Origin of the sequence: Streptomyces sp. Da 82-17, assembly GCF_046098215.1 — a bacterium.
In the GTDB taxonomy this organism is placed as follows: Bacteria; Actinomycetota; Actinomycetes; order Streptomycetales; family Streptomycetaceae; genus Streptomyces.
Map to the genome: position 1 here is coordinate 30,017 of NZ_JBJURH010000015.1, position 176,681 is coordinate 206,697.

Sequence of the window (176,681 nt, forward strand, 5' to 3'; positions counted from 1 at the left end):
GGGGGGAGCCGGGCCCCGACAGGGGCGCGGGGAACTGCGCGACAAGCCACAACGGCGCCGCAGCCGAAAAACAACCCCGGGGGGGCCGGGCCCCGACAGGGGCGCGGGGAACTGCGCGACCAACCACGACGGCGCGGCAGCCGAAAAGCAACCGCCGGGGGGCAGGGGGCGCAGCCCCCTGGGCGGTCATCGGGTCGACGGCGCCGCTCAGGCCCGCGTACCGATCACCCCCACCAACTCCCCCGCCAACCCCTTGATCGCAGCCAACCCCTCCCGCCCCCACGCATGCGGCTCCGTGTCCACGACACACACCGTGCCGAGCACCATCCCCGTACCGTCGATCAGCGGAGCGCCCAGGTACGAGCGGATGCCGATCTCCTCGACGACCGGGTTCCCGGCGAACCGCGGGTAGTCGCGGACGTCCTCAAGGACGAGGGCCTTGCGGCGGACCACGACGTGCGGGCAGTAGCCCTGGTCGCGTTCGAGGTGGCGGCCGACGCGGCCGTTCTTGGTGTCGATGCCCCGGTCCTGGCCGGCGAGGCCGCCCTCGGGGGTGTGCAGGCCGGCGAAGAACTGCCGGTTCTCGTCGATGAAGTTGACCATCGCGTACGGCGCCCCGATCGTCTCCGCGATCCGGTCGGCGAACGCGTCGAACACCGGGTCCGGCTCGTCGCCGAGGCCGAGCTCGCGCAGCCGCCGTACCCGGTTCGAGGCCTCCTTGTCGACGGGGGTCAGCAGCAGGTGCCCGGTCGGGTCGTACGTCATGTGTGTGCTCCGTGGCTGGGGGCGGCCGGGTCCGGGGTCTGGGTGAGCAGGTACTGGACGAGGGTCACCAGGGTCTCCATGCCGGATCCGGCGACCCGCGCGTCGCACAGCACCACCGGCACGTCGGGCTTCAGGTCGATGGCCGCGCGCACTTCCTCCGGCTCGTACCGGAAGGAGTCGTCGAACTCGTTGACGGCGACGACGAAGGCGATGCCGCGCCGTTCGAAGAAGTCGACGGCGGAGAAGCAGTCCTCCAGGCGTCTGGTGTCGGCGAGCACGACCGCGCCGAGCGCGCCGTCGGACAGCTCGTCCCACATGAACCAGAACCGTTCCTGGCCCGGGGTGCCGAACAGGTACAGGACGTGCCGCTTGTCGAGCGTGATGCGGCCGAAGTCCATCGCCACGGTCGTGGTGGTCTTGTTCTCGATCCCGTCGAGGTTGTCGGTGCCCGCGCTGGCGGTGGTGAGCAGTTCCTCGGTGCTGAGCGGCTCGATCTCGCTGACCGTGCTCACGAAGGTCGTCTTGCCCACTCCGAACCCGCCCGCGACCAGCACCTTCAGCGCGTCGGGGAAGCCGTCGCGGGCTTCCCGGGGCTCCCGGGGCTCCGGGATCTGCCGTACCTCCGGGACCTCCCGGGCCGGCGCGCGGGAGCCCGTCAGCGGGTCAGAGCCGTCGTCGTAGACCATCGAGCACTGCCTCCAACAGGGACTGGTCGTCGGTGGGTTGGGTGCGGAAGGTGGGGGCCTTGGCGGTGAGGGCGCCGCAGTCGACGAGGTCGGACAGGAGCACCTTGGTCACCACGGCGGGCAGCCGCAGCTGCGCCGCGATCTCGGCCACGGAGGTGGGCCCGCCGCCGCACAGGCCGAGCGCCTGTGTGTGCTCGGGCCCCATGTGGGCGACCGACACTGCGCCTGTCGGCACGACCAGGGAGAGCAGGTCGAGCGGGGCGCTGGGCCGGGTCCTGCCGTTGATCACGGTGTACGGGCGGACGAGCCGGCCGGCGGCGTCGTCCAGCCACGGCCCGTCCTGCGGGAGCGCCACGTTCACGGATTCATCACCGAGGGCTCCGCGGGCCGCCGCGCGGGGGTGACGAGGTACGGGCGCACGCTCTTGACCAGCATCGCCATCTCGTACCCGAGGACCGCCGCGTCGGCCTCCCGGCCCGCCATGACGGCCAGGCACGTGCCGGAGCCCGCGGTGGACACGAACAGCAGGGTCTGCGCCAACTCGACGACGACCTGGCGGACTTCACCGCCGTCGCCGAAGCGGATGCCGGCGCTGCGGCCGAGCGAGTACAGGCCGGAGGCGAGCGCGGCCATGTGGTCGGCGCTGTCCGGGTCGAGTCCGTGGACCGATTTGACCAGTCCGTCGGAGGAGAGCAGGACCGCGCTGCGGGTGTGCGGCACCCGCTGCACCAGACCGCTCAACAACCAGTCGAGGTCGGAAACCTGGCCGGTCGGCACATCGCTCGCCATGGGGGATCGACTCCTTGGGGTACGGCGTGGTGGTACGGCCTCAACAGGCCGTGGAAGCAGAGGGGTTGGGGCGGGGTGGTGCTGTCGGCGGTCACCCGGCGGGTTCGGCGCCGGGGCGCGGGGCGTCCTGCCCCTCCGCGAGGCCGATGCCGCGCTGGAAGGCGGCCATCAGGCCCGGGTCGTGCCCGTCGAGCCCGCTGTCCGCCGGCTCGGCGGCCGCCGCCGCGGACGGTACGGGCGCGTCGCGCAGCTGCGGCACCAGGTGTTCCTGGGCGCGCCGCTTGGGGAGTTGGGGCCGGCCCGCGGCACCGCGCCCGCCGGTGGACGCCGGGCCCGCGGGCTGCGGGTCGGGGCGCAGGGAGTGGTCGGCGGGGTTGGGCCGCGCCTCGTGCGCGCCGCGCACCGGCAACGGCGGGGCGGTACGGGCCTCACCGCTCCGGGACTGCGCGGCGCCGGCCCGCTCGGTGCCGGGCTGCACGGCCGCCTCGTCGCGCCGGGGTTGCGTCGCCGGCTGGGCGGGGACCTGGGCGACGGGGGTGTGCGTGGCGGTGTGCAACGTGAACCCGGCCCCGTCCGTGCCGCCGCCCTGGACTCGTACGGCCCCTTCGCGGGCGCCCTCCTGCCGCGGGGCGGGCGAAGGAGTGGGTGCGGGCACGGCGGCGGCGTGGGCGCCGGTCGAGGTGAACTGTTCCTGGTACGGGGGCTGTTGGGCCGACGCGGCGGCGGTCGCGCTCACGTGCGGCCGGGCCTGGCCCTGAGCGGTCGGCGTCTGCGTACCCGCCTGGGGGCCGCCCGGCTGCGGGACACCCTGCTGCGAGCCGCCCGGCTGCGGGACACTGGCCTCCGAGCCGCCCGGCTGCGGGACACCGGCCTGCGAGCCGCCCGGCTGCGGGACACCGGCCTGCGTGGCACCGGGCTGCGTGGCACCGGCCTGCTGCATGGCCGCCTGTGCGGCTCCCGCCTGGGTGGCCCCCGTCTGGACGCGGCCCGCGCCGCCGGTGTCCTCGTCCGCTCCGAGCAGGCTCTGCGGCAGCACGATGACCGCCTGGACGCCGCCGTAGATGTTGGTCTGCAGCCGTACGGCGATGCCGTGCCTGCGGGCGAGGGCCGCGACCACGAAGAGGCCGATGCGGCCACCGGCGATGAGCCCGGCGACGTCGACGTCCTCGGGGTCGGCGAGCAGGGCGTTCATCTCGCTCTGCTCCTCGCCCGCCATGCCCAGGCCGCGGTCCTCCACCTCGATGGCGAGACCCGAGGTGACCCGGCTCGCGCGCATCAGGACCTGGGTGTGCGGCGGCGAGAACACCGAGGCGTTCTCGACGAGTTCGGCGAGCAGGTGGATGACGTCGGCGACGGCGTGGCCGCGCAGCGTGCCGTCGATCGGCGGCACCAGCTTGACCCGCGAGTACTGCTCGACCTCGGCGATCGCGGAACGCAGCACCTCGCTCATGGTCACCGGGTGCGACCACTGGCGGCGCGAGATGGCGCCGCCGAGCACGGCGAGGTTCTCGGCGTGCCGGCGGATGCGGGTGGCGAGGTGGTCGACCTGGAAGAGGCCCTTGAGGACGTCCGGGTCCTCGACCTGGTTCTCCAGCTCGTCGAGGAGCTGGATCTCGCGGTGCACGAGCGACTGCAGCCTGCGCGCGAGGTTCACGAGCAGTTCGACCTTCTGCTCGCTGCCGGCCTGCCCGGACAGCTGCGCGGCCTGGACGACGGAGGCGACCGCGGCCTCCTGCGCGCGGGTCAACTCATGGGCCAGCTGGTCGAATTCGTCGCCGTCGGAGGCCTTCGGCGGGGTGGTCGCGGTGCGCTGCGGGGCGCCCTCGCCGCGGCGCAGGCGCTCGACGAGGGCGCGCAGCTCGCTCTGGCCGCGGGCGGTGCTGCGGCGCAGGACGGACACCCGGTCCATGACGGCCCGCGTGGTGCGGTCGGCCGCGACGACGGCGGCGGCGATCCCGGCGACGGCCACGGTCGCGGCGGCGGCGAGGAGTCCCCAGAGGACCGGCGTGGGCCGGGCCCCGGTGACCTGGACGACGCACAGCACGGCCGCCGCGCCCGCCAGGGCGACCGCGACGGCGGGCAGGACGGAGGCGCGCAGGAGTTGGCGGCGTATCCGGGCCTCGGGCAGCTCCTTGGCCACCCGGGGTCCGGGCCTGCCGTGGCGTCCGCCCTCGCGGCGTTCTGCGCGTGCGGCCGGTTCGCGAAGGTGAGACATCAGCGTCCTCGTCGAGTGGACTCGTGGTGCGCGGGCGTCGCGCTCGGCTCCGGGCGTACGGCATGGCTGTGCCGTACGTCGCCGCGCGGATGATGCGCCCTGCGTGGGTCGACGAGCACACACGGTAGTCACGAAAGACGGGCCCGCGACGGGGAGTTGGGGAACTTCACCGAACCGCGTTCACCCTCGGCGTGACATCTCGTACAATCGCGCGAATCCCCCAGGTCGGACGCGTGTTCGTGTCGTCTGCGCGCGGCCTGGGACGAGGGGCGTACGCGGTCCTCCCGGCGGGTCCCGGCGTACGGATGTCGGACTGCGGCAGCGGTCGGGAACGGACGCCGCCCGGTCGCGTACGAGAACGAAACGGGCACGCCCGGTCCCCTGAGGTGTCTCCTCGGGGACCGGGCGTGCCCGGCAACTGCGGTGGGGCGGCGGCCGGTTGTGGCCGGGCCGTCCGTGCGGGGTCAGTTGTCTCCGCGCCACCAGTTCAGCCAGAGCTGCACGACCTTGCCGCCCAGCGTCGGCTTCTTCGGCGGCGGGGGCGGCGGGCCCGGCTGCAGGAGCGAACCGGACGGCCGGGGCGCCTCGCCCCGCGCGGCGGCGGACGCCTTCTCGCCGGCGCGCGCGGCCCGCGGCGAGAAGCGCACCGGAAGCTCCTTCAGGGCCCGGTGGAAGGGGCCGGGCCGCCACTCCAGGGTCGACTCGTCGACCCCGAGCCGGAGGTCCGGCAGCCGCTTGAACAGCATCTCGATCGCGGTGTGCGCGATGGACAGCGCCTGGCGCTGCGCGGGGCACTGGTGCGGGCCCGCGGACCAGGCGAGGTGGGCGCTGTGCGTGGCCTCCTGGTCGGCGGCGATGCCCTCCATCGGGTCGTTGTTGGCGGCCGCGAAGGAGATCAGGATCGGCACGCCGCTCGGGAACACCACGTCGTGCAGCTCCGTCGTACGACGGGCGTAGTGCACGCCGTAGTTGGCCACCGGGGGGTCCCAGCGCAGCACGTCGTTGATGGACTCGCTGATCGGCGGGTTGATGCCGGCGAAGTGCCCGGCGAACCGCGGGTCGGCGAGGATCTTCAGGGCGGCGGTGCCGATGAGGTTGGCCTCGGGCTCCGTACCGCCGGCCATCAACGTGACGAGCTGGTGGATGATCTCCTCGCCGCCCGGCTGCGAGGGGTGGGCGAGCATCCAGCTGGTGACGTCGGAGCCGGGCGTCGTCGTCTTGTACTCGATGAGGTCGACCAGCCCCTGGGTGACCAGGGCGTTGGACTTCTCCGGGTCGCGGCCGTCGAACAGGCCCGACATGCCTTCCACGAGCCGGTCGGCGACGTCGTCGGGGCAGCCGAAGAGGCGGTTGAAGACCCGCAGCGGCAGGGTCTTCGCATAGTCCGCGATCAGGTCGGCGCGGCCGGCGGGCGCGAACCGGTCGATCAGCTCGTCCGCGGCCTCCTCGACGAAGCGGCGCAGCTGGTAGAGGTCGACCTTGCCGAGCGCGTCCTCGATGACCTGGCGGCGGGCCTGGTGCTCGTGGCCGTCGCTGAAGAAGGCGTTGGGGCGCCACTCCATCATCGGGCGGACGCTGCTGTCCGCGGGAATGCTGCCCCGGTTCAGGTCCGCCCAGTTGCGGGAGTCCTTGGAGAAGTCGGGGCTGAGCAGGATCTCGCGGGCCGTGGCGTAGCTGGTCACGAGGATGGCGTGCACGCCCGGTTCGAGCGCGACGGGGTGGGCGCGGGAGCCGGTGGCCCGCAGCCGTCCGTAGACGGCGTGCGGGTCGGCGGCGAAGTCCGCGCCGAACAGGGGTGTGACGGCGGCGGCACCGGTGCCCGACACGGGGCATCCGGGCGCGTTCGGGCTCTGTTGGCCGTAGGAGTCGACGGGGTAACTCACCGGAAGCTCTCTTGGTGTACGGCCCGCTCGTGGAGGTGTTCCACGAGGCGGATCAGGGCGATGGTGGAGGACTGGGGGTCACGGGCGTCGCACGTGACCAACGGGGTGTCCGGGTGCAGGTCGAGCGCGTCCCGCACCTCGTCCTCGTCGAACCGTTTGCCGCCCGCGAAGTGGTTCACGGCGACGCCGTACGGCAGTCCGAACTCCTCGACGCGGTCGAACACGGGGAACGACTCGGCGAGGTTGCGGGTGTCGGCGAGGACGAGCGCGCCGAGCGCGCCGTACGCGAGGTCCTGCCACAGGCGCCGGAAGCGTTCCTGTCCGGGGGCGCCGAACAGGTACAGGACGAGGCGCGGGCTCAGGGTGAGCCGGCCGAAGTCCATGGCGACCGTGGTGGTCTTCTTGTCGGGCAGGCCGACGAGGTCGTCGTAGCCGACGCTGGACGCCGTCATGACCTCTTCGGTCCGGAGCGGGTCGATCTCGGACAGGGTTCCCACGTAGGTGGTCTTGCCGACACCAAAGTGCCCCGCTACCAGGATCTTCGTGGCCACCTGAACGGTGTCGGCCAGATATATGGGCTGCTTAGAGACGGGCGCGGAGCCCATTGAGGACCTCCTCCAGGAGGGTTCTGTCTGTGGCGGGGGTACTGGTGGGCGCCGTGCGGGTGGTGAGGAGCTGCTCGTCGACCAGGTCGGCGACCAGGACCTTCGTCAGCGCCACCGACAGGTCGAGGTAGCCCGCTGCCTCGGCCACCGTCATCAGCGCGCCGCCCCGGCAGAGTTCGACGATGGAGCGCTTCTCACGGTTGAGCCGGTGCAGGGGCTCATTGCTTGCGGTCGCCTTGATCAGCGTGATGACGTCGATGTCCGCTCTCGACGGCTTGGCTCGTCCACCGGTGATGACATAAGAGCGGACCAGCGAGCTGTCGTCCTGTCCGCTCATCCGTGGAAGCCAAGGCCCTGCCGGTCCGCTACGGCCATCTCGTGCCCGATCTGGCCCACCAGCTCGTGCATGCGGCGGCTGATGGCGGCGAGGTCCACCGCGGCCGTCGTCGACACACCGAGATAGGCGCCGGCTCCGGCGCGGACGGCGAAGACGTACCGCGAGTCGAACTCGATCACCGTTTCGAGCCAGGGGTTGTGCGCCCCGCCGCTGAAGATCGGGTCCTGGCACAGTGACGCGAGACCGGACATGGCGGCGGCGTAGGTGTCCGCCTCGTCCTTGCTGATCTCCTCGGTGCGGGCCTGCATGAGGCCGTCCCGGGAGAGCAGGACCGCGTGCAGGACCTCGGGGATCTCGAGGAGGCTGCGCAGCATCCACGCGGGCTTGCTCGTCGTGTCACTCATGAAGTTGTCTTCCCCTTGTGCTCGTCTGCCGTGCTGACACGGCCCTCACGGTTGCCCCGCTGCAGTGCGGCCATACGGCGCGCGGTCTCCTCCGCCGAGCGGGGAGGCTGTACGTCGCCGTCCTGGAGTCGTGCGTCCACCGTCGGCGCCTTGCGTCGGCGCCGCGGGAGTCCGCCCGAGGTGTGTCCGAGCTCGTCGCCGGGCTGGGCGGCACTCTCGCGCCGGCCGGCCTCGGCGGTCGGCTCGGGCTCGGGCGTCGTGGTCCGGCGGTGCGCGGCGGGCGCCGTGTGCGCGCGCGGGGGTTCGGGCGCGGGCGGCGGGGGCGTGAGCGCGGTCTCGCCGGACTGTATGGGCGCGTGCGTGGGCGTGGGCTCCTGCCGGGGTGCGGGCATCGGCGCGGGCGCCGTGCGCGTGGCCTGTTCGGGCCTGGGCGCGGGCGGGGCGACGGCGGGACGCTCCTGGGCAGGCGCGGGCAGCGGCTCGGCGGGGGCCGAAGTGGTCGCCGTGGCACGGCCGTTGACGGCGTCGGCGGAGTGCTGGGCGCCGTTGATGGCGTCCATGGGGCGCTGCGGGGCGACGCCGGGGACCTGCCGGGGGGCGCTCTCGGGCATCTGCGTGAGCAGCGCGTTGGGCAGCATGATGACGGCCCGTACGCCCTTGTAGAGGCTGGTCTTGAGGCCTACGGAGAAGCCGTACTGCTGGGCGATCTGGCCGACGACGCGGAAGCCGAAGCTGGGGTCCTCGGCGAGTTCCTCGATGTCCAGGGCCGGAGGGCGGGACAGCAGTTCGTTGGCGTCCTGCACCTTCTTGGGCGCCATGCCGAGGCCGCGGTCGTCGATGGAGATCGCCACGCCGTTGGGCAGGCGCTCCAGCTCGACCTCGATGGGCTGCTCGGGGTTACTGAACTGGTCGGCGTTGTCGAGGAGTTCGGCGATCGCGTGCACGACGGGGTTGACCGCGTGGGCGGACACGCCGACTTCCAGCTCGTTGACGAGGCGGACGCGGGTGAAGCCGCGGATGTAGCCGGTGGCGCCGCGGACGACGTCCGTGACGGTCTCGGGCACGCGGGAGCGGCCGGGGAAGCCGCCGCAGAGCACCACGATGTTCCTGGCCTTGCGGAGGAAGTACGACGTGCGGTGGTCGACCTTCATCAGGGCTTCGAGGAGCCGGGGGTCCTGGAGCATCCGCTCCAGGTCGCTGATGGTCTTCTGCTGCTCGGAGCCGCGGGCGAGGAAGCTCTCGCCGATGACCTTCAGCAGCTTCCACAGGGACTCGCTCATGCGGTCCCGGGCGACGTCGCTGAGCTGCGAGAACCACTCCGCGATGACGCGCAGGTCGTGCTCGAAGTCACTGCCCGCCAACGAGCCGTAGGCCTCGGGGAGTTGGAACGGCGGCGGGGTCTCGTTGGGGTTCGCGAGGCGCGGCAGGTAGTTCTCCAGCAGGTAGCGTGCCGCGTCGTCCCGCCGCTGTCGCTGCGCCATCGCCTCGGCGCTGCGCTTGCGCTGTACTCGGGCCACGTTGTGTCCTCGCAGTGCGAGCACCGCGAGGACCAAAATGGCCCCGATCAGGCACCAGAACACCCAGTCCTGTTGCCCAAGGTATTGGATCATCGCTCTAGGGCCCCTCGGCCCATCCTCCTTCGTGTAATCGAATCCTCACGCTCAACGCCCCTTCGCCTGGCGGGCGTTGAGGGCCGTCGCCAGGAGATAGCCGTCGAGTCCCGTGAGGTCACCGCTACGGGCGGGGGTCCCGTATGCGCGCATCAGAGCCTTGGTGCCACGCAGCGCGGCGGGTGAACGGCGTGCGATGGTGCGTGCCCACCGGTCGACGATCTTGTCGAGCTCCGCGGAGTCCGCTGCCACGCGGTGCAGCAGGGACCACTCGAGTGCTCGGGCAGAGTCCACGACGTCGCAGGTCAGCACCATTTCCCGGATACGGGGCGCGCCGACCTCGGCGATCAGCCGGCTCAGCGCTCCGCCCCAGGCCGTCGGCAGTCCGAGGCCGAGTTCGGGCATCCGGAAGGTGCAGTCGGCGGTGCCGACGCGCAGGTCGCAGTAGAGGGCCAGGGCCACTCCCGCTCCGACGGCGGGACCGCGGACGGCGGCGATGGTGGCGACGTCGGCGGACTCCAGGGCCTCGCAGACGTGTCGGGCCTTCTCGGCGACTCTGAGGACGGCTTCGCCGGTGGTGTCGGCCTCGGCAAGCGACTCCAGCTCGTGCCGGTCGCCGCCGAGGCAGAACTCCGTCTCCTCGCCCGCGAGTACGAGGACGCGCAGGTCGGGGCGTTGCCGCAGGTGGGCGAGTACGTCGGAGAGGTCGTCGAGGAGGGCTTCGTCGGCGACGTTCTTGGCGTCCTCGCGGCGCATGCGTACGTGCAGCACGGCGCCGTTCTCGGTGATGTCGAGGGTCTTGGGGTCCAGGGGAAGGGTCTGCCGGTCCATCGTCACGCTCCGAACGAGTAGAAGCGCGGCTTGGGTGCGAGACCCACCCGCAGACTGGCCATCCGCCGGAACGCCACCCTGGGCTCCCACTTCGGCTCGGACACCACACGCAGCGTGGGGAAGCGGGTCAGCAGCTTCCGGAGCAGCGCATGGCCCTCCAGCCTGCCGAGTCCTGCCCCGAGGCAGAAGTGGGCGCCTTGCCCGAAGGCGAGATGCCGGGCGGGCCCGGGGCGTCGCACATCGAATCGATCGGGGTCGGCTATGAACCTCGGATCATGATGCGCCGAGCCTATGCACACGTACACCAACTGCCCCTTGCCTACGGCAACATCTGACAGAGAGTCACTGCGGGACCCTACACGAGTAGTTATCGACACCGCGGGGTCATAACGAAGAATCTCCTCTGTTGCTGCGGGAATCCCCTCGGGGTGGTATCGGAGCCAGTCGGCCTGGTCCGGATGCCGGTCGAGGAGCCACATCGCGGCGTTGAGGAGGTTGGACGTCGTCTCAAGTCCCGCCATGATGCTGAAGGTTGCCAGCCGCTGCACGATGGTAGCCGCCTGCCGGGGGTCCTCTTCCACTTCGGACCACGCGTGGATCCAGGAGGAGAGTACGTCGTCGCCGGGTGACTTGGTGCGCTCGGCCACCAGGTTCTCGAAGTACGCCTTGAGGTTGAGGGCGGACTCGTCGGCGACGGCCAACTGGGCGGGCGTGGGGAAGAGTTCCTGCGACCAGGCCTGCCCGTGGGTCCACTTGCGCAGGTCGGCGAAGTCGGCGCTGGGGACGCCGAGCCAGCGGCCGACGGCGGCCACGGGCAGTCCGTCGCCGACGATGTCGGCGTAGTCGGCCTCGCCGTCCTCCTTCATCCGGGTTTCCAGCTCGTCGAGCAGCCCGTCGACCAACTGCTCGATGACGGGGGTGAGTTGTTCGATCGTGGCCCGGTCGAAGGTGTTGCCGAGCACACGGCGCTGCCGGGTGTGCTCGGGGGCGTTCAGGAGCATGATCATCTGGCTGAACTCGCTGGACGCGGGGGACGTCCACCGCGGTTCGCCCTGCTGCTGGCGCCAGGCGTGGTCGGGCGTCAGGTACGAGCGGTCCCGGAGCACCGTGTTGGCCGCCTCGTAGCCGGTCACGAGGACGCCGCCCCACGGGGAGGGCACGACGTCGCCGCACTCGCGCAGCTTCTCGAAGACCGGCCAGGGGTTGCTCTGTCCGTCGCCGAACTTGCGCGCCGAGCGCAGCCGCGAGAGCAGGACGGCAACCTGCCGCGATATGTCGGGATCCGGTTCCGGTTGCGGGTCGGCCTCGGTTAATTCCGGACGCGGAGCGTGTTGCGGAGGGATCGATTGTGGACAGGCTATCGAGGCGTCGACAGACATGTGCTCCTCCAACCCAGGGGCAGGCCGCGTGCGCGTGCCGGATGAACTTGTTGGCCTCATATGCCTGCTGACCTTGGCAGGTCTCGCACGGAGTGTGAAGGACGCTTTCTCGCCACAGCGGCCGAGGAGCTGCGGCTGGTCTCAGCCAGCGAGACAGACCCTCCGCTTACGGCTCACTCAACGCAGCCTCACCAGCGAGGATTTTGGGACGAGCGGGATTCCGCGAGGCCTCTGGGACTACACAGCGCGAACTCCGCACCATGGCTTGATCTCGCCCTACCGTGCAGCTCGGTCACATGTACGTCACGTCAACTAAACGTTCGCGTCGGCTGGTTCGGGCCGCCTTTCTTGCCTCGGGGGCAAACTCCGGCACGGGGAGCGGCTTTTGACGGCGCGTCAAGAAGGACCATCAGGACACGATGCGGCAAGGGCGGCCCCGCCACCGGGGGCCCGTCTCACCTCTGCGCCGGGCGGCGACGCCTCACCTCTCCGCCGCGGGGCCGGGGGCGCGCACCGCCCGGCTGCCGGGACCGCCCCGCTGCCGACGAGCCTGCCCGCACCTCTCCGCCGACGGGGCGGGGCCCCACCCCGCGTAGGGGGTGGTCTCACCTCTCCGCCGCGGGGGCGGTCCCACCTCTCGGCCGCGGGGACCGCTCTCACCCTCCGCCGCGGGGGCGACGCCTCACCTCTCCGCCACCGGGACCGCCCGCACCACTCCGCCACCGGGACCGCCCGCACCACTCCGCCACCGGGACCGCCCTAGGGCCCGCACCGCCCGGGCTGCCGGGACCGCCCCGCTGCCGACGAGCCTGCCCGCACCTCTCGGCCCACGGGGCGGGGCCCCACCCCGCGCAGGGGGCGGTCTCACCTCTCCGCCGCGGCGGCGTCCGGTCCCACCTCTCCGCCGCGGGGACCGCTCTCACCCCTCCGCTGCCGGGGGGGGGCGCCCGTCTCACCTCTCCGCCGGGGGGCGACGCCTCACCTCTCCGCCGCGGGGCCGGGGCCCCACCCCGCGCAGGGGGCGGTCTCACCCCTCCGCCGCGGCGGCGTCCGGTCCCACCTCTCCGCCGCGGGGGCACCGCTCTCACCCCTCCCCCGCCGGGGGGGGCGACGCCTCACCTCTCCGCCGCGGGGCCGGGGCGCGCACCGCCCGGCTGCCGGGACCGCCCCGCCGCCCTCACCGCTCCCGCGCCAGATCCAGTCCGCCCCGGGTCGCCGCGACCGCCACGTCCTCCGCCTCCGAGCGCAGTCGCCACGGCTGGGCGATCGGGGCCGAGACCGGACGCCACCACGCCTCCCCCGGCAGCTCCCCCGACGGTTCGAACGGCTCGCCCGGCCGGGGCGAGGCGACCCGCTGCCCGGCCTGCTCCGCCGCGTACCGGGTCCACTCGCCGGGCTCCGCCCACGGGTGCGGGGCGAGGTTGAACGTGCCCCAGTGGATCGGCAGCAGCGCGCCGTGCGGCCGGCCGCCCTGGAGGTCGAGGTGGGCCTGGACGCCCTCCTCGGGGGTCATGTGGATGTCCGGCCAGTACTCGCTGTACGCGCCGATCTGGATCATCGTCGCGTCGAACGGGCCGTGCTCCGCGCCGATGTCCCCGAAGCCCGGGAAGTACCCGGTGTCGCCGGAGTGGTAGACGCGGTGCTCGTCCCCGGCGACCACCCAGGACGCCCACAGCGTGTGCTGTTCGTTGCGCAGGCCGCGGCCGCAGAAGTGCCGGGCCGGGGTCGCCGTCAGGCTCAGGCCCGAGATCTCCGTCCGCTCGTGCCAGTCCAGCTCGCGCAGCCGGTCCGGGGCGACGCCCCAGTGCTCCAGGTGCGCCCCGACGCCGAGCGGCACCGCGAACACCGTGTCCGTGTCGGCGAGCGCCTTGATCGTGGGCAGGTCCAGGTGGTCGTAGTGGTCGTGCGAGATGACGACCGCGTCGACCGGGCCGAGGGCGGTGAGCGGGACGGGCGCCGGGTGCAGCCGCCGGGGCCCGGCGAACGCGAACGGAGAGCAGCGCTCTCCCCAGACCGGGTCGAACAGCACCCGCCTGCCGTCGATCTCCGCGAGCACGCTGGAGTGGCCCATCCACGTCAGCCGCAGCCCGCTCGCCGGGGGCCGGGCCAGGTCGGCGAGGGTCGTGGGGTGCACCGGCACGTTCCCGGAGGGGGCGCGGCGGATCCGCTCCTCCTTGCGGAAGTACGTCTTCGCGAACTCGACCTTGGAGCCGAGCGGCCCGACCCGCGCGCCGACCGGGTTGGTGAACCGGCCGTCCGCGAAGTTCGGCGAACGGTGGATCCGCGCGAGGCGCTCACCCGTCGGCTCGGCGCCGAAGGACGCGGGCCGCAGCGAGCGGAGCCCGGAGCGCAGGGAACGGAAGCCGGTCACGGATCCTCCAGCGGAGCGGTTCGGTCAGGTTTTCATTATGTGCGGCAGGTGTACGAGCGGCAGGTGCTGCGCGGGCCCCCGGGCGCCGCGCGAAGGCCCGGACGTGGCTCACCCGGCGCTCTGCCCGTACGCCCGCTCCACCGGCAGGCGCAGGACGAGCCGCCGGTCGCGGACCATCGCGGCGCGGTAGTCGTCCCAGTCCGGGTGTTCGCCGTTGATGTCGCGGTAGAGCCGGATCAGCTCCTCGACCGTGTCGTCGTACGGGTCCTCGGCCACCGGAGTGAGTTCCGCGGTGCCGTCGACGACGGTCCAGGACCAGCGGTCGGCGCTCGTGACGTGGTACGAGGCGCGGGGATCGCGGCGCAGGTTCCGGGTCTTGGCGCGGTCGTCCGTGACGGAGACCCGCAGCACGCGGGCCCGCGGGTCGTAGTGGTGGTTGACGTTGGACAGCTGGGGGCGGCCGTCGCGCCGGAGCGTGACGAGCACGCCGCCGTCGCGCTCCGTGAGCAGCTTCAGCAGGGCGTCCTGGTGATCGTCTCCTGTCGTCATGCCTCGTCAACGTGTCGGAGCGCGGAAGGATTCCGCCCGCGCGGCATCGTCTTCCCCGCGATGTCACATTCCGCGTGCCCCCGCACGTCGCAGAGGTGACAGGCGCACGAAGCCCGTACGGCCGGCCCGTACGGGCACCGGCGTACGAACGTTCTCTGGAGGTGGCCCTCATGGCCCGGATCTCGCTGAAGCCGCGCAACACCGTCCTCAACCGCTTCGTGCAGTGGTACAGCCGGAAGGCGTACGGCAAGGTCATGGACCCGGTGCTCGCGTCCGGGCACCACCCGAAGCTGCTGTGGTCGCAACTGCGGTTCGAGCAGGGCGTGGGCCGCTGGGACAAGCTCGACCCGGATCTGAAGGCGCTGGCCGTGATGGCGTCGGCGGCGTCGATCGGCTGCTCGTGGTGCATGGACTTCGGGTACTGGAAGGAGCACGGCCGGGGCATGTCCGAGCGCAAGCTGCGGGACGTGCCGGTGTGGCGGGACAGCGACGCGTACACGGACTCCGAACGGGACGTCATGGAGTACGCGGAGGCCATGACCGCCAACCCGCCGGAGGTGTCGGACGAGTTGGCCGCGCGGCTGGTGGGCCGGCTGGGCGAGCCGGCGTTCGTGGAGCTGACGATGATGGTCGCGGTGGAGAACCTGCGCTCCCGCTACAACGCGGCGCTCGGCCTGACCAGCCAGGGCTTCAAGGACTCCTGCGACCTGCGGGAGGCCCCGGCACCCAGCCGCTGAGCGGCCCCCGGGGTGCTCAACTCCCGCCCCATTGCCGAGAGTTGAATACGCAACGACAATCGGCGCATGCCACAGCAGACTCCTGAACCACCCGGAACCCGTGGGCCCACCCGCCGCCCCGGAACGCCCCGCAGGACCCTGCTCTCCGCCGCCGGTGTCGCGGCCGTGGGCGCCGGGGCCGGTCTCACCGCCGGCCCGGCGCACGCCGCCGAGCGCCCCGCCGGACCGGCCGGCGCGCCCGCGACCGCGCAGCCCCCGTCGCCCGAACTCCGGGCGCTGCTGCGGGAGATCGACCCGAAGCGGATCGAGGCGACGGTGCGCCGCCTCGCCGCGTTCGGCACCCGTCACACCCTCTCCAGCCAGGACCACCCGGAGCGCGGCATCGGCGCGGCCCGCGACTGGATCAAGGCCGAGCTGGAGCGGTACGCGCGCCCCAGTGGCGGCCGGATGACGGTGGAGCTCCAGTCGTACGTGCAGGAGCCCGCGCCGCGCATCCCGGAGCCGACGCGGATCACCAACGTCGTGGCCACGCTGCGGGGTTCGGTCGCCCCGGAGCGGGTGTACGTGGTGTCCGGGCACTACGACTCGCGCGCCTCGGACGTCATGGACGCCACGAGCGACGCCCCGGGCGCGGACGACGACGCCTCGGGCGTGGCCGTCGCGCTGGAGCTGGCGCGGGTCATGGCGACGCGGCGGCCCGCGGCGACGCTCGTGTTCGCGGCCGTCGCGGGCGAGGAGCAGGGCCTGTTCGGCGCGGCCCACATGGCGTCCCGCTTCAAGGAGGCGAAGACCGACGTCCAGGCGATGTTCACCAACGACATCGTCGGCAGCTCCACCGCGGACGACGGCTCTCAAGACCCGTACGTCATACGGCTGTTCGCGGAGGGCGTGCCCACCTCGGAGACGCCCGAGGAGGCGGCGACGCGGCGTTCGGTGGGCGGCGAGAACGACTCGCCGTCCCGGCAGCTGGCCCGGTTCGTGCGGGACACCGCCGACAACGACGCGACCGGCATGCGGGTGCGGGTGGTCTACCGCAGGGACCGCTATCTGCGCGGCGGCGACCACATCCCGTTCCTCGAACGCGGCTACCCGGCGGCCCGGTTCACCGAGCCCGCCGAGGACTACGCGCACCAGCACCAGGACGTGCGCACGGAGGACGGGAAGCAGTACGGCGACCTGCCGGAGTTCTGCGACTTCCCGTTCATCGCGCGCGTGGCGCGGGTCAACGCGGCCGCCCTGTGGACCCTCGCGACCGCCCCCGGCACCCCGCGCGGCGTGCAGATCCGCACCTCGGCGCTGACCAACTCCACGGAACTGCTGTGGGAGCGCGGCCCGGAGCCCGATCTCGCGGGCTACGAGGTGGTGTGGCGCGAGACGACCGAGCCGGAGTGGACGCACGTCGTCGACGTGGGCGACGCGACGGCCCACGAGGTGGACCTGTCCAAGGACAACGTCTTCTTCGGCGTCCGCGCCGTGGGCCGCTCGGGCGCCCGCAGCCCGGTGGCGTTCCCGAAGCCGCTGCGCTGAGCCCCGCCCCGCTGACGTACTGTCAAGAAGTGGCTTCCAGCTGCGACTTGAGGACGTACGGGTCGATGACGCCCTTGGCCGACACGTGGTCGCCGGAGGACTCGCCGCGCAGCCTGCGGCCGATCCACGGCACGAGGTACTCGCGGGCCCACTGGATGTCGTCGCGCCGCACTTCGAGGGTGCCGCGCGGCGGCAGCGGCGGCCACGGCTGGTCGGGGTCGACCGGGACGTCGAGGCCGAGCACCTGGGCGGCGCGCAGCGCGACGCGCGTGTGCCCCTCGGGCGAGAGGTGCAGCCGGTCCCCGTCCCAGGCCCGCCGGTCCTGCACGGACTTGAGGGACCACAGGTCGAGCACGGGGCAGTCGTAGCGGTCGGCGACGGCGCGGACATGCGCGTTGTACGTGGCGATCTTGCCGCGCAGGTGCCGCAGGACGGGCACGCCGCGGGTGTCGAACCCGGTGGTGACCATGACGGTGCCGACGGACTTCTTGAGGTCCATCACGGCCCGCTCGAACCGCTCGGCCACGTCGTCCGGGTCGGTGCCGGGGCGGATGATGTCGTTGCCGCCGGCGCAGAAGCTGACCAGCTCGGGCGCGAGCTCCTTGGCCCGCGGCACCTGGTCGGCCACGATCTGGTCGAGGAGCTTTCCGCGTACGGCGAGGTTGGTGTACGCGAAGGTGTGCTCGGGGTGCCGGTCGGACAGGAGCACGGCGAACCGGTCGGCCCAGCCGACGAAGCTGCCGTCCGGGCCAGGGTCTCCGACGCCTTCGCTGAAGCTGTCGCCTACGGCCGCGTACGAGCTGGGGACCGCGGTGCTGGTGAGGGGTGTCGAATCGTCTGCCACGTCGGCATATCTTTCACCTTGCTAAGTGACCTACGCCACCGTAAGTAGGGGTTGACTCCTGGTGAGAAACACCATTGGTAAAGAGTCGATCAAGCCGGAATAGGGTCCGACGCCCCAAGTGGACGGATTCATTCCGACCGGTCCGGCCGCCTGGTCCGCCCGTTCGCCCCGTACGTTCACTCCGTACCTGTGATGCCGAGCCGCTCGCGCTCCGGGAAGTACCACCGCATGACCTTGCGGAGCTTGTCCGAGTCCTCGCGGGCCCAGTTGCGCATGAGCTCGCTGCCGAAGGAGATCGCGGTGACCGGGCGGGCGCCCGCGGCGGTCATCCGGTCGAAGGCGCGGGCGTGCGCCACGGGCGTGATGCCGCCGACGGCGTCCGCGACCGGGAACACCTCGTACCCCTCGGCGAGCATGTCCAGGGTCGGGAACGTCAGGCAGACCTCGGTCCACAGGCCGCCGATGACGACCTTGCGCCGGCCGGTGTCCTCGATCGCCGCGCGGAACTCGTCGTCCTCCCAGGCGTTCACGCCGGTCCGGTCGATCTCGGTGACGCCGGGCAACTCCTCCAGGATCGCGGGGTCCGTCCCCTCGTTGACGCCCATGTCCACGCCCACGGTGCTCAGGACCACGGGCACCTCGTACGCGGTGGCCAGCTTGGCGACGGCGCGGACGTTCAGGTCGATCTCCTCGCGGCTCGACGACGTGACGGTCGCGTACTGGCCCGGCTGGTAGTCGATCAGCGCGACGACACAATTCTCCGGAGTGAGCAGCCGGTCCGCCGTCGGGTCGCGCTGGGGTTCCGGTGCGAGCTTCGGCACGGCTCTTCCTTCCCGCGGGCAATGGGCCTCTCCCCCGCCGCCTCCCCCGCCGCCCCTCCAGCCATCGTGACGCCTTCCGCCGACCCCCGCGAACGCACCGGCGCCCGAGGCCGCGGCCGTCCGCGACGTCGCACCGCCGTCGCCCCGCCCCCGCCGAACCGATGTCTCACCGTCCCCGCCGAGGGGCATCACCGCAACGTGCCCGCGCCCGCCGAGCGCACCGCGCCCCGTACCGAGAGGGAGCCCCATGACCGCATCGCCCGCGCCGCTGCTCACCGGGATCGAGGACCGGCTCGCCTCCCTGCAGGACCTCTACCGCGATCTGCACGCCCACCCGGAGCTGTCCCACCAGGAGGTGCGGACGGCCGGGATCGTCGCCGCGCGGCTGCGGGAGCAGGGCTGGAGGGTCACCGAGGGCGTGGGCGGCACCGGCGTGGTCGGCACGCTCGCCAACGGGCCGGGCCCGGTCGTGCTGCTGCGCGCCGACATGGACGCCCTGCCGGTGCGCGAGGCCACCGGCCTGCCGTACGCGTCGACCCGTACCGCCGTGGACGCCGACGGGGAGACGGTCCCGGTGATGCACGCCTGCGGGCACGACCTGCACGTCACCTGCCTGCTCGGCGCGACCGCGCTGCTCGCCGCGAACCGGTCGGCCTGGCGCGGCACGGTCGTGGCGGTGTTCCAGCCCGCCGAGGAGGTCGGTGGCGCCCCCGCGATGCTCGACGACGGCTTCCTCGACCGCTTCCCGCGCGCCGACGTCTGCCTGGCCCAGCACGTGGCCCCCGCCCCGGCCGGGCTCGTCGCGCTCCGGCCCGGCCCGATGACGGCCGCGGCGGACGGCCTGGCGGTACGGCTGCACGGCCGGGGCGGGCACGGGTCGAGCCCGGCGTCGACGGTCGACCCGGTGGTGATGGCCGCCGCGGTCGTGCTGCGGCTGCAGACGGTGGTGTCCCGGGAGGTCGCCCCGGAGCGCACGGCCGTCCTCAGCGTGGGCTCGATCAACGCCGGGACGCGCGAGAACGTCATCCCGGACACCGCCGACCTGAAGCTGACCCTGCGCAGCACGACATCCGACGTACGGGAGCAGCTCCTCGCGGCCGTCGAGCGGATCGTGCAGGCGGAGGCGGCGGCGTCGGCGGCGCCGAAACCGCCCGAGACGACCCTGCTGAGCAGCTTCCCGGCGACGGTCAACGACCCGGCGGCGAGTGCGACCGTCGACGCCGCGTTCCGCACCGCGCTCGGCGCCGACGCGGTCCTGACGCTCCCTCAACCCCTCACCGGCGCCGAGGACTTCGGGGTGTTCGGCAGCGCCCTGGGCGTGCCGTCGGTGTACTGGGTCTTCGGCGGCCTCGACCCGGCCGGCTTCGCCGGGCTCGCCCCGGCCGACCTGGCGACCGGCCTCCCGCCCCACATCCCGCACAACCACTCCCCGCTGTTCGCCCCGGTACCGGAGCGGGCGGTGCGGGACGGGGTGCGCTGCCTGCTCCTCGCGGCGGGCGCGTGGCTGGTCCGGTGACGTTCAGGGCGTGTCCGAAACGTACGACGGACCGGCGCTCGGGATTCCCGAGTGCCGGTCCGCGTACGGGAGCAGACGCCGCGTCAGACAGTGACGCCGTGCGAGCGCAGGTACGCCAGCGGGTCGACGTCGGAGCCGTAGCTCGGGCCGGTGCGCACCTCGAAGTGCAGGTGCGGTCCGGTGGAGTTGCCGGTGGAGCCGGACAGGCCGATCTGCTGGCCGCCGCTGACGGTCTGGCCACTGGCCACGTTCAGGGAGGTCATGTGGGCGTACTGGGAGTAGTGCCCGTCGGCGTGCCGGATGACGACCTCGTTGCCGTACGAGCCGCTCCAGCCGGCGGAGACGACGGTGCCCTCGCCGATGGCCTTGATGGGCGTGCCGGTCGGGACGACGAAGTCGGTGCCGGTGTGGTAGCCGCTGGACCACATGCCGCCGGCGGTGCGGTACGCGGTGGAGACGGCGGCCTCGACCGGGGCGGTGAAGCCGTCCGCGGCGGCGGGCTCGGCCTCGGCCGGGGCCGACTCGGCCTTGGCGGGCTTCGCGGGCTCGGCCGCCTTGGCCGGGGCCTTCTTCGCGGCCTTGGGCGCCTCGGCCTTCGCACCGCCGACGGTCAGCTTCTGGCCGGGCAGGATCAGGCCCGGGTCACCGCCGACGACCTTGCGGTTGTCCTCGTACAGCCGCTTCCAGCCGCCGTCCACGTCGAGCTGCCGGGCGATCCCGGAGAGGGTGTCGCCGGAGACCACGGAGTACGACTCGGCGGCCTTGGAGGCGGCCTGCGGGGCGGTCTGCGGTGCGGCCTGCGCGGCGGACTGCGCGCCGGCGGCGGCCAGTTCGGTGGTGGCGGGGGCGGCCTCGGGGGCGGCGGCGTTCGCTCCGGTGGCACCGAGCAGCGGCAGCGCGAGCGCGGCCGAGCCGGTTCCGGCGACGGCGAAACCGCGGGTGAGGCGCAGGGACTTGGGACGGCGGTGCTTACCCTTCGCGGGCATGGCGAATTCCTCTCCGGCGCCTGCGAGGTGAGCTGTCGGGTTCGGGCTGGAGCTGCCCGGCCGCGTTTCCGCGACTTCACCCCAAGCCGCTCCGGTGGACCGGATCCGGCGTTTTACCGTGGGTCCCCCGCTCCTGCCGTGCACGGGTGGGTGTGCGGGAATCCGGACGGCGGCAGGATTGGGCGTCCGCCCGGACGTCGGCGACCGTAATGGAGCGAAGAGCGGGCCGACAAGGATTCAATTCCCGGGCCCGCACGGAACGGTGATCCTTTCTCGAATTCACGGTCACACTCCGTCGACACGGAAACTTCAAGGGCGTTCAGGCATAAGGAAATCGCCCGCCGGAGACCGCCACGCACCGTCACGAATATGATCCCGCTCACGACAGTTCGCCCCACCTCCCTTTACTCCAGGGCCAGTTACCGCGAACACCCTGAAACGGACATTGAAGGCGAACTGCAGAATGTGCGCCGATTGCCGCAAGCTCCCCAGCCCGTTCGCCGCACTTCCCCCCGCCCCCGGACAACTGCTTGCCCCAGGAACTCATGTCGTACGTGTGTCGTATCGTCGAAGACGCGCCCCGTCGACGAGCAGCGCCGACGGCCGAATGGGAGGAGCCCCCGTGACGCAGCAGGTCCCGTCGACAGAGCCCGAGCTCGCAGGGGTACGCAACTTCCGGGACCTCGGCGGGCTGCCGACCGTCGACGGGCGCCGGGTGCGGGCGGGACGCCTCTTCCGCAGCGGCCACCTCGCGCACGCCACGGAGGCGGACGCGGACTTCCTCGCCGGCCTCGGCCTGCACACGATCTTCGACTTCCGCAACGCCGCGGACCAGAAGCTGGAGGGCCAGGACGTCGCCCTGCCCGGCGTGCGGAACGTGAACCTGCCGCTGACCGACCCGGCCGACGGCGCCGAGTTCTGGAAGATGGTCCGCGAGGGCGACACGGCCCAGCTGCGCGGCCTGCTCTCCGACGGCAAGGCGGCGAACCGGATGATCACGTCGTACCGCACGATCATCAAGGAGCGCACGGCCGAGCACAGCCACGTCCTGCACGCGCTCGCCGAGGACAGCGTGCCGGCCCTGATGCACTGCGCCGCCGGCAAGGACCGCGCGGGCCTCTCCATCGCCGTCACGCTGCTCGCGGTCGGCGTCGAGCGCCCGGCGATCGAGGAGGACTACCTCCAGTCCAACGCGGCCCACCGGCGGTACAAGGTGCACCGCAGCAGCACCTCCCCCGACGCCATGTCCGACGAGGTGATGGAGCTCCTCAGCCCTCTCTTCGACGCCCGCGCCGAATACCTGGCGGCGGCGTTCACCACGATCGAGGAAACCTGGGGCACGGTCGACACGTATCTGGAACAGGGCCTGCGGATCACCCCGGAGATACGCGAACGCCTCCGCGCCAACCTGCTCGACTAGAACACCGCAGCGCCCGGATCACTGGTTCTGGCCGCCCAGGGTGAACAGCAGATAGACGAACGCCGCGAAGAGATGCCCCACGGCCACATAAATGATCAGCCGGACCCAGAGGCCACGGGGAAACTTCTCCTCCATGGAACGCCGGGCGGGCTGCTGCGCGGCATTCTCGCTGCCGATCGCGTCGTCTTCGGTGTTCATCGCGGTTCCCCTCGGGTGGGCCCGCCCAGGCACAACGCGGTGGCGGGGCTCTGCAGCAGCGTGTGGACGAAGAGGAGGTCGGCGCCGCCCTCGTCGGCGGCCCCGATCCGGTGCGGGGTGAGCGAGTCGAAGTGCGCGCTGTCCCCCGGGTCGAGCGTGTGCGCGGTGTCCCCGAGATGCAGCCGCAACCGCCCTTCGAGTACGTACAGCCACTCCTCGCCCGGATGCACCCGCACGATGTCGCCCTGCGCCCCGTGCGGCACATGCACGCGCAGGGCCTGCATCCCCCGCCCCGCGGCGCCCGCCTGCCAGTACGTCCAGCCGCCGGCCCGCGTCGGCTCCATGTCGGCGGCGCGGACCACCGCGTCCCGGTCGGCGACCGTCTCGCCGAGCAGCTCCGACACCGTCGTACCGTAGATACGGGCGAGCGAGAGCAGCACCGGCAGCGAAGGCTGGCGGTGGCCCGTCTCCAGGCGGGACAGATGGGCGGGCGAGAGCCCGGCGGTGCGGGCCGCGGCCTCCAGGGTCAGCGCGGAGCGGCGGCGCAGCTCGCGCAGCTGCGGGGCGACGACGGCCGGCAGGGCCGGTTCCGGATCGGCGGAGCTCATACCGTCGATTCAGTCAGAGACATGCCTCTGGGGCAAACTTTTTGCCTCAGAGGCAAAGGCACCCTTTCGAGGGCTCACCGCCCCGCGACGGCCTGCTTCACCAGCGTCCGCCCGAAGTCCCACATCAGTCCGCCCCCGCTGTGCGCCTCGTCCATCACGGCCGTGAACGCCCCGACGAACCGCTCGACCTCCCGCTCCCCCACGACCAGCGGCGGAATCAGCTTGATCACCTCCAGGTGGTCCCCGGAGACCTGCGTGAGAATCCGGTGCTTCTGCAGCAGCGGCACGACCACCATCTGCGCGAACAACCCCTTGCGCGCCACCTGGAGAGCGGCCCAACGGCTGCGCAGCTTCAGCGAGTCGGGCCGCCCGAACTCGATGCCGATCATCAGGCCCCGGCCGCGTACCTCGTGCAGCAGCTCGTAGCGGTCGACCAGCGCCGCGAGCCGGGACTTCAACTGCTCGCCCGTGGCCCGGGCGTTGGCGACCAGCTGCTCGTTCTCGATCACCGACAGGACGGCGAGCCCCGCGGCCATGGCCTGGGCGTTGGACCCGAAGCTGGCCGAGTGCACCAGGACCCGGTCCATCGACGAGTAGACCTTCTTGAAGATCCACTCCTTCCCGAGCGTCGCGCCGACCGGCACGTACCCGCCGGACAGCGCCTTCGCCACGCACACCAGGTCCGGCTCGACGCCGTCCTCGTGCTGGTACGCGTAGAAGTCCCCGGTCCTGCCGAGCCCCGTCTGCACCTCGTCCGCGATCAGCAGCGCCTTGTGCCGGTGCAGCAACTCCTGGGCGGCGCGCAGGAATCCGGGCGGGCAGGCGTGCACGCCCTTGCCCTGGATCGGCTCGACGACGAGGGCCGCCACGTCCCCGTGCCGCAACTCCCGTGCCAGCGCGTCCAGATCGCCGAGCGGCACCGCCGTGTCGGGCAGCAGCGGCGCGAACCCGTCGCGGAACCCCGCCTCCCCGTTGACCGAGAGCGCCCCGGCGGTCAGCCCGTGGAAGGCGTGCGTGCAGTACAGGACCCGCGGCCGGCCCGTCGCGTACCGGGCGAACTTCAGCGCCGTCTCCACCGCCTCCGTGCCGCTGTTGCCGAAGAACACCCGGTCCAGGTGCGGGCTGTGCGCGAGCAGCTTCTCGGCGAGCAGCCCGGGCAGCGGCTGGCAGTCGAACCGGGTGAGGTCGGCGAGCTGCGCGTCGAGCACGTCGTGCAGCGCCTTGCGGACGACGGGGTGGTGGCGGCCGACGCCCATCACGCCGAAGCCCGCCAGCATGTCGAGGTAGTCGTTCCCGTCCGCGTCCCAGAAGTACGCGCCCTCGGCCCGCTCGTAGACCTTGTCGAAGCCGATGGTGTGCAGCATGCGGGGCAGCTGATGGTTGAGGTGCCGGGCGTGCAGCTCGTACCGCTCCGCGCCCCGCTCGGCCAGCAGCGCGGCGAGGTCGAATCGATTCTGCGGCTCCTGCGGCGTCATCACGCTTCTCCTTGCGGGGCCTGGTCGGGCGTACGGGCCTTGCGGGCGAGGCTCGCGCCGATGCGTCCGGCGATGTCGACGGGGGTGAGCCCGAGGTCGGCCAGGACCTCGCCGCGCTTGGCGTGCGCGAGGAACTGCTCGGGCACGCCGAAGGTGCGCAGCGGCAGGTCCACCTCGGCGTCCTGCAGCGCCTGCCCGACGGCCGCACCCACCCCGGACGTACGGGAGTTGTCCTCGACGACGGCCACGAGCCGGTGCCGGGCGGCGAGTTGCGGCAGCGCCGGGTCGACGGGCTTGACCCAGCGCGGGTCGACCACCGTGCAGCCGATGCCGCGTGCGGCGAGCAGTTCGGCGGCCCCGAGGCAGACCTCGGCCATCACGCCGACCGCGACGAGCAGCACGTCCGGCGCCTCGCCGGCGGCGGGCAGGTGCAGCACGTCCAGGCCGCCGATCCGGTCGACGGCGGGCACCGCGGGTCCGGCGCACTCCTTCGGGAAGCGGACCAGGGTGGGCGCGTCGTGCACGTCGACGGCCTCGCGGAGCTGGGCGCGCAGCTGGTCGCCGTCACGGGGCGCGGCGATCCTCAGGCCCGGCACGACCTGGAGGACGGAGAGGTCCCACATGCCATTGTGGGACGCGCCGTCGGCCCCGGTCACCCCGGCCCGGTCGAGCACGAACGTCACGCCGCAGCCGTGCAGGGCGACGTCCATGAGCAGCTGGTCGAAGGCCCGGTTGAGGAACGTGGCGTACACGGCGACCACCGGGTGCAGTCCGCCGCTCGCCAGGCCCGCGGCCGAGACGACGGCGTGCTGCTCGGCGATGCCGACGTCCCAGACCCGCTCGGGGAAGCGCTCCGCGAACGGGCCGAAGCCCACCGGGTGCAGCATGGCCGCCGTGATGCCCACGACGTCGGGCCGCTCCTCGGCGATCGCGACGATCTCCTCGCCGAACACCGACGTCCAGGACGGCCCGCCCGCGGGCGTGAGCGGCTCGCAGGTGTGCGGGTCCATCACGCCCACGGTGTGGAAGCGGTCCGCCTCGTCGGCGAGGGCCGGCTCGTAGCCGCGGCCCTTCTCGGTGATGCAGTGCACGAGCACCGGCCCGGTGAACCGTTTTGCCTGCCGCAGCGCGGCCTCGACGGCCGCGACGTCGTGCCCGTCGACCGGCCCCACGTACTTCAGGCCCAGGTCCTCGAACATGCCCTGCGGCGCGAACGCGTCCTTGAAGCCCTTCTTCGCGCCGTGCAGCGACCCGTACAGCGGCTGCCCTATCACCGGCGTGTGCTGCAGCACCTCCTTGCCCCAGGCGAGCACCTTCTCGTAGCCGTCGGTGGTGCGCAGTGCGGCAAGGTGGTCGGCGAGGCCGCCGATGGTGGGGGCGTACGAGCGCTCGTTGTCGTTGACGACGACGATCAGCGGGCGGTCCTTGGCGGCGGCGATGTTGTTGAGCGCCTCCCAGGCCATGCCGCCGGTGAGCGCCCCGTCCCCGATGACGGCGACGACATGGCTGCGCTCGCCGCGCGCGTCCCGGGCCTTGGCGAGCCCGTCGGCCCAGCCGAGCGCGGTGGAGGCGTGGCTGTTCTCGACGATGTCGTGCTCGGACTCCGCACGCGAGGGGTAGCCGGAGAGGCCGCCCTTGCCGCGCAGCTTGGAGAAGTCCTGCCGCCCGGTGAGGAGCTTGTGCACGTACGACTGGTGGCCGGTGTCCCAGACCAGCCGGTCGACGGGCGAGTCGAAGACCCGGTGCAGGGCGACGGTCAGCTCCACCACGCCCAGGTTGGGCCCCAGGTGACCGCCGGTGCGGGTGACCGCGTGGACCAGGAACTCCCGGATCTCCCGGGCGAGTTCGCCGAGTTCCGCTCCGTCGAGCGCCTTCAGGTCCTGCGGCCCCCGGATGTTCTCCAGGATCGTCATGCGGGCCCCCTCTCGAAGTGGCACGTCTCCAACTGGCGCGTCCCGTACGGCCGCGGGCGGCCGGCTCGTGGGCCGGCCGCCCGGTGAGCGTCAGCCGCTCGTGACGGTTTCCCGCATCGCCCGCAGCGACTCCTTCAGCGAGCCCATCGTGGCGAGCACGGCCGTCGGCTCGTATCCGCAGTGCGCCATGCAGTTGGCGCAGCGCGGGTCCTTGCCGCGGCCGTACGCGTCCCAGTCGGTCTCCTCGATGAGCTGCCGGTACGTCGGCACATAGCCGTCGCTCATCAGGTAGCAGGGCTTCTGCCAGCCGAACAGCGAATAGTTCGGAATGGCCCAGGCCGTGCACGGGAAATCGACCTTGCCCTCGAGGAAGTCGAGGAACAGCGGCGAGTGGTTGAGCCGCCAGCGTCCGCGGTTGCCGCCCGCGAAGGTCTTCTTGAAGAGTTCCCGGGTCTGCTCGACGCCGAGGAAATGCTCCTGGTCGGGCGCCTTCTCGTAGGCGTAGGCGGGCGAGAGCATCATCTCGTCCACCTGCAGGTCGTCGTTGAGGAAATTCAGCACCTCGATGACGGTCTGCGGGGTGTCGGTGTTGAAGAAGGTCGAATTGGTGGTGACCCGGAAGCCGCGCCGCTTGGCCTCCTTGATGGCCTCGACCGCCTCGTCGAAGACGCCTTCCTTGGCGACCGACTCGTCGTGCCGTTCCCGCATGCCGTCGATGTGCACGGCGAACGCGAAGTACGGCGAGGGCGTGAACTTCTCGATCTTCTTGCGCAGCAGCATCGCGTTGGTGCACAGGAACACGTACTTCTTGCGGGCCACCAACTGCCGTACGATCTCGTCGATCTGAGGGTGCATCAGCGGCTCGCCGCCGGCGATGGACACCATCGGCGCACCGGACTCCAGAACGGCGCCGACCGCCTGCGCCACCGGCATGCGCTGCTTCAGCACCCCGGCCGGGTGCTGGATCTTTCCGCAGCCCTCGCATTTCAGGTTGCACGCGAAAAGCGGTTCGAGCTCGACGATCAGCGGGAACTTGTCCCGCTTCCGGAGCTTCTGTTCGAACAGATACGTAGCCACCTTGATGGACTGCCTCAGCGGCATGGCCATGACTCGCTCACCTCCTGGGGAGCAGCAAAGAACGGTGCCATTCATAAAAAGCCGGAAGGATGCCGCGTAGAACGCGGAAAGCCGATATTCCACCGCGCACCGTGCCGATCCGGACGAGCTCATGCTCAGGAGCGTCCACGACCACCCGTACGGCCGCAACCGGGCGGGCCCCCACCCGGGCCGCCGCCCGCAGCGTCGCCGCGGACTCCATGTCGACGGCGATGGCGCCCCCGGCACGCAGCTCGGCCCGCTCGTGGCCGCGCACCACATGGTCGGAGCCGGTGAGGCCGCCGGTGTGCACGGTCCGCCCGGGCACGGCCTTGACCAGCTCTTTCACCAGAATCTCGGCGCCTTCGCAGACCGTCGAGCCGTACGTGTCACGGGTCGCGTCGGCGACCACCAGGTCGCCGGGGTGCATGCCGGGCGCGAGGCCCGCGCAGAAGCCGGTGGCGAGGACCGCCGCCCCGTCGAGGCCGGGACCGCCGAGCGTGCGCGTCACCGCACGCTCGGCCGCCTTCGGCCCCATGCCCGTCCGCACCACGGTGACCGGGAGGCCCGCACCGCCGCGCTCCCCCGTCCGCAGCGCGAGGCTCTCGATGCGCAACGCACAGGCGATGAGCAGCGGCGGTACGTGCTCCGCCGCACCGTCGGCCATCAGTCCGCCCCGCGTCCCGGCCCGTCTCCGGCCCCCCGCCCCGGCGCGTGCCCGGTGCCGTGGACGTACCGGCCGAGCGCGGTCAGCGGGAAGACCTGCCGGTACAGGTGGTAGTTGATCGAGAAGTCCCAGGGGAACCCGGTGCCGGTGAAGTACGGCTCGTCCCAAGACCCGTCGGCGTTCTGCGTCCCGGCGAGCCAGGCGACGCCGCGCTCGACGGCCTTCGAGCCCCGCTCGTCCGCGGCGAGCAGCGCCAGCAGCGCCCAGGCGGTCTGCGACGCGGTGGACTCGCCGCTCGCCACCCACTCCGGGTCGACGTACGAGCGCAGGTCCTCGCCCCAGCCGCCGTCCTCGTTCTGCACCGACTCCAGCCAGCGCACCGCCCGCCGGATCGCCGGGTGCGAGGCGGGCAGGCCGGCCGCGACCAGGGCCGGGACGACCGAGCCCGTGCCGTACAGGTAGTTCACGCCCCAGCGGCCGAACCAGGCGCCGCTCGCCTCCTGCTCCGCGAGCAGCCAGGCGATGCCCCGCCGGGTCCGCGGGTCGCCGGCCTTCCCCTCGTACGCGAGCATCTCGACGACGTGCGCGGTGACGTCGGCGGAAGGCGGGTCGATGACCTCGCCGAAGTCGCAGAACGGCAGCCGGTTGGGGAAGGCGCTGGTGTTGTCGACGTCGAAGGCGCCCCAGGCCCCGTCCTTCGACTGCATGCCGAGGTTCCACTCGACGCCCCGGCGGATCGCCGCGTCGACGCGGGCGGGCTCGGGGTGCCGCACCCGGCGCAGGGCCAGGGCGACCTCGGCGGTGTCGTCGATGTCCGGGTAGTTGTCGTTGTGGAACTCGAACGCCCAGCCGCCGGGGGCGAGTTCGGGCCTGCGCACCGACCAGTCGCCGGGCCGGGTGATCTGCTCGGCGAGCATCCAGTCGGCGGCCTTGACCAGGCGCGGGTCGTCGGCGGGCACCCCGGCGTCGGCGAGCGCGATGGTCGCGAGGCAGGTGTCCCAGACGGGCGACTGGCAGGCCTCGATCATCCGCGCCCCGTCGTCCCGCCACACCGCGAACCGGTCGAGGGAGGCGAGGCCCTCGCGGAGCACCGGGTGGTCGAGGTCGTAGCCGAGGAGGTGCAGGGCGATCACCGAGTACACGGCCGGGGGCTGGATGCCGCCCCAGCAGCCGTCGTTCTCCTGCCGCTCGACGATCCAGCGGCCCGCCGAGCGCATCGCCATCCGCCGCAGCCCGGGCACGGCCACCTTGTGGTACGCGTGCAGCGCCTTGTCGAGCCGCTCGAACACACCGTCCCAACTGGCCAGCGGCGCCGGGGACTTGGGCGGGTTCGGGTTGCTCGGGTCGGTGTGCAGCTCGTCGAGCGGGAACGGCGCGGGCCGCACCGGCCGCTTCGCGGACACGATGGTGAGCGGCACGATGGTCTGGCGGGCCCAGCAGCCGAAGTCGTAGATGTTGAGCGGGAACCACTTCGGCAGGTAGATGAGTTCCGGCGGGAGTTCCGGCAGATCGTCCCACTTCCACCAGCCGAACAGGGCCAGCCAGATGCGGGTGAAGACCCGGGCGCGGGCGATGCCGCCGCGGGAGCGGATCCAGGCCGAGGCCCGCGCCATGTGCGGCGCCTCGGGGTCGTCCCCGGCGAGCCGCAGGGCGACGTACGCCTCGACGGTGGTGGAGAGCTCGCCGGGGCCGCCGTAGAAGGTGGCCCAGGTGCCGTCCTCGCGCTGCTCGCCGCGGATGAACAGGGCGGCGGCCCGGGTGGTCCGCTCGTCGCGGATGCCGAGGAACTGGCGCAGAAGCAGGTCTTCCGCGTCCATCGTCACATTGGTCTCGAGGTCGCCCTTCCACCAGCCGTCGGCGTGCTGCCGGGACAGCAGGTGCTCGGTGGCGCGTTCGGTGGCCCGTACGGCCGCCTCGAACGTGTCGGGGCTCTCGTCGGTCTCCGGGGCCGCGGCTGCCCGGGGCGCTGCCGCCCCGGTGCTTCCGTCGGTCGTCGCTGTCATGGCTTCCCCTCCGTGCAGATTCGTGGCTTCTCGAAGTGCTGCTGTGCTGGGGTCCGCCGTCGGCCGGTGGCTGCCTGTGCTCGTCCTGCTGTGGGCGCTGGTCAGCGCACCGGCCGGCGACTGCGATTCATATCCGGGTGCTGCGGAAGACGCGGATGGTGATCATCTCTTTCGTACGACGACGAAGTCGGCCAGGGCGACGAGCTGCCGCCTGACCTTGTCCGGCATGTCCACGCTGTCGAGGGCCTCGACGGCGATGCGGTGCTGCCTGCGCGCCTCCTCGGCGGTCCAGGCACGGCCGCCCGCCTCCTCGATGAGGGCGGCGCGGGCGGCGAACTCCTCCTCCGAGAAGTTCTCGAAGTCGGTGCTCTTGGCGTCGGCGGCGAGCAGCTCGCCCAGCTTCTCGGCGGCCTCGCCCTCGGCGCTCAGGGCGGCGACCACGGGCAGCGACTTCTTGCGCTGGCGCAGGTCGCTCCAGGTCTGCTTGCCGGTCGCGTCCGGGTCGCCCCAGATGCCGAGCAGGTCGTCCACCGCCTGGAAGGCGAGGCCCAGGTGGTAGCCGTAGCGCTCCAGGGCGTCCGCGGTGCGCTCGTCGGCGCCGCCGAGGACCGCGCCGATGGAGACGGCGCAGGCGAGCAGGGCGCCGGTCTTGTTGCCCTCCATCTCCAGGCACTCCTCGACGGTGACCCGCTCGCGGTGCTCGTACGAGATGTCCTGGGCCTGGCCGTCGATCAGCTTCCGGGAGGCGATGGTGAGGCGGCGGGTGGCGCGGCCGGCCTCGACGGTGTCGAGTTCGAGGAGGATCTCGTTGGCGAGGGCGAAGAGGGCGTCGCCGACGAGGATGGCCTGCGCCGGGCCGTGCACCTTCCACACCGTGTCGCGGTGCCGGCGCTGCTCGTCGCCGTCCATCAGGTCGTCGTGGAGCAGCGAGAAGTTGTGCACGAGCTCGACGGCGACGGCGCCGGGGATGCCCACCTCGGGGGCGGCTCCGGCGGCCTCGGCGGAGAGCAGGGCGAGCGCCGGGCGTACCGCCTTGCCGCCGTCGCCCGCGGAGGGGCGGCCCTCGGCGTCGATCCAGCCGAAGTGGTACGCGGCCACGGTGTCCATGGGCGGCGCGAGGCGGTCAACGGCGGCGCGCAGCACCGGCGTTGCCAGGGTCCGCCCGCGGTCGAGCAACCCGCTGACGTCCACGTCCTCGACGTGGTCCGCGACGCCGGCAGCCGAAGGCACAGTCGGCACAGTCTCTCCTCTTGATCCGGTACTGCTACTGCTCATGCCGCCTCCTGAAAGAGATGGTCGTGGGGGCGGCTCAGGGCGGAGAGCGCGGCGCGTGCCGCGGTGGTCCCGCTGCGCACGGCGCCCTCCATGGTCGCGGGCCAGCCGGTGGCCGTCCACGCGCCGGCCAGGTACAGGCCGGGTGCCTCGGTGCGGGCGCCGGGCCGCAGCCGGCCGACGCCAGGGGTGGGAGCGAAGGTCGCGGTGCGCTCCCGGGTGACGAAGAAGTCCCGCACCTGGGCGCCGCGTGCCGCGGGCAGCAGCCGCTCCAGTTCGGGCAGATAGCGGGCCCGCAGCTGTGCGACGGGCGCGTCGATCTCGTCCTGCGCGGCGGACTGGGACACGGCGAGGTACTGCCCGCCCGTGTACCCGGAGGCGTCGGTGCGGTCGAAGACCCACTGCACGGGCGAGCCGACCGCCGCGAAGAACGGCCGCTTGAACACCTTGCGGTCGTACAGGACGTGGACGTTGAGGATCGGGGCGGTGCCGATGCCGAGCAGCGCCTTCGGGTCGTCGAGCGCGCCCTCGGGCAGCAGCTCGTACGCCTCGCGCTGCGGTACGGCGAGGACGACCGCGTCGGCGTCGATCCGCTCGCCGTCCGTGCGGACCTGCCAACTGCCGTTGTCCGTACGGGAGATCGCGTCGGCCTTGGCGCGGGTCTCGACGCGGACGCCGGCCGCGGTGAGGGCCTTGCGGACGAGGGTGTCGTGGAGGTCGCCGAGCGGGACGTGGGCCCAGCCGATGTCGGCGGCGTCGGGCTCGGTGAGCAGGCCGGTCCGGAAGACCATGGCGGCGAGGCCGAGCGAGGCGTCCTGCGCGGTGGCGTTCAGGGTGGCCACGCCGACCAGGTCCCACAGCGCCTCGATCGCCCGCGGCGACTGCCCGCGCGCGGCCAGCCAGGAGCCGAAGTCCTGTGCGTCCAGGGCGGGGTCTGCCGGGTCGAGCCGCTGCAGGGCGAGCGCGGCGCGCCCCACCTTGGCCCGCTCGGCGAGCGAGAGGTGCGGGTAGGTGGACAGGCTCGCGGCGAGGTGCAGCGGCACGGGCAGCGCGGTGCGGCGCAGCCGTCCCAGCCGCATCCGCTCGGCGTCCAGGACGGGGACGTCGAGCCGGTCCTGCAGCGGGGCGAGCGCGGCGCCGCCGATCCGGTCGAGGAACCAGCGGTACGCGGTGCAGCAACGCAGGTACACGTGCTGGCCGTTGTCCACGGAGAGGTCGCCGCGCTTGAACGAGAACGCGAGTCCGCCGAGGCGCGGCCGACCTTCGAGGAGGGTGACGCGCAGGCCGCCGTCGGCGAGCGCGAGGGCGGCGGTGACCCCGGCGAGGCCGCCGCCGACGACGACGGCGGACCTGCTCTCGTACCCGCTCATGCGCGCCTCCTCGTGGCCTTGCGGGCGATGTGCCGGGCGTCCAGCCCGGAGAGGCCGCGCACGGCGACGTACGCCTTCTCGTGGCCGGGGAGCGAGACGCGTCCGCGGAGGACGGCCTCGGGGTCGCGCTCGATGCGGTCGAGGAGGCGGCGGTAGATGCCGGCCATGGCGGCGACGCAGGCGCCGCTGCGCCGGTCGAGCATCGGCAGCAGACGGTACCCCTCGACGAACAGGGCGCGGGCGCGGCGCACTTCGAAGTGCACGAGCCCGGCGAAGTCGGCGCCCCGCGGCGGTTCGGGGCCGAGGAACGCGTCCGTGCAGCCGAACTTGGCGAGGTCGTCCGCCGGCAGGTAGACGCGGCCACCCTCGGCGTCTTCCCGAACGTCCCTGAGGATATTGGTGAGTTGGAGGGCGAGACCGAGCGTGTCGGCGTACTCCGGGGCGCGCTCGGACTGCTGCGCGCCCGGTTCGGTGCCGAAGACGCCGAGCGAGAGCCGCCCGATGGCCCCGGCGACACAGCGGCAGTACGTCTTCAGCTCGTCCCAGGTCTCGTAGGTCTCGCCGCGTACGTCCATGAGGACGCCGTCGATGAGTTCGTCGAGGCCGCCGAGCGGGATCGGGAAGGCGCGCGCGGCGTGAGTGAGGGCGACGGCAACGGGGTCGGTGTCGTCCTCCTCGACGGCGCCGCCGCGCACCCGGTCGAGGAGGCGGCGGGTCTCCTCAAGGCGGGTGTGCTTGACCTCGGCGGGCAGCTCGCCGTCGCCGATGTCGTCGACCCGTCGCGAGAAGGCGTAGAGCGCGGACATGGCGCGCCGCTTGGGCGTCGGCAGCAGTCTGATGCCGTACGCGAAGTTGCGCGCCTGCCCGCCGGTGACGGCCTCGCAGTAGCTGTACGCGGCGAGTACCGGCGCGGACGGCTCCGCGTCCTTGTCGGTGTCCAGTGCGGCACCCATGGTTTCGCTCACCCCTCACCTCGCAGGGTCGCCCCGACCTCGCGCAGCAGCCCGGCCTTCGTGGGCCGCGGCGGTCCGGGGAGTACGTCGTGGCGGGCCGCCTCGACGGCGCGCAGGGCGGCGCGGCCGCCGCCCACGAAGCCCGCGAGCAGCAGCCTGAGCCGCCCGCGCACGCTGTGCACCAGCGGCGCGCCCTCGTCGAGCAGGGCGCGGGCGCGCTCCGCCTCGAACGCGATCAGGGCCCGCACGGGCGCCGTGGCCGTGGGCGCGGCGAGGTCGGACTCCTGCACGTCGAAGCGCTTCATGTCCTCGGCGGGCAGATAGATCCGGTCGCGCGCGAGGTCCTCGGCGACGTCCTGGACGTGCTCGACGATCTGCAGAGCCGTGCACACCGCGTCGGAGCGGCGCACCCGCTCGGGGCTCGTGGTCCCGGTGACGGCGAGGACGAGCCGGCCGACCGGGTTGGCGGAGAGTTCGCAGTAGGCGAGCAGATCCGCGTACGTCGCGTACCGGCCGACCAGCTGGTCCTGCCGGTTGGCCTCGATCAGGCCGAGGAACGGCTCGGGCGTGAGGCGGTGCCGGCGGACCGTGGGCTGGAGCCGGCGCAGCAGCGGGTGGTTCGGGGTGCCGCCGAAGACCCTGCGCAGGTCGGCCTCGTACGCGTCGAGGAGGGCGAGCCGGTCCTCCGCGGCCGCCGGGTCGAGTCCGAGGAGGCGGGCGTCGGCGCCGCCGGGGGCGAGGTCGCCGTCACCGATGTCGTCGACGAGGCGGGCGAAGCCGTAGATCGCGACGAGGTCGGTGCGCCAGGCCCGGGGCAGAAAGAAAGGAGCCACCGGGAAGTTCTCGTCGGCAGCCTTGTCGAGGGTCGCGCGCTCCGGGGCCGCCGGGCGCGCCGTCCGGCTTCCGGTCACCATCGGCCGCCCGGCGCGGGGACGGCTGGAGCCTTGCGGAGTGGGGAGCTTTCCGTAGCCATTGCCGTCACATCTCCCGTTCTACACTGCCAACCCAAGACAGCTCATTTCGGACACGCCGCCGCCCTGTCCAGCTTACGTTGTACAGCCTCGGACGGTATTCGGGGGTGAGCCGCGCTCCAGGTCAGCGCGCCGGTCCGGGTCAACATTCCGCTTTTGTACGGGAGTTGACGGTCAGGGCCCCGCCGGTGCGGGACCGGCGGGGCCCTGGCCTGAATGCACTACTTGCCGGTGAACTTCTCGTACTCCTTGAGGACCTCGTCCGTGGGACCGTCCATGCGGAGTTCGCCGCGTTCCAGCCACAGGACGCGGTCGCAGGTGTCGCGGATCGACTTGTTGTTGTGGCTGACCAGGAAGACCGTGCCGGCCTCCTTGCGGAGCTCGCGGATCCGGGCCTCGGAGCGCTTCTGGAACTTGCGGTCGCCGGTGGCCAGGGCCTCGTCGATCATCAGGACGTCGTGGTCCTTGGCGGCCGCGATGGAGAAGCGCAGGCGGGCCGCCATGCCGGAGGAGTAGGTGCGCATCGGCAGGGTGATGAAGTCGCCCTTCTCGTTGATGCCCGAGAAGTCGACGATGTCCTGGTAGCGCGCCTTGATCTGCTCGCGGGACATGCCCATCGCGAGCCCGCCGAGTATGACGTTCCGCTCGCCCGTCAGGTCGTTCATCAGGGCCGCGTTCACGCCGAGCAGGGAGGGCTGGCCGTCGGTGTAGACCTTGCCCTTCTCCGCCGGGAGCAGGCCCGCGATGGCGCGGAGCAGGGTGGACTTGCCGGAGCCGTTGGAGCCGATCAGGCCGATGGCCTCGCCGCGGTAGGCGGTGAAGGAGACGCCCTTGACGGCGTGCACCTTGCGTACGCCGCGCTCCTCGCCGCGCTTGACGATCCGGCTCAGGGCGGCGGTGGCGCTGCCCTTGCCCTTCGCGCCCGCGTTGACGCGGTACACGATGTGCAGCTCGTCGGCGATGACGGTGGGGACGCGGGGCTGCTGTGCTTCTTCGGAGGTCTGCTCAGCCACGGCCGTACTTCTCCTCTGCCTTCCAGAAGTAGATGAACCCGCCGACGCCGAGGAGCAGCGCCCAGCCGAGGCCGAGGGCCCACACGTGGTCGGGCAGCGCGGGCAGCGTCTCCGCGCCGTTGCCGGTGATCAGGGCGTCGCGCATCAGGTCCATGTAGACCGCCGCCGGGTTGGCGAGCAGCGCCTCGGCGATCCAGCCGGGGGCGGTGACCTTGGTGAGCATGTAGTCGAGCGGGAACATCACGCCGGACGCGTACATCCACGTACGCATCACGAACGGCATCAGCTGGGCGAGGTCCGGGGTCTTGCTGCCGGCCCTGGCCATGATCAGGGCGAGGCCGGTGTTGAAGACGAACTGCAGCGCGAGCGCGGGCAGGATCAGGAACCAGGACCAGGACGGGTAGTGCCCGAAGCCGATCAGGATGAGCAGCAGCACGATCATCGAGAACAGCAGCTGCTGGAGCTGCTGCAGCGAGAACGAGATCGGCAGCGAGGCGCGCGGGAAGTGCAGCGCGCGCACCAGGCCCAGGTTCCCGGAGATCGAGCGGACGCCGGACATCACCGAGCTCTGCGTGAACGTGAAGACGAAGACGCCGGTCACCAGGAACGGGACGTAGACGTTGTTCTTCATCTCGCCGCGGCCGCCGAGCAGCAGGCCGAAGATCAAGAAGTAGACCAGGGCGTTGAGCAGCGGCGTCGCCACCTGCCAGAGCTGGCCGAGCTTGGCCTGGCTGTACTGCGCGGTCAGCTTGGCCTGCGAGAAGGCGAGGATGAAGTGCCGGCGGTCCCACAGCTGTCCGACGTACTCGAACAGGCCGGGGCGGGCCCCGGACTGCGCGAGGCCGTACTTGGCGGCGAGCTCGGCCGGAGCAAGCCCGTCATCGGGCGACGGTGGTGCGCTCACCGCGACTGGACCGTCATGCGTTGTCTCACTCACAAGGGGAAACTTTCGTCTTCAAGATGCGCTGCCGGGTTCGGCGCAGCGGAAACCGCGGGCCTGGGTCGGGCCCTGGGCCCAGATGCTGCCAGACCCGAGCTTGTCAGATGACAGGAGGGCGGCCCAGTCGGGTCAGTCTCCAGACCGTGCGCCACTTCATCGGGCGGCGCGGGCCGCAGGGGCTCGTCCAGCCCTCCTTGAACCCGCCGAACCACGCCTTGAGCGCGGGCCGCGAGGGGCGCCGGGCGAGCGTGAGCAGCAGCCACACCCCGAGGTAGACGGGGACGAGCAGCGCGGGCAGGTTGCGGCGGGCCAGCCAGACCCGGTTGCGGGCGACCATGCGGTGGTAGACCGCGTGCCGGGAGGGAGCCGTGGTCGGGTGGTGCAGGACCATGTCGGCCCGGTAGTCGATCATCCAGCCGGCGTCGAGGGCGCGCCAGGCGAGGTCGGTCTCCTCGTGCGCGTAGAAGAAGTCGTCCGGGAGTCCGCCGACCTGGGCGAAGACCTCCGTGCGCACGGCGTTGGCGCCGCCGAGGAACGTGGTGACGCGGGAGCTTCGCATCGGGTCGGCGGCGCGCAGCCGCGGCACGTGCCGGCGCTGGGTCTCGCCGGTGTCCGGGTCGGCGATGCGGAAGCTGATGATGCCGAGCTCGGGGTCGGCGGCGAACGCCTCGCGGCAGAGCTGGGCGGTGTCGGTGCGGGGCAGGAGGCCGTCGTCGTCCAGGAAGAGGAGGACGTCGACGTCCCGGCCGCCGGGGCCGAAGGCCTCGATGCCGACGTTGCGGCCGCCGGGGATGCCGAGGTTCTCGGGGAGCTCGATGGTGCGTACGCCCGCGGGGACGTCCGGGACCGGGGAGCCGTTGCCGACGACGACCACCTCGACCCGGTCGCCGTCCTGCTTGGCGACGGAGTCGAGGAGGTCGCGCAGCTCCTCGGGGCGGTTGCCCATCGTGATGATGACGGCGCCGACCTTCAGGGGCTTCGTGGGCGTACTCACTTGAGCCTGCTCGAGACGAGGATGGACACGAGGTGCAGCAGGGTCTGCAGCAGCGCGATGCCGGCGAGGACCGCGACGCCGAGCCGGGAGAAGAACAGGTCGCCCCGGATGCTGTCGACGACCGCGATGGCCAGGATCAGCAGGGACGCCTCCACGCCGAGGATCAGGCGGTGGAACTTCAGCGCGGCGGCGGCCTTGCGGGCCAGGGCCATGCCGGAGGAGCGCGGCTCGGCGGCCGACTCCTGCACCGGCGGCTTGCCGGCCTGGTGGCGGGCCACGCCGACCAGGTCCGTCTCGGCCTTGATCAGGATCGCGCCGAGCGCGGCGAGCGTGCCGAGGAACGCCCACAGCCAGTCGATGCGCCCGGAGCCCCACAGGTCGGCGGCGCGCAGGCCGAAGCCGACCAGGACCGCGGCGTCGCAGAGGTACGCGGCGACGCGGTCCAGGTAGACGCCCGCCATCGAGTACTGCTTCTTCCAGCGGGCGATCTCGCCGTCGACGCAGTCGAGCAGCAGGTAGAGCTGGACCGCGAGCACTCCGAGCACGGCGCCCGTGATCCCCGGCACGAGCAGTGCCGGGGCCGCGAGGGCGCCCGCGAGGGTCATCACGTAGGTCAGCTGGTTGGGCGTGACCTTGGTGTTCACCAGGTGGCGGTCGATGCGCAGGGAGACCTCGCGCATGTAGAGCCGGCCGGCCCAGTGCTCGCCGCTCCGCCGGTCCTTCACACCCGGGGGGTGAACGACCGGCCGGAGCTCAGCTACCGATGGCTTTTGCATAGTCGGCGTATGCGTCCCTGATCTGTGCGGCGTTGAGGTCGAGGTGCTCGAGGATGGTGTAGCGGCCCGGCCGGGTCTGCGGAGCGAACTCCACGACCTGTACGAACTCGTCCACGGTGAAGCCGATCTCCTCGGGCGTGACGGGCAGGCCGTGGCGGCGCAGCACGTCGGCCATGTAGCCGGACTCCTCGCGGGCACCGCGCAGATGCATCGCGAAGGCCGCGCCCAGACCGCACTGCTCGCCGTGGCTGGCGGCGCGCTTGGGGAAGATCAGGTCGAAGGCGTGGTTGATCTCGTGGCAGGCGCCGGAGGCGGGCCGGGAGTCGCCGGAGACGGACATGGCGATACCGGTCAGCACCAGGCCCTCGGCCAGGACCTGCAGGAAGCCGTCGTCGCCGACGCCGCCGGGGTGCCGGAGCACGGCCTCGCCGGCCTGGCGGGCCATGGCGGCCGCGAGTCCGTCGATGTCCTCGCCGCGCTCGCGGGCGGCGAGCTCCCAGTCCGCGACCGCGGAGATGTTGGACAGGGCGTCGCCGATGCCGGAGCGCACGAAGCGGACCGGCGCCTCCCGGATGATGTCGAGGTCGATGACGACCGCGATCGGGTTCGGCACACCGTACGAGCCGCGCCCGGCGTCGTTGTCGAGGGTCGCGACCGGGGAGCACAGGCCGTCGTGCGACAGGTTCGTCGCGACGGCGACCAGCGGCAGGCCGACGCGGGCCGCGGCGAACTTGGCGCAGTCGATGATCTTGCCGCCGCCGAGGCCGACGACCGCGTCGTAGCGGCCCGCCTTCTTTATGTCGTCGGCGAGCTTGATCGCGTCGTCCAGGGTGCCGCCGCCGACCTCGAACCACTCGGCGCGGGGCAGCGAGGGTTCGAGGCGGGCGCGCAGGGCGGCGCCCGAGCCACCGCTGATCGCGATGGCCAGGCGCCCCGTGGACGACGAGATGCGCTGGTCGGCCAGGACCCCGGCGAGGTCGTTCAGGGCCCCGGCGCGGATGTCGACGACGACCGGCGAGGGGATGAGCCTCGTCAGTACTGGCACGCGATCTCCCTGGCCTTGGCGAGGTCGTCGTGGTTGTCGATCTCGACCCAGGACACGTCGCCGATCGGGGCGACGTCGACCTTGAAGCCGCGGTTCACGAGCTCCTGGTAGCCGTCCTCGTAGTAGAGCTGCGGGTCGCGCTCGTACGTGGCCTTCAGGGCGTCGGCGAGCTCGTCGGCGGCCTCGCCCTCGATGAGGGTGACGCCGATGTACTCGCCGGTGGCCTCGGACGGGTCCATCAGCTTGGTGATGCGCTGCACGCCCTTGTCGGGGTCGACGACGACCTTCATCTCCTCGTCGCCCAGGTCCTTGACGGTGTCCAGGGCGAGGATGATCTTCTTGCCGTCGCCGCGGGCGGCGAGCAGGGTCTTCTCGACGGAGACCGGGTGCACGGTGTCGCCGTTGGCGAGGATCACCGAGTGCTTGATGGCGTCACGGCCGCACCACAGGGAGTACGCGTTGTTCCACTTCTCGGCGACGTCGTTCTCGATGAGCGTCAGCTTCAGGCCGTACTTCGCCTCCAGGGCGGCCTTGCGCTCGTACACGACCTCCTTGCGGTAGCCGACGATGATGCCGACCTCCTCGAGGCCGATCTCGGCGAAGTTCTTCAGGGTGAGGTCGAGGACGGAGAGCTCGTTCTCGGTTCCCTCGCCCACCACGGGCACCAGCGCCTTGGGAAGCGTCTCGGTGTAGGGGCGAAGCCGACTGCCGGCGCCGGCGGCCAGGACGAGGCCGATCATGCGGGTTCTCCTTCATCGTGTACGGCGGGTGCGCCTTCGTTGTGAGCGGACACCCAGAAGCGGATGCTCTCGACGAGCACCACGAGCGCCACGGCCACGGCGAGAACCGTGAGCGCGACGGTGAAACCTTGTGCGGGCAGCAGTGCGGCGGCGAGTATGACCGCAAGGGTTCTGCCTTCCTGCCCCCCGATCGCGCGCACCAGCCAGAGCGGGGGCGCGCCGGCGCCACCGCGGATGCGGTACACCGTGTCGTAGTGATGGTAGGCGACCGCGGCCACCAGTCCGAAAGCCGCGGGCAAGGCCCCGTTCACGTCCGCGGCGGCCGCGAGGGCGAGCACCGTGAGGTACTCGGCGGCCCGGAAGAACGGCGGAACGAGCCAGTCCAGGGCGCCCTTGAGGGGCCGGGCGAGCGCGAAGCCGGAGGTGATCACGTACACCACCGCGGCGACGATCACCCACGTGCTGCCGTACGACGTGAGAGCTGCCACAGCCACGAGGAGCGCGGCGCCGGCGAAGGCGGTCGCGGGGGCGGGCAGCGGCAGGCGCGGCTTCAGGGCGGCGAAGGACTCGGCGAGCCAGCCGTTGTCGGCGAGGTCCGCGAGGGCGCGCGCGGCGCGGTCGGTGCGGTGGGCCTTGCGGGTCACGGAGCGCAGGACGCGGCCCGCGGTGGTGTAGCAGGCGGCGAAGGCGCAGCCGATCAGCAGCACCCAGAAGGTGATGCGGGGCGTGGTGACCGCGGTGAGCACGGCGATCAGGGCCCAGCGCTCACCGATGGGCAGCACGATCATGCGCCGCACCCAGACCGTCCAGCCGACGCTGTCGAGCTTGCCCGAAAGGGCCGCCGTGGGGCTGGTGTTGGCGGTCGCGTCGTGGTTGGCCTCGTTGAACGAGAAGTCGACCACGTGCCGGCAGGTCTGCAGCACCATCGCGCCGAGGGCGAGCGCCCACACGTCGTCGCCGTTCGCGTTGGCGGCGCCGAGGGCGAGTCCCGCGTAGTAGGCGTACTCCTTGGCGCGGTCGAAGGTGGCGTCGAGCCAGGCGCCCATCGTCGAGTACTGCAGCGAGTAGCGGGCCAGCTGGCCGTCGGTGCAGTCGAGGACGAAGGAGAGGATCAGCAGGACGCCGGCGGCGACGAAGCCGAGCCGGGTGCCGGTGGCGGCGCAGCCCGCGGCGATCAGCGCGGTGGCGAGGGACGCGGTGGTGACCTGGTTCGGGGTCAGCCCCCGCTGGGCGCACCAGCGGGCGAGGTACTTGGAGTACGGGCTGATGCAGTGCGTGGTGAAGAACCCGTCGCGGGACTTCACGGCCGTACGGAGGCGGATCTCCTCCTCGTCCACGGCGGCCACGGCCTGCCGGGCCTCGTTGCGGGCCTGCGGGTCGGCGGGGACGGTGGCGACGAGGGCGCCGAGTTCGGGGCGGTGCAGCGGTACGTCGTCCGCTTCGAGCTCCGCGGCTATGCGGTCGGCCACGAGGTCGGTGCGCAGCGCGGTGTCGCCGGCCGGGGCCTCGGCGGCCGCGCGGACGGCGCGGGCGAGGGCGGCGCGGGCGGACGGCTGCGCGGTGACGGCGCCGGGGACGGCGCTCGCCGGGAAGCGCGGGTCGGTGAGGCCGAGGCGCAGGGCGTGCACATGGCCGACGAAGCCCGCGTCGACGAGCGCGACCCGCTCGCCGGCCGGGGCCCGGTCGAGCAGGGCCTCGACGTCCGCTGCTCGCGAGGCGACCCGCACGTCGAAGCCGAGGCCTTGGAGGTCGCCCTCGAGCGACGAGCCAGGGACCGGCTGACCGGTGAGGATGGCGGTCGACAGACGAACTCACTCCTTGGGGGTCGGCGCGCGCGGGCGCCGGGCAGCGTGCAAGGCGCCTCCGGCCGAGGGGCGGCCGGGCGGCACGTCGGCAGAGGCTATCGGATGATGGGAAGCGGTAATTCACCGCCCGTTTACGGCCCGATAAGCGCGGTCTGCAAGGCCCTGACCGCATCGGTCATCATCGGTGAACGGGGCCTCGCCCGACAAACCAGCGGTGCGGGGCGCTCTCGGCGACCACCCTCGCAGACGATCTTGCCAGCTCTCTGACCAGGAGTCATTTCCGCAGGTCAGGGCACATGACAACGGTGTTCAACGTCGTGTTGCCCTATACCCCTCCCCCGTAGTTGACTGGCAGTCCCGCCGGCCCGTCGGGCGGTGGGAGACCGACCACAGTTCCGTCCGCGCAGACGACGAGGGGGACCCCATGGGGGCCGGGCACGATCACGGACATGGACACGGCCACGGTGCGCCGCTGACCGGCACGGCCGCGGCCGCGTACAAGGGGCGGCTGCGGATCGCGCTGAGCATCACGGTCTTCGTGATGCTGGTGCAGATCGTCGGCGGCATCGCGGCGAACTCGCTCGCCCTGGTCGCCGACGCCGCGCACATGGCGACGGACGCGCTGGGCCTCGCGATGGCGCTGCTCGCGATCCACTTCGCCAACCGCCCGGCGTCCGGCAACCGCACGTTCGGCTACGCCCGCGCCGAGATACTCGCAGCGCTCGCCAACTGTCTGCTGCTGCTCGGCGTCGGCGGCTTCGTCCTGGTCGAGGCGGTGCAGCGGTTCATCGAGCCCTCGCCCACGCACGGCCCGCTCGCGATCGTCTACGGCGTGATCGGCCTGGTCGCCAACGTGATCTCCCTGACACTGCTGCTGCGCGGCCAGCGGGAGAGCCTGAACGTGCGCGGCGCGTTCCTGGAGGTCCTCGCGGACGCGCTCGGCTCGGCCACGGTGATCGTCGCGGCGACCCTGATCGTGCTCACCGGCTGGCAGGCCTGGGACCCGATCGCCTCGATCGTGATCGGCCTCATGATCGTGCCCCGTACGGTGAAGCTGCTCCGCGAGACGGTCAACGTGCTCCTGGAGTCCGCGCCCAAGGGCGTCGACATGGCCGAGGTGCGGGCGCACATCCTGGAGCTGCCGGGGGTGCGGGACGTGCACGATCTGCACGCCTGGACGATCACCTCGGGGATGCCGGTGCTCTCCGCGCACGTGGTGGTCGACCACGACGTGCTGGACTCGGTGGGGCACGAGAAGCTGCTGCACGAACTGCAGGGCTGCATCGGGGACCACTTCGACGTGGAGCACTGCACGTTCCAGCTGGAGCCGAGCGGACACGAGGCGCACGAGAAGGTCTGCCACTGACCCGTCGGGCGTGCGGCCCTCTCGATCGGCGCGCGCCCGGGTCACCGAACGTGATAATGTGGCCAGCGATCTTGGAGGTGGGTTGATGACTGTCGCGTTCCGCGCTGCCGTGCGCAGCGACATGGTTGTCCCCACTCTCCGGGCTCGCGGCTGACCGGCGCCTACGTAGAGCCGCCCGCGAACCCACAACCCAAAGGGTTCTCACGTTGTCCGACAACAACGAGTTCGACGACGCCTCGACCGAGGCCGCCTCCCTGTACGAGGCCTTCTTCGCCCTGCACCACGGACTCACCCGGCAGGGCCCCGGCTCCGACGCCACCACCCGGCGCCTCCTCTCCCTCACCGGCCCGCTGCCCGAGCGGCCGCGCGTCCTCGACCTGGGCTGCGGCCCCGGCCGTGCCGCGCTGCTGCTCGCCGCGGAGGCGGGGGCCGAGGTGACCGCCGTCGACCTGCACCAGCCGTTCCTGGACGAGCTCGACGCGGCCGCCGCCGAGCGCGGGCTCGCCGACCGGATCACCACCGTCCGCGCCGACATGGGCGAACTGCCGTTCCCGGACGGGGCGTTCGACCTGGTGTGGGCGGAGAGCTCGGCGTACAGCATCGGGTTCGACACCGCGCTGCGCTCCTGGCGCCGGCTGCTCGCGCCCGGGGGCGCACTGGTGCTCACCGAGTGCGAGTGGACCACCCCCGAGCCGTCCCGCGAGGCCCGCGCCTTCTGGGACCGGCACTACGCCCTGCGGGCGGGCCCGGCGAACCGCTGGGCCGCGGCGGCCGCCGGGTACGACCTGCTCGGCACGTACGAGCAGCCCGAGTCCGACTGGGCCGAGTACTACGGGCCGCTGGCCGAGCGGGCCGACGCCGCCGATCCGCAGGCGCCGGGGATGCCCGAGGCCCTGGCCGCCACCCGCGAGGAGCTGCGGATGCGGGCGGAGCACGGCGCCGAGTACGGCTACACCGGCTATGTGCTCAGGCCGTCCGGCTGGCGGGTGCGCCCCGAGTCGGCGGCGGACACCGCCGAGGTGCACGCGGTCAACGCGGCGGCCTTCCCCACCGCGGAGGAGGCCCGGCTCGTCGACGCCCTGCGCGCCGACGGGGACGCGTGGATCGGCGGCCTGTCGTACGTGGCCGAGGCCCCGGACGGGCGGATCGCGGCGTTCGCGCTGCTGACCCGCTGCCGGGTCGGCGACGCGGCGGCGCTGTGCCTGGCGCCGGTCGCGACGGCGCCGGAGTTCCAGGGGCAGGGCGCGGGTTCGGCGGTCGTCGCGGCCGTGCTCGACGCGGCCCGGGCGCGCGGCGAGGAGCGGCTCGTGGTGGTCCTGGGGCACCCCGGGTACTACCCGAGGTTCGGCTTCACGCGCGCCTCCGGTCTCGGCGTACGGGTGGCGTTCGACGTGCCGGACGAGGCGCTGATGGCGCTCGCCCTGGACGCGTCGGAGCGCCCGCTGCCGCGCGGCACGGTCCGGTACCCGGCGGCGTTCGGGGTGTGACCGCTTCCCGTCCCCGGCGTGCGGTGCGCGCGTCGGGGTCGGGACATGACATGCGGTGCCGAGAAGTGGCCTTTGCGGCGCGTGCGTACGGCAGACTTGTGGGGTCGAAGACCGAAGCGAAGGATGGTTATGCCGATCACACAAGGCGCCGCGGCGAACACCACGAGCGGCTCCGCCGCAGAGATCCTGCTCGAGCTCGTCGACGAGGACGGCAACACGATCGGCACCGCGGAGAAGCTCGCCGCCCACCAGGCTCCCGGGCAGCTGCACCGGGCGTTCTCCGTGTTCCTCTTCGACGAGCGCGGCCGGCTGCTGATCCAGCGCCGGGCCCTCGGCAAGTACCACTCCCCCGGCGTGTGGTCGAACACCTGCTGCGGGCACCCGTACCCCGGCGAGTCCCCGTTCGCGGCGGCCGCGCGGCGTACGTACGAGGAGCTGGGGGTGTCGCCGTCGCTGCTCGCGGAGGCGGGCACGGTGCGGTACAACCACCCGGACCCCGAATCGGGCCTGGTGGAGCAGGAGTTCAACCATCTGTTCGTCGGGATGGTGCAGTCGCCGGTGGACCCGGACCCGGAGGAGATCGCGGAGACGGCGTTCGTGACGGCGGACGAGCTGGCCGTGCGGCACGACCAGGCGCCGTTCTCGTCCTGGTTCATGACGGTGCTTCAGGCGGCGCGTCCGGCGATCGAGGAGCTGACGGGCCCGGCGGCCAACTGGTAGTCCGCCGCGCCCGCACCGCGTGAGGGCCCCGCACCGGCGATCGGTGCGGGGCCTTCGGCGTGCTGTGAGCCTTCGACGTGCTGCGGGCCCTCGGCGTGCTGCGGGCCGACGGGGTCAGACGGCGGCGGGGCCCATCGGCTTGAGGGGCAGGGCGGCCCAGATGATCTTGCCGCCGGTGGCGGTGTGCTCGGCGTCGCAGGCGCCGCCGGCCTCCTTGGTGATCTCCCGGACGAGCAGCAGTCCGCGGCCGCCGGTCTGGCTCTCCTCGGCGACCAGGGCGGTGGGCCGGTAGGGGTGGTTGTCCTCGACGGAGACGCGGACCCATTCGGCGCCGACGGCGACCTCGACCGCGATCATCGGGGAGAGCAGTGCCGCGTGCCGTACGGAGTTGGTGACCAGCTCCGAGACGATCAGCAGGAGGCCCTGCACGATGTCGTCGGCGGCGGGCACCCCCTGGCGGGCGAGCAGGTCGCGCACCGCGCGCCGGGCCTGCGGTACGGAGGCGTCGACCGCGGGCGCGGTGAACCGCCAGACTCCTTCGTACGGCAGTGGTCCGGCCGCCGATGTCGGGTCGGCTGTCGCGCCGCCGTGGTCGCCCATCGTCCGGTCCCTGCCCTCACGCTCGATTGTCGCCACACGTCGAGTTTGGTAAGGATCGTCCCCGGACCGCCGAAGTGATCAGAACTGGTCACCTATCGATGGCTTCTGATCGCAGCCGCGCGCAGGAGTCAGTTGGACGACTGATCTTGCTCGTCTTGTTCTGTCTTCAAGCTCCCCTTGTGCAGCGGGCCCCTGTCCCCCGCCGTTCCCCCGACCTCGGCGTTACCCGGGGTCACCGCATCCTCCACGTACCCCACGAGCTTGCGGCCGCCGAGGCCGAGGGCGATCAGGCCGAGCCCGTCGAAGAGCAGCGCGAGCGAGAAGAACGTGCCGATGACGTACAGGCTGCTGCCCGGCCACTCGGCGAGCACCAGGATGCCGAGGAGCAGGCCGAACGCGCCCTGCACGAGGGTCAGACCGAACTGCGGGCCGCGCACCACCACGCTGCCGACCAGGCGGAACACCCCGCCGGTGAGGAAGAGCAGCGCGGCGAACATGGTGAGCGCCTCCGCGGAGCCCTCCGGGTGGCGCAGCACGACCACGCCCGCCGCGATGTTCAGTGCGGCCACGACCACGCCCAGCCAGAACACGCTGGTGCCGCGCAACTGCACCGACTGCAGCAGCCCGACGAGCCCGCCGACGAGCAGCAGCCAGCCGAACAGGATCATCGAGGTGAGCGTGGCGACGCCCACGTAGACCAGGCCGACGAGGCCGCCGAGCACCAGGATCGCGCCGAGCAGCGCGAGCACGAGGAAGCCGCGCCTGAGCTTTCTGCCCTCGGCCGCGGGTGCTCCCCTGGCGGCGGTGTCCTTGACGGTCTCCCTCGTGTCCTTGGCCATCGAGCGCCTCCTGTGGGCCGGGTGTCCCCCCGTCTGCGCACGCCTGCCGCCCCCTCGCTGATCGTACGTTCGCACCGTACGGATAGCATCCGGCGCATGGCGCACTCCGAGCTCACCGGGCCGCGGCTGCGGCACACGGTCGCCGACTCCGTCGCGACCGTCGTCATCGACCACCCCGCCAAGCGCAACGCGATGACCACCGACATGTGGCGCGCGCTGCCGCCGCTGCTCGCCGGGCTCGCGGCCGACCCCGAGGTGCGCGTGGTGGTGCTGACGGGCGCGGGGCCGACGTTCTGCGCCGGTGCGGACATCTCCGGCCTGCGCGCCTCGGCGACCGAGGCGCAGGAGCTCGCCGTGGCCGCCGAGGAGGCGCTCGCGTCCTTCCCGAAGCCGACGCTCGCGGCGGTACGGGGCTACTGCGTGGGCGGCGGCGCCCAGTTGGCGGCGGCGTGCGACCTGCGGTTCGCCGAGGAGGGCGCGTCCTTCGGGATCACCCCGGCCAAGCTGGGCATCGTGTACGCGGCCTCGTCGACCCGGCGCCTGGTGGACCTGGTCGGCCCGGCGACCGCCAAGTACCTGCTGTTCTCCGGCGAGTTGATCGACTCGGCGCGGGCGCTGCGCACCGGGCTCGTGGACGAGGTGCACGCGCCGGGCGAGCTGGACAAGCGGGTCGGCGAGTTCGCCCGGGTCCTCGCCTCGCGGTCGCTGCTCACGCAGGCGGCGGCGAAGGAGTTCGCGGCGGGCCGTGTGGACCGGTCGGCGCACTGGGCGGAGCAGGCGCGCGGCAGCGGCGACACCGCCGAGGGTGTCGCCGCCTTCCTGGAGCGCCGGGCGCCGCGGTTCACCTGGAGCCCGGCCGAGGACTGAGACACCCTGGGCGCGGGCGGGACGTCCTGGGCGCGGGCGGGACGTCCTAGGCGCGGGCGGCCGCCGCGTCCTCGTCGCGGAACTTCTCGACCAGCTCGGCCGGGGCCTTCTCCGGCGAGCCCGCGTCGTACGGGGGCTGCGGGTCGTACTCGATCATCAGCTGGATGCCCTGCGCGTACGCGTCCCCGGCCGTGCGTCCGGCGAGGGTGAGACCCATGTCGATGCCGGAGGAGACGCCGGCGGCCGTGACGTACTTGCCGTCGAACACCACGCGCTCGCCGGTCGGTTCCGCGCCGAAGCCGGGCAGGGCGTCGAGGGCCAGCCAGTGCGAGGTGGCGCGGCGGCCCTTGAGGAGGCCGGCGGCGGCGAGGATGAGCGAGCCGGTGCAGACGGAGGTCGTCCAGGTGCTGTGCGCGTCGGCCGCGCGCAGCCAGTCCAGGACGGCCGGGTTCGCCATCTGTGGCTCGACGCTCTCCGGAGGACCGCCCGGCACCACGACGACGTCCGGGTCCGGCACCTCGGCGAGGGTCCCGCCCGGGGTGACGGTCAGGGTGCCGTTGTCGTCGGTGACGGGCCCGGCGTGCTCGGCGACGAACAGCACGTCGGCGTCCGGGAGCGGGCTCAGGGTCTGGTACGGGCCGATGGCGTCGAGGGCGGTGAAGCCCGGGTAGAGCAGGATCGCGATCTTCATCAAGGTCCTTTCCTGGTACGGGAGTTCAGGGCGTGAGGGAGCGCGGGGCGCAGGGGGTTCAGCAGGTCGTCGTGCGGAAGCGGCGGCGGTACTCGGACGGGCCGGTGCCCAGGTGCCGGACGAAGGCGCGGCGCATCGCCTCCGGGGTGCCGTAGCCGCAGGCCCGGGAGACCTCCTCGACCCCGTCGGCGGTGTCCTCCAACAGCCGCCGTGCGTGTTCGAGGCGGACCCGCTCCACGTACCGCCCCGGCGTCGTGCCCGTCTCCGCCTGGAAGGCGCGGGCGAAGTGCCGGGGCGAGAGCCGGGCGCGCTCGGCGAGCGCCTCCACGGACAGGTCGGACCCGGGGTGCTCGGTGATCCACTGCTGGACCTCGCGCAACGGCTCCCGCTGCGCGGTCTGCGCCGCCAACTGGGCGCTGAACTGCGCCTGGTTGCCGGGCCTGCGCAGGAACACCACCAGATGCCGGGCGACGGTCAGGGCGACGTCCCTGCCGAGGTCCTCCTCGACGAGGGCGAGCGCCAGGTCGATGCCCGCGGTCACCCCGGCGGAGGTGGCGACATGCCCGTCGCGTACGTAGATCCGGTCCGCGTCGACCCGCACCTCGGGGTGGTCGCGGGCCAGCTTGTCGCAGAACATCCAGTGCGTGGTGGCCCGCCGCCCGTCGAGCAGCCCGGCCTCGGCGAGCACCAGGGCGCCGCTGCACACGGACACCAACCGCTCGGCGCGCGGGGCGAGTTCGCGTACGGCGTCGACCAGCGCGGGCGGCGTCGCCCGGGTGCCGTCGCCGCCGGGGACGAGCAGGGTGTGCGGTGCGAGGCCGTCGAGCAGGGCCCCGTCCGGTACGACGGTGAGGCCGCTGGAGGTGCGGACCGGGGCGCCGTCGAGGGAGGCGGTGCGGAGGCGGTAGCCGGGGCGGGCGGGGACGCCGGGTCCGGCCTCGGCCGCGTACGTCGCGCCGGTGAAGACCTCGACCGGGCCGGTCACGTCGAGGCTCTGGACCCCGTCGAAGAGGACCACGAGCACGTCCTTCTCCTGGCCTCGGCCGGTGCGCTGGGGGTTCATGCGGTCGATTCTTCTGCCGGGCACGGATGGCCGCAATGACGAGAACCCCACCTTTCCTGCCATCGCCGCCCCGCTCTTCCAGCCGTACCAACCAGTCGGTAGCGTGCCGGGCATGACCTCTCTGCCCGCGCGCGCCGGACGCCGCTGTCACAACGTCGTGAACCCGCTGCACTCGACCGTCTACTTCTCCCCCGACTTCACCGCCGAGCTCGCCGCACTCGGCGTCGCGGACGGCAACGACGCCTACTTCGCCGGGCGGGCCGCCGCCTTCGGCCGGGTCGGCCCCGGTGTCGTCGCCGCGTCGTTCTACAACTTCAAGTACGACCTGATCGCGAAGGCGCTGCCCGCCGTCTGGGACGTCGCCGCGCCGGAGGACGTGCTCGCCGCGCGGCTGCGGTCCGCCGACAGCACGCTGCGCCGGCTGCTCGGCGACGAGGCGGTCGCGTCGGAGGCGATGGCGGAGGCCGCCGGGCTCGCCCTGCGCGCGACCGAGGCCTGCACCCGGCACGCCCGGCCGCTGTACGCCGCGCACGCCGACCTGCCCGTGCCGCAGGAGCCGCACCTCGCGTTCTGGCACGCGGCGACGCTGCTTCGCGAGCACCGCGGCGACGGCCACCTCGCCGTGCTCCTGGACGCCGGGCTCGACCCGGTGGAGGCGCTGGTCAGCCACACCGCGACCGGCAAGGGCATGGCGCCGAAGTGGATCCTCGCCACCCGCGGCTGGACGCAGGACGACTGGGACGCGGCCGCCGGACGGCTGCGGGAGCGCGGACTGCTCGGCGCGGACGGCGAGTTGACGGAGGCGGGCGTGACGCTGCGCGCGGAGATCGAGTCCGCCACGGACCGCCTCGACGCCGCCCCGTACGAGCACCTGGGCGCCGCGGGCGTGTCACGCCTCACCGAGCTGGCGACCGGGTTCGTCGGCGCGGCCCTCGCGGCGGGCGCGTTCCCGGCGGACCTCCTCGGGAAGAGCTGAGCCGGAGGGGCTCCCGTCGCCGTCCGCCGACGGCCCCGCGCGACGCGCCGGGCGCACCGGGTCTGACCGGCGGCGGGAGTGCCGCGCGGGGTGCGCGGGGCCCCACCCGATCCCGGACGGTCACCGCCACCTGCCACAATGCCACTTCAAGCTCAGCGAGAAGGCGGTAGGGGAATCGTGACCACAGGGGCGACACCGACACCCGTCGTAGGGTCCGTGGAGAGCAGGATCGCCGAGGAGCTCGGCGTACGGGAACGGCAGGTGAAGGCCGCCGTCGAGCTGCTCGACGGCGGTTCGACGGTGCCGTTCATCGCCCGGTACCGCAAGGAAGCCACCGAGATGCTCGACGACGCGCAGCTGCGCACGTTGGAGGAGCGGCTGCGCTACCTGCGGGAGCTGGAGGAGCGGCGTACGGCGATCCTCGAATCGGTGCGGGAACAGGGCAAGTTGACCGAGGAGCTCGAGGCGCAGATCCGCGCCGCCGAGACCAAGGCGCGCCTCGAGGACATCTATCTGCCCTTCAAGCCCAAGCGCCGTACGAAGGCGCAGATCGCGCGCGAGGCGGGCCTCGAACCGCTGGCCGACGGGCTGCTCGGCGATCCGTCCGTGGAGCCGCTCGCCGCGGCCGCCGCGTTCGTGGACGCCGAGAAGGGCGTCGCCGATCCGCAGGCCGCCCTCGACGGGGCGCGCGCCATCCTCACCGAGCGCTTCGGCGAGGACGCCGACCTGATCGGCGAGCTGCGCGAGCGGATGTGGACGCGCGGCCGGCTCGCCGCGAAGGTGCGCGAGGGCAAGGAGACCGAGGGCGCGAAGTTCGCCGACTACTTCGACTTCGCCGAGCCGTTCACCGAGCTGCCCTCGCACCGCGTCCTCGCGATGCTGCGCGGCGAGAAGGAGGAGGTCCTCGACCTCGTCCTGGAGCCGGAGGAGCCGTCCGCCGAGTCCGCCGTTCCGGGCGCCACGTCCTCGTACGAGCCGATCGTCGCGAGCCGTTTCGGGATCGCCGACCGGGGCCGGCCGGGCGACAAGTGGCTGCTCGACACGGTGCGTTGGGCCTGGCGTACGCGGATCCTGGTGCACCTGGGCATCGACCTGCGGCTGCGGCTGCGGACGGCCGCGGAGGACGAGGCGGTCAAGGTGTTCGCGGCGAACCTGCGGGACCTGCTGCTCGCGGCGCCCGCGGGCACACGCGCGACGCTGGGCCTGGACCCCGGTTTCCGTACGGGTGTGAAGGTCGCCGTGGTCGACGCCACCGGCAAGGTCGTCGCGACGGACACGATCCACCCGCACGTCCCGGCGAACAAGTGGGACGAGTCGATCGCCCGGCTCGCCAGGCTGGCCGCGGCGCACTCCGTCGACCTGATCGCGATCGGCAACGGCACGGCGTCCCGCGAGACGGACAAGCTGGCCGGTGAACTCATCGCCAAGCACCCGGAGTTGAAGCTCACCAAGGTGATGGTGTCGGAGGCCGGCGCGTCGGTGTACTCGGCGTCCGCGTTCGCCTCGCAGGAGCTGCCTGACCTGGACGTGTCGCTGCGCGGCGCCGTGTCCATCGCGCGCCGCCTGCAGGACCCGCTGGCCGAGCTGGTGAAGATCGACCCGAAGTCCATCGGCGTCGGGCAGTACCAGCACGACCTGTCCGAGGTGAAGCTGTCCCGCTCGCTCGACGCGGTCGTCGAGGACTGTGTGAACGGCGTCGGCGTGGACGTGAACACGGCGTCCGCCCCGCTGCTCGCCCGGGTGTCCGGCATCGGCGCGGGCCTCGCGGAGAACATCGTGGCGCACCGCGACGCCAACGGCCCGTTCAAGAACCGCAAGGGCCTCAAGGACGTCGCCCGGCTCGGCCCGAAGGCGTACGAGCAGTGCGCGGGCTTCCTGCGGATCCGCGGCGGGGACGACCCGCTGGACGCGTCCGCCGTGCACCCCGAGGCGTACCCGGTGGTGCGGCGGATGGTGAAGGCGACCGGCGGCGAGGTCGCGTCCCTGGTGGGCAACACGGGCGTGCTGCGCTCGCTGAAGGCCGACGAGTTCGTGGACGACAAGTTCGGTCTGCCGACGGTCACGGACATCCTGCGCGAGCTGGAGAAGCCGGGGCGCGACCCGCGGCCCGCGTTCAAGACGGCCACCTTCAAGGAGGGCGTCGAGAAGATCGGCGATCTGGCGTCCGGGATGGTGCTCGAAGGGGTCGTGACCAACGTCGCGGCGTTCGGCGCGTTCGTGGACGTCGGCGTGCACCAGGACGGGCTCGTGCACGTGTCCGCGATGTCGAAGACGTTCGTCAAGGACCCGCGGGACGTGGTGAAGCCGGGCGACATCGTGAAGGTGAAGGTCCTCGACGTCGACATCCCACGCAAGCGGATCTCGCTGACCCTGCGGCTCGACGACGAGGCCAACTCCGGCTCCGGGGAAGGTGGTTCGGGCTCCGGCTCGGGCTCCGGGCAGCGGCGTGAGCGCGGCGGGCGGGGCGGCCAGGGTGGTCGGCCTCCGCAGCAGCGGGGTGGGGGCGGTTCCCGTGAGCGGCGCGGTGGGGGCGGTGGGGGTCGGCAGGCTCCGGCGCCTGCCAACTCCGCCATGGCTGATGCCTTGCGGAAGGCGGGGTTGTTGGATGAGGGGAAGGGGGGCGGTCGGCGGTAGTCGGCTGTTCTTTCCCCTACCCGCCCCTTCCCGAAAGCCTCCGACGGTGTTCTTTCGGCTGACCCTCCGTCGTGGTTGCTCGCGCCCCGCGGCGGAGCCGCTGATGTCACAGCCCCGCGCCCCTAGCGGGGCCCGGAAGAGCGGGGCACGGGTGTCACCGCGACCGCTCCCGGTGCCCGCGCCACCAGGAACGCTCGGCCTCGTACCGTCCTGGGGTCCAGGGCGATGCGATGGCTGCCCGGTTCCAGGACGCCCTCGTACACCTCGTGGGTGTGGGTGCGGTGGAGGCGGTCCAGGCGGTATGCGGTGAGGCGGACGCGGCAGGTCGACGTGACCTGCACGTCCGCCTCGCCGTCGACGACCGTGAGCCCGGTCAGGCGGCGCCGGTCCGACTGCCGCTCGCCCAGGGCCTGTTCGACCTGGGCGACGAGGAGCGGGACGATCGGGGCGAGGCCGTCCACGTAGGCGACGTCGACGCCCGCGCGCTCGAACTCCCCGCGTACCACGGCGCGTTGGGCGTCGGTCACGGCTCGGCCGAAGGCGACGGCGCCGTAGGTACGCAGTTCCTCGGGCGGGATGCCGAGGTCTTCGCGGAGCGCGTCGGCGGGGAGGGTCTCGGCGCCGATGCCGATGATGCGCAGGGCCGCGGCGAGCTTGCCGAGGACGGCGGCGCGGGCGCCGACGACGAGGACGCGGCGGCGCACGGCGCGCGCGGGCTCGGACACCGGGTCGTCGTCGAGTTTGGCGCCGGTGTCCTCCGCCCGGACGAGGCGGCGCAGGGCGCCCAGGTATTCGTCGGCGCGGAAGCGGAACGGGCCGATGCCGTGGTAGCCGTTGCGCTCCAGGTCGGCGTGCTCGTCGGTCTGCCAGGCGAAGTCCCGCCACACGTAGGCGTCGCTGCCGTCGTCCGCGCGCTCGATGACCGCCGTCACGGCGCCGCACGCCAGGGCCTCGCACTCGGGGCAGCCGTAGATCACGTACCGGCCGCCGGCGAGCGGGGCCTCGGTCTCCAGGAGGAGCCGGCGGACGTGGTCGATGAAGATCGCGGGCGGTACGTCGGCGGCGAGCGGGGAGACCGCGTCGAGGTCGGAGAGCTGGAAGAGCAGCGGGCGGCCGCCGACGATGAAGTCCAGGAATTCCCGGTGCACTTGATAGCCCCCGCCCGCGAGGACATCCCCGGCGCGGGTCGCCGGGGCCAGGCCGAAGGACGTGTATTCGGCAGACATGTGCGGAGTATTCCCGGCGGGGCGGGGTTATGAGCATGGACATGAGCGCTGAAGTGATCGTGGTGGGCGGCGGTGTCATCGGCCTGACGACGGCGGTGGTGCTCGCCGAACGCGGCGAGCGGGTACGGGTGTGGGCGCGCGACGCGGCGGCGGACTGCACGTCGGCGGTCGCGGGCGGCCTCTGCTGGCCGTACCGGATCGAGCCGCAGGCCCTCGTCGAGGAGTGGTCGCTGCGCTCCCTCGACGTGTACGTGCCGCTGGCCGAGGATCCGTCGACGACCGGGGTACGGCTGGTCCCGGGCGCGATGGCCGACGTGCGGGCCGACGAGCTCGGGCGCTGGGCGAAGGCGGTGCCGGAGCTGCGCGAGGAGCCCCAGGGGCTGCGGGCGACGGTGCCGCTGATCGACATGCCACGGCATCTCGCGTACCTGCGGGAGCGGTTGGCCGCCGCGGGCGGGACCCTGGAGCGGCGTACGGTGCGTGCCCTCGGCGAGGCGTCGGCGGAGGCCGACGTCGTGGTCAACTGCTCGGGTCTCGGGGCGCGTTCGCTCGCGGACGACCCGGCGGTGCATCCGGTGCGGGGGCAACTGGTCGTGGTGGAGAACCCGGGCGTCGAGGAGTGGTACGTCGCGACGGGCGGCGGGGCGGCGGCCGAGACGACGTATCTGCTGCCGCAGCCGTACGGGCTCGTGCTCGGCGGTACGGCGCAGGAGGGCGACTGGGGGTGTGAGCCGGATCCGGCGACGGCTGCGGCGATCGTCGAGCGCTGCGCGCGGGTGCGGCCGGAGGTCGCCTCGGCACGGGTGCTCGCGCACCGGGTGGGGCTGCGGCCCGCGCGGTCGGCGGTGCGGCTGGAGCGTGAACCGGTCGGTGGGGGTGGGGTGCTGGTCCACAACTACGGGCACGGCGGGGCGGGCGTCACGGTGGCTTGGGGCTGTGCGGAGGACGCGGCGGGGTTGGTGGCTCCGCGATCGGCGGAGGGGCTGAGAACCAGTCCCTCCGGCGGTTGAGGAGGCCCGTCCGGCAGGACTTTCGGGAAGGGGCGGGGTGGGGAGAACAGCGGCGGCGCCCCTCCCGTCCAAGGGAGCGGCGCCGCCGAATGCGAAGGCCGGTGAGGGTTGGTGAGGGCCGGTTACTTCGTCGAGGGCTCGGACTTGTCCGAGGTGCCGCCCGACTCCGTGTCCGCCGGGCCGATGCGGAGCTCGAAGTCGCCGTCGTACTTCTCGTGACCGGCGATGACGGCCATCTCGACGGCCTCCTCGCCCTTCTCCCCGCGCACGATCAGCGGGTCGTGGCGCAGGTCGCGCATCAGGGCCCAGCACATGCCGACCATGACCACCGCGAACGGGGCCGCGACCAGGATGGTCAGGTTCTTCAGGCCGGTGAGCGCGTCGTCGCCGCCGCCGCCGATCAGCAGCATGATCGCCGCGACCGCACCGGTGACGACACCCCAGAAGATGACGACGAACCGGGTCGGCTCGAACGTGCCCTTCTGGGACAGCGTGCCCATGACGATGGACGCCGCGTCGGCGCCGGAGACGAAGAAGATGGCCACCAGGATCATCACGAGCAGGCTCATGACGGTGGCGATCGGGTACTCGTTCAGGACCCCGAAGAGCTGGCCCTCGACCGTCAGGTCGGTGCTGAGCCGGCCGTGCTCGCTCAGCTGCATCGCCGTACCGCCGAAGATCGCGAACCAGACGAGGCTCACGGTGGACGGCACGAGGATCACGCCGCCGATGAACTGGCGGATCGTGCGGCCGCGGCTGATGCGGGCGATGAACATGCCGACGAAGGGCGTCCAGGAGATCCACCAGGCCCAGTAGAAGACCGTGTTGCCGCCCAGCCAGTCGGCGATGCCCTTGCCGCTCGCCGCTTCCGTACGGCCCGCCATCTGCGGCAGGTCACCGAGGAACGACGCGACGGAGGTCGGCACCAGGTCGAGGACGAGGACCGTCGGGCCCACCACGAACAGGAAGACCGCGAGCAGACCCGCGAGCACCATGTTGATGTTGGACAGCCACTGGATGCCCTTCTCGACGCCGGACACCGCGGAGGCCACGAAGCAGATCGTGAGCACGGCGATGATGGAGACGAGGACGGCCGTGCTGACCTTGGTCGCCCAGTCCAGCTCCCGCATGCCGTTGGCGATCTGCAGGGCGCCGAGGCCGAGGGAGGCGGCGGAGCCGAAGAGCGTCGCGAAGATCGCGAGGATGTCGATGGCCCGGCCGATGCCGCCGTTGGCGTTCTTCTCGCCGATCAGCGGCGTGAACACGGCGCTGATGGTCTGCCGCCTGCGGCGCCGGAAACAGCTGTACGCGATGGCCAGGCCGGCGACGGCGTAGATCGCCCACGGGTGCAGTGTCCAGTGGAAGAGGGTCGTCGCCATCGACACCTCCATCCGCGCGCCCGAGTCGGCGGGCGAGGTGCCCGGCGGCGGTGAGGTGTAGTGCGTCAGCGGCTCGCTCACGCCGTAGAACATCAGGCCGATGCCCATGCCGGCGCTGAACATCATGGCGATCCACGACACCGTACGGAATTCCGGCTCCTCGCCCTCCGCACCGAGGGTGATCTTCCCGTAGCGGCTGATCGCGAGCCACAGCGCGAAGACCACAAAGCCGGAGGCGGCGAGCACGAACGCCCAGCCGCCGTTGTGGATGAGCCCGTTGAGCATGCTGGTGGAGACGCTTTCCAGCGTGTCCGTGGAGACCCCGCCCCAGACCACGAACGCCAGGGTGAGGACGGCGGTGACGCCGAACACCACTCTGTCGGTCTGGGGCGGCGGCCCCTCGTGCGGACTGCCGGGGAGCTCCACCGAACCTTCCGGCGGGTCTCCCCGGTCAGCCGTCTTGCTCAGATCTTGTGTCACTGGCACACCCTTCGAGGTACAGAATCAAGTCACCGGTACCCCTTACCACGTGAGCCATTTCTATTACCCCGAATCAGCACCCTTCAAAAGGACGTGCCGCGATCAGGTGGTAGGGCGCACGTGCGTCCAACAGCAGCGGCACGAGCGCCCGCATGGACTGGCGTACGGGGACGAAGGCGCCGGAGCCCCGTCGTTCGGCCCGGACGCCGTGCAGGGCGAGTTCGTCGCCGACCTCCGCGTACTGGGCCGCGTCGAGGGTGTAGCCGCAGGGCGGGTCGGCGATGGTCTCGGACGGCTCGGCGGGGTCGTTGTCGGCGCCGCCGGTGTAGACCGGGCCCTGGTCGGCGAGGCCGGCGGTGCGGGACGCGGCGGTGGCGGCGCCGATCCGGCCCGCGCGCTCGTCCGCGTACGCGAGGAGGCCGTCGAGGGCGTGCAGTTGGGAGCTGACGCGGCGGCGGTTGTTGAACGCCTCGTCGGCCTTCTCCTGCTCGGTCAGGGCGTCGACGCGGCTCTCGATCAGCAGGCCGACGGCGTGCTTGAGGCCGGAGGCGTTGCGCAGGATGCGTTCCTGGCCGTCGCCCGCGGTCTGCTTGATCGGCTCGCCGGTGACGGGGTCGGTCCAGATGCCGTACGTGCCGGTGGAATGGCCGTGGGCCTCGGCGGCGGGCCTGACGTAGTCGCCGGAGAGGGTCTTGGCCTCGCTGTGCACGCCGGCGGCGACGTTGGGGTTGCGGGGCCAGAGGTCGAAGAGGTCCTTGTCGTAGTAGGGCGGGGTGGCGCCGTACTCGTGCAGGTCGTAGATGACGTCCGGCTGCTCGTCGCGGATGACGGTGGCCAGGGCGCGGCCCTCGGCGGTCTTGAGGGCGATGTGGTCGCGGTTGATGTCGACGCCGTCGGAGTTGCCGCGGGTGTCGGCGGCGCGGCCGTCGGGGTTGGCGGTCGGCACGATCAGGAACGTGGTGTCGCGGCGCAGGGCGCGGGTGCGGGCGTCGTCGGCGGCGGCGAGGTCGCGGGTGGTGGAGAGGCAGGCCTCGCGGCCGGAGGGCTCGTCGCCGTGCTGGCTGCAGATGAGCAGGACGGTGTTGGCGGTGCTGCGGTTCTCGCCGATGCGGACGAGTTGGAGGGGACGGTTCTGTCTGGTGGTGCCGATGCGGTCGACGGTGACGTCGCCGTGGGCACGGTCGACCTCGGCGAGGAACTTCTGCTCCTCCGGCTGGCTGGTCCAGCGGGCGCCGTTGCTGGTCTCGAAGCCGGTGCGGGGCCCGTCGACGCCGAGCGGGGCGGCGTGGGCGGAGGTGGCGTGGGCGGGTGCGGCGAGCAGGGGTGCGGCGAGCAGGGCGGCCGCGGCCAGGACGAGGGTGCGGGGTCTCACGGGTGGTGCCTCCCTGGGGGTCGGGCGGGGGTGGCTCCGGGCGGGTGCGGGGCGTGGCGTACGGGGCCGGGGCGTCCGGGTGCGCCGGGCTCGGGGGCCCGGCGCACCCTCACGGTTCGGGGAATCAGTCGGTCGCCGTGGGCCCGCCCGGGACGCGGTGCGCGGCGGGCTCGCGGTTCAGCCCTTCGTAGCGGCTCTCGGACGGTGCGCCGTGGTCCGCCGCGCCGCGGGTCGCGGCTTCGAGTGCGGGCGCGCCGCCGACCAGCGGCAGCCGGGCCTCGGTGCGCGCGAGGTCGAGGGTCAGCTTCGGTCGGGCGGCGGGCGGCTCGATCAGGCCGGCGTCGGTGCCGGCGACGATCAGGGCGAGCCGGTGGCCCTTCGGTACGACGTGGTCGCTCGCGGCGATGTCGACGGTGAGGGTGTGCGGCTTGCCCGGGGTGAGCGGGCGGCCCTTGTCCGGGTCCGCGTAGGTGCCGAGGTCGGCCCAGCCGCGGGCGAAGACGGTGAAGTCGACGTCGGCGGTGGCGGCTTCGGTCTCCTTGAAGCAGGGGTTGTCGCCGGGGCGTGCGGCGCCCCAGCAGGTGCGCTGCTCAAGGGTGTTGATGCCTTCCCCGGCGGCGGTGTAGTCGCGGATCGTGTCGGGGCCGAGGTCGACGAGGACGGCCGAGAGGTGGGCGCTCGTCGCGTTCGGGGTGGCGGTGACGGTGATCTGTGAGGAGCCGGAGAGCCGCAGGTCCTCGGTGAGCGGGCCGGTGACGAAGGAGGCCTTGTCGGGGGTCGGACTGTCCGCCTGTGCCGCCCAGTCGGCCTCGCCGCGCTTCGGGTTGTCGGTGAAGCTCTCGGCGGCGCCGGCGGGCGCGGGGCGCAGGCCGAGCGTGCCGACGCCGGGCCGCTCGCCCTTGCCGGGGTGCAGGGACACGATGTCGGTGCCGCGCGGCGGCCACTGGCGGTCGGTCGTCCACTGGTCGGGGGCGCGCTCGATGTCGGCCATGGGCTCGTCGTCGATGCCGTTGTCGTAGCCGAGGAGTTCGTGGTCGAACCAGCGGTGCAGGGTGCGGACCCAGTCGGCGCGGCGGAAGTCGAAGGGGTCGACGTGGCCGGTCTGGCTGAGCCAGATCTTCCGCTCGACCCCGGCCGCGCCGAGGGCGTCCCACCACTGGCCGAAGTGCTTGGCGCGGACGTTGAGGTCCTGCATGCCGTGCACGAGGAAGACGCTGGCCTTCACCTGGTCGGCGTCCGGCACGTGGTCGCGTTCCGTCCACAGCGGGGTCCAGTCGCCGCTGCGGGGCGCGCCGTCGACGAGCCGCTGCTGCACGGCGCCGCAGCGGGTGCGGGCGTCGGGGCTCTCCACGTAGTCGGACAGCCACTCGGGGCCGGAGTCGTAGAGGGGGGCGCCCTGTTGGAAGTAGTAGTCGTACCAGGAGGAGATCGCGCCGATCGGGACGATGGTCTCCAGGCCCTCGACGCCGGTGGCGGCGACGCCGTTGGCGACGGTGCCGTCGTAGCTCTTGCCGATCATTCCGGTGCGGCCGTTGGACCAGTCGGCGGTGGCGGGTTCGGAGCCGGTGCGGCTGGTGTAGCCGCGGGCGCGGCCGTTCAGCCAGTCGACGACGGCCTTCGCGGACTGCACGTCGGAGCGGCCGCCGACGTCCACGCAGCCGTCGGACCTGCTGGTCCCGGCCAGGTCGACGGCGACGAAGGCGTAGCCGCGCGGCACGAAGAAGTTGTCGTAGTAGAGCGGGAACTGGACGACGTTCCCGTTCTCGTCGTACGTCTTCTTCTGGCTCTCGTTGCCGCGGCCGCAGCACTGGTAGTACGGGCTGGCGTCCATGATCACGGGGATCTTGCGGCCCTGCTGCGCGGGTTCTCGGGGCCGGATGACGTCGGCGGCGACCCGGTCGGTCCGCCCGTCGCCGTCCCCGTCGATCCGGGTGTCGACCCAGACGGACTCGCGTACGGCGTTCTCGTACGAGTGGACGGGCTTGCTCTCGCGGACGTCGCCGGGGTCGGCGTGGGCCGGGGAGAGCGGAGCGAGGAGGGTCGCCAGGAGGGCTCCGGCGAGCAACAGCACACGTATCAGGCGCATTTCCCGCACACGTATCGGCATGGGCGGGAACGTACCCGGGTCAACTCCCGTGCAAAAGGGGGCAGTCGTGGTCTTCGCGGGCCGGGTGTCAGGAGTGCGGGACGAAGTGGCACATGTCGGCCGGATGGCAGTCGTGTGACAAAGGAGGCCATGGACATGACCGGGACGCACGGGGCTGAATAGGCTCCGAGAGACGCGGACGGCGGCCCACCCGAGCCGGCCGGACGCGCCCCGACACCCGCCCCCCACCCACCACTTGGAGCTTCCGTGCACCGCAGACTGATCGTCCCCGGCGCGTTCGTGGCCGCCCTGCTGCTGGCGATCCCGGCATCGGCCGCCGACTACGAGCCGGGCGCCCCGGGCATCGGCGACCCCTACTACCCGGCGAGCGGCAACGGCGGTTACGACGTCTCCCACTACGACCTGCGCCTCAAGTACCAGCCGAAGACGGACCTGCTGGAGGGCACGGCGACGATCCTCGCCACCACCTCGCAGGACCTGTCGCGGTTCAACCTGGACTTCGGCCTGGACGTCAGCGAGGTCCTGGTCAACGGCAAGAAGGCCGGCGTCTCCTTCTCCGGCGACCAGGAGGTCGAGGTCACCCCGGCCGCCCCGCTGCCGAAGGGCAGTGCGATCACGGTGGTCGTGCGGTACGCGGGCAAGCCGTCCGAGCTGGCGATCAACGGCTACACGGCCTGGCACCGCACTCCCGACGGCGGCGTCGCGGCGCAGGAGCCGGACTCGGCGGTGTGGTGGTTCCCGTCCAACGACCACCCGCTGGACAAGGCCACGTACGACGTGTCGGTGCAGGTGCCCAACGGCACGCAGGCGATCAGCAACGGCGTGCTGCAGTCCACCCGGCCGGTGGGCCTCGACTGGACGCGGTACAGCTGGCGTTCGGACAAGCCGCAGGCCTCGTACCTGGCGACGCTCGCGGTCGGCAAGTTCGACATCACGACGGACAAGACCGCGAAGGGCCTGCCGGTCCTGAACGCGTACAGCAAGGACCTCGGCGCCAACGCGGGCGCGGCGCGGGCGAGCATCGAGCGCACCGGCGAGGTCGCCGAGTGGCTGGAGGGCGTCTTCGGCCCGTACCCGTTCAACGCGCTCGGCGGCTACGTCCCGAACGTGACGAGCGGCTACGCCCTGGAGACGCAGACCCGCCCGTTCTACAGCCCGCGCCAGTTCGCGTCCGGCTCCAACGTGTCCGTGGTCGTCCACGAGTTGGCGCACCAGTGGTACGGGGACAGCGTCTCCGTCGACGGCTGGAAGGACATCTGGGTCAACGAGGGCTTCGCCCGCTACAGCCAGTGGCTCTGGTCCGAGAAGGAGGGCGAGGGCACGGCGCAGGAGCTCGCGGACTACGTGTACGCCTCGCACCCGGCCGACGACGCGTTCTGGACGGTCAAGCCGGGCGACCCGGGCCCGGAGAACCAGTTCCACCTCGCGGTCTACGACCGCGGCGCGCTCGCCCTGCAGGCGCTGCGCAACGAGATCGGCGACAAGGCGTTCTTCGAGATCCTCAAGGGCTGGCCGGCGGAGCGCGCGTACGGCAACGCGAAGGTGAGCGACTTCGTGAAGTACGCGGAGGGCGTCTCCGGGAAGCCGCTCGCCGGGCTCTTCGACACGTGGCTGTACGAGGCGGCGAAGCCGTCCGCCCCGGCTGCGGCGGGCGTGGGCGTGACCCGGTCCGCCGAGGTCGACCAGCCGAAGTCGTGGAAGAAGATCGCCCGGACCAACTCCGTTCACCAGCACTAGAGTTGAGCCCCGACGGCGGGCCGGTTCCCCGGCCCGCCGCGCGGGTAGCCCCGTAGGGGGCGGGAGGAGTCGGCCGGAGGGGCGGGCGGACCATGGGGCGCTACAGCAGACTGCGGGAGATCCGCGCCATGGACCCGCGGCGGGACTACGAGCGCATCCACAAGCTGATCTCGCAGTACGAGTTCCCCTGGGACTACATGCAGGGCATCGGCCTCGCCTTCATCCGCGACTACGGCGTCCCCCGCATCTCCCGACTCCTCGACGCCACCGGCGAGTTCGAGCACGCGGGGCAGAAGCGGTACGACGACACGATCCTGTTCGCGCACGAGATGGCGCAGGACGGCTTCGACTCGGAGCGCGGCCGGGCGGCGGCGCGGCACCTCAACCGGGTGCACGACCGGTACGGCATCCGCAACGAGGACTTCCTGTACGTCCTCGCCACCACGGTGGTCGGGCCCGCCCGCTGGATCGAGCGGTTCGGCTGGCGGCGGCTGTGCGCCAACGAGGTGGAGTCGCTGGCCCTTGTCGGCCACAAGATGGCGCAGTTGATGAACATCGAGGGCGCGCCGTCGACCTACGCGGAGTTCGAGCGGCTCCTCGACGCGTACGAGCGGGAGCACTTCGCCTACGACCCCGCCAATCACCGGGTCGCCCGGGCCACGTTCCGCACGAGCGCGTCGTGGTACCCGCGGGCGTTGCGGCCGCTGGTCCTGCGGTTCACGCTCGCCCTGATCGACGAGCGGCTGCTGTCGACCCTGGGGTACGCACCCCAACCCGCGCCGGTACGCCGCCTCGCGGAGGCCGCCCTCCGCGTGCGGGCGGGGGTCGTACGGCTCCTCCCGGCCCGCCCGGACCGCTTCCCGCGCCTCCCCAAGCCCCGCACGTACCCGTTCGGCTACACGCTGGACGACTTGGGCCCGAACTGGACGGCCACACGCCCACTCCGCCCCTTGCACGACGACCCGAGGCCGGACTGATCGCACGTCCGGTTCGTCGTCGGCTTTCCCGGCGCGGGTGGGCACAGCAGGGCGTGTCCCTTCAGGGGCGCGGGGAACTGCGCGACCAGCCACGACGGCGGGACAGCCGAACGAGCACCGCCGGAGGCTTTCGGGAAGGGGCGGGGTGGGGGATTTTCAGGCTCGCGTCGAGACCGGCTCGCCCAGGACCCGCCCCGCCAACTCCGTTGCCAAGTCCGGGACTTGAGCCCGAAGGGCCGCCTCCGCCGCAGCCCGCTCCGCGGCGATCTCCGCCTGGCCGGACGCCAGCAGAACCCCCCGCTCGCGGAGCGCCTCCGCTCGGGCCGACGCGACCAGCCCCGCCCCTTCCTCCACCGCCCGCTGCCGAATCCGCGCAGCCTCGTGCCGCGCGCCCGCGAGCACCTCGTCCCGCTCGGCCCGCACCGCGCGGATCTCCTCGTACAGGCCGCCCGCGACATCGCCCATCCGGTCCTGACGTTCCGCCAGCACCCGTGCGATCCGCGGCACGAGGACCGCGCGGAAGAGCAGGAAGACCACGCCGAAGAGCACCGCCGCGACCACCAGGTCTTCGACGCGCGGGTTCAACGGGCCGATTTTCAGGTCGAGTTCCTCCGGAATCAGAAACATGTGGACGATCTACCCGAGCCCGGCACGATCCAATTCCCGTCCGCCCGTGACGGCGGACACATCACGGTGACACCGCTTCCCCACCGGACAGATTCCGTCACCCCGAGGGCTACCTGGAAGTAACTTCGCCTGGTTGGATGTGGCGCGCACGGCAGCACAACTTGTTCAGACAACTTTCCCGTTCCACCACCCCCACCGACCACGGGAGACTTCATGCCCCGCACATCGGCCCGGCGCGTCAGCGGCGCCGCCCTCGCGCTCGCCCTCGCCGGCGGCGCGCTCGCCACGGCCCAGTCCGTCGGCGCGGCGGAGAACCCGGCCCCGCTCGCGCAGCAGTCCGGGCAGCAGTCCGCGCAGAACCTCAAGGTGCTGACGTACAACGCCTTCCTGTTCAGCAAGACGCTCTACCCCAACTGGGGCCAGGACCACCGGGCTTCGGAGATCGTGAAGGCGCCGTTCTTCCAGGGCCAGGACGTGGTCGTGCTGCAGGAGGCCTTCGACAACTCCTCGTCGGACGCGCTGAAGCGGGACGCCGCGGCCGCCTACCCGCACCAGACGCCGGTCGTGGGCCGCAGCAAGGACGGCTGGGACGCCACCGGCGGCAACTACTCGACGACCACGCCCGAGGACGGCGGTGTGACGGTCCTCAGCAAGTGGCCGATCCTGCGCAAGGAGCAGTACATCTTCCCGGACGCCTGCGGCGCCGACTGGCACTCCAACAAGGGCTTCGCATACGTCGTCCTGGACGTCAACGGCCAGAAGGTGCACGTCGTCGGCACCCACGCGCAGTCGACCGACCCGGGCTGCGGTGCGGGCGAGGCGGCGCAGATGCGCAGCGCCCAGTTCAAGGACATCGACGCGTTCCTCGACGCGAAGAACATCCCGGCGAGCGAGCAGGTCCTGGTGGCGGGCGACCTGAACGTCGACTCGCACGGCACGGAGTACGCCTCGATGCTGCGCGACGCGGGCCTGGACGGGGCGGCGAGCCGGACGGGGCACGCGTACTCCTTCGACACCACGGAGAACTCGATCGCCGCGGACCGCTACCCGGACGACCCGAGCGAGGACCTCGACTACGTCCTGCACCGCACCGGCCACGCACGCCCGGCGGGCTGGAACAACCATGTGATCAAGGAGCAGAGCGCGCCCTGGACGGTGTCCAGCTGGGGCAAGGAGTACACGTACACGAACCTCTCCGACCACTACCCGGTGACCGCCTCCGGGCAGTAGGAGCGGGTACGCCGCCGGCCCCGCCCCGAGGGTTCTCGGGACGGGGCCGGCGGTCGGGGCCGGGCGGGCCTTACTCGATGCCCAGCTCCTCGTACTGCTTGTCCGTCTCGTTCTTCGCCACGCGCTTACGCACCGCGAACCAGCCGACGACCAGAGCCGCGGCGACGATCGGGATCAGGTACAGGGTGCGGCGGCCGATCTCCGGGTCCTGCCACATCAGGGCGAGCACGGCGAGCAGGAAGACGATCGTGACGATCTCGGTGACCGGGCTGCCGGGGAGCCGGAACTTCGGGCGCTCGATGAGGCCCTGCTTGGCGCGGCGCACGAACACCATGTGGCACACCATGATCGTGATCCAGGTGGTGATGATGCCGAGCGAGGCGACGTTGAGGACGATCTCGAAGGCCTTCTCCGGCATCAGGAAGTTCAGGCCGACGCCCGCCACGCACACCGCGGAGGTGAGCATGATGCCGCCGTACGGCACCTTGGAGCGGTTCATCTTCGCCGTGAACTTGGGCGCCGAGCCGGCCATGGCCATCGAGCGCAGGATGCGGCCGGTGGAGTAGAGGCCGGAGTTGAGGGACGACATGGCGGCCGTGAGGACCACGAGGTTCATGACGTCGCCGGCGGCCGGGACACCGATCTTGGAGAGGACGGTGACGAACGGGCTCTGGTCGCCCGAGTACATCGAGCCGGGCAGCAGCAGCGCGAGCAGCACGACCGAGCCGACGTAGAACAGGCCGACGCGCCACATGATCGAGTTCACCGCGCGCGGGACGACCTTCTGCGGCTCGGCGGTCTCGCCCGCGGCGACGCCGACGAGCTCCAGGGAGGCGTACGCGAAGACGACGCCCTGCATCACGATGACGACCGGCAGGACGCCCTCGGGGAACCAGCCGCCGTTCTCGGTGATGACGTGCAGGCCGGGGGTCTCGCCGCCGACGGGCTGCTGCGTGACGAGCAGGAAGATGCCGATCAGCATGAAGGCGACCAGGGCGGCCACCTTGATGATGGAGAACCAGAACTCCATCTCACCGAAGATCTTCACCGAGATCAGGTTCACGACCAGCACGATCGCGAGGGCGATCAGGGCGAGCACCCACTGCGGGATGTCGGTGAAGAAGCTCCAGTAGTGCGTGTAGAGCGCGATGGCCGTGATGTCGGCGATGCCGGTGGTCGACCAGTTCAGGAAGTACGCCCAGCCGGCGACGAACGCGCCCTTCTCACCGAGGAATTCGCGCGCGTACGACACGAAGGAGCCGGAGGAGGGCCGGTAGACGACCAGTTCGCCGAGGGCTCGGACGACGAAGAAGGCGAAGACGCCGCAGACGAGGTACGCGAGCGCGAGGCCCGGTCCCGCCGAGTTGAGGCGCCCTCCGGCACCGAGGAAGAGGCCGGTGCCGATCGCGCCACCAATGGCGATCATGTTGATGTGGCGCGCCTTGAGGTCCTTGCTGTAACCGGCGTCGCCCGCATCCGCGGGCGTGTGGGCGGCATCTGTGCGGGATGCGGCCGAGGCCGTCGTGACGGCGTCCTTGCTCACGGGTGGATCTGCTCTCTCGAGGGGATGTGCCGTGGTCCGTACCCCCACCTGACCTCACACGAGACCACCTCGACACGAACCGACGGGACACCTTCACCCAGAGCTGCCGGATTATGCGGTGGCGCAGATCACATAGCGTTCTATCTCACATGCTGGTCAGGGACTTGTGTCGGGTACACCCATGCCCTAATGCCCGGTAACAGTCGGCGGGTCGACACCGTCCGGCCACTTTCACCATGCTGGTGAGACAGCAATACTGTTCCACCGGACGGATGCACGACCCGGAGATGGAGCGCAGCCATGACGACCGAAGCGGACCCCTCCGCCGACCCCTCCGCGGGCTCCTCCGCCGACGCCTCGGCCGACACTTCGGCCGACGCCTCGGCCGGCCCGTCCGCCGGCTCCGCCGCGGGTTCCGCCTCGGGTTCCGCCTCGGGGGCGCCGACGCTCACGGTCGACGAGCTGGCCGCGCGCGCCGGGGTCACCGTGCGCACCATCCGCTTCTACAGCACCCGCGGCCTGCTGCCCCCGCCCGTCATCGGCCCGCGCCGCGTGGGGCGGTACGGGCCGGACCATCTGTCCCGGCTCGCCCTGATCGAGGAGCTGCAGCACCACGGCCTGACGCTCGCCGCGATCGAGCGGTACCTGGAGCAGCTGCCGCCCGACATGAGCGAGCACGACCTGGCGATCCACCGCGCCCTGGTCGCCAGCTGGATCCCCGACAGCGCCGCCGAGATGAGCCGCGAGCAACTGGAGCGCCGGGCGGGCCGCGCCCTCACCGAGGCCGACGTGGACCGGCTCGCCGCGATGGACGTCCTGGAGCGCACGGACGACACGGACACGTTCCGCATCGACCCCGGCCTGCTCCACCTCGGCCTGCGCCTGCTCGACGTGCCGATCGGCCTCGACTCGATCCTGGCCGCGCGCGAGGTGATGCTGCAGCACTCCCGGGAGGCCGCGAAGGAGCTGACGCGGCTGTTCCAGGACGAGGTGTGGGGCCCGTACAGCGAACGGGAGCGGGACCCGGAGGCGGTGGCCGCGATGAAGTCCCTCTCGGCCCATATGCAGCCGATGGTGGTCCAGGCCCTGGTCACGGCGTTCCAGCGGACCCTGAAGGAGGAGCTGCGGGCCCGCTACGCGGGCTAGCTCCGCGGGTCAGCCGGGGAGCTTGACGTGGGCGGCGGAGGCGGCGGGGGCCTGGTTCTGGTCGGCCTGCCGCAGCCGCTCGGCGAGCATCTTCGTCAGCTCGTAGAGCGCGGTCGGTTCGTTGCCGACGATGTCGGCCTTGGTGTTGGTCACGACCACGCCCACGTACTTGCCCTGGCGCAGCACCATCGCCCGGTCGCCCTGCTGCTTGGCCGGCGCCGCGCTCACGGCGCTGACCTGTTCCCCGAACCTGCCGTCGGCGACGGGCAGATAGCCCGTGGCAAGAGAGCGGACGAACGTCTTCCAGTCGTCGAAGGCGACCTGGGAGCTGACCGGGCTCGGGTACTCCCACACCGAGAACTTGGCCCAGTCCGCGTCCTTGGCGACCGGGTCCGAGCCGTACACGGTGGTCGCGCCGGAGAGGACGTCGGCGCAGCGCTTCTCGCTCTTCGGGCACTTCATGGTGCCCTTGACGCCCTGGACCTCGCCGTAGTGGTTGGCGTCCCGGGCCAGCTTCAGCGGCGCGGGCATGTCGGTCGCGAGCGGCAGCGTCGCCACGGCCGGTACGTCATGCCGTTCGGCGGCCGGGGTGCTGTCCCCGCCCTTGTCCGGCTTCGGGGAGTCCTGTGCCGTTCCGCCCTTGCCCGACTGGCATCCCGCGAGCACCAGCACGAGTCCCAGGACCGGGACCACTCCCGCTCGTCCAGCACCGCTCAGCCGCATTCCGGCCCCTCCCCCGTAGCAATCCGTACGGCACCGTTCTACCAGGCACGCGGCCGCGCCCGGGGCCTGGGGCTCCGGGCGCGGCCGTCGTACAGGAAGGTCAGGCGTCGGTGAACTTCTCGCCGCGCTCCGCCTTCTCGACGAGCAGCGCCGGCGGCTCGAAGCGGTCGCCGTACGTCGCGGACAGTTCGCGGGCGCGGGCGACGAAGCCGGGCAGGCCGCCCTCGTAGCCGTTGATGTACTGCAGGACGCCGCCCGTCCAGCCGGGGAAGCCGATGCCGAAGATCGAGCCGATGTTGGCGTCGGCTACCGAGGTCAGCACGCCCTCCTCGATGAGGCGCACCGTGTCCAGCGCCTCGGAGAACAGCATCCGCTCCTGCATGTCCCGGAACGGGATCTCGTACCCGGGCTTGGTGAAGTGCTCGCGCAGCCCCGGCCAGAGCTTCGCGCGCTTGCCGTTCTCGTCGTACTCGTAGAACCCGGCGCCGCCGCTGCGGCCGGGGCGCTCGAACTCGTCGACCATGCGGTCGATGACGGCCTCCGCCGGGTGGACCGCCCAGGTGCCGCCCTCGTCCTCGATGGCCTTGCGGGTCTCGTTGCGGATCTTGCGGGGCAGGGTGAGGGTCAGCTCGTCCATCAGGGAGAGGACCTTCGCCGGGTAGCCCGCCTGGGCCGCGGCCTGCTCGACCGACGCGGGCTCGATGCCCTCGCCGACCATCGCGACGCCCTCGTTGATGAAGTGGCCGATGACGCGGGAGGTGAAGAAGCCGCGCGAGTCGTTCACCACGATCGGGGTCTTCTTGATCTGCCGCACCAGGTCGAAGGCGCGGGCCAGCGCCTCGTCACCGGTCCGCTCGCCCTTGATGATCTCGACGAGCGGCATCTTGTCGACCGGCGAGAAGAAGTGCAGGCCGATGAAGTCGCTCTGCCGCTCGACACCCTCGGCGAGCAGGGTGATCGGCAGCGTGGAGGTGTTGGAGCAGAGCAGCGCGTCCGGCTCGACGATGTTCTGGATCTCCTGGAACACCTTGTGCTTGAGCGCCGGGTCCTCGAAGACCGCCTCGATCACCGCGTCGCAGCCCGCGAGGTCCTGCGGGTCGGCGGTCGGGGTGATCCGGGCGAGCAGGGCGTCCGCCTTCTCCTGCGTCGTACGGCCGCGGCTCACGGCCTTCTCGCAGAGGCCCACGGAGTAGTTCTTGCCCTTGTCGGCGGACTCCTGCGAGACGTCCTTGAGGACGACGTCGATCCCGGCGAGGGCGCACGAGTAGGCGATACCGGCGCCCATCATGCCCGCGCCGAGCACGGCGACCTTGCGGACCGGCTTCGGCTCGATGCCCTTGGGGCGGTTGGCGCCGGAGTTGACGGCCTGGAGGTCGAAGAAGAACGCCTGGATCATGTTCTTCGAGACCTGGCCGGCGGCGAGCTCGGTGAAGTAGCGCGCCTCGATGGTCTGCGCGGTGTCGAAGTCGACCTGCGAGCCCTCGACGGCCGCCGCGAGGATGTTGCGCTGCGCCGGGTAGTTGGCGCCGCCCGTCTGCTTCTTCAGGTTGGCCGGGAACGCGGGCAGGTTCGCCGCGAACTTCGGGTTGGCCGGGGTGCCGCCGGGGATCTTGTAGCCGGGCTTGTCCCAGGGCTGCGCGGACTCCGGGTTGGCGTCGATGAACGCGCGCGCCTTGGCGATCAACTCGTCCTGGTCAGCGGCGAGTTCATGGATCAGGCCGTTGTCGAGGGCACGCTTCGGGTTGTACTGGTTGCCCTGCAGCAGCACCTTCAGGAGCGCGTCGGCGATGCCGAGGAGCCGTACGGTACGGACGACGCCGCCGCCTCCGGGGAGCAGGCCGAGCGTGGCCTCGGGCAGGCCGATCTTCGTGCCGGACGCGTCGAGCGCGACGCGGTGGTGGCAGGCGAGGGCGATCTCGTAACCGCCGCCCAGGGCCGCGCCGTTGATGGCCGCGACGACGGGCTTGCCGAGGGTCTCGATGCGGCGCAGGTCCCGCTTGATGCCCTGGCCGGCCTCGAAGGCGAGGTGCGCGGTCTCGGGGGTGACCTGGATCAGGTCGCGCAGGTCGCCGCCGGCGAAGAAGGTCTTCTTGGCCGAGGTGACGATGATGCCTCGGATGTCGTCCTTCTCCGCCTCCAGGCGGTCGGCGGTCGCCGCGAGGGAGTCCTTGAACGCCTGGTTCATGGTGTTCGCGGACTGGTTGGGGTCGTCGAGCACGAGCGTGACGATGCCGGTGTCGTCCTGCTCCCAGCGGATGGCGTTGTTCTCGGTCATGGTGCGGTCTCCGTTAGGTCTGTGCGGCTACTGGGGAGGGTGGCTGGGGTCTCATGGCCGACTGCGGGTCTCGTCGTGGTCGCTCGCGCAGTTCCCCGCGCCCCTGAAAGCAGGGGCTGCGCCCCGCTTTCCCGAGGAGATGCCGCACGCAGTGCGCATCTCAGGGGCGCGGGGAACTGCGCGACCAGCCCCCACCGGCCCGCAGGCGACGATGAACCGCTACAGCCGCTCGACGACGGTCGCGATGCCCATACCCCCGCCGACGCACAACGTCGCCAAGCCGTACCGCAGGTCCCTGCGCTCCAGCTCGTCCACCAACGTGCCCAGGATCATCGCGCCCGTCGCGCCCAGCGGGTGCCCGAGGGCGATCGCGCCGCCGTTGACGTTGACCTTCTCCAGGTCGAGGCCCATGTCCTTGACGAAGCGCAGGACGACCGCCGCGAACGCCTCGTTGATCTCGACCAGGTCGATGTCGTCGATCGTCAGGCCGGCCTTGGCGAGGGCCTTGCGGGTCGCGGGCGCGGGACCGGTCAGCATGATCGTCGGCTCGGAGCCGGACACGGCGGCGGAGACGATCCGGGCGCGGGGCGTGAGCCCGTACCGCTCCCCCACCTCGCGGGTGCCGATGGCGACGAGGGACGCTCCGTCGACGATGCCGGAGGAGTTGCCCGCGTGGTGGACGTGGTCGATCTGCTCGACCCAGTGGTACTTCTGCAGCGCGACCGCGTCGAACCCGCCGAGGTCGCCGATGTCCTTGAACGACGGCTTCAGCTTGGCGAGGGAGTCGGCGGTGGTGCCGGGGCGCGGGAACTCGTCCTGGTCGAGGACGACGAGGCCGTTGCGGTCCTTCACCGGGACGACGGAGCGCTCGAAGCGGCCGTCCTTGATCGCGGCGGCGGCGCGCTCCTGGGACAGCGCCGCGTACTCGTCGACGTCGCGCCGGGAGAAGCCCTCGATGGTGGCGATCAGGTCGGCGCCGATGCCCTGCGGCACGAAGCCGGTCTCGAAGTTGGTCATCGGGTCGGCGAACCAGGCGCCGCCGTCCGAGGCCATCGGCACGCGGGACATCGACTCGACACCGCCCGCGAGGACCAGGTCCTCCCAGCCCGAACGGACCTTCATCGCGGCCAGGTTGACCGCTTCGAGGCCCGAGGCACAGAAGCGGTTCTCCTGCACGCCGGCCACCGTGTCGGGCAGCCCGGCGGCGATGGCGGCGATCCGCGCGATGTCGGAGCCCTGGTCGCCGACGGGGCCGACGACGCCGAGCACGATGTCGTCGATCGCGGCCGGGTCGAGGTCGGGGAAGCGGGCCTTGATCTCGTGGATCAGGCCGACCACCAGGTCGATGGGCTTGGTGCCGTGCAGGGCCCCGTTGGCCTTGCCGCGCCCGCGCGGGGTGCGGATCGCGTCGTACACGTACGCTTCGGTGCTCAAGGTCTCAAGCCTTTCGTGGTGCGGAACGAGGGTGGCTGTACTGGAGATGCACGAGGGCTACGGGAGCAGCGAGCGGCCGATGATCTCCTTCATGATCTCGGTCGTGCCGCCGTAGATGGTCTGGATGCGGCCGTCGGTGAAGGCCTTCGCGACCCGGTACTCGGTCATGTAGCCGTAGCCGCCGTGGAGTTGGAGGCAGCGGTCGGCGACGCGCTTCTGCAGTTCGGTGGCCCACCACTTGGCCATGGACGCGTGCACGGCGTCCAGTTCGCCCTTGTCGTGGTCCTCGATGCAGCGGTCCAGGAACGTGCGGGTGACGGCGCACTCGGTGGCCATCTCCGCTATCTCGAAGCGGATGTGCTGGAACTTGGCGATGGAACGGCCGAACGCCTCGCGCTCCTTCACGTACTCCATGGTGATCTCCAGGAGGTGTTCGGCGGCGGCGATCGCGGCGACGGCGATGCCCATGCGCTCCTGCGCGAGGTTGGTCATCAGGTGGATGAACGCGCCGTTGAGCTCGCCGAGCAGGTTCTCCTTGGGCACCTTCACGTCGTTGAAGAACAACTCGGCGGTGTCCTGGGACTTCTGGCCGATCTTGTCGAGGTTGCGGCCGCGCTCGAAGCCCTCCATGCCGCGCTCCACGACGAGCAGGGACAGGCCGTGCGCCCCGCCCTCGGGGGTGGTCTTCGCGACGACGATCACCAGGTCGGCGAGGATGCCGTTGGAGATGAACGTCTTGGAGCCGTTGAGCAGCCAGTGGTCGCCCTTGTCCTCGGCGGCGGTGCGGATGCCCTGGAGGTCGGAGCCCGCGCCCGGCTCGGTCATGGCGATCGCGGTGATCAGCGAGCCGTCGCAGAACCCGGGCAGCCAGCGCCGCTTCTGCTCGTCGGTGGCGAGCGAGGTCAGATACGGGCCGATGATGTCGTTGTGCAGCCCGACGGCGAGCCCGGCGGCCCCGGCGCGGGTGAACTCCTCGGCCAGTACGGCGGAGTAGCGGAAGTCCTCGTTCCCGCCGCCGCCGAACTCCTCGGGCACGGCGAGGCCGAGCAGCCCCTGCCGGCCGGCGGCGAGCCACGCCTCGCGGGAGACGATGCCGTCCTTCTCCCACTGCTCGTAGTGCGGCGCGACCTCCTTGGCGAGGAACGTGCGCACGGTCTCGCGGAACGCCTCGTGGTCGGCGTCGTACAGCCTGCGCTGCATGCCCGAGGGCGTCTGTGACGTCATGCTGTGGTCCTCCTGGAGGCGGCTTCGGTACGGGTGACGGGGCGGCGGTGCACGGGAGTTGCTCGTCGTACGGGAGTCAGTCGGTCTCGGCGGCCAGTCCGGGTACGTCCCAGTCGCGGGCCACGTCCGCCGTGTCGGCGCCGGGCTGCGCGGGGCCGCTGCGGACGGCGCCGGGGGTGGCGGAGAAGCGGGGGGCGGGCGCCGGCTGGGTGATGCCGCTGTGCTCGACGAAGGTGGCGCGGGCGGCGAGGTGCGGATGCGCGGGCGCCTCGCGCAGCGAGAGGACGGGCGCCACGCACGCGTCCGACGTCTCGAAGACCGCGGTCCACTCGTCGCGCGTACGGGTCTTGAAAGCGGCGGCGATGGTCTCCCGCAGCTCGCCCCAGGCCGCGAGGTCACCCCGGGGCGGGGCCTGGTCCGCGATGCCGAGGAGCTGCACGAACTCGTCGTAGAACTGCTGCTCCAGGGCGCCGACGGCCATGTGACCGCCGTCCGCCGTCTCGTAGGTGCCGTAGAACGGGCAGCCGCCGTCGAGGAGGTTGGAGCCGCGGCGGTCCTGCCAGCCGCCGGCCGCCATCATGCCGTGGATCATCGACGCGAGGTGGGCGGCGCCGTCCACGATCGCGGCGTCGACGACCTGGCCCTCGCCGGTGGCGCGCGCGTGCTGCAGGGCGGCGAGGACGCCGACGACGAGGTAGAGCGAGCCGCCCGCGTAGTCCCCGACCAGGTTGGCGGGGATGGCCGGGGCCTCGTCGGGGCGGCCGATCATGCCGAGGGTGCCGGTGATCGCGATGTACCCGATGTCGTGGCCGGCGCGCTGGGCGAGCGGGCCGTCCTGGCCCCAGCCGGTCATCCGCCCGTACACCAGGCGGGAGTTGCGGGCGCGGCACTGCTCGGGGCCGACGCCGAGGCGCTCGGCGACGCCCGGCCGGAAGCCCTCGATCAGGATGTCCGCCCGCTCCACGAGGTCGAGCACACGGGCCGGGCCCTCGGGGGACTTGAGGTCGACGAGGACGGAGCGCTTGTTGCGGTTGGTGATGTCGTACGCGGGATTGATCGCCAGGCCACCGCCGCCGGGCCGGTCCACGCGGACCACGTCGGCGCCGAGGTCGGCGAGCAGCATCGCGGCGAACGGGCCGGGGCCGATGCCGGCCAGCTCGACGACGCGGATGCCGCTCAGCGGACCGTCCGTACCCCTTGCTGTCCCTGCCATCGAGCCCCCAGCCACTGTGACACCACTGATGTAACACCAGCGATGCTAAGAACACGTTCCACTCCGCACAAGGGTTGGCGAGCAAGCGCTTAGAAATTCCCGCCCTTGTCGGCGGCGCGCGGCTCTGCCGCTCGGCTCAGTGCCGGGCGTCCAGCTCCGCGACCCACTTCTTCGTGGCGATCACGCGGTAGCTCTCCTCCACCCAGTCGCACAGCAGCTCCGCGTCCGGCGCGCCCTGCTCCTCCAGCGGGACGCGCACCCAGCCGGCCTTCCCCAGTCCGTACCCGGCGGGTTCCGCTCCGGGGCAGGTCAGCGCATGCGCATGCGCCTCCTCGTCCCTGAGCTTGACCGTCACCGCGAGGGGCCAGCTGCCGTCCTCCACGCCCAGGAAGACGAACACCTTCCGGTTGACCTTCGCCACCGACTCGCCCCAGGGGAACTCCTCGACGGCGCCCGGCAGTCCGAGCGCGAAGGACCGCACCCGCCGCCACTTGTCCAGCACGGCCTTCGGGGCCTTACGCGGTGGATTGTTCGGTTCGACCATGACCGGCTCCGGGGTGCTCGAACGACCACTTCACGCTCACGCTAGCCTCGGCCACCGACAACGGCGCGGCCACGACGAGGGGTGTCATGAGCACGGACCACGAGCAGGCGGCCACGGCCGCGACGGACGACGACCGCGCGCAGCGCACGTACGACATCGTGCTCTTCGGGGCGACGGGTTTCGTCGGGACGCTGATCGCCGAGTACCTCGCGGAGCACGCGCCGGAAGGCCTGCGCTGGGCGCTCGCCGGGCGCAGCACCGCCAAGCTGGAGCGACTGCGCGAGCGGCTGACCGGCCTCGACCCGCGGCTCGGCGAGCTGCCGCTGCTGCGCGCCGACGCGGACGACCCGGCCGGGCTCCGCGACATCGCACAGCACGCGCGCGTGGTGGCGACGACGGTCGGCCCGTACATCACGTACGGGCAGGAGCTGGTCGCGGCCTGCGCCGACGCGGGCACGGACTATCTGGACCTGTCCGGGGAGCCGGAGTTCGTGGACCTCATGTACGTCCGACACGACGCACGCGCGCGTGAGACCGGGGCGCGTCTGATCCCCGCCTGCGGCTTCGACTCCGTTCCGCACGACCTGGGCGTGCAGTTCACGGTCGAGCAACTGCCGGAAGGGGTGCCGCTGCGGATCGACGGGTTCGTGCGCACCAACGCCACGTTCTCCGGCGGTACGTTCGCCTCCGCGCTGACCGCGTTCTCGCGCGGGCGGCAGACGGCTGCGGCCGCGCGGGACCGGCGCCGGCACGAGCCGCGCCTGACCGGCCGCCGCGCGTACGCGCCCGTGGGCCCGCCCCGGTTCGCGAAGGAACTCGGCGCCTGGGCCGTGCCGTTGCCGACGATCGACCCGCAGATCGTGCAGCGCTCGGCGCGCGCCCTGGAGCGGTACGGGCCGGACTTCCGGTACCGGCACTACGCCGCCGTGAAGCACCTGCCCGTCGCGCTCGGCGGGGTCGCCGCGCTCGGCGCGCTGGCCACGGCGGCCCAACTTCCGTCCGCCCGGCGCTGGTTGTCGGACCGGGTCAAGCCGGGCGAGGGGCCGAGCGAGGAGCGGCGGGCGAAGAGCTGGTTCTCGGTGCGGTTCGTCGGTGACGGGGGTGGGCGCCGGGTCTACACAGAGGTCTCGGGCGGGGACCCGGGCTACGGCGACACGGCGAAGATGTTCGCCGAGTCCGCCCTGTGCCTGGCCCTCGACCCGCTGCCGTCGACCTCGGGCCAGGTCACCCCGGCTGTGGCGATGGGCGGTGCCCTGCGGGAACGCCTGGAGCGCGCGGGGATCCGTTTCCGGGTGGCCCACGCGCCCCGATAGGGGCGCGGGGAACTGCGCGACCAGCCACGGCGGCGGGGCAGCCGAAGGACGGGCCAGGGGAGGCGGGGGCGGAGCCCCGCCTCAGGGGCGCGGGGAACTGCGCGAGCGGCCACGACGAAAGCCGCAGACGAAGACCGACCCGGGGCCCGGGGCGGAGCCCCGGGTCAGTTCGTCGCAGCCGTCAACGCCCGCCTGCACAAGGCATCAGCGACCCGCGTCGTCTCCGGCAACCGATACCGCGGCGTCAGGTGCAGCACATGACCGACGGCCGTCCGCAGGTCGACCCGGTGGCCGACGGAGACGAACACCGGCTTCACCCCGTCCCGCGTCCGCACCGCGCACCCCACCTCCTCCCCGCCGGCCTCCGCGTCGACCAGCGGCGAGGTACTGCCGCGTTCCGCACCCGGCTCCTCGTACGCGAACGTGAACGGGTTCTTCGCGACCCCGATCGTCGGCAGCCCCGTGAGCACGCCGAGGTGGCTCGCGAGGCCGAAGCGGCGCGGGTGGGCGAGCCCGTACCCGTCGCAGACGACCAGGCCGGGCGCGGCCGTCAGGCGCTCCAACACGGCGAGGACAGTGGGCAGTTCACGGAAGGCGAGCAGCCCCGGCACGTACGGGAAGCTGATCCGCCCCACCGCGGTCGCCTCCTCGACGACCTCCAGGCTCGCCCCGTCGAGGACCACGGCGGCCGCGACGACGACATCGCGCTCGTCGTCGTACGCCACGTCCACCCCCGTGACCGTGCCGGCGCCGGGCGCCGGGCCGGGCTCGTGGAGTTCGACGCGGGTGCGCAACTCGTCCTGGACGGCGCGCGCCCGGGCTTCGGTGGTGGGCCAGTCGGCGGGGATGCGTACGGTCGTCATGGTGCTGCGAGCGTACGCGGCCGTGTTCCGGCCTCCGGACGGGAGGGCGGGGGGCGCGGGCGGCCGGATAGTCTCGCCGGCATGTTCGTACTGGAATTGACCTACACCGCGCCGATCGAAGCCGTCGAGGAGCACCTCGAGGCGCACGTCGAGTGGCTCGACCGGCACTTCGCCGACGGCACCTTCCTCGCCTCCGGGCGCAAGAACCCGCGCGACGGCGGCGTGATCATCGCCGTGGGCGACGACCGTGCCGCCGTCGAGAAGGTCGCCGCGGCCGACCCGTTCAGCACGGCGGGCGTCTGCTCGTACCGCGTGACCGAGTTCATCGCGACGAAGACGGTGCCCGAACTGGCCGCGTTCCGGCAGCAGTTGACGTCCTGAGCGGGTTCGGGGTCAGTCGGCCCCGGTCGTCAGGCGGGCGATCCGGCCGCGCTCGCCGGAGGCCCAGCAGCCGCGGTCCGGCGCGCAGTCGACGGTGTCGTACGAGCCGGTGTCGACGGTGCGCCAGCTGCGGCCCGCGTCCGTGGTGACGTCGGTGCCGGTCGGGCCGACCGCGAGGGCGGTGGCCCTGCTGCCCGGCAGCCAGGCCGCGCCCGAGCGGTAGGCGGGCGGCGGCTCGGCGGCCGGTGTCCAGCTGCCGCCGCCGTCGGCGGAGCGGGCGGCGGCGTCCGACGAGGCCTGGCCGGGGCGGTAGTCGCCGCCGACGGCGAGGCCGTGCTGCCGGTCGCGGAACGCCACCGCGAACACCCCGCGCGCCGGGTCGCCCGCCGGGATCGGCAGCGTGGCCGCCGTCCAGGTGCGGCCGCGGTCGGCCGAGTGCAGCACGCGCGCGTGGGCGCCGCCGCCGGTGGCCAGCCAGACGTCGCTCGGCCCGGCCGACGTCAGGCACTGGCCGCTCGCCGCGAAGCCCGCCTCGCCCTCCTGGGCCGGGGGCATGCCGTCGTCCGGGAGCACCTTCCAGGAGCGGCCGCCGTCGGCGGTGGACAGGATGCGGTACTTGCCGTCGACCGGGTCGCTCATCGCGAGGCCGTGCCTGCGGTCGAAGAAGGTCATGCAGTCGTAGAACGCCCGCGGGTCGGTGTTGCGGAAGGACTCCGTCCAGCTCGCCCCGCCGTCCTCGGTGCGGAAGACCCGTGAGGCCTCGCCCTCCCCGATGGCCAGGACCACGGCCCGGCGCGCGTCGAACGCCTCGACGTCCCGGAACTCCAACTCGCCCGCGCCGGGCGGCGACACGTCGGCCCAGCGGCGGCCGGCGTCGACCGTGCGCAGCACCGTGCCCTGCGAGCCCGCGACCCACGCCGTGGACCGGCTGACCGCCGCGAGCCCGCGGAAGCGGGCGTCACTGCCGCTGGGCGTGAGCTCCCACGCGGCGCCCGCCCGTTGCGCGTCCCGGTCGGTCTGCGGCCGGGCCGCCGCCGGGGCCGTCAGCGCTGCGGCGAGCGCGAGCCCGCACATCCCCGCCGCGGCGCACGTACCGCGCCGCCGCCTCGCACCCCGTACGCCCCGTTGTACCCGTACGCCCCGTAGTCCCCGTAGTCCCCAAGTTCCCCTCATGCGCCGGGAAGCTAGCCGACCCCGGCAGGGTCGTCCAGAGCGCCGCACGGCGGCCGTACGGGAGGCGTCCGGGGCCGGGGCGGTGATGCACGTCACCAGAACCCCGATGCACGGATCCCCGCGTTCCGCCGTCTTCCCCTGTGCCGGGTCCATCCCGCCCGGCAGTCGTCGAGGGAGCAGGCGTTGTCCACCGTCATCGAGCAAGCCGTAGAGGCCCGCCTCATCGCGTCCGCGCCGCGCATGCCCAGCATCCCCGCGACCCTGCGCTACGACGCCCGCGACCCGTACGCCGTCCGCATGTCCTTCCCCGCGCCCGCCACCCTCGAAGGCGTCGACGTGTGCTGGACGTTCGCGCGGGACCTGCTCGCGGCCGGCGTCGACCAGTGGGCGGGCGAGGGGGACGTGCGGGTGCGGCCGTACGGCTACGACCGGACCGTCCTGGAGTTCCACGCGCCCGAGGGCACCGCGATCGTGCACGTCCGCACCGGCGAGCTGCGCCGCTTCCTGCACCGGGCCGCCGTTCTCGTACCGGCCGGGCACGAGCATCTGCACCTCGACATGGACGGTGACCTGGCCGAACTGCTCCGCGACGCCTGCTGAGCGGAACCGGCCGGGCCGAGCGCCCCGAAAAAAGCCGTTGACGCCCGCGCCGGGCCTCTCGTACGGTGTATGAGCCTTGTTGCCGTCGATCGGAGTAGGACGTTGCTCATCTGAGGTCTGGGACACCCGCGTAGCACAGTGATCCTTCCTGTGTCGTACGCCCGGTGCGACCTCGGCTGTGAGCCGTCCCCCGCGCAGCAGGGTTCTTCTGTTTCCTGACCCCGCCCCAGGGCCTGTTTTCCCGGCCGTCAGGGGCCGCTGCCGCGCTCCCCGTCGCACCCCCGTGTCCCCCACGCGCTGTTCCGTCACTTCTAGCGCGCCGGAGGCCGCCCACCATGTCTACCCACCCCACATCCATCGCCTGCACCTCGCTGCACTTCAGCTGGGCCGACGGCACCGAGGTCTTCGACGGCCTCCAGGTCGCCTTCGGCCCCGGCCGGACCGGCCTCATCGGGGTCAACGGGTCAGGAAAATCAACCCTGTTGAAACTGATCGCCGGGGAGCTCGCCCCGGCCGACGGCACAGTCCGCGTCAGCGGCGAGGTCGGCTACCTGCCGCAGAACGTCACCCTCGACACCGCCCTCAAGGTCGACGAGGTGCTCGGCATCGCCGGAACCCGCGCCGCCCTGCACGCCATCGAGGCCGGGGACGTCGCCGAGGAGCACTTCACCGCGGTCGGCGACGACTGGGACGTCGAGGAGCGGGCCGCCGCGACCCTCGCCCAGCTCGGCCTCGGCCACATCGGCCTGGACCGCACCATCGGCGAGGTGTCCGGCGGCGAGTCCGTGCTGCTCAGGCTGGCGGCGCTGCTGCTCCGCCGGCCGGACGTCCTGCTGCTCGACGAGCCGACGAACAACCTCGACCTGTTCGCCCGGCAGCGGCTCTACGCCGCCGTGCAGGCCTGGTCGGGCGTGCTCGTCGTGGTCAGCCACGACCGGGAGCTCCTCGACCTGGTCGACCAGATCGCCGACCTCAGGGGCGGCGAAGTCACCTGGTACGGCGGCAACTTCAGCGCGTACGAGGAGGCGCTCGCGGTCGAGCAGGAGGCGGCGGAGCGCATGGTGCGCGTCGCCGAGGCCGACCTGAAGCGGCAGAAGCGCGAACTCGTCGACGCCCAGGTGAAGTTGGCGCGCCGCGTGCGGTACGGCGACAAGATGTTCGCGCAGAAGCGGGAGCCGAAGATCGTGATGAACGCGCGCAAGCGGGAGGCCCAGGTCTCCGCCGGCAAGCACCGCATCATGCACGAGGAGAAGCTCTCCGAGGCCAAGGAGCGGCTCGACGAGGCCGTGGAGGCGGTGCGGGACGACGACGAGATCCGCGTCGACCTGCCCTTCACCGCGGTGCCGCCGGGACGCCAGGTCCTCACCCTGCGCGAACTGACACTCCGTTACGGGGCGGAGGTCAAGGGCGAGTTCGAGCTGCGCGGACCCGAGCGGATCGCGCTCGTCGGCCGCAACGGCGCGGGCAAGACCACGCTGCTGCGCACCGTCGCGGGCCGGCTCGACCCGGTCGCGGGCGAGGCCGTGCCGCACGTACCGCTGCGGTTCCTGCCGCAACGCCTCGACGTCCTGGACGAGGAGCGGACCGTCGCCGAGAACGTGGCGCTCGCCGCACCCGACGCGACCAACAACCGGATCAGGGCGCGGCTCGCGCGCTTCCTGTTCAAGGGCGCGAAGGCCGACCAGGCGGCGGGCACGCTGTCCGGCGGCGAGCGGTTCCGCGCGACGCTCGCGGCGCTGCTGCTCGCCGAGCCCGCGCCGCAGCTGCTGATGCTGGACGAGCCGACGAACAACCTCGACATGGCCAGCGTCCGGCAGCTGACCTCGGCCCTGGAGTCGTACGAGGGGGCGCTGATCGTGGCCAGCCACGACCTGGCGTTCCTGGAGTCGATCGGGGTCACCCGCTGGCTGCTGCTCGACGGGGAGCTGCGGGACACGACCGAGGAGGAGGTGCGGGAGCTGATGGCGGCACGGTGAGTGACCGCGCCACTCTGGGCGGAAAACACGACAGAAGCTGTCGGGTATCCCGCCTAGCGTCACGGGCATGCCCTACATGCCCGAGCACATCGTGATCACCAGAGCCCGCGAGAACAACCTCAAGGACGTCGATCTGCGCATCCCGAAAGGCCTGCTCACGGTCTTCACCGGGGTGTCGGGGTCCGGGAAGTCGTCGATCGTCTTCGACACGATCGCCGTCGAGTCGCAGCGCCAGCTGGGCGAGACGTTCACCTGGTTCGTCCGCAACCGGCTGCCCAAGTACGAGCGGCCGCACGCGGACGGCCTGGAGGACCTGGCGCCCGCGATCGTCGTCGACCAGAAGCCGATCGGCGGCCACTCCCGGTCCACGGTCGGCACGATGACGGACGTGTACTCGGTGGTCCGCGTGCTGTTCTCCCGGTACGGGACGCCGAGCGCGGGCCCGGCGACCGCGTACTCCTTCAACGACCCGTCCGGGATGTGCCCCGAGTGCGACGGTCTGGGCCGCACGGTGCGGCCCGACTACGGGCGCATCCTTGACGAGTCGAAGTCCCTCGCCGACGGCGCGATCGTCTTCCCGCCGTTCCGCGTGGGCACCTACCACGGGCAGACCTACGTCAACAGCCCGGACCTCGACCCGCACAAGCCGGTGGGTGAATTCACCGCCGCGGAACGGGAGTTCCTGATGCGCGGGCGCGGCGGCCGGGTCCGGGTGAAGGCCCCCGGCTTCGAGGCGGAGAACGACTACGAGGGTCTCGCCGACCGGTTCGACCGGCTGTATCTGAAGCGGGACCTGTCGGCGCTCAGCCAGAAGACCCGCGACCTGGTGCAGCAGTACCTCAGCGAGGGCGTCTGCCCGCGCTGTTCGGGGGCCCGGCTCAACGAGGCGGCCCTGGCCTCGCGGATCGACGGCCTGAACATCGCCGACGTCGCCGCGATGGAGGTGTCCGACCTGATCCCGGCGCTCGCTCGGATCGACGACCCGGTGGCCGGGCCGATCGCCGCGGCCGCCGTCACCGCCCTGGAGCGCATCGAGGCGATCGGGCTCGGCTACCTGAGCCTGGACCGGCCGACGCCCACGCTCTCCGGCGGCGAGGGCCAACGCCTCAAGATGGTCCGGCACTTGGGGTCGAGCCTGACCGGCATGACGTACATCTTCGACGAGCCGAGCGTCGGACTGCACCCGCGGGACGTGGGGCGGCTCAACGATCTGCTGCTGCGGCTGCGGGACAAGGGCAACACGGTGCTCGTGGTGGAGCACGACCCGGACGTCATCGCCGTCGCCGACCACGTGGTCGACATGGGCCCCGGCGCGGGCACGGGCGGCGGGCAGGTGGTGTACGAGGGGACGCCGGCGGGGCTGCGCTCCTCGGGCACACTCACCGGCCGCTGTCTGCACCGCGACCGGGACGTCAAGGCCGACCCGCGCACGCCGACCGGTCAACTCCTCGTCGAGGGCGCGTCGTTGCATAACCTGCGGGACGTGACGGTGGCGTTCCCGACCGGGGTGCTCACGGCGGTGACGGGCGTGGCCGGGTCCGGGAAGTCGAGCCTCGTCTCGGGCGCGTTCACGGCGGCGCACCCGGACGCGGTCGTCGTGGACCAGTCGTCCATCGGCATCTCGGCGCGCTCCACCCCGGCTACGTACCTCGGGATCATGGACACGGTACGGAAGCTGTTCGCACGGGAGACCGGGGGCGAGCCGGGGCTGTTCAGCTTCAACTCCCGTGGCGCGTGCGAGCGTTGCCAGGGGCGCGGGGTGATCTACAGCGACCTGGCGTTCATGGACCCGGTGACGACGACGTGCGAGGCGTGCGAGGGGCGGCGGTTCAAGGACGAGGTGCTGCGGCTCACGGTCGCCGGGCGGTCCGTGGTGGACGTCCTGGAGATGACGGCGGACGACGCGCTCGCCTACTTCGAGGACCTGGGCGACCGGGGCCTGAGCCGCCGCCTGCGGGCGCTGCGCGATGTGGGCCTCACGTACCTCACCCTCGGGCAGCCGCTCGGCACGCTGTCCGGCGGCGAGCGGCAGCGCATCAAGCTGGCGACGCAGCTGCACCGCACGGGCGCCGTGTACGTCCTGGACGAGCCGACGACCGGGCTGCACATGGCGGACGTGGACGGCCTGGTCGCCCTGCTCGACCGCCTGGTGGACGGCGGCAACACGGTCCTGGTCGTCGAGCACAACCTGGACGTGGTCCGCCGCGCCGACTGGGTCGTCGACCTCGGCCCGGACGGCGGCAAGCACGGCGGCCAGGTCGTCTTCGAGGGCACCCCGGCCCAACTGCTCCTCGCGGAGGGCTCGTTCACGGCGGAACACCTGCGCCGGGAGGTGGGGGCCCCGTAAGGGGCGCGGGGAACTGCGCGACCAGCCACGAAGGCGCGGCAGCGGCCGACGAACAAGACCCGGCAGGCGCATCTGCCCACTCACGGCTTCGCGGCCGGGTGCAACCCGGTGGGGGGGGGGCCGTTCGCGCAGTTCCCCGCGCCCCTGTCGGGGCACGACCCCGCCTGGGGTTTCGCACACCCCCGCGACCTTGCATGATGGCGCCAAGGCGAACCCCCGGGTTAAGGAGTCCCCCCGTGGCAAGCAAGAAGGCCCTGATCCGCCGCCCCGGCCCGCGACTGGCCGAGGGCCTGGTCACCCACCTGGAGCGCACCCCGGTCGACGTGGACCTGGCGCTCGCGCAGTGGGAGGCGTACGGGCACGTGCTGCGAGCGCACGGCTGGGAGACCGTCGAGGTGGCCCCCGCCGACGACTGCCCGGACGCGGTGTTCGTCGAGGACGCCGTCGTGATGTTCCGCAACGTCGCCCTGATCGCCCGCCCCGGCGCCGAGTCCCGGCGGCCCGAGACGAGCGCCGTCGAGCAGGCCCTGGCCGGGCTCGGCGCCTCCCTGAACCGGGTCCGGGAGCCGGGCACGCTGGACGGCGGCGACGTCCTGAAGATCGGCGACAGGATCTACGTGGGGCGCGGCGGCCGGACCAACGCCGCCGGGGTGCGGCAGCTGCGGGCCGCGTTCGAGCCGCTCGGGGCGGAGGTCGTTGCGGTGCCGGTGTCGTCGGTGCTGCATCTGAAGTCGGCGGTGACGGCCCTCCCGGACGGCACGGTGATCGGGTACCCGCCGCTCGTGGACACGCCGTCGCTGTTCGGCCCGTTCCTGCCGGTGCCTGAGGAGTCGGGCGCGCACGTGGTGCTGCTCGGCGGCGACAAGCTCCTGATGGCCGGGAGCGCCCCGAAGTCGGCGGAGCTCCTCGCGGGCCTCGGCTACGACCCCGTACTGGTGGACATCAGCGAGTTCGAGAAGCTCGAGGGCTGCGTGACGTGCCTCTCGGTCCGACTGCGCAATCTGCACGGATAGCCATGAAACGCCAGGTGACATACGGAACAAAGGCCGCGTAACGGATGGTGGCCCACCCTGCGGGGGCTGGCCCTTTACCTGCCGCTTAACCTACGGTTTCGTAACCTACGGTCTCGTAGGCTACGTCCCCGTAGGTAAGCCGCACCCAGAGCAAGCACCTCCGTCCCCGCAGGAGCACCCGTGACGATCGCCTCTCCCCACCTCGGCAGCCCGGACACCTGGACCGACGCACGGCTGCTGTACGCCCTCGAAGAGGTCGTGGAGAAGGAGCTCAACCGCCACCTCAAGGTCGCCAAGGACTGGATGCCGCACGACTACGTCCCGTGGGGCGACGGGCGCAACTTCCCCGAGTTCTTCGAAGACGGCGAGGAGTGGGAGCCCGGCCAGTCCAAGGTCACCGACATCGGCAGGACGGCCCTCGTGGTCAACCTGCTGACCGAGGACAACCTCCCCAGCTACCACCACGAGATCGCCACCCTGTTCGGCCGCGACGGCGCCTGGGGCACCTGGGTGCACCGCTGGACCGCCGAGGAGGGCCGCCACGGCATCGTGATGCGCGACTACCTGCTCGCGTCCCGCGCCGTCGACCCGGTCAAGCTGGAGCAGTTCCGGATGGCCCACATGAGCGAGGGCTTCGAGTCCGACAACCGGCACTCGATGCTGCACTCGGTCGCGTACGTGGCGTTCCAGGAGCTGGCCACCCGCATCTCGCACCGCAACACCGGCCACCAGTCGGGCGACCCGATCTGCGACCGCATGCTGGCGCGCATCGCGACCGACGAGAACCTGCACATGGTCTTCTACCGGAACCTGCTGAAGTCGGCCTTCGAGATCGCCCCGGACCTGACGATGCAGGCGGTACGCGACGTGGTCGTCAACTTCCGCATGCCCGGGCACGGCATGCCGGGCTTCGAGCGGGCCGCGGCGCAGATGGCGATCGGCGAGATCTACAACCTGCGCATCCACCACGACGACGTACTGCAGCCGGTGCTGCGCTTCCTGAAGATCATGGAGATCGACGGGCTCGGCCCGGAGGGGCTTCAGGCGCAGGAGGAACTCGGCCTGTACCTGGACGGGTTGGACTCCGAGGCCGCCAAGTTCGACGAGAAGCTGGCGGCACGAAAGGCCCGCATCGCGGCCCGCGGCCGCTGAGCCGAGCAGCCCGGGCCTGCCTGCCGGTGGACGCGGGTCCGGGTCTCGCCGCAGACGCGAGGGCCAAGGCCGCCGCAGACACGCGGTCCCCGGTCTGCCGCACACGCGCGGACCAGCGCCGCCGAAGGCGCGCGGTCCCGGGTTCCACCGCAGACACGAGGACTCGGTCCGCCGCAGGCACGCGGGCTCGGTCCGCCGCAGACCCGCGGGCTCGCTCCGCCGAACACACGAAGGCTCGGTCCGTCGCAGGCACGCGGACCCGATCCGCCGCAGGCACGCGGTCCCGGTTCCACCGCAGACGCGAGGGCTCGGTCCGCCGCAGGCACGCGGGCTCAGTCCGCCGCACACGCGAAGGCTCGGTCCGCCGCAGGCACGCGGTCCCGGCCCGCCGCACACGCGCGGACTAGGACCCGCCGCAGGCACGCGGTCCCGGTTTCACCGCAGACGCGAAGGCTCGGTCCGCCGCAGGCGCGCCCCCTCGGGCTCCCCGCACACACGGTGCCGGCTTCGCCGCCGCCCGCCGCCCGCGGCCGCTGAGCCCCGCACGCCGCACACACGGACTCGCCCGCCCCACGTTCCTGCCGGGGCGGGCGAGTTGACGTTTCCTGCCGGTTCCCCCGTCGGCAGGTCTCGGTGTCGCGGTGGTGCTCAGGCGCGGTCGGCGGACTTGCGCGCGGGGCCCTTCCGGAGGCGTTCGCGCTCCTTCTCGGACAGGCCGCCCCAGACGCCGAACCGTTCGTCGTTGGCGAGGGCGTACTCGAGGCAGGCGGCGCGGCCCTCGCAGGCCAGGCAGATCTGCTTGGCCTCGCGTACGGAGCTGCCCGGCTCGGGGAAGAAGAACGCCGACCCGGTCTGGGCGCACAGCGCGAGGTCGAGCCAGCTCGGACGGTCGTCGGACGCCCCGGCGTACGGGGTCTGCGTGGTGGACATGCCGATCATGGGCGCCATCGTGCCGGGCGGGGCGAAACAGGCGATCAATGAACGATCAACGAGCAGGTCAGCGGGCCGTTGCCCACCCCACACCGGCTCCCGCCTCACATCATCCTTCCCCCGGCAGCCCGTGCAGCATGCCCGAGCCGGTCCGCGCAGAAAAGGCGGCGCGCGGCGTGTCGTGCCGCGCGCCGCGTGCGTCCGTGCTCAGCCCTCCTGGGTGTCCGCCTGGCGGGGCGCGGGCCGCATCACCGCGAAGCGGGCGCCGAAGGGGTCGGCGAGCTTGGCGATGCGGCCGACGTCCTGCAGGTCGGTGGGCTCCATGTCCACCGCGCCGCCCAGCTCGCGGGCCTGCGCCGCGGCCGCGTCGCAGTCGGCCACCTCGAAGTACGGCAGCCAGTGCGAGGGGCTGCGGGCCTCCAGGGCGTCGACCTCCTTCGGGACCACTCCGCCGAACATCGCCTCCGGGTCCGCGCCTTGGGGGTACAGCGTCGTGTACGAACCGCCGGGGAACGGGACCTCGTAGGCCTGCAGGCCGAGCGCCGTGCTGTAGAACTCCGAGGCCGCCGTGACGTCCGAGGTGTACAGCTCTGCCCAGCAGAGCGAGCCGGGGCGCTGGACCGCCTCGAAGCCGGGCATCGTGCCGGCCTGCCAGACGCTGAAGCCGGCGCCCGTCGGGTCCGTGCACACCGCCATGCGGCCGAGGTCGCCCACGTCGATCGGCTCCAGGGCGACCGTGCCCCCGGCCTGCTCGACGGCCTTGACGGCGGCCTCGACGTCCGGCGCGCAGAAGTACAGCGACCAGGCGGGCGGGGCTTCCTTCTCGGGGACCTGCATGCCGCCGGCCACGGACTGGCCGTCGCTGCGATACGTCACGTAACCGCCGAACTTCTCGCTGTCACCCTCCGCCGTCCAGCCGAAGACACCGCCGTAGAAGCCGTTGGCGCGCTCGATGTCCGGGGTGCCGAGGTCCGCCCAGGTCAGGGAGCCGGTGACGAAACTGGTGGTGAGCATGATCGCTCCTTAGGAGAGTCCCCTACTGCCTGTTTCGAGTCTGGCACCCGGCACTGACAATCGCCCTCCGAAACCGGTACGCGGCGGAGTGCGCGCAGTCGGGCGCCGACCGCCCACGCCATCGCCGACTTCTGAAGGATCTTCCCCGGTTGAGAGCGCTCTCAGTCACAACTCTTGACGCCGGTAAGGGACTTGGCCATGGTGGTCGGCACGCGGGCGCCCCCACCCCCGCGTTCCCCCACACCCCAGGAGACTCCGTGATATCGCGTCGAGTGTTCTTGACCGCCACCGCAGGCGCCGCCACCGCGCTGTCGTACCCCGTCTGGGGAAGCGCTCTCAGCCCCAGCGCGAAGGCCGCGCCCGAGACCTGTGAACTCGCCCTGGAGAACAAGTCGTTGACGGGCACGGTGCACGCGTACGTCACCGGGCACGAGCAGGGCACCGACCGCTGGGTGCTGCTGCGGGCCGACGGCAGCGTGTACCGGCCCGAGTCGCCCGCCCAGCCGGAGACGCCGCTGCCCGTCGACTGCGCGATCCCGCTCGGCGGCCCGGGCGAGGCGCCCGTCGTCCTGACGCTGCCTCAGATGTTCGGCGCCCGCGTCTACTTCGTACGCGACGACAAGCTGGACTTCTTCCTCAACCCCGGCCCCTCGCTCGTCGAGCCGGCCTTCGCCACCGAGGAGGATCCCAACTACGGGCGGACGTGGTCGTTCTGCGAGTTCACGTTCAACCCGCAGCAGCTGTACGCCAACATCAGCTATGTCGACCTGGTGACGGCCCTGCCGATCGGGCTGAAGCTGGAGGGCGACGCCACGCACGAGGTGGCGCCGCTGCCGGACGGGGCGGTGCAGAAGATCGCCGACGACCTGGCGGCGCAGGCCGCGAAGGACGGGCAGCCGTGGGACAAGCTGGTCATCCGCGGCGAGGGCGGTGACGTCCTGCGGGTGATCTCGCCCCAGAACCTGATGGCGCCGTACTTCGACCGGCCGGACGAGATGCCGTTCCGCGACGTGTTCGACGCGTACGTGGACCAGGTGTGGGAGAAGTACCGCTCCGAGGACCTGCGGATCGATCTGCAGGGCGGGCGCGGCGTGCTCACCGGCCGGGTCTCCGGGGACACGCTGACGTTCGACGGCGGCCACAGCTTCGCCAAGCCGGCGTCGAAGGACGTGTTCACCTGCAACCACGGCCCGTTCGCCAACAACCCGGACGACCCGGACGACAAGAAGGGCCTGATCGCGCGGCTCGCGGCGGGCTTCAACCGGTCGATCATGCTCAGCCACCCCGAGCAGCCCAACGGCACGACGGCGGCCGACTACTACCAGGACGCGACGACCAACCACTGGGCGCGCGTCGTGCACGCCAACTCCCCCATCGGGTACGCGTTCCCGTACGACGACGTCCGCCCGGACGGCGAGCCGGACGTGTCGGGCGCGGCGCACGACGGGAACCCGCGCAGGTTCACGGTGTCGGTCGGTTCCTGACCTCGATGGGCCGACCGGCCTGTCCCGTACGGGAGTTCAGGCCGAGGCGCGGCGGACGAGTGCAGTCGGCATGATGACGGAGGACGGGGCGGCGGCAGGACCCTCCGCGGGGGCGTCCTGGGCGCCGCCCTTCTCCAGTCCGCGCAGCAACAGGCGGGCCATCAGGCGGCCCATCTCCTCGATGTCCTGGCGGACGGTGGTCAGCGGCGGGTTCGTCTGCTCGGCGACCGGCACCAGGTCGTCGAAGCCGACCAGGGCCACCTCCTCGGGCACGCGCCGCCCGCGCTCCCGCAGCACCCTGAGGGCGCCCGCCGCGGTGAGGTCGTTGGCGGCGAACACCGCGTCCAAGTCCGGTACGCGCTCCAGGAGTTGGCGCATCGCCTGCTCCCCGCCCGCCGAGGTGAAGTCGCCGCCCGCGAGGAGCGCGGGGTCGGCCTCCGGCAGCACGTCCCGGTAGCCGTCCAGGCGGTCCACGGCGGAGGTCTGGTCGAGCGGCCCGGTGATGTGCGCTATCCGCTCCCGGCCGAGGGACCGCAGATGGCGTACGGCCTCACGGGCGCCGCCGCGATTGTCGCAGTCCACGTACGGAGTGCGGGCGCCGCCCTGGTCCGGGCGGCCGCCGAACACGGTGGGCAGGGCCGACCTGCGGATGATGTCCGGGAGTTCGTCGTCCAGGTGCACGGAGAAGACCAGGGCGCCGTCGACGTGGCCGCCCGCAAGATAGCGGCCCACGCGCGCGTAGTCGCCCGGGCCCTCCACGAGGAGCAGCACCAACTGCGAGTCGTGGGCGGTGAGTTCCTTGCTGATGCCGCGCAGCTGCTGAGCGAAGAACGGGTCGGTGAAGACGCGGGTCTCGGGCTCGGCGATGACGACGGCGACCGCGTCGTGCCGGCGGGTGACGAGCGTGCGGGCCGCCTGGTTCGGTACGTACCCGAGCTCGTCGACCGCGCGGAGGACCTTCTCGGCGAGTGAACTCCGCACTCCCGCGCCGCCGTTGACGACCCGGGACACGGTGGCCCGGGAGACGCCCGCGTGCGCGGCGACGGCTTCCAGGGTGGGGCGCGGGTTCGACGGCTCGGACACGGGTGGGGCTCCTCCGGCGGGGGCGGGCGGCGTCCGGCCAGGATAGTGACCTCCCGCCGGTGGCCCTGCGGGTCTGTGCACTCCCCCCTCCCCGCCCCTTCCCGAAAGTCCTCAGCGGCCAGCTCCGAGGGCTCCGCCCCCGGCCCCCCGCTGTCTTTCGGCTGCGGCGCCGTCGTGGCTGGTCGCGCAGTTCCCCGCGCCCCTGAAAGACAGCCCCTCCGGGGCGTAGCCGACGGCAGCCTCGTAGGCCCTAGTGCCCCCCGTGCCCCGGCACCGTGCCGTCCTCCTTGGCCACCAGGAACATGCCCGCCATCCCCATGTCGGAGTGGCTCTGGACGTGGCAGTGGTACATCCAGGCGCCCGCGCCCACCCCCTCGCCCGCGATGATCTGGAAGCCGAACGAGTCCGCGGGGCCGGTGATCTTGTTGTCGATGACCGGTGACGGGTCGTCGGGGCCGGTCAGGATGCCCGTGCGGTTGTCCGCCCAGCGGTGACCGTGCATGTGGAACGTGTGGTAGTACTCGCCGTGCGTGACCATCAGGATCTCGACCCGCTCGCCCACCGTCGCCTTCAGGTCGGGGCCCTTGGGGAGGTTGTTGATGGTCATGTCGTTGAAGACGATCGTGTACGTGCGGTCCGGCAGCACGTCCCCGTCGCGCCGCACGATCAGCCCGCCGTACAGCCCCCTGCGCAGCCCGCCCGTGCCGTGGTCGGTGCCGACGACGTGGTCGTGGTAGTGCCAGTAGCCCGCGCTGCCCGCCCGCCAGGTGCCGTCCTTGCGGCGGCCGGGGGCGTGGCTGCGCCAGGTGTACGTGCGTGTCTTGCCCGGCGCCGTATGGCTGTTGTTGTGCCGGGTGCCGTCGCTGCCGATCTCGTAGTCGATGCCGTGCGGGTGCAGGCTGACGTCGACGTCGGTGAGGTTGTGCAGCTCGATGTGCAGGGTGTCGCCCTCGACCATCTCCAGGAGCGGCCCGGGGATGCTGGCCTTGCCCTGCTCAAGGCCGTACCCCAGCTGGTTGTCGGCGAGCTTCTCGACGTACAGCTTGATGTGCCGGGTCTCGCCCTTCGCCTCGGCCTGTCGCGCGCCCGCGCCCGGCTCGGCGGCCGCCGGGGCGGACCCGGGGAGCACCCCCGACATCGATGTCAGCCCGGCGGCGACCGCCGCTCCCCCGGCGAAGAGGCGCCGGTTGAATCCGCGTCTGCCGAGTTGCCCGCCCAGTGCTTCCGTCATCGCCGAACTCCCCAGGGCCGTAACGAGGTTGGTGGGTTCCAGGGACTTCCCTGGCCTTTCGGACGGGCCACACCGTAGCCCCGGGATCTTCGTTTATCCACACTCAGGACAAAGTTTGTGCAATCGCGGTCATAGCTATTGGCGAACCGTTGAAAGAGGTCTAGCTTCCTTGGCGCTGTTGCTGTGAACGACGAGGGGTGGGTGACCAGATGCGGAGCGCACCACGTCAACAACCCGCGGACGCGGGCCGGTTGACCAGACACAGACACAGATCCCGCAGGCGGTTGGCGACCGGGCTCGCGGTCGGTTCGCTGGCCGCGGGCCTGCTGGCGTCGGGGCCCGCGACCGCGCGGCCGTATCCCGACGCCCCGACGACAACGATGTCGCTGCCTTCGCCGCCGGGCGGCAGCAACGTGCGCGTGCTGGTCTTCCACGGCTCGGCGAGCCCGGAGACGCCGCTGGTGAACGCCGGGATCGAGGCGGTCGAGCGGATCGGGAACTCGGGGCCGACCGGCCAGCGGTTCACCGTCACCGCGACCGACGACGCCTCCGTCTTCACCGACGGGAAGCAGCTCGGCCGGTACAACGCCGTGGTGTTCCTGACCGGCGGCGGCGACGTGCTCGACCCGGACCAGGAGGCCGGCCTGGAAACGTACATGGAGGCCGGCGGCGGCTTCCTCGGCGTGCACGACGCGGCCCGCGCCGAGCCGTACTCCGACTGGTTCACCGGCCTGGTCGGCGCCCGGCCCGCCGAGGGCTCCGAAGCGGCCACCGCACAGCGCGCAACCGTCGAGGTCGGCGACCGGCAGCACCCGGCCACCAAGGGCCTCCCGCTGGAGTGGAAGCGCCCCGACAAGTGGCTCAACTGGGAGAAGAACCCCTCCGGCGACGTGCACACGGTGGCGCGGGTGCGCGAGTCGACGTACAAGCCGGGCGCGGGCGCCAACGGGGCCGACCACCCGGTGAGTTGGTGCCGTGACTACGACGGCGGGCGGGCCTTCTACACCGGCATGGGCGGCACCGTCGACGCGTACGCCGAGACCGACTTCCGCGAGCATCTGCGCGGCGCGCTGCTGTGGACGACCCGGCTCGTGCGGGCCGACTGCAAGGCCGCGATCAACTCCAACTACAAGGCCGAGCGGGTCACCAAGCCCAACCAGCCCGGCCAGAACGACCAGATCGGCGAGCCGCACGGACTGGTGACCGCGAAGGACGGGCGGGTGTTCTACATCGGCCGCGGCGGCGCCGACTCCTCGCAGCCCGTGGTGACCGACTGGAACAACCCGGACATCGGCAAGGGCAAGGGCGAGGTCCACATCTACGACCCGAAGACCGGCAAGGTCCAACTCGCGGGCGCGCTCACGGTGTTCGGCAACAAGGGCGGCGGCGACGAGCTGGTCAAGGTCGAGGAGGGGCTGCTCGGCATCGAGCTGGACCCGCGGTTCGAGGACAACGGCTGGGTGTACCTGCACTACACGCCGCACTCCGAGATCGACCGCGAGACGCGCATGGCCGAGCGGCGCGTGTCCCGGTTCACCCTCGACCCGGCGACGCAGAAGCTGGACCTGGGCAGCGAGAAGGTGCTGCTGAAGTGGCCGGTGCAGATCCACAGTTGCTGCCACGCGGGCGGCGGGATGGCCTGGGACTCGAAGGACAACCTGTACATCGCGACCGGCGACAACAACTCCAGCCGCTTCAGCGACGGTTACTCCGGCAACAACCCGGAGCCGAACTTCAAGGGCGTCTCGTTCGCGGACGCGCGCCGCACCGCGGGCAACACCAACAACCTCAACGGCAAGATCCTCCGCATCCACCCGGAGCCGGACGGCACGTACACCCTGCCCGAGGGCAACCTCTTCACCGGTGAGGAGACCGACGAGGGCGGCGGAAAGACGCGCGGCGAGATCTATGTGATGGGCGTGCGCAACCCGGCGCGCATCTCGGTCGACAAGGAGACCGACACGCTGTACGCGGGCTGGGTCGGCCCCGACGCCGGTTCCCCGTCCACCACTTGGGGCCCGGCGAAGTACGACACGTTCGCCGCGATCACCGGCCCGGGCAACCACGGCTGGCCCTACTGCATGGGCAACAAGCAGCCGTACCGGGACCGCAACCTGCCCGATCCGACGCAGCCGCTGGGCTGGTACGACTGCGACGCGCCGAAGAACGAGTCGCCCAACAACGACGGCCTGGTGAACCTGCCGCCGGTCACGTCCAACACGATCTGGTACTCGCCGCAGGGCGGCGGCCCGGACTTCCCGCGCGACGCGGACGGCGTGCCGTCGTACAAGCCGGAGGAGCAGACGTTCCGGCTGCCGTGGCTGAAGGGCGGCGGGCAGGCGGCGATGAACGGGCCCGTGTACCGGTACGACGCGGACAGCGCGAGCGACGTCAAGTGGCCGTCGTACTGGGACGGCAAGTGGTTCGTCGGCGACTTCTACGACCAGGACCAGCCGCGGCACGCGGTGCTCACCGACCCGGCGACGGTCGGCAAGGGCGGGGTTCCGGTGCACGCCGAGTCGCTGAAGAAGATCGTGCCGATCGGCAACGACGGCATCAAGAACCTCATGGACTGGAAGTTCGCCCCGGACGGCTCGCTGTACGTCCTGGACTACGGGCGCGGCTTCTTCACCTCGGACGCCAAGTCGGCGCTGTGGCGCGTCACTTACGAGGGCGGCGCGGCCACCCCGAGCGCCGACCAGCTGGCCAGGAAGGGCTGACCGGTGAGACAGAGACGTAGAGGGTTGAGGGTGCTGCTCGCCGCGCTCCTGATGGTGCTCGGCCTGACCGCCCCGGCGGCGTACGGCCAGCCCGACCCGGGCATGCGGCCGGTGCAGGACGAGGGCGCGGCGGCCGAGCAGGTGCTGACGTGGACGGCCGGTGACGCGATCGACAAGTACGTGTCGGCGCCGACGACGGCGGTGGCGGGACCGACGACGATCGTCTTCGAGAACAGCGCGGCGACCGGCAACACCACGGGCATGCCGCACACGTTGACGTTCGACGTGTCGGACCCCGAGTACAACAACGACGTACCGCTGAACATCCTGGCCAACCCCTCGGACGCGCAGGGCGGCAAGCACACCGCGCAGGTGACGCTGACGCCGGGCCGGTACCTGTACCACTGCACGATCCCGGGGCACGGCACGATGCAGGGCATCCTCACGGTGACCGAGGGCGGCGGGGGCGAGGACACGACGGCCCCGGAGACCTCGGCGAAGGTCGAGGGCACCCAGAACGCGGACGGCGCCTATGTGGGGCAGGCCGCGGTGACGGTGTCGGCGGCGGACGAGTCGGGCGGCTCGGGCGTCGCCTCGGTCGAGTACGCGATCGGGGATGCCGGGGCGTGGCAGCCGTACACGAATCCGGTGGTCGTCGACCAGGTCGGCAGCCACAAGATCCGCTACCGGGCGACCGACCAGGCGGGCAACGTGGCCGCCGAGAAGGCCGTGCAGTTCACGGTGGTGGCCCCGCCGACGGACGACACGACCGCCCCGGAGACCTCGGCGACGGTGACCGGCGAGCAGAACGCGGACGGCGCGTACGTCGGCACGGCGACGGTGACGGTCGCGGCGTCGGACGCGGGCTCCGGGGTGAACACGGTGGAGTACGCGGTCGGTGACACCGGTGCGTGGCAGGCGTACTCGGCGCCCGTGATGTTCCAGGAACCGGGCGCGTACAAGGTTCGGTACCGGGCCGCGGACAAGGCGGGGAACGTCGCCGCCGAGAAGGCCGTCGAGTTCGCGGTCGTGGCGCCGCCGGCGGAGGACACGACACCGCCGGAGACCTCCGCGAAGGTGGACGGGACGGTCGACTCCGACGGCGCGTACGTCGGGAAGGCCACGGTGACGGTGTCGGCGACGGACTCCGGTTCGGGCGTGGACAAGGTCGAGTACTCGCTCGACGGGGCGCCGTATCTCGCGTACACGGAACCGCTGGTCGTGGACCGGACGGGCCGGCACGAGGTGGCGTACCGGGCGACGGACAAGGCGGGCAACACGTCCGAGGCGAGGACGACGGCGTTCACGGTCGTCGAGGGCGGCGGGGTGCCGGCGCCGGACTGCCCGGAGTTCGACGAGCGGCCGACGGTGTTCGTCGGGGACGTCGACAGCGGGGTGCCGAACCGGGTCACGGCGAACCGCTGCACGATCAACGAGCTGATCGAGGACGAGAAGGACTGGTCGTCGCAGGCGCTGTTCCTGAAGCACGTGGACCAGATCCTCAACGCGCTCGTGCAGGAGGGCGTCATCGACGCGCGTGAGCAGCGCACGATCTACAGCGCGGCGAAGAAGTCCGGCATCGGCAGGCCCGGCCAGACCGAGGGCTACCGCAAGCTGTTCGACGGCTCGAAGGAGTCGTTCGCCAAGTGGGAGCACGTGGGCGGCGGTTCGTTCGGCCTGAACGAGGACGGCTCGATGACCTCGGGCACGGAGAAGTCCGGGCTCGGCATGCTGTGGTTCCCGGAGCGGCGGTACGAGGACTTCTCGCTGAAGCTGCAGTGGCGGGACGACGCGCCGGGCGCGGGCAACGCCAACTCCGGTGTGTTCGTACGGTTCCCGCAGGTCCACGACCACCCGGAGGAGTCACGTCCGGAGTGGGTCGCCATCAAGTACGGGCACGAGGTGCAGGTGCTCGACCGTCCCGACGGCGACATGTACAAGACCGGCTCGGTCTACGGCTTCGACCGCGTCGGCCTCGCGGACGCCGGGGTCACGCCGAAGGGCACCTGGAACGACTACGAGATCCGGGTGATCGACCAGCACTACGAGGTGTACCGCAACGGCAAGTTGATCAACGAGTTCGACAACACCGCCGGCCAGGTCTTCGACCCGCCCCGCGCGGACGACCCGGGCACCGACGGCCGCCGCTACGCCTCCGGCTACGTGGGCCTCCAGGTCCACGGAGTCACGGACGTGATCTCGTTCCGGGACATCCGGATCAGGGAGTTGTAGGGGCGCCCATTCCCTCGGGCGCGGGCCCGCACCGCCGACACGACCACAACCGACGGCGGTCGGGCCCGCGTTCGTCGTTCTCCCCACCCCGCCCCTTCCCGAAAGCCTGCGGCGCTACGGGGCCGGGACCCCCTGGGCGGGCCCCGTCAGGGGCGCGGGGAACTGCGCGACCAGCCACGACGGCGCGGCAGCCGAACGACGGCCCACTCCGGGCGCGGGGCGGAGCCCCGCGGCAGGCGGCGGGGCTCAGGGGCGACAGCCCCGGCGGGGGCCGGCGGGCGCAGTATCCGGGGCGTCCGCCGGGAACTTCGGGGAGGAGAGGTCCGGTTGGAGGCTGGGGCCTCCTACTCGGGCTGCTTCTTTGCCCGGCTAGGCTGCACCCGCTTGGGCTCGCCCGGCATCTTCGGGTACTCCGGCGGATACGGGAGGTCGCCGAGGCCGTGGTCCTTCTCGTCCTTGTCGGCGAGGGCCAGCAGCGCGTCCAGGGTGTAGCGGTGGTCGTCCATGTCCGCGTGGACGTCGCCGAGTTCGGCGTAGCGGGCCGGCATCGTCGCGAGGTCGAAGTCGCGGGGGTGGGCCACGCCGACCTCGTCCCAGCGCAGGGGCGCGGAGACCGGGGCGTGCGGGTGGGGGCGGACCGAGTAGGCGGAGGCGATCGTGCGGTCGCGGGCGGTCTGGTTGTAGTCGACGAAGATCCGCTCGCCGCGCTCCTCCTTCCACCACTTGATGGTCACGCGGTCCGGCATGCGCCGCTCCAGTTCGCGTCCGACGGCGATCGCCGCGCGCCGTACCTGCGTGAACGTCCATCGCGGCTCGATCGGCACGAACACGTGCAGGCCGCGCCCGCCGGAGGTCTTGGGCCAGCCGCGCAACCCGCCGAACTCGTCGAGCACGGCCCGCAGTTCGTGGGCGGCGCGGACCGCGTCGTCGTAGTCGGTGCCGGGCTGCGGGTCGAGGTCGATGCGCAGCTCGTCGGGCCGGTCCACGTCGTCGCGGCGCACCGGCCAGGGGTGGAAGGTGAGCGTCCCGTACTGCGCGGCCCACAGCACGGCCGCCTCCTCGGTGGGGCACATCTCGTCGGCGCTGCGCCCGCTGGGGAAGCTGATGTGGGCCGTGGGGATCCAGTCGGGCATGTTCTTCGGCGCCCGCTTCTGGAAGAACCACTCGCCGGTCACGCCGTCCGGATACCGCTCAAGGGTCGTGGGCCGGTTGCGCAGCGCCCGCAGGATGCCGGGCCCGACGGCGATGTAGTACCGGGCGATGTCCAGCTTGGTGAACCCGCGTTCCGGAAAGAACACCTTGCCCGGGTTGGACAGGCGCACGGTCCGGCCGCCCGCCTCCAGTTCCACCGCTTCGCCCATGCGAGCCACGGTAGGCGTACCGCGCATACCTCGCACACCGGGCGACAAGCCTCGTACGCGAGCAGAATCGGATGCATGGATCTGCCGGTGATGCCACCCGTCAAGCCGATGCTCGCGAAGCCGGTGAAGAAGATCCCGCCGGGCATGCAGTACGAGGCCAAGTGGGACGGCTTCCGCGCGATCGTGTTCCGCGACGGCGCCGAGATCGAGCTGGGCAGCCGTACGGGCAAGCCGCTGACCAGGTACTTCCCTGAACTCGTGGCCGCCTTGAAGGACAATCTGCCGGGGCGCTGCGTGATGGACGGGGAGATCGTCATCGCCCGCGACGGCCGCCTCGACTTCGACGCGCTCACGGAGCGCATCCACCCGGCCGACTCCCGCGTACGCCTGCTCGCCGAGCGGACCCCTGCCTCGTTCGTCGCGTTCGACCTGCTGGCCCTCGGCGACCGCTCGCTCGTCGACGAGGCGCTGGGCGACCGCCGCGCCGCCCTCGTCATGGCCCTGTCGGGGTCCCGCCCACCGGTCCACGTCGCGCCCGCGACCACCGACCCGGACGTGGCCGCCGAGTGGTTCCGCTCGTACGAGGGCGCCGGGCTCGACGGTGTGATCGCCAAGCCGCTCGACCTGCGCTACCGGCAGAACGAGCGGCTGATGTTCAAGATCAAGCACGAGCGCACCGCCGATGTCGTCGTCGCCGGCTACCGCTTCCACAAGTCGGGCCCCGTCGTCGGCTCCCTCCTCCTCGGCCTGTACGACGCCTCCGGCACCCTGCAGCACGTCGGGGTCTGCGCGGCGTTCTCGATGAAGCGGCGCGAGGAGCTGGTCGCCGAGCTGGAGCCGCTGCGGTTGGAGTCCGCCGACGACCACCCGTGGGCGGCCTGGGCCGAGGAGTCCGCGCACGAGTCGGCCCGCCTGCCGGGCGCGCCGAGCCGCTGGTCCGGCAAGAAGGACCTGTCGTGGGTGCCGCTGCGCCCCGAGCGGGTCGTCGAGGTGGCCTACGACCACATGGAGAACGGGGCGCGCTTCCGGCACACCGCCCAGTTCCGCCGCTGGCGCCCGGACCGCACCCCGGAGAGCTGCACGTACGCACAGCTGGAGGAGCCCGTGCGGTACGACCTGGCGGAGGTGCTCGGTCCGCGCAGGCCGGGCGACAGCTCGCCCTGATGGCCGCCGGGCCGGGGGTTCACGCCGCGTCGTGGAAGACGAGGCCCAGCGTGCGCCGCGTACCCGAGCGGACCGTGCTCACGCCGTGCCGCAGCTGCCCCGCCGACCAGCCGCGGGCGGAGCGGACCGGGCGTTCCCTGGTCGTGAAGACGAGGCCGTGGCCCTGTTCCAGAACGACGGAGGTGCCGCGGGACTGGGCGCGCGGGCGCTGCTCGACGAGCAGGAACTCGCCGCCCGTGTAGTCGACGCCGGGCCGGTCGAGGCCGATGACGACCTGGAGCGGGAAGACCGCGTCCCCGTACAGGTCGCGGTGGAGGGCGTTCCAGTCCCCCGTCCGTACGTGAGGAGGATCGGGGTGGGGCGGGTCTGGCCGAGGGCATGGCACTGCTCCAGCCAGTCCTCGAAGTCGTCGGGCCAGGGCGCGGGCCTGCCGAGCCGCCCGGCCCAGTCACGGGCGACGGGCAGCAGGTACGGGTAGAGCGCGGCGCGCAGCTCGGCGACGGGTGCGGGCAGCGGCCGGTCGAAGTACCGGTACTGGCCCGACCCGAAGCGGAGCCGCGCCATGTCGACGGTGGAGCGGAACCGCTCGACGTCGTCGTACAGGTCCGCGATCCGCCGGCAGGCGGCCGGGGTGAGCAGCGGGGGCGTGGACGCGCAGCCGTACGCGTCGAGTTCGGCGCCGAGTGCGGCCCAGTCGACGGCGGCCACGCGCTCGGCGGGCGTGCCGGTGTCGCGGGCGGGGGTCCTGTCTGTGGCGGTCTCGCTGGTCATGCCTCCCAGGCTCACTCCCGTACGGCTGCGAAGCTGGCGCATTTCGGACGCGGAACTCCGGCTGAAGGAGGCCCACGGGGGTAGGGGTAGGGCATGGGGAGCGGCAGAGTGGGACGAGCGTTGCTGCTGGCGTGCGCGGCACTCCTCGCGGGGTGCACGCTCCAGCCGCAGGAGCAGGACGACCGGCGGCCGCCCGGCGCCGGCGAGGACGGCTGCACACCGCTCGCGGTGAAGATCGACAACGTGGCCCCGGCCCGCCCGCACACCGGCCTGGACCGCGCGGACGTGATCCACGTCGAGCAGGTGGAGTCGGGCCTGAGCCGCCTCCTCGCGGTGTACGCGACCGGTGACCTGCCGGAGTCCGTGGGCCCGGTGCGCAGTGCCCGCGAGACGGACCTGGACCTGCTCGGGCAGTACGGACGCCCGCTGCTGGCCTACTCCGGAGCGCAGTCCAAGCTCCAACCCCTCATCGACGCCGCCCCGTTGGAGCCGCGCACGCCGGGCGACGACCCCGACGCGTTCCGGCGCTCGGCCGACCGGGCCGCCCCGCACAACCTGTTCCTGCGCCCGGACCGCCTCGACCCGCGCCCGACCGCCTGCGACCCGGCGTCCTTCGGCTTCCGCGTCGGGCCGCGGCCGCAGGGCGGCGAGGACACGTCCCGGCACACGGTCCGCTACCCGGCGGCCCGCTTCGGCTTCGTCTGGTCGGCCGAGCGGGACCACTGGCGGGTCGAGCTGGACGGGAAGCCGTCGGCGCTGACCCCGGCGACGGTCGTCGTGCAGTACACCGAGGTCCGCGACTCCCGCTTCCAGGACCGCTGGGGCAACGTCTCCCCGTTCACCGAGACCGTCGGCTCCGGCGCGGCCCTCCTCCTCCGCAACGGCCGCGCGTACGAGGCGGAGTGGAGCCGCACGGCCGCGGACCGCCCGACGGAGTACCGGACTCCGGACGGGCAGCGCATGAACGTCGCGCGGGGCCAGGTGTGGGTGGTGTACGCGGAGGCGTGAACGACGCCCGGGTCAGGCAGGAAGCAGGCGTCAGTCCGTGAAGTTGCCCCCGAAGGACGGGGTGCCCGTCGCCGATATGCCGACCGTGGACGTGTAGATGCCGCTGGTCGAGCTGAGGCTGCCGTCGGCGTGCGAGCCCAGGGCGTAGACCGCTCCGTTGCCGCCGTTCTCGCCCACCGCACCGATCAGGACGTCGTCGCGGCCGTCGCCGTTCAGGTCGTCCAGGTGCACGTCGGAGCCGAAGTAGTCCTGCTGCTCGTTCGAGTTGGGGACGCCGGGGGTGTCCTGGTCGAGGAAGCGGGCGCCGGAAGTGGTGATGCCGGAGCCGTCGGCAGCGCCGTACAGGACGGTGGCCGCGCCCGCGTCGGCGACGCCGGACAGGTTCTCCTCGGGGGCGCCGACGACCAGGTCGAGGTGGCCGTCGCCGTTGACGTCGCCGAGCTCCAGCTCCGAGCCGAAGCCGTCGCCCTGCTCACCGGTTCCGGGCACGCCCGCGCTGTCCTGGGTGATCGCCTGGTGGGGGCCGTACGGGCCGTTGGCGTTGCCGTGCACGATGTGGACGGTCCCGCCGAGGTTGGCGCCGTCGATGCCCTCGTCCCAGTGCAGGCCGATGACGATGTCGCCGTAACCGTCCTTGTCGGTGTCTCCGACGTCGGTGATGTGGCCGGCGGGCAGCCGCTGGACGCCGGTGGTGGTGACCCCGTTCGCGCTGCCGGGGAGCCACAGGTTGGCGTTGTACGAGTCGGCCGTGGAGAAGCCGTTGACGATCAGGTCCTCGCGGCCGTCGCCGTTGACGTCGCCGGAGTGCAGGTTGAACGGCCCGGCGCCCTCGCCGCTGTGGATGGGCGGCAGGACGGTGTAGTGGTCGCCGGGGCTGCCGTCGCGGGCGATGCCGCCGTCGAAGAGATCGATGGTGGCCGCTCCGGAGCGGGCGCCGACGGCCAGGTCGTCGCGGCCGTCGCCGTCGAAGTCGCCCGCCTCCATGGGGGCGCCGAAGAAGTCGTGCTTGGTGGGGCGCGGGTCCTTGATTGTGGTGCCGCCGGACAGGCCGGAGGCCGAGCCCCACAGGACGGTGACGCTGCCGCCGTCGGTGTCCGTGCCGATGTCCTCACCGGGCGCGGCGACGGCCAGGTCGTCGTAGCCGTCGCCGTCGAAGTCGCCGTACGCGGAGTCCGCGCCGAAGAGGTCGCCCCGCTCGGCGGAGCCGGGCACGCCGGCGCTGTGCTGGCCGAAGGTCACCTTGCGGGTGTCGGTGGCGCCGCCGTAGATCGCGGTGATCTGGCCGGCCTCGGCGTGGCCGTTCACCGAGGCCCTGCTCGCGGAGACGGCGGTGTCGGTGTAGCCGTCGTTGTTGAAGTCGGCGCCGTCCGTGTCGGGCGCCTCGACGGCCATGGCGGTCGGGGCCGTGGCCGCGACGAGACCTCCGGTCATGGCGGCCGCGACGGCCGTGGCCGCCACGAGGCGGATGCGGCTCGTCGGGCCTGCGGGCGTGCGCTTGTGCTGCGGCATGCGGTTTCTCCTCCGGCATGCGGGGACGCCTGGTCGACGTCCTCAGTCGATGGGCGCCGACTCGACGGTGTTCACCGGGAGTTGCCCCGGTCGTCACCGTGCGGTCGACGATCATGAGACCTCCGGGTCGGGCCGAGGGTTGTAGGCGGAGTGAGAATTCCCGTACGCGCCGGGATGCGGCTGCGCCCGGATGCGCGCGGATGCGCCGGTCCAGGCGCGACTGTCCTGGGCCCGGCTGTCCGAGGCCCGGCTGTCCAAGGCCCGGCCCCGTTTGTCCATGGGCTCCCGGCCGTGGCGGCCGTTAGCGTGCTCCGCACCCGTGGGATCCGACGGCCCACGGGCGCAGCCCGTCGTCCTCGTGGTCCTCGTGGTCCTCACCTCCCTCGCCGTCCTCACCTCCCTCGTCGCCCTCGTCGCCCTCGTCGGACCGACCGGATCGGAGTGCGCCATGCCCCTGCGCCGTACCGCCGTCCTCGCCACCGCGATCGCCGCCGCCGCGGTCGGGCTGCTGCCCGTTTCCGCGTCCGCGCGGGGTGCGGCGGGGACGAGTTACCACGTCGACTGCGCGAACGGCGACGACGCGGCCGCCGGCACCGCACCCGGCACGGCCTGGCGGTCCCTGGAGCGGGCCAGCCGTCAAGTCCTTGGCCCCGGCGACCGGTTGCTGCTGAGACGCGGCACCGACTGCACCGGCGTACTGGCGCCGCAGGGCGCGGGCGCCGACGGTGCGCCCGCCGTGATCGACGCGTACGGGAAGGGCGCGAAGCCCCGGCTTCAGGGCGCGGGGGCGCGCGCGACCGTGCACCTGAAGAACACGGAGCACTGGCGGATCCGGAACCTGGACATCGCCAACACCGGCGCGCCCACGACCACCGACCGCCGCGCAGGTGTCCTCGTGCAGGCGACCGACTACGGGGTCGCGGAGGACTTCGTGGTGGAGGGCGTGGACGTGCACGACGTCAACGGCGCCGACTTCAAGGACCCGGACCCGTCGGGCGGCATCCTCTTCGCCGTGCAGGGCTCGGAGCGGCCGACGCGTTTCGACGGAGTGCGGATCGAGGACTCCACGGTCCGGCACGTGGACCGCACCGGCATCGGCACGTCCTCGACATGGGGCCGCCGCCCCGAGCACCCGGGCGGCCCCGGCACCAGCTGGGAGGCGATCACCGGTCTGACCGTCCGCGGCAACGACGTCCGGGACGTGGGCGGCGACGGCATCGTCGTGCAGAACGCGCGCGGCGCGCTGGTGGAGCACAACTACGTGGACGGCTTCAACATGCGCTCGGCGGGCTACAACGCCGGGGTGTGGGCCTGGAACTCCGACGACGTGCTGTACCAGTACAACGAGGTCACCGGCGGCCACGGCACCCGCGACTCGATGGCCTTCGACTTCGACGGCGGCAACAACCGCAACGTCTACCGGTACAACTACAGCCACGACAACGAGGGCGGCTTCCTCCTCGTCTGCAACGGCGCCGGCATGACGACCCACGGCAATCGCTTCCACGACAACGTCAGCGTCAACGACCGCAACACCACGGCCCCGTACGCGGTGGTCTCCGTCGTCTGCAACCCGACGACCGACACCCGGATCTACCGGAACACGATCGTCACCGACCGCGCCGACACCGCGCTCGTCTCCAACAACGGGCAGACCGGCACGACGTTCCAGGACAACATCTTCGTCGGCGCGCCCGGCGCGGGCTCCCCGATCAAGGACACGCTCAGCACGTACCGCAACAACCTGTACTGGCGCACCTCCCAGTCGCGTGACGCCGAGGCCGTGAACGCCGACCCGCTGCTCCGCTCGGCCGACCCGCGCACCCCGGACGACCTGCGGCTGCGCCCCGGCTCACCGGCCGTCGGCGCGGGCACGGTCACCGAGGACGACGGCACCCGGCACGACTTCTACGGCAACCCGCTCACGGACCACCGCAACATCGGGGCGGACCAGGGGACGGGGTCGTAGGCCACGCTCAACTGCCCTGTCTCAGCGCCGAGTTCACCGCTGGGGCGGCATACGCGTACGTCGTGCCGTACGAGCGGACCGACGGCGCCTTGTCCGTGCTGCCGCGCTCGGCCGGGTCGCGGGCGGGCGGGTGGTCGAGGGCGACCTCGGCGGGCTGGGCCGCGGCCACGGCGGTCGGTCCGGTCGCGGCGAGCGCGCCGAGCACCAGGAGGCCGACGGCCATCGGCGCGAGGGCCCGGCGGGAAGCGGCCGGGCCCGGTCGACGCCCGGTGCGGCCGGCCGCCCGCAGCAGGGCCGCGCAGCCGTCGCCCGCGCGGTGCAGGGCGAGTTGGATGAGCGGCGCTCCGGCGGTGGCCGCCACGGCGAAGACGACCGCGCCCGCCGTGGTGCCGTACAGATGAAGTTCAGAGGCGAGCGCCATGCCCGCGGCGGCGGCCAGTCCCGAGCCCACCAGCTGCGGCAGGCTCAATCCGTCCTGCCGGGCTTCGGCGGTGGGCCGGGACGGGGCGTTCCGTGCTCCCATCGTGCTCCTTCACGCACATCGATCGGGTCCGTCCCCACCGATGCTCGAGGCCGTGAGGACAGATGGCGGGGCCAACTTGTTGGACGCGCGGTAAGGGCGTACGCATCGCGCGTGATGGCCGCTGCGCACAGCTTCGGGCCTGCGGAAAATTCGCCGAAATCCGTTGAAATCCCTTGAGCGTCGCGTCGCGTGGCGCCGGGTTCGGGCGAGGACGCGTGGCGCCCGGGGCGTTCGTCGTCGGGCCGCGCGGTGCCCGGGGTGTTCGTCGTCGCGCCGCGCCGCGCGGCCGTGCGATCCGGCCGGAAAGGGTGAACGCGCCGCGGACGGTTGGCCGTCCTTGCGGTACCCGGCGGCGCCCGCACGGAAGAAGTGCGCCAGCCCGTCCAGCCAGGAGGGCCCCGGACGCTACGGACGACGGAGGCGCTGCGATGACAGCGAGATCTGCACCGGCCAACCGAACCACCCATCCCCGCCGCACCGCCGGCCCGCTCGGCCGTCGCGGCGCGCGACTGCTCGCGCTGGTCGCGGCCGGCGCGCTCGGCCTCGGCGCCGCCACCGAGGCGGGCGCCCGGGACACCGGCTCCATGGAGCCCGGCCCCGTGGCCGCGGGCCCGCCGAGCCAGGTGTCGCCGTTCACCGGCCGGGCCGCCGAGCCGGGGCAGGTGCTCGCCGTGAAGTTCGACAACGCGACCCGGGCCCGCCCGCACCAGGGCCTCAACAAGGCCGACATCGTGTACGTCGAGAAGGTCGAGGGCGGGATGAGCCGCCTCATGGGCGTGTACGCGAGCCGCCTTCCGAAGGCCGTCGGGCCGGTGCGCAGCGCCCGCGAGTCGGACGTGGAGCTGCTGCGCCAGTTCGGCAACCCGGCGCTCGCGTACTCGGGCGTGCGCAGCTCCCTCACCAAGTTCCTGAACCGCTCGCCGGTTCACGTACGACCGCACGAGCGGGTGCCCGGCGCGTACTTCCGGCACTCCGGACGGCCCGCCCCGCACAACCTGTTCGTCGAACCGGAGGCGCTGCTCAGGACCGCTCCGGAGGCCAGCCGGGCGCAGGACATCGGGTTCCGCTTCGGCCCGGCCCCGGAGGGCGGCCGGACCGCGCAGAGCCGGACCGTGCGCTACTCCGGCGCGAGCCACACGTTCAGCTGGTCGCCGTCGCTCGGCCGCTGGCGGGTCGCGTTCGACGGCCGGCCCGCGATGCAGACCAACGGCCGCCAGATGGCGCCCCGCACGGTGGTGATCCAACACGTCTCCATGCCGCCGTCCAAGTACCGGGACGTCAACGGCGCCGTCACCCCGTACATCAAGACCGTCGGCACGGGCCGGGCCACCGTGCTGCGCGACGGCCGGGCGTACGAGACGCGCTGGAGCCGTCCGGACGCCGACTCGGGCACGACGTTCACCCGCCCCGACGGCAGCACGATGCCGTTCGCGAAGGGGCAGGTGTGGGTGGTGTACGCCGACAGGTGAGCCACCGGCAAGGGGCGGCGGGGCCGTACGGCCGCTGCCTAAGGTGACGTCATGGACGCCACGGCCGAGCCGCCCTTCACGCTGATCCCCGGTGCCGCCGACGCATCCGTCCTGCTGCACGTCCCGCACTCCGCGCGGACGGTGCCGCGGGCGGTGCGCGGCGGCATCGTGCTGTCCGACGCGGAGTTGGAGCGCGAGTCGGACCACGTCGTCGACGCGCACACCGACACGATCGCCGCCCTCGCCGCCGCCCGCGCCCGCCGCACGCCGTGGCAGTTCGTCAACCGGCTGTCCCGGCTCGTCGTCGACCCGGAGCGGTTCCCGGACGCGCGCGAGGAGATGCGCAAGGTCGGCATGGGCGCGGTCTACACCCGTACGACCGGCCGACTCCCGCTGCGCGCCCCGGACTTCGACGAACAGCCGCTGCTCGACGCGTACTTCCGCCCGTACGCGCGGGCCATGACGGAAGCGGTCCGCGCCCGCCTCGCCGCGGCCGGGCAGGTCGTGATCCTGGACGTCCACTCGTACCCGACGCACCGCCTCCCCTACGAGCTGCACGGCGACGGCCCGCGGCCCCCGGTCTGCCTCGGCACGGACCCGTTCCACACACCGCCGGGCCTGCTCGCCCGGGCGGAGTCGGCCTTCGCCCGCTGCGGCGGCACGGCCCGCGACACCCCGTTCTCGGGCACGTATGTCCCTCTGGAGTACTACGGGGTCGAGCCGCGCGTCAGCGCCCTGATGGTGGAGATCCGCCGCGACCTGTACATGGACGAGCCGGGCGGCCCGGCAGCCGAAGCCGGACTGCGAGGGGTAGCCGAGGCGTTGGCTGAGCTGGTGGACTCGCTGACGGAATCCCCGGCGGACTCCCTTGCAGAGGGCGCGAGTTGAGGCGCGCGAACAGGCGGGGCGCGGGGCGCGGGGTCCGGCGGGCCGGAAGATGCCGGCGGGTGCGGGCGTTGCGGTGAGGTATGAAGATCGGCGAAGCCTCCAGAGTCAGCGGCGTGAGCGCACGCTCGCTGCGGCACTACGAGGACGAGGGCTTGATCGTCCCCGGCCGCTGCAGCAACGGGTTCCGGGACTACTGCCAGTCCACGATCGACCGGGTGCTCGTCATCCGCTCCCTGCTGGAGTCGGGGCTTCCGGTGCGGTTGATCAGGGAGATCCTGCCGGGGCTCACCGACGAGCCTCAGCCTCCTGCCGGTAGCGGTGCCGGGCGCGCGGAGTTCCTCCGGGAGGTGCGGTCGTACCGCGATCGGCTCGCCGCACGGATCGCCGTGCTCACCGGTCAACAGGCGGCGCTCGACGCCTACTTGAGAGAAGCAGGCGCGGTCGGCGGGGTCGACGGGACCGGTTCCTGATCGCCGCTTGCCCTTGACGCAAGTGTCAGAGTCCTACGTTCGACGCATGGAACTCGACGAGCAGCGGCACTCCCCCGAGCAGCCGATCCACGCCCTCGTCCAGCGCTCCCACCAGGGGCCGAAGGACCTGACCCTCACGACCGACCACCCCCGGCCCACGCCGGGCCCCGGCGACTACCTGATCCGCGTCGGCGCCGCCGGGGTCAACTTCGCCGACGTCATGCAGACCCACGGCAGATACGGAGGAGGCCCGCAGGCGCCGTACGTCGCCGGCTTCGAGGCGGCGGGCGAGATCGTGGCGGTCGGCCCGGACGTCGAGAGTCCGCTGCCGCTCGGCACGCATGTCGTCGGGACCGGCCCCGGCGCGTTCGCGCAGTACATGACGATGCCCGCCGCGGGCGCCGTGCCCGTACCGACCGGCTGGAGCGACGCCCAGAGCATGGGCCTGATCCTGAACTGGGCCACCGCCCTGGCCGCCCTGAAACCGCTCGGCGAGGTCGCGGCGGGCGACACAGTGCTCGTCCACGCCGCGGCGGGAGGCGTCGGACAGGCGGCCGTCCGGCTCGCCCGCCACTACGGCGCGCGTGTCGTCGCCACCGCCTCCCCCGCCAAGCACGCCACGGTCGAGGCGCTCGGCGTCGACGCCGTACTGGACAGCCGACGACCCGACCTGGCCGCGGAGATCAGCCGCCTCACCGGCGGCGTCGACCTGGTCCTCGAATCCGTGGGCCGAGCCACGTTCGAGGCGAGCCTCTCCGTCGCGAAGCCCTTCACCGGGCGCGTCGTGGTGTTCGGAGCCGCTTCCGGGGACGCGCACCTCAGCACGCACGACCTGGTGTTCACGCATCGCGTCCAGGTCAAGGGCCTGCACATCGGCGCGATGCCGACCGCCGCCCCGGCCCTCTACCGGTCGCTGCTCGCCGAGCTCGACGCCCTCGTCACGGCCGGTGTGTACCCGCCCGGCACGCCGACCGTGCATGCTCTGGCCGAGGGGGCGGGGGTGCTGCGGCGACTCGAGGCGGGGGTCACCGAGGGCAAGCATGCCCTCGACCCCTGGCTTACGGGCCACGCCAGTTGAGGCGGCCGCCTCGCACCCCGGGAAGGCCTGCGCCTACCCGGGGGCCCTCCCTCGGGGGTTGTCTTTCGGGTGCCGCGCCGTTGCGGCTGATCGCGCAGTTCCCCGCGCCCCTGCCGGGGCGGCGCTCGGGGCGGCGGGTGGGTCGCCCGGCTTTGCCCTGCGGGCCTCGGCCTCGGGCGGCTCCCCGGGTGGGACTGCACGCCGTCCCCCGACTACCGCGCCGCCGTGGCTGATCGCGCAGTTCCCCGCGCCCCCTGTTCGGCGGGCTGCGCCCGGCCGCCCGCCGGGCTGCGGGCCCACGCATCGCCCGCGGGCTCCGCCTCTTGGGCGGCTCCCCGGGTGGGACTTCACACCGTCCCCCGACTACCACGCCGCGGTGGCTGATCGCGCAGTTCCCCGCGCCCCTATGCGGCGGGCCCCGCCCCGGCCGCCCGCCGGGCTGCGGGGCCGACACATCAGCCCGCCAGCCCGCGCCCTCGGACGCCTGCCGCGCAGGGACCGCACGCCGTCCCCCAACTACCGCGCCACCGTGGCCGATCGCGCAGTTCCCCGCGCCCCTGTTCGGCGGGGCTTCGTCCCTGGCTCTCCCTCCTTGCCGTCAGGACGAGTCCTTCATCACCGTCCAGCCGCCGTCGACCAGCAGGCTGGAGCCCGTGACGTAGGACGCCTCGTCTGCCGCCAGGAACGCGATGGCCGCCGCCACCTCGTCCGGTCTGCCCAGGCGGCCCGCTGCCGTCTGGGCGGCGCTGCGGTCTCGGTCCTCCTGGGACAGGCGGTCCCAGGCGCCGGTGAGGACCGGGCCGGGCAGGACCGCGTTGACCCGTACCTCCGGCCCGTACTCCACGGCGAGTTGGCCGCAGAGGGAGACGAGGGCGCCCTTCGTCGCCGCGTACGCCGGGTGGCCGGGGATGCCGGCGTGGGCGTGCACGGACGAGGTGAGGACGACCGCGCCCCGCTCGGCGCGCAGTTCGGGCAGCAGTGCCTTGAAGCCGAGGAAGGATCCGGTGAGGTTGACCGCCAACTGCCGGTTCCATGACTCCAGTTGCATTTCGTGCGCCCGGGTCACGTCCACGGTGAACGCGTTGCTGACGAACACCCCGACCGGCCCGAACTCGGCCGCCGTGTCGGCCACTTGTTGCCAGTCGGCGGGCTCCGCCACGTCCGCGCGGACGAATTCTGCGCGGCCGCCCTGCTGGCGGATGGCCGCGGCGACCTCCTGACCCCGTTCTTCGGCGACATCGGCGAGCACGACCGACGCGCCCTCGGCGGCGAGCCGCGCCGCGCTGGCCGCGCCGATCCCCGACGCGGCACCGGTGACCACGGCCACCCGCCCACCGAACCGCCGCCCCGCTGCAGGCAGTCGGTCGGTGTAGGGCGCCACGGATCCGTCGGCGGTCTCGGGTGCGTAGTTCATGTCGGCGACCTCAGTGCTCCCTCTCCAGCTCCCGGTACTCCTCCACGGTCGGCTTCGGCACCTGTGCCTGCGGCCCGTACATCGCCCGGGATATTCGGGCGCGCAGCCGGTCCGTGCGGCGGATTCTGCGCCGCACCCCGTGGGCGTCGGTGTCGGGCCCGGTCTCGTACGGGGCGGGCTGTTCGTGGGCGGTCAGGGTGTGGCGCTGCGCCGGGGTGAGCGGGGCGTGCACCTCGGTGTACGCCCCGTTCGGGAGGCGTTTGATGATGCCGCTCTCCCGGCCGTGCAGCACCTTGTCGCGGTCGCGGTGCTGCAGTCCGAGGCAGATGCGGCGGGTGACGACGAACGCGAGGACGGGCACGGCGAACACGGCGATCCGCACCGACCAGGTGATGACGTTGATGGACAGGTTCAGGTGTGTGGCCACGATGTCGTTGCCGCCGCCGATCAGCAGCACTCCGTACAGGCTGAGCCAGGCCACGCCGAGCGCGGTGCGGGTCGGGGCGTTGCGCGGGCGGTCGGCGATGTGGTGCTCGCGGCGGTCGCCGGTGACCCAGGCCTCCAGGAACGGGTAGACGGCGATGGCCAGCATGACCAGCGGGAACAGCATGAACGGGATGAAGACGCCGAGGGCGAGTGTGTGCCCGAAGGCGTTGATCTCCCAGCCGGGCATGACCCGGATCAGCCCTTCGGAGAAGCCCAGGTACCAGTCGGGTTGGGCGCCCGTGGACACATGGTCGGGGCGGTAGGGGCCGATCGCCCAGACCGGGTTGATCGTCGCGACCGCCGCCATCAGCGCGAGCACGCCGAACACGAGGAAGAAGAACCCGCCCGCCTTCGCCACGTACACGGGCAGGAACGGCGAGCCCACCACGTTCCGCTGCGTGCGGCCCGGCCCCGCGAACTGGGTGTGCTTGTGGAAGAACACCAGGATCAGGTGCGCGACGACCAGTCCGAGCATGATGCCCGGCAGCAGCAGGACGTGGATGGGGTAGAGCCGCGAGATGATGTCGTGCCCGGGGAACTCGCCGCCGAACAGGAACATCGACAGGTACGTGCCGACCACGGGGATCGACAGGATCGCGCCCTGGGCGAAGCGGATGCCGGTGCCGGACAGCATGTCGTCGGGCAGCGAATAGCCGGTCAGCCCGGTGATGAGGCCGAGCAGCAACAGGGTCCAGCCGAACAGCCAGTTGAGCTCGCGGGGCTTGCGGAACGCGCCGGTGAAGAACACCCGCATCATGTGCACGAGCATCGCGGCGACGAACACGACCGCCGCCCAGTGGTGCAGTTGCCGGATCAGCAGCCCGCCGCGCACCTCCATGCTGATCTCGACGGTGGATTCGTACGCCCGGGTCATCAGGACGCCGTTCAGCGGTTCGTACGGCCCGCTGTAGACCACCTCGACGGCGCTCGGCTCGAAGAACAGGGTGAGCCAGACCCCGGTGAGGATCAGGATGAGGAAGCTGTAGAGGCAGATCTCGCCGAACAGGAACGACCAGTGGTCCGGGAAGACCTTGCGCATCTGGGACTTGGCGAGGGCGAAGAGTCCGAGGCGGCCGTCGGCCCAGTCGGCGAGCCGCTCGCCGCGCCCCTGGGCGGGGCCGCGCCCGCCACCGCGTGGCTGTGCGCCTTCCGTGCGTACATCGCTCATGCGTGTCTCCCTCGGGCGACCGCTGCACACTCCTCCAGGTGCAGCGTAGGTCCGGAATCTGAGGTTCAACACCCTTGTGGGCAGGGTGAGTTGGTGTCTCGTCGAGGGTGGTCGTGTGCGTTGTCGTACGGGCGCGTGGGGCGGGCCGGCGCGAGCTCGTGGCGCTCGCGTGAGGCCGGCTTGCGCGAGCTCGTGGTGCTGGTGGTGCTCGTGTGCTCGTGCCAGGTCAGTCCGTGGACGGGCCCGGCAGCCAGTCGCGCGCCGCGTCGAACTCCGTCCAGCGTCTTCGGTCGCCCACCCGCGCGCAGGCGGCGAGCAGGTCGCCGATCCGGTCCGGCTCTCGTCCTTCCGGCCAGACCAGGGACCAGGCGTACAGCGGTGTCGGTTCGACGAGCGGCACGAACCGCACGCCGGGGGCGTCCGCGCTCACCGCGTCGGCGGGGAAGAGCGAGAAGCAGCCCGGGTCGGACCGCACCTGGTCGAGGAACGGGTCGAGGCCCAAGTTCGTCGCCCCGAGCCGGTGTCGGACGCCGAAACGGCGGGCGAAGCAGTTCAGGAAGTCGAGCCGGGCGAGGTCTGCCGGGTAGCGCAGCACACTGTCCCGGAGGTCGGCGGGGCGCAGCCGGTCGGCCGCCGCCAGCGGGTGGTCGGCGCTGAGCACGGCGTCGACCGGTTCGAGTCGTACGAGGCGCTGGGCGAGCCCGGTCGCGGCGTGCGGGTCGAGGACGGGGACGCGGCCGAGCCCCGCGTCGATGTCGCCGCGGCGCACCGCGTCGGCCACGGACGGGAAGTCCCGGCCGGTGCCCGGGTCGACGCCCGTCCTCGGTTCGTCGGCGGCGAGTCGGGCGAGGATGCGCAGCGGCGCGTACAGATGCCCCCATACGTCGATCCGCAGCGGCCGCCGGCCGTCGTCCCGCGCGGCGGTCACGGCCCGCTCCCCCGCGGAAAGCGCCTGCCGGGCGGGGCCGAGGAACCGCTCGCCCGCCTCGGTGAGGCCCGCGCGCATGCCTCGGCCGCGCTCCAACAGCCGGGCGCCCAGGCGTTCTTCGAGGCGCGCGATGCGTTTCGACACGGCCTGCTGGGTGAGGCCGAGTTCCTCGGCGGCGACGGCGAAGTGCAGGGTCCGGGCGACGGCGGCGAAGGCGCGGACCTGCGCGAGGTCGAGGTCGAGGGAGGGAGCGGAGGCGGGGGCAGGGACGGAGCCGGAGGCGGGGTCGGAGGCGGGGCCGGAGGCGGGAGCTGGGGCAGCCGAACCCGCGACGGTCTGTGCTGCGCCGGCCCTCCGGCGGCCTGGGTCGTTCGGCCTCAACACGGCGTCACCTCGGGGTCGATGGGCGGCAGCTCCCAGGGTTCCACGGCCCCGGTGCCGTACTCCGCGAGGAACTGGGCCATTCCTCCTCCGTACTGCCACCACGCGCCGCCGCGCGAGCCGACGGTGACGTTCCACTCCTGCGGTGCCTCGTGCGCCGCCTCACCGCTCCGGCCGTGCGTACGCCACAGGAACCGGTCGCCGTCGCACGACGAGCCCCAGGGCAGCAGCCCGCCCGGCTCCGGGTGGGCCGCCAGGCCGAGGGCGGGGTCGGCCCAGGTGTCGGCCAGGACGTCGAGCGCGCCGCGCATGTTCGTGAGCCACTGCTGCTCCCTGCCCGGCTCCGGCAGGTCGACCAGCAGGAACTCCCCTATGACGAACGGTGGTTGCCACTCCGCCAACAGCTTGTAGTCCGACGGAAGAGCGGTGCCCAGGCCCTCCTCCAGGGCGGCCCAGTCGATCGCGGCGGGCCGGGGTCGGCGCAGCCCGGCCAGGCCCGTCAGGGCGCGTTCGAGCACGGTCAACGCCTCGCTCGCGTCCGTGAGTCGACGCTGCGGCGCCTGCGTGCTGATCAGTTCTTCCGTCATGCTTCGAAGCGTGCCAGACGGGACTGACAATCGGGCTCGGCGTACGACGTCCCCACCCGTCCGAGCCTCACAACTGCCGGTTGTCGTCCCCGTACAACGGTTGTTGGACGGCGCGTACATCTTCGCGATCTCCTGAACCGGCCCTGTCCACAGGGCAACTGAAACCACCCCCTCAGCCGGCCCGAAAGCACACCGTGACCCTCTTCGTCGATCTGCCCGGCATACTCCCGGAGTTCATCGCCCTCAACCGCTCGCGCTGCCTCGCCGCGGGCCTCGACCCGTTCGCGTACGACCGGGCCACGGCGCCGTTGACGTCACTGCGGGAGTGGCCCGCGGCATTCCTGGCGGTCGCGGAGGAACACCGTGCCGCCGCGGACCGGTACGCGGCCGACGGCCGGACCGTTTCCGCGGGCGAGGCGTACCGCGACGCCGCGCGCTGGTTCCACTGCGCGGTGCCCGGCCCGTACCCGGACCGTGTGCTGCTCGCGCGGGCGGCCGACGCCGCCGACCGGTCGATGCGGGCCGCGCTCGCGCTGCTCGAACCGCGCGCGGCACGCGTCGAGGGCGAGGAGTTCGCGGGCTGGCTCCGCTTCCCGGCGGCGCCCACCACGTCCGCCGCCCGGCCGCCGGTCGTCGTGCTCGTTCCGGGGCTCGACTCCGGGAAGGAGGAGTTCCACGCGGTCGCGGACGCGCTGCTCGCGCGCGGGGCGGCGGTGTTCGCGATGGACGGCCCGGGCCAGGGCGTGTTCGCGGCGAGCCGTGCGCCCCACGCCGACTACCAGCACGTCGTGTCGGCGGCGATCGACGCGCTGGCCGCCCGCGGGGACGTCGACACCGGCCGGCTCGGGGTGTGCGGGCTCAGCCTCGGCGGGTTCTACGCCTCGGTCGCCGCCGCACACGATCCGCGCATCCGGGCCGCGCTCACGGTGAGCGGCCCGTACCGCCTGCAACCCGACGAGCTGCCCCAGTACGTCACGGAGACGCTGGCCCTGCGGTGCGGAGGGGCGGACGCAGCACGGGAGTTCGCCTCGCGGGTCGACCTGCGCGGCGTCGCCCAGCGCATCGCGTGCCCCCTGCGGGTGGTGGAGGGCGGCCAGGACGTCACGCCGGGCGTCGTCAACGCCGAGCAACTGTCCCACGAGGCGCCACGAGCCACGTACGACCTCGTCCCCCACGGCGACCACCTCCTGGGCAACGCCCGAGCGGAGTGGCTGCCCGGGGCGGCGGACTGGATGCTGGACCGCTTGGACGGGGACAACCGGGAGACCGGCCTCGGCTGACGCAAGGGAAGCCCACCCGACACCGCCCACCCAGGGGCGCGGGGAACTGCGCGACCAGCCACAACGGCGCGGCAGGCGACGAACAACACGCACCCCCGTGGCGAGGGGGGAAGCCCGTCCGGCGAGGACGCGAGCCCGCAGGGCGAAGCCACCAAGCCGCAGTCCCGTCCCCGACAGCCAAGGGCAAAGCCCAGCCCCCAAGGGGCGCGGGGAACTGCGCGACCAGCCACAACGGCGCGGCAGGCGACGAACAACACGCACCCCCGTGGCGAGGGGGGGAAGCCCGTCCGGCGAGGACGCGAGCCCGCAGGGCGAAGCAGGGGCCCCGGCATCCAGGCGGAGGTGGAGCTACGGCACGACCGCCACAGGACAATGCGCATGCAACAGCACGGCGTTGGCCGCCGAGCCGACCAGGAACGCGTCCGGCGAGAGGCGTCGGCGGTGGCGGCCCACGACGAGGAGCCCCGCCGTCCGGGAGGCGGCGACGAGCTGCCCGGCGGCGTCCGCCGGGGCGACCGTCCGCGTGACCTCGACGTCGGGCCGCTGCGCGACGAACGGTTCGAGCCGCTGCTGCTGCGCCTCGCGCAGGTCGGCCTCGATCTGCGGCCGGTCGTCGTCCCCGGCGGCGGCGACGTACGGTCCGACGAGGGTGAGCGTGGACAGCGGCACGGTGTACGTGGTCACGACGTCGAGGCGGGCGCCCTTGCGGGCGGCCTCCGCGAAGGCGAACTCCAGGACCGCGTCCCCGGTCTCCTCGGGTTCGAGGCCGAGCACGACGGGCGGCACGCCGTCCGGCAGCCGCACGGGTTCGGTGCGCGCGGCGTGCGGCACGACCACGACGGGGCAGGCGGCGCGGGCCGCGCAGGCCCGGCTCACCGAGCCGAGGAGCAGGCTGGCGAAGCCGCCGCGGCCGCGGGAGCCGACCACGAGCAGCTGCGCCTCGTCGCCGAGCGCGGTCACGGCGGACGGGACGTTGCCGTCGACGCTGACCATGCGGACGGGCGGCAGGTCGGTGCGGCCGTCGAGGAGCGCGCTCATCTCTTTGAGGACGGGCGACTCGTCGGGCTCCGGCAGCGGGATGACCGGCAGGTCGCCGTGGAGCGGCACCTGTGTCACGTAGTCGGTTCTGACGTGGGTGACGACGAGTTCCGCCCCTCGCTCGCGGGCGGCGGCCAGCGCCCATTCCAGGGCCTTGACGCTGTGCTCGGATCCATCGACGGCGGTGACGACCGGAAGCGCGTTCATGCCCCCATCGTGCGCACACTTCGGCCGGGTCGGCAGGGGCGAAGGTCCTCCGCGAGCGGGGCTGACCGGCCCGTTCGCGCCGGGGGCCGGGCCTGCGCCCGCGCCGCTCAGCGGGCCACGAACTGGGTCAGGATCGCCTGCACTTCGTAGATGTTCACGCCCTTGGTGAAGGTCTTCTCGATCGGCGCGGACTCTCCGGACACCCAGATCTTCAGCTCCGCGTCCAGGTCGAAGTGCCCGGCCGTCTCGACGGCGAACCGCGTGATGCTCCGGTACGGCACCGAGTGGTACTCGACCTTCTTGCCGGTGATGCCCTGCTTGTCTATGAGGACGAGGCGGCGGTCGGTGAAGAGAATGGTGTCGCGGATCAACACGTAGGCCGCGTAGACCTGTTCGCCCTGCCCGAAGAGGCGCGCGTACTCCTGCTGTGCCTTGCCCGGGTCGACGGTGTGCGCGTTGCCGAAGAGCGCCATGATCTGAACCCCCGTTGGTCGGTCGATGCGTCGGTGGATGCTTCGGTCGATGCGTCCTGCATCAGTGCTTTCGAACTGTAGTCCCGGCCACTGACACACAACGAAAGATCCCCACGGTTCCGGAGAACCGTGGGGATCTTCTCTGTGTCCGAGGGGGGACTTGAACCCCCACGCCCGATAAAGGGCACTAGCACCTCAAGCTAGCGCGTCTGCCATTCCGCCACCCGGACTAGGTGTCTGTCGCCTTCCGGGGCCTTGCCCCGCGGCGACATGGACAACAATACCAAGGATTCAGAGTGCCTTTCACCTGCGTATCCCTCGGCCTGCGACGCTGCCCCGCACGCAGAGGGCGGCACATCTCCGCAGGTGGGGCGCTTGCGTACGGTGTGCGGTCGGGTGATCACGGGTTGTCGATCTTTAGCAGCTCAGGACCGCCCTCCGGGCCGGAGGCACGTCGCGCGCGTGGCGTGCGTCACTCCGGCCCGGCCGGGGCTGCGCGGCTCAGGGCATCAGCTGGTACTCGGGGAAGTTCCCCGGCAGCCGTTCCCCCGGCTCCCCTCGGGTGACCGCGCGGATCAGGAGTTCGCCGCCCACGAACGCGCCGCGCCAGGACGCGCCGAAGCCGCCGAAGAGCTCCTCGCGGTCGCCGCGTGAGCGGGGCTTGCCGTGGCCGACCTTGAAGGCGCGGATCTGCGGGGCGAGCCGCTCGTACGTCGCGGGGTCGTCCGTGGCGAGGGTGGCGACGAGCGCGCCGTTGGACGCGTTCATCGCGGCGAGGAGCTCCGCCTCGGTGTCGACGAGGACGATCGTGTCGACCGGACCGAAGGGTTCCGCGTGGTGCAGCGGTGACGACGGCGGCGGCCCGAGCAGCGTGACCGGCGGGACGTACGCGGACGTGTCCTGGCCGGGCAGGAAGTGGCCGCCGTCGAGGGTGCCGCGGTGCACCGGTACGGCGCCGCGGTCGACGGCCTCGTTGACCTGGTCGGTGAGCTCCTTGGCCTTGGCGGCGTTGATGAGCGGCCCGAAGTCCAGGTTCGGCAGCGGGTCGGCCGGGTCGGCGACGGCGAGCGGATGCCCGATGCGGACGGAGCGCACGGCCGGCAGGTAGGCGTCGAGGAACCGGTCGAAGAGGGTGCGCTGGACGACGAAGCGCGGGTAGGCGGTGCAGCGCTGTTTGCCGTAGTCGAAGAGTTTCGGGACGACCGCGGAGAGTGCGTCCCAGTCCGAGTAGTTCCAGACGCCCCAGGTGTTGAGGCCCTCCTGTTCGAGGATGTGGCGCTTGCCGAGGTCGGCGACGGCGGTGGCGACGGCGGCACCGGTGTCGCGTCCGCCGACGAACGAGACGCAGCCGATCTCGGGCGCGCGGACCAGCGCCTCGGAGAGTTCGCCTCCGCTGCCGCTGACCAGCGTGACCGGCACTCCTTCGCGGGCGGCCAGCGCGCAGGCCAGGGTGAGGCAGGCGAGGCCGCCGTCGGTCGGGGTCTTGGCGATCACGGCGTTGCCCGCGAGTGCCTGGACGAGCATCGCGTGGACGAGGACGGACATCGGGTAGTTCCAGCTGGCGATGTTGGAGACCGGCCCGTCGAGCGGGGCGCGGCCGTCCAGCATGGGCTCGATGCCGTCGACGTACCAGCGCACGCCGTCGATCGCCCGGTCCACGTCGGCCTGGGCCAGGCGCCAGGGCTTGCCGATCTCCCAGACGAGGAGGAGGGCGAGCAGTTCGCGGTGTTCGGTGAGGGCGTCGAGGGTGGCGGCGATGCGGGCGCGGCGTTCGGGGAGCGGGACGTGCCGCCAGGCGCGGTGCTGGTCGAGGGCGGCGCGTACGGCCTGCCGGGCGGTGGCGCCGTCGAGGCGGGGCGGACCGGCGACGGGGGTGCCGTCGACGGGGCTGGTGGCGGGCAGACTGCGGCCGCCGGGCTGCCAGTTCGCGGCCCAGAGGCCCAGCACGCGGTCGTCGAGGAAGGCCTCGGGGGCCACGTCCCGGCAGCGTCGCCAGGCGTCGGTCCAGGCGAAGCCGGGTTTGAGGGTGAGGGGCGGGGCGTTCGCGGGTTCTGGTGTTGCAGGGGCCATCGGTGTTCTCCGCTCTCGGTGCACAGTCGGGGGCGGGAGGTGCGGCCGCCTCAGGTGGAGGCGAGGTGTTCGAGGACGAGGCGGGCGGTCTCGGTGGGCGTGGCGCCCACGCGTACCCCGGCCGCTTCGAGTGCTTCCTGCTTGGCGCGGGCCGTCCCGGTCGAACCGGAGACGATCGCTCCGGCGTGGCCCATGGTCTTGCCCTCGGGCGCGGTGAACCCGGCGACGTATCCGACGACCGGCTTGCTGATGTGTTCGCGGACGTACGCGGCGGCCCGCTCCTCCGCGTCGCCGCCGATCTCGCCGATGAGGACGACGAGTTCGGTGTCCGGGTCGTCCTCGAAGGCCTGCAGGCAGTCGATGTGGGTGGTGCCGATGACGGGGTCGCCGCCGATGCCGACGCAGGTGGAGAAGCCGATCTCGCGCAGCTCGTACATGAGTTGGTACGTGAGCGTGCCGGACTTGGAGACGAGGCCGATGCGGCCGGGCTTGGTGATGTCGGCGGGGATGATGCCCGCGTTGGCCTGGCCGGGGGTGATGAGGCCGGGGCAGTTGGGTCCGACGACGCGGGTGCCGCGCAGTTTCGCGTACGACTGGAAGGCGACGGCGTCGTGGACGGGGATGCCCTCGGTGATGACGACGGCGAGCCCGATCCCGGCGTCGGCGGCCTCGGTGACGGCGGCCTTGCAGAACGCGGGCGGGACGAAGACGACGGTGACGTCGGCGCCGGTGGCCTCGATGCCTTCGCGGACGGTGCCGAAGACGGGCACGGCGCGGTCGTCGAAGTCGACGGTGCGACCGGCCTTGCGGGGGTTGACGCCGCCCACGACGTCGGTGCCGGCGGCGAGCATGCGGCGGGTGTGCTTCATGCCCTCGGCGCCGGTCATGCCCTGGACGAGGACCTTGCTCTCCTTGGTGAGGTAGATCGCCATGGTGTGGACTCCTCTGCTCCGGGCGCTACTTGGCGAGTTGCGCGGCGCGCTCGGCGGCGCCGTCCATGGTGGTGACCTGCTCGACGAGCGGGTGCCTGTGGGCGTCGAGGACGGCCCGGCCCTGGGCGGCGTTGTTGCCGTCGAGGCGTACGACGAGGGGTTTGGTGAGGCGGATCTCGCCGAGGGCCTGGACGATTCCGTCGGCCACGGCGTCGCAGGCGGTGATGCCTCCGAAGACGTTGACGAAGACGGACTTGACGTCCGGGTCGGAGAGGATGACGGACAGGCCGTCGGCCATGACCTGGGCGGAGGCGCCGCCGCCGATGTCGAGGAAGTTGGCGGGGCGGGCGCCGCAGCCGGCGACCACGTCGAGAGTGGACATGACGAGGCCCGCGCCGTTGCCGATGACGCCGACCTCGCCGTCGAGCTTCACGTAGTTGAGGCCCTTGGCGGCGGCGCGTGCCTCCAGCGGGTCGTCGTGCGCGGCCCCGGCGTCGCCCCAACGGGCCTGCCGGAAGCGGGCGTTGTCGTCGAGGGTGACCTTGCCGTCGAGGGCGAGGAGCTGCCCGTCGCGGGTGCGGACGAGCGGGTTGACCTCGACGAGCACGGCGTCCTCCTCGGTGAGGACGGTCCACAGCTTGACGAGGACGTCGGCGGCCTCGGGCGGGAGGTGGGCGGCGCGGGCGATCTCGGCGGCCTTGTCGGCGGTGACGCCGTGCGCGGGGTCGATCGGGATGCGGGCGACGGCCTCGGGGCGGCTCGCGGCGACCTCCTCGATCTCCATGCCGCCCTCGACGGAGGCGATCGCGAGGAAGCGTCCGGCCGCGCGGTCCAGGACGTAGCCGACGTAGAACTCGGCCTCGATGTCCACGGGTTGGGCGAGCATCACCTGGTGGACGGTGTGCCCCTTGATGTCCATGCCGAGGATCTGGCGGGCCGTCAGCTCCGTGGCGGCCGGGTCGGCGGCGAGCTTGACCCCGCCCGCCTTGCCGCGGCCGCCGGTCTTGACCTGGGCCTTGACGACGACGCGGCCGCCGAGGCGGTCCGCTGCGGCGCGGGCCTCCTTGGCGGTGCCGGCGACCTCGGCCCTCGGCACCGACACGCCGTATTCCTCGAAGAGTTCCCTTGCCTGGTACTCGTACAGGTCCATTTCGGCTCCTGACTCAAAAGTGCCGCACGCCCCCTGGACACCACTGACCGGATGCGGGATAACAAGGTTCATACAGTATTCGTCGACTGTATGCAATCTACCGCGACGGCGATCCAAGCAGTGCGTGACAAGTGCGTGACCGCAGCGCACGGGCCCTCCGTGAGCTGCCCGTGAAGACGTCAACTCCCCTACGAAGGGACAGGACTTCGCCATGCCCGACGAGAACAGCCAGAACCTCATTTCCGGTGGGCACCTGGTCGCCAAGGCACTCAAAGCGGAGGGCGTGGAGGTCATCTACACCCTGTGCGGCGGCCACATCATCGACATCTACGACGGCTGCGTCGACGAAGGCATCGAAGTCGTCGACGTACGCCACGAACAGGTCGCCGCGCACGCCGCCGACGGCTACGCGCGCATCACCGGCAAGCCCGGCTGCGCCGTCGTCACCGCCGGGCCGGGCACCACCGACGCCGTCACCGGCGTCGCCAACGCCTTCCGCGCCGAGTCACCGATGCTGCTCATCGGCGGCCAAGGGGCCCACACCCAGCACAAGATGGGCTCCCTGCAGGACCTGCCGCACGTCGACATGATGACGCCCATCACCAAGTTCGCCTCGACCGTGCCGGACACGGCACGCGCCGCGGACATGGTGTCGATGGCGTTCCGCGAGTGCTACCACGGCGCGCCCGGCCCGTCGTTCCTGGAGATACCGCGCGACGTCCTCGACGCCAAGGTGCCGGTCGACAAGGCCCGCGTCCCGAAGGCCGGGCACTACCGCGCCTCCACCCGCTCCGCCGGCGATCCCGAGGCGATCGAGAAGCTGGCCGACCTGCTCGTGCACGCCGAGAAGCCCGCGATCCTGCTCGGCTCCCAGGTCTGGACGACCCGCGGCACCGAGGCGGCCACCGAACTCGTCCGCACCCTCAACGTGCCCGCCTACATGAACGGCGCCGGGCGCGGCACCCTCCCTCCCGGCGACCCGCACCACTTCCAGCTCTCCCGCCGGTACGCCTTCGCGGGCGCCGACGTCATCGTCATCGTCGGCACCCCCTTCGACTTCCGCATGGGCTACGGCAAGCGGCTCTCGCCGGACGCGACCGTCGTCCAGATCGACCTGGACTACCGCACCGTCGGCAAGAACCGGGACGTCGACCTCGGCATCGTCGGCGACGCCGGTCTGATCCTGAAGGCCGTCACCGAGGCCGCCTCCGGTCGCGTCAACGGCGGCGCGTCCAAGCGCAAGGAGTGGCTGGACGAGCTGCGCGCCGCCGAGCAGACCGCCGTCGAGAAGCGGCTGCCGAACCTCCGCTCGGACGCCTCACCCATCCACCCGTACCGCCTGGTCAGCGAGATCAACGACTTCCTCACCGAGGACTCGATCTACATCGGCGACGGCGGCGACATCGTCACCTTCTCCGGCCAGGTCGTGCAGCCCAAGTCGCCCGGCCACTGGATGGACCCGGGTCCGCTCGGCACGCTCGGCGTCGGGATTCCGTTCGTGCTCGCCGCGAAGCAGGCCCGCCCCGACAAGGAGGTCGTCGCGCTCTTCGGCGACGGCGCGTTCTCCCTGACCGGCTGGGACTTCGAGACTCTCGTCCGCTACAACCTCCCCTTCGTCGGCATCGTCGGCAACAACTCCTCGATGAACCAGATCCGTTACGGCCAGAAGGCCAAGTACGGCGACGAGCGCGAGCGCGTCGGCAACACCCTCGGCGACGTCCACTACGACAAGTTCGCCCAGATGCTGGGCGGTTACGGCGAAGAGGTCCGCGACCCCGCCGACATCGGCCCCGCGCTCCTCCGCGCCCGCGAGTCCGGCAAGCCCTCGCTCATCAACGTCTGGGTCGACCCGGACGCGTACGCCCCCGGAACCATGAACCAGACCATGTACAAGTGAGGAGCTGAATCGTCATGACGACCAAGGCTCTTGAGGGCGTACGAGTCCTCGACATGACCCATGTCCAGTCCGGCCCGTCCGCCACCCAGCTGCTCGCCTGGCTCGGCGCGGACGTGGTGAAGCTGGAGGCGCCGAGCGGCGACATCACGCGCAAGCAGCTGCGCGATCTGCCGGACGTCGACTCCCTCTACTTCACGATGCTCAACTGCAACAAGCGGAGCATCACCCTCAACACCAAGACCGAGCGCGGCAAGGAGATCCTCACCGAGCTGATCCGGCGCTCGGACGTCATGGTCGAGAACTTCGGCCCCGGGGCCGTGGACCGCATGGGGTTCACCTGGGATCGCATCCAGGAGATCAATCCGCGAATCGTCTACGCCTCCATCAAGGGTTTCGGGGACGGGCCGTACACCAACTTCAAGGCCTACGAGGTCGTGGCGCAGGCCATGGGCGGGTCGATGTCGACCACGGGCTTCGAGGACGGGCCCCCGCTGGCGACGGGGGCCCAGATCGGCGACTCGGGGACCGGCATTCATGCCGTCGCCGGAATTCTGGCGGCGCTCTACCAGCGGGAGAACACCGGGCGCGGGCAGCGGGTCAACGTGGCCATGCAGCATGCCGTGCTCAACCTCTGCCGGGTGAAGTTGCGCGATCAGCAGCGCCTGGCCCATGGCCCGCTCGCTGAATATCCCAACGAGGACTTCGGCGACGAAGTTCCCCGATCCGGGAACGCGTCCGGCGGCGGCCAGCCCGGCTGGGCGGTCAAGTGCGCGCCGGGCGGCCCGAACGACTACGTGTACGTCATCGTGCAGCCCGTCGGCTGGCAGCCCATCGCCAACCTGATCGGCCGGCCCGAACTCGCCGACGACCCCGAGTGGAACACCCCGGAGGCCCGCCTCCCGAAGCTGAACAAGATGTTCCAGCTGATCGAGGAGTGGTCGTCGACCCTGCCCAAGTGGCACGTCCTGGAGCAGTTGAACGCCCACAACATCCCGTGCGGCCCGATCCTCTCGACGAAGGAGATCGTCGAGGACGCCTCGCTCGCCGCCAACGAGATGGTCGTGAAGGTCCAGCACCCCGAGCGCGGCGAGTTCACCACCGTCGGCTCCCCGCTGAAGCTCTCCGACTCCCCCGTGGACGTGGTCAGTTCGCCGCTGCTCGGCGAGCACAACGAAGAGGTGTACGTCGGCGAGCTCGGCCTCGGGGACGAGGAGCTGCGCCTGCTCAAGTCGAACGGAGTGATCTGACGTGATGGCAGAGGACCGCACGCAGACGGTGCGGGCGCTGCTCGACGCCGTACGCGCCGACGGCCGCACCGCGCTCACCGCACCCGAGGGCAAGGTGATCGCGGACGCGTACGGAATCGCCGTACCGGGCGAGGAGTTGGCGCGGGACGTGGAGCAGGCGGTCGCCGCCGCGGCGCGCTTCGACGGGCCCGTGGTGCTGAAGATCGTCTCGCCGGACATCCTGCACAAGACCGACGCGGGCGGCGTGATCGTCGGGGTGGAGGGCGCCGCCGACGTACGGGCCGCCTTCTGCAAGATCATCCAGAGCGCCCGTGCCTACGCGCCGGACGCCAGGATCGAGGGGGTGCAGGTGCAGCAACTCCTCCCGAAGGGGCAGGAGGTGATCGTCGGCGCGGTCACCGACCCGACGTTCGGGAAGGTGGTCGCGTTCGGGCTCGGCGGTGTGCTGGTCGAGGTCCTGAAGGACGTGACGTTCCGGCTCGCGCCCGTGGACGCGGACGAGGCCGTGTCGATGCTCGACTCGATCCGGGCCGCCGAGATCCTGCGGGGCGTGCGCGGCGCGCAGGGCGTGGACCGCTGGGCGGTCGCCGAGCAGATCCGCCGGGTCTCCGAACTCGTCACCGACTTCCCGGAGATCGCGGAGGTCGACCTCAACCCGGTGATCGCCACCCCGGACGGCGCCCTCGCCGCGGACATCCGCGTGATCCTCTCGACGGATCCGGCCAAAGCCCGGCGCACCTACGGTAGGGACGAGATTCTGCGCTCCATGAAGCGCCTGATGCAGCCGCGTTCCGTCGCGGTGATCGGCGCCTCCAACGAACAGGGGAAGATCGGCAATTCGGTGATGCGGAACCTCATCGACGGAGGTTTCTCCGGCGAGATCCACCCCGTGAACCCCAAGGCCGATGACATTCAGGGCCGCAAGGCGTACAAGAGTGTCACCGACGTTCCGGGTGAGGTGGATGTGGCGGTGTTCGCGATTCCCGCCAAGTTCGTCGCCTCCGCGCTCGAAGAGGTGGGCCGCAAGGGCATCCCGAACGCGGTGCTGATCCCGTCCGGCTTCGCCGAGACCGGCGAGCACCAGTTGCAGGAGGAGATCGTCCGGATCGCCGAACACCACGGCGTGCGCCTGCTCGGCCCCAACATCTACGGCTACTACTCGACATGGCAGGACCTGTGCGCCACGTTCTGCACGCCGTACGACGTGAAGGGCGGCGTCGCGCTGACCTCCCAGTCGGGCGGCATCGGCATGGCGATCCTGGGGTTCGCGCGGGCCACGAAGACCGGGGTGTCCGCGATCGTCGGGCTCGGCAACAAGTCGGACATCGACGAGGACGACCTGCTGACGTGGTTCGGCGAGGACCCCAACACCCAGTGCATCGCCATGCACTTGGAGGACCTGAAGGACGGGCGGGCGTTCGTGGCGGCCGCCAAGGAGACCGTCCCGAAGAAGCCCGTCGTCGTCCTCAAGGCGGGCCGCACCGCCGCCGGCGCGAAGGCCGCGGGCTCGCACACGGGCGCGCTGGCGGGCGACGACGCCGTGTACGACGACATCCTGCGGCAGGCCGGCGTGATCCGGGCGCCGGGCCTCAACGACATGCTGGAGTACGCGCGTGCGCTGCCCGTGCTGCCCACCCCCAAGGGGGCCAACGTCGTCATCATCACCGGCGCGGGCGGCTCGGGTGTGCTCCTGTCGGACGCGGTGACCGACAACGGGCTCTCCCTGATGGAGATCCCGGACGACCTGGACGCCGCGTTCCGCGAGTTCATCCCGCCCTTCGGCGCTGCCGGCAACCCCGTGGACATCACGGGCGGCGAGCCCCCTTCGACGTACGAGGCGACGATCCGGCTCGGCTTGGAGGACCCGCGGATCCACTCCCTCGTCCTCGGGTACTGGCACACGATCGTCACTCCCCCGATGGTGTTCGCCGAGCTCACCGCGCGCGTGGTGGCGGATTTCCGGAAGCGCGGCATAGAGAAGCCGGTCGTGGCCTCTCTCGCGGGAGACGTCGAGGTCGAGGAGGCGTGCGCGTACCTCTTCGAGCACGGGGTCGTCGCCTACCCGTACACGACCGAGAAGCCCGTCGCCGTGCTCGGTGCGAAGTACCGGTGGGCGCGGGCGGCGGGGTTGCTCGGAGGTGGTCGATGAGCTGAGGCACGGCTCGAACCACGGGGCCTGCGGCGGGCGTTCGCCGCGGGCCCCGGTGCGAAGAGAACGGACAGGGGGCGCTGGCCAGACTTCTTCCACTCGAGGGGTTCGATCGACATGACGACAACCGACCTGCCAAGCACCGTCCCCTATCGGGAGGTGACGGACGCCAACGGCCGCACGTACCGGCTCGGCGAGTCCGACATCGACATCATGGGGCGCAAGCGCAAGTGGATGGTCATCCTGCCCTGGGTCGGCATGATGGGCATCAGTTCCGCGGAGTACGCGTTCGCGTCCGCCGAGGACACCCTGCACACGGCCCACCACTGGGCCAGTGGCCACATCTTCTGGATGATGACCGTCTGGGTCTTCTTCCAGGCCGCGGTGGCCTTCCCCGCCGGGCGGCTGCGCGAGAGCGGCAAACTGCCGGCCCGCTGGGCGATGATGCTCGGCTCCGTGGGCACCCTGCTCGGCTATCTGTCCCTGGCGTACGCGCCGCACGTGGTGTTCGCGTACATCGGCTTCAGCATGTTCAGCGGCATGGGCGCGGGCATGGTGTACGCGACCTGCGTCAACATGGTCGCCAAGTGGTACCCGGAGCGCCGGGGCGGCAAGACCGGGTTCGTGAACGGCGGATTCGCCTACGGCTCGGTGCCGTTCGTGTTCATCTTCACCGGCGTCATGGACCTCACCAACTTCCGTACGGTGCTGGTTCTGGTGGGCCTCTTCCTCGCCGCTGTGGTGGCTTGCGCGGGGTTCTTCTTCAAGGACCCGCCGAAGAACTGGTGGCCGGCCGAGGTCGACCCGCTGAATCCGCCGGAGGACCCGCGGGCCCGCCGGTCCCTGGAGAAGAACCCGCCGGCCGTGAAGCAGTACTCCCCCATGGAGGCCTGGAAGACCGGCCGTGTGGCGCTGATGTGGTTCTGCCTGGCCTGTACGTCGGGCGTGAACATCTTCGGCATCGCCTTCCAGGTCGACATCGGCAAGGAGGCGGGCTTCGCGAGCGGGATCGTGGCGACGGCCATGTCGCTCAAGGCGATCGTCAACGGCACCGGGCGCGGCGTCATCGGCTGGCTCTCCGACCGGTACGGGCGCAAGCAGTGCCTGCTGTACGTGTGCGTGATCCTCGGTCTCGCGCAGTTCGGCATCATCTGGTCGGCGGAGGCGCAGAACCTGACGCTGTTCCTGATCTTCTCGGCGATCTCCGGGTTCGGCGGCGGCGCGATCTTCCCGATGTTCGCGGCGCTCACCGCCGACTACTTCGGCGAGAACAACAACGCCACCAACTACGGGATGGTGTACAGCTCGAAGCTCGTCTCCGGTCTCGGCGCGGGCATGGGCGCCGTGGTCGTGAGCGCCTGGGGGCACTCCGGCGCATTCATCCTGGCGGGCTCGATCTCGTTCTTCGCCGGTTTCGTGGCGCTGTTCCTGACGCCTCCGGGGCGGCCGAAGCGCGGCAGGATCACGCCGAATCCGCAGCCGATCAGCAGGGACGCCCACTGACGCCCTGCACCGCTCGATCCGCACCTCCCACACGCAGAGCCCCCGGCCGGAGCGCCGGGGGCTCTGCGTTGCGCGCGGGCGGGCGCACGACGGCCCCTGGGGCGGCCGGTCAGCTGCCTTCGCGGAGCGAGTGCAGGTGCGCGCTCGACTTGCGCGCGAACTCCAGCGAGTCGACCGGGTTGTCGTGCTCGGCCTGCCAGTGGTGGTAGCGGCGCCCGGTCGGGGTGCGGCTGGTCACCTCGGAGATGAAGCGGCGGTAGTCGATGTCGCCGTCGCCGACGTCCACCATCCGGTAGCCGTCCCTGGCGGCCTCGTCGTGCTCGCCGTCCTTGACGTGGAACAGCGGGTACCGGTGCGGCTGCTTCAGCACGTAGTCGAGCGGGTCGAACGGCGCGGGCGTCCCGTCGACGCGCTTGGAGAAACGGAACTGCGCCGCGTACGCCCAGTAGATGTCCATCTCCAGGTGGACCAGGTCCGGGTCGGTCTCGGCGAGCAGCACGTCGTAGAGGCGCACGTCCGGCCGGTCGGTGGCGAAGGAGAACTCCTCGGCGTGGTTGTGCTGGTAGAACTTCATGCCGCGCTTCTTCGCCGCGGCGCCGTACGCGTTGAACTCCTCGGCGCAGCGCTTCCAGCCGTCGACGGTCGCGCCGTACCGCCAGGGGCCCGAGGCGGTGCCGATGTGCTTGAGGCCGAGCGCCTCAGCCTCGTCGAGGACCTTGTCGAGGTTCTGCGCGAAGGTGTACGCGTTGGGGTCGTCGGAGTAGTAGCCGACGTGGCTGCCGATCGGGTTGAGGCCGTGGTCGGCGGCGAGGCGCTTCAGCTGGGCGAGCGTGATGGGGCCCGCGGTTCCCTGGGTGTAGCCGGCGAACTCGATCTCGTCGTAGCCGTACCGGCTCAACTCCTCGAAGACCGGGGCGAATCCGAGGGTGGAGACCTTGTCGCGGAGGCTGTAGAGCTGGATGCCGAGGCGGCCCGGGGGCAGGACTGGGCCGCCGGTGGTGGTGGCGGCCGGTGCGGTCGAGCCGGCCGCGGTCCGGGCCGTCGCGGTGCCGGCGGTCGCGCCGACGAGAGCCGCGGCGGTGGCTCCGGCGGCGACGCCGAGCATGCCGCGACGGCTGAGTCTGTGGGCGAGTTCGGGGTCGGAAGCGGACCTGCGGAAGCTGCGGGGCATGCGGGAACTCCTCGTGGTCAACGGGCGTTGTCAGTGGTGTCTGGTTGAGTTGTCCTCAGCCGCCGGTCAGGAGTGCAGACCGGCGAGCCGAAGCAGCAGGGACTTCACATCGGTGGCCCGGAGAGGGCCGGTGACAGCGCGGGGGGTGGAGCACAGGATGAGCGGACCGTCGTTCGGGTCGTCGGGAAGGCGCCCATGGCTGCCGCGAATAGGTGAGGGATCCAGAGGCACCACCGCCATGCGGTAGCGCATCCCGAGTTTCTTGCGCGCGAGCGCCTTCGCGGCCTTGACCTTCACATACGGGTCGAGGGGGTCCATGAACAGCTCGACCGGGTCGTAGCCCGGCTTGCGGTGGATCTCCACGAGCTGCGCGAAGTCAGGCGCCCGCGCGTCGTCGAGCCAGTAGTAGTACGTGAACCAGGCGTCCGGCTCCGCGACGGCGACGAGTTCGCCGGAGCGGGGGTGGTCGAGGCCGTACTCCTTCTTGCCCTCGTCGTCCAGGAGTTGATCGATTCCCGCCAGGCCTTGGAGTGCCTCACGAGCGGCGTCGAGATCTTCCGGGCGGCGTACGTAGACATGGGCGATCTGGTGGTCGGCGACGGCGAAGGCACGGGACGCCATCGGGTCGAGGTACTCCATGCCGTCCTGGGTGTGGACCTCGAGCAGCCCGGCGCGGCGCAGGGCGCGGTTGATGTCGACGGTGCGGCTGACCTTGGTGATGCCGTACTCGGAGAGCGCGACGACGGTGCGGCCCTCGCGGGCGGCGTCGTCGAGGAGGGGGGCCAGGGTCCGGTCGAGGTCGGTGGCGGCCTTGTGGGAGCGCGGATCGTCGGGACCGTAGCGCTGCAGGTCGTAGTCGAGATGGGGGAGGTAGCAGAGCGCCAGGTCGGGGCTGCGGGTGTCGATGATGTGGCGGGTGGCGTCGACGATCCACTGCGAGGAGACGATGTCGGCGCCGGGGCCCCAGAAGTGGAAGAGGGGGAACGTGCCGAGTCTCTCGGTGAGTTCGTCGTGCAGGGCCGGGGGCCGGGTGTAGCAGTCGGGTTCCTTGCGGCCGTCGGCGTAGTAGACGGGACGGGGGGTGACGGTGAAGTCGGTGTCGGCGCCCATGGCGTACCACCAGCAGATGTTGGCGACCGTGTAGCCGGGGTGGGCGCGGCGGGCGGCGTCCCAGAGCTTGTCGCCGGAGACGAGGCCGTTGTGCTGGCGCCACAGGAGTACGTCGCCGAGCTCGCGGAAGTACCAGCCGTTGCCGACGATGCCGTGCTCGGCGGGCGGTGCTCCGGTGAGGAAGGTGGACTGGGCGGCGCAGGTCACCGCGGGCAGCACGGTGCCGAGTTCGGCACGGGAGCCGCCCTCGGCGAGGGCCTTGAGGCGCGGCATGTGGGCGAGAAGACGGGGGGTGAGTCCGACGACGTCGAGGACGAGAAGCGGGGTGGGCTCGGCGGCCGGGGCGGGCGGGTGCGTCATGGCAGTTCCTTGAGGCCGAGGTCGACGAGGAGATCGCGGGCGAGGGTGAGTTCGGCGGCGATGCCGTCGATGAGCCGGCTGCGGGCCCGGGGCCGCAGGTCGGCGGGCAGGGCCTGCCAGGTGTACGTCTCGACCTCGAGGTGACGGGTGCGCGGGTGGGCGCCGCCGACGAGGCGGGCCAGGGCCGCGCGCAGCACGGGGAGCGTGGAGGTGAGCGGGGGCGCGGGCGCGGCGTGCAGCGGCACGTGGAAGTGGGAGCGCCACGGGGCGGTGTCGGGCAGGGTGCCGCCGGACAGGGCGGGGCCGAGGTCGTCGGTGCCGTGCAGGGTTCCGGCGGCGCGGGTGCGGGTCTGGTGCAGGAACCGGGGCTCGTCGAAGGCGGCCAACGCCTTGCGGACTTCGGGCAGTTGGGGCTGTTCGGCGTGCAGTGCGGCGGACAGCTGGACCTTGGGCACGGTGATGCCGGCCGCGTCCAGGGCGTCGAGAGCGGTGTGGGGATCTTCGAAGGAGGTGGCGAGATGACAGGTGTCGATGCAGATGCCGATGCGGTCGGCGGTGGCAGCCGCGGCTGGGGCTGCTTCAAGTGGCTGCGCAGCAGGTTGGGTCGGGTGCGCGGCGTGCTGGGGGCGCGTGGCCTCGACCGGGTCCTGGCGGGTGTGCGGCGCGGCGGCAGGCTCGGGGGCGGCGGTCGCCGGGGCGGAGGGGGATGCGCGGCGGCGGATCTCCTCGCGTACGGCGGTGAGCGGGGCGATGGCGTCGGCGGTGGTCTCGACGATGCAGCCCGGCTCGGGTTCGAGGCCGATGCGGATGGAGCGGCCGGTGAGCTCCTCCAGGGCGTCGAGCCGTTCGGCGAGGGTGACGAGGGCGGTGCGGGCGGCCGCCGCGTCCTGCTCGGTGAACGGGGTGCGCCAGGCGAGCGGCAGGGTGGAGATGCTGCCCTCCCTGACGTCGTCGGGCAGCAGCGCGGTGAGCAGCCGGGCCAGGTCGGTGGTGTGGGTGAGGCGTTCGGCGTCGGTCCAGTCCGGCTTGTAGACGCGGTACTTGACCTCGTCGGCGCCGAATCCCTCGTACGGGAAGCCGTTGAGGGTGACCACTTCGAGGCCGCGCCGGTCGAGGTCGGCGCGGAGTTCGCGCAGGGCGGCCGGGTCGGAGGTCAGGGCACGGGCGGCGTCGCGGGCCAGCCACAGGCCGATGCCGAGGCGGTCGCGGCCGAGGCGTCTGCGGACGGGTTCGCAGTGCTCGCGCAGTTGGGCGCGGACACCGTCGAGGGTCTCGGCGGGATGGACGTTGGTGCAGTAGGCGAGGTGCACCGTGGAGCCGTCGGGGTGCCGGAAGCGCATGCGTCACTCCCCTCCGCGCAGGATGGAGTTCCCTTCGTGGGTGGCCGGGGTGTCCTTGCCGGGTGGGTCGAGGACGAGGCGTCCGCTGAGGCCGTAGAAGGCGACGGGGTTGCGCCACAGCACCTGGTCGACGTCGTCGGCGGAGAACCCGGCGGCGAGCATGGCCTCGGCGACCTTGCGGGTCTTCAGGGGGTCGCTTCTGCCCCAGTCGGCGGCCGAGTTGACGAGGACCTTCTCGGGGCCGTGGCTCTGCAGGATCGCGACCATCCGGTCCTCGTCCATCTTGGTGTCGGGATAGACGGAGAAGCCGAGCCAGCAGCCCGCGTCCTTGGCCTCCTTGACGGTGGTCTCGTTGAGGTGGTCGAGGAGGACCCACTCGGGGTCGAGCGCCGACTCGGCGACGACGTCGAGGGTGCGGCGCAGGCCGGCGAGCTTGTCGCGGTGCGGGGTGTGCACGAGCGCGGGGAGTTCGTGGTCCGCGGCGAGCTGCAGTTGAGCGGCCAGGGCCCGGTCCTCGGCCGGGGTCATGGAGTCGTAGCCGATCTCGCCGACCGCGACGACACCGTCCTTGACGAGATAGCGCGGCAGTTGGTCCAGGACGGGGGTGCAGCGGGGGTCGTTGGCCTCCTTCGGGTTGAGGGCGATCGTGCAGTGGTGGGCTATGCCGTACTGCGCGGCGCGGAACGGCTCCCAGCCGAGGAGGGCGTCGAAGTAGTCGTAGAACGAGGCCGGGGACGTGCGCGGCTGGCCGAGCCAGAACGCGGGCTCCACGACCGCGCGCACCCCCGCGGCGTACATGGCTTCGTAGTCGTCGGTGGTCCGGGACGTCATGTGGATGTGCGGGTCGAAGATGCGCATCAGGACTCCTTGCGGGGTGCGTGGCCCTCGCCCGGGGCCTGGGTGAGGCCGAGGACGCGGTGGAGATCGTCGGGGACCGGCCGGCCCGCGGCGGAGCGTTCGGCCGCGTAGTCGCGGAGCATGCGGGCGAGTTCGGCGTCGCCGGGCGCGCGCGTGGGCAGGGCGGCGACGGACTCGACCGGTACGCCGATGAACAGGCACTTGAGGATCGCGTGCCGCCAGCCGTGGGCGTCGAGATGCTCTCCGGCGTACGGGCCGACGGCTGCGGCGACCAGGCGGGGGTCGTTGGTGCGCAGCGCGTCCTCGGTCAGGGGGAGGGCCTGTGGGCCGTGGACGAGACGAGGCAGGGAGAGGAGGACGGCACGGCGTTCGTCGGCGGTGCCCTGCTGGTAGAGGCGGGTCAGCGTGGGCAGGTCGGCCTCGGCGGCCTGCAGCAGCAGGATCCGGGCGGCGTCAGCGTGAGCGGCACCGCAGCGGCGCCCTGCCTCGGCGAACCTCAACTCCCAAAGGGAAGGCGGCGGTTGCGGAGCCCCGCCGTTTACGGGTTCGACGAGGTCCGACTCGTCGTGGGCGGGCTCGACGAGGGCGGGCTCGACGAGGTCCGACTGGGCGTGGGCGGGCTCGGCTGCGGCCGACTTGGCGTGGGTGGGCGTGGCGTGGGCTGACTTGGCGTGGGCCGTGGCCTGGTCCAGTGCTCGGTCGAGCCAGGCGCGGGCCGGGTCGTCGAGGGCGGCGCGCAGTGCGGCGGCGCGGTCGGTCACTGGGGTCCTCCTTGTCCCGGTACGGAGGTGAGGAGCGGGGGCGGGGCGGCCGGGGTGCGGCTGCCCGGCGCCGGGGAAGCTGCGGGGGCTTCGGCTCGGGCGGCCGCCGCGGTTGCTGCTCGGCGCAGGAAGTGGAGGGATTCCTCGGCGAGTTGGGGCCCGGCGTGCGAGTGGCGGGGCAGTTCGACGACGGTCAGGCCCTGGTAGCCGGTGGCGGCGAGGGCGGCGAGGACGGGCGGGAAGTCGATCTCGCCGGTACCGAAGGGGAGGTGTTCGTGGACGCCGCGACGCATGTCCTCGATCTGCACGTGCCGTAGCCACGGGGCGGCCGCGGTGACGCAGGCGGCGGGCGGTTCGGGCTCCAGGCACTGGCAGTGGCCGATGTCGAGGGTGAGCCCGAGGGCGTCCGGGTCGTCGAGGGCGCGGCGGAGCCGGTGGAAGTCGGCGAGGCAGGAGAGGAGGTGGCCGGGTTCGGGTTCGACGGCCAGGGGGACGCCGGCCTCGGTGGCGGCGGCGACCACCGGCTCCATGGCCGCGGCGAGGCGCTGCCAGCCGGTGTCGGCGTCCGTGCCCGGCGGGAGGGTGCCGCTGAAGCAGTGGACGGCGTGGGCGTTCAGGTCGGCGGCGACCTGGACGGCGCGCAGCAGTAGCCGTACGCGGGCGGCCCGGGCGTCCGGGTCGGGGTCGAGGAGGGAGGGGCCGTGCTTGCGGCGGGCGTCCAGGATGTACCGGGCGCCGGTCTCCACGGTGACGGAGAGGCCGAGTTGCTCCAGTCGGCGGCCGACGCTGCGGGTGCGTCGGGGCAGGTCGGGGGCCAGGGGGTCGAGGTGCATGTGGTCGAGGGTGAGGCCGAGGCCGTCGTAGCCGAGGTCGGAGAGGAGGCCGAGGGCGTCGTCGAGACGGAGGTCGGTGAGGCCGTTGGTGCCGTAGCCGAAGCGGAGGGTCATGTGGCGCTCACCTTCCTGCCGAGGCGGCGGGCTATCGGGGCGAGGGACAGCGTGGCGAGGGCGGTACCGAGGGAGCCGGTACGGGCGGCGAGGGCGGCTTGGAGGGGGATCATGGCGCGGATACCGCCGCCGACGGCGCGTTGGGTGAGTTGCGGGGAGGGGTTCAGGGCGGCGTGCAGGAGGGGCCGGGCAGCGGTGGCGACGTACGCGGCGCCGAGCAGATGGCGCGGGGCGAGCCGCAGCGTGGCGGGCCCGGGCAGACCGAGGACACCGGGCCCGGGCAGACCGAGGGCACCGGGTCCGGGCAGACCGAGGGCACCGGGTCCGGGCGGGCCGAGCGCGGACGGTACGCGCAGCGCCTCACCCCTCTCCCCCGCCCCTCCGCCACCGACGCCGCCCTTGCCCCCGGCACCGCCGTCAGCGGCACCGGCGGTAGCGGCACCGGAACCGGCACCGGAACCGGAACCGGAACCGGTAGCAACTATCCGCCCCAGTACGGAAGTTGTGGCGAGGGCCGCGAGTGGTACGAGGGTGGAGCCGCCCTGGGCCTCGCGGCGGGAGACGGTCGTGACGGCGAAGGTGTGCGCGGCGAGCACGGCGGAGGAAGGCAGGGCGCGCTGAACGCTCCTGACCTCAGCCCCGGCCCCCCTTCCGGAAGCCACCGCGCCGAGGAGCAGGTCCAGGCCCCGCGCGGCGGCCATCGTCGCCGGGCCGGCGGGCGTGTGCTTGAGCTTCAGGTCGTACGCCCAGACCGAACCGGCGAGGAGGCTCGCCACCGTCAGGGCCGGGCGTCCTGCGCGGGCGGCCAGGGCGAGACCGGCGGCGGTCAGGGCGCCTGCCGCCGCGAGGGCCGCGGTGGGCGGGATGCGGCCGGAGGGGAGGGGGCGGTGGGGGCGGTCGACGGCGTCCTCGGCGTGGTCCGCCCAGTCGTTGAGGGCCATGCCGGCCTCGTAGAGGCAGAGGGAGCAGCCGATGGCGGCGAGGGTGTACCGGTTGGGGCGGGCGCCGAGGGCGGCGGCGCCGGCGAGGGCGTCGCCGGGGACGGTGAACAGGGCGGAGACCCGCAGGAGTTCGGCCCAGTCACGCGCCCGCCCGAGCGGCGCCCGCCGAGCACCGCCGGACGAGCTCGCCGCGCCCGCCGTACCCACAGTGCCCGCAGTACCCGCCGTACGTCCCACGGGGCCGACCGCGCGGCCGTCGGACCCAGCGCGCCGACCGCCGGCCTCGGTACCCCCCACGACCCGCAACAACCCCCTCACCGCTCCCCCCGCTGATCCCGCTGCTCCCGCTGATCCCGCTGCTCACGTCGGCCCTGCCCGGCCCCGGCCCCGGCCGCGAGCCGTGCGGCGAAGCGCACCAACTCCGCGTACTGCTCGCCAAGCGCGGAGGAGCCGCCGTCCGGGTCCTTGAAGTAGAAGCCCAACTCGGGGCGTGGACCGGCGAGTTCGAGGTCGGCGGCGCGGGCGAGAAGGCGGGCGAGGTCGAGGACGAGGGGGGCGGCGAGGGCCGAGTCGCAGCCCTGCCAGATGGTCTGGAGGACCATGCGGGAGCCGAGGAAGCCGTCGAAGGCGATGTGGTCCCAGGCGGTCTTCCAGTCGCCGAGGGCAGGTACGTCGTCGATGTGGACCTCGCCCTGCGGGGCGGCGCCGAGGACGTCGGAGAGGACACGTTCCTTCCCGGCGTTCTTCGCGGCGGCCGCGCCCGGGTCGGCGAGGGCCGCGCCGTCGCCGCCGCCGAGGAGGTTCGTGCCGGACCAGGCGCGGACGTCGAGGGCTCGCTGCAGGAACATCGGCGCGAGCACGGCCCGGAGCAGGGTCTGGCCGGTCTTGCCGTCGCGCCCGGCGTGGGGGACGCCCGACGAAGCGGCCCGGGCGGCGAGCGAGGGGTGGTGCAGGCCCGTGGAGGGGGTGAAGTTGACGTACGGGCAGCCGGCGCGGAGGGCGGCCGCCGCGTAGAGGGAGCTGGCGGGGAGGCGGGGGTCGCCCGGGGCCGGGACCGCTTCGGTGGAGGCGACGTTGACGACGACGGTGCGGGCGAGGCCGTGGCGGCGGGTGAAGTCGCGGATGTCGGCGGCGAAGGCGGCGATCAGCTCGTCGTCGGACCGTGTGTCGCCGCCGACCGGCCCGCCGGGCCTGATCTCGGCGTCGGCGGCGGCGAGTTCGGCGCGTACCGCGGCGGGGAGGCCGTGCGGCAGGACTCCCCCGGCGGCGAGTTCCTCGGCGCGTTTGGGCAGCGGGCACTCGACGGTGTCGTGGCCGCCGAAGACGAGGGAGCCGAGGGGTGGCAGGCCGGACTCGGCGAAGGGAGGTGTCTCCGTCACCATGCCGGTCGCCGGGTGGAGTCCGGCTGCCACCGCCGCGCTTCCCGCGACCGCCGTGGTGGCGACCGAGCCGCGGGCGCCGATCAGCCAGACGCCGTAGGAGGGGACAGGAGTGGGCGAGGACGAAGGGGTCACGGCACAGCCTCCTTGGGTGGGTGGAGACGGCGGGCGGAGGTCCGGCGTCCCCCGCCCGCCGCCGTTCGACGGCCCGCGCCCCCGGTCAGGGCGCGGGCGTGCACAACCGGAGCCGTCAGCCCCGGGACGAGCCGGACGCCCGGGAGGCCCCGGAGGCCCCGGAGGACCCAGAAGCCCCGGACTCCCCGGACGTGCCGGGCGCCGCGCTCGACTCCCCGGCCGCACCCGCGAGTTCCTTCACCCGGATGTCGCGGAACGACACGTCGTCCCCGTCTCCGTGGTTCTGGATGCCGATGTGGCCCTGGGCCAGGCTCCGTGCCGGATCGGTGTTCGTGTAGTCGTTGATCTTCACGCCGTTGAGCCAGAGCTGCAGGCGCTCGCCCTCGACGCGGAGTTCGTACGTGTTCCACTCTCCCGGCGGGTTGAGCGCCTTGTCACGGGCCTCGATGTCGGCGGACTTGAAGCCGTACACCGAGCCCGTGGTCTTCTCCGGGACGTCGGTGGCGTCGATCTGGATCTCGTAGCCGTTGTTCACCGCCGACCAGGGGTCGTCGGAGGGCGGGAAGCCGATGAAGATCCCGGAGTTGTCGTCCCCGGACATCTTCCAGTCGAGCTTCAGGGAGTACGAGCCGAACTCCTTGGCGGAGTACCAGAGCATGCCCATGCCGCCGACGGAGGTGAGCGTGCCGTCCTTCAGCTCGAAGGAGCCGGGGCCGGCCTGCTGCCAGCCGTCCACGGAGGTGCCGTCGAACAGCTTGGTGTAGCCCTGTTCGGGCCGGCAGTCGGCGTTCACGGCGCCGGTGGCGTAGCGGATGCCGCCCAACAGGTGCTGCTTGAAGGCGGGTTCGGCGTACGACTCCTTGGTGTGGCCGCCGCCGGTGTAGAAGGAGCGGCCCCCGTCGAACTCCTGGCACCAGGCGATGGGATGGTCGCCGTTCATGGTGCCGCCGAGGTACGAGGACTCGTCGAGGGAGGCGAGGACGCGGGCGCGCTCGCGGGGGTTGGAGCGGTAGTTGTACCACTCGTCGGTGCGGTTCCAGGTGGGGCCGAGGTGGGCGGTCGCGGCGTGGGCGTGGTCCTCGACGTCGACCTCGGCGGGCTGGATGTGCGGGTGGGACTGGAAGTAGGCCCCGGCGAGCTCGCCGTAGAACGGCCAGTCGTACTCGGTGTCGGCGGCGGCGTGGACGCCCACGTAGCCGCCGCCGGACTTGACGTACTTCTCGAAGGCGGACTGCTGCTCCGCGTTCAGGACGTCCCCCGTCGTGGAGAGCCAGACGACGGCGTCGTACTTGGCGAGGTTGCCGGGGGTGAAGGCGCCGGCGTCCTCGGTGGCGTCGACGGTGAAGCCGTGGGCGGCGCCGAGTTCCTTGACGGTGGCGATGCCCTCGGGGATGGAGTCGTGCCGGAAACCGGCGGTCTTGGAGAAGACGAGGACGTTCTCACCGTCCTTGCCGGGCTTGCCGGGCCCCCCGGAGTTGCCGGGCCGAGAACCGGAGTCCCGGTCCGGTGTGGAGGCTGCCGGTCCGGTGACGGTGCCGATGAGCAGGGCGGCCGTCGCCGTGGCGGTGAGCAGTCGGGCTCGTGTGCGCATTGCGGTCACTCCCTTTCGCTGCTCGCTGGGTCAGCCGGTGGTGAAGGCGAAGTCGTCGATGTCGTACAGGGCGCCGGTGCCCTCGCCCTTGAAGACCAGGTAGAGCGTGGTCGATTCGGCGTTTGCTCCGCTCAGGTCGGCGCTGACGTCGGCGTAGGTGTCCCAGCCGCCGGTCGGGGCGACCTGGGCCGTGCCGAGGAGGGTGCCGTCGGGGGCGCCGGCGCGGACTTCGAGGGTGCCGCCGGTTCCGCCGGAGGCGACGCGGGCGGTGATCTTGGTGGCGTTGCCGAGGACGTACGGCTTGAAGGAGATCCAGTCGCCGCTGTTGACGTCGCCGACGGCCTTGCCGCCGTGCGCGGTGCCGTGGCTGACGACGTTCACGCCCTGGCTGTCGTCGAAGTGCTCGGCCTGCCGGTGCTTGGGCTGGACGACGTTCTGGTCGTGGGTGGTCAGGGCGGGCTGGCCGTTCGCGCCCTGGTCGGTGTACTCGGCGTCGAAGACCCCGAAGATGTTGGCGTTCGGGTCGTGCTCGCCGTCGGCGGAGGTCTGGATGGTGCCCTCGCAGCCGTTGGCGGAGGTCACCGGGTGGCCGTGGCTGTCGTGGCCGAGGATGTGTGTGACCTTCACCTTGGAGCAGTCGATCGTGCCGTCCTCCGGGTCGGTGACGGTGACCTTGAACGGCACGGCGTCGCCGAAGCTGAACAGCTGGCCGTCGGCGGGCAGTTCGAGCTTCACGGTCGGCGCGGTGTTGCCGACGGTGACGTGGGCGCTGGCCGAGCCGGTGCGGCCGGTCTTGTCCTTCGCGGTGACGGTCGCCGAGTAGACGCCGTTCTTCTCGAAGGTGTGCGTCGGGTTCTGCTCGGTGGAGGTGCCGCCGTCCCCGAAGTCCCAGCTGTACGTGAGCTTGTCGCCGTCGGCGTCGGTGCCCTCGGCCTTGAACTGCACCTGGAGCGGGGCCTGTCCGCTGGTCACGTCGGCGGCGGCCTCGACGACGGGCGAGTGGCCGTCGGTGGCGTTCTCGATGCGGTAGAGCGCGGAGTTCTCGTCGCCGTTGAAGTAGCCGGTGCCGTAGTCGAGGACGTAGAGGGCGCCGTCGGGGCCGAAGTCCATGTCCATGACCTGGGTGCCGGTCCACGGGAAGTCGTTGATGGACTGGACGGCGCCCGCGTCGTCCGCGGCGATCCGCTTGATCCAGCGGCGGCCGAACTCACCGGCGAAGAAGTTCCCGTCGTACGACTCGGGGAACTTCACCTGGGAGTCGGAGTCGGCGTCGTAGCGGTAGACGGGGCCGCCCATCGGGGACTCGGAGCCGGTGCCGAACTCGGGGACGGAGCCGCCGTCGTACGGGATCCAGGCCTCCTGGGCGGGCGGCAGGTCGGTGAGGCCGGTGTTGTGCGGGGACTCGTTCTTCGGGGCGGCGCAGTCGAAGGCCGCGCCGGAGGTCTGGTCGGCGAAGTTGTAGTCGATGTACGCGTCGTTCTTGCCGGTGCAGTACGGCCAGCCGAAGTTGCCGGGCTTGGTGACGCGGGCGAACTCGACCTGTCCCGCGGGGCCCCGCTTGGGGTCGGCGGTGCCGGAGTCGGGGCCGTAGTCGCCGACGTAGACGGTGCCGGTGGGCTTGTCGACGCTCATCCGGAACGGGTTGCGGAAGCCCATCGCGTAGATCTCGGGGCGGGTCTTCTCGGTGCCCTTCGCGAACAGGTTGCCGTCCGGGACGGTGTACGAGCCGTCGTCCGCGACCTTGATGCGGAGGATCTTGCCGCGCAGGTCGTCGGTGTTGCCGGAGGTGCGCTGCGCGTCGTAGGCCGGGTTGCGGTTGGGGCGCTCGTCGATGGGTGTGAAGCCGTCGGAGGCGAAGGGGTTGGAGTCGTCGCCGGTCGACAGGTAGAGGTTGCCGTCCTTGTCGAAGTCGATGTCGCCGCCGACGTGGCAGCAGATGCCGCGGCTGGCGGGGACGTCGAGGACCTTCTTCTCGCTGGCCGTGTCGAGGGTGCCGTCCTCGTTGAGGACGAAGCGGGACAGCCGGTTGACGCCCTCGAACTTCGCGAAGTCCTCCGCGGTGCCCTCGTTGGGGGCGTCGCCGGACGGGGTGTCGAGCGGCGGGGCGTAGTAGAGGTAAATGGCCCTGTTCTGGGCGAAGTTCGGGTCGACGCCGACGCCCTGGAGGCCCTCCTCGTCGTGGGTGTAGACGGGTATCTTCCCGGCGACCTTGGTGGTGCCGCCCGCGTCGGTGAGGCGGAGCGTGCCGTCCCGGGAGGTGTGCAGGACGGAGCGGTCGGGGAGCACGTCGAGCGTCATGGGCTCGCCCATCTCGGGCTCGCCCTTGGCGAGGGTGACCTGCTGGAAGTTCTCGGCGCCGGGCTTGCCGCCCTTCTTCCGGGAGTCCTTCCCGGACGCTGTTTCCGCCACCGGGGCGGTGCCCGAACTGGGCGCGTCCGGTACGGCGTTGGCGGGGGCGGCGAGGGTGAGCGACGCGGTCGCCATGACGGCGCCGGTGAGCAGGGCGAGCGTCCTGCGCAGTCTGAGCCTGTCTCTGTGCACGGATGTCCTCCGGAATGCGGCCGGTGGTACCTGGCGTGTACGTGACGTGCGGTGCGCCGGGGTGCGCCGTCACCCCGGAGGGGCTCGTTTCCCTACATCTCAGGGAAGGTAGCCATGTTTGTCCCCGATAGAAAGCCCTTGCACAGCACAAGAGTCGGTCTTTCACCTGGGGCTGGACAAAGTGGTCGTACGAGGGGAATACGAGCGGGACACGAGCGGGAGGGGACTATTCCGCTCCCCCGAAAGCCGCGTCGAACGAAGCCGTCGGCGGCTCGAAGTCGAAGGCCTTCAGCCGTCGCAGGGCCTCGGGTGCGCCCTGGAGGCGGTCCATGCCGGCGTCCTCCCACTCCACCGAGACCGGCCCCTCGTAGCCGATCGAGCGGAGCATCCGGAAGACGTCCTCCCAGGGCACGTCGCCGTGGCCGGCCGAGACGAAGTCCCAGCCGCGCCGCGGGTCGCCCCAGGGCAGGTGCGAGCCGAGGCGGCCGTTGCGGCCGTCGAGGCGGCGCCGGGCCTCCTTGCAGTCGACGTGGTAGATGCGGTCGCGGAAGTCGTAGAGGAAGTTCGTCGGGTCGAGGTCCTGCCAGACGAAATGCGAGGGGTCGAAGTTCAGGCCGAACGCGGGCCGGTGGTCGACCGCCTCCAGGGCCTGGACCGTGGACCAGTAGTCGTACGCGATCTCGCTCGGGTGGACCTCGTGGGCGAAGCGGACGCCCTCCGCGTCGAACACGTCGAGGATCGGGTTCCAGCGGTCGGCGAAGTCCTGGTAGCCGCGCTCGATCATGCCGGGCACGACGGGCGGGAACATCGCGACAAGGTGCCAGATCGCCGAGCCGGTGAAGCCGACCACGGTGTCCACGCCGAACGCGGCCGCGGCCCGCGCCGTGTCCGCGATCTCCGCCGCTGCCCGCTGCCGTACGCCCTCGGCCTCGCCGTCGCCCCAGATGCGGGCGGGCAGGATCGCCCGGTGCCGCTCGTCGATGATCGCGTCGCAGACGGCCTGGCCGACGAGGTGGTTGGAGATCGCCCAGCACTTGAGCCCGTACTTCTCCAGGAGCTGGTGGCGGCCCTTGACGTACGCCGGGTCGGCGAGGGCCTTGTCGACCTCGAAGTGGTCGCCCCAGCAGGCGAGTTCGAGGCCGTCGTAGCCGAAGTCGCGGGCGAGCCGGCAGACCTCCTCCAGGGGCAGGTCGGCCCACTGTCCGGTGAAGAGCGTGAACGAACGTGGCATGGGTCCTCAAACCTCCAGTGCCGGGATCGGGGTGTACGAGGAGTTCTTCGCCGCGCTCTCCTCCACCGCCGCGAGCACCCGCTGCACGCGGAGGCCGTCGGCGAAGGACGGCGCGGGATCGGTGCCGTCGGCGATGGCGTGCACGAGGTCGCGGGCCTGGTGCACGAAGGTGTGCTCGTAGCCGAGTCCGTGGCCGGGCGGCCACCAGCCCTCCAGGTACGGGTGGTCGGCCTCGGTGACGAGGATGCGGCGGAATCCGGCCGAGGCGGCGGGCTCGGTGTCGTCGTGGAAGGACAGCTCGTTGAGCCGCTCCAGGTCGAACGCCAACGAGCCCTTCTCGCCGTTGACTTCGAGCCGCAGCGCGTTCTTCCGGCCGGTCGCGAACCGGGTCGCCTCGAACGTGGCGAGCGCCCCGGAGCCGAGCCGCGCGGTGAACACGGCCGCGTCGTCGACGGTGACCGGCCCGCGCCCCGCTCCCCCGGCGGCCGCGAGCCCGGCCGAGGCACCGGCGAGCAGCGGGCGTTCCCGTACGAAGGTCTCGGTCATCGCGGAGACGCCGACGATGGGCTCACCCGCGACGTACTGGGCGAGGTCCACGATGTGCGCGCCGAGGTCGCCGAGCGCGCCCGAGCCCGCGTGTTCCCGCTCCAGGCGCCAGGTCAGCGGGAAGTCGGGGTCGACCAGCCAGTCCTGGAGGTAGGCGACGCGGACGTGCCGGATGCGGCCGAGACGGCCCTCGACGATCATCCGCCGGGCGAGGGTCATCGCGGGCACACGGCGGTAGTTGAAGCCCACCATGGCCAACTGGCCGCGCGCGCGGGCCCGTTCGGCGGCGTCCGCCATCGCCTCCGCCTCCGCCACGGTGTTGGCGAGCGGCTTCTCGCACAGCACGTGCTTGCCCGCCTCCAGGGCGGCGATCGCGATCTCGGCGTGGCTGTCGCCGGGCGTGCAGATGTCGACGAGCTGCACGTCGTCGCGGTCGAGGAGGGCCCGCCAGTCGGTCTCGGCGTGGGACCAGCCGAGGCGGTCGGCGGCGGCCCGCACCGCGGCCCCGTCCCGGCCGCAGATCGCCGTCAGGTGCGGGGCGAGCGGCAGGTCGAAGGCGCGGCCGACGGTGCGCCAGCCCTGGGAGTGCGCGGCGCCCATGAAGGCGTAGCCGACCATGCCCACGCCCAGGCGCGGCCGCGCGGCCCCGCTCCCCTCACCGGACTGCCCTGCCCCGGCCTGATCCGTCCCGGCCTGGTCGGTCTCGGCCTGCTCCCCGTTGTGCTGCATGCGGTGTGCCTCCTCGTCGACGACGGTGGGGGGTGTGCTGCTCAACCCTCGTGCCGGGCCGGTCACTTGAAGCCGGTGGGCAGGTACTGCTTCACGTTGTCCTTGGTGACGACGGCCGAGTAGAGCGTGATCGACGACGGGATCTCGAACTCGGCGAGGCCGCCGATGCCCTTGCTCTGGCCGAGGGCGCGGGCCAGGTCGATGGCGGACGCGGCCATCGTCGGCGGGTAGAGGACGGTGGCCTTGAGGACGCTGTCGCCGGACTCGATGGCCTGCATCGCGGAGAGCGCGCCGGCCCCGCCGACCATGAAGAAGTCGTCGCGGCCCGCCTGGTCGATGGCGCGCAGGGCGCCCACGCCCTGGTCGTCGTCGTGGTTCCAGAGGGCGTCGAACTTCTTCTGCGCCTGCAGGAGTTGGGACATCTTGGCCTGTCCGGACTCGACGGTGAAGTCGGCGGCCTGGCGGGCGACCTTCTCGATGTTCGGGTAGTTCTTCAGGGCCGCGTCGAAGCCCTCGGTGCGCTCCTTGGTGAGCTCCAGGTTGTCCAGCCCGGCGAGCTCGACGACCTTGGCGTTCTTCTTGTCCTTGAGCTGCTCGCCGATGTAGTGCCCGGCGTTGAGGCCCATGCCGTAGTTGTCGCCGCCGATCCAGCAGCGGTAGGCCTGCGGGTTGGCGAAGATCCGGTCGAGGTTGACGACGGGGATGCCGGCCCGCATCGCCTTGAGCCCGGCCTGCGTCATGGCCTTGCCGTCGGCGGGGAGGATGACGAGGACGTCGACCTTCTTGTTGATGAGGGTGTCGATCTGGCCGATCTGCGCGGCCGTGTCGTTGGAGCCCTCGGTGATCTCCAGGGTGACGTCCTCGTACTTCTTGGCGCGTTCCTTGGCGTTCACGTTGATGGCGTTGAGCCAGCCGTGGTCGGCCTGTGGTCCGGCGAAGCCGATGGTGACGGGCTTGCCCGGCTTGTCGTCGGCGAGCGGCGCGTCGGCGGCCTGCCCTCCGGTGCCCTCCTTCGGCTCGTTGCTGGTGCAGGCGGTGAGGAACGCGCCGGTGGAGACGGCGGCGGCGCCGAAGAGGAGCCTTCTGCGGCTGGCAGCGGCCGGCAGGCGTGGCGTTTCAGGCATGGCGAACCCTTCACAGAGACCGGTTGCAACGGGGAAGTGCGGGTGCTGGCGCGGAAGTTGGAGGTCAGGGCGTGTGCGACGTGCGCCGCTGGACCAGGACCGCGGCGACGATGATCGCGCCCTTGGCGATCTGCTGGGTCGCGCTCTCCAGGTTGTTGAGCGCGAAGATGTTGGTGATCGTCGTGAAGATCAGTACGCCGAGCACGGACCCGGTGATGGTGCCGCGCCCGCCGCTGAGCAGGGTGCCGCCGATGATCGCGGCGGCGATGGCGTCCAGTTCGTACAGGTTGCCGTTGGTGTTCTGGCCCGAGCCGGAGAGGACGATGAGGAGGAACGCGGCGATGCCGCAGCAGAGCCCGGACAGCAGGTACAGGTAGAGGCGCTGGCGGCGGACGTCGATGCCGGCGAGGCGGGCGGCCTCCGCGTTGCCGCCGACGGCGACGGTGCGGCGGCCGAACGTGGTCCGGTTGAGGACCAGCCAGCCGATCACGGTGACGGCGGCGAAGACCAGGACGAGCGGCGGGATCCCGAACAGGTAGGCGTCGCGCCCGCCGAGGTCGAGGACGGACGGGATGGTCACCATCTGCGTCTTGCCCTCGGTGATCTGCAGGGCGAGCCCGCGCGCCGAGGCCAGCATGGCGAGCGTCGCGATGAACGGCACCATGCCGCCGTACGCGATGAGCAGGCCGTTGACGAGTCCGCAGCCCACGCCGACGGCCACGGCGGTGAAGAGGACGCCGGCGAAGCCGTACTCCTGGGTGGCGACGGTGGTGGCCCAGACCGAGGCGAGGGCGACGATCGCGCCGACGGACAGGTCGATGCCGCCGGAGGTGATCACGAACGTCATGCCGACGGTGACCACGCCGATGACGGAGGCCTGGGTGAGGACCAGTTGGAGGTTGCTGGCGGCGAGGAACGCGTCGGGTTGGGTGAGTCCGCCGATCAGGGCGAGCGCGACGAGGACGCCGATCAGGGACAGGGTGCGCACGTCGGCACGGAAGAGCCTGCCGTGCCAGGCGCCCTCGTCGGGCGCGGACTTGCCGGGCCCGCCGCCGTCGGGCAGCGGCTGGGCGCCTTCCTGTCGTGCGGGTGTCGCTGGCTGCGTCATGACGCCGGGCTCCCTTCCATCACGAGGTCGAGTACGCGGTGTTCGTCGAGTTCGCGCGCGGGCGCGGTGTGCACGACACGGCCCTCGCGCAGGACGAGGACGCGGTCGGCGAGACCGAGGACTTCGGGCACCTCGCTGGAGACGAGGAGCACGCCGAGCCCGTCGTCGGCGAGCCGCCGGATCACGGCGTACAGCTCGGCGCGGGCGCCGACGTCGACGCCGCGGGTGGGCTCGTCGAGCAGCAGCACCCGGCAGCCGCGCAGCAGCCAGCGGGCGAGGACGGCCTTCTGCTGGTTGCCGCCGGACAGGGTGCGGACGGGTGCGGAGGGCCGGTCGGGCTTGAGGGACAGCTCGCGGGTGGCGCGGCGCGCGGCGGTGAACTCGGCGCCCCGGTCCAGCCAGCCGCCGCGCGAGAAGCGGGACATGGAGGAGACGGAGACGTTCCGGGTGATGGACTCCAGCATCAGCAGGGCCTGCGCCTTGCGCTCCTCGGGGGCGAGCCCGAGCCCGGCGCGCACGGCGGCCCGCACGCTGCCGGTCTTCAACGGCCGCCCGTCGACGAGGACTTGGCCGGCGTCCGGCTTGCGGGCCCCGTAGACGGTCTCCAGGATCTCGGAGCGCCCGGAGCCGACGAGTCCGGCGAGCCCCACGATCTCGCCGGGCCGCACCTCCAGGTCGACGGGCGCGAACTCGTCGGCGCGGGTGAGGCCGCGTACCGTCAACAGCGGCGCGGCGGACGAGACTTGGTGGGCCCGCTCGGGAAAGACGTACTCGACGTTGCGGCCCGTCATCAGGGCGACGACGTCGCGGGTCGGCGTCGACTTGGCCGGGAGCCCGCCCGCCACGGCACGGCCGTCCTTCAGGACCGTGACGCGGTCGCCGATGCGCCGGATCTCTTCGAGGCGGTGCGAGATGTAGACGACGGCGACGCCTTCGGCGGTGAGGTCGGCGACGATCCGGAAGAGGTTGGCGACCTCGTCGGGGTCGAGTGCCGCGGACGGCTCGTCCATGACGATCAGCCGTACGTCGTGGGAGAGGGCGCGCGCCATGGAGACGATCTGCTGGTGGGCGGCGGAGAGTTCGCCGACGAGCCGGGCCGGGTCGATCTCCGGGTGGCCGAGCCGGCGCAGGAGTGCGGCGGCGGCCTGGCGCGCCTGCCGGCCGCGGACGACGAAACCGGCGCTGGTCGGCTCGTGCCCGAGGAAGACGTTCTCGGCGACGGACAGGCCCTCCACCAGGTCGAGTTCCTGGTAGATGGTGGCGATGCCGAGGCGCATGGCGGCGATCGGGGACTTCAGGGTGACGGTGTCGCCGCGCCAGGTGATGCGACCGCCGTCGGGCTGGTGGGCGCCGGCGAGCACCTTGATGAGGGTGGACTTGCCGGCGCCGTTCTGTCCGAGCAGACAGTGCACTTCACCGGCCCGCACCTCCAGGTCCACGCCGTCGAGCGCGCGGACGCCGGGGAAGGACTTGGTGATGCCGGACATGGTGAGCAGCGGACGCTCGGGTTCGGGCAGCGGTGGTTCTGGTGCCATGGTGTTCCCCTCGGCGAGTGCGGGGCCGTTGCAGGGCAGAGCAGGACAGGGCAGAGCAGGGCAGGGCGGAGCGCTGTGCTGGGGTGGTGCTCTCGTACGGTGCGCGCGCGCCGTACGGGCGGGTGCCTGCGGGCGTACGGGGGTACGGGTTGCAGGTCGTACGGGTCGTACGGTTGTGCAGGTCGTACGGGCCGGTCAGGCCGGTGAGAACAGGTGGTCGCTGATCAGGCGAGCGGCGCCGATGACTCCGGCGACGGGTCCCAACTCGCCCAGGACGATGGGGAGGTTGCCGGTCGCGAGGGGCAGCGACTGGCGGTAGACCTGGGTGCGGATCGCGGCGAGGAGCGTGTGCCCGAGTCCGGTCACGCCGCCGCCGATCACCACCAGGCCCGGGTTGAAGAAGCTGACGAGTCCGGCGATGACCTGGCCGGTGCGGTTGCCGCCCTCTCGGATCAGGTCGAGGGCGACGGGGTCCCCGGCGGCAGCGGCGGCCGCCACGTCGACGGCGGTGAGGCGTCCGGCCGCTTCGAGGCGTCCGGCGAGTTCGGCCGAGTGGCCCTGGGTGGCGGCCTCCTCGGCGTCCCTGGCCAGGGCGGCGCCGCTGAAGTGCGCCTCCAGGCAGCCCTTGTTGCCGCAGGCGCAGGGGCGTCCGTCGGGTTCGACCTGGATGTGGCCGATGTCCCCGGCGCTCCCCGTCGTACCGCGGTAGACCTCGGCTCCGACGACGAGGCCGCAGCCGATGCCCGTACCGATCTTGACGCAGATGAAGTCGTCCACGGAGCGGGCGACTCCGGCGTGCTGTTCGCCCATGGCCATCAGGTTCACGTCGTTGTCGACCATGACCGGGCAGCCGAGGTCCTGGCTGAGCGCCTCGCGCACCGGGAAGCCGTCCCAGCCGGGCATGATCGGCGGGGCGACGGGCACGCCCTCGGGGAACCGGACGGGTCCCGGCACCCCGATGCCGCAGCCGTCGAAGCCCTCGGCGAGCCCGGAAGCCCTCAACTTGGCGGCCATGGCGAGGACTTGCTCGAAGACCGCGACCGGTCCCTCGCGCACGTCCATGGGCTGGTTGATGTGGCCGAGCACCTCCAGCTCGGCGTTGGTGACGGCCACGTCGACCGAGGTGGCGCCGATGTCGACGCCGAGGAAACGGAGTTCGGGCGCGAGCCTGATGTTGTGCGAGCGGCGCCCGCCGCGGGATGCGGCGAGCCCGTCGGCGACGACGAGTCCGGTCTCCAGGAGCCGATCCACCTCGACGGCCAGCTTCGACCGCGAGAGGTCGACCTGATCGCCCAGCTGGGCGCGGGAGTTGGGCCCGCCGTCGCGCAGCAGGCGGAGCAGTCGCGCCTGGTGCGCGTTCGCGGGTCGAGCCGTCATCCGTCTCACGCCGCCCCTCCCGCCGTCGTCAGGCATCGTCGGTCACCGCCACCGCGTCCGGCCGTTCGCTCGCCGTCCGCGGTGCGGGCTTTCGAGGGGAACGTAGCAGCGGGTGCCGGGAGCGGGAAGAAGTTGCGCAGGAATTACCCATGACTTTTTCCTGCGACAGGACAAAGCCGGGGTCAGGCGGTGCCCCGGCCCGGCCGCGCACCCGAACTCGGGGGCGGCCGGGCCTGGTTGGGCAGGACTACAGGGCCGGCGGCTCAGGACTCCTCGGCCCGGTCCTGGCGGCTGCGCTCGTGATACGTGGCCCGGGTGTGCTCGGTGTGCGCCCGCATGATCTGGGTGGCCCGCGCCTCGTCCCGGGCGTTGATCGCCGCGATCAGCTCGCGGTGCTCGATCCACGACTGCTTGCCGCGCTGCCGGGCGACCGGCGTGTAGTACCAGCGCACCCGCCGGTCCACCTGCCCGGCAAGCTCGGCGAGGACCAGGTTCCCGGCGAGCTCCATCACCTTCGCGTGGAACGCCGCGTTGGTGGCGACCACCGTGTCCACCTCGCCGTCGGCCACGGCCTGTTCGCCCCGCGCGCACAGCTCTTCAAGGGCCGCGATGCCCGCCGAGTCCGCGTTGGCCGCGGCGAGCCGGGCCGCCTCGGCCTCCAGGAGCGTACGGACCGTGAGCAGCTGGTCGGCCTCCTCGTCCGTCGGCACGTGCACGAACGCGCCCTGGGCGGGCCGCAGATCGACCCAGCCCTCGGTGTTCAGCCGCTGCAGCGCCTCCCGCACCGGCTGTCTGGACACCCCGAGATGCCCGGCGAGTTCGCTCTCGACCAGGTGCTGGCCCGGGCGCAGCGCACGCGTGGTGATGAGTTCGAGCAGCGCCTCGTACACCCGCTCGCGCAGCGGGCCCGGACGTTCCAGCTTGGGTACGGCACCGTGCGGCAGTCCTGCGGACAACATCGCGTCCCCCTCGTCGACTTCGGATCGTCGGCACGGAGCGACCGCCGGAGAGAAGACGCAGCCGCTACGACATTGGCTATCGTCTACAGTCTACCGAGCACAATGGCCAGTACACAGGGGAGTTGGGCTCGTCACAGTGCGCCGGGGCGTCCGAGGACCGTTCGAGGGGCGCCCGAGGAGTGTGCAAGGGCTGCCCCGAGGGCGCCCCGAGGGCGTCTTGCAGGCCCGCGTCAGGGGCAGCGCACGACCTGACCCGCGTACGACAGGTTCCCGCCGAAGCCGAACAGCAGCACCGGCGCCCCGTGCGGGACCTCGCGCCGCTCGACCAGCTTGGACAGGGCCAGCGGGATGCTCGCGGCGGAGGTGTTGCCGGAGTCCACGACGTCCCGCGCGACGACCGCGTTGACGGCGCCGATGCGCTCGGCGACGGGCTCGATGATCCGCAGGTTGGCCTGGTGCAGGACGACGCCCGCGAGGTCCTCCGGCGCGAGACCGGCCCGCTCGCACACCTTGCGGGCGATGGGCGGGAGTTGGGTGGTCGCCCACCGGTACACGCTCTGCCCCTCCTGCGCGAACACCGGCGGCGTGCCCTCGATCCGCACCGCGTGCCCCATCTCCGGCACGGAACCCCACAGCACCGGGCCGACGCCCGGCTCCTCGCCGTCCGCGACACCCTCGACGACCACCGCGCCCGCGCCGTCCCCGACGAGCACGCAGGTCGTACGGTCCGTCCAGTCCGTCACGGCGGACATCTTGTCGGCGCCGATCACGAGGGCGCGGGTCGCCGAGCCGGCCCGGATCGCGTGGTCCGCGGTGGCGAGGGCGTGCGGGAAGCCGGCGCAGACCACGTTCACGTCCAGCACGGCGGGCGCGGCCATGCCGAGACGGGCGGCGACACGGGCGGCGGTGTTCGGGGAGCGGTCCTCGGCGGTGGAAGTGGCGACGACGACCAGGTCGATCTCGTCGACGTCCCGGCCGGCCCCGGCGAGCGCCTTCGCGGCGGCCTGCGCGGCGAGCGCGTCGACCGGCTCGTCGGGGCCCGCGATGTGCCGGGTGCGGATGCCGACGCGGCTGCTGATCCACTCGTCGCTGGTGTCGACGAGCTTCGCCACGTCGTCGTTCGTGAGCACCTTCGCGGGCTGGTGGTGGCCGACCGCGGTGATACGCGTGCCGTTCGTGCCGTACATGGTGCGGGGCCTCTCCGACGCGGGGTGCTGAGCAGGAGGCCCAGTCTGCTCAGCGACTCGCGGGTAGCACGGCACGCAAGGTGACAGTTTTCTGGGCCGGGTGTTGGAGCTTTCGTACGAGGGCGGGGCGGGGTGGTCGGCCCCGGCCCTCCTGCTTCGCCCTGCGGGCTCGCGTCCTCAATCGCCGGACGGGCTCCATCACGGCCGTCGTTCGTCCGCGGCGCCGCGGTGGCCGCTCGCGCAGTTCCCCGCGCCCCTGAGCGGGGCCGCCTCAGCCCCCTCGGCCCGTCGCCCGACCGCCACGCCGTCGTGGTTCCTCGCGCAGTTCCCCGCGCCCCTGTCGGGGCACGTCATCCCGTCCCCCTTCCCCCGCTGCCGCTGTGCCCACCCACGGCGGGAAAGCCGAAGATGGGGCGGAGCCCCTGACAAGGGGCGCGGGGAACTGCGCGACCGGCCACGACGGCGGGAGAGCCGAACGACGCCCCCCTGGGAGCCCCTCCGGCGATTGAGGAGCCGGGGGGCCGGGGGCGAGGCCCCCTGGGGGTCAGCGCAACCTGCGTGCTCGCACCACCACGTCCTCCGTGTGGTGCGCCCCCGCCCCGCCCTCCGGGATCACCCTCGGCCGGCGCTCGTCGACCTCCACCCGCCAGTCCTCCCCGAGCATCCCCACCACCGTGTCCGGCAGGACGTAATCCTCCGGGTCGAACCCGGCCTCCTCGGCGTGGGCCGCGTCCACGACGTGATGGACGACGAGCAGCACACCCCCGACCGCCACCGCCCCGAGCAGCGCCCGCTCGGCCGCCGCGTCCGGGGTGCGGAGCAGCGCCGGGTACTGGGCGGAGACCAGGTCGAAGGTGCCGGGCGCGAGCGCCGCCCCGGTCAGCTCGGCGTGCACCCAGCGCACCTCGACGCCCGCGTCCCGCGCATGCCGGGCCGCCCGGTCTAGGGCCACGCCGGACACCTCCAGGGCGGTCACCTCCCAGCCCTGCCGGGCGAGCCAGATCGCGTCCGCGCCCTCGCCGCAGCCGACGTCGAGGACCCGGCCGGGGGCGAGCCCGGCCACCTCGGCCACCAGCGCGCCGTTGGGCCGGCCGCTCCACAGCTGGTCCCGGTCGGCGTACCTGTTGTCCCATTCCGCGCGGACCTCGGGGTCGCCGAGGTAGCCGTCGGACGTTCCGGATGCGGGCGTTCCAGATGCGGGCGTTCCCGCGATGAAGTCGGTCATGGGGCCACCGTGCCGCGCCGACCCCCGCCGTACCCACAAAAATTGCCGGTACGGCAAACCGCGTACGACAGACGCCTCAGCCGGTGAACAGCTGGCTCGCCTTCCGCACGAGTTCGTACAGCCCGTAGGCGAGCGGCACCCCCACCCACAGCCAGGCGAAGGCGGTGAGGGCGCGGCGGCTAGGCGGGATTTCGGGGTGCGGCATCGGCTTCCTTCCCGGGGGCGGGCGCGGCGGCGGAGTCGGCGGCGGGCGCGGGCACGGTCCCCGCGGGTACGTGGTGGTGGCGCGGGTGGACCGGCCGGATCAGCTCGTTCGCGGCGAAGCCGAGCAGCAGCAGGCCGATCATGATCGTGAGGGAGAGCCCGTACAGGCCCGGCCCGCTCTTGCCCGCGGACTCCTGCGAGTCGGCGACCCAGTTGACGATCAGCGGGCCGAGCACCCCGGCCGTGGACCAGGCGGTGAGCAGCCGGCCGTGGATGGCGCCGACCTGGTACGTGCCGAAGAGGTCCTTCAAGTACGCGGGGACGGTGGCGAAGCCGCCGCCGTAGAAGGAGAGGATCACCAGGGCGCAGCCGATGAACAGCGGCTTGGAGGCGTCGCCGAACTGGGCGATGAGGAAGTACATGAGCGCGCCGATGCCGAGGTAGAGGCGGTAGACGTTCTTGCGGCCGATCAGGTCGGAGGCGGAGGACCAGCCGAGGCGGCCCGCCATGTTGGCGGCGGACAGCAGCGCGACGAAGCCGGCCGCGGCGGGGACGGACACGGGGGTGGGGGTGTCGGCGAAGAAGTCCGTGATCATCGGGGCGGCCTTCTCCAGGATGCCGATGCCCGCGGTCACGTTCATGCAGAGCACCAGCCACAGGCACCAGAACTGCGGGGTGCGGATGGCCTGCCGGGCAGACACCTGCGGACCGGCCGAAGCCGCGCGAGCCCCGTCCCCCTCCCCCGCGGCGCCCGCCCCGACCGCCTGCGCCGGCACGCGGACGAGCAGCACGCCGAGGGTCATGAACACCGCGTACGTCACTCCGTGCACGAGGAACGCGAGGGCGATGCCGCTGTTGTCCGTGCCGAAAGACTCCAGCATCTGGGACGACCAGGGCGAGGCGATGAGCGCGCCGCCGCCGAAGCCCATGATGGCGATGCCGGTGGCCATGCCGGGCCGGTCGGGGAACCACTTGATGAGGGTCGACACGGGCGAGATGTAGCCGATGCCGAGGCCGATGCCGCCGACGAACCCGTAGCCGAGGACGATCAGCCAGTACTGCTCGGTGGCGGCGCCGAGCGCGGCGAGCAGGAACCCGGAGGAGAAGCAGCACAGCGCGACCGTCATCGCCCAGCGCGGACCGTTGCGTTCGACGAGCGTGCCGCCGAACGCCGCGGACAGGCCGAGCATCACGATGCCGAGCTGGAACGGCAGCGCGCTCTGCGTGCCGGAGAGGCCGAGGGCGGACTCCAGGGGCGGCTTGAAGACGCTCCAGGCGTAGGCCTGCCCGATGGAGAGGTGGACGGACAGCGCGGCCGGCGGCACCAGCCAGCGGCTCCATCCCGGCGGGGCGAGGGGCGGGGTGGTCATGGTCGCGAACTCTAGGAACGGCGCAGGGCAGTTGGGAAGACCGCGAACGTCGTTCGATCCGCCGACAGAAGCGACGCCCGGTCCGCCGGCAGACGCGGCGCGACGCCCGGTCCGCCGACCACAGCACGCCGGAAGGGCACCGGTTCAAGCCTCGGCAAGGTGCTGTGCGAACCCTTGCCGCCCCAACTTCCATACTGTAGACAATATTTCGTCGACACCGTGCGAACACGTGCGACTCCCTCGAAGCCCGGGCCCTCCCCGGCGCTTCGACTCCTCGGTCCCCTCAACCGACAGGAGCCACACCGTGAAAGTCGCAGTTCTCGGCGCCGGAGCGATCGGCGCCTACGTCGGGGCCGCGCTGCAACGCGCCGGCGCCGACGTCCATCTCGTCGCCCGTGGACCGCACTTGGCGGCCATGAGGCAGCACGGCGTGCGTGTGCTCAGCCCCCGCGGCGACTTCACCGCACACCCGCACTGCACCGACGACCCGGCCGAGATCGGCCCGGTCGACCATGTCTTCCTGGGCCTGAAGGCGACCTCGTACGCGGCGTGCGGGCCGCTCGTGGCGCCGCTGCTCCAGGAGCACACCAGCGTGATCGCCGCCCAGAACGGCATCCCCTGGTGGTACTTCCACCGGCACGGCGGGCCGCACGACGGGCACCGGATCGAGAGCGTCGACCCCGGCGGCGCCGTGAGCGCGGTCCTCGCCCCCGAACGGGCCGTCGGCTGCGTCGTGTACGCGGCGACGGAACTCGAAGGCCCGGGCGTCGTACGGCACTTGGAGGGCACCCGGTTCTCGATCGGCGAGCCCGACCGGAGCGTGTCCGCGCGCTGCCTGGAGTTCAGCGAGGCCATGCAGGCGGGCGGACTGAAGTGCCCGGTGGAGGCCGAGCTGCGCGACGACATCTGGATCAAGCTGCTCGGCAACATCTCGTTCAACCCGATCAGCGCCCTCACCAGGGCCACCATGCGGCAGATGTGCCTGCACGGCACGACCCGCGAGGTCATCGAGCAGATGATGCGGGAGACCCTGGCCGTCGCGCACGCGCTCGGCTGCCGCCCCGCCATCTCCGTGGAGAAGCGCATCGCGGGCGCCGAACGCGTCGGCGACCACCGCACCTCCACGCTCCAGGACCTGGAGAAGGGCAAACCCCTGGAGCTGGACGTGCTGCTCGCCGCGGTCGTGGAGCTCGCGGACGTCACCGGCACGCCCGTGCCCACGCTCCGTACCGTGCACGCCCTCTCCGACCTGCTCGCCCACCAGTCCGCCCCGCCGACGAGGAGCGCGGCATGACACCACCAGGACCGGCCAACACCCCCGCGCGCGGCGGCGGTTCACGCCGCCGCGACCGCACCCCCAAGACGTACGCCCGGCTCACCCACCCCCTGGTCCGCGACGAGAAGGGCGGGCCGCTGCGCCGCGCCACCTGGGACGAGGCGCTCGCGAAGGCCGCCGAAGGGTTCCGCCACGCGCGCGTGGAGCACGGCCCGGACGCGTTCGCGATGCTGTCCTGCGCCCGCGCCACCAACGAGATGAACTACGTGGCGCAGAAGTTCACCCGGGTCGTCATGGGCACCAACAACGTGGACTCCTGCAACCGCACCTGTCACGCGCCGAGCGTCGCCGGGCTGTCCGCGGTCTTCGGCTCGGGCGGCGGCACGTCCTCGTACGAGGAGGTCGAGCACGCCGACCTGATCGTGATGTGGGGCTCCAACGCCCGTTTCGCGCACCCGATCTTCTTCCAGCACGTCCTGAAGGGAATACGCAACGGCGCGCGGATGTACGCGGTCGACCCGCGCCGCACCTCGACCGCCGAGTGGGCGGAGTCCTGGCTCGGGCCGAACGTCGGCACCGACATCCCGCTCGCGCACGCCGTGGGCCGCGAGATCATCCACGCGGGCCTGCACAATGAGGCGTTCGTCGAGCGGGCGACCAGCGGCTTCGAGGAGTACCGCGCCCTCGTCGAACCGTGGACGCTGTCCCTCGCCGAGAAGGTCACCGGCGTACCGGCCGCCGCGATCCGCGACCTCGCGCACGCCTACGCCAGGGCCGGACGCGCCCAACTGTGCTGGACGCTCGGCATCACCGAGCACCACAACGGCACCGACAACGTCCGCGCCCTGATCAACCTGGCGCTGCTCACCGGGCACGTCGGCCGGTTCGGCGCGGGCGTGCAACCGCTGCGCGGGCAGAACAACGTACAGGGCGGCGGCGACATGGGCGCCATCCCCAACCGCCTGCCCGGCTTCCAGGACATCCTGGACGACGGCCACCGCGCCAAGTTCGAGTCGGCCTGGGACACGGTGATCCAGCCCAGGTACGGGATGACGCTCACCGACATGTTCGAGGCGATGGAGCACGGCACGCTCAAGGCCGTGTACTGCATCGGCGAGAACCCGGCCCAGTCGGAGGCCGACAGCGAGCAGGCCGTGCGCCGCCTGAACAACCTCGACCATCTCGTCGTCCAGGACATCTTCCGCACGAAGACGGCCGAGCTCGCGGACGTCGTGCTGCCCGCCACCGCGTCCTGGGCGGAGGCCGACGGCACGACCACCAACAGCGAACGCCGCGTTCAGCGCGTGCGGGCCGCGCTCGCCCCGCCCGGCGAGGCCCGCGAGGACATCGACATCATCTGCGAGATCGCCGGGCGCCTCGGCCACGACTGGAAGTTCGCGGACGCGGAGGCGGTCTGGAACGAGCTCCGCTCCCTGTCCCCGGACCACTTCGGCATGACGTACGACCGCCTGGAGGAACACCAGGGACTCCAGTGGCCCTGCCCCGACACCGACAAGCTCCCCTCCAGCTTCCTGCACGGCCGGCTGTGGGAGCAGGACCCCGAACTGCGGGGCAGGCGCGCCCCGTTCGGCCTCGTCGAGCACGACCCGCCGGTGGACCTCACCGACGAGTCGTACCCGATCCGCCTCACCACCGGGCGGCGCCTCGACTCGTACAACACCGGCGTGCAGAGCAGCGGCTTCGCGTCGCCGCTGCGCCGCGGGGAGTACGTGGAGCTGTGCCCGGAGGACGCGGAGCGGTACGGCGTGGTGGTGGGCGAGGAGGTACGGGTCGCCTCCCGGCGCGGCGCCGTCGTCGCACCCGTGTGGGTCGACCCGGGCCTGCGCCCCGGCCTTGCCTTCATGACCTTCCACTTTCCCGACGAGGTGGACACCAACGCGCTGACGATCGAGGCGAACTGCCCGATCGCGGGCACCGCGGAGTTCAAGGCGTCGGCGATCCGCATCGAGAAGCTGAACGTCACGGCCGTGAGGAGCTGAGGCGCCCGATGGACCTGCACTTCGGTGACAGCAAGCCGACCGACGAGGAGCGCGCCGCCGTCGACGCGCTCCTCGGCCCGCCCGAGTCGCCGTGGGAGGGCGCGTCGGACCGGCCCGACGCGGATCTGCGCTGGGCCCGCGGCGGCCGCACGGCCCGGGACCGCCGCGACCTGCTGCTGCCGGGGCTGCACGCGCTGAACGACCGCGTCGGCTGGATCAGCGAGGGCGGCCTCGACTACCTGTGCCGACGTCTCACGGTGCCGCCGGCGGAGGCGTACGGGGTGGCGAGCTTCTATGCGATGTTCGCGCTGCGCCCGCGTCCTGCGACGGTGGTCCAGGTCTGCACGGACCTGACGTGCGCGGCGCGGGGTTCGGCCGAGCTGTGCTCGTCCCTCGAGTCCCGCCTGGGCGCGCCGGGTACGCCGGTGGAGGGCGGCGCGACATGGGAGAAGAGCCCGTGCCTGGGCCTGTGCGAGCGGGCGCCGGCGGCGCTGGTGGTGCGAGCGGGCCGTCCGGCTGACGCGCCGTCGGGGCCGGTCGCGCAGTTCCCCGCGCCCCCGAAGACAGCCCGCCCGGCGTTTGCGGACGAGCGCGTTCAGCGCGAAGGGGGGTCCGGGGGCGCCCCCGAAGCTGCCGCAGGCTTTCGGGAAGGGGCGGGGCGGGGAGAACAACACGCCACCGCCGTCCTGGCCCCCGCAACGGCGGACGCGATCGCCCGAGCCGCCGCAGCCCCGGAATCCGCAACCGCCGAACCCCCGGCCGCGATGGCCGTGCCCCAGGTCGGCCAAGAGCAGCTGATCCTGCTCCGGAGGATCGGACTCGTCGACCCGTACAGCCTCGACGACTACCGCGCCCACGGCGGCTACGAAGCCCTCCGCCGAGCCTTCACCCTCGGCCCCGCCGAAGTCATCCGCGAAGTGACCGAGTCCGGTCTCCTCGGCCGCGGCGGAGCCGCGTTCCCCACGGGCCGCAAGTGGCAGGCCACCGCCTCCCAGCCGGACCACCCGCACTACCTCGTCTGCAACGCCGACGAATCGGAGCCCGGCACGTTCAAGGACCGCGTCCTGATGGAGGGCGACCCGTACGCGCTGGTCGAGGCGATGACGATCGCCGGGTACGCGACCGGCGCCCACCGCGGCTACCTCTACCTGCGCGGCGAGTACCCCCGCGCCCTGGAACGCCTCACGCACGCCCTCGCGCAGGCCCGTACCCGCGGCCTGCTCGGCGAGAACGTGCTCGGCCAGGGCTACTCCTTCGACATCGAGATCCGGCGCGGCGCGGGCGCGTACATCTGCGGCGAGGAGACCGCGCTGTTCAACTCCATCGAGGGCTACCGGGGCGAGCCGCGCTCGAAGCCGCCGTTCCCGGTGGAGAAGGGCCTGTTCGGGAAGCCGACCGCCGCGAACAACGTCGAGACGCTCGTGAACGTCCTGCCGATCCTCACGATGGGCGCCCAGGCGTACGCGGCGATCGGCACGCCGAAGTCGACGGGCCCGAAGCTGTACTGCGTCTCCGGGAACGTGGACCGGCCCGGTGTCTACGAGCTGCCGTTCGGCGCGACCCTCGGCGAGCTGCTCGAACTCGCCGGGAAACCGGGGAAGTTGCGGGCGGTGCTGCTCGGCGGCGCCGCCGGCGGGTTCGTGCGGGGCGACGAGCTGGACATCCCGCTGACCTTCGAGGGCACCCGCGAGGCCGGCACCACCCTCGGCTCGGGCGTCGTGCTCGCCCTCGACGACACCGTTCCGCTGCCCCGCATGCTCCTCCGTATCGCCGAGTTCTTCCGGGACGAGTCCTGCGGCCAGTGCGTGCCGTGCCGGGTGGGCACCGTGCGGCAGGAGGAGGCGCTGCACCGGCTCGCCGAGCGCACGGGGGCCGCCGCCGCGGACGACATCGCCCTGCTCAGGGACGTGGGGCGGGCCATGCGGGACGCCTCGATCTGCGGTCTCGGCCAGACCGCGTGGAACGCCGTCGAGTCCGCCATCGACCGGCTCGGAACGTACGCATGACCGCCACCGACCGACTGGGAGCGTACGCATGACCGCCATTCCGCTGCAGCCGCCGCGTCGTCTCGTGGAGTTCACACTCGACGGCGAACCCGTACGGGTCCCCGAGGGCTCCACCGTCCTGGACGCCTGCCGGGCCGCCGGGAAGGACGTGCCGACCCTCTGCCAGGGCGACACGCTCACCCCGAAGAACGCCTGCCGGGTGTGCGTCGTCGAGGTCGAGGGCGCGCGCACCCTCGCCCCGGCCTGTTCCCGCAGGGCCGAGCCGGGCATGGAAGTGCGCACCGACACCGAGCGCGCCCGACACAGCCGCAGGCTGGTCCTCGAACTCCTCGCGTCCTCCGTCGACTTGTCGACCACACCGCACGTCAAGGAGTGGCTGAAGGAGTACGACGCGAAGCCCGACCGCTTCGGCCCGGACGCGGCCCGTCTGAACGAGTCCCCGAAGGTCGACAACGACCTGTACGTACGCGACTACGACAAGTGCATCCTCTGCTACAAGTGCGTGGACGCCTGCGGCGAGCAGTGGCAGAACACGTTCGCCATCGCGGTCGCCGGGCGCGGCTTCGACGCCCGGATCGCGGTGGAGCACGACGCCCCGCTGACCGACTCGGCGTGCGTGTACTGCGGCAACTGCATCGAGGTGTGCCCGACGGGCGCGCTGAGCTTCAAGAGCGAGTTCGACATGCGCGCGGCCGGCACGTGGGACGAGTCGGCGCAGACGGAGACGACGACGGTGTGCGCGTACTGCGGTGTGGGATGCAACCTGACCCTGCACGTGCAGGACAATGAGATCGTCAAGGTCACCTCGCCGCACGACAACCCGGTGACCCACGGCAACCTCTGCATCAAGGGCCGCTTCGGCTACCAACACGTACAGAACCGGGACTGATCACCTCATGGGACGCGTCACCGAGCGACGCCGCGTCATCCGTGTCCGGGACGGGGCGGTCTCCACCCGCCCGGACACGCTGGTCGCGGAGGAGCCGCTGGAAATCCGGCTCAACGGCAAGCCCCTCGCCATCACGATGCGCACACCGGGCGACGACTTCGCGCTGGCCGCGGGGTTCCTGGTCAGCGAGGGCGTGCTGGGCTCGGCGGACGAGCTGCGCTCGATCGTGTACTGCGCGGGCGCGACGGCGGACGGCAGCAACACGTACAACGTGGTGGACGTCTCGACGGCGCCCGGAGTGGTGCTCCCGGACATCACCCTGGAACGCAACGTCTACACCACCTCCTCCTGCGGCCTGTGCGGGAAGGCCAGCCTGGACGCGGTGCGGACGACGGCGCGCTGGCCGATCGACGACGGCACCCCGGGCGACGGCACTCCCCCGGTCCGACTCGAACCCGAACTGCTCGCCGGCCTCCCCGACCGGCTGCGGGCGGCCCAACGGGTCTTCGACCGGACCGGGGGCCTGCACGCGGCGGCACTGTTCACGGAGGACGGCGAGCTGCTCGACGTACGGGAGGACGTGGGGCGGCACAACGCGGTCGACAAGCTGGTCGGCCGCGCCCTGCAGGACGGCCGGCTGCCGCTGTCCCGCACGATCCTGCTCGTGTCCGGGCGGGCCTCCTTCGAGCTGGCGCAGAAGGCGGTGATGGCGGGCATCCCCGTGCTCGCCGCGGTCTCCGCGCCGTCCTCGCTCGCCGTGGACCTGGCGGCCGAGTCGGGGCTCACCCTGGTGGGCTTCCTGCGCGGCGCCTCCATGAACGTGTACGCGGGCGACCATCGCATCGCCCTGCAGGCCGCGGCCGGTCAGGGCTGACCGCGAGCGCCCGCCTACGCGGCGGCGGGGTCCCGGCCGGTGAGGAGCGCCCCCTGCGCCGGCCGGGCCCGGCCTGCACGTTTATCCGGATGCGCTGGTGGGTGACCGTACGTAAGGTCATCGCCCGTGGAACCGCTCACTGAAAAACAGATCCGCTCGTCCTTCGTGAACTGCACCAAGGGCGAGGCGGCCCGCCTCAAGCTCCCGCTCGACTTCGGCGAACTGCCGTGGGCCGACCTCGACTTCCTCGGCTGGGTCGACCCGGGCGCCCCGCTCCGCGCCCACCTGGTGCTGCCGCGCGCCGAGGGCGAGGCTCCGCTCGGGATCTCGCTGCGGGTCCCGGCGGTCAACCGCACCAGCGCGGTCAAGTCCAGCCTCTGCCAGATCTGCCTGACCGGACACGCGTCGTCCGGCGTCACCCTCCTCGCCGCCCCACTGGCCGGAGCGCGGGGCCGCGAGGGCAACACGGTCGGCATCTACATCTGCGCCGACCTGGCCTGCCCGCTGTACGTCCGCGGCAAACGCGAGCCGAAGCTTCGGTCGGGCCGCTACGAGGAGTCCCTGACCCTGGAGGAACGCCTCCGGCGGATGAACGACAACCTGTCGGCGTTCACGGCGAAGGTCCTGGCAGCCTGACCCTCCCGCTCGCCTTTCCCCTGCGGCTCTCGTCGTGGCCGCTCGCGCAGTTCCCCGCGCCCCTAAGAGCGGCCCGTCCGTGCCCCGATAGGGGCGCGGGGAACTGCGCGAGCAACCACAGCGGCGCCGCAGGCTTTCGGGAAGGGGTGGGGAGGGGGCCCGATGGGGCCTGTCCGGCGATTGAGGACGCGAGCCCGCAGGGCGATGGCGGCGGGGCCGGTGGGGACGAACCCCCGGCGATCCCTCCGTGCACAGGTCCTTGTCGAGGAGTGCACCCCCAAGTACCGTCTGTGACCCGGACATTGGACGTGGGATGTCCGGATGACGTGATATCAGATGCCGCGCAGGACAGCTCGAAGGGCAGGTCTCAGCATGCCGTCCGGACTCCGCGCACGACTCCGAAGAGCACGTCCCACAAGAGCCTTACGGCCCCTCCTCGCCGCTCTCGCCGCCACCGCGGTGGCGGTCCCGCTCACCGCGCCCGGCGCTCAGGCCGCGCCCGAGGTGACGGATTTCTCGCAGCAGGTCCTCTTCAAGGCTTCCCAGGATCCCGGCTACGCGTGCTTCCGTATCCCCGCGGTCGTACAGACGAAGTCCGGCACGCTGCTCGCGTTCGCCGAGGGCCGGGTGAACGACTGCACGGACGCCGGGGACATAGACCTCGTACTGAAACGCTCCACGGACGGCGGCCGTACCTGGGGCCCGTTGCAGGTGATCAACGAGGGCAACGGCGACACGCACGGCAACCCGGCGCCGATCGTGGACCGGGAGACCGGTCGCATCCTGCTCGCCGAGACGTGGAACCCCGGCAAGCCGGGTGGCGGCAACTGTGACGTGCCGTGCGAGCGCACCCCGCACCTGCAGTACAGCGACGACGACGGCCGCAGCTGGTCGCAGCCGCGGGACCTGAGCGACCAGATCCTGCCGGAGCACTGGAACTCCTGGTACGCGACGGGCCCCGTGCACGGCATCCAGCTGCGCCGCGGCGCGCACGCGGGCCGGTTGGTGTTCGGCGTCAACACCGAGACGTGGGACGGCAGTCGGGTCACCGCCAACCACGCCGCCCTGATCCACAGCGACGACGGCGGCGACACCTGGAAGGTCGGCGCGACGGACTCGTGGCCGATAGCGCAGGACGGCACGTTCCGCCAGAAGCCGTCCGAGGTGACCCTCACCGAGCGCGGCAACGGCGAGATCTACGTCAGCGGCCGCGAGCAGGACGGCACCGACCTGGGCCACCGCGCGCACGCCGTGAGCCGTGACGGCGGCGCGACCTTCGACGGCAAGTTCCGCGCGATCCCCGACCTGTACGCGCCCCAAGTGCAGTGCGCAACCGTCGGGTTGGAGAGTCGGATGCTGCTGTCGTGCCCGGCAGACCCGGACCGGCGGCGCACGATGATGGTGCGTTCCTCGTACGACGAGGGTCGTACCTGGGAGAGCGTGGACCGCGGCACGGTGGTGACGACCGACTGGTCCGGCTACTCCGACATGGTGGCGATCAACGGCGCGAACCGCACTCCGGCCACCGTCGGTCTGCTCTACGAGGGCGGCGCGGTCGACGCGCGCGACGAGATCCGCTTCGCCCGCTTCACCGAGGACTGGCTGAAGCCCCGCCGCGGCCCCGACCCGACCACCCCCGACCTGGCGCTCGGCGCACCCGGCGCGGCGGTTCTCGGCGGCGCCCGGCAGACCTCGGGCCGGTACGGCGGCGCGCTCGCCCTGGACGGCCGCGACGACGCCGTACGCCTCCCGTACCGTTCGCAACTCCCGCTGTACGGCAGCGACTTCACGGCGTCCGTGTGGTTCCGGTACGGGGCGACGGGCGGGGAGCACCCGCTGTTCTGGATCGGTGGGGTGGGCACGAACCAGCCGCAGGTGTGGCTGCGCGGCGAGCCCGCGTCGGGCCGGATCACCGGCCTGATGACCGCCAGGGACGGCGCGTCGCCGACGCGTTCGGCGGTGGTGCGCACCACGTCGGCGTACAACGACAACAAGTGGCACCATGCCGTGCTGCGCCGTTCGGGTGGAGAGTTCAGCCTCACCGTCGACGGGAGGAAGACCGCCGTGCCGTCCGTGCCGGGCTCGGTCAGCCGGACCTCCGGGTTCGGGGTGCACATCGGCCAACGCGTCGACAGCCGGGGCCACTTCGCCGGGGCGCTGGACGAAGTGCGGGTCTGGCGGCGGGCGTTGAGCGACGCCGAAGTGTCACGGCTGCGCACTCCCGGGGCGGCTGTGACACCCGACACCGTGCTGTGGCTGCCCATGGACCGGATCAACGGCAGCCGTTAACGTCCCGTGGGTGTCGCCCGCTGAGCGTACGAGAACCGGCGCGCGACACCCGAAGGGCCGTGGGCGGCACCGGGGCGGCGCCCTGGTCCTGCTGCTCGCCGCGGTCCTCGCGGGTGTCGGCCTGACCGCCCTTCCGGAGGACGACGACCGGGAGGGCCGGGCTCCGTGCGCCCCGCGCCGGGTGACGTCCTGGACCCCGGACCGGCCCACCACCGAGGAGTTCGCCCGCTACGGCGACGACGGCTCCAGGGACGACGACTGGACCGGCGGCGACGGCACGCACTCGGTGCGGCTGCCGGACGGCCGGACGCTCTGGCTGTTCTCCGACACGTTCCTCGGCAAGGTGCACGCCCCGCCGAACCGCTGGGGCCAGCCGCACGCCTGGCGCGACGAGAGCGCCCCGTTCGTCCGCAACTCGGCGGCCCTGATGGACCGTTCGGGGCGCCTGGAACGCACGCTGCCCGCCCCGCTGTTCGCCGACCCGGCGCCCGGCCAGTGGCGCTGGCCGGTCGCGGCGAAGGTCGAGCCGCGCTCCGCCGGCTCCGCCGAGAAGGTCGTCCGCGTTCTGCTGTGGACCCGCGCCACCGGCACCGGCCCGTGGATCTACGGCCTGCCCCTCGCCACGGAGGTCGCCACACTGTCCCTGCCCGACCTGCGCCTGGAGAGCACGGTGCGGGTCTCGGACCAGTCCTCCGTCCCCGACCCGGCCGAGCGCGTCCTGTACGGGACGACGACGGTGGACGGCGCTGAGTACACGTACGTCTTCGGCGGCAACGACGGGAAGACCGCGACGCAGCCCACCGCCGAGGCGTACGTGGCGCGGGTGCCGCACGGCCGGCTCGCCGATCCGGACGCCTGGCGGTACTGGGACGGCGCGGGCTGGGGCAAGGGCGAGACGGTCGAGCCGGTCCTCGGGGACGGCGCGAAGAAGGGCGTGGGCAGCGGGTACAGCGTGGTCCGCGACGACGGGACCTGGGTGCTGTTCACGGCGGCGGCGGGCGCCGAGGGCCTGTCGACGCTCACCACCTACTGGGCGTGCGCGCCGACCGGGCCCTGGCACGGCCCGGCGAAGGGCTTCGCACCGCCGCTGCCGCCGGACAGCGCGCCGCAGCAGGGCACCGCCGTCTACAACCCGCAGGCGCACCCGGCGCTGCGCGCCGACGACGGGCGGCTGCTGCTCGGCTACGACGTGAACTGGCTGGACGCCGACCCGCAGGTGGCGCAGGGGCACGTCAGCCGGAACGTGTCGCTGTACCGGCCGCGGTTCCTGCGGCTGCGGCTCGCTCCAGGCGACTGACCGGCCCGGGGCCGGCCCCGGCGTCCGGCTCGGACGGGGCGGGCGGGGCCGGCGGGGCGGCGTCGGCGGAGGCCTCCGGGTCGCGGGAGCGGCGCTTGGCGATGACCGCGCAGACCATCAGCTGCATCTGGTGGAACAACATCAGCGGCAGCACCGCGAGCGAGGCCTGCGCCCCGAACAGCACGCTGGCCATGGGCAGTCCGGCCGCGAGGGACTTCGTCGTACCGGCGAACTGGATCGCGACCCGGTCGGCCCGCCCGAAGCCGAGGCTCTTCGTGCCGAACCAGGTGAGCGCCAGCATCACGGCGAGCAGCACGGCCTCCACGCCGAGCAGCGCGAGCAGCCGAAGCGGGGTGACCTGGTGCCAGATGCCGGCGACCATGCCCTGGCTGAACGCGGTGTAGACGACGAGCAGGATGGAGCCGCGGTCCACGAGGCCGAGGACCTTCTTGTGCCGGGCGACGAACGGCCCGATCCAGCGGCGCAGGAACTGCCCGGCGAGGAACGGCACGAGCAGCTGCAGCACGATCTTCAGGAGCGAGTCGGCGGAGAACCCGGCGTGCCCGCCGATCAGCGCGGCCGCGAGCAGCGGGGTGAGCACGATCCCGGCGAGCGAGGAGAACGACCCGGCGCAGATCGCGGCGGGCACGTTGCCGCGCGCGATGGACGTGAACGCGATCGAGGACTGCACGGTCGACGGCACGAGCGTCAGGAACAGGAAGCCGCTGAAGAGCGCGGGCGTCAGGACGTACGGCACGAGCGCGCCCGCGGCGAGGCCCAGCAGCGGGAAGACCGCGAACGTGCAGGCGATGACGGTGAGATGGAGCTTCCAGTTCCGCAGTCCGTCGAGCGCCTCGCGGGTGGAGAGGCGGGCGCCGTAGAGGAAGAACAGGAAGGCGACGGCCGCGGTGGCCGTGCCGGAGGCGACATCGGCGCCGGTCCCCCGCGCGGGCACGAGCGCGGCGATCCCCACGGTGCCGAGGAGCAGCAGTACGTACGGGTCGATCGGCATCCAGGACGGCCAGGTCGGGCGTTTCACGTGCGCTGTGCTCCAGTGCGTGGTCGGGACGGGCACGCGGTGCGGAGCGTGCCCTCTCCATCGTCCTCCTGATCGCCGTGATCGGGAATCCGGGATACCGGACTGACTGCTATCGCGGTACGTGATGAGCGGCTAGCGTGGTCGGCATGTACGACCCGACCCAGCTCCGTACGTTCCTGGCCGTGGCCCAGACGCTCAGCTTCACGCGGGCGGCGCGGCGGCTCGGCCTGCGGCAGTCGACGGTGAGCCAGCATGTGCGGCGCCTGGAGGACGCGACGGGGCGGACGCTGTTCACGCGGGACACGCACAGCGTGGAGCTGACGGAGGACGGCGAGGCGATGCTCGGCTTCGCCCGCTCGATCCTGGAGGCGCACGAGCGGGCGGCATCGTTCTTCGCGGGCACGCGGCTGCGCGGGCGGCTCCGCTTCGGCGCCTCGGAGGACTTCGTCCTCACCGAACTCCCGGAGATCCTCAAGGCGTTCCGGCGCGAGCATCCGGAGGTCGACCTGGAGCTGACGGTCGAGCTGTCCGGCACCCTGCACCGCAGGCTGGCCGAGGGGCGGCTCGACCTGGTCCTCGCGAAACGGCACCCGCGGGACGAGGAGGCCGCGGGGACGCTGGTGTGGCGGGACGAGCTGGTGTGGATCGGGGCCGAGTCGGGCGGGGAGCGGCTGCGGGTCGACCCGCAGGAGCCGGTGCCGCTGATCGTCTACCCGCCGCCGGGGATCACGCGGGCCCGCGCCCTGGAGGTGCTGGAGCGGCACGGGCGGGCCTGGCGCATCGCCTGCACGAGCGGCAGCCTCAACGGGCTGGTGGCGGCGGCCCGCGCGGGGCTCGGCGTGATGGCCCACACCCGGAGCCTGATCCCTCCGGGGCTTTCCCGCATCCGCGCGGGCCTCCCGGACCTGGGCGGAGTCGACTTCGTCCTCCGCCACGGCCGCACGAGGCCGACGGCCCAGGAGTCGGCGGACGCCCTGGCCGCGGCGATCCTGGCAGGCGGAGACAGGTTGCACCGCCGCTGATCCCTTCCGGGGTCGTCGTTCGTCTGCGGCGCCGCGGTGGCTGGTCGCGCAGTTCCCCGCGCCCCTGGCTCGGGGCTCCGCCCCGCTTTTCAGGGGCGCGGGGAACTGCGCGAGCAACCACGACGGCGCAGCGGTCAGGCGACGGCCGGGGCTCGGGGCGGACGCGGGGAACTGCGCGAGCGGCCACGACGGCGCAGCAGTCGGGCGACGGGCCAAGGGGGCTGGGCGGCCCCCGACAGGGGCGCGGGGAACTGCGCGAGCAACCACGACGGCGGGACAGTCGGACAACAGGCCAAGGGGGCTCGCCCGGGCCCCGAAAGGGGCGCGGGGAACTGCGCGAGCAACCACGACGGCGCGGCAGTCGGACGATCGCCCCCGGGGGGGGCGGGGTGCGGGGTGGGAGACTCCCGCCATGCCTGCCTGGATAACCCCGCGGCGCCTGGCCGCGGCCGCCATCCTGTACGCCGTGTTCGTCGCCGGCTGGCACCTGGGCCAGCCCCTCCCCCCGGAGTGCCTCGCGGAGGCGGAGGCCGCGGCCCGCCCGCCCGCACAGGACGACGGCCTCTTCGGCGACGCCACGCTCGACACCACGTTCAGCGCGACCCTGGTCGACACCACCGCGTCCGACGGCGCCGACTGCTCCTGGGAGACCCACCCGCGGCTGCTCGCCTGGCTCCAGGGCGACTGGCGCTGACGGGTCCCGTACCGGTCGCGCGCCGGTCGTGCACCCGTCCTGTGCCGCCGAGTAACCACCTCGTACAAATTCCGTGGAGATTACGGCACCGAAACTTACCCGGAAGTAATGATTCTGCCCCAGCCTCCGCCCTTGTCGCCCCATTTCGCCGCCTGACCTGTGACGATGGCGAAGATCCCGGGGCCGCGAACCCCTCCCGCCCGGGGGCCGCGTGGGGTACCGTCACCGGCGCTGTGTGGAGCGCCACAAGGAGAACCATTGCGCGAGTTCACCTCACCTCCCCTGGCGTCGGCGCCGCCGGTGGGCGGTCTGGCCGATGCCGTCTTCGACCATGCCCTCGAGGACCCGCTGCGCATCGCCCTGGGGCGCAAGGTCGACGGCGAGTGGCGGGACGTCACGTCCGCGGAGTTCCGGGACGAGATCCTCGCCCTGGCCAAGGGCCTCCTCGCCCACGGCGTCCGCTTCGGCGACCGCGTCGCCATCATGTCCCGTACGCGCTACGAGTGGACGCTCTTCGACTTCGCCCTGTGGACCATCGGCGCGCAGGTCGTCCCGATCTACCCGACCTCCTCCGCGGAGCAGGTCTTCTGGATGCTGTACGACGCGGAGGTCTCGGCCTGCGTCGTGGAGCACGAGGACCACTCCATGACGATCGGCTCGGTGATCGACCGGCTGCCGTCGCTGCGCCGCCTGTGGCAGCTGGACTCGGACGCGGTCGGTGAACTCCGCGCCGCGGGCGAGCACATCGAGGACGAGGTGGTGCACCGGCACCGCCGCGCGGTGACCCCGGACTCGGTCGCGACGGTGATCTACACCTCGGGGACGACGGGCCGCCCGAAGGGCTGCGTGATCAGCCACGCCAACTTCATGTACGAGGCGGACACGGTGATCGCGCGCTGGGAGCCGGTCTTCCACTCCAAGCGCGGCGACGAGGCGTCCACGCTGCTCTTCCTGCCGCTCGCGCACGTCTTCGGGCGGATGGTGGAGGTCGCGGCGGTACGCGGCCGGGTCAAGCTGGGCCACCAGCCGAACCTGAACGCGGCGGCGCTGCTGCCCGACCTGGCCGCGTTCCGGCCGTCGTTCATCCTGGCGGTGCCGTACATCTTCGAGAAGGTCTTCAACGCGGCCCGCAGGAAGGCCGAGAAGGACGGCAAGCTCGGCCCGTTCGACAAGGCCGTCGAGGTGGCGGTGCGGTACTGGGACGCGATGGAGCACAAGGCGTTCGGCACCGGCCCGGGCCCGTCGGCGGCGCTGCGGATGCAGCACCAGCTCTTCGAGAAGCTGGTGTACTCCAAGGTCCGCGCGGCGATGGGCGGCCGGGTGCGGCACGCGATGTCCGGCGGCTCCGGCATGGACCGCAGGCTCGGCCTGTTCTTCGCGGGCGCGGGCGTGCTGATCTTCGAGGGGTACGGGCTCACCGAGTCGACCGCGGCGGCCACGGCCAACCCGCCGGAGCAGACCCGCTTCGGCACGGTCGGCCGGCCGATCCCGGGCACGACGGTGCACATCGCGGACGACGGCGAGGTGTGGCTGCACGGCGGCCATGTGTTCCAGGGTTATCTGGGCAACCCGAAGGCCACCGACGAGGCGCTGCACGACGGTTGGCTCGCCACCGGCGACCTGGGCCACCTCGACGACGACGGCTATCTGACGATCACCGGCCGCAAGAAGGAGATCCTGGTGACCTCCGGCGGCAAGAGCGTCTCGCCCTCGCAGCTGGAGGAGCGGGTACGGGACCATCCGCTGGTCGCCCAGTGCATCGTCGTCGGCAACGACCGCCCGTACATCGCGGCCCTGGTGACGCTGGACTCCGACGCCGTCGAGCACTGGCTGAACATGCGCGGCAAGCCGCTTCTGAAACCGGCCGACCTGGTGCGCGACCCGGATCTGGAGACGGAGATCAGGCGTGCGGTGGTCGCGGCGAACACGCTGGTCTCGCAGGCCGAGTCGATCCGCACGTTCCGGATACTGGCGCACCAGTTCTCCGAGGAGCACGGGCTGCTCACGCCGTCCCTGAAGCTGAAGCGCAAGGCGATCGAGCAGACGTACGCGGCCGAGGTCGAGGCCCTCTATCGCGCCTGACGCGCGTCCCCTCAAGCCGTCCTGACGGTTCATCAGTTACCGATGCGTCAGTTATTGACGGTTCATCAGGTTGCCCGCAGAATCCCCCTCACTTCGACGGAGGGATCAGGCCAGTGCCTCGACGCAACCGCACCCGCACCCTCACCGCCGCTGCCGCCCTGCTGCTCGCCGCCACCGCCTGCAACTCCGCCGCCACGTCCGCCTCCGGCGGGGGCGGCGGTTCGGCGCGCGGGGTGAGCGACGACAGCATCAAGGTCGGCGGCATCGTCTCCATGACCACCTCCAGCGGCTACAGCAAGAAGGACACCGACCTCGGTGCCAAGGCCCGCTACGACCGCGCCAACGCCGAGGGCGGCGTCCACGGCCGGACGATCGACTACCTGGGCGCGGAGGACGACGGTCAGGATCCCGCCAAGAACCTCGCCGCGGCCCGCAAACTCGTCCAGCAGGACAAGGTGTTCGCGGTCTCCCCGATGAGCTCGGTCACCTTCTCCGGGGCCGACTTCCTCGACAAGGAGCAGGTCCCGACGTTCGGCTGGGGCACCATCCCCCAGTTCTGCGGACCGAAGTACATCTACGGCTTCACCGGCTGTCTCGTCCCGATGCCCGGCGGCACCATCACCCAGGCCTGGCAGGAGGGCCTCGCCGACGTGATGGGCGGCGCCGAGGGCAAGTCCGTCGCGATCCTCGCCAACGACAACGACGCCGGCACCTTCGCCATCCGCACGTACAAGCAGGGCTTCGCCGCCGCCGGGTTCGACGTCGCGTACGCCAAGGCCGTCGTGCCCGCGACGTCCACGCCGAGCGACTGGTCCGCGTACACCAAGGAGATCCTGCGCAGCGACGGCGGGAAGGCGCCGGACGCGGTGGTGTCCGTGATGCAGACGCCGTACAACATCGGCCTGTTCACGGCGCTCAAGCGGACCGGCTACCAGGGCGTCATCACCGACCCCACCGACTACGACCCCGGCCTGCTCGCCAAGAGCGCCACCAGGAAGGCCCTCGACGGGGTGCATGTGCTGCTGACCTTCGAGCCGTTCGAGTCGGACAGCGCGCGGATGAAGCAGTTCAAGGCCGACATCAGGAAGGCCGCCGGCAAGGACGTGCCGCTCAACATGCACATGATGACTGGCTACATGTCCGCCGACCTGTTCCTCGCCATCGCCGAGAAGGCCGGGAAGAACCTCACCACCGCGTCCTTCCAGCAGGCCGCCGAGGGCTTCAAGGACACCGGCACCCTGGTCGGCGACCGCGAACTGCCCAAGGGCCAGAAGGAGTCCTTCGGCTGCGGCGCCCTCGTCCAGCTCAAGAACGGCGCGTACGAGGTGTCCTCGCCGTACCGCTGCTACGAACCGATCCCCTTCAAGTGACGGCGGCCCACGATGGCTGACCTTCTCGGTTTCGTCCTCAGCGGTCTCGTCTCGGGCGCGCTGTACGCGCTGCTCGCCACCGGGCTCGTGCTGTCCTACTCGGCGTCCGGCCTCTTCAACTTCGCCCACGGCGCGACCGCTTACCTGTGCGCCCTCGCCTTCCACGAACTGCACTCCGGCTTCGGCTGGCCCGCCGTGCCGACCGCGCTGCTGCTCGTCTGCGGGGTCGCGCCCGGGCTCGGCTGGGGCCTCGACCGGCTGATGTTCCGCAAGCTCGCCAAGGTCGGCGAGACCGCCCAGATCGTCGCCACCATCGGCCTGTTGGTGGCGCTGCCCGCGCTCGGCCTGTGGATCGTCGAACTCCTGGAGTGGGCGGGCGCGCCCGTGAAACCCGCCGAGAACCAGTTCGGCCTGCCCGGCGTCGGGCCGAGCCCGGCGGTGTCCTGGCAGCTGACGGACGGCGTCGGCGTCGACTCCGACCAGCTGATCACCTGGGTCACCACGGCCGTGGTCGCCGCCGGGCTGTGGCTGTTGCTCCGGCACACCCCGCTCGGCCTGCGGCTGCGTGCCGTCGTCGACAACCGCTCGCTGGTCGAGCTGCGCGGCATGAGCGCCGACCGGCTGTCGTCCGTGGCGTGGATGCTGTCGTCGGCCCTCGCCGGCCTCGCCGGTGTGCTCGCCACCCCGCTCCTCGGCCTGTCCGCCCACGACTTCACCCTGTTCCTGTTCGTCTCCGCGACCGCCGCCGTCCTCGGCCGCTTCGCCTCCGTCCCCCTCGCGTTCGCGGGCGGGCTCGCGCTCGGCGTGCTGCAGAACCTCGTCGCCGGGTACGCCTCGTTCGCCGACGACCTCACCGGATTCCGGACGGCTGTGCCGTTCCTGATCCTCTTCGCCGGGCTGCTGCTCATGGCCCGACGGCAGCGCACCGCGGGCACCGCCGCCGTCGACACGCCGCCGCCGGACTACCTCAACGGGGCGTCCTGGCAACGGCGTTGGGGGCCCTGGGCGGTGGCGGCAGTGCTGCTCGCGGTGGCGTTCTACACGGTCACGACCCCGTTCTGGAGCGGCATCCTCGCCCAAGGCCTCGCGATCTCCCTCGTGTTCCTCTCCTTCACCGTGGTCACCGGGCTCGGCGCGATGGTGTCGCTCGCGCAGGCCACGTTCGTCACCGGCGCCGCCCTCGTCACCGGGCTGCTCATGAGCCGGGGCTGGCCGTTCCTCGGCGCGGCGCTCGTCGGCACCTGCGCGGCGGCGCTGCTCGGCGCGGTCGTCGCGCTGCCCGCGCTGCGCCTCGGCGGCCGTTCCCTCGCCCTCGCGACGCTCGCGCTCGCGTTCCTCGCCGACCAAGTCCTGTTCCAGACCGGCTGGTTGCGCAACGGCGACACCGGCTGGGAGATCCCGCGACCCGTCCTCGGCCCGGTCGACCTCGGCGACGACCGGGCCATGGGCGTCGCCCTGCTCGTCCTCGTCACGGCCCTGGTCGCGGCCCTCAGTTCCCTGCGCGACTCGCCGACGGGCCGCGCGATGCTCGCCGTACGCTCCGCGCCCGCCGCGGCGATGGCCTCCGGTGTCTCCGTGATCCGTACGAAACTGCTGCTGTTCACGCTGTCGGCGGGGCTCGCCGGGTTCGGCGGGGTCATGTACGCCTCGTACAACACCCGCATCACCGCCACCGACTTCACCGCCATGACCGGTCTGGTGTGGCTCGCGGTCGTCGTGGCGGCGGGCGTACGGCGGCCGCAGTTCGCGGTGGTCGCGGGGCTGGTGTTCGCGCTCGTCCCGCACCTGATGGCCGACTACGTGACGGAGTCCGCGCATCTGCCGGTGATTCTGTTCGGGTTGGCGGGCCTGGCGCTGGCGAACGATCCTGACGGGTATTGCGCGGCGGTCGCGGTACGACGACATCGGCGACGGGCCTCCTCAGGCGCCGGAGAGGCCGGGTTTTCAGGGGCGCGGGGAACTGCGCGACCAGCCACGACGGCGCAGCAGCCGAACAACGACCGGGGTGCGAGGCGGAGCCCCGAAAAGGGGCGCGGGGAACTGCGCGACCGGCCACGGCGGCGCCGCAGACGAAAGACGTCCCGGGGGCCCGGGGGCGGAGCCCCCGTGGTCGACCGCAGGTCCTTCGGGAAGGGGCGGGGTGGGGAGGAAACCGCCCTCGCCCTGCACGACGTGCACGCCGGGTACGACGGGGCGCCCGTCCTGCACGGAGTGGACCTCACCGTGCGCCCCGGCGAGATCCTCGCCCTGCTCGGGCCCAACGGCGCCGGCAAGACGACCACGTGCCGGGTCGCCGCAGGACTCCTCACGCCCCGCACGGGCCACGTGCACCTGAACGGGCAGGACGTCACCCGGCAGTCCCCCGTCCGCCGCTCCCGCGAGGGCCTCCTCCTCGCCCCCGAGGGCCGCGGCATCTTCCCCGCGCTCACCATCGACGAGAACCTCGCCCTGCACCTCCCCGACCGCGCCGACCGCGAAGCGGCGTACGACCGGTTCCCCGCGCTCGCCGCGCGGCGCACCGTGAGCGCGGGCTCGCTGTCCGGCGGCGAGCAGCAACTCCTCGCGCTCGCCCCGCTGTTGCAGCGCCCGCCGAAGGTGCTGATCGCCGACGAGCCGTCCCTCGGCCTCGCGCCGCGCGTCGTCGACGAGGTGTTCCGGCTGCTCGTCGAACTCCGCGGCGCGGGCACGGCGTTGCTGCTCGTCGAGGAGAAGGCGGCGGAGATCCTCGGCGTCGCCGACCGGGTCGCGTACCTGGCGCAGGGCCGGATCTCCTGGTGCGGCCCGCGCGCCGAGGTGGAGGCGGACCGGCTGACGGAGGCGTACCTCGGCATCGCGACCCGTACGGAGGTGAGCGGGCCATGACCATGACCCGGCACATGCTCGAAGCGACCGGCGTCGACGTGCGGTTCGGCGGCGTACAGGCCCTGCGGGACGCCCGGATCGCGGTGCGCCCCGGCGAGGTCTGCGGGCTCATCGGGCCCAACGGGGCGGGCAAGACCACCCTGTTCGACGTGGTGTCCGGCATCCGCCGCCCCGACGCCGGCCGCGTCCTGCTCGACGGCATGGACGTCACCCGCCGCTCCCCGGTGTGGCGGGCACGGCACGGGATGCGCCGCACGTTCCAACGGCAGCAGCTCTTCGGGCAGTTGAGCGTCGCCGACAACCTGCTCGTCGCCCAAGAGTGGCGCGGCGGCGGAGGCGGGCTCGTGGCCGACGCGGTCGGCGCGCCCGGCCGGCGCCGACGTGAGCGGGAACGTCGTACCAGGGCCTCGGAGGTGCTGCGGGAGTGCGGGCTCGACGACCTCGCGGCGGCCCACGCCGGGACCCTGCCGGTCGGCCGCGCCCGCATGGTCGAGTTGGCGCGGGCCCTCGCCGACCCGCCCCGGCTGCTGCTGCTCGACGAGCCCGCGTCCGGGATGACCGCGCCGGAACGGGACCAACTCGCCGCTGTCGTCCGGCACTTGGCGGAGGAGCGGGGGTGTGCGGTGCTGCTCGTCGAGCACAACGTGGCGTTCGTGATGGAGCTGTGCGCCCGCGTCGTCGTCCTCGACCTCGGCGCGGTCCTCGCCGAGGGCACCCCGGCCGAGGTGCGCGCCGACCCGCGCGTGCGGGAGGCGTACCTCGGGCTCCCCGCCGCACCCGGCACGCCTGGCACGCCCGACGTTCCCGACACACCCGACGTGCCCGGCACGCGTCCGGCGCGGTGAACGTGCCGTGAACAGGTCGTCAAGGCGCGCTGCGGACGGGAATGCCGGATGCCGGATGATCGTTGACGATGGGAGTACCACCCACCACCGAAGGATCGAGAGCTCGTGAGCAAGGTCCCCAGCATCACCCTCAACAACGGCGTCGAGATGCCGCAGCTCGGCTTCGGCGTCTGGCAGGTGCCGGACGACGAGGCGGAGCACGCCGTCGGCACCGCCCTGGAGGCCGGGTACCGCAGCATCGACACGGCCGCCGTGTACGGCAACGAGGAGGGCACCGGGCGGGCGCTCGCATCCTCCGGCATCGCCCGCGACGAGCTGTTCGTCACCACCAAGCTGTGGAACGCCGACCAGGGCTACGACTCGACGCTGCGCGCCTTCGACGCGTCCCTCGCCAAGCTTGGCCTGGACCACGTCGACCTGTACCTGATCCACTGGCCGCTGCCGGCCCGGGACACGTACGTGGACACGTACAAGGCGATGGAGAAGATCCACGCCGACGGCCGCGCGAAGGCCATCGGCGTCTCCAACTTCCTGCCGGAGCACCTGGAGCGGCTGCTCGGCGAGACGTCGGTCGTGCCCGCCGTCAACCAGATCGAGCTGCACCCGCAGCTGCAGCAGGCCGAGTCGCGCGCGGCGCACACGCGGCACGGCATCGCGACCGAGGCCTGGTCGCCGCTCGGCCAGGGCAAGGGCCTGCTCGAGGTGCCGACGATCGTGGCGATCGCGCAGAAGCACGGCCGCACCCCGGCGCAGGTCGTGCTCCGCTGGCACCTGCAGCTCGGCAACGTCGTGATCCCGAAGTCCGTGACGCCGTCCCGGATCGCGGAGAACATCGACGTGTTCGACTTCGAGCTCGACGACGAGGACCTGACGGCCATCGCCGCGCTCGACGAGAGCAAGCGCCTCGGCCCGGACCCGGCCACGTTCGACGTGGTCTGACCACCGCCCGCCCGTACGGAAGCCGCCCCCGGATCGACTCCGGCGGCGGCTTTCCGCGTACGGGAGGTCTCCTCCGGCCAGCTTTCCCGTACCCGGCGACTTCTGGCGGGCGGCCTGCCCCGCACCGGGCGAGTCCGGGCGGGCGGCCTGCCATGCACCGGGCGTCCCCACCAGGCGGCTGCCCCGCACCCGGCGACCCCAGGCAGCCAGCCTGCCGCACACCGAGCGACTCCGGGCAGGCGGCCTGCCATGCACCGGGCGTCCCCACCAGGCGGCTGCCCCGCACCCGGCGACCCCAGGCAGCCAGCCTGCCGCGCACCGGGCGACTCCGGGCAGGCGATCTGCCGCGCACCGGACTCCCGCACCAGGCGGCTTTCCCGTACCCGGCAACTTCTGGCGGGCGGCTTGCCGCACACCGAGCGACTCCGGGCAGGCGGCCTGCCATGCACCGGGCTTCCCACCGGGCGGCTGCCCCGCACCCGGCGACTCCCGGCGGGCGGTCTGCCGCACACCGGACTTCCGCAACGGGCGGCTGCCCCGTACCCCGCAACTCCAGGCAGCCGGTCTGCCGCACACCGGGCGACCCCAGGCAGGCGA

At 72.2% G+C, this 176,681-nt stretch carries 143 protein-coding genes, 1 tRNA gene, 1 pseudogene and 1 riboswitch; of the genes and pseudogenes, 52 read left to right on the forward strand and 93 right to left on the reverse strand.

Going from position 1 to position 176,681, the window contains the following annotated elements; all coding sequences use genetic code 11:
- Positions 1–207: 207 nt before the first annotated feature.
- From ACIDOF_RS24135 to ACIDOF_RS24200, 14 genes are all read right to left on the reverse strand, one after another.
- On the reverse strand, positions 208–765 hold the full coding sequence (locus ACIDOF_RS24135; RefSeq protein ID WP_409008151.1) for a GAF domain-containing protein: 558 nt from the start codon (positions 763–765) through the stop codon (positions 208–210).
- Positions 762–1,451, reverse strand: a complete 690-nt coding sequence (locus ACIDOF_RS24140) for a GTP-binding protein (protein WP_409008152.1) — start codon at positions 1,449–1,451, stop codon at positions 762–764. Before ACIDOF_RS24140 ends, ACIDOF_RS24135 begins: the two co-directional genes overlap by 4 nt.
- Positions 1,429–1,806, reverse strand: coding sequence for a DUF742 domain-containing protein (locus ACIDOF_RS24145; protein ID WP_409008287.1), 378 nt, complete (start codon positions 1,804–1,806; stop codon positions 1,429–1,431). The genes ACIDOF_RS24140 and ACIDOF_RS24145 overlap by 23 nt, the downstream gene beginning before the upstream one ends.
- A gap of 2 nt (positions 1,807–1,808) precedes the next feature.
- Complete coding sequence (locus tag ACIDOF_RS24150) at positions 1,809–2,240, reverse strand: roadblock/LC7 domain-containing protein (protein ID WP_409008153.1); 432 nt, start codon at positions 2,238–2,240, stop codon at positions 1,809–1,811.
- Between the two features lie 91 nt (positions 2,241–2,331).
- Complete coding sequence (locus tag ACIDOF_RS24155; protein WP_409008154.1) at positions 2,332–4,455, reverse strand: ATP-binding protein; 2,124 nt, start codon at positions 4,453–4,455, stop codon at positions 2,332–2,334.
- A 464-nt stretch (positions 4,456–4,919) separates the two neighbouring features.
- Entirely contained in the window at positions 4,920–6,281 is a 1,362-nt protein-coding gene (locus tag ACIDOF_RS24160; protein WP_409008155.1) for a cytochrome P450, read from the reverse strand.
- Positions 6,282–6,334: 53 nt separating this feature from the next.
- The gene (locus ACIDOF_RS24165) at positions 6,335–6,943 is read right to left on the reverse strand and encodes a GTP-binding protein (RefSeq protein ID WP_409008156.1); all 609 of its coding nucleotides are present in this window, start codon (positions 6,941–6,943) and stop codon (positions 6,335–6,337) included.
- Positions 6,921–7,280: a DUF742 domain-containing protein gene (locus tag ACIDOF_RS24170; protein WP_409008157.1), complete on the reverse strand. Its 360-nt coding sequence runs from the start codon at positions 7,278–7,280 to the stop codon at positions 6,921–6,923. Before ACIDOF_RS24170 ends, ACIDOF_RS24165 begins: the two co-directional genes overlap by 23 nt.
- Positions 7,277–7,684, reverse strand: a complete 408-nt coding sequence (locus ACIDOF_RS24175; RefSeq protein WP_409008158.1) for a roadblock/LC7 domain-containing protein — start codon at positions 7,682–7,684, stop codon at positions 7,277–7,279. Before ACIDOF_RS24175 ends, ACIDOF_RS24170 begins: the two co-directional genes overlap by 4 nt.
- Entirely contained in the window at positions 7,681–9,201 is a 1,521-nt protein-coding gene (locus ACIDOF_RS24180) for an ATP-binding protein (protein WP_409008159.1), read from the reverse strand. The genes ACIDOF_RS24175 and ACIDOF_RS24180 overlap by 4 nt, the downstream gene beginning before the upstream one ends.
- A 144-nt stretch (positions 9,202–9,345) precedes the next feature.
- The gene (locus tag ACIDOF_RS24185) at positions 9,346–10,125 is read right to left on the reverse strand and encodes an enoyl-CoA hydratase/isomerase family protein (RefSeq protein ID WP_409008160.1); all 780 of its coding nucleotides are present in this window, start codon (positions 10,123–10,125) and stop codon (positions 9,346–9,348) included.
- Positions 10,126–10,127: 2 nt separating this feature from the next.
- On the reverse strand, positions 10,128–11,504 hold the full coding sequence (locus tag ACIDOF_RS24190) for a cytochrome P450 (RefSeq protein ID WP_409008161.1): 1,377 nt from the start codon (positions 11,502–11,504) through the stop codon (positions 10,128–10,130).
- Positions 11,505–12,681: 1,177 nt separating this feature from the next.
- A complete protein-coding gene (locus tag ACIDOF_RS24195; protein ID WP_409008162.1) occupies positions 12,682–13,875 on the reverse strand; it encodes an MBL fold metallo-hydrolase in 1,194 nt (397 codons plus the stop codon).
- Between the two features lie 108 nt (positions 13,876–13,983).
- Entirely contained in the window at positions 13,984–14,424 is a 441-nt protein-coding gene (locus ACIDOF_RS24200) for a PPOX class F420-dependent oxidoreductase (protein ID WP_409008163.1), read from the reverse strand.
- 170 nt (positions 14,425–14,594) lie between these two features.
- Between ACIDOF_RS24200 and ACIDOF_RS24205 the strand changes: the two genes are divergently transcribed.
- Both ACIDOF_RS24205 and ACIDOF_RS24210 read left to right on the forward strand, forming a co-directional pair.
- The gene (locus ACIDOF_RS24205) at positions 14,595–15,161 is read left to right on the forward strand and encodes a carboxymuconolactone decarboxylase family protein (protein ID WP_409008164.1); all 567 of its coding nucleotides are present in this window, start codon (positions 14,595–14,597) and stop codon (positions 15,159–15,161) included.
- Between the two features lie 66 nt (positions 15,162–15,227).
- The gene (locus ACIDOF_RS24210; RefSeq protein ID WP_409008165.1) at positions 15,228–16,688 is read left to right on the forward strand and encodes a M20/M25/M40 family metallo-hydrolase; all 1,461 of its coding nucleotides are present in this window, start codon (positions 15,228–15,230) and stop codon (positions 16,686–16,688) included.
- Between the two features lie 22 nt (positions 16,689–16,710).
- On the opposite strand, the gene ACIDOF_RS24215 is transcribed toward ACIDOF_RS24210, so the two are convergent.
- Together ACIDOF_RS24215 and ACIDOF_RS24220 are read right to left on the reverse strand one after the other, a co-directional pair.
- The gene (locus ACIDOF_RS24215) at positions 16,711–17,532 is read right to left on the reverse strand and encodes an SGNH/GDSL hydrolase family protein (RefSeq protein ID WP_409008166.1); all 822 of its coding nucleotides are present in this window, start codon (positions 17,530–17,532) and stop codon (positions 16,711–16,713) included.
- Positions 17,533–17,708: 176 nt separating this feature from the next.
- Positions 17,709–18,353 (reverse strand): isochorismatase family protein, encoded by a 645-nt coding sequence (locus tag ACIDOF_RS24220; RefSeq protein WP_409008167.1) that lies wholly within the window; start codon positions 18,351–18,353, stop codon positions 17,709–17,711.
- A 247-nt stretch (positions 18,354–18,600) separates the two neighbouring features.
- On the opposite strand from ACIDOF_RS24220, the gene ACIDOF_RS24225 reads away from it, so the two are divergent.
- Positions 18,601–19,869, forward strand: coding sequence for an amidohydrolase (locus ACIDOF_RS24225; protein WP_409008168.1), 1,269 nt, complete (start codon positions 18,601–18,603; stop codon positions 19,867–19,869).
- Positions 19,870–19,952: 83 nt separating this feature from the next.
- On the opposite strand, the gene ACIDOF_RS24230 is transcribed toward ACIDOF_RS24225, so the two are convergent.
- Complete coding sequence (locus ACIDOF_RS24230) at positions 19,953–20,855, reverse strand: peptidoglycan DD-metalloendopeptidase family protein (protein ID WP_409008169.1); 903 nt, start codon at positions 20,853–20,855, stop codon at positions 19,953–19,955.
- Positions 20,856–20,859: 4 nt separating this feature from the next.
- Positions 20,860–21,018: riboswitch (cyclic di-AMP (ydaO/yuaA leader) on the reverse strand.
- Between the two features lie 459 nt (positions 21,019–21,477).
- Here ACIDOF_RS24230 and ACIDOF_RS24235 point away from each other — a divergent pair.
- Positions 21,478–22,275 (forward strand): tyrosine-protein phosphatase, encoded by a 798-nt coding sequence (locus ACIDOF_RS24235; protein ID WP_409008170.1) that lies wholly within the window; start codon positions 21,478–21,480, stop codon positions 22,273–22,275.
- 18 nt (positions 22,276–22,293) lie between these two features.
- On the opposite strand, the gene ACIDOF_RS24240 is transcribed toward ACIDOF_RS24235, so the two are convergent.
- From ACIDOF_RS24240 to ACIDOF_RS24325, 18 genes are all read right to left on the reverse strand, one after another.
- Positions 22,294–22,410: a DUF6126 family protein gene (locus tag ACIDOF_RS24240; RefSeq protein ID WP_308944148.1), complete on the reverse strand. Its 117-nt coding sequence runs from the start codon at positions 22,408–22,410 to the stop codon at positions 22,294–22,296.
- Between the two features lie 59 nt (positions 22,411–22,469).
- Positions 22,470–23,081, reverse strand: coding sequence for a helix-turn-helix domain-containing protein (locus ACIDOF_RS24245; RefSeq protein ID WP_409008171.1), 612 nt, complete (start codon positions 23,079–23,081; stop codon positions 22,470–22,472).
- 74 nt (positions 23,082–23,155) lie between these two features.
- Positions 23,156–24,556, reverse strand: coding sequence for an aspartate aminotransferase family protein (locus ACIDOF_RS24250; protein WP_409008172.1), 1,401 nt, complete (start codon positions 24,554–24,556; stop codon positions 23,156–23,158).
- Positions 24,556–26,469, reverse strand: coding sequence for a 1-deoxy-D-xylulose-5-phosphate synthase (dxs, locus tag ACIDOF_RS24255; RefSeq protein ID WP_409008173.1), 1,914 nt, complete (start codon positions 26,467–26,469; stop codon positions 24,556–24,558). Before dxs ends, ACIDOF_RS24250 begins: the two co-directional genes overlap by 1 nt.
- A gap of 90 nt (positions 26,470–26,559) precedes the next feature.
- Positions 26,560–27,576 (reverse strand): adenosyl-hopene transferase HpnH, encoded by a 1,017-nt coding sequence (gene hpnH / locus ACIDOF_RS24260; RefSeq protein ID WP_409008174.1) that lies wholly within the window; start codon positions 27,574–27,576, stop codon positions 26,560–26,562.
- A 7-nt stretch (positions 27,577–27,583) separates the two neighbouring features.
- Positions 27,584–28,231 (reverse strand): 1-hydroxy-2-methyl-2-butenyl 4-diphosphate reductase, encoded by a 648-nt coding sequence (locus ACIDOF_RS24265; RefSeq protein ID WP_409008175.1) that lies wholly within the window; start codon positions 28,229–28,231, stop codon positions 27,584–27,586.
- Positions 28,231–30,234 carry a squalene--hopene cyclase gene (gene shc / locus ACIDOF_RS24270; protein ID WP_409008176.1) on the reverse strand — a complete coding sequence of 668 codons (2,004 nt, stop codon included), beginning with the start codon at positions 30,232–30,234 and terminating at the stop codon, positions 28,231–28,233. The genes ACIDOF_RS24265 and shc overlap by 1 nt, the downstream gene beginning before the upstream one ends.
- 162 nt (positions 30,235–30,396) lie before the next feature.
- Positions 30,397–31,509 (reverse strand): polyprenyl synthetase family protein, encoded by a 1,113-nt coding sequence (locus ACIDOF_RS24275; protein ID WP_409008177.1) that lies wholly within the window; start codon positions 31,507–31,509, stop codon positions 30,397–30,399.
- Positions 31,506–32,876, reverse strand: a complete 1,371-nt coding sequence (hpnE, locus tag ACIDOF_RS24280) for a hydroxysqualene dehydroxylase HpnE (RefSeq protein ID WP_409008178.1) — start codon at positions 32,874–32,876, stop codon at positions 31,506–31,508. The genes ACIDOF_RS24275 and hpnE overlap by 4 nt, the downstream gene beginning before the upstream one ends.
- Positions 32,873–33,829 carry a presqualene diphosphate synthase HpnD gene (gene hpnD / locus ACIDOF_RS24285; protein ID WP_409008179.1) on the reverse strand — a complete coding sequence of 319 codons (957 nt, stop codon included), beginning with the start codon at positions 33,827–33,829 and terminating at the stop codon, positions 32,873–32,875. The genes hpnE and hpnD overlap by 4 nt, the downstream gene beginning before the upstream one ends.
- A gap of 8 nt (positions 33,830–33,837) precedes the next feature.
- The gene (gene hpnC / locus ACIDOF_RS24290; protein ID WP_409008180.1) at positions 33,838–34,743 is read right to left on the reverse strand and encodes a squalene synthase HpnC; all 906 of its coding nucleotides are present in this window, start codon (positions 34,741–34,743) and stop codon (positions 33,838–33,840) included.
- A 278-nt stretch (positions 34,744–35,021) separates the two neighbouring features.
- Positions 35,022–35,813, reverse strand: coding sequence for an ABC transporter ATP-binding protein (locus ACIDOF_RS24295; protein WP_409008181.1), 792 nt, complete (start codon positions 35,811–35,813; stop codon positions 35,022–35,024).
- The gene (locus ACIDOF_RS24300) at positions 35,806–36,750 is read right to left on the reverse strand and encodes an ABC transporter permease (RefSeq protein ID WP_409008182.1); all 945 of its coding nucleotides are present in this window, start codon (positions 36,748–36,750) and stop codon (positions 35,806–35,808) included. The genes ACIDOF_RS24295 and ACIDOF_RS24300 overlap by 8 nt, the downstream gene beginning before the upstream one ends.
- Positions 36,751–36,853: 103 nt before the next feature.
- Positions 36,854–37,726, reverse strand: a complete 873-nt coding sequence (locus ACIDOF_RS24305) for a glycosyltransferase family 2 protein (protein ID WP_409008288.1) — start codon at positions 37,724–37,726, stop codon at positions 36,854–36,856.
- A 17-nt stretch (positions 37,727–37,743) separates the two neighbouring features.
- Positions 37,744–38,523, reverse strand: coding sequence for a CDP-alcohol phosphatidyltransferase family protein (locus ACIDOF_RS24310; protein ID WP_409008183.1), 780 nt, complete (start codon positions 38,521–38,523; stop codon positions 37,744–37,746).
- Entirely contained in the window at positions 38,501–39,568 is a 1,068-nt protein-coding gene (locus ACIDOF_RS24315) for an iron-containing alcohol dehydrogenase family protein (protein ID WP_409008184.1), read from the reverse strand. The genes ACIDOF_RS24310 and ACIDOF_RS24315 overlap by 23 nt, the downstream gene beginning before the upstream one ends.
- Positions 39,556–40,308 carry a sugar phosphate nucleotidyltransferase gene (locus ACIDOF_RS24320; protein WP_409008185.1) on the reverse strand — a complete coding sequence of 251 codons (753 nt, stop codon included), beginning with the start codon at positions 40,306–40,308 and terminating at the stop codon, positions 39,556–39,558. The genes ACIDOF_RS24315 and ACIDOF_RS24320 overlap by 13 nt, the downstream gene beginning before the upstream one ends.
- Complete coding sequence (locus ACIDOF_RS24325; RefSeq protein WP_409008289.1) at positions 40,305–42,113, reverse strand: DUF5941 domain-containing protein; 1,809 nt, start codon at positions 42,111–42,113, stop codon at positions 40,305–40,307. The genes ACIDOF_RS24320 and ACIDOF_RS24325 overlap by 4 nt, the downstream gene beginning before the upstream one ends.
- A 424-nt stretch (positions 42,114–42,537) precedes the next feature.
- On the opposite strand from ACIDOF_RS24325, the gene ACIDOF_RS24330 reads away from it, so the two are divergent.
- The 3 genes from ACIDOF_RS24330 (at position 42,538) to idi (ending at position 45,686) form a co-directional block, all read left to right on the forward strand.
- Positions 42,538–43,479, forward strand: a complete 942-nt coding sequence (locus ACIDOF_RS24330) for a cation diffusion facilitator family transporter (protein WP_409008186.1) — start codon at positions 42,538–42,540, stop codon at positions 43,477–43,479.
- Between the two features lie 206 nt (positions 43,480–43,685).
- Positions 43,686–44,966, forward strand: a complete 1,281-nt coding sequence (locus ACIDOF_RS24335) for a GNAT family N-acetyltransferase (protein ID WP_409008187.1) — start codon at positions 43,686–43,688, stop codon at positions 44,964–44,966.
- A gap of 129 nt (positions 44,967–45,095) precedes the next feature.
- On the forward strand, positions 45,096–45,686 hold the full coding sequence (gene idi, locus ACIDOF_RS24340; RefSeq protein WP_409008188.1) for an isopentenyl-diphosphate Delta-isomerase: 591 nt from the start codon (positions 45,096–45,098) through the stop codon (positions 45,684–45,686).
- Positions 45,687–45,800: 114 nt separating this feature from the next.
- On the opposite strand, the gene ACIDOF_RS24345 is transcribed toward idi, so the two are convergent.
- A complete protein-coding gene (locus tag ACIDOF_RS24345; RefSeq protein ID WP_409008189.1) occupies positions 45,801–46,322 on the reverse strand; it encodes an ATP-binding protein in 522 nt (173 codons plus the stop codon).
- Between the two features lie 92 nt (positions 46,323–46,414).
- A complete protein-coding gene (locus ACIDOF_RS24350; RefSeq protein WP_409008190.1) occupies positions 46,415–47,125 on the reverse strand; it encodes an HdeD family acid-resistance protein in 711 nt (236 codons plus the stop codon).
- A 96-nt stretch (positions 47,126–47,221) separates the two neighbouring features.
- Here ACIDOF_RS24350 and ACIDOF_RS24355 point away from each other — a divergent pair, with 96 nt between their 5' ends.
- Positions 47,222–47,992, forward strand: a complete 771-nt coding sequence (locus tag ACIDOF_RS24355) for an enoyl-CoA hydratase/isomerase family protein (protein WP_409008191.1) — start codon at positions 47,222–47,224, stop codon at positions 47,990–47,992.
- A 46-nt stretch (positions 47,993–48,038) separates the two neighbouring features.
- Here the strand turns inward: ACIDOF_RS24355 and ACIDOF_RS24360 are convergent, their stop codons facing one another.
- Entirely contained in the window at positions 48,039–48,683 is a 645-nt protein-coding gene (locus tag ACIDOF_RS24360) for a DJ-1/PfpI family protein (RefSeq protein ID WP_409008192.1), read from the reverse strand.
- 58 nt (positions 48,684–48,741) lie between these two features.
- Positions 48,742–49,746 (reverse strand): GlxA family transcriptional regulator, encoded by a 1,005-nt coding sequence (locus tag ACIDOF_RS24365; protein WP_409008193.1) that lies wholly within the window; start codon positions 49,744–49,746, stop codon positions 48,742–48,744.
- A 112-nt stretch (positions 49,747–49,858) separates the two neighbouring features.
- Here ACIDOF_RS24365 and ACIDOF_RS24370 point away from each other — a divergent pair, with 112 nt between their 5' ends.
- Both ACIDOF_RS24370 and ACIDOF_RS24375 read left to right on the forward strand, forming a co-directional pair.
- Positions 49,859–50,722: an SCO6745 family protein gene (locus ACIDOF_RS24370; protein WP_409008194.1), complete on the forward strand. Its 864-nt coding sequence runs from the start codon at positions 49,859–49,861 to the stop codon at positions 50,720–50,722.
- 138 nt (positions 50,723–50,860) lie between these two features.
- Positions 50,861–53,356, forward strand: a complete 2,496-nt coding sequence (locus ACIDOF_RS24375; RefSeq protein ID WP_409008195.1) for a Tex family protein — start codon at positions 50,861–50,863, stop codon at positions 53,354–53,356.
- A 122-nt stretch (positions 53,357–53,478) separates the two neighbouring features.
- Here ACIDOF_RS24375 and ACIDOF_RS24380 read toward each other — a convergent pair whose 3' ends face one another.
- Positions 53,479–54,582: an oxidoreductase gene (locus tag ACIDOF_RS24380; RefSeq protein ID WP_409008196.1), complete on the reverse strand. Its 1,104-nt coding sequence runs from the start codon at positions 54,580–54,582 to the stop codon at positions 53,479–53,481.
- A gap of 35 nt (positions 54,583–54,617) precedes the next feature.
- Between ACIDOF_RS24380 and ACIDOF_RS24385 the strand changes: the two genes are divergently transcribed.
- Positions 54,618–55,592 carry an FAD-dependent oxidoreductase gene (locus ACIDOF_RS24385; RefSeq protein ID WP_409008197.1) on the forward strand — a complete coding sequence of 325 codons (975 nt, stop codon included), beginning with the start codon at positions 54,618–54,620 and terminating at the stop codon, positions 55,590–55,592.
- 122 nt (positions 55,593–55,714) lie between these two features.
- Here ACIDOF_RS24385 and ACIDOF_RS24390 read toward each other — a convergent pair whose 3' ends face one another.
- The 3 genes from ACIDOF_RS24390 to ACIDOF_RS24400 all read right to left on the reverse strand — a co-directional run bounded on the left by ACIDOF_RS24390 (position 55,715) and on the right by ACIDOF_RS24400 (position 60,930).
- Positions 55,715–57,451 carry a BCCT family transporter gene (locus tag ACIDOF_RS24390; RefSeq protein WP_409008198.1) on the reverse strand — a complete coding sequence of 579 codons (1,737 nt, stop codon included), beginning with the start codon at positions 57,449–57,451 and terminating at the stop codon, positions 55,715–55,717.
- Between the two features lie 73 nt (positions 57,452–57,524).
- Positions 57,525–58,823, reverse strand: a complete 1,299-nt coding sequence (locus ACIDOF_RS24395) for a M14 family metallocarboxypeptidase (RefSeq protein ID WP_409008199.1) — start codon at positions 58,821–58,823, stop codon at positions 57,525–57,527.
- Between the two features lie 124 nt (positions 58,824–58,947).
- The gene (locus ACIDOF_RS24400) at positions 58,948–60,930 is read right to left on the reverse strand and encodes a Xaa-Pro dipeptidyl-peptidase (RefSeq protein ID WP_409008200.1); all 1,983 of its coding nucleotides are present in this window, start codon (positions 60,928–60,930) and stop codon (positions 58,948–58,950) included.
- 246 nt (positions 60,931–61,176) lie between these two features.
- Here ACIDOF_RS24400 and ACIDOF_RS24405 point away from each other — a divergent pair, with 246 nt between their 5' ends.
- Positions 61,177–62,667 (forward strand): M1 family metallopeptidase, encoded by a 1,491-nt coding sequence (locus ACIDOF_RS24405; RefSeq protein WP_409008201.1) that lies wholly within the window; start codon positions 61,177–61,179, stop codon positions 62,665–62,667.
- Positions 62,668–62,759: 92 nt separating this feature from the next.
- Entirely contained in the window at positions 62,760–63,644 is an 885-nt protein-coding gene (locus ACIDOF_RS24410) for an oxygenase MpaB family protein (RefSeq protein WP_409008202.1), read from the forward strand.
- Positions 63,645–63,800: 156 nt separating this feature from the next.
- Here the strand turns inward: ACIDOF_RS24410 and ACIDOF_RS24415 are convergent, their stop codons facing one another.
- Entirely contained in the window at positions 63,801–64,271 is a 471-nt protein-coding gene (locus ACIDOF_RS24415; protein ID WP_409008203.1) for a hypothetical protein, read from the reverse strand.
- Positions 64,272–64,484: 213 nt separating this feature from the next.
- Between ACIDOF_RS24415 and sph the strand changes: the two genes are divergently transcribed.
- Entirely contained in the window at positions 64,485–65,501 is a 1,017-nt protein-coding gene (gene sph / locus ACIDOF_RS24420) for a sphingomyelin phosphodiesterase (protein ID WP_409008204.1), read from the forward strand.
- A 70-nt stretch (positions 65,502–65,571) separates the two neighbouring features.
- On the opposite strand, the gene ACIDOF_RS24425 is transcribed toward sph, so the two are convergent.
- Positions 65,572–67,044 carry an amino acid permease gene (locus ACIDOF_RS24425; protein WP_409008205.1) on the reverse strand — a complete coding sequence of 491 codons (1,473 nt, stop codon included), beginning with the start codon at positions 67,042–67,044 and terminating at the stop codon, positions 65,572–65,574.
- A gap of 300 nt (positions 67,045–67,344) precedes the next feature.
- On the opposite strand from ACIDOF_RS24425, the gene ACIDOF_RS24430 reads away from it, so the two are divergent.
- Positions 67,345–68,190, forward strand: a complete 846-nt coding sequence (locus ACIDOF_RS24430) for a MerR family transcriptional regulator (RefSeq protein ID WP_409008206.1) — start codon at positions 67,345–67,347, stop codon at positions 68,188–68,190.
- A gap of 9 nt (positions 68,191–68,199) precedes the next feature.
- On the opposite strand, the gene ACIDOF_RS24435 is transcribed toward ACIDOF_RS24430, so the two are convergent.
- From ACIDOF_RS24435 to ACIDOF_RS24460, 6 genes are all read right to left on the reverse strand, one after another.
- Positions 68,200–68,883 carry a hypothetical protein gene (locus ACIDOF_RS24435; protein ID WP_409008207.1) on the reverse strand — a complete coding sequence of 228 codons (684 nt, stop codon included), beginning with the start codon at positions 68,881–68,883 and terminating at the stop codon, positions 68,200–68,202.
- A gap of 130 nt (positions 68,884–69,013) precedes the next feature.
- The gene (locus ACIDOF_RS24440; RefSeq protein ID WP_409008208.1) at positions 69,014–71,188 is read right to left on the reverse strand and encodes a 3-hydroxyacyl-CoA dehydrogenase NAD-binding domain-containing protein; all 2,175 of its coding nucleotides are present in this window, start codon (positions 71,186–71,188) and stop codon (positions 69,014–69,016) included.
- Positions 71,189–71,407: 219 nt separating this feature from the next.
- Positions 71,408–72,622 carry an acetyl-CoA C-acetyltransferase gene (locus ACIDOF_RS24445; protein WP_409008209.1) on the reverse strand — a complete coding sequence of 405 codons (1,215 nt, stop codon included), beginning with the start codon at positions 72,620–72,622 and terminating at the stop codon, positions 71,408–71,410.
- Positions 72,623–72,679: 57 nt separating this feature from the next.
- Positions 72,680–73,822, reverse strand: a complete 1,143-nt coding sequence (locus ACIDOF_RS24450) for an acyl-CoA dehydrogenase family protein (RefSeq protein ID WP_409008290.1) — start codon at positions 73,820–73,822, stop codon at positions 72,680–72,682.
- Positions 73,823–73,922: 100 nt separating this feature from the next.
- Positions 73,923–75,059 carry a CaiB/BaiF CoA transferase family protein gene (locus ACIDOF_RS24455; protein WP_409008210.1) on the reverse strand — a complete coding sequence of 379 codons (1,137 nt, stop codon included), beginning with the start codon at positions 75,057–75,059 and terminating at the stop codon, positions 73,923–73,925.
- A 136-nt stretch (positions 75,060–75,195) separates the two neighbouring features.
- Positions 75,196–75,603 (reverse strand): MmcQ/YjbR family DNA-binding protein, encoded by a 408-nt coding sequence (locus ACIDOF_RS24460; RefSeq protein WP_409008211.1) that lies wholly within the window; start codon positions 75,601–75,603, stop codon positions 75,196–75,198.
- Between the two features lie 86 nt (positions 75,604–75,689).
- Between ACIDOF_RS24460 and ACIDOF_RS24465 the strand changes: the two genes are divergently transcribed.
- Complete coding sequence (locus ACIDOF_RS24465) at positions 75,690–76,916, forward strand: saccharopine dehydrogenase family protein (RefSeq protein WP_409008212.1); 1,227 nt, start codon at positions 75,690–75,692, stop codon at positions 76,914–76,916.
- Positions 76,917–77,080: 164 nt separating this feature from the next.
- On the opposite strand, the gene ACIDOF_RS24470 is transcribed toward ACIDOF_RS24465, so the two are convergent.
- Entirely contained in the window at positions 77,081–77,779 is a 699-nt protein-coding gene (locus tag ACIDOF_RS24470) for an endonuclease V (protein WP_409008213.1), read from the reverse strand.
- Positions 77,780–77,860: 81 nt separating this feature from the next.
- Here ACIDOF_RS24470 and ACIDOF_RS24475 point away from each other — a divergent pair, with 81 nt between their 5' ends.
- A complete protein-coding gene (locus tag ACIDOF_RS24475) occupies positions 77,861–78,160 on the forward strand; it encodes a YciI family protein (RefSeq protein WP_409008214.1) in 300 nt (99 codons plus the stop codon).
- 12 nt (positions 78,161–78,172) lie between these two features.
- On the opposite strand, the gene ACIDOF_RS24480 is transcribed toward ACIDOF_RS24475, so the two are convergent.
- Positions 78,173–79,234, reverse strand: coding sequence for a WD40/YVTN/BNR-like repeat-containing protein (locus ACIDOF_RS24480; protein ID WP_409008215.1), 1,062 nt, complete (start codon positions 79,232–79,234; stop codon positions 78,173–78,175).
- 282 nt (positions 79,235–79,516) lie between these two features.
- Here ACIDOF_RS24480 and ACIDOF_RS24485 point away from each other — a divergent pair, with 282 nt between their 5' ends.
- From ACIDOF_RS24485 to ACIDOF_RS24505, 5 genes are all read left to right on the forward strand, one after another.
- Positions 79,517–79,933 (forward strand): SsgA family sporulation/cell division regulator, encoded by a 417-nt coding sequence (locus tag ACIDOF_RS24485; protein ID WP_409008216.1) that lies wholly within the window; start codon positions 79,517–79,519, stop codon positions 79,931–79,933.
- A gap of 335 nt (positions 79,934–80,268) precedes the next feature.
- On the forward strand, positions 80,269–81,909 hold the full coding sequence (locus ACIDOF_RS24490; RefSeq protein WP_409008217.1) for an ABC-F family ATP-binding cassette domain-containing protein: 1,641 nt from the start codon (positions 80,269–80,271) through the stop codon (positions 81,907–81,909).
- Between the two features lie 76 nt (positions 81,910–81,985).
- Entirely contained in the window at positions 81,986–84,256 is a 2,271-nt protein-coding gene (locus ACIDOF_RS24495; RefSeq protein ID WP_409008291.1) for an ATP-binding cassette domain-containing protein, read from the forward strand.
- Positions 84,257–84,492: 236 nt separating this feature from the next.
- Positions 84,493–85,269: a dimethylargininase gene (gene ddaH, locus ACIDOF_RS24500; protein WP_409008218.1), complete on the forward strand. Its 777-nt coding sequence runs from the start codon at positions 84,493–84,495 to the stop codon at positions 85,267–85,269.
- Between the two features lie 180 nt (positions 85,270–85,449).
- Positions 85,450–86,421: an acyl-ACP desaturase gene (locus tag ACIDOF_RS24505; protein ID WP_409008219.1), complete on the forward strand. Its 972-nt coding sequence runs from the start codon at positions 85,450–85,452 to the stop codon at positions 86,419–86,421.
- Between the two features lie 648 nt (positions 86,422–87,069).
- Here ACIDOF_RS24505 and ACIDOF_RS24510 read toward each other — a convergent pair.
- Positions 87,070–87,351, reverse strand: coding sequence for a WhiB family transcriptional regulator (locus ACIDOF_RS24510; RefSeq protein ID WP_409008292.1), 282 nt, complete (start codon positions 87,349–87,351; stop codon positions 87,070–87,072).
- A gap of 207 nt (positions 87,352–87,558) precedes the next feature.
- Positions 87,559–88,365, reverse strand: coding sequence for a VOC family protein (locus ACIDOF_RS24515; RefSeq protein WP_409008220.1), 807 nt, complete (start codon positions 88,363–88,365; stop codon positions 87,559–87,561).
- Positions 88,366–88,622: 257 nt separating this feature from the next.
- On the opposite strand from ACIDOF_RS24515, the gene ACIDOF_RS24520 reads away from it, so the two are divergent.
- Positions 88,623–89,849, forward strand: coding sequence for a glycoside hydrolase family 64 protein (locus tag ACIDOF_RS24520; RefSeq protein WP_409008221.1), 1,227 nt, complete (start codon positions 88,623–88,625; stop codon positions 89,847–89,849).
- A gap of 36 nt (positions 89,850–89,885) precedes the next feature.
- Here ACIDOF_RS24520 and ACIDOF_RS24525 read toward each other — a convergent pair whose 3' ends face one another.
- Both ACIDOF_RS24525 and ACIDOF_RS24530 read right to left on the reverse strand, forming a co-directional pair.
- A complete protein-coding gene (locus ACIDOF_RS24525; protein ID WP_409008222.1) occupies positions 89,886–90,932 on the reverse strand; it encodes a LacI family DNA-binding transcriptional regulator in 1,047 nt (348 codons plus the stop codon).
- A gap of 250 nt (positions 90,933–91,182) precedes the next feature.
- Positions 91,183–92,163 carry a multicopper oxidase domain-containing protein gene (locus tag ACIDOF_RS24530; protein ID WP_409008223.1) on the reverse strand — a complete coding sequence of 327 codons (981 nt, stop codon included), beginning with the start codon at positions 92,161–92,163 and terminating at the stop codon, positions 91,183–91,185.
- Positions 92,164–92,372: 209 nt separating this feature from the next.
- Here ACIDOF_RS24530 and ACIDOF_RS24535 point away from each other — a divergent pair, with 209 nt between their 5' ends.
- Both ACIDOF_RS24535 and ACIDOF_RS24540 read left to right on the forward strand, forming a co-directional pair.
- Positions 92,373–94,883 (forward strand): ThuA domain-containing protein, encoded by a 2,511-nt coding sequence (locus tag ACIDOF_RS24535; protein WP_409008224.1) that lies wholly within the window; start codon positions 92,373–92,375, stop codon positions 94,881–94,883.
- A 51-nt stretch (positions 94,884–94,934) separates the two neighbouring features.
- Entirely contained in the window at positions 94,935–97,115 is a 2,181-nt protein-coding gene (locus ACIDOF_RS24540) for an OmpL47-type beta-barrel domain-containing protein (protein ID WP_409008293.1), read from the forward strand.
- Between the two features lie 344 nt (positions 97,116–97,459).
- Here the strand turns inward: ACIDOF_RS24540 and ligD are convergent, their stop codons facing one another.
- On the reverse strand, positions 97,460–98,476 hold the full coding sequence (ligD, locus tag ACIDOF_RS24545; protein WP_409008225.1) for a non-homologous end-joining DNA ligase: 1,017 nt from the start codon (positions 98,474–98,476) through the stop codon (positions 97,460–97,462).
- Between the two features lie 75 nt (positions 98,477–98,551).
- Between ligD and ACIDOF_RS24550 the strand changes: the two genes are divergently transcribed.
- A complete protein-coding gene (locus ACIDOF_RS24550; RefSeq protein WP_409008226.1) occupies positions 98,552–99,640 on the forward strand; it encodes an ATP-dependent DNA ligase in 1,089 nt (362 codons plus the stop codon).
- Positions 99,641–99,659: 19 nt separating this feature from the next.
- Here ACIDOF_RS24550 and ACIDOF_RS24555 read toward each other — a convergent pair.
- Positions 99,660–100,411: pseudogene (locus ACIDOF_RS24555) on the reverse strand (2OG-Fe(II) oxygenase).
- A gap of 93 nt (positions 100,412–100,504) precedes the next feature.
- Here ACIDOF_RS24555 and ACIDOF_RS24560 point away from each other — a divergent pair.
- Entirely contained in the window at positions 100,505–101,419 is a 915-nt protein-coding gene (locus ACIDOF_RS24560) for a DUF3048 domain-containing protein (protein WP_409008227.1), read from the forward strand.
- Between the two features lie 30 nt (positions 101,420–101,449).
- Here ACIDOF_RS24560 and ACIDOF_RS24565 read toward each other — a convergent pair whose 3' ends face one another.
- Positions 101,450–102,928: an FG-GAP repeat protein gene (locus tag ACIDOF_RS24565; RefSeq protein WP_409008228.1), complete on the reverse strand. Its 1,479-nt coding sequence runs from the start codon at positions 102,926–102,928 to the stop codon at positions 101,450–101,452.
- Between the two features lie 319 nt (positions 102,929–103,247).
- Between ACIDOF_RS24565 and ACIDOF_RS24570 the strand changes: the two genes are divergently transcribed.
- Positions 103,248–104,897 (forward strand): right-handed parallel beta-helix repeat-containing protein, encoded by a 1,650-nt coding sequence (locus ACIDOF_RS24570; RefSeq protein ID WP_409008229.1) that lies wholly within the window; start codon positions 103,248–103,250, stop codon positions 104,895–104,897.
- 7 nt (positions 104,898–104,904) lie between these two features.
- Here ACIDOF_RS24570 and ACIDOF_RS24575 read toward each other — a convergent pair whose 3' ends face one another.
- Positions 104,905–105,420 (reverse strand): hypothetical protein, encoded by a 516-nt coding sequence (locus ACIDOF_RS24575; RefSeq protein ID WP_409008230.1) that lies wholly within the window; start codon positions 105,418–105,420, stop codon positions 104,905–104,907.
- Positions 105,421–105,848: 428 nt separating this feature from the next.
- Between ACIDOF_RS24575 and ACIDOF_RS24580 the strand changes: the two genes are divergently transcribed.
- From ACIDOF_RS24580 to ACIDOF_RS24595, 4 genes are all read left to right on the forward strand, one after another.
- Positions 105,849–106,889 (forward strand): DUF3048 domain-containing protein, encoded by a 1,041-nt coding sequence (locus ACIDOF_RS24580; RefSeq protein WP_409008231.1) that lies wholly within the window; start codon positions 105,849–105,851, stop codon positions 106,887–106,889.
- 51 nt (positions 106,890–106,940) lie between these two features.
- The gene (locus ACIDOF_RS24585; protein ID WP_409008232.1) at positions 106,941–107,777 is read left to right on the forward strand and encodes an N-formylglutamate amidohydrolase; all 837 of its coding nucleotides are present in this window, start codon (positions 106,941–106,943) and stop codon (positions 107,775–107,777) included.
- Positions 107,778–107,857: 80 nt separating this feature from the next.
- Entirely contained in the window at positions 107,858–108,247 is a 390-nt protein-coding gene (locus ACIDOF_RS24590) for a MerR family transcriptional regulator (protein ID WP_409008233.1), read from the forward strand.
- Between the two features lie 46 nt (positions 108,248–108,293).
- A complete protein-coding gene (locus ACIDOF_RS24595; RefSeq protein ID WP_409008234.1) occupies positions 108,294–109,325 on the forward strand; it encodes a zinc-binding dehydrogenase in 1,032 nt (343 codons plus the stop codon).
- Positions 109,326–109,923: 598 nt separating this feature from the next.
- Here the strand turns inward: ACIDOF_RS24595 and ACIDOF_RS24600 are convergent.
- From ACIDOF_RS24600 to ACIDOF_RS24615, 4 genes are all read right to left on the reverse strand, one after another.
- Positions 109,924–110,739, reverse strand: coding sequence for an SDR family NAD(P)-dependent oxidoreductase (locus ACIDOF_RS24600; RefSeq protein WP_409008235.1), 816 nt, complete (start codon positions 110,737–110,739; stop codon positions 109,924–109,926).
- A gap of 10 nt (positions 110,740–110,749) precedes the next feature.
- Positions 110,750–112,393, reverse strand: a complete 1,644-nt coding sequence (locus ACIDOF_RS24605) for a cytochrome b (RefSeq protein ID WP_409008236.1) — start codon at positions 112,391–112,393, stop codon at positions 110,750–110,752.
- A gap of 226 nt (positions 112,394–112,619) precedes the next feature.
- Positions 112,620–113,705 (reverse strand): LysR family transcriptional regulator, encoded by a 1,086-nt coding sequence (locus tag ACIDOF_RS24610; RefSeq protein WP_409008237.1) that lies wholly within the window; start codon positions 113,703–113,705, stop codon positions 112,620–112,622.
- On the reverse strand, positions 113,699–114,289 hold the full coding sequence (locus ACIDOF_RS24615; RefSeq protein ID WP_409008238.1) for an SMI1/KNR4 family protein: 591 nt from the start codon (positions 114,287–114,289) through the stop codon (positions 113,699–113,701). Before ACIDOF_RS24615 ends, ACIDOF_RS24610 begins: the two co-directional genes overlap by 7 nt.
- Positions 114,290–114,483: 194 nt before the next feature.
- On the opposite strand from ACIDOF_RS24615, the gene ACIDOF_RS24620 reads away from it, so the two are divergent.
- Complete coding sequence (locus ACIDOF_RS24620; protein WP_409008239.1) at positions 114,484–115,569, forward strand: alpha/beta hydrolase family protein; 1,086 nt, start codon at positions 114,484–114,486, stop codon at positions 115,567–115,569.
- 348 nt (positions 115,570–115,917) lie between these two features.
- On the opposite strand, the gene ACIDOF_RS24625 is transcribed toward ACIDOF_RS24620, so the two are convergent.
- The 6 genes from ACIDOF_RS24625 to sucC all read right to left on the reverse strand — a co-directional run bounded on the left by ACIDOF_RS24625 (position 115,918) and on the right by sucC (position 121,439).
- Entirely contained in the window at positions 115,918–116,814 is an 897-nt protein-coding gene (locus ACIDOF_RS24625) for a universal stress protein (protein ID WP_409008240.1), read from the reverse strand.
- A gap of 107 nt (positions 116,815–116,921) precedes the next feature.
- The gene (locus tag ACIDOF_RS24630) at positions 116,922–117,287 is read right to left on the reverse strand and encodes a PH domain-containing protein (RefSeq protein WP_409008241.1); all 366 of its coding nucleotides are present in this window, start codon (positions 117,285–117,287) and stop codon (positions 116,922–116,924) included.
- A gap of 145 nt (positions 117,288–117,432) precedes the next feature.
- A tRNA-Leu gene (locus tag ACIDOF_RS24635) sits at positions 117,433–117,517 on the reverse strand.
- 271 nt (positions 117,518–117,788) lie between these two features.
- A complete protein-coding gene (locus ACIDOF_RS24640) occupies positions 117,789–119,357 on the reverse strand; it encodes an aldehyde dehydrogenase family protein (RefSeq protein WP_409008242.1) in 1,569 nt (522 codons plus the stop codon).
- A 50-nt stretch (positions 119,358–119,407) separates the two neighbouring features.
- Positions 119,408–120,289, reverse strand: a complete 882-nt coding sequence (gene sucD / locus ACIDOF_RS24645) for a succinate--CoA ligase subunit alpha (protein ID WP_409008243.1) — start codon at positions 120,287–120,289, stop codon at positions 119,408–119,410.
- A 25-nt stretch (positions 120,290–120,314) separates the two neighbouring features.
- Entirely contained in the window at positions 120,315–121,439 is a 1,125-nt protein-coding gene (gene sucC, locus ACIDOF_RS24650; protein ID WP_409008244.1) for an ADP-forming succinate--CoA ligase subunit beta, read from the reverse strand.
- Between the two features lie 211 nt (positions 121,440–121,650).
- Here sucC and ACIDOF_RS24655 point away from each other — a divergent pair, with 211 nt between their 5' ends.
- The 4 genes from ACIDOF_RS24655 (at position 121,651) to ACIDOF_RS24670 (ending at position 128,235) form a co-directional block, all read left to right on the forward strand.
- Complete coding sequence (locus tag ACIDOF_RS24655; RefSeq protein WP_409008245.1) at positions 121,651–123,336, forward strand: thiamine pyrophosphate-binding protein; 1,686 nt, start codon at positions 121,651–121,653, stop codon at positions 123,334–123,336.
- Positions 123,337–123,350: 14 nt separating this feature from the next.
- Positions 123,351–124,583, forward strand: a complete 1,233-nt coding sequence (gene frc, locus ACIDOF_RS24660) for a formyl-CoA transferase (RefSeq protein ID WP_409008246.1) — start codon at positions 123,351–123,353, stop codon at positions 124,581–124,583.
- Positions 124,584–124,587: 4 nt separating this feature from the next.
- The gene (locus ACIDOF_RS24665) at positions 124,588–126,732 is read left to right on the forward strand and encodes an acetate--CoA ligase family protein (RefSeq protein WP_409008247.1); all 2,145 of its coding nucleotides are present in this window, start codon (positions 124,588–124,590) and stop codon (positions 126,730–126,732) included.
- A gap of 117 nt (positions 126,733–126,849) precedes the next feature.
- Entirely contained in the window at positions 126,850–128,235 is a 1,386-nt protein-coding gene (locus tag ACIDOF_RS24670) for an OFA family MFS transporter (protein WP_409008248.1), read from the forward strand.
- A gap of 109 nt (positions 128,236–128,344) precedes the next feature.
- Here ACIDOF_RS24670 and ACIDOF_RS24675 read toward each other — a convergent pair whose 3' ends face one another.
- The 21 genes from ACIDOF_RS24675 to ACIDOF_RS24775 form a co-directional block, all read right to left on the reverse strand.
- Positions 128,345–129,406 (reverse strand): sugar phosphate isomerase/epimerase family protein, encoded by a 1,062-nt coding sequence (locus tag ACIDOF_RS24675; RefSeq protein ID WP_409008249.1) that lies wholly within the window; start codon positions 129,404–129,406, stop codon positions 128,345–128,347.
- Between the two features lie 66 nt (positions 129,407–129,472).
- Entirely contained in the window at positions 129,473–130,876 is a 1,404-nt protein-coding gene (locus tag ACIDOF_RS24680; RefSeq protein ID WP_409008250.1) for an alkaline phosphatase family protein, read from the reverse strand.
- Positions 130,873–132,216 (reverse strand): metabolite traffic protein EboE, encoded by a 1,344-nt coding sequence (gene eboE / locus ACIDOF_RS24685; protein ID WP_409008251.1) that lies wholly within the window; start codon positions 132,214–132,216, stop codon positions 130,873–130,875. Before eboE ends, ACIDOF_RS24680 begins: the two co-directional genes overlap by 4 nt.
- Before the next feature lie 3 nt (positions 132,217–132,219).
- Complete coding sequence (locus ACIDOF_RS24690; RefSeq protein ID WP_409008252.1) at positions 132,220–133,074, reverse strand: TatD family hydrolase; 855 nt, start codon at positions 133,072–133,074, stop codon at positions 132,220–132,222.
- Complete coding sequence (locus ACIDOF_RS24695; protein ID WP_409008253.1) at positions 133,074–133,835, reverse strand: EboA domain-containing protein; 762 nt, start codon at positions 133,833–133,835, stop codon at positions 133,074–133,076. Before ACIDOF_RS24695 ends, ACIDOF_RS24690 begins: the two co-directional genes overlap by 1 nt.
- Positions 133,832–134,782: a sugar phosphate isomerase/epimerase family protein gene (locus ACIDOF_RS24700; RefSeq protein WP_409008254.1), complete on the reverse strand. Its 951-nt coding sequence runs from the start codon at positions 134,780–134,782 to the stop codon at positions 133,832–133,834. The genes ACIDOF_RS24695 and ACIDOF_RS24700 overlap by 4 nt, the downstream gene beginning before the upstream one ends.
- A complete protein-coding gene (locus tag ACIDOF_RS24705; RefSeq protein WP_409008255.1) occupies positions 134,779–135,930 on the reverse strand; it encodes an SCO3242 family prenyltransferase in 1,152 nt (383 codons plus the stop codon). Before ACIDOF_RS24705 ends, ACIDOF_RS24700 begins: the two co-directional genes overlap by 4 nt.
- A gap of 107 nt (positions 135,931–136,037) precedes the next feature.
- Entirely contained in the window at positions 136,038–137,237 is a 1,200-nt protein-coding gene (locus ACIDOF_RS24710; RefSeq protein WP_409008256.1) for an inositol-3-phosphate synthase, read from the reverse strand.
- A gap of 115 nt (positions 137,238–137,352) precedes the next feature.
- Positions 137,353–138,828: a ThuA domain-containing protein gene (locus ACIDOF_RS24715; protein ID WP_409008257.1), complete on the reverse strand. Its 1,476-nt coding sequence runs from the start codon at positions 138,826–138,828 to the stop codon at positions 137,353–137,355.
- Between the two features lie 30 nt (positions 138,829–138,858).
- On the reverse strand, positions 138,859–141,369 hold the full coding sequence (locus ACIDOF_RS24720; RefSeq protein WP_409008258.1) for a PQQ-dependent sugar dehydrogenase: 2,511 nt from the start codon (positions 141,367–141,369) through the stop codon (positions 138,859–138,861).
- 226 nt (positions 141,370–141,595) lie between these two features.
- A complete protein-coding gene (locus ACIDOF_RS24725) occupies positions 141,596–142,600 on the reverse strand; it encodes a sugar phosphate isomerase/epimerase family protein (RefSeq protein WP_409008259.1) in 1,005 nt (334 codons plus the stop codon).
- Between the two features lie 6 nt (positions 142,601–142,606).
- A complete protein-coding gene (locus ACIDOF_RS24730) occupies positions 142,607–143,875 on the reverse strand; it encodes a Gfo/Idh/MocA family protein (protein ID WP_409008294.1) in 1,269 nt (422 codons plus the stop codon).
- Positions 143,876–143,937: 62 nt separating this feature from the next.
- Entirely contained in the window at positions 143,938–144,999 is a 1,062-nt protein-coding gene (locus ACIDOF_RS24735; protein WP_409008260.1) for a substrate-binding domain-containing protein, read from the reverse strand.
- Positions 145,000–145,063: 64 nt separating this feature from the next.
- Positions 145,064–146,107 carry an ABC transporter permease gene (locus ACIDOF_RS24740; RefSeq protein ID WP_409008261.1) on the reverse strand — a complete coding sequence of 348 codons (1,044 nt, stop codon included), beginning with the start codon at positions 146,105–146,107 and terminating at the stop codon, positions 145,064–145,066.
- The gene (locus tag ACIDOF_RS24745) at positions 146,104–147,594 is read right to left on the reverse strand and encodes a sugar ABC transporter ATP-binding protein (protein ID WP_409008295.1); all 1,491 of its coding nucleotides are present in this window, start codon (positions 147,592–147,594) and stop codon (positions 146,104–146,106) included. The genes ACIDOF_RS24740 and ACIDOF_RS24745 overlap by 4 nt, the downstream gene beginning before the upstream one ends.
- A gap of 243 nt (positions 147,595–147,837) precedes the next feature.
- The gene (locus ACIDOF_RS24750; RefSeq protein WP_409008262.1) at positions 147,838–149,019 is read right to left on the reverse strand and encodes an ROK family protein; all 1,182 of its coding nucleotides are present in this window, start codon (positions 149,017–149,019) and stop codon (positions 147,838–147,840) included.
- Positions 149,020–149,282: 263 nt separating this feature from the next.
- Positions 149,283–149,978, reverse strand: coding sequence for a GntR family transcriptional regulator (locus ACIDOF_RS24755; protein WP_409008263.1), 696 nt, complete (start codon positions 149,976–149,978; stop codon positions 149,283–149,285).
- Between the two features lie 230 nt (positions 149,979–150,208).
- Positions 150,209–151,165 carry a beta-ketoacyl-ACP synthase III gene (locus ACIDOF_RS24760; RefSeq protein ID WP_409008264.1) on the reverse strand — a complete coding sequence of 319 codons (957 nt, stop codon included), beginning with the start codon at positions 151,163–151,165 and terminating at the stop codon, positions 150,209–150,211.
- A gap of 544 nt (positions 151,166–151,709) precedes the next feature.
- Positions 151,710–152,390, reverse strand: a complete 681-nt coding sequence (locus ACIDOF_RS24765) for a class I SAM-dependent methyltransferase (RefSeq protein ID WP_409008265.1) — start codon at positions 152,388–152,390, stop codon at positions 151,710–151,712.
- Positions 152,391–152,466: 76 nt separating this feature from the next.
- Positions 152,467–152,595: a hypothetical protein gene (locus ACIDOF_RS24770; protein WP_409008266.1), complete on the reverse strand. Its 129-nt coding sequence runs from the start codon at positions 152,593–152,595 to the stop codon at positions 152,467–152,469.
- Entirely contained in the window at positions 152,570–153,964 is a 1,395-nt protein-coding gene (locus tag ACIDOF_RS24775) for an OFA family MFS transporter (protein WP_409008267.1), read from the reverse strand. The genes ACIDOF_RS24770 and ACIDOF_RS24775 overlap by 26 nt, the downstream gene beginning before the upstream one ends.
- A gap of 304 nt (positions 153,965–154,268) precedes the next feature.
- On the opposite strand from ACIDOF_RS24775, the gene ACIDOF_RS24780 reads away from it, so the two are divergent.
- The 8 genes from ACIDOF_RS24780 (at position 154,269) to ACIDOF_RS24815 (ending at position 165,231) form a co-directional block, all read left to right on the forward strand.
- Positions 154,269–155,258 carry a 2-dehydropantoate 2-reductase gene (locus tag ACIDOF_RS24780; protein ID WP_409008268.1) on the forward strand — a complete coding sequence of 330 codons (990 nt, stop codon included), beginning with the start codon at positions 154,269–154,271 and terminating at the stop codon, positions 155,256–155,258.
- Entirely contained in the window at positions 155,255–157,240 is a 1,986-nt protein-coding gene (locus ACIDOF_RS24785) for a molybdopterin oxidoreductase family protein (protein ID WP_409008269.1), read from the forward strand. The genes ACIDOF_RS24780 and ACIDOF_RS24785 overlap by 4 nt, the downstream gene beginning before the upstream one ends.
- A gap of 8 nt (positions 157,241–157,248) precedes the next feature.
- Positions 157,249–159,246 carry an NAD(P)H-dependent oxidoreductase subunit E gene (locus tag ACIDOF_RS24790; protein ID WP_409008270.1) on the forward strand — a complete coding sequence of 666 codons (1,998 nt, stop codon included), beginning with the start codon at positions 157,249–157,251 and terminating at the stop codon, positions 159,244–159,246.
- A gap of 28 nt (positions 159,247–159,274) precedes the next feature.
- The gene (locus ACIDOF_RS24795; protein WP_409008271.1) at positions 159,275–160,135 is read left to right on the forward strand and encodes a 2Fe-2S iron-sulfur cluster-binding protein; all 861 of its coding nucleotides are present in this window, start codon (positions 159,275–159,277) and stop codon (positions 160,133–160,135) included.
- Between the two features lie 7 nt (positions 160,136–160,142).
- Complete coding sequence (gene fdhD, locus ACIDOF_RS24800) at positions 160,143–161,009, forward strand: formate dehydrogenase accessory sulfurtransferase FdhD (protein WP_409008272.1); 867 nt, start codon at positions 160,143–160,145, stop codon at positions 161,007–161,009.
- 126 nt (positions 161,010–161,135) lie between these two features.
- Positions 161,136–161,645: an FBP domain-containing protein gene (locus ACIDOF_RS24805; RefSeq protein WP_409008273.1), complete on the forward strand. Its 510-nt coding sequence runs from the start codon at positions 161,136–161,138 to the stop codon at positions 161,643–161,645.
- 372 nt (positions 161,646–162,017) lie between these two features.
- A complete protein-coding gene (locus ACIDOF_RS24810; protein WP_409008274.1) occupies positions 162,018–163,934 on the forward strand; it encodes an exo-alpha-sialidase in 1,917 nt (638 codons plus the stop codon).
- Positions 163,935–163,944: 10 nt separating this feature from the next.
- On the forward strand, positions 163,945–165,231 hold the full coding sequence (locus ACIDOF_RS24815; protein WP_409008275.1) for a DUF4185 domain-containing protein: 1,287 nt from the start codon (positions 163,945–163,947) through the stop codon (positions 165,229–165,231).
- Here ACIDOF_RS24815 and ACIDOF_RS24820 read toward each other — a convergent pair.
- Complete coding sequence (locus ACIDOF_RS24820; protein ID WP_409008276.1) at positions 165,167–166,270, reverse strand: bile acid:sodium symporter family protein; 1,104 nt, start codon at positions 166,268–166,270, stop codon at positions 165,167–165,169. The two genes, ACIDOF_RS24815 and ACIDOF_RS24820, sit on opposite strands and share 65 nt — an antisense overlap.
- 146 nt (positions 166,271–166,416) lie before the next feature.
- On the opposite strand from ACIDOF_RS24820, the gene ACIDOF_RS24825 reads away from it, so the two are divergent.
- The 7 genes from ACIDOF_RS24825 to ACIDOF_RS24855 all read left to right on the forward strand — a co-directional run bounded on the left by ACIDOF_RS24825 (position 166,417) and on the right by ACIDOF_RS24855 (position 176,084).
- The gene (locus tag ACIDOF_RS24825; protein ID WP_409008277.1) at positions 166,417–167,292 is read left to right on the forward strand and encodes a LysR family transcriptional regulator; all 876 of its coding nucleotides are present in this window, start codon (positions 166,417–166,419) and stop codon (positions 167,290–167,292) included.
- 412 nt (positions 167,293–167,704) lie between these two features.
- Entirely contained in the window at positions 167,705–167,986 is a 282-nt protein-coding gene (locus tag ACIDOF_RS24830) for a hypothetical protein (RefSeq protein ID WP_409008278.1), read from the forward strand.
- Between the two features lie 258 nt (positions 167,987–168,244).
- Positions 168,245–170,068 carry an AMP-dependent synthetase/ligase gene (locus ACIDOF_RS24835; protein ID WP_409008279.1) on the forward strand — a complete coding sequence of 608 codons (1,824 nt, stop codon included), beginning with the start codon at positions 168,245–168,247 and terminating at the stop codon, positions 170,066–170,068.
- A 113-nt stretch (positions 170,069–170,181) separates the two neighbouring features.
- The gene (locus tag ACIDOF_RS24840; RefSeq protein ID WP_409008280.1) at positions 170,182–171,438 is read left to right on the forward strand and encodes an ABC transporter substrate-binding protein; all 1,257 of its coding nucleotides are present in this window, start codon (positions 170,182–170,184) and stop codon (positions 171,436–171,438) included.
- A 12-nt stretch (positions 171,439–171,450) separates the two neighbouring features.
- Complete coding sequence (locus ACIDOF_RS24845; protein WP_409008281.1) at positions 171,451–174,300, forward strand: ABC transporter permease subunit; 2,850 nt, start codon at positions 171,451–171,453, stop codon at positions 174,298–174,300.
- A 2-nt stretch (positions 174,301–174,302) separates the two neighbouring features.
- Positions 174,303–175,145, forward strand: coding sequence for an ABC transporter ATP-binding protein (locus ACIDOF_RS24850; RefSeq protein WP_409008296.1), 843 nt, complete (start codon positions 174,303–174,305; stop codon positions 175,143–175,145).
- Positions 175,146–175,250: 105 nt separating this feature from the next.
- The gene (locus tag ACIDOF_RS24855) at positions 175,251–176,084 is read left to right on the forward strand and encodes an aldo/keto reductase (protein WP_409008282.1); all 834 of its coding nucleotides are present in this window, start codon (positions 175,251–175,253) and stop codon (positions 176,082–176,084) included.
- Positions 176,085–176,681 lie beyond the last annotated feature (597 nt).

What these genes read in the sequence shown, in the direction of transcription:
- ligD (WP_409008225.1), bottom strand. Translation starts at nt 98,476, where the DNA reads ATGGGCGAAGCGGTGGAACTGGAGGCGGGCGGCCGGACCGTGCGCCTG.
- ACIDOF_RS24515 (WP_409008220.1), bottom strand. Translation starts at nt 88,365, where the DNA reads ATGCTCACCACCAGTTTCGTCACCGGCTCCCTGACCTGGGCGGACCTC.
- eboE (WP_409008251.1), bottom strand. Translation starts at nt 132,216, where the DNA reads ATGCGCTTCCGGCACCCCGACGGCTCCACGGTGCACCTCGCCTACTGC.
- ACIDOF_RS24155 (WP_409008154.1), bottom strand. Translation starts at nt 4,455, where the DNA reads ATGTCTCACCTTCGCGAACCGGCCGCACGCGCAGAACGCCGCGAGGGC.
- ACIDOF_RS24830 (WP_409008278.1), top strand. Translation starts at nt 167,705, where the DNA reads ATGCCTGCCTGGATAACCCCGCGGCGCCTGGCCGCGGCCGCCATCCTG.
- ACIDOF_RS24825 (WP_409008277.1), top strand. Translation starts at nt 166,417, where the DNA reads ATGTACGACCCGACCCAGCTCCGTACGTTCCTGGCCGTGGCCCAGACG.
- ACIDOF_RS24225 (WP_409008168.1), top strand. Translation starts at nt 18,601, where the DNA reads ATGACCGCATCGCCCGCGCCGCTGCTCACCGGGATCGAGGACCGGCTC.
- ACIDOF_RS24470 (WP_409008213.1), bottom strand. Translation starts at nt 77,779, where the DNA reads ATGACGACCGTACGCATCCCCGCCGACTGGCCCACCACCGAAGCCCGG.
- ACIDOF_RS24510 (WP_409008292.1), bottom strand. Translation starts at nt 87,351, where the DNA reads ATGTCCACCACGCAGACCCCGTACGCCGGGGCGTCCGACGACCGTCCG.
- ACIDOF_RS24810 (WP_409008274.1), top strand. Translation starts at nt 162,018, where the DNA reads ATGCCGTCCGGACTCCGCGCACGACTCCGAAGAGCACGTCCCACAAGA.
- idi (WP_409008188.1), top strand. Translation starts at nt 45,096, where the DNA reads ATGCCGATCACACAAGGCGCCGCGGCGAACACCACGAGCGGCTCCGCC.
- ACIDOF_RS24365 (WP_409008193.1), bottom strand. Translation starts at nt 49,746, where the DNA reads ATGAACCCCCAGCGCACCGGCCGAGGCCAGGAGAAGGACGTGCTCGTG.
- ACIDOF_RS24670 (WP_409008248.1), top strand. Translation starts at nt 126,850, where the DNA reads ATGACGACAACCGACCTGCCAAGCACCGTCCCCTATCGGGAGGTGACG.
- ACIDOF_RS24135 (WP_409008151.1), bottom strand. Translation starts at nt 765, where the DNA reads ATGACGTACGACCCGACCGGGCACCTGCTGCTGACCCCCGTCGACAAG.
- ACIDOF_RS24565 (WP_409008228.1), bottom strand. Translation starts at nt 102,928, where the DNA reads ATGCCGCAGCACAAGCGCACGCCCGCAGGCCCGACGAGCCGCATCCGC.
- ACIDOF_RS24785 (WP_409008269.1), top strand. Translation starts at nt 155,255, where the DNA reads ATGACACCACCAGGACCGGCCAACACCCCCGCGCGCGGCGGCGGTTCA.
- ACIDOF_RS24350 (WP_409008190.1), bottom strand. Translation starts at nt 47,125, where the DNA reads ATGGCCAAGGACACGAGGGAGACCGTCAAGGACACCGCCGCCAGGGGA.
- fdhD (WP_409008272.1), top strand. Translation starts at nt 160,143, where the DNA reads ATGGGACGCGTCACCGAGCGACGCCGCGTCATCCGTGTCCGGGACGGG.
- ACIDOF_RS24330 (WP_409008186.1), top strand. Translation starts at nt 42,538, where the DNA reads ATGGGGGCCGGGCACGATCACGGACATGGACACGGCCACGGTGCGCCG.
- ACIDOF_RS24380 (WP_409008196.1), bottom strand. Translation starts at nt 54,582, where the DNA reads ATGTCTGCCGAATACACGTCCTTCGGCCTGGCCCCGGCGACCCGCGCC.
- ACIDOF_RS24205 (WP_409008164.1), top strand. Translation starts at nt 14,595, where the DNA reads ATGGCCCGGATCTCGCTGAAGCCGCGCAACACCGTCCTCAACCGCTTC.
- ACIDOF_RS24680 (WP_409008250.1), bottom strand. Translation starts at nt 130,876, where the DNA reads ATGACGCACCCGCCCGCCCCGGCCGCCGAGCCCACCCCGCTTCTCGTC.
- ACIDOF_RS24140 (WP_409008152.1), bottom strand. Translation starts at nt 1,451, where the DNA reads ATGGTCTACGACGACGGCTCTGACCCGCTGACGGGCTCCCGCGCGCCG.
- ACIDOF_RS24200 (WP_409008163.1), bottom strand. Translation starts at nt 14,424, where the DNA reads ATGACGACAGGAGACGATCACCAGGACGCCCTGCTGAAGCTGCTCACG.
- ACIDOF_RS24210 (WP_409008165.1), top strand. Translation starts at nt 15,228, where the DNA reads ATGCCACAGCAGACTCCTGAACCACCCGGAACCCGTGGGCCCACCCGC.
- ACIDOF_RS24410 (WP_409008202.1), top strand. Translation starts at nt 62,760, where the DNA reads ATGGGGCGCTACAGCAGACTGCGGGAGATCCGCGCCATGGACCCGCGG.
- ACIDOF_RS24550 (WP_409008226.1), top strand. Translation starts at nt 98,552, where the DNA reads ATGGATCTGCCGGTGATGCCACCCGTCAAGCCGATGCTCGCGAAGCCG.
- ACIDOF_RS24725 (WP_409008259.1), bottom strand. Translation starts at nt 142,600, where the DNA reads ATGCCACGTTCGTTCACGCTCTTCACCGGACAGTGGGCCGACCTGCCC.
- ACIDOF_RS24850 (WP_409008296.1), top strand. Translation starts at nt 174,303, where the DNA reads ATGACCCGGCACATGCTCGAAGCGACCGGCGTCGACGTGCGGTTCGGC.
- ACIDOF_RS24310 (WP_409008183.1), bottom strand. Translation starts at nt 38,523, where the DNA reads ATGCAAAAGCCATCGGTAGCTGAGCTCCGGCCGGTCGTTCACCCCCCG.
- ACIDOF_RS24745 (WP_409008295.1), bottom strand. Translation starts at nt 147,594, where the DNA reads ATGTCCGGCATCACCAAGTCCTTCCCCGGCGTCCGCGCGCTCGACGGC.
- ACIDOF_RS24665 (WP_409008247.1), top strand. Translation starts at nt 124,588, where the DNA reads ATGGCAGAGGACCGCACGCAGACGGTGCGGGCGCTGCTCGACGCCGTA.
- ACIDOF_RS24735 (WP_409008260.1), bottom strand. Translation starts at nt 144,999, where the DNA reads ATGCCTGAAACGCCACGCCTGCCGGCCGCTGCCAGCCGCAGAAGGCTC.
- ACIDOF_RS24655 (WP_409008245.1), top strand. Translation starts at nt 121,651, where the DNA reads ATGCCCGACGAGAACAGCCAGAACCTCATTTCCGGTGGGCACCTGGTC.
- ACIDOF_RS24495 (WP_409008291.1), top strand. Translation starts at nt 81,986, where the DNA reads ATGCCCGAGCACATCGTGATCACCAGAGCCCGCGAGAACAACCTCAAG.
- ACIDOF_RS24625 (WP_409008240.1), bottom strand. Translation starts at nt 116,814, where the DNA reads ATGAACGCGCTTCCGGTCGTCACCGCCGTCGATGGATCCGAGCACAGC.
- ACIDOF_RS24450 (WP_409008290.1), bottom strand. Translation starts at nt 73,822, where the DNA reads ATGCAGCGCAGGCTGTACGACGCCGACCACGAGGCGTTCCGCGAGACC.
- ACIDOF_RS24165 (WP_409008156.1), bottom strand. Translation starts at nt 6,943, where the DNA reads ATGGGCTCCGCGCCCGTCTCTAAGCAGCCCATATATCTGGCCGACACC.
- ACIDOF_RS24535 (WP_409008224.1), top strand. Translation starts at nt 92,373, where the DNA reads ATGCGGAGCGCACCACGTCAACAACCCGCGGACGCGGGCCGGTTGACC.
- ACIDOF_RS24460 (WP_409008211.1), bottom strand. Translation starts at nt 75,603, where the DNA reads ATGGTCGAACCGAACAATCCACCGCGTAAGGCCCCGAAGGCCGTGCTG.
- frc (WP_409008246.1), top strand. Translation starts at nt 123,351, where the DNA reads ATGACGACCAAGGCTCTTGAGGGCGTACGAGTCCTCGACATGACCCAT.
- ACIDOF_RS24175 (WP_409008158.1), bottom strand. Translation starts at nt 7,684, where the DNA reads ATGAGTGACACGACGAGCAAGCCCGCGTGGATGCTGCGCAGCCTCCTC.
- ACIDOF_RS24490 (WP_409008217.1), top strand. Translation starts at nt 80,269, where the DNA reads ATGTCTACCCACCCCACATCCATCGCCTGCACCTCGCTGCACTTCAGC.
- ACIDOF_RS24775 (WP_409008267.1), bottom strand. Translation starts at nt 153,964, where the DNA reads ATGACCACCCCGCCCCTCGCCCCGCCGGGATGGAGCCGCTGGCTGGTG.
- ACIDOF_RS24475 (WP_409008214.1), top strand. Translation starts at nt 77,861, where the DNA reads ATGTTCGTACTGGAATTGACCTACACCGCGCCGATCGAAGCCGTCGAG.
- ACIDOF_RS24480 (WP_409008215.1), bottom strand. Translation starts at nt 79,234, where the DNA reads ATGTGCGGGCTCGCGCTCGCCGCAGCGCTGACGGCCCCGGCGGCGGCC.
- ACIDOF_RS24240 (WP_308944148.1), bottom strand. Translation starts at nt 22,410, where the DNA reads ATGGAGGAGAAGTTTCCCCGTGGCCTCTGGGTCCGGCTGATCATTTAT.
- ACIDOF_RS24245 (WP_409008171.1), bottom strand. Translation starts at nt 23,081, where the DNA reads ATGAGCTCCGCCGATCCGGAACCGGCCCTGCCGGCCGTCGTCGCCCCG.
- ACIDOF_RS24540 (WP_409008293.1), top strand. Translation starts at nt 94,935, where the DNA reads ATGGTGCTCGGCCTGACCGCCCCGGCGGCGTACGGCCAGCCCGACCCG.
- ACIDOF_RS24265 (WP_409008175.1), bottom strand. Translation starts at nt 28,231, where the DNA reads ATGGCCGACGGTGCGGCGGAGCACGTACCGCCGCTGCTCATCGCCTGT.
- ACIDOF_RS24430 (WP_409008206.1), top strand. Translation starts at nt 67,345, where the DNA reads ATGACGACCGAAGCGGACCCCTCCGCCGACCCCTCCGCGGGCTCCTCC.
- ACIDOF_RS24320 (WP_409008185.1), bottom strand. Translation starts at nt 40,308, where the DNA reads ATGATCGGCCTCGTCCTGGCCGCCGGCGCCGGCAGTCGGCTTCGCCCC.
- sph (WP_409008204.1), top strand. Translation starts at nt 64,485, where the DNA reads ATGCCCCGCACATCGGCCCGGCGCGTCAGCGGCGCCGCCCTCGCGCTC.
- ACIDOF_RS24190 (WP_409008161.1), bottom strand. Translation starts at nt 11,504, where the DNA reads ATGTCTGTCGACGCCTCGATAGCCTGTCCACAATCGATCCCTCCGCAA.
- ACIDOF_RS24760 (WP_409008264.1), bottom strand. Translation starts at nt 151,165, where the DNA reads ATGTACGGCACGAACGGCACGCGTATCACCGCGGTCGGCCACCACCAG.
- ACIDOF_RS24385 (WP_409008197.1), top strand. Translation starts at nt 54,618, where the DNA reads ATGGACATGAGCGCTGAAGTGATCGTGGTGGGCGGCGGTGTCATCGGC.
- ACIDOF_RS24740 (WP_409008261.1), bottom strand. Translation starts at nt 146,107, where the DNA reads ATGACGCAGCCAGCGACACCCGCACGACAGGAAGGCGCCCAGCCGCTG.
- sucC (WP_409008244.1), bottom strand. Translation starts at nt 121,439, where the DNA reads ATGGACCTGTACGAGTACCAGGCAAGGGAACTCTTCGAGGAATACGGC.
- ACIDOF_RS24795 (WP_409008271.1), top strand. Translation starts at nt 159,275, where the DNA reads ATGACCGCCATTCCGCTGCAGCCGCCGCGTCGTCTCGTGGAGTTCACA.
- ACIDOF_RS24585 (WP_409008232.1), top strand. Translation starts at nt 106,941, where the DNA reads ATGGACGCCACGGCCGAGCCGCCCTTCACGCTGATCCCCGGTGCCGCC.
- ACIDOF_RS24755 (WP_409008263.1), bottom strand. Translation starts at nt 149,978, where the DNA reads ATGTTGTCCGCAGGACTGCCGCACGGTGCCGTACCCAAGCTGGAACGT.
- ACIDOF_RS24455 (WP_409008210.1), bottom strand. Translation starts at nt 75,059, where the DNA reads ATGGCAGGGACAGCAAGGGGTACGGACGGTCCGCTGAGCGGCATCCGC.
- ACIDOF_RS24700 (WP_409008254.1), bottom strand. Translation starts at nt 134,782, where the DNA reads ATGACCCTCCGCTTCGGCTACGGCACCAACGGCCTCACCGACCTCCGT.
- ACIDOF_RS24400 (WP_409008200.1), bottom strand. Translation starts at nt 60,930, where the DNA reads ATGCCGATACGTGTGCGGGAAATGCGCCTGATACGTGTGCTGTTGCTC.
- ACIDOF_RS24530 (WP_409008223.1), bottom strand. Translation starts at nt 92,163, where the DNA reads ATGACGGAAGCACTGGGCGGGCAACTCGGCAGACGCGGATTCAACCGG.
- ACIDOF_RS24415 (WP_409008203.1), bottom strand. Translation starts at nt 64,271, where the DNA reads ATGTTTCTGATTCCGGAGGAACTCGACCTGAAAATCGGCCCGTTGAAC.
- ACIDOF_RS24580 (WP_409008231.1), top strand. Translation starts at nt 105,849, where the DNA reads ATGACAGCGAGATCTGCACCGGCCAACCGAACCACCCATCCCCGCCGC.
- ACIDOF_RS24150 (WP_409008153.1), bottom strand. Translation starts at nt 2,240, where the DNA reads ATGGCGAGCGATGTGCCGACCGGCCAGGTTTCCGACCTCGACTGGTTG.
- hpnH (WP_409008174.1), bottom strand. Translation starts at nt 27,576, where the DNA reads ATGGCCATGCCGCTGAGGCAGTCCATCAAGGTGGCTACGTATCTGTTC.
- ACIDOF_RS24845 (WP_409008281.1), top strand. Translation starts at nt 171,451, where the DNA reads ATGGCTGACCTTCTCGGTTTCGTCCTCAGCGGTCTCGTCTCGGGCGCG.
- ACIDOF_RS24615 (WP_409008238.1), bottom strand. Translation starts at nt 114,289, where the DNA reads ATGACGGAAGAACTGATCAGCACGCAGGCGCCGCAGCGTCGACTCACG.
- ACIDOF_RS24375 (WP_409008195.1), top strand. Translation starts at nt 50,861, where the DNA reads ATGCCACTTCAAGCTCAGCGAGAAGGCGGTAGGGGAATCGTGACCACA.
- ACIDOF_RS24370 (WP_409008194.1), top strand. Translation starts at nt 49,859, where the DNA reads ATGACCTCTCTGCCCGCGCGCGCCGGACGCCGCTGTCACAACGTCGTG.
- ACIDOF_RS24675 (WP_409008249.1), bottom strand. Translation starts at nt 129,406, where the DNA reads ATGCCCCGCAGCTTCCGCAGGTCCGCTTCCGACCCCGAACTCGCCCAC.
- ACIDOF_RS24790 (WP_409008270.1), top strand. Translation starts at nt 157,249, where the DNA reads ATGGACCTGCACTTCGGTGACAGCAAGCCGACCGACGAGGAGCGCGCC.
- ACIDOF_RS24770 (WP_409008266.1), bottom strand. Translation starts at nt 152,595, where the DNA reads ATGCCGCACCCCGAAATCCCGCCTAGCCGCCGCGCCCTCACCGCCTTC.
- ACIDOF_RS24355 (WP_409008191.1), top strand. Translation starts at nt 47,222, where the DNA reads ATGGCGCACTCCGAGCTCACCGGGCCGCGGCTGCGGCACACGGTCGCC.
- ACIDOF_RS24730 (WP_409008294.1), bottom strand. Translation starts at nt 143,875, where the DNA reads ATGCAGCACAACGGGGAGCAGGCCGAGACCGACCAGGCCGGGACGGAT.
- sucD (WP_409008243.1), bottom strand. Translation starts at nt 120,289, where the DNA reads ATGGCGATCTACCTCACCAAGGAGAGCAAGGTCCTCGTCCAGGGCATG.
- ACIDOF_RS24360 (WP_409008192.1), bottom strand. Translation starts at nt 48,683, where the DNA reads ATGAAGATCGCGATCCTGCTCTACCCGGGCTTCACCGCCCTCGACGCC.
- ACIDOF_RS24595 (WP_409008234.1), top strand. Translation starts at nt 108,294, where the DNA reads ATGGAACTCGACGAGCAGCGGCACTCCCCCGAGCAGCCGATCCACGCC.
- ACIDOF_RS24185 (WP_409008160.1), bottom strand. Translation starts at nt 10,125, where the DNA reads ATGGACCGGCAGACCCTTCCCCTGGACCCCAAGACCCTCGACATCACC.
- ACIDOF_RS24465 (WP_409008212.1), top strand. Translation starts at nt 75,690, where the DNA reads ATGAGCACGGACCACGAGCAGGCGGCCACGGCCGCGACGGACGACGAC.
- ACIDOF_RS24765 (WP_409008265.1), bottom strand. Translation starts at nt 152,390, where the DNA reads ATGACCGACTTCATCGCGGGAACGCCCGCATCTGGAACGCCCGCATCC.
- ACIDOF_RS24275 (WP_409008177.1), bottom strand. Translation starts at nt 31,509, where the DNA reads ATGAGCAGTAGCAGTACCGGATCAAGAGGAGAGACTGTGCCGACTGTG.
- ACIDOF_RS24750 (WP_409008262.1), bottom strand. Translation starts at nt 149,019, where the DNA reads ATGACGGCTCGACCCGCGAACGCGCACCAGGCGCGACTGCTCCGCCTG.
- ACIDOF_RS24170 (WP_409008157.1), bottom strand. Translation starts at nt 7,280, where the DNA reads ATGAGCGGACAGGACGACAGCTCGCTGGTCCGCTCTTATGTCATCACC.
- ACIDOF_RS24230 (WP_409008169.1), bottom strand. Translation starts at nt 20,855, where the DNA reads ATGCCCGCGAAGGGTAAGCACCGCCGTCCCAAGTCCCTGCGCCTCACC.
- ACIDOF_RS24440 (WP_409008208.1), bottom strand. Translation starts at nt 71,188, where the DNA reads ATGACCGAGAACAACGCCATCCGCTGGGAGCAGGACGACACCGGCATC.
- ACIDOF_RS24560 (WP_409008227.1), top strand. Translation starts at nt 100,505, where the DNA reads ATGGGGAGCGGCAGAGTGGGACGAGCGTTGCTGCTGGCGTGCGCGGCA.
- ACIDOF_RS24250 (WP_409008172.1), bottom strand. Translation starts at nt 24,556, where the DNA reads ATGACGCCGCAGGAGCCGCAGAATCGATTCGACCTCGCCGCGCTGCTG.
- dxs (WP_409008173.1), bottom strand. Translation starts at nt 26,469, where the DNA reads ATGACGATCCTGGAGAACATCCGGGGGCCGCAGGACCTGAAGGCGCTC.
- shc (WP_409008176.1), bottom strand. Translation starts at nt 30,234, where the DNA reads ATGACAGCGACGACCGACGGAAGCACCGGGGCGGCAGCGCCCCGGGCA.
- ACIDOF_RS24640 (WP_409008242.1), bottom strand. Translation starts at nt 119,357, where the DNA reads ATGGCCCCTGCAACACCAGAACCCGCGAACGCCCCGCCCCTCACCCTC.
- ACIDOF_RS24715 (WP_409008257.1), bottom strand. Translation starts at nt 138,828, where the DNA reads ATGCGCACACGAGCCCGACTGCTCACCGCCACGGCGACGGCCGCCCTG.
- ACIDOF_RS24605 (WP_409008236.1), bottom strand. Translation starts at nt 112,393, where the DNA reads ATGAGCGATGTACGCACGGAAGGCGCACAGCCACGCGGTGGCGGGCGC.
- hpnD (WP_409008179.1), bottom strand. Translation starts at nt 33,829, where the DNA reads ATGGGTGCCGCACTGGACACCGACAAGGACGCGGAGCCGTCCGCGCCG.
- ACIDOF_RS24590 (WP_409008233.1), top strand. Translation starts at nt 107,858, where the DNA reads ATGAAGATCGGCGAAGCCTCCAGAGTCAGCGGCGTGAGCGCACGCTCG.
- ACIDOF_RS24600 (WP_409008235.1), bottom strand. Translation starts at nt 110,739, where the DNA reads ATGAACTACGCACCCGAGACCGCCGACGGATCCGTGGCGCCCTACACC.
- ACIDOF_RS24690 (WP_409008252.1), bottom strand. Translation starts at nt 133,074, where the DNA reads ATGCGCATCTTCGACCCGCACATCCACATGACGTCCCGGACCACCGAC.
- hpnC (WP_409008180.1), bottom strand. Translation starts at nt 34,743, where the DNA reads ATGGTGACCGGAAGCCGGACGGCGCGCCCGGCGGCCCCGGAGCGCGCG.
- ACIDOF_RS24575 (WP_409008230.1), bottom strand. Translation starts at nt 105,420, where the DNA reads ATGGGAGCACGGAACGCCCCGTCCCGGCCCACCGCCGAAGCCCGGCAG.
- ACIDOF_RS24630 (WP_409008241.1), bottom strand. Translation starts at nt 117,287, where the DNA reads ATGGCGCTCTTCGGCAACGCGCACACCGTCGACCCGGGCAAGGCACAG.
- hpnE (WP_409008178.1), bottom strand. Translation starts at nt 32,876, where the DNA reads ATGAGCGGGTACGAGAGCAGGTCCGCCGTCGTCGTCGGCGGCGGCCTC.